The organism is Prodigiosinella aquatilis, from assembly GCA_030388725.1.
GTDB lineage: Bacteria > Pseudomonadota > Gammaproteobacteria > Enterobacterales > Enterobacteriaceae > Prodigiosinella > Prodigiosinella aquatilis.
The window spans coordinates 3,630,566-3,861,251 of record CP128857.1 but is presented as its reverse complement, the minus strand read 5'-3'; the positions used below and the strand labels follow the sequence as shown (position 1 = coordinate 3,861,251).

Genomic DNA, 230,686 nt, shown 5'->3' with positions numbered 1-230,686 from the left:
CCATACCAATACCGTTAAGGCCAGGAATACACCAGCCGCGGCCCAGAAAACTTCATTGGCAGCAATAATCAATCCTTGTCCTGTAATCTGATTGGCAATGTAGGCTGAAACCTGCTCCTTAGTTAGTCCCATTGCTTCCAATTGCCGATAGGTTTCCTGTGCGATTGGATTGTAAGCGGTTATTGACTCGGTCAACTGAACGTGATGTAGCGACTCACGTCGTGCCCACAGCGTGGTCGTCACCGAAGTGCCAATGGAACCAGCCAGCGTCCTGCTGAAGTTAAAAAGACTGGAGGCGGACGCCATCCTCTCCGGCGGCAAACCTGACAAGGTAATGGTTGTCAACGGCATAAAAAAGCACGCGACAGCAAACCCCTGGAAGAATTGTGGCCAGGCGGAAGCGCCAAAATCCATGCCGGGCTCAAACGTATAGGCTCGCCAGTAAAAACAGATGGCATACATGATGAAGCTGAAAGTGACCAGCTTGCGCATGTCCAACTGTGACGAGAACCGACCAATAATCGGTGCCAGCAACACGGGCATTAGTCCTACTGGTGCGGACGCCAGCCCAGCCCAGGTGGCGGTATAGCCATACACTTCCTGCAATAGCAGCGGTAACAAAACAATGGCACCGAAGTAGAACATGAAGGCCAGACTGGTGCATAGACAACCGATGGTAAAGTTACGCGATTTGAACAGCGACAAATCGACCACCGGATTGTCATCTGTCAGTTCCCACACAATCAGGAACAACAGCGCTATCGCCGCGACTATCGTCAGTATGATAATTTCGGTAGAGTTAAACCAATCCAGCTCTTTCCCTCTATCCATCATCATCTGTAGGCTACCAACGCCTAACGCCAGCAATACCAGTCCAATGGTATCAATGGGGCGGATCTCCGTTTTAGTTTCCCGACCACGCAGTACCTGCAATGTAATCAGTACGACGACAACGCCTAAAGGAACGTTGATGAAAAATATCCAACCCCAATGGTAGTTATCACTGATCCAGCCGCCAAGGATCGGGCCAAAAATTGGTGCAACCACCACCGTCATAGCCCACAGCGACAGTGCTATGCCACGTTTAGCCGGGGGATAATTATTGAGCAGCAGACTCTGGGACAGCGGGATAATAGGGCCGGCGACCAATCCTTGTAATATGCGGGCGAAGATCAGCATTTCCAGGCTAGTAGAAACCCCGCACATCCATGACATTAGTGCGAATAGTCCCGTCGACCAGACAAACAGCCTGACTTCTCCCAGGCGCTTAGCCAGCCAGCCGGTGAGTGGAATAGAAATGGCGTTAGCTACCCCGAATGAGGTAATAACCCACGTTCCTTGTGAATTAGAGGCACCAAGATTACCCGAGATAGTTGGGATGGCTACATTGGCAATTGTGGAGTCCAGTACTTGCATGAAGGTCGCCATGGCTAGCGCGAACGTCATGAAGGCCAGACTTATGCCTTCAAGCGGTTTTTTCTGCACACTCATCTCCTTATGCATGCTTAACTGGCATTGTCCCTGATAATGTCATCGATCAGCTTGTTGACGGGGGCGAGGTTCAACTCCAATGCGTCACTCTGATAGGCTGGTTTACTGCGTCGTGTGTCGGACAACATTTTCCCTTCATCATTGGCCGTGTCCACAGTCACTTGTGTGGATAAACCAATCCGTAAAGGATGCTCGGCGATCTGCTTAGGATCCAGTTCGATACGCACTGGAAGGCGCTGTACCACTTTGATCCAGTTGCCGGTGGCATTTTGAGCCGGTAATAATGAGAAGGCGCTACCTGTTCCCATATCCAGACCAACGACTTTGCCTTTATAGATAACATCATCACCGTAGATGTCACTGGTGACAGACGCAGGCTGACCAATACGCATGTTGGCGAGTTGAGTTTCCTTGAAGTTGGCATCGATCCATAGATGATCGGCTGGGACGACTGCCATCAGCGAGGAAGTGGTTGAAATGCGGGCACCTACCTGCACATTGCGACGGGAAACGTAACCGTCAACTGGGCTGACAATGTGTGTACGTTTCAGCGCCAACCAGGCATCACGCAAATCGAGCGCTGCCTGCTGTACCGCCGGCTGTTTTTCCAGTGAGGTATCCAGGATCATGGCCTGGTTGGCTGCATATTGTTGCTTGGCAACTTCCAGTGAGTCTTTAGCGCTGGAAACAGCATCACGGGCGTGCTGTACATCTTCTTTCCCAATGGCATTTACTTTACCGAGCGCTTCCCGGCGGTTTAAATCGCTGGTGGCCTGATCCAGTGCGGTTTGTTTCAATGATATATTGGCCTGGTATTGCCTGCTATTGATAATGAGCTGGTGGGTTTGACGTACGTTGCTGGCAAGCACGGCTTGTGCTCGTTTAAAAGCTTGTTGGGCATCCGTGGCATCCAACTCCACCAGTACATCACCTTTCTTCACTAAATCGGTGTTATCAACGTTCACTTGCGTTACGCTGCCGGTAACTTGCGCCATGATTTGGACTTGATTGCCTGCTACATAGGCGTCATCAGTTTCCTGGTGATGTCTCAATACCAGATACCAATAAGCAAACCATACACAGCCCAGAAAGATAAAGATGATGCTGAACAGTGTTAAGATCCGTTTACGCTGCTTTTTTTTATTTTTATGTGTTGGTTGTGGAGCTTGATTTTCCACGTTGGCACTCATGATATTCTCCCTTGATTATCTTTATTTTCCGTGTGTCGGCTAACTTGATTGGTGATAACTATCTCGGTAATACATTCCGCGATAAATATGTTGATTGTATCTACCGGTTTTCTTAGCCGGCTTAGCAGTTCATCCGTTGCTGACAATCAATTAACCCTGATTGTCAACGGAAAGTGAGAGCACCGGGTATGGCTCTTCTGGGACAAAGGCATATCCACAGATACGATGGGGTCTGCATGACTATTGAGATGACGATAGCCGTTGCTATGGAGTGATGCTGTGGATTAATGTGTTCCCTGATCCATTTCATCAAGGCGCAGCAATAATTTACGCATCAGGACTTCTAATTGCTTTTGCTCATCGTTTTCGAGTATCGAACAGAGGAAATGCAGGCTTCTGTATTGTGGTGGTAACAGTTCATTCAGAAAGGCTTTCCCTTTGTCCGTCATGGACAGATACAGGCAGCGCCGGTCGCTATCACTTTCCTGCCGTTCAATCCAGCCGCGTTTCTCCAGTTCGTCAGCAATGCGAGTCGCATTGGTTCGTGAAGACCCTAGAGCGGCACTGAGTTCTGACGGCTGAATACTGTAATTTTCCTGTGCTTCCAGGGTAATCAACGCCATAAATAGCGTTTCGTTGATATCCTGTTCTTTCAAAATCCGATTACGGTGTTCGAGAATTTTCGCCTGCACATGCATAAACAGCCTGAGGATCAGAACTTCCTGATAAGGGAAATCTGGCCGACGATCTGCCCGCATGTGTAACATCTCTTCGATTGGAGCAAATGAACTATCCATTAATGTCAACCTCATTAATCACGGCCAGTATAATAACTAATGTTACTAATTAGGTAAATGATAGAAAGCCACATGATTATGTTTATTCTGTGACAGAAAGTAAGTAAGTTTCTGTGCCGGGTTAGATGTGGTTTAGATAATTAAAACCAATCGTTCAGCGCAGCTTACACCGTGTCAAATCATAGTGATAAAAAATTTAAAGGCAATTCCATAACATAACGCACCTGCCAGTGTCGCAATGATAATACTGCGAGTGGTATAGAAGCACAGCGTTAGCACGGTAAACCCGGCTAACGCTGGCAGAACTTTTTCGCTCTGTTTAAGCATATCTGGAACGCTGGAAACCACCAGTAAAGCACAGATGGATGCAATGCCTATGCTATCCAGCAGAAGTCCCGTTTTGCCATGCTGAAGGCCACTGGAAACGCGTGAAGCACCTAGCCGTAAAGGCAGATACCGAAAAAGAAAATTCACCGTTCCAACAATCAAACCAATAAATAAAATTGATGTATTCATGCTTCCTTCTCGGTTTGGATGTTGGATTGGATCAGTGTCGCCAGGCAACCGGCACTGATGCCGATAAGTATCGCCGCAGGAATTGACGATGCCAGTAGTCCGAGCAATGCTCCACTTAACGCAGCGGCTACCACCAGACTTTGACGGCGTTTGAACGAGGCTAACAGGAAACTCAAAAATAGTGCCGGTAGCATGAAAGTGAGAGCAGCTTCAACGGCTGGATAGGCGACCAACGGGCCATTACCAAAAATAGCGCCTATCACGGTTCCTGCTACCCACGATAACCAGGAGCACATCGCTACCCCTAGCATCCATTGCTCCGACCAGCGCCGATTGTCCCGTGCCAATCGGGTGGTTGCTGCGGCAAAGACTTCATCGGTCAATCCGAATGCCCACAGTGCTGTTTTACCGGTTGGCAACCGTTGTAAAATACGGTGGCGCAAGGCTGGTCCGTATAAAATGTGCCGAACGTCCATCGCCATCACGGTAAAGGCGGCCACCCAGATGGATGCACCGGCGCTGAGCAGGGCGGTTATGACGAACTGGCTGGCACCAGCGTAGATGATGCTGGACAGGAAGATGGCCTCTAGTGGGGTAAAACCAAGCTTGACAGCATTCATACCAAAGGCAAATGCTACCGGCAGGTAGCCGATAACAATTGGCAGGCTATCGAACAAACCTTCACTGAACGAGGCACTGGCTAGTGTTGCAATATTATTCGGCGTTAAGCGATCGGCATTGTCCATGGATATCACCGCTCATTGTGCTGTATTGTCAGAAAGAAGCATCATAGTTATCGATCCCATAGTGCGGTATGGAATGCTACCCATCAGTGATAGGTGGGTAATACAAAAAATATCAACGCGACGGGGGCGAAGAGTGAATATGTTCATGGTTGTGTCCCTGCCACCATATCAGCAGGTTTATGAGGCTCAATGATACACCGGCTGCGGATACGCCAAGCCAGCCAAAATGCTGATAAGCAGATGCCGAGATAAGCGAGCCAAGCGCACCACCGATAAAGTAGCAAGTCATGTAACCAGAGGTAAGACGGTTACGCGCTTCGGGCATCATGCGATACAGTACAGTTTGATTGGTAACGTGTACCCCTTGAACGGCTGAATCCAGCAGAATAATACCCAGTAGCAACGCCACGATGGAATGTATACCGAAAGCGATAGGAATCCATGACACGGTCAATAACAGCAGTCCTGCTGTGGTGGTGGTGACCGCCTTGCCGCGATCTGCCCTGCGTCCGGCACTGTTGGCGGCAACGGCACCGGCAGCGCCGACCAGACCAAACAACCCGATGATACCTTCTGAATATTGATAGGGTGATGCGGATAGCAGGAACGCCATTGAAGTCCATAAAATGCTGAAATTGGCAAAAGTCAGCCCACCCAGCAGAGCACGGGTTCTCAGTGAAGGTGACACACTGAACAATGTGAAAATCGACACCAGCAAGTGCGGATAATTGAGGTTGCTGGGTTGATGGTAACGTGGCAATGCTCGCCACAGTATCAGCGCCATGACGGTCATTAATGCGCTGGCGAACCAGTAAACGGTACGCCAGTCTCCCAGCGAAGCCAATGCCCCCGCGACTGTACGGGCCAGCAGGATACCCAGCAACAGTCCACTCATAATGGTACCCACTACTTTGCCGCGGGTTTCCGGTGTTGCCAGCGTGGCCGCCAGCGGAACCAGCAATTGTGCTACCACCGAAAACAGGCCGGTGAGCGCCGTTCCGACAATCATCAGCCACAGTGTAGGGGAAGAGGCGGTAATCAGCATGCCGCCGGCGGCCAGTAATGTCATGATGACAATCAGGCTGCGGCGTTCCAACATATCACCGAGCGGTACCAGGAAGAGTAAACCGAAAGCGTAGCCCAATTGCGCCGCAGTAACGATAAACCCGGCTTGATTAACCGAGAGATTGAATGCGTTGGCTATGGCATCCAGCAATGGCTGGGCATAGTAATTACTGGCGACCGCAAGGCCGGTAGCGGCGGACATTACCAGGGTGAGCATCGGGCTTAACGCTGTATGCTGTTGTGTAGGCATAGTGGGGATAGTTAATATCGTGTTAAGAAAATAATGCTCAGTATCGAACAGCTTCGATAAAGATTCCAGCAGATAATCGAAGGGCTTGCCAGATATCCTGCTGTTTTATGACATATTATTATGCTTATAGACAGTTGCATTGATCGGGAAGGGAAGTGTGGATAGGCGAAGATTGATCTGGTAAGGGAACCTGGACGTCCGTGGCTGATGCAAAAGGTTTTGCGTCAGCCACGGACAGGTAGGGACTCTAAAAGGGCGTTATTTTGCTGCGCTGAGAGCGGTGCTGACCCAACTATCAAACAGTTTCTGATGCGCGTGGATCCAGCCCTCTGTTTGGCGTTCAATATCCTGTTGAGACGCTTCTCCGTTGTGCATCCGCAGGTTTTGCGCATTCACATCGGCGATTGGTAATTTCATAATGGCGAAAAGTTTAGCCGCAGCCGGATTTTTTTCCGCCCATTTCTTGTTAGCGACAATACGCATGGTATTCACCGGGAAACCGTAATCCATACCATTAGGCAGTTTGGTGCTGACACCTTTCATTTCACCTGGCTGAGAAGAGAACGGTACCTGTAACCAGACGACATCACGTCCTGGAACCAAAACATCGCTCACCCAGTAAGGCGTCCAGGTGTAATAGAGAATAGGCTTGCCTTCGTGATAACGAGCGATGGTATCGGCGATCAGGGCCGCATAGTTACCCTGATTATGTTCAACGGTCTGGTTAAGATGATATGCCTTCAGTTGATGATTGATCATGGCTTCACATCCCCAGCCAGGATTACAGCCTGTCAGGTCGGCTTTGCCGTCACCGTTGGAGTCAAACAGTTTGGCTATCTTGGGATCTTTCAGTTGGGCGATGTTGGTTATCTTGTATTTATCCGCGGTTTTTTTATCGATCAGATACCCCTGGGCAGCGCCCGAGATATAGGCACCCTGGCGGTAAAATTTGGCGTCACCACCGGCGGCCTTGTACTGGTCGGCGTGCAGCGGGTCCCAGTTAACAGCCATGAAAGTGGCATCTCCGGCCGCTATGGCCGTGTAAGCGACGTTGTAATCCACTTCACGGATAGGCAGCACGTCGTATCCCAGTTTATCCAGAGCCTTGTTAACCAGCAGAGTTTGGAACGTTTCTTCAGCCAGGCTGCTTTGCAGGGGCTGAACCTTAATACCGTTGCCCGGTAGTTTTGCGGCCATTGATGAAGTACTGAGTACGGCACTCAGGGCAAGAATAACCATGCTTGTTTTGCGCATAATGCTTCCTCGTGGTGATGTGATGGGGCGCTGCGTGCGCCCTTGAACAGCGAGTATTGAGATTCACGTATGGCTGATGGTGCGGCCATGGCTAACCAATCAGGATTTGATGAAAGGACGAAGGAATAGACCTAGCGGGCCTTTGACATACCAGCGCTGATTCCCTCGACTGCGTTGGTCTCGTCCCAGTGACTGAGTCAAACGGTCAAGAATAATAGCCAGAATGACAATACCCACACCGCCGATGGCGGCCAGTCCCATATCAAGGCGACCAATGCCGCGCAGCACCATTTGTCCCAACCCGCCAACCGCAATCATGGATGCGATCACCACCATTGACAGTGCCAGCATCAGAGTTTGGTTGACACCGGCCATGATGGTCGGCATAGCGAGCGGCAACTGGACTTTAAACAGCATCTGGCTCGGACTGGCGCCGAAAGATTCAGCTGCTTCCACCAGGTCCGCCGGAACCTGACGAATACCCAGGATGGTCAGACGAATTATGGGGGGTAAGGCAAAAATAATGGTGACCACGACGCCTGGCACATTACCGATACCAAATAGCATGACGATCGGAACCAGATAGACGAAGGCTGGTGTAGTCTGCATAGCGTCCAGCAATGGACGAATAATTTTCGCGGCCCTCTCACTACGGGCCAGCCAAATACCCATCGGCAAGCCGATAAGTATGCAAAAGAACAGCGCGGTAAGTACCAATGCCAACGTCACCATTGCCTGGGACCAGGCTCCAATGGCGCCGATCACAATCAGTGATATAAAAGTGGCTAATCCCATACCGAAGCTTGATATTTGCCAGGCTATCAGGGAAAACAGAATGATAGCCACTGGAGCAGGCATGCCCAGCAATAAATGCTGAAATCCACTTAAAATGAAGTCTACAGGTACTCGGATACCCTGAAACAGGGGGCGAAAATGCAGCACCAGCCAGTCAATCCCTGTCGTTACCCAGTGATCCAGTGGAATCAGGGTATGTTTGAAGGGATGAAGCAGGCTGAAATGCTCCGTTGGCGCATGAGGCACACTGTCAAGCCAGTTGGTGCTGCCGTCGGTTGTACCTGCGGGTGGTGTAGTGTTCCAGGCATTACCGGCATGCGGTGTCGATACGCTCTGCGCGGTTGCCCAAGGGTCGGTTTGTGGTGGTGTAGTGACTTGAGAGGACACGTCCAGACCAGTGGTGGTGTCTCCCCAGGGATTGGTTGTTGAATCAGTCATTCAGAGCGGTCTCCTTATCCAGTGCCTGCAGCAACATCCCTTTGGATATGATGCCGATGTACTCATTATTTTCGCCAATGACTGGCACGGCACAGGGAGATTGAGCGACCTGTGAGATTAAATCGTTGAGTGACATATCAGCGGCAACGGGAGCGGGAACAGAGAGCAGTGCCTGTTCCAGTGGCTGTTGCTCTTTGAGCGCTTTTTTCAGTGACTCAATAGAGACGATACCGATGAATTTCTGACCCCGTTCCAGCACGTAGCCATAGTCGCGATCCTCTTCTTGCAGGATTTGTAGTGCTGAGCGCGGCCCGACACCGGGGGTTTTGCGGATAATAGCCACTGGTCGGCGGCGAGCAATATCTTTGGCGCTGAACACGTGGCTGATATCCACACCACGGAAAAAACTACGTACGTAGTTGTTGGCCGGATTGTTGAGGATTTCATCCGGGGTGCCGACCTGAATGACTTCACCGCTATGCATGATGGCAATACGATCACCAATACGCATGGCTTCATCCAGATCGTGTGAAATAAACACAATGGTTCGTTGCTGACGGGATTGCAGTTTAATCAGTTCATCTTGCATTTCGGTACGAATCAACGGGTCAAGTGCGGAGAAGGCCTCATCCATTAGCAGAATATCTGGATCATTAGCTAACGCACGGGCCAGGCCAACGCGCTGCCGCATACCGCCAGACAGCTCATCCGGATAGGACGCGGCATTGGCCTCCAACCCTACCTGCTGTAACGCGCTGATCGCTTTTTGCTCTCGCTCTGGCTTGGGTATACCTGCCAGTTCCATACCAAATGCGGTGTTATTCAGAATATCCAGGTGAGGCATCAGTGCAAATGACTGAAACACCATACTGATTTTTTTACGGCGGACTTCGCGTAAGGCGGTATCCGATATTTTGGCAATGTCTTCACCGTCAATTAATACCTGGCCGCGAGTCGGTTCTATCAGACGATTGAGAAGGCGTACCAAGGTGGATTTTCCGGAGCCGGATAAGCCCATGATGACAAATATCTCGCCTTCTTCAATGGCCAGATTAACATTTTTGACGCCGACCGTCAGGCCTGTTTTTTCAAAAATCTGATCTTTATCTAAATCCTTATCAATTAGTTTGAATGCACGTTCAGTATGAACGCCAAATATTTTGTAGAGATTCTTTACTTCGAGTTTAATTGCCATGTAATTGATTCTTTCCTATAGTGATTTATTGTCCTATAGCATTGTCCTGATAATAAATTAAAGCGCCCTATACCCTACCATAATATGAATCTGAGGCAACCTTTGTCTGCCTCGCGCTACTGACAGACAAAAAAATCCCATGCTATTAGTATAGGATAAATTCGCGGAGGCCTCTTGAAATTATTTTGCCCTGATACTGTCGGTTTTTTATATTTAAAATGATTATTTTTCATATGGTTAACCTTTTATCATTGTAACGAGTCAATAGCGATTATCAGGAGGGTATTTTTGTGGTGAAATAGGGTGTTTGAAGTACGTATTTTGGCAATGAAAAGAATTGTTAATAAACTTGCTGATCAATGGTTTTTCGGGGGAATAATCTGCATATCAGGAAGAGTAATTAAATTGTTACGGGTGGGTATATTGCAATGCCATGAAATGATTCTCTCTGGAATATAGGCAGGGTAATCGGCGATGATACAGCGCGGATATTGCCTGATTTTCTGGGGGATATCGATGGGAATAAAGCGCTTTGATACTGCTCTTTGTTGCAAAGATAAATGCTTATAAATTCGAGAAGTAATTCACATAATTCAACAGGAATATTTACCCGTTTCACCGGTTTTGAATGCTAAAGATCAACCCTATTCCATACTCCATATCATCCCATGGGCACACTAGATATGAGTGTCATCATTTTGTCCGGTACTCATTTTATCAATGGTTATCAATGCCACATTATTGAGTGGTATTACTGAAGTGGCCATGGTGCCAGAATAAGGAATGCGTTATCCCAATATTGGTGGTACCCGCAGTTTTGGCGTTCTGACGGAATCCAATCTCGATCAGGCGTGTAGAGCAAATGCTTTGATTAAACGACGCGGCAGGTGCCCCCTCAATGCGCAGTGACAATATAGATGAACATAATGTGGTTAGTGGGTTAATCAGCGTCTCCGTTCGGTACTGTGGACGGTGTCTGGCGTCTCGCCTGTTGTAAAAGGTGTAGCGTGATATTGCGAACTTCAGCCTTGCTGCTGGCAATATGTTTGCTGAGAATGTGTTGAGCGTCGACGGTGTGCTGCTGAAAAATGGCCAGCAGGATGGCGGAGTGTTCCTGATAGGTGGCGACGATACGTGCCTGCTTGGTAAAGTCCAGACGACGGATAATACGGATTTTTTCCGTCACATCCCGGTGTACCCGCGCCATTTCGTGGTTCCCGGTGGTGGCGACCAACACCATGTGAAACTCTTCATCATGGCTGGAAACGGCATCACTATCAGTAAGCGGCGGTTCGTCGATCCAGAACTGCTTCAGAAACCGGAGTTTTTTAGCGCAGAGGCCAGAGGGCAGCTCACACAGACGGCGTATCGCTTCCCGTTCCAGCACGGTGCGAAGGTCGTACAAATCTTCAAAATAGGCAAAATCAAACGGACGAACCTGCCAGCCACTGCGAAAATAGACATCCACGTAGCCTTCGGTTTCCAGCCGGAACAACGCCTGACGTACCGGTGTGCGGCTGACGGACATTCGCTGCGCCAGTTCGCTTTCTGTGAAGCGATCGCCAGGTAACAGTCGAAAATCAAAAATATCCTGCTTCAGTTGCTGGTAGATTTGCTCCGCCAGCACTGTTGGTCTGCTTTTTTGGCGGGTTTTATCCGCGCCAAAAGGGGAAAATTGCATCGTCTGGTTCCTTTATTACCTGGCAGATATTTCACCACAGTTGACAATTGATCTGGTGGTAAACCTTGGTAAAAGACGCCTTATGATTGGGCTAAACTGGCGAGATAAGCGCGCCAGCCACCAAACTCGGTAATATCCCGTGCATCGTTCAACGCGGCGGGTTCACAGATAAACCCTTTCACCTGCCGATCATCCGCCAGTGTCAGCGTGCCAATACCGAGTGGTGCCGGGATCTCGGCCACAAACTCGCCAAAACGCGCCAATGGGATGTCCCACAGTTCAACCACAATCGGGCGACCAGCGGTGGTTTTACCAATCCGGGTTTCGGTGGCTGGGTATTCGCCAATGCATATAAGCGGTAATCGTCGCTGGTGGTGGTCTGTTCCACCAACACGGCTTGGCGGGTCAGTAACTGGAAATTCAGCGGCATACCGGTGAGATGCGCACCCACTACGGCGATGCGCACATGGCGGGATGATGGGGTGGCGACGGGTGAGTGGGGACTGAATGTTATTCCGGTGGCGCCTAACGGCAGCGGGTTCATCGCTTGCCAATGTTGACCGAAAGCGGACAGCGCCGCATCGTGCCAGGCCGGGGCAATCAGCGTGATTCCGGCGGGCAACCCATCGGCCCGGAAGGCGGCAGGTAGCGCCAGCGCACACAAATCCGCCAGATTGGTAAAGTTGGTGTAGAGACCAAACTGGGCGTTATATTGCACCGGTTCCTGTGCCATTTCGTCAATAGTGCGGATGGTTGGGGTGGTCGGAACCACCAGTGCGTCGAACGGCGCCAAAACATCGTTGATCTGGCGTGCCAGTTCTGCCCGCAGATACTCCGCATTGAAGACATCACAGGCGCTGTAATCCATGCCATTTTCGATAATACCGCGGACCACCGGATCCAGCGCCTGTGGGTTATCCGTGAGCAGTGATCCCACGGCAACCGTCCGCTCCGCCACCCATGGCCCTTCATACAGTTGACGAGCTAATTGATTAAAAATAGAAAAATCGATGGGCTCCAGTGTTGCCCCCATAGCGTGCAGTTGGGTTAGCGTATGTCGGAATGCCTGTTCTGCCAGTGTGTCGCCACAAAACTCCAACACTTTCGGTATGGCAAAACGCAACTGGGGTGAAAAGGCGGCCGGGGTGGTGTTTGGGTGCGGGCGGGAGTAGGCATCCTGCGTATCATAGCCAGCGGCCAGCTCTGCCACCATTTTGGCATCGGCAACCGTCAATGCGAATACCGACACGCAGTCGTTGAGACGGCAGGCTGGCACTACGCCGTGGGTGGATAGCCAGCCTTTGGTGGGTTTCAGACCAACGATATTGTTAAATCCGGCAGGAACCCGGCCTGAACCTGCGGTATCGGTGCCCAGTGAAAACGGAACGATACCACGGGCCACGACTGACGCGGAACCGGAGCTGGAACCTCCGCTGACATACTTCGAGTTGATGCTGTTGTGCACGGCACCGTGTGGAGAGCGGGTTCCTACCAATCCGGTAGCGAACTGGTCCAGATTGGTTTTACCTATCACGATAGCGCCGGCCGCTTTTAGGCGGGCGACAACGGCAGCATCCTGTTTGGCGCTGTAGCTAAAAGCCGGGCAGGCAGCGGTTGTCGGCCAGCCTGCAACATCAATATTGTCTTTTACCGCAAACGGGATGCCATACAGTGGTAATGCCGAAGCATTTTGCTGCTGCGTCAACTGATCAATCTGCTCCTGTAACTGGGTTTCACTGGCGAGATAGATCCAGGCGTTGTCTTCCAGTGATAGATCATGTCGTAGTTGTAACAGGGTATCGGCTACTGACAGTGGCTGTTGTTGATAATGCTGTTGCCACTGGCACAGGGTAAAACCGGTAACGCTATTCCTTAAAGTCATAAGATGAATTCCATCTAGTACACAAGATTGAGTCCATTCATACAAACGCCGTGCCATATTTTTAATTTATTGTTTTATATGATTTATTAGTGACTTATAAAGTAAAGACATAGTTCTTATGCACTGAGGTAGCGCAGAACCAGAACCAAAATGAAGCAAATGGATAACGCTACCAGCGGGGCTGACAGCGTTAGAAGGGGGAGAAGAATATCAATGGGATCGAGCGATGCTCGTCAGGTCAGGCTTTTGTTGCAATGATAAGCGCTGTGTCTACGGTGAAACTCCCATCACTGACAATCTCAAAGTATTCAGTGACCTCGGCTCCCGCACGTTGCTGTAATGAACGGATGGCGACAATATGGTCAGTGGGCGTCTTCATGCGTTCCACCCAGGATGAAAACTCCAGACGCAGACGAAACGTTTTTACCTCGCGTACCGCTAGTCCCGCCGCCGCCAATAATTGCTGCCACTCCTGTAGGGAAGCGTTGCGTACATGTGAAGGATCGCGCAGCAATTCGATACTTTGCAACCAGGTATCCAGTAACGAATCGCCGGGGGAGACGACATCCATAAACATACCCATGCCACCGGGTTTCAGGGTGCGCGCCATTTGTTCAATGCCGAGCGCAATGTGCCGCCAGTGGTGGGCGCTGTAACGAGTAGCAACCACATCAAAAGATTCCGACGGGCAGGATAATGATTCGGCGGCACCCTGTTTGGTCACAATATTGAGCAGATTACGTTTAGCGGCTTCCTGTGCAACGGTATCCAACATGGATTGAGCGAGATCACAAGCGACGACGCGGTGTACCCGTGGTGCCAGTCGGAACGACACATGTCCGCCGCCGCATCCCAGATCCAGGATGGTGGCATCGGGACGCTGGCCGAGACGTTGTGCCATCAGATCCAGATCATCTCCCTGGGCATGTACCGTACTGTTTAAATACGCCGTGGCTTGTGTGGCGTACTGGCGGGTAATAATGGCATTATGGCTTTCAGTTTTCATCGTTGATGTCCTGAAGAGTTGGAGAAGCCCTGATTCTCAGTTGAATGATTAACGACAACAAGGCAAGCACTTATCCTGGTATAAATTGCACTATGACGGTTTCTGATACGCGGCGTATTCTGGGGGCGTTTATTCGTGCCCATCGTGAGCGGCTTTCACCACCAGACAAGGCCGGGCGTCGTCGCACGCCGGGATGGCGGCGGGAAGAGCTTGCCGATGCCGCAGGGCTGGGCGTGACATGGATTACCTGGCTGGAACAAGGTCGGCATGTCGATGCTTCGGTTCCGGCGCTTTCCCGGTTGGCTGACGCCTTGCAATTGAATGCGGCCGAACGTGCTTCGTTGTTTGATCTGGCGGGCAAGCGTGACCGGCAATCTGAACCGGAAACCGCAGAGGCGCTATCGGACGCATTACTCCATTTACCCTCCATGGTATCCGCCCCCGCTTATCTGCTCGACCATGCCTGGACTGCTCGGGCCTGGAATCCTGCTGCTGCCGAGCTATTTATCGGCTGGCTGGATGAAACGGCGGAGACGCGTAACCTGTTGCGCTATGTGTTTCTTGTCCCAACTGCACAATCGCTGATTGTCGACTGGCAGGAACGGGCGCAGCGACTGGTCGCTGAGTTTCGTGCCGATTTTAATCGTCGTCCTGGTGATGCCCAAATGCAGGCGTTGGTGGATGATTTGTTGGGGCAAAGCCAGCGGTTTGCCGAGCATTGGCAAAATCAGGATGTTCTGTATCGTGAAGGTGGGGAACGCAGCTTCTGCCACCCTGAACAGGGGATCCTGCATTTTCAGCAAACAACGTTACTGGTTGCTGCTCAGCAAACCATCAAGTTGGTATGTTTGGCACAAGGCTGAATCTGCCCGGTCCATTCTCAACCTGAAAAGTGGTGTCGTAATGTTTCACTTAATCCTGCGTAGGGTGATTATCATATCGGGCCTCCAGAAGGAGGCGAACGTGGTGGTTGGCGCGGGTATCCTGGTTTCTTGATGGGCAAGCATTGCGGGGGAGTCGTCGTTTTTTATGGAACTCCCCCGTGGTTTTTATTCGTGCCGCTGAATATCAGTCCTTGCGCAATAACAACCCACGCATTGTGGTGGCGCTGGTTTTTACCGCGTGTTCATGACGCGCCAGGTAACGATAGCAACTGGCACCCAGAAATGTGCCGATGAACCAACTGAAATTAGCTACGGCATGCCAGGCCGGGATGAAGCTGATGATCAAACCGATAGCGACCGCCGGGATCAGCGCCAGAACCGCATTGGGATTAAAGCCGTTGCGATACCAATAACGACCGGTCGGCGTAGCGTCGAACAGATCATCCACATGGATCTTGGCGCCTTTAATCAGGTAAAAGTCTGCCAGCAGAATGCCAAACAGTGGGCCGATAAAGGCGCCGAGTACATCCAGCGTGTAGTGAATCAGTTCCGGTGACTGAAACAGGTTCCATGGTGTCAGCAGGACGGAACCCACGGCGGCGATCATACCGCCGGTACGGAAGCTGATGCGTTGCGGTGAACAGTTGGAAAAATCAAACGCCGGGGAAACAAAGTTTGCTACGATATTAATGCCGATGGTCGCCACGATCATGGTCAGCAGGCCGAGTGCTACCGCTACGCTACTGCCTACACGACTAACCGTTTCAATCGGGTCGGTAATCATCTGTCCGAACAGCGACTGGGTGCCGGAGACAATCACCACGGTAACGATGGAAAACAGCAAGAAGTTAAACGGTAAACCCCAGCGGTTACCGCGTCGGATTTCCTGCATGTTTTTGCCATAGCGGGCAAAATCGCCGAAGTTCAGCAATGGACCGGAGAAGTAAGAGACGACCAGCGCGGTCGCGGTGATCATTTGCCATGTCTGTTCTCCGGTAGTGAGGGTTTTGCTGGCGAGAGTAAAAGAGATATTTTCCAGACCGGTTTTGTAGATAATCCAACCAGCCAGCGATAGCATCACTATGTAGACCGCCGGACCGGCGACATCAATAAAGCGCTTGATAGCGCTCATGCCGTGCCAGAACACCATTGCCTGCAGGAACCACATGATGCCAAAACAGATCCAGCCCAGAGCCGACAAGCCAAGCCAGTGATTCTGCGTTAGTGGCGTGAGGGTCGGATAGAACTTCAGTAGCACCAGCATCAAGGCGTTGGCAGCCAGATAGGTTTGAATGCCATACCAGGCGAAGGCGATCAGACCTCGAATAACCGCCGGGATGTTGGCGCCAAACACGCCAAAAGCCTGACGGCAAACTACCGCATAAGGTACGCCGCTCATCTGGCTGGGTTTGGCTACCAGATTGGCGCACAGTTGTACGATACAAATACCTATCAGCAGGCATAACAGAACCTGCCAACTGGCCAGACCCAACGTGAAGAAGCTGGCGGCCACCACATAACCTCCCATGCTGTGTACATCCGACATCCAGAACGAAAAAATGTTGTACCAGGACCAGCTTTGGACGCGCGTCGGGGCCAGATCTTCATTACACAATCTGGGGCTGTAATGTGCCTGGGCGTCATTGGCTAACGTATTATTTTCTGGCATGAAATCTGCTCCTGTTGACTGCGATCGTGAAATAGATGATCTCGATGTATGTAATGGGATATTGCAGGAATTGGGCCAAAAAGAGATTTTTTGTATACAGTTTGTCATTTTTATGTATACGATTTAGCGATGACGTGGCGACGGGACAAACCTATGAATCAGACTTATGGACTTGAAAGAGATACGTTTTTTCAACAAAAAGATGACGTTATTTATCACGCATTACTGAATGCCATTGTTGAGCATCAGTTATTGCCAGGAACGAAATTGCCGGAGGAGGCGCTGGCCGACGTATTTGACGTTAGCCGTACCGGGATTCGAAAAGTATTACAGCGTCTTGCGACAGTGCAAATGATCACGTTAACGCCCAAACGTGGTGCACAGGTAGCCACACCCACAGTAGACGAAGCGCGAGAGATCTTTCAGACCCGCAGTCTGCTGGAGTGTTCCAACCTGCCACAGGTAGTGGCGCACTGCCAACCCACGCATCGGGTGGCACTGGAAAAGTTGGTGCAATCCGAACAGCAGGCACATCAGGCGCAGAATGGACCGGAAGCCATACGACTCTCCGCCGCATTTCACATTCAACTGCAAGCGGTCTCTGGCAATACTGTGCTGACGGGTTTGGTGTCGCAACTTACCCTGCGTTCGTCACTGGTGATTGCTGCCTATGGCGCACCCTGGCAGCAGGGCTGCCGCTGCCATGATCATCACACTTTGCTGGACCTGTTGCGACAAGGGGATGTTCCGGCGTTGTCAGTAGAGATGCAGCAGCATTTCAGCGATATCGTTGCCAGCCTGCGTTTTGATCAAGATAGTGAAAACGTGCCGGATTTCGCCCGTCTGTTTGGCAATGTCGGGGAGAAAAAGGCATGAATGCGTGTGTCATTCAAGTGATTAACCCCAACACCAGCCTGGCGATGACTGAAACCATCGGCGCGGCGGCGCGGCGAGTGGCTGCAATGGGTACCGAAATTATTGCGGTCTGTCCTTCGCAGGGGGCGCCTTCCATTGAGGGCCACTTTGATGAAGCCATTGCGGCCATTGGGGTGCTGGAACAAATCAAACAGGGAAAAGCACAGGGCGTTGATGGCCATGTTATTGCCTGTTTTGGTGATCCGGGCTTGCTGGCTGCGCGGGAACTGGCCAGTGCCCCGGTGATAGGTATTGCAGAAGCGGCCATGCATATGGCAACGCTGGTGGCAACGCGTTTTTCCATCGTCACTACGCTGCCGCGCACGCTGATTATTGCCCGCCATTTATTACAGCGTTACGGTTTTGAACACCATTGCGCGGCACTGCATGCCATCGATCTGCCGGTTCTGGCGCTGGAAGACGGTCAGGGTCTGGCGCAGCAAAGGGTGCGAGAGCTTTGTATACAATCTATGCATCAAGATGGATCCGGCGCCATTGTGCTGGGCTGTGGTGGTATGGCCGATCTGGCCGTGGAGCTGACGCAGGAACTGGGGATGCCGGTGATCGATGGCGTCAGTGCCGCCATCAAGTTGCTTGAGTCACTTGCGGCGCTGGGACTGACTACCAGCAAACGGGGTGATCTTGATTATCCGCTCGCTAAACCGCTGACGGGCATATTCAGCCAGTTACAGTAACGCAGCAAATAGAGGAATAGCGTAATGAAGACATCACCAACGTGGATGACTGAGGGATTTGATGACCATTATCCACGGGATTTAATCGGTTATGCCGGTAAGCCGCCCCATGCCAACTGGCCGGGACAGGCGCGGATTGCGGTGCAGTTCGTGCTGAACTACGAGGAAGGTGCGGAAAATAATGTGTTGCATGGTGATGCTGGGTCTGAACAGTTTCTTTCCGATATCATTGGTGCGGCCAGTTATCCGGCGCGGCATATGTCGATGGATTCGTTATATGAATATGGCCCCCGAGCCGGTTTCTGGCGTATTCATCAGGAGTTTCAGCGCCGTGGACTGCCACTCACCATTTTTGGCGTGGCAATGGCGCTGGTGCGTAATCCGGCAGTGGTCGAGGCGATCACATCTGCCGGTTACGATGTGGTAAGCCACGGTTGGCGCTGGATCCACTATCAGGATATGGATATTGACATTGAACGTCAGCATATGCGGCAGGCGGTGGAAGTGCTGACTGCGCTATTTGGCCAGCCGCCGCTAGGCTGGTACACCGGGCGCGACAGCCCCAATACCCGTCAACTGGTGGTCGAGCAGGGTGGTTTTCTGTATGACAGTGATTACTATGGCGATGATCTGCCGTTCTGGATGCCGGTGACTCGCGCCGATGGTGAGACTCTGCCGCACTTGATTGTGCCTTATACACTGGAAACCAACGATATGCGTTTTGCCTCTCCACAGGGCTTTAACAGCGGCGACCAGTTCTTTACCTATCTGAAAGACAGCTTTGATGTGTTGTATGCCGAAGGTGAAGAAGCGCCAAAAATGCTATCGATTGGTATGCACTGCCGTCTGTTGGGACGACCGGGTCGCTTCCGGGCGTTGCAGCGTTTCCTCGATTACATCCAGCAGCATGATCGGGTGTGGATCTGTCGTCGTCAGGATATTGCCGAGCACTGGCGTGACCAGCACCCGTATCAGGGCTGATTGCAGGATGTGTTGTGGGTGGATGCAAAGGGTGAGATGTTGCGACGTGAATCTCACCCTGTGTATTTCCCGGTTATCCTTCTGTCACGCCATCACACTCACATGTGCCGCTACAATGCGCCAGCCTTGTTCGGTTCTGATCCAGGTCTGCATCTGACGGCCAATCTTCTCTGTTCCTGCCCGGCGGAACTCCGTACTGGCGACGGCCATATCCTGACCATAGGTGGTGATTACCGTATTCTGTAATTGTCGGTCCAGCCCTGTTGATGGACGTGTGGCGCGAAAATCGCGAATCTGTTCAATACCGTATAGATTCTCGGATGCGCCATAACGTACAGTGCGAGCATCGTGCCAGAACAGTTCATCCAGCACCTCAACATCATTGCCGGTGAGGGCCTTTTCGTAGCGATAAAAGGCAGTGGTGACGTCCATCAGTACGTCGGGGAGATTGATGTCATTCAACTTCATGCTGATATTCCGTGTTTATGATGATTTAAACGCTGGGGGTAACACTCGTGCAATACCTTGTTGTTCCAACCGCCATGCCGCCCGTAGCACTATATCTTCCCGCCAGGGTGCGGCAATTAGCTGTACGCCGATGGGCAGACCGTAAGTGGTCGCCAGCGGTACGGTGACGACGGGCAGACCGAGAAAGGATATCGGTTGTGTGAGCATGCCCATGCTGGCGCGGATGGGTAGATCCTCGCCGTTGATATGCATGGTTTCCTGACCGATGCGTGTCGCCGGGCAGGGTGTGGCCGGGGCAATCAGTACATCGGTATGCTCAAACAACGGCAGCACCTGCTGGCGGAAGTGATCGCGAAAACGCTGCGCTTGCACATACCAGACCGCCGGAAGCATTGCGCCGGCCAGCAGTCGTTCCCGTGACAGCGGTTCGAACAGGTCTGGCGTGGCGCGTAGCGCCGGAAGGTACTGATTACCCCCCTCACTGGCGGAGAGGATAAACGCGGCGGTACGTGCCAGAGCGGCTTGCGCCAGCGTCACCTCATCTGCCGCATTGAGCGCATGCGCCACCTGCTGTACTGCGGTTTTAGCGTGATCGTCACACCAGTCGGCAAAATAACCGCCCAGCACCTTGCAACGCAGCGGTTGGTCTGCGGACAGCTGTTCGTAGGTGCTTAGTGATGATTGTGATGCCTGAAAACGATCCGCGGCATCAGTACCTTGCAGTACGTCAAACACTTGAGCCAGGTCTTCGGTACTGCGCGCCAGCGGACCGATGTGGTCCAGACTGGCGACAAACGGTTGTGTACCGCTGCGGGAGAGCCGGCCGAACGTGGGTTTGAGCCCAAAGATACCACACAGTGACGCCGGGACGCGGATGGAGCCATTGGTGTCGCTGCCGAGGGAAAAATTGACCAGCCCGGCTGCCACTGCTGCTGCCGAGCCGCCGGATGATCCCCCCGCGATGCGCGTCACATCATGCGGATTGTGGGTTGCACCGTAGTGGCTGTTTTCGGTGGTAAAACCGTAGGCGTAGGCATCCATATTGAGCAAGCCGGAAAGCAGCGCGCCCTGTCCGGCAAGTTGGCGCACGGCAAACGCATCTTGTGTGGCGGGCGGGCGTCGGCTGAACAATTTGGCACCCGCCAGTGTGGTTTCACCCGCGATATCAAACAGGTTTTTCACTGCATAGGGCACGCCAGCCAACGGCGGCAATGGATCCCCCTGACGCCGTTGCTGGTCGAGACGATCTGCTTCGTCCAGTATGCGTTGGTAGGTAATGTGAGTGTAGGCATTAAGCGTTGGATTATCGTATTCAATGTTCGCCAGTGTCTGTCGGGCAATTTCCTGAGCCGACAGCTCACCGCGGGCCAGCAGTTCACGCAACTGGCGAATGGATAACTGACCGGGATGATTCATGGTTGATACACTCCGGCAACTTCCTGCCGGCCATCAAGGGGATAGTCCATCAGCGGCTGTGCCATCGCCGCAATACGGCTGAACTGGCGTTGTAATTCCTGGCGACGGGCGTCATCCAACGTTAACATCAGCAGTGTTTCCATCTGTTGCAGATAAGTACAAAGTACTGCGTTATCAATATGTTGAGTGCTCATGATTCGGTTGGCCTCCTGAGGATGATGCGATTAAAAGCCAGCGGCACTGCCGTTGCTCCGGGGATCAAATGCGCCTTCCAGCATGCCGTTAACGTGACGCACAATGGCGCCAGCGTGACCAACGGTTTCACTGAAACCGGGAAGTAGTTCCACGTCATGCCCCAGTGTGCGCAGTGCGTCCACTGTCGCGGGAGTAAAGCGGTCTTCCAGCTTGAGGGTATCGGTGGATTGACCCCAGGTGCGGCCGAGCAGCCAGCGCGGGGCGGTAATTGCCTGTTGCAGCGGTAAACCCTGCACGATATGGCGGATAAACAGCGCGGCCTGTGTTTGTGGCTGACCGTCGCCACCCATTGAACCGTAAACCATCGTACGGCCGTCTGACAGACGAGCGGCGGCGGGATTCAGGGTATGGAATGGTTGCTTGCCCGGTTCCAGCGCCAGCAGATGATTGGGATCAAGACTGAAAGACGCACCGCGGTTCTGCCATAACACGCCCGTTCCCGGCAGCACTACGCCACTGCCAAATTCGTGATAAATGCTCTGGATAAAAGACACCGCCAGCCCGTTACGATCACAGACGCCCATCCATACCGTGTCGCCAGGACCTTTTCCTTCACCCCACGGTGCAGCGGCACGGGTATTGACTCGCTGGCTCAGCGTATTGAGATGGTGGCTTTCCAGCAGGCTTTGAATATCCTGAGTGATGTAGCGTGGATCGGTAATAAAACGGTCACGCAGACCGAATGCCAGCTTGGTGGCTTCCACAATACGGTGCACGGTCTGGCTGTCACTTTGATCTGCTATTGCCAGACGGTCAGTAATACCGAGGATCGCCAGGGAAACCAGCCCTTGCGTCGGGGGCGCGAGGTTGAAAATTTCTCCCCGGCTGTGTGCCAACCGTAATGGTGTGGTACGACGGGCGCGATAGCCGGCCAGATCATCAGCGGTAATGGGCATGCCCAGTTGTGCCATTTGCTGCGCCATACGGTGCGCCAGAGCACCACGGTAAAAACTGTCCAGCCCGTCTTCGGCCAGTTGAGTCAGGGTGTGGGCCAGATCGGACTGAATAAAGCGGCTACCGGTGCGAGGGATCGTTCCCTCGGGTAGAAACATCTGACAAAACGCCGGGAAATCGTTGAGTTCATGATAACGACTGGTCAATGCGTCTTCCTGCGACTGGGTGACAGGAATTCCCTCACTGGCATAACGAATAGCATCGGCCAGCAAGTGTGACAACGGCAACGGTTTGCCGCCCATTTCAGCTGAACAGGCCAATGCTTCCTGCCAACCGCCAATCGTCCCCGCCACAGTCAGCGCTGCTTTCGGGCCTCGGTGAGGAATATGCGTTTCACCGGCATACAGCGCCCGGTTAGCCAGTGAACCAGCGCTTCCGCTGGCATCAATGGCGATAGGCTCGCCTTCTGGCGGCACAATCAGCCAGAAGCCGTCGCCACCCAGACTGTTCATATGCGGATATACCACCGCGATAGCCGCAGCGGCGGCCACCATTGCTTCAATGGCGTTACCACCTTCCCGCAGAATGGTTTGCGCGGTGGTGCTCGCCAGGTGATGTGGTGTTACCGCCATCCCCGATGGGGCAATATTACTTTGCATCATTTTTTCTAATCTCACGGAGCGTTGTGGTTGTAGGGTGTTCGGGGTAAAGCAAAACCCGTTCCATCTTTTTCCACTTGCCGTATAAGCGACGCTTTATGGTATGGTGCAACAAGATGATACGGCTGAAACGAAAGTTACAGAGGCAAGCATGAAGCAGATTGATGAGCGGTTGCGCAGTCAGTACAGTGAACTCTCCCCGCAGGAACAACGGGTAGCCGCGTTTATTTTTGATCATTTCGATGACCTTATTAGCTATAACAGCGCGGAGCTGGCGCGGTTGAGCGGTGTTTCGAAAGCGACCGTCAGCCGGTTATTCCGCCGTCTGGGGTATCCCAGCTACCGGGAGATGCGCGATGAACTGCGGACTTTGCGCCAAAGCGGTATGCCGTTAACGGATAACCGTGATGCGGTACAGGGCAATACATTGCTGGCACGCCATTACAAGCAAGAGATGGCGAACCTGACGCAATGGGTGAACCAGATTGATCCAGTGTCGTTTGGCACCGTGATTGCCGCATTACAGCAGGCACAGCGCGTTTGTATTATCGGGTTGCGTAACAGCTATCCGGTGGCGCTGCATCTACGCCAGCAACTGTTACAAATCCGCCCGCAGGTGCTGTTACTTACCCAACCGGGACAAACGCTCTCTGAAGAGTTGGTGGACCTGAATGCGCAGGATGTGGTGATTGTTGTCGCGTTTCGGCGGCGTCCACGCTTGATTCAGCCATTACTCAAGCAGTTGCAGGATAACCGGGTGCCGGTATTACTGTTGTGCGAACCCCAGGCCCATACGTTGCAGCCCTTTGCCAACTGGACGTTGTGTGCACCGTTGGACAGTGTGTCAGCCTTTGACAGCTATGCCTCCGCCATGAGTCTGGCGAATTTGATCAGCAATGCATTACTGCACGACATGTTGCGTGATGGTCGCCAGCATATTCACCAGATCGCGGATCTTTACCAGCGACTGGACGAACTGGAACAGCGATAAGATCACCGCAATGATGGGTCATTTTGGTGCAGTTGTTTTATTGTGGTGCAATTATTTCCCCGTTTTGTGCTCCGTTACTGTGCGTGCCTTAGCCAGTTTATCTCCAGCTGGTATCAGCGATATCGCCTGAAGATAGGTTATGTCAGATGGTTGATACACTGAATCTTCACATATGCCCATGTCCGTTAAAACATGATGTTATAGCAATTTCTGCTATTATTTCATGGTCATTCCACGTTTTGGCGGAGCACACTGCCGCTATGCGCTTTCTCTCTGTTTTATATCTGGCACACATATTGCTTTTCATTGTAACGATAGTTTCAGTAATTTATTTTTGAGAATCTTTTGTTTCATACTACCGTAACCAGGGGCAAACGCGATGAGCATCAAAAAACGTTTTTTAGCAATAGTAGGCGCAGCACTGTTGATGGCCCAGGCAGGCAGCGTAATGGCTGACCAGTTAAAGGATATCGAACAACATGGCGTACTGCGTGTAGCAATACCGCAGGATTTCCCGCCGTTTGGCTCTGTGGGAACCGATCTGCAACCACAAGGCTACGATATTGATGTTGCCCGTTATCTGGCCAAAGAAATGAAACTAAAGTTGCAATTGGTGCCGGTAAGCAGTGCTAATCGTATCCCGTATCTGCAAACCAATAAGGTAGATCTGGTGATCTCCAGTCTGGGTAAAAATGCCGAACGGGAAAAAGTCATCGATTTTAGCCGGGCTTATGCGCCGTTCTTCCTGGGTGTCTTCGGCCCGAAAACCGGCGATGTCAGTTCACCGGCCACTTTGCAGGGCAAAAGTATCGGTGTTACCCGTGGCGCAGTGGAAGACATGGTATTGAGTAATATCGCGCCCAAGACGGCGACGATAAAACGTTACGAAGACAATAACACTACATTGTCGGCCTATCTGTCCGGGCAGGTGGAATACGTGGCAACCGGTAATCTGGTTATCGCCGCCATTGCCGAGAAAAACCCCACTAAGGCACCGGTAGCGAAATTCATGCTGAAAGACTCGCCTTGCTTTATCGGTATGAGAAAAGAGGAACCGGCGTTGAAAGCCAAAGTGAACAGCTTGATTGAGAAAGCGATAAAAGATCACACCCTGAACAGCCTGTCAGAAAAGTGGATGAAGGCACCGCTACCAGCCAATCTGGGCGCGTAAGGAGGAGCCATGACCTATCAGCTTAATTTTGCTGCGCTGTGGCCATACTGGCCGGAATTGCTGGCTGGACTGTGGGTCACGATTGAGCTGACGGCCATGGCAACCGTAGGTGGGATCGCCATCGGTATCTGTGGTGCGGCGTTACGCAGTGGCAAGCCCAATATTGCCAGCCGTCTGTGGGGTGTTTACGTCGAAGTGATCCGTAATACGCCGTTTGTGGTGCAACTGTTTTTTATCGTGTTTGGACTGCCGGGATTGGGGCTTAAGCTCAATGCCGGACAGGCCGCGCTGTTGGCGATGTTAATCAATCTGGGTGCTTACAGTACGGAAATTATCCGCGCAGGTATCCAGGTCACACCGAAAGGTCAGTGGGAAGCGGCGCGGGTATTGGGTCTGAGCCGTACCCAGACCTTTCTGCGGGTGATTCTGCCGCCCGCTCTGCAACGTATTTATCCGGCGCTGGTCAGTCAGTGCATCATCGTTATGCTGGGTTCATCGGTGGTGTCCCAGGTGTCTTATGAAGAGCTGACCTTCGCCGCCAGTTTGATTCAGTCTCGAACCTTTCTCAGTTTTGAAGTGTATTCGGTGACCACGCTTATCTATTTGGCGCTGTCAATACTGATGCGTCAGTTGCTGTTGCTGGTCGGGAGACGTTTTTTGAGGAGTCCGGCCTGATGGCGACATTTACTGACTGGGACATCGTGCGCAATCTGTTGTTGGCCGCACGCTGGACATTACTGTTATCGCTGACCGCTTTTTTGGGTGGTGTGCTGGTGACACTCCCACTGTTGTTGTTGCGTTTGACTAAACGTGTATGGCCGTTGCGTCTGATTCGACTGTATACCGAGCTGTTCCAGGGAACACCGTTGCTGATGCAACTGTTTCTGGCTTTTTTCGGTCTGGGATTGTTTGGCATTAACGTCAGCCCGTGGGTGGCCGCGGCACTGGCGCTGACGCTGTTCACCAGCGCGTTTCTGGTGGATATCTGGTATGCCAGCGTGCAGGCGCTGCCGAAAGGGCAGTGGGAAGCTTCTCGCTGCCTGGGGCTGACCTTTTGGCAGACGCTGAGCCGGGTCGTGGCACCACAGGCGATGCGTATCGCCATTGCGCCGACAGTTGGCTTTTCGGTACAGGTCATCAAAGGAACCGCGTTGGCATCCATCATCGGTTTTGTCGAATTGACCAAAGCCGGAACCATGCTGAATAACGTGACTTATCAACCGTTTGAAGTATTTGGTCTGGTAGCGTTGGGATACTTCCTGATGTGTTACCCCTTGTCTTATTACAGCCATTATCTGGAGAGGAAATTCAATGCCGCTCATCACCATTAATCAGGTTCATAAATATTATGGTCAGAACCACGTGTTGAAAGGTGTGGATCTGGATATTGACATAGGGGAGGTCGTTTTCATCATTGGCCGCAGCGGTTCCGGGAAAAGTACGTTACTGCGTTGCATCAACGGGTTGGAAGGCTATCAGGAAGGCAGTATCAAGCTGGGTGGAATGACCATCACGGATCGGGAGTCCCAGGCGCGGGACATCAGCCGTTCGGTTGGCATGATCTTCCAGAATTTTAATCTGTTCCCACATATGAGCGCGTTGGAAAATGTCATGCTGGCGCCGCGTCTGGTATTGGGTAAAAACGCGGCGGAATGCCGTGAGCTGGGCGCACAGATGTTGAATAAAGTTGGTCTGGGCGACCGGATGGATTATTACCCCGGCAACCTCTCCGGCGGTCAGCAGCAGCGGGTGGCGATTGCCCGGGCGTTGGCAATGAATCCGAAAGTGTTGTTGTGCGATGAGATTACCTCGGCGCTGGACCCGGAACTGGTAGGGGAAGTGCTGAAAGTGCTGGAGCAACTGGCTGCCGAAGGCATGACGCTGATTCTGGTCACGCATGAAATGAACTTTGCCCGTGAAATAGGCGACCGGGTGGTGTTTATGCATCAGGGCACAGTATGGGAACAGGGTAAGGGACATGAATTGTTTGCCCGCCCACAAACCGCTGAGCTTAAGCAGTTTATCGCTTCCGTTCGGGGACTGAAGGAGGCCTAGGTGAGGATACTATCGTCATCCCCGAAAGGCGAGGAACTACCCGCAAGTTGAGTACCGTGTTGGGGATAGATACCAGCCTCACGCAGGAGTGACGGAGATAGGTCATCCGACATGGCTGTTTCAATGAATTAAACGACATCAGGAGTTAATCACAATGAGTAATGACCTGTTTGCGCAGATCAATCCGCCACACCGTTTGTTGATGGGACCGGGGCCAATCAATGCCGATCCGCGTGTGCTGCGGGCGATGGCCAGTCAGTTGGTGGGGCAGTACGATCCGGCGATGACGGAATACATGAATCAGGTCATGGTGCTGTATCGCCAACTGTTCCGTACCGAAAACCGTTGGACCATGCTGGTGGACGGGACTTCTCGTTCGGGGATTGAAGCGGCTCTGATTTCAGCCATCCGACCGGGTGACCGGGTGCTGGTACCGGTCTTTGGCCGATTTGGTCATCTGCTGTGTGAGATTGCTCGTCGTTGCCGCGCCGAGGTGCATACCATTGAGGCGGCGTGGGGTGAAGTGTTTACGCCGGATCAGATTGAAGATGCGATTAAACGGGTGAAACCACGCCTGCTGCTGACGGTTCAGGGTGATACCTCCACGACGATGCTGCAACCGCTGATGGAATTAGGGGCGATTTGCCGTCGCCACGATGTTCTGTTCTATACCGATGCCACGGCGTCGTTCGGCGGTAACCCGCTGGAAACCGACGCCTGGGGATTGGATGCTGTTTCCGCCGGATTGCAGAAGTGTCTGGGCGGACCATCCGGCAGTGCGCCGGTCACCCTTAGTTCGCGGATGGAAGCCGTGATCCGTCAGCGTAAATGCGTCGAACAGGGGATCCGTACCGCATCGCATCAGGACGGTGACGATGAGATGATCTATTCCAACTATTTTGACCTCGGCATGATCATGGATTATTGGGGGCCGGAACGTCTCAATCACCATACCGAAGCCACCAGCATGCTGTTCGCGGCCCGTGAATGCGCCCGCGTTATTCTGGAAGAGGGCTTGCAGGCGTGTATCGATCGCCATGAATTACATGGTAATGCGCTGCTGGCGGGTATTCAGGGCATGGGGTTGGCACCTTATGGCGATATTCGCCACAAAATGAGTAATGTACTCGGCGTGGTGATCCCCGCTGGCATTCATGGTGAGCAGGTGCGCAAGCTGCTGCTAGAGGATTTTGCCATTGAGATCGGCACGTCATTTGGGCCGTTACAGGGTAAGATTTGGCGCATCGGTACTATGGGTTACAACGCCCGCAAGGATTGTGTGATGCAGACGTTGACCGCGCTGGAAGCGGTATTGAACCGGCTGGGTTTCAGCACGGTTCAGGGCGCGGCGTTGCAGGCCGCCTGGGATGTCTACACCGGCCACGAGGGCCGCGCATGAGTGCGGTGCTGATGACAGTTACCGACGCTCAGGTTGCCGCGCAGCAGGTGATGTCCCGCTGTGATGCGTTGGCGGAAATCAGCGAAACCGCCGGGCAACTGACCCGTGTCTACCTGTCGCCGGAGCATCTGCGCGCTAATCAGCAAGTGGGTGAGTGGATGCGTGATGCAGGTATGCGGGTCTGGCAGGACAGCGTAGGCAATATCTGCGGCCGTTATGAAGGCGTCGTGCCCGATGCCCCAGCATTGTTGCTGGGATCACATCTGGATACGGTGCGCAATGCTGGACGCTACGACGGTATGCTCGGTGTGCTGACGGCCATTGAAACCGTGCGCTATTTGTACCAACGTGAGATCCGGTTGCCGGTGGCGCTGGAAATTGTCGGGTTTGGTGATGAAGAAGGTACGCGTTTCGGTATCACACTGCTCGGCAGTCGGGGGTTGACCGGAACCTGGCCGGATGGCTGGCTGTCGCGTCCGGACGCGGAAGGTATTACGGTGGCGCAGGCACTACAGTCATCAGGGCTGGATGCTGACGCTATCGCGCAGGCAGCGCGTCCGGCGAGAGACATCATTGCCTATCTGGAGTTGCATATCGAACAAGGCCCATGTCTGGAACAGGCCGGGCTGGCATTGGGCGTTGTGACCGCGATTAATGGTGCCCGACGGTTAAACTGTACGTTTATCGGACAAGCGGGGCATGCGGGAACGGTGCCGATGTCGCAGCGTCAGGACGCTCTGGCCGCCGCCGCCGTCTGGATGGCGCAGGCTGAGCAGATCACCAAAGCCAGTGATCCTTATCTGGTGGCGACCTTTGGTACGCTGCAATGTCTACCGGGAGCGGCCAATGTGATCCCTGGTGAAGTGCGGCTGACACTGGATATTCGTGGCCCGGAAGATAACGCGCTGGATGCGCTGTTACAGCGGTTGCTGATACTGGCCCATGATATCGCCCATCTGCGCGGCTGCGATTTTACCTCAGACGAGTATTACCGCATCGCGGCCACGGGCTGTGACGCACAATTACAACAGCGTCTATCTGCGGCGGTGGAGCAAGTGCAGGGTACGACTCTGCTGTTGCCGAGTGGCGCCGGGCATGATGCCATTGCGATTGCCGAACGTTGGCCGGTGGGGATGCTGTTTGTGCGCTGTCGGGGTGGGATCAGCCATCATCCGGATGAGTCCGTTATGATGGGGGATGTGGCGCTGGCGTTACAGGCGTTGCTGCAAACGGTACTCAGTTATCGATAAATGAATATTAGGGTTGATGCGATCTGGAGTGTTTACAAACTGAACTTGTCGGCATCGCGCCAGGCTGGGAAGGCTTCGCGGTAGCTTTGAAGTGCTTCCAGCGACAGCTCGGCGTCAATACGGGCGGGCTGATTTTCCGGTGCGGAAGCCAGTATATTGCCTAATGCATCGATAACCAGACTATCGCCCTGATAATTGTGACCATTTTCATCGCTACCGACGCGATTACAACCGGCAATATAAGCCTGATTCTCAATTGCACGCGCGGCCAGCAACGTTTTCCAATGAGATGCGCGTGGCGCTGGCCAGTTGGCCACATACAGCGCCAGATCATAATCCTGATGGTTGCGCGACCAGACCGGAAAGCGCAGGTCATAGCAAATCAGCGGCATGATGCGCCAGCCGCGCCATTCAATAATTTCCCGATCCCGACCGGCATGATAATGCTGATCTTCGTTCGCCATACGGAACAGGTGGCGTTTATCGTACTGATAGACCTTGCCATTCGGGTCAGCCAGCAAAAAACGGTTCACCGCACCCTTTATCGTATTCACCGCCACACTACCGCCGATCATGGCGTTATTGTGTTGTGCCCACTGTAGTAGCCAGCTTTCTACCGCTGTCTGCTCCAGACTGCTTTGCGCCGCTTCCATCGCGAAACCGGTGGTAAACATCTCCGGGAGAATGATCAGGTCGCGCCCGGTGATCTCTCCTAGCAGCGTGTCAAAATGGTGAAGGTTGGCGGCACCGTCCATCCAGGCCAGGGGCTGTTGTAATAGTGTGATTTTTAAAGTTGACATAAGCGCTCCGCGGCAATATCCAATGTCATTTCCTGTTTAGCAAAGCATAGCCTAATCAACGTGTGAGGGAACGATTTGGCACAGAATACCGACAGAGGAATGGCGGCTACGCCAACATGCTCGGTTAGCCAACGGCAGAAGCTGACATCGTCCTGATAGGAAATAGCGCGATAGTCTGCCAGCAGGAAATAGGTGCCTTCACAAGGCAAAATTTCAAAACGACTGGCCGCAAGCGCGTTGATGAAATGGTCGCGGCGGTCACGGTAAAAATCCGGCAGATTGCGCCAGTGCTGTGGTTGTTGTTGCAGCATGTCGGCAATCGCCAACTGTGCCGGCGTATTGACGGAGAATGTCAGGTACTGGTGAACCTTGCGCACTTCGGCGCTCAGAGCCGCAGGCGCGACGCAATAACCGATTTTCCAGCCTGTCATGTGAAAGGTTTTACCGAATGAGGATACCGCAATTGCCCGCTGACGTAGTTGCGGATGTGCCAGCACGCTGGCGTGTCCTTCGCGGGCAAAACAGATGTGCTCATAGACTTCATCACTCAATACATAGATTTCCCGCACGGCAATGGCCTGCCATAGTTGTTGGAAATCATCCCGCTGCCACACGGTGGCGGAGGGATTATGCGGCGTATTGAGGATGACCATTCGGGTATGATCACTTAACAACTGTGCAAACTGCGTCCAGTCCACCTTGAACGTGGGGGGCTGCAAAGCCAGACGTTTTAGCACGCCGCCAGCCAGTGTTACGGCTGGCGCATAACTGTCGTAGCTGGGATCAAAGCAAATCACTTCATCACCCGGACGTACCAGCGCACTAATAGCCGCAAACAGCGCTTCTGTCGCGCCTGCCGTCACCGTGACTTCGTGGTCGGCATCCGGCTGCCAGCCATACAATGCGGCGGTTTTTTCCGCAATGGCCTGGCGTAATGGGGCAACACCGGTCATTGGCGCGTACTGATTGGCTCCCTGACTGACATGGTGGGCCAGACGCTGTTTCAGATAATCCGGACCATCAAAATCCGGGAATCCCTGTGACAGGTTAATCGCCTGATGTTGCTGCGCCAGGGCGCTCATCTGGGTAAAAATCGTCGTGCCAAGGGAGGGTAGTTTACTTTCGGGAATTAATGCGGCGCTCATGGCTGAAAAGGACTCCTGCAAACCGGATGCTTGTCACTCAAGTTTGTTATCGTCGTCACTATAGCACGATGCCGGCATTTGGCAATCAAGACGTTTGGACGTTTAAATGGCTAAATTTCATGGTCAACCAAGCCTTAACCAAAGACGCTAAACAGACCAGGGATCTGCGGATAAGGCATTGGCAAACCCAGCGAGACAAGATCCGTTATGAGCGTTAATCAGCAGCTTATTGAATGAGTGGCAGCTTGTCACTGGATCGGACAGAAAGGCGAATGCAGTCAGTCTGATCCGGCGAGACTGGCGCGGGCGCGCCAGAGCGAGTCGTCATCTATTTCTTGCCTTTATCCAGCATGGCTTTCAGATCGGCGAACGGGTTATGGGTAGCGACGCCAATGTCTTTCTGAGGATCATCACCAGCAATAACCGTTGAACCATACAGGTGCGCATCAGTATATTTGGAGTGTTCATTATCGTGGCAATACAGACAGAGTAACTCCCAGTTACTGCCATCTTCCGGGTTATTGCTGTGATCGTGATCGATATGGTGCACGGTTAATTCACGCAGATTGGAGTAAACAAACTCACGTGAGCAGCGCCCGCATACCCACGGGAACAGCTTCAGCGCTTTTTCACGGTAGCCGCTTTCCAGCTTTGTATAATTCTTGGGGATATAGGCCATAAGAGTATCGTCATAAAAAACCAGAATAGCGCTATCTTAGCGCTTTTTCTGTGGATGAAAAATGGAAATACCATTCGTCGCAGGTGAAGCAAGGGAAAGAGGGATTGCTCCCTCACTGGCGACGGTGGTAAACGCATCAGAATACAACGGTTATTCTGATCATGTGCCGATTCAGGCCATTTCTGCTCTGGACGGATCATGCAGGGTTGATGCCGGTTTCTGGCTGGCCAGCGCGTCCGGAGCAAAATCATCGACGTTGATGGAACGCAGACGGCTGACTTCCGCACGGTTGAGAATCTCGGCTTCTTCCTCTGATAGTGTACCTTCAATCAGCCCTTGTTCTGCCAGCTTATCCAGCCGCATAAAGGGCAGACTATGGCCTGCTGCCTGGGACAGGCGCTGATGAATTGGTTCTGCAGCCAGAATATCCTGCAATGCTGATTCCAGCAGCCCGGCTGGATTATGCTCGCTGGGCGTCAGGTACTGGCCCCGTCCCAGACGGGAGCGTGTTGCTGACGGTGTTTGCAGGATTTTGGCCAACTGATGATCCAGACGATCTAACGGTGCCGGGCAGGTATGGCCGAGCGGGAAAATGAACACCCGCAACACACTCGCCACCAGGCGATTTGGAAAGTTACGCAGCAGCTCGTTCATGGCGTGTTCCGCCTGATAAAGGCAATCCTGTACCCCCCAGTGTACCAGTGGAAGGTCAGCGGGCTGGCGCCCCTCTTCGTCATAGCGTTTCAGTGTGGCCGAAGCCAGATAAAGCTGGCTGAGAATATCGCCCAATCGTGCTGATATGCGTTCGCGACGTTTCAGACTACCACCCAATACGGCCATGGAAACGTCCGCCAGCAGCGCCATATTGGCACTGAGCCGGTTCAGTTTCTGGTAGTAGCGGCGAGTGACATCGTTGACGGGGGCGCGACTGGAGCGTCCATCGGTCAGGCCCAGCCACAGACTGCGGATTTTATTGCTGCCCACATGACCGAGATGACCAAACAGCGCCCGATCGAAGTTCTTCAGGTCGTTATCCTGTGCCGCCGTCATCTCTTGCAACACAAAAGGATGGCAGCGGATGGCGCCTTGACCAAAGATGATCATACTGCGGGTCAGGATGTTGGCGCCCTCTACCGTAATGGCAATCGGTGACCCCTGATAATGGCGGGCCACAAAGTTGGATGGACCCAGACAGATGCCTTTACCACCAGTGATGTCCATCGCGTCTATCACTGAACGCTGAGCACGGTGGGTACAATGATATTTCACAATCGCGGATAACACGGCGGGTTTGGCACCCTGCATAATGCCGCTGGTGATCAACGTGGCGGCGGCATCTAACATATAGGCATTACCGGCGATGCGCGCCAGCGGCTCTTCAATTCCTTCCATCTTACCGATTGGCACTTTGAACTGGCGTCGGATATGGGCATAAGCCCCTACCGCCAGTGCAACGGTCTTTAGAGTACCGGTCGCGTTGGAAGGCAATGTGATACCGCGCCCGACAGACAGACACTCCATTAACATACGCCAGCCTTGACCCGCCATCGGTGGCCCGCCGATGATGTAATCCAGCGGTACAAAAACATTGTCACCCTGGGTCGGGCCATTCTGGAACGGAATGTTCATCGGAAAATGGCGACGGCCAATATTTACTCCTGGCGTGTTGGTGGGAATCAGGGCACAGGTAATCCCTACGTCATCCACATCCCCCAGCAAATGATCCGGGTCGTACAGTTTAAACGCCAGACCCAATACCGAGGCTACTGGTGCCAACGTGATATAGCGCTTGTTCCAGGTTAGACGCATGCCCAGAATCTGTTCGCCTTGCCATTGGCCATAACAGACCACGCCGACATCCGGGATAGCACTGGCGTCGGAACCCGCTTCCGGGCTGGTAAGAGCAAAACAGGGGATCTCCTCGCCACGTGCCAGACGGGGTAGGTAATAATCCTGCTGCTTATCGGTACCGTAATGCTGTAGTAGTTCTCCTGGACCCAGTGAGTTAGGTACTCCGACAATGATAGCCAGAATACCGGAAATGCCGGACAGCTTTTGCAGCACCTGGGCTTGTGCATAAGCGGAAAATTCCAGCCCGCCATACTTTTTTTTGATGATCATGGCGAAGAAACGGTGCTGTTTTAGATATGCCCACAATTCTGGCGGTAGATCGGCCCGTTCATGAGTAATTTCAAAGTCATTGGCCATACGGCAAGCTTCTTCTACCGGGCCATTCAGGAATGCCTGTTCTTCCGGTGTGAGCTCAGGACGTGGGTAAGCATGCAGTTTTTTCCAGTCAGGTGAACCTTGAAACAGATCGCCTTCCCACCAGGTTGTCCCGGCATTAATGGCTTCTTTTTCGGTTTTCGACATGGGGGGCATGATCTGTTTAAACCAGCGCAGCGCGGGAGCTGAAAACAGTTTTCGGCGCAGTGGGGGCAGCGTGAACGGTAACATCAGAATAACTACTGGGATCAGCAACCAGACAGACCATATATTCAGCGCTGCCATGCCGGCAAAATAGGCTAATATCAGTGTGCAGCCCAGCCATAGTGCTAACCGGTGGTAAAACAGCACGCTGACAAGAATAAGTAGAAGTAGAATACTGACGGCGATCATAGTGGCGTCTCCAGATGGTGTCGTTGATCAGAAGATCAAGAGGTCTGACCTGCCCTAGTCTCTCTTTGGTTTTAGTTTATTTTGTTATTTTTATCAATCTGTTTACACCGCAATTACAATGTGACTCACAAACAACTTACCGGCATTCCACACCTGATGTGGAATGCCAGCAATTGGCAATTGTCTGCTTCTCGCTGTTTAGGGGATCCGCTACACTGCTTGACGGACGATCATGATGTCACTGAATGAGAGGATTCCATGTATCAGGACTTAATCCGTAATGAGCTGAAAGAAGCAGCGGAAACGCTGGATACGTTTTTGAATGATGACGCCAACATCCAGGCGATTCAAAATGCGGCTGTCTTATTGGCTGATGCTTTTAAAGCCGGTGGGAAGGTATTTTCCTGTGGGAATGGGGGATCGCATTGCGATGCCATGCATTTTGCGGAAGAGCTGACGGGACGCTATCGTGAAAACCGTCCGGGCTACCCGGCCATTGCCATTTCTGATCCCAGTCATCTTTCCTGTGTAAGTAATGATTTTGGTTATGACTTTGTATTTTCTCGTTATATCGAATCATTAGGTCGTGAAGGCGATGTTTTGCTGGGGATCTCCACTTCCGGTAACTCCGGCAATATTATCAAGGCAATCAGTGCCGCCCGTGCCAAACGTATGAAAGTTATTACCCTGACGGGGAAAGATGGCGGCAAAATGGCCGGTACTGCCGATGTGGAAATTCGTGTACCGCATTTTAGCTATGCAGATCGCATTCAGGAAATCCATATCAAGGCTATCCATATTCTGATTCAACTTATCGAAAAGGAAATGCTTGGGAACTGATTGCTGGTTATTGCGTGGATGAGGTAAGGAATTAAACATGTGTGAGTTGCTTGGGATGAGCGCCAATGTTCCAACTGATATCTGTTTCAGCTTCACCGGTCTGATACAGCGGGGTGGTAGGACGGGACCGCACCGTGATGGATGGGGAATTACGTTCTATGAAGGGAACGGTTGTCGCACCTTTAAGGACCCTTTGCCCAGCTTTACTTCACCCATCGCACAACTGGTGCAGAACTATCCCATCAAATCCTGTGCGGTGGTTTCCCATATTCGGCAAGCCAACCGAGGTAATGTGGCGCTGGAAAATACCCATCCGTTTACTCGTGAGCTGTGGGGGCGGAACTGGACTTTCGCCCACAATGGGCAGTTGAAGGGGTACCGTAGTCTAAAAGCTGGCCAATTTCGTCCGATAGGGCAAACGGACAGTGAATATGCCTTTTGCTGGTTGTTGCATCAATTGTCGCAGCGTTATCCGCGAACCCCCGGTAACTGGTCGGCGGTATTTCGCTATATTGCCAGTCTGGCGGGGCAACTACGGGAAAAGGGTGTATTCAATATGCTGTTGTCGGACGGGCATTTTGTGATGGGATACTGTTCCACTCGTCTGTACTGGATTACCCGCCGAGCGCCTTTTGGTAAAGCGACATTGCTGGATGACGATGTGGAAATTGACTTCCAGCAGCAAACGTCACCCAATGATGTCGTTACCGTATTGGCGACCCAGCCACTTACCGGTAACGAAACCTGGCATCAAATCATGCCAGGTGAGTTTGTCTTATTTCGTTTTGGTGAACGCATAATTTGACACTGGCTGGCTGGCTTGAATCGGTTGGTTAATGACATAGTGTCCGTTGAATACCGTGACAGCCGGCGGTTGGTGATGCTGAGTGAAATAGGCGTAACCCGGCTGCAATTGACGCCAAAAACTGATGTAAGCCGAGTCGCGATGACGTCGCATGTTCTGTTCCGTCATCCGAAATGGATAAATGTTCAAATCGACTTTTTCCTGACCATTACGCAATGCCTGTTCGACATAAGTGTAAATCTCATCGATATATTTGTTGGTCATGGCATAACAGCCAATGGAAACACACTCACCGTGGATCATCAGATAACGGCCGGAATACCCTTGTGCACGATCGTATTCGTTAGGGAAACCGACATTAATGGCACGATAATAATGGCTGTCAGGGTTTAACTGATGCAAATCTATTTGATAAAAACCTTCCGGGCTTTTTAAGTCACCTTCGATCCGTTTCGGACCAAGTCCCCCAGAATATTTACAAATTGGGTAGCTTTGTATCAAGTGATATTCATTACCCTCTTTAGCGTAAAGTTCTAACACCCTTTCTTCTTTAAATATCTGGATATAAACCGGGGAGCCTAGCAACGGTTGTTTTAATTCTTTTGTTACCGGTATGGTTTCACTGGCTGTGCTGGTGACGGCAATAGATGGCAAAAAAAGCAATATCGCAAATGACAGCGCGATCTTTAACATTGTAAATCCTGATTATTGTAGCGGTATTACATACGATACCTATTAATGGTTTCGTATTCCCTTGTCTATAGCGCAATCACATTATCATTGCTTTCATTTTATTCAAGAGGGAAATAGTGATAAAAAAAGGCCGCTAATTTAGAAATAGACAAGAAGGGATTTATTCCTTGTCGAAGCAAATCTGCTGGTATGATGTCGAGAATAATTTTATAGCACTGTGCAGCGCAAGAAACAAGATAGTGAAGGAGTACGGTAAAAGTGCGAATAACGCTCAAAAACTGGCTGGGATTAGCAACCATTGTCTGGATATTAACCGGGTGTGGCGGCCTTCAGCAGGAAAATCTGGAAGGCAAAACGATGGGGACATCTTACTCCGTCAAATATATCAGCAAGGATGATCAGCCATCGCCTGAAACTATTAAGGCTGAAATTGATAGTCGTCTGAAGACAGTTAATAACCAGATGTCAACTTACCTTCCCCAGTCCGAACTCAGTCGTTTTAATCATAGCCGGGCCGTTAACCAGCCTTTTCCAGTGTCTCCTGCCACGGCAGAGGTAGTACGGGAAGCAATTCGGATAAATCATCAGATCGGCGGCGGACTGGATATTACCGTGGGGCCGTTGGTCAATCTGTGGGGATTCGGGCCGGAAGGCCGACCGGATACGGTGCCGAGTGAGGCCGAATTAGAGCAACGGCGCGCCCTGGTCGGGCTGGATAAGCTGGGTGTTGATGGTAATGCGTTAATCAAGCATATTCCAGGGCTGTATGTTGACCTGTCCTCCATTGCCAAAGGATATGGTGTAGATGTGGTGGCTGAATACCTGCAATCACTGAATATTGATAATTATATGGTAGAGATCGGCGGTGAAGTCCGCACCAAGGGTAGTAACGGCGAGAATAAGCCTTGGCATATTGCGATTGAAAAACCTCACTATGGATCCGGACAAAGTGTGCAGGAAATTATCGAACCGGGAGAGATGGCAGTTGCTACCTCGGGTGATTATCGAAATTACTTCGAAGCTAATGGTGTTCGTTATTCCCATACTATTGATCCTAATACCGGGCGGCCTATCACTCACCGGCTGGTCTCTATTACGGTATTGGCCAATCGTTGTATGACGGCTGACGGATTGGCTACCGGTTTGGATGTCTTTGGCCCGGACCTCGGTTTGGAAGTTGCCAATCGGTTGAATATCCCGGTGTTTATGATTGTGAAAACGGACACCGGTTTTGAAGAGCGTTATTCGGAAGCATTCAAGCCTTATATGAAGAAGTAATCGCGCGTGGGAAGCGGTGCGGGTTAAGCGGTTGTCCGCTTGCTAACACTACAATGATACTGTATTTTTATACAGCATCATTGTAGAGGCCTGTATGCGCAAAATCATTCATGTGGATATGGATTGCTTTTATGCCGCGATAGAAATGCGCGATAACCCGCGCTTACGCGACATTCCCCTGGCGATTGGTGGCCGTGCCGATCGGCGCGGTGTCATCTGTACCGCCAACTATCCGGCCCGCCGCTATGGTGTTCACAGCGCGATGGCGACAGCTACCGCATTACGACTTTGTCCGCATCTGGTGTTGTTGCCTGGCCGGATGGAGGTGTACAAATCCACCTCCCGGCATATTCGGCAGATTTTTTCCCGCTATACCTCATTGATCGAACCTTTGTCTCTGGATGAAGCCTACCTGGATGTGACCGATAGCCCATACTGCAATGGATCTGCCACCCTGATGGCGCAGGAGATCCGACAGATAATTTATGACGAATTACAACTCACGGCATCGGCAGGTGTGGCACCGATTAAATTTTTGGCGAAAGTCGCCTCGGAGCAGAATAAACCCAATGGACAGTTCGTGATCATTCCAGATCGGGTAGAGGCATTTCTACTGGCACTGCCGTTGGAGAAAATTCCCGGTGTAGGGAAAGTGACCGCCAGACGGCTTGAAGAGCGGGGGTTACATACCTGTGCGGATGTGCGTCGTTATGTCTTGCCTGAGCTACTGAGGGCGTTTGGCAAGTTTGGCCACATACTATGGGAACGGTGCCACGGTATTGATGAACGCCAGGTTTCCCCCGATCGTTTACGTAAATCTGTTGGGGTAGAAAAAACGCTGGCGGAAGATATTTATGACTGGGGTGATTGTGAAACGCTGATTGAAACACTCTATCAGGAGCTGGAGGGGCGTTTAAGTCGGGTAAAACCGGATCTGCATATCGCTCGGCAAGGTGTGAAGCTTAAATTTAATGATTTCTGTCAGACCACCCAGGAACATGTATGGCCGGTATTGAATAAACAGGATCTGGTAAAACTGGCACGACAAACGTGGGAACAACGGCGGGAAGCACGTGGGGTTCGGTTGGTGGGATTACACGTGACGTTGATGGATCCTCAACTCGAACGACAATTGGTATTTGACTGGGAATAAGCGGGTAAACGGCGATGGAAACAGGCTCAAATCAATGTCTGGACATTCGACGCTGCGGTTGGCGCTTCCGAAGTGTCGACGGTACGTTCAGGCAATGTTGCCTGAACGTACTAAAACATCATGGGTTACTGTTTGTCAGGAATGGCTTTCAGCAGCTCGGTCAGCAATGTCCAATACTGGCCTACGCTGGCAATGTGTACTTGTTCATCCGGTGAGTGGGGCCCGGTAATCGTCGGCCCGATGGAAACCATATCCATATTCGGATACGGCTTTTTGAACAAGCCACACTCCAGACCAGCATGGATTACCATGATGTTTGGCAATCGGTTGAATTGTTTCTGGTAGGTTTCGCGTACCAGATGCATAACCGGTGAATGGGCATCAGGTTTCCAACCGGGGTAACTGCCTTTGGCTACAGTTTGAGCACCAGCCAACTGGCCCAGTGATGTCATCATGTCCACCACGTAATCTTTACCGCTATCTACCAGCGAGCGAATCAGACAACGCATTTCTGCATGTGTGTCGGTCATGCCTACCACGCCCACGTTCAATGAGGTTTCAACCACACCCTTGATTTCGTCACTCATGCGAATGACGCCATTAGGCATTACGTTCAACAATGCGATGAAACGGTCACGACTGTCAGCCGTTAATGCCAACGATGTGTTTTCAACGGGTTCCAGCAGGATGGTGAGATTTTTTTCTACCGCTGATAGCTCATTTTTCAGTACGACCAGATAATGCTGTACTGCTATTTTCAAGGCTTCTGCATTGGCTGCCGACACGGCCAGCGCGGCGAAACCTTCGCGGGGTATCGCATTGCGCAGGGTGCCGCCATTCAGGTCGATAAGTCGCAGATCCAGCGCACTGGCCTGCGCAGACAGAAAGCGGGCCAGCAGCTTGTTGGCGTTGCCTAATCCGTGATGGATATCACAGCCGGAATGGCCGCCTTTCAGCCCTTTAATCGTCAGTTTCAGGGTTTGATAGCCAGTCGGAACGGCTTCTCGCTGGAGCGGCAAGCGGGTGAGAAAATCAATACCGCCGGCGCAACCCATATAGATTTCGCCCTCTTCCTCTGAGTCGGTATTAATCAGAATTTCACCCTGTAACCAGTTCGGTTGCAGACCAAAAGCGCCGTCCATACCGGCTTCTTCCGTCATGGTCAGCAAAACTTCCAGCGGCCCGTGTGCCACATTACTGTCCGTCAGCACTGTCAATGTCGAGGCCAAACCGATGCCATTATCGGCACCGAGTGTGGTACCACGGGCTTTAACCCACTCACCATCAACATATGGCTGGATAGGATCGGTGGCAAAGTCATGCACGGTGTCACTGTTCTTCTGCGGCACCATATCCAGATGTGCCTGCAGAACGACCGGTTTACGTTTTTCCATCCCGGCAGTAGCCGCCTTTCGCAGCAGAATATTCCCGACTTGATCTCGTTCGGTATGAATTCCGCGTTCCTGTGCCCACGATATAATATGTGCGGCGAGCGCCTCTTCATGATAGGAAGGGTGTGGAATAGAACAAATCTTGGCAAAAATGTCCCACAGCGGCTGTGGGGAAAGCTGAGACAATTCAGACACTATTTAACGTCTCCTTTTCAGCAGGCTGCTCTTCGCGGTTGGTGCGAGAGGCGCTACAGGATAAAAGTGATGGTTTGTTGCCCGAACAATCAGGCTCAATGAGATAGAGTATCACTTTCCCGCTGCAAGGGAGAGTGCTTGTATTTGAGGAGAAGATTCTGGCGGGGATAAGGAAATGAGGAAATAGGGATAAATACTGGTTTTTATACGGTAGGATATTTATAATCTCGCGCAACCTTTTTCCCCCCTCAGACTCGAATTGAGCCAATTAACCGTTGGCCGGGATATATTTTATGAGCGAAAAGTACGTCGTAACCTGGGATATGCTACAAATCCATGCCCGTAAACTGGCGCAGCGTTTACTGCCAGCCGAACAATGGAAAGGCATTATTGCCGTTAGCCGTGGTGGTTTGGTACCGGGATCCTTGCTGGCCCGTGAAATGAGCATTCGCTACGTTGATACTGTTTGCATCTCTAGCTATGACCATGATAGCCAGCGTGAAATGAAAGTGCTGAAACGTGTAGAGGGTGATGGTGAAGGTTTTATCATTGTCGATGACCTGGTGGACACCGGCGGTACGGCGCAAGCCATTCGTGATATGTACCCCAAAGCATACTTCGTGACCATTTTTGCCAAACCTGCCGGTAAACCGCTGGTTGACGACTATATCGTTGATATTCCGCAAGATACCTGGATTGAGCAGCCATGGGATATGGGCGTGGTCTTTATTCCGCCTTTATCTGGCAACTGAGCCTCCTGCGTTGTTGATAAAAACGCCCGGTAATGCCGGGCGTTGTCGTCTGTTTTTGTTTTATTGATATCACCGTTTGTCTTCTCCCTTCGGTGTTGGTTACACTCTCTGATGCGTCTGTATGCGCTAATGTTGCTTACACTCATGGAGGCTGTTGTGGTTCAAGCCAACCTGTCTGAAACGTTGTTCAAGCCCTCTTTTAAACATCAGGAAACGTCCACGCTGATTCGGCGCACTCACCATATTGATACGGATACGATGCCGGATACGCAGTCCACGCTGGAAGGACGAAATAACCATAGCTGGTATCGCACGATTAATCGCCTGATGTGGATTTGGCGTGGTGTTCATCCGTGGGAGATAGAAGAAGTCCTGTCGCGTATTTCTGCCAGTCAGGCAGTACGGAGCAATGAGCTTTTGTTGGATACCGTGGTGGGATACCGCAGTGGTAACTGGATTTATGAGTGGACAGCACAGGGAATGCATTGGCAGCAGCGGGCAGTAGAGCGCGCGTCGGGGAAGGATGCGGGGAAGTGCTGGCTTAACGCCGCCAACCTTTACAGTATTGCTGCCTATCCATACCTGAAAGGGGATGATTTGGCGGAGCAGGCCCAGACGCTGGCTAATCGGGCGTATGAAGAGGCAGCGAACCATCTTTCCTACGAATTGAAAACGCTGAACTTTCCGGTGGCTGGTGGTGGGACATTAACCACTTTTTTGCATCTGCCTGCACGGGGTAAGGCACCGTTTCCGACCATATTATTATGTGGCAGCCTGGATATGTTGCAGAATGATTATCATCGCCTGTTTCAGGATTATCTGGCACCGGCAGGGATGGCGATGTTGACGGTTGACATGCCATCGGTAGGGTTTTCATCCCGCTGGAAGCTGAGTCAAGACTCGAGCTTTTTACATCAACAGGTATTGAGCGCGCTGCCGGATGTTCCCTGGATAGATCACACCCGTGTCGGGGCATTTGGCTTTCGTTTCGGCGCCAATGTCGCGGTGCGGCTGGCTTATCTGGAAGCAAATCGGTTGCGGGGAGTTGCCTGTCTGGGGCCGGTGGTACACCATTTATTGTCCGATACCGAACGCCAGAGCCAGGTGCCGGATATGTTTATGGACGTGCTGGCCAGTCGCCTGGGTATGCCGTTCTCTGCTGATATGGCCTTGAAAACTGAATTGGGGCGCTATTCTCTCAAGACGCAAGGATTGCTGGGACACCGCTGTTCGACACCGATGTTGGCTGGTTACTGGAAAGGTGATCTGATTTGCCCAAAAGAAGAAGCGAGTCTGATTGTGAATTCATCACAGCAGGGAAAGCTTATGTCGCTGGATTTTTCACCGGTTTACCAGAATTTTCATCTGGCGTTACAGCAAATCAGTCATTGGTTGCAGAATAAATTAGATTAATATTTTGATAAATCTCTAATATCTGTTAATAAATTAGGCAGTGTCCTGTACGCGGCACTTATCGATACCATGGTGGGTCACGGCCTAGTGTTCAACCTGAGGAGATTGCTGAATGACATTGTCTAGCGGACATTCAAGAAACCGGCTGATAAAAAAATTTGCTTCATTAGGGCCGTATTTGCGTGAAAGCCAATGTGAAGGCTTCCATTTTTTCTTTGATTGCCTTGCTGTATGTGTGAATGTAAATCCGGATCCAGAAAAGCGGGAATTCTGGGGCTGGTGGCTTGAGTTGGATGCAGAAGAACAAAAGCTGATTTATTCCTATCGCTTCGGTTTATTTGATGAAAGTGGTAACTGGTGTGAGAAAGCGTTCAAAAATACTGAGGTAGATGAGAAAGTTCACACTACCCGGCAGGATTTTCATAACCGCCTGGAAATCCTGGCACAAAAACTTGAGCCGCCTTATATCTTAACGGAACGACCGTGATTCACTTCTGTTGACTCGTCTTATTGGCGGGTTTTTCGCGTTGCGCCTGTTGGCATAACGCGTCTCTCCTGTTACAACGTTTTTTCATGGTAATTTTTTATATTCTAACGGCAGAAATATGATGAGTGGCAGCCAGACTTTGGTTGTAAAACTGGGCACCAGCGTACTGACCGGCGGATCGCGCCGTCTCAATCGTGCCCATATTGTTGAGCTGGTGCGTCAGTGTGCGCAGCAACATGCCGCAGGGCATCGCATTGTCATTGTCACGTCTGGGGCGATTGCCGCCGGACGTGAGCACTTGGGGTATCCGGAATTGCCCGCTACTATCGCCACTAAGCAGTTGTTGGCGGCAGTCGGGCAAAGCCGATTGATTCAGTTATGGGAACAGCTGTTCTCCATTTATGGCATCCATATTGGCCAGATGCTGCTGACTCGCGCCGATCTGGAAGATCGGGAACGTTTTCTTAATGCCCGCGATACCATGCGTGCGCTGCTCGATAACCACATTGTGCCGGTAATCAATGAGAACGACGCAGTGGCGACGACTGAAATCAAAGTTGGCGATAATGATAATCTCTCGGCGCTGGCGGCAATACTGGCTGACGCCGATAAACTGCTGCTGCTGACCGATCAGGCCGGGTTATTTACCGCTGATCCGCGAACTAACCCCGACGCTGAATTGATCCGCGAAGTGAATGGCATCAACGATGCGCTGCGCAGTATTGCTGGTGACAGTGTCTCCGGGCTGGGTACTGGTGGTATGTCCACCAAACTACAGGCTGCGGACGTTGCCTGCCGCGCGGGTATTGATGTCATTATTGCCGCGGGCAGCAAGCCGGGCGTGGTTGGCGATGTCATCGACGATATCTCGGTGGGAACCCGCTTCCATGCAATGGAAGCCCCGTTGGAAAGCCGCAAACGCTGGATCTTCGGTGCACCGCCTGCCGGGGAAATTACCGTAGACGATGGTGCGCTGGCGGCGATTATGGATCGCGGCAGTTCTTTACTGCCCAAAGGTATCCGCGACGTAATGGGCAATTTCTCCCGGGGAGAAGTGATCCGTATCCGTAGCCTGTCAGGGCGAGATCTGGCTCATGCGGTGACGCGTTATAACAGCGATGCGTTAAGAATGATCGCCGGGCATCATTCCCAACAGATTGCTGAAATCCTCGGTTACGAATATGGCCCGGTGGCAGTCCATCGGGATGACATGATTATTAATTAAGGAGTACGCGATGCTTGAGCAAATGGGCAAAGCGGCAAGACAAGCCTCGTATCAACTAGCCTCGTTGAGTACTTCGCAGAAGAATCAGGCGCTGTTGACCATCGCCGATTTACTGGAAACTGAGCGTGCCACTATCTTGGCTGCCAATGAACAGGATCTGGCGCAGGCCAAAGACAATGGCATGAGCGAAGCACTGTTGGATCGTCTGCAGCTGACGCCGGCACGTCTGACGGCTGTTGCCAATGACGTGCGTCAGATTTGCCGTCTGAACGATCCGGTGGGTGAAGTGATAGACGGTCGCATTCTGGACAATGGCCTGAAACTGGAACGGCGGCGCGTACCGCTGGGTGTGGTCGGCGTGATTTATGAAGCGCGCCCGAACGTCACGGTGGATGTAGCCAGCTTATGCCTGAAAACCGGGAATGCGGTGATTCTGCGTGGTGGTAAAGAAACCTATCGAACCAATGCCGCGACGGTAAAAGTGATCCAACAAGCACTGATCCAATGTGGTTTACCCTCAGCCGCGATCCAGGCTATTGAAAGTCCGGATCGTGAACTGGTCAATCAGTTACTGAAACTGGATCGCTATGTCGATATGCTGATTCCGCGCGGCGGCGCGGGTTTGCACAAACTATGCCGTGAGCACTCCACCATACCGGTGATTACCGGTGGGATCGGCGTCTGCCATATCTACATGGATGAGTCGATGGAATTTAAGCCAGCGCTGGATATCATAACCAACGCCAAAACCCAGCGTCCCAGCACCTGTAATACGGTGGAAACACTGCTGGTGCACCAGGGGATTGCTGCCGAGTTTCTGTCGGTGCTCAGTGCCGACATGCACAAAGCCGGCGTAACGTTGCACGCTTGCCCGCAGTCACTCTCTTTGTTGACCGGCGGTCCGGCGCAAGTTGTGGCGGTAGAGGCGGCTGATTACGATGACGAATGGCTCTCATTGGACCTGAACGTGAAGCTGGTGGCTGATATTGCGCAGGCAGTGCAACATATCCGTGAGCATGGCACGCAGCATTCTGACGCGATACTGACCCGTTCTCTGAGTCGTGCTGAACAGTTTGTGAGGGAAGTGGATTCCTCGGCAGTCTATGTAAACGCCAGTACTCGCTTCACCGATGGTGGGCAGTTCGGATTAGGCGCGGAAGTGGCTGTCAGCACACAAAAACTGCATGCTCGTGGCCCGATGGGACTCGACGCATTGACCACCTACAAATGGATTGGTTACGGCGACGATCTTATCCGCGCTTAAACCAGATGGTTATAGGATTCCCGGTTATTATATGGAAACAGATATCAGGGAATCCTTATCGTCAACCGACCGATTATAAAACCGGCAGACAGTCGCCAGATACTTGACTTGCTGGACAGATTTCACTAGTTTGTCACCCCGTAGTTCATCGTCTGGCATTCGCAGGACGATCCTCTCAAAGCCGATATAGCTCAGTTGGTAGAGCAGCGCATTCGTAATGCGAAGGTCGTAGGTTCGACTCCTATTATCGGCACCAGTCACTTCTATCTTATTGATTTAATTAACATTAAATTCATTCAGAGTGAAATCGCGTAGCCTCTACTACATAGAGGTCATACAGCCGATGGCTCAACGTGATAATCTGTATCGCCGTAGCAGCGGTATTTATGTTGTCCGTATTGCAGTTCCTGCCCGATACCGTCTCTACACGGGACAGCGTGAGATTCACGCTTCAACAGAAACAAACGACATCAGAAAAGCGCGAGCGATTGCCGCAGGTCTATTGGTTGTCTGGCAGCGATGTCTGGGTGAGTATCAAAAATTGGATAGAGAAAAGTTGGTAAGCAGTGCGCCTGCTTTGGCTGGAGAAGGAATGATCAGCCTCGCTGAATTTTTCGGTTTAACGAGCGCTTCCCTGCAACAAGTGGCGCAGCGACTACTTGATACGAATATCCCGCTTTTTTGGCTTGCTGATGGGCGTCCTGCCTACTATGTAGAAGATCTTTCACTCGTTGATAAGGATGATCCTGAGGCTTCTGGATTTATCATCGATAGTGCCATTAACATCGGGATCAGAGGTTCTCTGAGCGGTTATGTTCAGCCCTTGGTTTCATCACGTATATTACGTCAGATGATCGCTGGCGAGACGCTGGATGCAGAAACCGCATTTAAATCCTCAGAGGCTTCATCCAAAGCCGCTTGGTTCGTTGACTTTCCCGGTGTCGAAATCTCGCCTGCTTCATTAATGATCCATCGTGTGCAAGCTGAGCGCTTACGATTATTTTGGTTGTCACATAGCACCGCAGTTTCTCCAATCATGCCTGAGAGACCAAAAGCAATTACCCCTGTATTATTGCCCTCATTAATACCGGATAATGAATATGTAAATCGTAAATACTACTCAGTGAAAATGAGCGAGTTATGTGAAAAATATATTCGCTACAAGCGCGGGGGAAAATTCACCGAAAAGGCAGAGAATCGAGTTCGGGAAGGTTTTAGCCTACTGGTTGAAGTCATGGGTGATCCAAAGCTTGTAAAAGTAGATCGTGACTATCTCCGTGAGTATGAGAGCTTACTAAGGTCGATACCTGCACGGCGTGATTTAGCTAAAATACGATATAAAATCAATGATATTCATGAGCTGATGGAGAAGGTATTTTTATTAAGTCCCCAGCGAATCAATTCTTCGCACCTGTAGAAAATGAAAAGATGGATCAGGACTTCAAAGCTGATTTCACTGATGAGGATTTGCACGCTATTTTTAACCGCCCTTGGTTTAAACGTGGAACTGTGGATAGAAATAGCGAGGGACGCTTCCATCATTACCGTGCATTTCATTACTGGTTGCCACTCATCGGATTCTTTACCGGAGCAAGGATTAATGAGTTATGCCAGCTTTATCTAGATGATATTAAGCAGGATGCTGCCGGGTTTTATTTCTTTGAAATCAGCAACGAGCGTGTCGATCAGTCGCTGAAAACGATTAATTCACGACGAAAAATACCGTTGCATTCGACATTGATCAAACTTGGATTAATCCGCTATTGCGAAGAATTGAAGAAAGCAGGTCATGAGCGTTTATTTCCAGAGCTTCCTTACCACTCTGTAAAAGGATACGGTGATAAGGCTTCGGACTGGTTTAACCGTTCGTTGTTGAAAGTGCAGTTAGGATTTGAAAAGGATAGCAAGAAATCTTTCCATTCATTCCGTCACACGTTTTCTACCAGGCTCAAACAAGCAGGAATCGACAGCGAGACGCGCGCTCAGTTTGTTGGACATATCCGCGGTTCTGGCGAAACAGAGAACCGATATAGCAAAGATCATCCACCAGCGGCTCTTTATGATGTGCTTGAGAGCGTTACGTTAGGGCTACCGGAAGTTGCTCCATTTGTTTGCGTAGATGGTATAGATGCGGTAGCAGATGCACTACGAATTAAAAGAAATAATAAAGAACGAGATCTTAATCAATAAAAATAAGTTTTAGTGATTTTTTTAGCTTACTGATTTAATTCGTTTTTTATAAAATCGCATCCTCCATAATAATTGGAGGATGCAGCTATCAGTTTTTCTGACAAACACTTACCATTTCATCATAATGAACTTTGTCAACTTCTTCTATCCACAAAAAGATGTCTCCGATTACGTTTGTGCCTTCACCTATTAAATTTTCAGCAATATCTTCATTCATTTCGATAACAGCACTATGAGAATATTTGTTAATGAAACGATAAACCTTTTCTTTTTTATTACTATCAAAGACAACACAATTTTTTGCGGCAACATCCATTAGTTGTGATAAATCCGATCTATGTTTTGGATATTTGAAGTTTAAAAATGACTCTAACAATTTACGAGATAGATTTGCTGTAAAGAATGCCTGCTCACGAGTTAGTCTAGGATGTTCTTTATGCTTATACAAAGTGTCAAAAATATAATGATATTCTGAGTTATAATCAATTAAACTTGCGTCAGCATTACATATTGCAGATGATCGAGGTGTAACAGCACTGGGTTCAATAGTATAAAAAAATGCGTTTTCAATTTTTTCTTTTCTTTTTCTGTTTCTATTGTTTGTATTAAACCAGTCGCGAGCTAACTTGAAAAACGTAAAGTTATGAGTTAGTAAAAAAAGCTGCTTTGCGTCATTACAATACGTCTTTATAAATGAATATGAATGAAATAGATGGTTTGATGCGTATTCCGCTCTATTCGATCACGGATTGGCATCGAAGTTCGATCAGCGATTCTCATCCATTCGATCAGCCGGGAACTTAACTTTTCCTACTGCTTTTTAACCTGTTTTTTCGTCGCTTTCCACTCCCGGTTTATTTTTCCTCATTGACTCACCCTGGAGTGCCAGTCTGTGCGCGTTATGCACCAGCCTGTCCAGGATCGCATCTGCCGTTGTCGGGTTCTCCATCAGACCGTGCCACTTGTCTACTGGGAACTGGCTCACCACGATGGTACTGCTTTGTCCGTAGCGGTCTTCGATTATCTCCAACAGGTCGTTACATTGCGCGTTGCTCAGTGGCTCCAGACCCAGATCGTCCAGGATGAGCACCTGCGTTTTTTGCAGCTGTTTCAGGTGCTTCAGCCAGCTGCCGTCAACGCGACCCTGCGCCAGCATCTCCAGTAGCCGTCCCGTACGCCAGTACTGCACGCTGTGTTTCTGTCGGCATGCCTGCTCACCCAGCGCATTGGCTATCCAACTTTTTCCACACCCCGTCGGACCGGTGATCAACAGGCTTTTCTTGTGGGTGATGTAGTGACCGTTCAGCAGTTCCCGCATCTGCTCGGCCCGCAGACCCCGTGAGACCGGGTAATGCAGCCCCTCCGGGGCTGCCTGGTACTTCAGGTTGGCGCTTTTTCTCAGCCGCGCAACACGACCGTTTTCTCTGTTCAGCAACTCATCATCGGCCAGCAGGGTCAGCCGCTCCTCGAACGACAGCTCCTCGTAAGTCTGGGGCGTTTCTCGCTGGCGTATCAGCCCACCGGCCATCGCCGGGAGCTTCAGTTGGGTCAGTTTGTTTAACAGGTTATCGCTCATACAGTCGGTTCCTCTGGTTGTCAGTTAGTGGTAGTAGCCCGGGCCGCGCAGGTTTTCATGCTCAGGTGAGGTCACGGTGTGCTGCTCGCTCTGACGGGATAACGGCAGCTCCTGGTGCTCACGATGGTGACGCAGCAGGTTGTCGATAAAGCGTCTGTCCGGTGCGTTATAGTGCCAGGCGACGCAACTGGCTTTTTCCAGCCGCTCTTTTCCGTATTTTTTCTGCAGCGCGATCAGACCGAGTACCGCGCGGTAGGCCAGCTCCGGATGAGCCTTTGCTTTCAGCATGGCGTCAACCACCCTGCCGGTGAACGGGCCGATGCTGCATCCCATCTCGAGCAGTCGTTCCGGTGTCCAGGTTCCGTGCCCCCGGTGTTGAGCCGGCATATGCAGCGGATTGGTAGTGTGCTTATACTCATGCGAACTGCGCGGATGCTGCGCCACGCACTGCCCCTTGTGCCAGAGCTGAACCACCGTCTGACCTGCTTTCAGCGACAGGCGCTGACCGACCAGTTCGTGCGGAACCGAGTACCAGTGGCGGGCATATTCAACGTGGTAGTCAGGGCCGACCTTCACCGCTTTGTACTCCGTGTATTCATACGTCGCCAGAGGCAGCGGTGAGAGTGCCGGCGCATCCAGTATGCGGAAGCGCTCTGCGCGGGTCTGGTTGCCGTACCCTTTCATTGGCCGGTTATTCATGTCCGTCAGCAACTCCCGCAGGCGGGTATTCAGCGCCCTGAGCGTGTAGAAGGTTTCATTGCGGATGCGGGCAAGCAGCCATCTTTCGACGATGAGGACGCCGTTTTCTGCTTTCGGTTTGTCTTTCGGCTTATAGGGGCGGGTCGGGATAATAACGGTGCCGTAGTGCTCTGCCAGCGCCTGATAGCTGTCATTGATGACAGGCTCATAGCGATCGGCCTTTTTCACCGCGCTTTTGAGGTTATCGGGGATAAGCAGCTTCGGCACGCCGCCCAGGAAGGTCAGGCAGCGGCTGTTGGCGTTCAGCCAGGACATCATGTCCTGGCCTTCACACGCCTCAACGTAGGTGTAGTTGGATGCCCCCATCACGGCCACGAAGATGGCCACCCGGCGTATTTCTCCGGTATCCGGGTTGATGACGGGGAGCGTCGGGCCACAGAAGTCGATAAAGAGTTTTTCGCCGGCGCGGTGCTCCTGGCGCATAGAGAGGCGGCGCGTTTTTTTCCACTCCCGGTAGCAACGGCAGAAGTGGGAGTACCCCATCGCCAGCTCACCGGCCTGAGCCTTGTACTCCATCCACAGCAGCTGTCGCGTTACGCCAGGCTTTCTCATCTCAGTATCGAAGTGAAGCAGGTCAGGCATCACCAGTTCTGATGCAGAGGCACTTTTGGCCGGGAAGATGCGCTTTTCAAGGGCATCATGGGATATTGCTTCAGGGAGGGGCCATGGGAGAGACGTGGCTTTAAAGCGGGAGAGCACCTCAAAAACTGTTGATGCACTGATTTTCAGTGTCAGTGCGATGCAACGGTTGGTCAGCTTCTGGTCGAACTTAAGCTGAAGGATCTTAAAACAGGTTTCCATGGAACTCCTGGCTTTTCTCTTTTTGGACATCGATATCTCCATTGGCTTAAAACAGCAATGGAGACTGTGATGGAAAGAGTTAATTCCCGGAGTGAGCGACAGGATGCCAATCAGTGATCGGATGCGTGCCAAATCGTGATCGATTGTGATGCCAAACCGCGATCGGAGATGCATGCCAAATCATGATCGATTCGAATGCCAAACAGTGATCGATTCAGATGCCATTTTGCAGGTTTGAATCAAAACTCGAAACGGGATCATCGAAAACAATGATGCTGTCGGATATTTTATTATCATTCTCTGTTAGTTTTGTAATGAAGTAAATTAAAGATATAGCAGTTTTTTCACCCTCGCTAAGATTAGGTGCATGTCCAATTTGGTTATCTCTGAGTATTTCGTATCCATTTTTTTCTTTATTAAATTGGAGAGATAATTCTGAGCGACTAAGAAAACCGTGTAGATGTTTATTGAAAATATCTGCTGCTATGGTTTCATTTGATAACGAATCTTCAATGGATTTTATTTCTGCTTTTATTCCTTTTAGGTCATTATCGTTTGTCAGTAAATTTTTTGTTTCCGCGTCGCGGTTTGATATTTTCTTGAAGTAATCGAACGCGTTTACCTCCGATGCCGCATAATGTGACTCAAGTTTAGATTTTACCTTATTAGTTTCCTCTTTAAAGTCTTTGCATTTTTTATTATGCAACTCTATTATCTTATTAATTTCGGTTGCGGTTTGATTGAATTTAACAAATAATGAATTTGGTATTTCAACGGCAAAGAGATCAATGTTGAAGGGGTTTATTATTTTTTCATCTAATGTTTTCTCCCATTCATTGATGTAACTGTTTATTTTTTCAGCCTCATCTTTAAGGAGTGATGATTTTTCTTTTAGAAGATCTTTATGTTCGTCATAAATATCAATATCACTGTTGTTTACTAACAAAATGAATTGGCTTGCTAACCATGTTTTAGCTTTGTCTAGGGTTTCTGAGAACTTTCTGTATTCATCATTAAAGTGTGCGTTTAATTCATCGATTCGCTCTTGTGATATCTTGTTCCCGCAAAAATGACAACTATCACTGCCTAGATTTAAATTCAACCCACTAAAAACCCAAGATTGTATATCTTGATTATTTTTCAAACTCTCAATAACTTTATTTGTTACTGATTGTTTGAATAGTTCATTTAACCTATCTTGTGCTTTTTTTAGTAGGGAAGAATCTACGCTCGGAGTTTTGGTTGTAATTGCTGGTTTTTGTGTGGGATTTGCTGCTTTAGTTAGACTTGCCACTTCATTTATATCTAGGATTGAATCAGCCTTTTTTATTTGATCAACATTTGATGTGATGAAGTTTTCAAGTTTTGTTCTGTTATAACTTAAAAATCTTGAGTCACTGGTATCAATGACTTGCAAGCTGGTTTTAGTTCTCTTAGCTGCATCCGTTAGGAACTTTTGAAGTTCTTCTGTAAGTTTGTCATTCGCTGTTTTTCGTCTAACATACTCTTTTGTTTTTTTATCAAAAGATGCTCTCAATTCCTCTAATTTTTTCTTCTCTTCAATTTTTTCCTGAGCTATCAATAAAATACTTTTTACTGAATTATTCCAGTCAATGTTTTTGTTTATGAAGCTTTGATTGAATACTTTCAGATTTAAATTATTTGCGGAAATGTTATCTTTTGTTATCGTTCCTTGTTCGAAGGTTTTTATAGAAAAGGTTGAATTAGGGTATTTAGTGTTCTGACGGTTTTCTATCTGTTCAAAAAGCGATGATAATGTTGATTTTCCGCTTCCATTCCAGCCGTATATTAAATTAAGCCTTCCAAAATCTTTTGCATCAGTTTTGATGTAATTTCTGAAAATTCCGTAGTCTCTAAGTAAGTCAATGCTTTGCACCATAGTAGTAACCCCGAGTGATTATATCTATGCCAGTTTTTCTCATACAGACTTTACGAATAAAAAATACTCTATTATTTGTATGTGTTGCGATAGTTTTATGGTTCAATAATTTGATATATGCCAAAAAAACGTTATCTATTCAAGGCATCAGTATCATAGCCTATCAGTTCAGCAATTGTGATCTCATCTCCGTTTAAGGGGAGCAGATCACGAATGATCGGGTTATCTCTCTTGCCCTAAAGCTCACACAACGAATCTGTCGCTTTTTTGATGGTAGAGTCGGATTTGTAGTGCGGCATATGGAGGCTCTCAAAACAAGTTCAGCATATCACGTAGGCCACAATTGCACTCGCAGCCATGCTTACAAAGCTGTCAACATCGCGAATCAGTTATTAGGAATCGAGAACATGCAGGGAGTTTCCAAACTACAGGGCATTGATCTCGTTGCGTCAATGTAGGAGGATCCTGATTTTCTCCATAATACTCTCTATTCTTTGTGAATGTTCGTCGCCTGTGATATTTGTGCTTTTTGTTGGTATGGTTATTGACTAACCTATAAGTAAGAGTATTTTTATTCGAAACTTAAATTGTGAGAGGTTTTATGGCTATCTATGCTATTGGTGCTTATTATGATGAAGATGTGAGTGAGTTGTTTATATCTAATAATATTGCTGGCCCTGGATGGGATGCTGAGGATGCCCCTGAATTACACCAATTCATAAAAACGCTGAAGGTTGGTGATTTCATATATATAAAATCCGCACCTCCTTCTAGTAAAGATATTATCGTGAAGGCTATTGGTGTAGTAATGAATGAAACGATTATGGAAATCAGCAATGTAGTGTCAATCGGCAGAAATATAAAGTGGTTGGTTACTGAATCATTTAGAGTGGCAAGACCAAAAGAAAAGAATAACGTTCGTATGAATACAATGTATGAGGAATTTCATCCAATAATTCAAGACGAGATTCTAAATAAAATATTTTAGAGTAAGCGCCAAGTTCATACTTGGCACTTTAATGATTTTTAATTTGCTTTGTTTATTTTTTTATGTTGCCATGATGCAATCTTCATTAACACCGCACAATCTCCATCTTTATTCCAAATGGATTTATCTAACCCCATATAGAAAAAGTGTGAAGTGGTTCCATTTTTATTTTCAACTCTTGAGTCCTGTCCGTTCCTAGTATATGCGATGATTAGATCATTTTCTTTGACCTCTCTATCAGGAAACCAGAAGGAGTGTCTCATTGAGTTTGAAACAGTGCCATCATCAAAATATGTTGTGTCGAATGTAACATAATTCCCAATTTGATCATCGGAAACTACTTTAAGAACTAAACGTTCTTTTTTGATGTCGCCAGCGTCCTTTACATATTTTATTTCTATAGTCATTTAGCTATCATCCTCCCGAGTTTCATTGCACTACCAGATAGCCAGAGAATAATTCCAGCTCCTAAGGAGAGTTTTCCATAAATTTCTATATCCCATAGCTTTATCGCAATACCAATAAATAACGCTCCCATGCTGATGGAAACATTATATGCTATTTCACTAAGCTTATAAGCAGTAAGTTTTTCCTTTAAAATTGCTTCACTCTTATCTTTTTCATGAAATTTATCTTGGAAGGATTTTAGTGAGCTAATCTCACTCTCCATTCTATGTATGTCGTCGATCATCAAATTAACACTGCCAATATTGAGTAGTTCTTTTTCGCTAAGCGGTCTCTTTAATGTCTCATAAGCTCTCGATTTAGGTGCAGGTGGTTCTGGTTTGACCCCTGGCGTATTTGGTGTTACTTCATCAAGTTGTTCACTGTCAGTATTGCTCAAAACGTTTCTCCTAGAGGGCTTGATGTTGCACAAATTGATTTGTCTAACTGTATAGTAGTGCAGGTCTTAACATGATCACCACAATAAAAATTCTCATAATAGTTATTAAATTTGCCAACAATCGACCGTTTTCTGACACCTCCCAATTGCACGCTTTCACACTGTTGGAAAAATAGCCTTGGCTTTTCTGGCAGGCCATCCTAATGTTGGCCTCGTTTTCTGGCAGGGGCCAGATGAGGAGACAACAATGGCTACTTTTGGCTACGGGCGTGTTTCTGTAAGCACACCGCTTTTAGTTCCACACACTTTTTGATATTTCCAGTTTTTCAGTCATCAGCCGGTATTCTTCCGGCGTCAGGTTATTCAGGGATTCATGAGGCCGCTCGCTGTTGTATTCCGTCAGCCAGCGCTCTGTGATTTCCCTCGCTTCATTCAAGGTTCTGAACAGATAAAAATCCAGTATCTCTGTCCGGTACGTTCGGTTAAAACGTTCAATGAAGGCATTTTGCGTGGGTTTTCCCGGTTTGATAAATTCCAGCATCACACCATGCTCTTCAGTCCACTGTGCCAAAGTCAGCGAGATTAGCTCCGGGCCATCCGCAGTTTCAGCGGATAACCCCGGTTTACCACGATCCTGTCCAGGACTCTGACCACCCGCTGCGCCGGGATATTCAAATCGATTTCTATTATCTCATCCAGTTCAACGCCGCAGATGGGGCATTCTGCGTTTGGTTATATGCCCCCATTGAAGCTTAATGCACGGCAGGATTTCATGGATGACCTCGTTTTGGTCGATTATCTACTCTCAGGTATCCATCAATTTGCAATTTGGGGTAAAACCAGAAACTTTGCTTAAAACTGTGTCCACTACCGCCAGGCAAGGCAACTGAGGGACACAGCCCAGTTAATAGAGAGCTATATCAGGCTTCATTTAAATGCGAACAGATACTCGGGATGGACTGAAATATGCCATTAAGATTGTAGCTGTCGATGAATGTGAATCAATTCTTCTATCAGTTCACGTGCTAACATAGCTGTCATAATATGATCTTGTGCATGTACCATAATTAAAGTGATCGGTACCTTGCCGACACCTTCGTCCATACCAATAAACTCGGTTTGAACTTTGTGTGCTCGCTTAGCAGCTTCGCCAGATTGCTCTAAAAGTTTTTCTATATTATCCCATTCCCCTTTTTTTGCACAAGCTAATGCCTGCATGGCTAAGTTTTTTGACTCTCCAGCATTAATGATTAATTCCATGATGGTTGACTCTAAATTTGTACTTACATCATTAATATCCATATATGCCTCTCAAAATTAGATTGAATTTAAAAGCAGCGCTATCATATGATTAAAATCTTTCACACAATGGTACTCAATTAGATTATCAGCACTTGCAATGGGAACGTTTTTTGCCAAGCGTTTTAGCTAGTGCTAATTGTCCATCTTTAGCTGATAATTTAAAACCCATTGTGACCCAGAAGCATTGAACCACCGCCTTAGTTTTAATAATTTATTAAAATATCTCGAGCAAACCAACAATGCGTGTTATTACTCTCTCGAGTAAAAATGTGTCCTATTGGACCTTAATAATTTTGCATTTATCCATAGTTTCTTCAGTAATCTCCATACCTATCCCAGGACCATCTGGTACAGTGATATAACCATCAATAGGCTGAATGTCATAAGTACCAAGGTTCCTGGTAAAATGGCTTAAGTTACCTACATGATGCTCATGAATACAGAAGTTAGGAATTACGGCTTCTATTTGTAAAGCGGCAGCTGCAGAAATAGGACCTCCACATACATGTGGTTGGACTAAAACATCATATATTCTAGCCATGTCACATATTTTTTTACCTTCGGATATTCCGCCACAAGTTGCTATGTCAGGTTGGATTATATCTAACGCACGAGTTTCTAAAAATGGTTTAAAGCCATATCTTGTAAAAATGCGTTCGCCAGCAGCTAGAGGAATATTGACTTGATCTCTTAAGTTTTTAACTAATTGAGGATTTAACGAACCACAAGCCTCTTCCATATAATAGATGTTTAAATCACCTACTAGCTTACTAATCTGAAGGGCCGAATTAATATCAGTTTTAGCATGAAGTTCCAAAATAATATCAACATCATCCCCAACGGCTTCTCTAATGGCGAATAATCTATCACGGCATAATTTTAATTTCTTATGTGTCAATAAACCATCATTTCTACGATTTTTATCTCCATTTTCATCACGTTGTAATGGATCTACTTTAATAGCGGTATAACCTTCGTTAACTGCCTTTTTCGCGGCTTCTGCAATTTTATCTACTCCACCTAATGGTGTTTCTTTTGCATCCCAACCGAATTGAATCTGACTAGCATATGCTCTAACCTTATCGCGTGTTTTCCCGCCTAATAGTTCATAAACTGGCGTGTTCAGGGCTTTCCCCTTGATATCCCATAGTGCTATATCTATTGCACTTATCGCTGAAAAAATTACTGTTCCACCACCTTGCCCCCAAAATGTATCTCTATAGAGGCGATCCCAAATTTTTTCTATGCAGAAGGGGTTTTCCCCTAAGATTAATTTTGAAAAATCTTGAAGTTGCCCAATTGCACCCAGTTTAGCGTTCCCATAGGCAACGCCAGCTTCACCAAAACCGCTGATTCCTTCATCTGTATTAATTTTAATGAAAATAGGCTGATTAGGTGACTTTGTATCAAAGTCGGCGCAAAATATCTCTATGTCTGTAATCTTCATCAATTTATCCTGTTCAGTTTTTATTTCATTAATTCAATACTGAAATCTAGCACTTTCTTACCATTCATCGTCCCATAGTCAATCATGTTTATTACGTCACAGGGGATGTTTTCCTTATCACATATTTCTTTAACTTCTGGTAACTTATATTTAATCTGAGGGCCTAATAAAACCACGTTAGTACCTTCTAAATTTGATCTCAGCTGCTCAATTGATACCGCTGATATTTCACACTCTAAGTTAGTGTCTTCTGCTGCTTTTTTCATTTTTGAAATGAGTAAACTGGTTGACATTCCAGCTACGCAGCAAAGTAATATTTTTTTCATTTCGGTTCCTCTGTGACAGGTATGGGTATTTATTTTTAGCCTATGCTAATCATAATTAATTTCATTAAATACACTCTATCTTAACCCATTTCTTCTTTATATTTTTGCTCGTCAAATATTTTGAAGAATGGGTAATAAATAGCACCAACGATTATTAAGTTTACAACTGTCAATATAACTGCTGAAAAACTACCATTGGTTGCCAAAAAACCATATATACCAATGGGTGTTGTCCAAGGTAATGTTACCCCTGTTAGCTTAGGAACTATGTCAGTTGCCATTGCAAAATAAGAAGTTGTTGTCGCTACAAGTGGACCTATAATGAAAGGTACTAGTAATAAAGGATTTAATACAATTGGAACGCCAAAAATAACAGGTTCATTTATATTGAAAATACCAGGGACAATTGATAACTTACCGATCTCTTTTAAGTGCCTTGATTTAGCTAAAAATGCCATGAAGAACACTAATACCAAGGTTGAACCAGCCCCTCCCATTTTTGCAGAAAAATAGAAGAAATCAAATGTAACAACGTTTGGTAATTCCTTTCCAGCTTCAAAAGCAATTCTATTTTGGTCCATAAGTGTTAGCCAAATAGGCATCATTACAGCTTGAACAATAGTTGAACCGTGTAAACCAACTGCCCAAAGTAATGTGATAAACAAAGTTGTTAGCATTGCCCCCCAATAAGAACCGCCAGCATGTATTAAAGGTTTAGAAACCAAAGTCTGAATTAAATTATGAATATCCCCATAGCTTGTGTTTTCAATTAACATCCTTAAAACTAGAGAAATGATCATTATAAATAAGGCAGGGATTAGTGCTGAGAAAGACTTTGCAACGGCAGGTGGTACACTATCAGGCATTTTTATAACGATTCCCTTCCTGACAAAAAACCTCATTACTTCTACCGTAATAATAGCCATTATGATAGAAACAAACATGCCTTTTGCGCCCACATAGTTCAGGTTTATCCCCGTAACATCGATGGTTTTATCTAATCCTTTTATGAAAACAGGTATGTTGTAGGGCGATACTATCATGAATGATGTTACAGAAACGATTGCTGCTGTTATTGCATCGAGTGAATATTTTTCGGCTAATCTGTAGGCAACTCCGATACTGACAAAAAGTGCTATCAAACCGAAACTTGCTTGCACTGGATAAGATAAAGCCGCTTTCCATTTATCACCAAATATTCCGGCCATGAAATCCGCATAGCCTGGGACTGGCAGACTGCTAATAATTATAAATAAAGAACCAATAATAATCAGTGGCATCGTCATTATTAATCCATCTCTAATAGATTGTAAATGCCTTTGATTTCCGACTTTTGCAGCATATGGAACAAAATACTTGTCCAAAAATGCTGTCAGTTTTCCCATGCTGTCACTCATGCTCTTAATTCCTTAATGCTTCACAATAGTTAATTTCTATAAGACTATATTAATCACGGGTTGTATTTTTCTTCACTCTAATTCGTTAGGTTAATAATGTCTGTTTTCCAAAATAAATTCCATGATCTACTTCTCGGTTTTATTGTAATAACGGCTCTTCATAATAATTGTTCTTTATTTTTAAATAAGTAAATTCACCCTTCATTATCTTGTTCTCGATTGAAGAGTGAAAGTGGTAATAGCCAGTTATTATTAATGCTGACGATGCTGGTTACGAATTAATAATAAAGCTGTGCCGGATCTCATATGATGTAAATATAAATTTCATCCAGGGTATAAATACACCTCACTTACTCATGTTGTTCACTGTATATAAAATCACCATGATGCTGGGCGTCCCTTCTATTCGGAAATCCAATGAAATTGAGGCATAAAATCCAGGTTTGACCTAATTGTTTCATTTAGGGCTTCATCAAGCACGCTGCCGGTAATAACGATTGGATTTAGAATTAATGCTCTTTTAGCATCATTCAGGTTTCCATTCACCGCTGCGCTAACCGTGAGTGATTCGAATTCTTTCATTAATTGAATCAAACGTAATGTGTCAGAAGGGAATGGTTCAACGTTCAGTGGTAGTGGGCCACTTTGGGTTATAACTGAACTGACTTCTACAACACAATCGTCTGGTAATCCCTGAATTGTACCTTTGTTTCGAGTATTTACGTGCATGATGGTCCGTTTATCGTTATAGATAGAAGCCATCAGTTCGCAAGCGGCTTCGGAATAATATTGGCCACCACGTTTTTCGAGCTCTTTGGGTTTGTCCGCTAGTTCTGGATTTTTATAGATATCGAACAACCGTTTTTCCACCTCTTTGACTACTTCACCACGTGTTCCTTCATTATTGGCTTCACGCTTTTCCTGCTGCAGGATATCCTGACTCATATAGTAGTAACGCAAGTATGCACATGGGATCATTCCCATGTTCTCAATTAACTGCCGTGGCCAATCGAATTTTGGAATATTACTGGGAACTAGATAGTCTTTACCATTAAGTATTTCTTGTGCAATAAAGTCGATTTTATTGTGTCCTTTGTATAAAATCTTCCGCGCCCAAATCAAATGGTTAAGGCCTGCAACTTGCATAATAAAATCTTCTTCGTTTGCATTCAGAAGTTTTGCAATTCCCTTTTGCATAATAACTGGCACGTTGCACAAGCCAATGGCGTTTATTTTCGTGTGCTTAAGTATGGCTTCGGTCACGATGCCTGACGGGTTTGTGAAATTTAAAAGCCAGGCATCAGGGCATAGTTCTTCCATATCTTTACATATGTCTAGTGCAATCGGAATAGTACGACATGCGTTTGCAAAACCACCTAGCCCATTAGTTTCCTGGCCAATCATTCCATATTTTAGTGAGATACGTTCATCTCTTATCCGTCCTTCAAGGCAACCAGCTCGAAATTGTGAACAGACAAAATCAGCGTTTTCCAATGCAGGGCGGCGATCAAGTGTTACCTTGACCTCTATATTCTCCCCGGCTTTTTTAATCATACGACGAGCGAGTCCCGCAATAATATTAACTTTCTCACGGCCCTCCTCAATATCTACTAACCATAACTCTTTAATTGGTAATTCATTCTTGCGCTTTAATAACCCTTCAATTAACTCAGGCGTATAACTAGAACCACCACCGATAACGACTATTTTTAATTGTTTTGCCATGTATAGTTCCTCAGGTTCGTAGATGTAGAATTTGAGTATTTCATGGCAGCTAAAGTTATTTAACAAACCAAATATGCGTCGTTATCTATTAGTTCAACTAATGCGTATCTTTTTTAGCGCCAGGGTCGTTGACACCGCATGAGAACATCTCTTGGCTGTGGCTGTTTTTCATACATTCCCCTATGAACCGTGATGAATAATTTTCTTCTCTCCTGATCATTCGACAGGGCATCAACCAGCGGCTGACCCGAGAAGCTGAAAAGATGGGGTTATGGTTTGTTGCCGGAGCGGAAGTGTTTCATACGTCGTCTGAGATAGCTGTGCACGGAACGGTTGCGTTTCAGGTATTCCGCGTAATCTGCTGATTTACGTGTGGCACGAAGAATGGATGGTAGAGTCACGCAGGTCGGTAACAGCCAACGATTTGCTGGCAGTTTTCCATCTGGAATGCTGGTCAGGCAGGACGCGTAAATCAACTGGGGTTATCAACTATCTTGACACTTACCGAAGAGCGCAGGCACAGTGATCATCGCTGTGTGGTCCTGGAGTAGTTGGCATTGTGGGGAAGGCACGGTGTTATTAAATCGACGGGGTACATGAGACCGCGAAGCGTATTATTCAGAATGTTAGCCAGGGGACGCGTAAATCAACTGAAGTAGCCACTATCTTGATTCTTACTCTAGGGCAGACATCAACAATGGAACATAAGCAACATTTACTTGCAAATTTGTACACATTTAGTGTCGTCGCAAAGTTTTTAAGCTTTACATTAGCCGCAGAAGAGCTGTGCCTAACGCAAGGTGCCGTGAGCCAGAGAATCAAAAAAATAGAACAAGATTTGGGGTTTAAATTATTTGTACGTTTGACTCGAAAACTGGAGTTAACTGAAGAAGGTCGGCGTGTTTGGGTGGCATTAACTCATTCGCTTGAGAATCTTTTTTCTGAAATAGACGATATTCGCTTCAACGAGCTCAGCGGCGAGTTATATATTGGCGTCGCTCCAACATTCGCGCACTTATGGCTAGTTCCTCGATTACCTATTTTTCAACAACTTTATCCCCAACTCGACGTCAAAATCCGGGTGAAAGCAAGTAAGTTGGACTTTCAAAACCAGCCCGTGGATTTGGCTATTTATTATGGAAATGCCAGACATGCTGACTTTTATCATCGCAGGCTATTTGACGAATATTTGACACCCGTTTGTACATCTGAATATGCAGAGAAACTAGCGTTTTTCAAAGACGATTCCAGGTTGCATGAAGCTTGTTTTTTACATTGCACAGAATCGTTAGAATTTCTTTCTCCACTTGCTGAGTGGCAACATTGGTTAAGAAAAACTGATCGTGATGTCAATATTCTCAAAAAAAAATATGTCTTCAATCATGAAGAGTTAACTATGGTTGCAACAAAGAAATCAATGGGTATTGCAATGGGACGTTATTGCCTTATTAAGCCCTATTTAGATAGTGGTGAGCTGATCGCCCCCTTTGAGCGTGTACCGTCAGGGCTTGGGTATGATCTTATTTGTCCTAAAGGTCATGAAAAAAGGTCGAGATTCCAGGCTTTCTCAACGTGGATTGAAGAATATTTATAAGTACGCATTTATATTGATGACTTGCCCCTGAATTAAATATAACGCTTAATTAGTAATGTCGGGTTTTTTGACTTTTTTCCCGAATTGAGCCGAGTTAAAAATAACCAGGTGGTGAATTCACATTGTGTTAATGAAGTAACGTTATAGACTGGCAGAGATTAGCTAAAGCTATTTTTCGGCGTAGGGCAACAGTTCGTTGATTTGGCCGTTGAGACTGGCCTGCTAACCGTGCACGCGACCTGTTGCCCTGGAAAGTTAATGTTTACTTCTGCTTAATCCGTCTATCTGTAGGTATTGTATTTTCTCCGGGAATTCCCGCTCAAATAAAGGATGATGCCAAGCTACTTTGAGTAGGCTTCGTTAACGCGATGTTTCACCGCGCCGGCGCACCACCACATCCACCGTAATAGCCGCTAACAATACCACTGCGGTTGCCATCAGTTGAACGGCGGCCGGCAAACCCAGTAGTGCCATCCCGTTGACAATGGCTGCAATCACAACGCCACCTAATACTGCATGCAGTGGATGGCCGCGTCCTCCAAACAGGCTTGTGCCGCCGATGACGGCTGTAGCCACCACATATAAGACGATCGTACCACCATCAAAGCTGGTTGAGATTGAGCGCAAGCGCGAAGCGTAGATAATGCCGCCAATGCCGGCAGTAACTGCGGCCAATGTGAATGCTAACAGTCTGATTTTCGCCAGATTAATTCCCGCTCTGCGTGCAGCTTCAGCATTACCACCAATGGCATATAAATAGCGACCAAAGCGTAGTTTTCCCAGCAGCACCGCCCAAGCACATAACACCACAAATACAATGGGAATGACCCAGGGCATGCCATTAATAGGGAAACGGGGAATGCCGCGATCGGCGTTAGAAATCAGCATTAAAACCAGTCCAGCCAAGATGGCTGCGGCGATTTTTAGCCAAGATAGTCCAGCAGGTGGTGCAACTAAGCCACTGGCACGGCGTAGGCTATCACGACGCAGGGTGGATACGCTGAAAATGAGGATGATCGCAATAGTCACCACCCAACCCACCTGTGGGGTGAGGGTGCCATTGGCAAAGTTATTGATCACTTCACTGTTGATGGGAATCGTCCCCCCGGTGCCGAGGAGCTGAATCATCAACCCTTGAAAGCCCAGTAATCCAGAGAGCGTAACCACAAAAGAGGGGAGTCTTAAGCGCGTGATCAAAATTCCTTGCAGCGCCCCTAAAGCACCGCTGACACACAATGCAGCGATAACTGCCGACGGCCAATTCCAGCCAACTGAAGGCTGCACTAACACCGTGGCGACCGTGGCGCCAATCCCAGCGACAAACCCCAGTGATAAGTCAATCTCCCCCAAAATCAAGATGAACACTTCGCCCATCCCAATCAGCATAAACACCGCACCTTGGACCAATAAATTCACTAAATTGCCAGAGGAGAGGAACTTATCATTTTGAGATTGAAAGATAGCCGCGATGAGGATCATCCCCAGTAGTACGGGTAATACGCCGCTTTGACCTGCAAGAACCTTCGCCCACACCGCTTTGAGATAGTTACCTAATGTGTCCGCTTCGGTATTACCGATAACAGCAGCGGCATGTGCCTGGCTTGCCTGTCGTTTGGCGTTTTCTACCGCAATTGATGGCGCGGCCGACGATGTTGCATTTGCAGTGACAAGGTGATCGCTTTGTCCGGTGGTCATCAGTTCCACCACCCGCTGCGTGTCAAAGCTTTTAGCAGGGCCTTCGCCCACCATCTGCCCTAAACGCAGCACCGCAATGCGATCGGCCACCGCGAACACATCATTAAGATTATGCGAAATCATCAGTACCGCCAGCCCTTGGTCGGCTAAGCGGCGCACGAGTTCGAGGACTTGACCGGTCTGTGCCACCCCCAGCGCTGCGGTGGGTTCATCTAAAATCACCAACTTAGAGTTCCACATCACTGCTTTGGCGACCGCTATCGATTGGCGCTGCCCGCCGGAAAGCGATGCAACCGGTTGGCGAATCGAGCGCAGCGTGGTCACGCGCAGGCTTGATAAGGTCTCGGCGGCTTCACGTTCCATGGCATCTTCATTGAGCAGTCGCCCATATAATCGCTCGCGGCCAAGGAACATATTTTGTACCACATCTAAATTGTCGCACAATGCCAGATCTTGATAGACCACCTCAATGCCTAATTGGGCTGAATCGCGTGGTGAGCGGATTCTCACCGCTTCACCTTGCCAGCGGATCTCGCCGCCATCGGCCTCATGGATCCCGGCAATGGATTTAACTAATACCGATTTACCCGCCCCATTGTCACCGACCAGGGCAGTGACCTGCCCCAGTGGTACATCTAAATCAACGCCGATTAACGCTTGCACCGCGCCAAAGCGCTTTTCTAACCCTCGGATCTGCAATAATGGGGCGGCGCTTAGGTGTTGTGTTGTGTTTTGCATAAGGCCCCTATGGGTTGATTTGTGCATTTTGGCAAGCTTTTGCCATTCCTTCTCCTTGGCACAGTTTGGCTGCTTTGACAAAGCCATCTTTTATTACTGTGCTTTTGACGTTGCTTGGCGTGACCCAAATCGGTGAGGCTAAAACCGATGGCACGGACTTGCCGGTTTTCGAGTCAAGCGTTTTACCATTGACTAAACTTTTGGGTGGTTGCATCCCCGCACGCAGATAGATCGCCAACGCTGCCGCCGCTTGCGCTTCCAGGTAGATAGGTTTGTAGACGGTGCCACATTGATAACCGGTAATAATGTTTTTGATCCCCGTTAAGGTCGCATCTTGGCCTGTAGTAGGGAAGGCATGTGGCGGCACTTTTAGGGTTTTCAGATAGGCGATTACCGCGTTGGCATTGCCATCATTGGGGGTGACCACCGCATTCATCTCCGGGTGCGCAGTAAACTGTTGCTGGAAGGTGGTTTGAGCAACCGCTGGGTCCCAACTGCCAGCGGGTTCGCCGACGTTCACATAAGCACTTGATTTAAATTTGGGCTGCAAGACGCTCATATAACCATTGTGGAACAAGGTGGCATTGTTATCCGTTGGCGCACCGCTCATCACTAAAACGTGCGGTTTTTTGATCTGCCAATCCGTAATGCACTGTTCGAGACCTTTACCAATGAGTTTTCCGACCTCCACGTTGTTAAAGCTCACATAGTAGGCGCGATTGCCGCCGAGTGTGATGCGGTCATAGTCAATTACCGGCACGCCATGGGCTTTGGCATATTGCTCGATAGCAGCGCCACCGCCCGATGATATGGGGTCAATTAACAAAACGCTGGCACCTTGCGCGATATCTGATTGCGCTTGGGTAAGCTGGGTGGCCTCACTGCCTTGGGCGTTACTGATCATATATTGATCCGGGGTTAACCCCGCTGTTTTAAATGCCTGTTCCAGGTAAGGCTGGTCAAACGAGGTATAACGAGCCGACGTGGTGGTCTCAGGGAGGATCACACCAATTTTCCCCGAGCCTTTTTTGACAATGGCGTGCAACTGGCTCATTGCGCTAAAGTCGGGAGTAAAATCGGCTGCTGAAATGGCTGCTTGAGCACAACTGGCGACACCAAGACCCATCAGAGCAACATAGGTGCTGATGAGGTGGATACGTCGATTCGGGCGGCGTTCACGACGTGCTACAACGCATTTCAGGTTTTCTTTTAATTGAGATGATGTCGATGTCATATTTCTCTCCGTTGGATTTTATTAGGTAAGTCCAAGTCAGTTGAGTGGTTTGTCATTGCCCAGCTATACACATCAAAATAACCAAAAGCGTGAAGACGGCGATCACTGAGATCCGCAGTCTGATGGCATGCAGTATGGATAGCGGTACCAAGAGAAAAGGTGAATTATGTGGCTGATGTTAAAATTAGGTTATTGTTTGATAATAAAGAGTGCGATATATCACGTTTGTGCTAGCGAATATGTTTGCATGTATACAAAATAGGTTAGTAAATGTTAATGAAGTTGTTTACTTTGGTTAATTTATGCGGCCTGTTTTTCCTGATCACCACGGCAGCGCGCTTGTGGTAACGTATTAACGCTACCTCACAAGTGCAAAGCTGTTGCCTCGATGCGCCAGCAGACAGGTAATAAAAGATGTGGTGTTCGGTTATATTGAAATTGACGAAACCGTCACCGTCGGCACAGTGCCAATGGTTGGTTAAGCTCGAAACAATATGAAATAAAGAACCTTACTTAGAACTGTGTCCGTTATTATTGGGCAGGGTCATCTATGTAAAGTTGCTAAAAAATCAGCTATCAAGTACCACTTTTTATGATCTTATATGCCTTTTCTGGACTCACCAGCATCCATACTGCAATACAGACAATTAATGAGCCGATGATAAAACCTTTGGTAATGGTTTCGCCTAATGCAAGATAACCCCACAATATTGCGAACGGTGGAATTAGAAATGTCACCGTTAAAGAACGTAGAGGGCCAATGTCCGCTATCAGTCTGAAATAGAGAATATAAGCCAGTGCAGTACAGATAAAACCGACCGCAAGCACACTTGCCCACACGTATCCCTGAAACCAGTTGATTGCCGGTCCCATGCCAACTGACCAGCAAAAGAACGGCAGCAGAAATAGAGTAGCGCCCATCTGGCTACCAAAGGCGACTATTTTAGGATCAAGTCCGCCTCTGTTTGATATCCAACGACGCGTCAAAAATCCAGCCACGCCGTAACACCCTGTCGCGACCAAACACGCAATAACGCCTGCAATGACACTGTCGGTGGAGTTGACTTCCCCTACCGTGGTAATCACTATTATTCCTGCCAGTCCCAGCAATACCCCCAGCGATTTTTTTGCCGTCAACCTCTCACCAAAAAAGGCAAATCCGATCATTACTCCCATTAATGGTGTCGTGGCATTAAGTATTGCTGAATATCCCGCCGGTAGCCATCTGGCTGCCAAACAGTACATAAAGAATGGCACTCCTGAATTAATAACGCCAAGTATTAATGAAAACTTAAACTTACCGTCAAAACGGAATGAAGATTTAAGTAATAAAAGAATTACAGTGAGACCCGTTAAACCAAAGAAAACTCTTAAGAAAGCCGTGTTCACTGCACCAAACGCTGGTGCAGCCACTCTCATAAATAGAAAACTTGCTCCCCATATTGCAGCCAGAAAAAGTAATCGAATATAATCTGAAGTTCTCATGCTTCACCTTCATTAAAAATGTTGTTTTGCCTATCACTTCGGGTAATTCGACATGAAAAGCAGCCTTGTTTAGCATTGTGAGCAAGAATGTATTTTATCTGAGTATTTCTAAAATATGTTAATATGTTTTCTTCAATCGCCTCATCAGATGCGATTTCTGCATCAATCATCATGTCATTATTATCAAATGCACGTAATGACATAATTCTTGAACTCATAACTTCGGGTATGCAATCGATTAAAATAGCCGCTTCACTTTTCCCTTCCCAGATAAATGTTGCATGTGACCCTCTATATGGCGTCGGACTATCCAGGTAAGTGTGATTGAGTAATATGGCATATTCTCCAACAGGAATATCTCTCAATGAAATTCGGTCAGGATAGGCTTGGGACTTATCAACTTTAATTCTGATCGCACCATGCTCTTTCAGTTTATGGTCTGATAAACCGTAAAGATGTTCGAAATCACTTCCGTTCAACCCTTTAATTATATAAGACATCTTTTTATTCCAATACGGGATGATATTGTTAATACATTTATTAATATCATATGTTCAATGTAAGCGGTAAGCCCGATTCTTGCTTTTTATTCTAAAATTCATTAATTTTTAGGCTTGATACATTTGAGGGGGAGTGGACACTGCCTTTTGACATCGGTATATCCAGGACAACGGAGTGAGAGCTTCATTAAAGTAAAGCACGCTGGCTTTTCGTTCTGGGGAAATAGGTTTCTGCCACTCTATCGCCCTCTGGCTCATGTTCAAAAGAGGTGACAACTATGCTGATACTGATGGAGCTGTGTGTCAGCTTATCTACAGTATTCTACTTTGCCACCAGTTCTATACGGTTACCATCCGGATCGGCGATGACGGCCTCGTAGTAACCGTCACCTGTCAGACGGGGAGGACTAAGCAGCGTGCCGCACTGACGTGCATTCTCCGCTAAACGATCTACATCCTCACTGGCACCCACGGCTACTGCAATGTGCGCCCATCCGACGAACTCTGGATATTCAGGTGCTGGAGGAAGTGCTGGCAATGTCATCAGTTCGACAGTTGGCCCTTGCGTCAGGGTGATGAAGTGTGATTCAAACCCTGGCCGGTTCTGACTAATATACCGTGCATTGCTTTTCCCGCCGAAAACCTGCTGCCAGAACAAGACCTGCGCATCCAGGTTACGGGTCCAAAGTGCTACATGTGTAATTTCCATGATTAACTCCGTTACTCTTCGCCCAGGATGGCATGATTCGGAAAGGTCAACGTTATGTATTCCCGGAGGCGCTTTTCGGGCGCCCGGTTTGCGTCGGTAACGGGGTCGACGCTGAAACCTTCTTTGGGTTTGCTTGTCATGCCCAGATTCATGCGTTGGCGATAGCTCTTCATCGTGATGTCTTCAGACAACGCGGCCAGTTGGTGCAGAAAACAGATAGTGGGTAGTGATGACATAGTGAGGTTCTCTCGTCAGGCCAACATCAGTTGACAGGTTCACCCTTGATGCGTGATTATGGCTATTTATGCTCGATTATAAAATAAATAAGGAGACTTTATGCTCGATTATGCGGTTTTTCCGGAACAACGACAAGCCCTCATTCGGCAGATCCTTCAGGAGAACGGAAGGGTGATCTGTGCGAAGCTCTCTGCCCAAATGAACGTGTCTGAGCATACAATTCGTCGGGATTTACAGGAGCTTAGTAAGGAGGGGATATGTAAAAAGGTCTACGGAGGCGCTGTTCTGCAATTGCCTGATGCTGGCAGTTTTGTCAGTCGAAAAAGGCAAAAATTTGCAGGAAAAAGCATAATCGCGCAAAAATGCGTGGAGTTTGTTAAGCAGGGCTCCTGTATTTTTATTGACTCAGGTACCACAAATCTTGCTATTGCCCGAGCTCTCTCAGAAGATATCCGGGTCACGGTGGTAACCAACGCTCCGGAGATTGCCGTTGAACTGTTGAAACGTCCTCAGTGTGAAGTGATCATGCTTGGCGGACTTGTTAATAGAACTCCGGGGGGATGTGTGGGTAGCACTGCCGTAGGCCAACTCCAGGGAATGATCTTTGATCAGGCATTTATTGGCGCCTGTGCGATGGATCCGGATGCCGGGCTGACGGGTTTTGATTTTGAGGACTGTGAGTTCAAGAAAGCTGTTGTCCGCCAGAGCAATCAGGTCATCGTAGCGCTGACGGCGGATAAAATTCCTGGTCTGGCGCGTTATGTTATAGCTGATACCAGTGAAATTGATGTAATGGTGGTGGAAGAGAACCTTAATAAAGAGTTTCTTAACGCCTTTGAAGCACAGCCTATCCATATCGTCACAGTCTGAGTAGGTAAACGAGGGGGCGCTATCGTCTTGGTACCCAGGGAGATATCAGTCTTTGATCCCTCAGTTAAGTTAGAAAGAGGTAAGGGTTCTACCTCATTACTGCGGATGCTTCTGGGAAGAGGCACACTGTGCCAAAGGCGTGTTCATGACCTAACGCAGAAAATACAGCGCTGAAGTCAAGTTTAACTCTTCAATTGGACATGAGCTGCCGCCAGGGTAACCCTGGAAATTGGTATCACCCTAATCTACTGCCTCAGTGGTGAGGTGAAGCCAACGTCGCGACTGACAAGACCTCCAAGCGCCCGGCTTACAGGAATTAGGTTGCGCGGCGGAGTCATTGACTTCGCCGCTACGTCGTTTTAGTCCTCCCGCTCTACCCGGCAATAGCTCTCCATACGCCAGTTTTGTGGCAACACATGCGTTGTGCCGCTGGTCATAACGACGCCCTTGGCGCGGATATCGGCGCTGGAAGCCCCGATCTGAACCTCGAATTCGCCGGGTTCTACGACTCTGCGACCCTGAATATCGGTAAAATTCAGCATATCGGTGGGGATATGGAACTCCAGCACGGCGCTTTTCCCTGCTGCCAACCAGATGCGCTGGAAGGCTTTTAATTCTTGTATCGGGCGCACCAGAGACGCCAGCACATCCCTGACATAGAGCTGCACCACGTCGTATCCCGCCACGGGGCCACTGTTGGTCACGCGTATGCTAGCCACCAGTTCGCCATTGTCGATCGCCACCGGTTCTCCAATCAGTTGAAAATCCTGATAGGTAAACCGGGTCCAACTGAGGCCATAACCAAAGGGGTAGCGGGTGCCGAAGGAGAAGGCGATAGGCGTACCACCGCTTTTCAGCTTATGGTTGTAATAATAGGGTGCGGCTCCGGCGCTAGTCGGTGCCGAGATTGTCAGTCGACCGGTCGGTGCCTGGGCGCCACTTATGATGTCGGCGATGGCCCGACCGCCTTCCTGACCTGGTGCGAATGCCATCAGGTAACCTGCCAGCTGGTCTTCCATGCCGTTAAGGTGGTAAGGCCGTCCGCCAGTCATGATCACGACGGTAGGTGTGCCAGTGGCTACTACCTGTTCTAATAGTTGCTGTTGCACGCCGGGCAACTGCAAGCTGTCCGTATCGGACCCTTCACCTACCGTCCCGCTCTGGAACAATCCGGCCAGATCACCGACAAATACCAATGCCACATTACAACGGCGCGCCAGCGCCACTGCTTGTGGGATCAGGCTTTCATCTTGAGAGACCGGTGACGCCTGCAACGGTCGGCCACTGTCACCGGGGAACACTGGTGTACCAGCCTGACGTGTCTCAAGAATATGGCACCCCTTGGCATAGTGAATATTGTCGTCGCCGTAAGCGGCGCGCAACCCCTGTAAGGGTGTCGTCACCTGGCTGGTCTGGGCGACAAGATCGCTGATAATCAGATGAACCGGGAAACTATAGCCGCTCAGCAGCGCCAGCGGATCATCGGCGGTGGGGCCTATCACCGCGATGCTGTTGCCGCTCGCCGGTAACAGCGGTAGCAGACCGTTGTTTTCCAGCACGGTAATGGACTGTACCGCCACCCGCCAGGCCAGTTCACGGGTTGATGACGACTGTAAGTTGATCTGTCGCTCATCGACGTAGGGGTGTTCGAACAACCCCAGTCGGAATTTTTCCTGCAACACGCGCGCGACGATATCGTCTATTTTTTCCATGGTTATCAGACCTTGCGCGACGGCTTGCGCCAGATGTTGAGCGCAATCTTCCTTTGGCAACTCGATATCCAGTCCGGCGTTAAACGCCAGCGCCGCAGAGTTCGCCGCGTCGGGGCTGACACCATGATGTTGGTGCAGCAGGCTGATGCCACCATAATCCGCCACGATCAGTCCGTCAAAACCCCAGCGGGTGCGCAGCACATCGGTCAGCAAAAAATGGTCACTGTGGCAGGGTTGGTTATCAATATCATGGTAAGCCGGCATTACCGATCCTGCGTTGGCCAGCTTCACCGCCATTTCAAATGGCAGCAAGAAAGTATCATTCAGTTCGCGAAAGCCGAGATGCACCGGCGCATGGTTGCGTCCACCTTCGCTGAAGGAGTGTCCGGCGTAGTGTTTCAGTGTTGCAAGCAGATCTCGGCGCGGTCCCTGTAATCCCCGGACATAGGCGCACGCCATGATGCCCACCAGGTAGGGATCTTCGCCAAAGGTCTCCTCGGTACGCCCCCAGCGTACATCACGCGAGACATCCAGTACCGGCGCTAATCCTTGATGACAGCCAACGCTTTTGGCCTCCAGGCGGATCGCGGCGGCCACCTGTTCGATGAGTGCCGGATCCCAGGTTGCGCCATAATTAAGAGGTGAGGGGAATAAGGTGGCGTCTTTACAGAGTAATCCCACCAGGCACTCTTCATGGAACATCGCCGGAATACCCAACCGCGTCTCTTCCATCATGGTCTTTTGCAGACGATTTAATGCCCGAACGCCTTCCACTGGCTCCACCACGTGGGATCCCAGTGGTCGGGTAATCTGTCCAATGCCAAGCTTGAGTTGGGCCTCCAGCGCCAGAGACGCCGACGCGCCGCTGAAATCATCGCTCAGATCGCTACGCACCCGATGATGGCCGTCACTGGCGAGGATCAGCCACAACCCGTGCATTTGCGCAAATTTTTCCTCGTCGCTCATGCGGCCGAGTAGATCCGTCACGCGCACGGACAGGGGCTGCGAAGCGTCCTGATATGGATAGGCCATAGTGATTCTCCTTATTCAGCCGTTGGGATGTTCAGATGTTTGCATGATTCACCGCCGGTTCCGTTGTGTCTGGTGTGGATCGGTTTTTCAGCGCCAGCTGGCTGGCAATGTCTCGCACATAGCTGCTGTTAAGTTTGTAGGTAAACAGCAGTATTCCCATCAGGGTAAAGAGCAGCGAAGGGACGAGGGTGAATAGCGCGTTGATGGTGGTTAACACCGTTGGTAACTGCAACGCGGTGTTGGGCAAGTAGTCGACAAAGCCCAGTACCCAGCCGACTACCGCACCACCGATTGCCAATCCGAATTTGATGGCGAACAGCGCGGTAGAAAAGACCAGACCGTCCAAACGACGGCCGGTGCGGTGTTCTTCATAATCCACCACATCGGAAAACATGGTCCACTGCAACGGGGTAGTGAGATTCTGGATAAAACTGAAAATAATATTAAGGGAAAATATCAGCCACACGGCGTGTGGAGAAATAAAAAATATCGCCGAGCCGCAGATGACAAAGGCCAGGATCATATATTGATAAGATTTCACCCGGTCAAATTTACCGAGCAGCGTTTCGGAAAGCAGTGCGCCAAATAGCGCCGCTACCATACCGCTGACAATAAAAGGAAATATCAGCTGTGGTTGCAATAGAACATATTTTACATAATAAATAGTGGCTGATCCGCGGGTGACTACTGCCACCAGCAGCAAGATATTAAAGATAAAAACGATACGCCACTGGTGATTACGCCACAGTAGCTTCAGGTCGTTGAATATTGAATTTTTACCACTGTTTCCTGGGTGATAGCGTTCTTTGGTCATAAAAAAACAGCAGAAAAACAGAATCACACCCAACAATCCCATCAGGCTCATGGCGTAAAAATATCCGTTGCGGGCATTGCCTTGCCCTAACCAATCCACCAATGGTAAGGCGATTACTGTTACCACCAACCCGCCGATAAATGACAGGGCAAAACGCCATGACTGGATTGAATGACGCTCACGCGGATCTTGGGTCAGTGCTCCGGGCATCGCGCAGTAGGGTACGTTGATTGCTGAGTAAACCAGACAAAGAAGACAGTAAGTTACGCTGGCGTAAATGATTTTTCCTGTCAGCGAAATATCGGGTACATAAAAGGTAATCAGACAACAGATGCCGAAAGGTACAGCAAACCATAATAACCAGGGTCGAAACTTGCCATATCGGGTATGAGTACGATCGACCAGAGAGCCAATATAGGGGTCGATAAAAGCATCCACTGCGCGTACCGCCAGGAACATGGTGCCCATTACCGCGGCGGGCAAGCCGAAAACATCGGTGTAAAAATACGCCAGGAACAGGGTGGCGGTTTGCCATACCAGCGCGCTTGCCATATCACCTAGACCGTAACCTATTTTATCTTTTACGGAGAGTACCGGGTTATTTATCATTATGAACTTCCTTCTTTTTGTCAGGAAGATAATGGCCTTGAGGCCACTGAATTGTTTTTATAGACACACGCTTCCCGATGTATTAAATGGCACGAGTGTTAATTCAGAGAAATAACGAATTAGCGCGGGGCAGGTGCGTCAGTGTCCATGGAGTATAAGGAGGTATTTTTCTGGTAACCAATTGAGGAAATTAACTATAAAATTACGTTTTTTTATTTTTTGTCCTATCTGTGACGGCGAGCATGTTTTAACGCAACGATGAATAAAGGGTCATTAATTGCATACGAAATAATCCATTAGTGCTACTAATCGCCGTTTCGGGCAGACGCATACTCGTAGTTATTTTCTGCCAAGAAAGAAACAACAATGGATCATACTTTGCTTAATAAAACCTTTGGATAACTATCCCATTGGAAGGCAAATTGTATGATGGTACGAGAAACACAGAATAAAGCGTTTGTTCGTGGTCGACGATCTTCATTGATCGCGGCCATTTTTCTGATGGCCACCTCTGCCATTGGCCCTGGTTTTATTACGCAAACCGCTACTTTTACGGCCACGATGGGGGCCGCGTTTTCCTTCGGTATTTTGGCGTCTATCGTCATCGACTTTGTGGTGCAGCAGAATATCTGGCGCATTGTCACCTTGACCCGGATGCGTGCGGCGGATGTTGCAAATATCGCCTTGCCAGGTAGTGGGTATTTGTTGGCGGTGCTGGTTATTTTCGGCGGGTTGGTGTTTAACATCGGTAATATTGCCGGGGCCGGGCTCGGATTAAATGCGATGTTCGACCTTGATCCCAAATGGGGAGGGCTGCTAAGCGCATTTATCACCATTTATATTTTTTCGTCACGTCGAGCCAGTACGGTCATTGACCGCATGATTGTTGTTTTGGGATTGATGATGATCGTTTTGACGCTGTACGTCGCATTTATGTCCTCCCCGCCGATAGGTGAGGCACTACGCCAGAGTGTGTTTCCGGACAAGGTTAACTTTGCTTCCATCACCACTATTGTCGGGGGCACGGTGGGGGGCTACATCAGTTATGCCGGCGCCCACCGCCTGTTGGATAAAGGCATGGGCGGTGTTGAGAACATCAAGGCAGTTTCTTCTGCGGCCACCAAAGGCATTCTTGTGGTGGGGTTAATGCGCTATGTGCTGTTCCTTGCCGTATTGGGGGTGGTGGCTAGCGGGGTAACGCTTGATATATCCAGCCAGGTAGCGAATCCGGCTTCTCAAGCTTTCCAGCATGCAACCGGGGCTCTCGGGGGGCGCATCTTTGGCCTTATTTTTTGGGCATCCGCGCTGACCAGTGTTATCGGGGCCGCATATACGTCCGTCTCCTTTATTACGGTATTTAAAAAATCCATTACCGAGCGTCAGCGCAATATTGCCACGATCATCTTTATTGCCGTGTCGCTGGCGGTTTATCTTCTGTTGGGGACCGCTCCTGCCGCATTACTGGTTTTTGCCGGCGGGTTTAATGGACTTATCCTGCCAATTGGTCTGAGCCTATTTCTCTACGTAGGCTGGAAATGCGCGGATCTGATGGAGGGTTACCGCTATCCGCGTTGGTTGTTGTGGCTGGGCCTGGCGATCTGCGGTTTGACCTGGTATATGGGGCTGATGTCGGTGAGTGCCATTTTCCACTTTCTGAAAATGGCTTGAGAGTGCGTTGTGTTTAGCGTGATTGATTTTAATGATTATTTTTAAACTTTAGAGCAGTGGAAGATGATTGGCACAAGGCATTCATCCTTTGGCCGACTGGCAGGACGGCGGAAGCACGTCAGGACTAGAATTAGCCAATGTCTGGTGATTCTGAATCCTCAGTGGTATCGCTATTAGCGCCGGTCAGTATTACTGCGACATGGCTTTCCGGCGCTATTTCCGCCTTCATGGCAAAGATGGTCGTTTGCTCAATTCACAAACGATCCTGCTGGATTACCACCAAGCGCTCGCCAGTGAACAAGAAGTGGAAAAACTGAAGCTGCAATCAGGTGACACGGTTATCTACCTAAAAAGGCTGAGAAAAATAGATGGTGTACCCGCCATGCATGAAACTATTGTGCTGCCTGAAGCGCGTCTGCCCGATTTTCCGCATGAAGATCAAGTGCCGTCATTGCTCTACCGGTTTTTGATGGATCAGTACGATATTCGAGTGGCGGCGGTGCGTGAGCAGATCACCGCTGAACTGGCCAATGAAGAAGATTGTCGATTACTGGCGTTGCAATCGCCTCAGGCGATACTGGTCATTGATGAAATCTCTTTTGATCAGAGCGCACTGCCAGTGATTCTGGCCCATCACCGTTTTATTACCAGGAACGTCATGTATGTTAATGAGATCCGTTAACAGAGCCTGAATTTATCCTCGCATTTCAGTTCACCCGATATGCTTATTCTGAATTTGTAGCAAAATTTGTTGGTTGTGCGAGGGCCTTGTCAAGTCGCATACAACTCTGCTCCCGGCAGCGTTGCCACCCGAATCACTAACTTGAGTAATCTCATCGGGATCTCTTCGTTTGCCGGGGTCCTGCAACTTGATTTATTTAGGGTGTAACCAGCCATACTCATCTCATTTCCTACAATACTGGAGGCAGGAACTGATTTATTTATTACTGTCGTAAGATATCCCTGATGAAGGCGAAAAAGATCCTGTATTGCACCTGTAACTGATCTGCGACTGACACAGTAGTGTGCCAGAAAAATTTATATATAAATCATGTGACTGTGATGAATATGGCTGCTTATATTTATGACAGACTTTCCGTTAAAGGCAAATCACTTGTACCGATCGATGATAGCCTTAATATAGTTGAAATCTATCAATAAAAGATTATTGATCTGTATAAACGATCGATACTATATTAGAAAATTTTAATTTATTCTCTTGTTTGTGTGTTTTTTGATCACTAAAAGTGGGTTTTGATTGATGTCATCGTCTTTTTTATCAAAGGAAATATGGCGTTTTTACTCCTTTCTATCTGTGTTTTTCACACCACCGTATGCAATAACATAAACGCAGTAATTGTAACGTCCCCCTTCTGGATAGTGTTTTTCCGTCTGTGCCGATAATTTTAATAAACTCTCTTAAGCTCTACGACAGAGGTTAAGGCCCTTCTCATTGCCCCGGTTATGCTCAAAATGCGAGCGGTTGTGGTGCAAAGTATCGCCACCCTGCACTACATTGAGTCAGTCTGTTACCTATGACGATGAAACGAAGCTCCTGCCTATGGTGGTGTAAAGCGCGAAGTAAGTATGTTGAGAGATTGGCATTTATATTGCATATACTTGTATATACATAGACAGACAATGACTTAATAGACAGAAGACAACTTGAAACTTGCTTAACTTCACCAGAAGGAAATCGATATGCTTTCTTTGCGTACCATAAAATTGTCACTCGCTGCTGTTTTCTGTCTTGGCGTACTAGCGTCCACCACTTCCCTGGCGGCGCCAGCGCCAGAATCTGGTGAGTTGAAATTAGGTGTGGAGCCTTGGCTGGGTTATGGCCAGTGGCATGTTGCCGCCGCTCAGAACCTGTATAAGAAAAACGGTCTGGAAAAAGTCGATATCATCAACTTTGCTGAAGACAAGGATATTAACGCGGCGCTGGCCAGCGGCCAGATCGACGCCGCCAGTATTGCGACCCATACCGCGATGGGCATGATTTCCGCCGGTTTGCCCGTGAAGATTGTCCTGTTGCTAGATCAGAGCCAGACTGCTGATGCCATGCTGGTGTCCAAAGACGTGAAAACCCTGAAGGATTTGAAAGGTAAGCGGGTGGCTTATGAAGAAGGCACCACCAGCGATATTTTGCTGCGTAGCGCCCTGTCCTCAGTCGGGATGTCGCTCCGTGACATCAAGCCAGTGCCGATGCCAGCCGCGTCTGCCGGTAGCTCGCTGATTGCCAAACGTGTACCGGTAGCGGTGACCTACGAACCTTATCTGTCGGTAGCAATGAAAGCGGACCCGAGCGTGAAAATGCTCTACAGCGGGAAAAACGATCCGGGTCTGATCAGCGACGTATTGGTCGTGCGTGATGATATGATCAAGAACCGACCCGGTCAGATTGCGGCCCTGATTAAGACCTGGGGCGCGGCAGTGACGCATTATCAGGCTAATACTACTGCCGATCGCGCAGTGATTGCCAAGGCGGTCGGCTCCACACCGGAAGACCTCAGTACCGCTTTTAACGGTATCAAATATTACACCCTGGCAGAGAACAAGCAGCAACTGAGCCACGAGTTCTCGAACAAAACCTTCACCCATGTACTTAAAGCGGCTACCGATGCGGGTATCGTAACCCGAGCTATTACGCCGAAAGAGGCAATTAACGCCAGTTTCGTTAACGCTGAGTGATCGTTACTGTTTCCACGTTCTCTTCCCTCTGCGGGGAGAGTCGGCGGGGACGTCGCCATGAACGTTCCTCGTCCTGATGTCCTCCGCCGGGAGGCGTAATAACCGGCTGTGTTCGGAGGCAGTATGAGTTCGTTAAAGCTGGAGAGCGTCAGCATGCCAGACAAACCGCGCCGTCGTCGTTGGAGCCTGATGACCATCGGTAAGGAACCTACACGCACGCAATTTCTGACTATCGCCGTGGCAGTGTTTGTGCTGCTGTTGCTGAGCTGGTGGTTGGCCACCCGTAACGGTGCGATCCCAGCCATTTTTCTACCTGGTCTGGATCGCGTCTGGTTGCGTATTGCCGGCCTCGCGGCTGATGGGACACTGTGGGGAGATGTGGAAAGTAGCCTGTACCGCATTGTGATCGCCTTTGCCATTTCGTCGGTGATGTCTATCGTCATCGGTGTGTTAGCGGGTTGCTACGGTCTGTTCAAGGCTATCGTCGAACCGCTGGTGGACTTTATCCGATATATGCCGGTGGTAGCCTTTGTGCCGCTGACCATTCTGTGGACCGGCACCGATGATATCCAAAAGTTCCTGGTGATCTGGATTGGTACTTTCTTCCAGCAGGTGCTGATGATGATTGATGCAGTCAAGCGGGTGCCCATCGACTTTATTGGTCTGGGCCGCACACTGGGCATGCCGGATCGCAAGATCTTGTATCGTATTGTGTTGCCAGCGGCATTACCCGGTATTTGGGATGCTCTGCGTATCAGTCTGGGTTGGGCCTGGACCTGGTTGGTGCTGGCCGAGCTGGTGGCTTCAACTTCCGGACTGGGCTACCGCATTGTGGTGTCGCAGCGCTATTTCCAGACCGACACGATCATCGGCTATATCCTGTTGCTCGGTTTCCTCGGACTGATTACCGACCAACTGATGCGCGCCGCTGAGCGCGTGCTGTTTCGCTATAACCGGAGGCGTTCCTGATGGCGACCTTAACCCTGCAAACGCTGGAAAAAAGTTTTCCGTTGGGCAAAACGCGCCGCCGCGTGCTGCACGGTATCGACCTGACCCTGCATGATAACGAGTTCGTGTCGATTGTCGGTGCCTCGGGTTGTGGCAAAAGTACGTTGCTGTCTATCGCCGCCGGACTGGAAGAGTTCGACAGCGGCGACGTGCTGGTGGATGGGCAGTCGATCACCGGTCCCGGCATCGATCGTGGTGTGGTGTTCCAATCCTACACCTTGTTGCCCTGGCTGACCGCGCGTCAGAATATTGAATTCGCCCTCAAAGCGGCTGGCATCCCCGCCAGTCAGTGCCGTGATATCGCTCAGCAACACCTGGAACTGGTGAAACTCGACAACGCCGGCGACCGTTGGCCCGGCGAGCTGTCTGGTGGCATGAAGCAGCGCGTGGCGATTGCACGTGCGCTGTCTTACCGTCCGAAGATCCTGTTGATGGACGAGCCGTTCGGTGCGTTGGACGCCATGACGCGTCACCAGATGCAGCAACTGTTGATTGAAATCTGGGAAAAGCACCGTCTGACGGTGATGTTCGTCACCCACGATATTGAGGAGGCAGTGTGGCTGTCTGATCGTATTGTGGTGATGGGATCAGGCGTTATAGAGACGACTTTCGATGTTGGCTTGCCACGCCCACGCGTAGAGGCGTTAAGCCGAGAGACTGAATTTATTGACCTACAACATCGTGTTCTGGATCGCATACGCCATCCAACACTGGCTAATGAATAAAGGAAATGAAGATGGCTGTAACTTTTCATGATCTGTCGGCGTCAGATACGCTGCCCGCCGAACTGTTCAAACGTACTGAATCCGATCTGTCATTCTTCACCGAACGTGTGGTGCCGATTATTGCCGCGGTACAGCAGGAAGGTGATGCGGCGCTAATCCGTTTCGCCCGTGAATTCGATGGTGTGCAGCCGGAACATTTCGCTATCCGTGCTGAAGAAAGTGAGTTCGACGACGCTTTTGCACGCATGGACCCGGAAGTGATCGAATCGATCCGCTTTGCGGTGGAAAACGTGCGTGCTTTTCACGAGGCTCAGAAACCGGAAGAGATGTGGCTCAAGGAAATGCAGCCAGGTGCCTTTGCTGGCGATCGCCATGTGCCGATCGACGCAGTGGCTTGTTATGTGCCGCGCGGCAAAGGCTCATTCCCTAGCGTGTTGGTCATGACGGCGGTGCCGGCCGTGGTGGCCGGTGTTCCGCGCGCAATTGTTATTACCCCGCCGGGACCGGACGGCAAGGTGGATGACGCGACTCTGGTGGCGGCGCGTCTGGTGGGTATCACGGAAATTTACAAATGTGGTGGCGCTCAGGGCGTGGCGGCAGTGGCCTACGGCACCCAGAGCGTGCCAAAGTGTCTGAAAATCGTCGGTCCAGGCAGCCCGTGGGTCGTGGCAGCCAAGCGTCAACTGACCCACCTGCTTGATCCGGGTGTGCCAGCCGGCCCAAGCGAAAGTCTGATTCTGGCGGACGACAGCGTAGATGGCGCATTGGCGGCACTCGATTTACTGATTGAATCGGAACACGGTCCTGACTCATCCGCTTATCTGGTGACCTCCAGCCGCCGCGTGGCGGAGCAGGCCATCGCCGCTTTGCCCGGTTACTGGGCGCAGCAGACCGAAAAACGCGCCGAGTTCTCGCAGAAAGTCCTGGGCGGCGATCACGGCGGCGTGGTGCTGACCCGTGATTTCGCCACCGCAGTGGAATTCGTTAACCAGTATGCCCCAGAGCATTTGGAAATCCTGGCCGCCGAGCCAATGGCGGTGATGACGAAGATTCGCAATGCCGGTGAGATCTTGTTGGGCAATTATACTCCGATCACTTTAGGTAACTTTGTGTTGGGCCCTAACGCGGTACTGCCCACCAACGGTGCGGCTAAAACGGCCGGGCCGCTGTCAGTGTTTGATTACATGAAGCGCATCTCCATCGGTTATGTCACTGCCGCGGGTTATGACCCACTGGCCGTCAAGGCCAAGCGTTTCGCCGAATACGAAGGTTTTCCGGGACATGCGCTGGCAGTTTCCGATGTACGCAAGCGACTACTGGAAGGAAAAAACAATGCCTGAGGCCTGCCGCGAACCACTGGCCGCGCAAGCCCGGACACTGGCGCGTGCTGGAAAATGGCAACCGGCGAGTGACAAGCTGTGTCAGCTGATTGGGGAAGTCGTCGGCATACCTGCTCGCCATCTGGAGATTAACCGCGACCAGTACAGTTTGAATTCACTGAACGGCCGCGTCACGTTGGCGGATGATCGCACACTGTTCTTCAAATACCACCATGAAGAGGGTGAAGACCACACCATTGAGGAGTATTACCGTGCTGGGTTGCTGCGCGATCACGGTTTCCGGGTGGATGTACCGCTGTATGCCTGTGGTGAACCGGGGCGGCAAATTTTATTGTATCAACTGCGCAATGATCGTCGGCTGGCGGACGTGTGCCGTGATATCGAGCTGAGTGGCGACTGGGATGGGATGGGCGCAGTGGTGGATGCACAACAGCGTGCCGACGCCGAAATCCTGGCCCTTACCTTGCCGACATTGCAACCGGGGCAGGCCGCCGACGTGGTGATGGAACCGATTCATCAATTGTTCTATCACCGGCTGGTGTCCCCTGGCGATACGCCGGGACTCGGTGGCCGTGTCAAACGGTTCTATGTGGATCAAACCTTTAAACTGGGTGACGAATCGCTCAGTTGGCAAACGTTGAGCAATTTGCAATGGGAAATCAACGGGGTGCGTTATGGTCATACGTTGCGCCAACTGTTTTTGGAGGCCGCAGTGGTGCTGGCGCCGGGACGTCTGGCTAACCACGGCGTGGTGGTGGCGCACGGTGATGCCCATAATGCGAATGTGTGGTTTGATACCCATGCTGATCAGCCACAATTGGTGAGTTTCGACCCGGCGTTTGCTGGCAGCCATATTCCAGCGCTGTTGGCGGAGGTTAAGGCCACGTTCCACAATATTTTTGCCCATCCGCACTGGCTATATGAGCCAGCGCAGGCGACGGATTGTTATCAGGTCAGTGTTAAACGACGCGGTGATACCCTTGAGGTGCAGCACGACTGGCAACTGACGCCACTGCGTGCCGCGTTCCTCAATAGTAAGGGCGAGGGCTACTGGCGTCCTCTGCTGCGCGAGCTGAAGGCGCGTGGTTGGTTACCCCGGCACTGGCAGCGCATCGTGCGGCTGGCGTTATTCTGCTGTCCGATGCTGGTGCTGGATTTGCGAGCCGGTGGAGGTAGTGGGCATACGTCGGTCAGTTCGCCGCTAGGTCTGTCTTTGGCTGTGATGCTCGGTAGCGAGGGCGATGACGCGTTCAATCAGTGGTTGCAGCAACTGATTTAAGGAGCGAAGTATGAAGGTGGTACGGTTATACGGCATTGGTGATCTACGTGTGGCGTCGGTCGCCGAGCCGGTCGTCGCGGCAGGGCTGGTGCAGCTGTGGGGATTGGTGGCGCGGTCAATCCCGCTGGACGCGGTGCCTCAGACTTATGACCATCTTATCGAGGGCAAGAGTCCCTATCTTAAATTGGTGATCCGGTCATGAATGCGCGTATGCAGACTTTTTCGTTACAGGGCCGGCATGCGCTGGTGACCGGCGGCACGCGTGGTATTGGCCATGCGCTAGCACTGGGACTGGCCGAGGCGGGTGCTATGGTGACCATTACCGGACGCGATCAAGACAGCCTGTCGGCGGCGCTGTCGCACCTGCGTCAGGTGGATGCCGGTGCGCAGGGCGTGTTGCTGGATGTGGCAAACACCGCGCAGATTTCGCCGGTGTTTGCCGCACTGGATGTTGCCCCGGATATTCTGATTAACAATGCGGGCACTGAGCAGGTATGTCCGTCACTGGATCTGGATGAGGCGCTATGGCAGCGCATTGTTGACACCAACCTGAAGGGGGCTTTTTTACGGCTCAGGCTGCCGCCCGGTTTATGGTGAAAAATAGCGGCGGTTCGATCATCAATCTGTGTTCGCTGACCAGCCAGGTGGGTGTGCCGGGCGCAGCGGCTTACGGCGCGTCGAAGTCGGGACTGGTGGGGCTGACCCACACCCTGAGCACTGAGTGGGCGCGTGACGGTATCCGGGTTAATGGTATCGGGCCTGGTTATTTCAGCACCGATCTAACCGCAGTGTTCTATCAGGATACCCAGTGGTGCGAGGCGATGCTGCAAAAGATTCCGCAAGGACGCTTCGGTGAGCTGGATGATCTGGTTGGTGCGGTAATTTTTCTGTGCTCTGATGCGGCGCGCTATATAACCGGTCAGGTACTGTATATCGATGGGGGATATCTGGCGGCGATCTGAACCGGCCATGTACGGCCGGTTTGATATGGCAGTGAGGGAGTTCACGCCGCTTCAACGTAGTGTCGGGAGGTTTTCCCGCAGCAGATGCGGGCCTAGCTCATTGATGCAACGGCAACCTAGCTGTGCCAGCGTGCGATCGATTTCAGCGTACAGGATGGATAACGCCTGATGTGCACCGGCTTCACCGGCGGCAGCCACCGCATACAGCAAAGGGCGTCCCAGCAGTACGGCGTTGGCACCCAACGCCAGTGCCTTGACGACATCAGTACCGCGGCGAAAACCACTGTCAATGAGAATGATCGCCTGCTCACCCAGTGCGTGGCGGATGTCCGGCAGTACCAGCATCGGGCTGATGCTACCGTCCAACTGACGGCCACCGTGGTTGGATAGCACGACACCATCCGCCCCCAGCGTCATCGCCTGACGCGCATCCTCTACCGTCATGATCCCTTTGATCAATAGATCTCCCTGCCATTGCTGACGCAGCCAACTTAGTGTTTCCCAGTTGAGGGTCGTGTCCATCTGCTCGGCAAAATAGGCTGCACCGCCGACACCACGTTGGTATTGTGGTGGCAGGTAGGGTTTTAGGTTGCCGAAGCCCGGCATACCCTGTGGTTTTAAGGTACGCCAGACCCAGCCTGGCCGGCGCGCCACATCGAGCAAGCTGCGCAGCGACAGTTTCATCGGCCGCCGGTAGTGGCGTTTGTCTCGTTCCCGATTGCCGAAATGTACCGCGTCCACCGATACCACCAGTGTGGTGCAACCGGCGGCGCGAGCGCGGGTGAGCAGATCGACGGTTACGCGGCGATCTTTGAGGACATACAATTGAAACCAGTGATGGCCCTGACCGTCGGCTGCCACCTCTTCCAGCGAGGCGGTGGAGACGGTGCTCTGGATTAGGCTGATGCCAGCACGGCGTGCGGCACGTGCCAGCATCAGATCAGCCTGATAACGTAGCATGCCGTTATAGCCAGTAGGGGCGATGAGCAAGGGGGCGCACAAAGTCTCCCGGCCCAGAACTACGCTCAGATCCCGCTGGCTACAGTCCTTGAGCACTGGTGGCACGAATTGCCAGCGTTCGAATACGGTTCGGTTATGCGCCAGCGTGCGTTCATCATCTGCCCCGCCATCCACATAACTGAATGCGAATCCAGGCAGTACCCGTCGGGCCTGCGTCCGAAAGTCGTCGAGATTTAAGATCATAGTACCTGCCTGAGCGCACTGATGAAACGTTGATTGTCGACCGCGCTACCCACCGAGACGCGGATCCAATGGGTATAACCCGGCTCCAGCCAGGGTTTGACAATCACACCAAATGGCAGTAGCCGCTGAGCCAGCGCGGCGCTATCCCACGCAGTACGGAAGAACAGGAAGTTGGCGCTTGACGGCACCACCTGTAACCGGAGTTGAGTCAATTGATCTGCCAACCAGGTACGCTGAGCGCTGACGTGGGCTACGCTGCGTGCGGTGTGGTCACTATCGTGCAGGGCGGCGATAGCCGCTGCCTGGGCTGAACGGTTGATATTGAATGGTGTGCGCACCCGGTTGAGAATATCGACCAACGCGGGATCGCTGGCCAGTCCGTAGCCGACGCGCAGCCCTGCCAGACCATAAGCTTTGGAAAAAGTACGCAATACGACCCATGGCCGCGACTGGTGTTGCAGCACTGCCAGGCTATCGGGATAGCCATCCAACTGTGCGCAATATTCGTAATAGGCCTCATCGATGACCAGCAGACAATCTTGTGGCGCACTGTCAACCAGGCGCTGGAAGCCGTCGCGGTCCAGCATGCAGCCGACTGGGTTGGATGGGTTGCTGAACATGACCATTTTAGCCGGAGTCCGCAATGCTTGTTGCCAGGCTGCGACATCAAATGCCATCTGGGCATTGACCGGTACACCAGTGACATTGGCTCCCATCATCTGTGGGTAAATCAGATGCAGACCGAACGACGGTAGCAGTGTCACTACCCGGTCACCAGGGTTAACGAAGGCCAGACACAGGAGTTTGAGCAAGTCTTCCGATCCGTTGCCGATAATCACCCGGTTGGCGTCTACGCCGCTGGTCTGCGCCAGTGCATCGCGTAGCTGCTGGCTGCTGGGATCCGGGTAAATGGCGCTGAGGCGGGCACTCTCCTGCAACGCGGTTATCACCTGTGGACTGGCTCCCAGCGGATTTTCATTACTGGCCAGACGCGCAATGGTATCCACGTTATAGTGGGCACGAACTGCTTCATCGGACAGCCCGGCGTTATAGGCACCCAACTGTCGTGCTTCTTTACGAACCAACGTATTAATCAACTGCTCGGACATAATGGTCTCCAGATTGAATCGCGTGGAGGGGCAGCGATAATATCAAACGCGTTTGATGACAAAGCATGTATAGCGGTGATAATGAGAAGATCATAAAGACGCTGCAAGTCTCTCCCTGTAAGCTCAAACCGCTTCATCCCTGGCGCGGATGCTTACTCCTCTTTCTCATTATCACCGTTCCGACGCTATACGTAGGTTTGTCAACGGTCTGTCAGGGATTACTTCACCATCGGCAGATTCAGGTCGTGCGCATGGGCGCAGGCTACGGCGCTGTCATAGCCCGCATCAGCATGACGCATTACGCCAGTAGCGGGGTCGTTCCACAGTACGCGACCCAGACGGGTGTCAGCCTGTTCGGTGCCATCACAGACGATCACCAGACCGGCATGCTGTGAGAAGCCCATGCCCACGCCGCCGCCATGATGCAGGCTAACCCAGGTGGCGCCACCGGCAGTGCTGAGCAGCGCATTGAGTAGCGGCCAGTCGGATACGGCATCAGATCCGTCTTTCATCGACTCGGTTTCGCGGTTGGGCGAGGCCACCGAGCCGCAGTCCAGGTGGTCGCGGCCGATAACGATCGGTGCTTTCAGTTCGCCATTACGTACCATTTCATTGAATGCCAGCCCAGCCAGATGACGTTCGCCAAGACCCAGCCAGCAGATACGGGCCGGCAACCCCTGGAAGGCGATGCGTTCGCGTGCCATATCTAACCAACGGTGCAGATTCTTGTTGTCCGGGAACAGTTCTTTGAGTTTGGCATCCGTCTTGTAAATATCTTCCGGATCGCCGGACAGGGCGACCCAGCGGAACGGCCCCTTACCTTCACAGAACAACGGACGGATATAGGCGGGCACGAAGCCAGGAAAATCAAAGGCATCGCTGATGCCTTCGTCCAGCGCCACCTGACGAATGTTGTTACCGTAGTCGACGGTTGGAATGCCCATATGGCAAAAGTCGAGCATCGCCTGAACATGTACCGCCATGGAGGCGCGTGCGGCTTTATTCACTGCCTGTGGATCCTCGGTACGCAACCGGGTCCACTGATCCAGCGTCCAGCCGATCGGCAGATAGCCATTGATCGGGTCATGAGCTGAGGTTTGATCGGTGACAATATCGGGTTTCATACCGCCAGCTTTGGCGCGCTTGACCAGCTCCGGCAGCACTTCAGCCGCATTGCCCAGTAAGCCGACCGAAATAGCGCGCTGTGCCTGGTTAGCTTCAGCGATCATTTGCAGAGCGTCGTCGAGAGCGTAGGCTTTGTAATCCAGATAATGGGTTCGCAGACGGAAATCGATGCGCGATTCCTGGCATTCCACCGCCAGTACCGAAGCGCCAGCCAGTACACCAGCCAGCGGCTGAGCACCGCCCATGCCGCCCAGACCGGCAGTCAGGATCCATTTGCCACGCAGGTCGTCGTGGTAATGCTGACGGCCGGCTTCGACAAACGTTTCATAGGTTCCCTGCACAATGCCTTGCGCGCCGATATAGATCCACGAACCGGCGGTCATCTGGCCGTACATCATCAGACCGGCCTTATCCAGCTCATGAAAGTGGTCCCAGTTGGCCCAGTGGGGCACCAGGTTCGAGTTGGCGATCAGCACCCGCGGAGCGTCGGCATGGGTGCGGAACACCCCGATCGGCTTGCCGGACTGTACCAGCAACGTCTCTTCTGGCTGGAGCGCCTTGAGCGAGCGCAGAATTTGTTCGAAACATTCCCAGTTGCGTGCCGCCTTGCCAATCCCACCATAGACCACCAGATCTTCTGGGCGCTCAGCTACGTCTGGGTCGAGGTTGTTTTGGATCATGCGGTAAGCGGCTTCAATCAGCCAGTTGGCACAGTGCAATTCGCTGCCGTGAGGGGCGCGCACCACGCGAGCGACGGCTTTGCTTACAGTCTCAGTCATTTCTTATTCCTTATCCAAAATAGGGTTATCCCTGATCAGGCGTAGCTGGGCAGCATGGTGGTGATGGCATCAGGCCAGACAGTATTGACAGCCCATAGTCGCATCTGCTCGATATCGGGTGCCATCAGACGGTCTTTATCCAGGAACGCTACGCGCTCACGCAAGCGTGCCAGCTCCTGTTCCAGGGCGGCGGAGCTTTTCAGCGGGCGGTGAAAATCGATACCTTGTGCCGCGGCCATAGCTTCGATACCGACCACCGCGGCGGTGTTGAAGCACATCTCTCCCAGACGCCGCGCCGCATAGGTGGCCATCGAAACATGATCTTCCTGGTTGGCGGAGGTAGGCAGGCTGTCCACACTGCCTGGATGGGCGAGGGATTTGTTTTCCGATGCCAGCGCGGCGGCGGTGACCTGGGCAATCATAAAGCCGGAGTTGACGCCGCCATCGTTGACCAGAAACGGCGGCAAACCGGACAGACCGCTATCCAGCAGTAATGCCAGACGGCGCTCGGAGATGGCGCCGATTTCTGCCACCGCCAGCGCGATGATATCGGCGGCGAAGGCCACTGGTTCGGCATGAAAGTTACCGCCAGAAATGACGTCGCCGGTATCGGTAAATACCAGCGGGTTGTCGGAAGCCGCGTTGGCTTCTATCTGTAGCACGCGTGCGGCGTGTTGCAGGTTATCCAGGCAGGCACCCATGACTTGCGGTACACAACGGATAGAGTAGGGATCCTGCACGCGTCCGCAATTGACGTGAGAGGAGAGGATTTCACTGCCTTCCAGCAGTGTGGAGACGGCGGCGGCTACGGCTATCTGGCCTTGCTGGCCGCGGGCCTGATGAATCCGGGCGTCGAATGGTTTAACTGAACCTTTAATGGCTTCCAGTGAGAGCATGCCGGATATCAGGCCGGCGGCGAACACTTTTTCGGCCTCGAACAGGCCGCGCAGTGCCAGTGAGGTGGATACCTGGGTGCCGTTTAGTAGCGCCAGTCCCTCTTTCGGGCCGAGGACGAACGGTTCCAGACCGGCTTTTTTCAGCCCTTCTACGGCGGGGATGCGTTTACCTGCTACTCGCACCTCGCCTTCACCCAGCAGTGTCAGCGACATATGCGCCAGCGGAGCCAGATCGCCAGAAGCACCGACCGAGCCCTTTTCAGGAATACACGGCATCACACCGGCGTTGAACAGGGCGATCAGTGCGTCCAGTAGTTCGATGCGGATGCCGGAATGGCCACGCGCCAGACTGATGATTTTGGTTGCCATGATCAGGCGTACCACATTATCTGGCAGCAGTTCGCCGAGACCGACACTGTGGGATAACACCAGATTACGTTGTAATTCGGCCAGGCGGGCTGCGGGAATGGTAGTTTGAGCCAGCTTGCCGAAGCCGGTGTTGATACCGTACACCACGTTACCGGCACTGACGATTGCATCAACGGTATCACGGGCGGCAATCACCCCGGTGCGTGCGTTTTCATCCAACGCCAGGCTGACATCGCCGTGGTAGATGGCTTTGAGCGTCGCCAAATCCACCTCACCGGGCGTCAGGTGACATGTTTGTGTACCGAGCAGCATAGTATACTCCTGTCTATACAAGTTCTGCGAAAAGGAAACCCGATCAAACGGGCAAAATGTCAGGTCGCCGTCACTGGCATCACGTAGTCAGATCATCACGATGCTGAGTGAAGCCTAAGGCGTATAGTATTGTATATACAACTTGTTGCAATGCTTATGCCAAATTGCTTATATCATTCAGGGGGACGTAATACCGTGATCGCCGCAGAATAGCAGCCAGTATGGTAATTATGATGCACTGAACTGAGGCTTTTTATGCACCATTTTAGTGCTAGTGCGCCAATTAAGATGTATATACATTTGCTTTATCAACCAGTAAACTGAAGTTGTCATTTTTCTTAAGGATATGGATATGGTCGAGCAGAGCGCTATTTCGCAACTTGCCGCCGCCATGAGTGATCAGCCGGCACCCATTTATTTGCGCGTGAAGCAGGCGATTATCAGCCAGATCACCGAAGGCGTGTGGAAAGCTAATCAACGCGTGCCGTCCGAGAGTGAGCTGGTCAATGAGCTCGGCGTCAGCCGCATGACGATCAATCGCGCTCTGCGCGAGTTGACCAGTGAAGGTTATTTGATTCGTATGCAGGGCGTGGGTACCTTTGTTGTCGAGATGAAGGGCTATACCGCCATGCTGGAAGTGCATAACATCGCAGAAGAAATTGCTCAGCGAGGCCATCGTCATACCAGTAAAATTCTGTCGTTGGCAGAAGTGAAGGCCGATCCGGAACAGGCAGCGGTACTGGGTCTGGCCACCGGTCATTCGATTTTTCATTCAGTGATTGTGCATTACGAGAACGATTTGCCGGTGCAGTTGGAAGACCGGTTGGTAAACCCGCTGATGGCACCGGATTACCTTAAGCAGGACTACGACAACCAGACGCCGTACACTTACCTGATGCGGGTGGCTCCGTTGACCGCAGGAGAGCATATTGTGGAAGCGGTGGTGCCAGATGCACGCCAGCGCAAGGAACTGCTATTGGATGAGCACGAACCCTGTTTATTGATTCACCGCCAAACCTGGAGCGATGCCAAAATTGTCACCTATGCCAAGCTGCTGTATCCCGGTTCGCGCTACAAGTTGTTGGGGCGTTTCAAAGGGCATGGTTGATTTCTGGCGGCATATCAATACAGACTAATCACGGCAAACCGAGTAAGTCTCCAGTCACTGACTGTGGCCTGCTCCTGGAGGCTCACCCGGCAGCTTTCTTCCTGCAACTCGAATTATTCAGGATATATACAGTAAATAACATATCCCATTAATTGACACTGCTTTAAATGATCCAATGCTTTCGACCCTATATTAATTGGTCTAACAAGCACAATTTCCTATATTATGTAAAATTACATCACCACGGGTACTGGCCTGATGTGCTGCATCAAATAATGCTTTTATTTTCTCTGCATCAATATTATTGAAAATTATTTTTCCATCAGATTGTACTGTGATATCTTTTACAGATGTTTCTCCAAAAGAGGTATTGATTTGTGATGATGTATTGGTAATAAGGTATTGTTCCAAATCACTATTTTTCTTGAAAATTAATTGCTTTTTATCTTCATCAATGACGCAGTCTTTTTGGGAAATGCTGACGTGGTTCATAATATATACCTCACTGTTTATATGATATTTGTTACAGGGATTGTTGCTTTATCAGCCCACCGTTTGTGCACGGATACTGATGGGCACTTTAGATCTTTTTCATTTTCAGTAAATAATGGGATAGACCATGCTCGTACTTTATCTATATCTAATGCCATTAAACCATCTTTGTTTAAGTGTCCAATGCTATTGACGTCACTGTTAAGTGCTACAGTACATTTTAAAACATCTCCATTAGGGCGTATAACAAAACTATTTAGTTTTGCAGCATAACAAATATAATTATTGTTAACAGATTGAAAAATCAGTTCTGGCTGTATTAACTTTAATAGCTTGGACAAATAAGTCATCTTTTCTTTTTCATCATTAAAAATGGTAATGTTATCATCATCATTTCCACCTAGTCTTTCAATGGCGTGGAAAAAAATCGTGAATCTATGGTCATTAGAAAATTCTTTGTTTATTTTTTCTATTAACTTAATAGTTTGATGAATATTATCAGGTGAATAATGTATCCTTAGTATTATATTAAAATTTAACGTCGATCTCCTGGCTTCCATAAGGTTATGCCATATCGTTTGAAAAGACCCTTTTCCATTGGATTTTTTTCTCATCTTGTCATGGTCTTCTGCATATCCATCAAGCGTTATTTGATAGCTTGTTATGTTCAGGTTTACTAAGGCAGTTAAATTCTTAAGTGTCAAATAATAGCCATTAGTTGTCATGCTGCTGGTATATTCAACATTGTTTTGCTTTGCACTATATTTTATATGACTGCTGATTTTTGTGATCTGACGTAATGCTAAAAGTGGTTCTCCTCCAAACCATAATATATTTAATTTTCTTAGTCTTGGTAATGCATTGTCAACGAACTTATTAATTGAATCAACAACTTCATTTCTCATATTGCCAATTGCGAAATCCTCATAACAATATACACATCTGAAATTACACTGCTCGGTAGGCATTATAGTCAGCTCAAGGTATCGGTCATCTAATGAGGCTAAGATATGATTGTTCATTTATGATACTCTCGGTTTATCAAACATACCCACCATGCTTTACATTACAGGTGCATTTATTTTATTATTTTTCTCTATTAACTATAGTTAATAAAAATTTTATTTCCACTGATGATCGATTTGATGTCTGGTTTTTATATCGAGTAGACTTCAGGTTGCAAGAAGGCGGCAAGTGAGCGAATCACGATACGCTTACCTAAGTAAATAATTCGGATGAATAAAATCAATGCATCAGCAACATGAAAGATGAAGTGGATGTAACGCGGAATTTCATAGTCAGATAAAAGTTATTCATCTTTATATAGTTAAGACTATTAGTCTTAATGGTTATTGTTTTTTGGTGATTTTTATTGGGATGAGATAACCGATTTGAACCTTGCCGGATATGGAATGAATCAGCCTGCCAGTTGACCCAAAACAATATGGGTCAGTCAGTGTTGTCAGCCAATAAATTCACTCTCCACGTAGCGAGAAGGAATACTGAACAGAATGAATCAGGCCACACCATGCCATCGGTCTAACGTCAGATTGTCGGATGGTGTGACCAAAGTCACCATGTCTCTGGGTCAATGTTGACTATTGTCGCCGCTCAACTGCGGGTTCCTTGTGGTTTTACCGGCATATCATAAGTCACTGGACCGTTCTGATAATTGGTGATGCTCAGCCAGTCGGCCGAGTAGCCAATAGGAATGGCTGGCGGATTTTGCGGCGGAGCGGGCGGAGGATTAATGTAGCCATCGGAGTATTTGGCGATCAGCATATCGGCCAGTTCCCACCAGCGTGTCAGAATGTCGTGAGCGTTTTTTTCACATAATGAGGTGATCAGAGCGGCATCATTCTCTCTGGCCATGATGTCGTCCCACTCACACAATCGTTGTACCGCTATGGTTTCCAGCATTTGTTGCAAGGGGCGGATATCCACGTTGTACATCCGTTGGTAGTTGAGTCTGGCCCAGTTCGCCACGAAATCAAAGGCCCACCAGGCAGCGATGCGGTCAAACTTCTGGGGATCGCCAATCTGGTAGGAGAGTGGCAGGTTGGTTACCCGGGATGGGAATGGCGAAAAGCAGGTCGTACTGGCAACGTCAGGCCCGAACCAGACGATCCCTTTGGTAAGTTCAGGCGCGGTCGGTCGTGTTTGGGCAACATAGACATACCCTTGATAAAAAATCGATATAGCGCGTTCCCATGCACCACTCAGCGGTCGCGTGGTAGTGGAAACGTTATTTTGATCGCCATCGTAGGGACCGATATAGCGATTAGGGTCACCATACGGGCCAGCGGCTACACCTTTGGTCAGGTCAAACGGCGTGCCTTCATAGTGGTCACGGTAGAGAGCAAAGACATCCTGGGTGCTGAGTGGGCTTTTGGGAGATACCGAGAAGGGATAGTCCGTGGTGTAGCTACCGCCGTTTACCCATGGGCTGAGTCCCAGGTCGGGATTGACTCGATCAAAGATCCGCCAGACTCGACGCAGCGAGTAATAAGGATGATTGTATTCGCCCCAACTGACGGAGGTAAGCCAGTCGACCGGACCGGTTTCCGGTGTCGCCCAACCGACTTTTTTCAGCCCGGACAGAAGGTGCCTGGAGAAAAGTTGGTCCGGGTTGCCTTCTTTTATTTCCCGGATGCGAAACTCGTTGGCCGCGACAAACACTGTGCCATCCGGTACCCGCTGGGCAATCCAGGCGGAGTGGTAAACCTCATCGGGCAGAGCGCACATTTCGAACACCCACCCTTCGTGTTCGTCGGCCACTAATAAGGTTTCCCCCGTGGAGAAGTAACCGTAGGTGTCAATGAGTGAGCCCATCAGCTCCACGGCTTTCCGTGCGGTTTTGCATCGCTCCAGCGCAATCCTTGACAGCTCCGCGCTGTAAAACAGTCGGCAGTGGGTGTCGTTGCTCGCCGCCTCTTCTGCGGTAACCGGATCAGGCTCGTATTTAGCACCATTGGTACATTCGCCGAACATCAGATTGTGTTCGTTCATGATGCCGTAGTTGCCGTCGAAATAGGCATAGGTGTGTTCAACTTGCGGTATTACGCCGATGAGCGGTGTTTCCGGCCAGCTGGGCGTATTATAACCCGGACCTCGATCCTGGCTGACAATACGGGGGTAAGCGGTATTAGTATTGTTTACGATCCCCCGAAGACTGCCTGGCGCATGATGTTGTGCGGGGACGTAGATGAATCGTTGGTCCGATAGTTCATCGTCATCAGAGTGGGTGACCATCATGGAGCCATCGGTGGAAGCCCCTTTTGTCACTATCATTGTGGTACACATGTTTTACCTGACCTTGATTTACGCTATGAGGTAATCCCCCGGCGTGACCGAGGGAACCAAAGCTATTGACTGGACAAGCCATGCGCTTTCCGGTGACTATTTGTGGTTACCGGCGGTGGCTGTAGCGATAATGCTACCCATTTTTGTGGGATTGGGGTCCTCGCGGTGTTTGACGGCGTTACGTGCCCAGGCTTCGAGTTTCACCCTATCTTTCTGGAAGATCATCATGTGTGTCGAACCACCGAATTCGAAACGGCCTATCTCGGTGCCGCGAGTAATACTGACCGGAGCGGCACCTTCCTCGACGATAAAAGTGCTGGGATCGATGATGCAGCTGGAGACCTCCACCATTCCGATGCAGATGAGCGCAATATAGCCACATGATTTGTGTTTGAAGATAAAGATGGCACGGGTGGCGACGTGACCCAGATAGGGTTGTGATTCGGTTCCTTCCCAGGTGCCTTGGTCTTCCCCCTGTCCGGGACGCTGGGCGAAATAGGTTCCCGGTTCTACCCACGACCGTACCAGCAAGCCATCAAGCGGTGAATTCCAGCGGTGATAGTGTGTGGCAGATAAGAATCCCTGATAGATCTGACCGCCTTCGAACAGTTTCGCCCATTGCCGCTGGCCTCCGAACAGATCGAGCAAGGAGTAGTTCATGTCCTTGGCCCAGAATTGACTTTCCAGCTTAATCTTGTTGGCATATTTCCAGGGGGTGGTTTCACAACCGATGTCGATCTGGGTTTTCGGATCGCCATGGAATGGTCGTGCACCTTTCACAAACTGACGGAGAAAGAAGGCATTCCATGAATCAAAGCCATATCCCGGTTTACTGGGGTCGTGTTCCATCTCTTTCCATACACCTGCTTTATGAGCTGCTTTGGATATCCATGACCCCGGTTTTTCCGGGTGCTGAATGTCGAGCTTGTCGAGAGAGTCACTGCTCTTGAGGAACGTATTCCACGCGTTAAGCACCGGTTTGAATTGCTGATTGAAGGTGGCGTCGTGGAACAGGGCAACACCGGCTTCGGTTCCCATCGCGACGGAGAGGAACGCATTCATCGGTGTACCTACCTGTGCGGTGGTATTGAAGGACGATGACGTAGTGATGATTTCATTGAGGATCTCGAAGAAGCTGTCATATCCCTCAATCCAGATGGCATCACCGTCTTTTTTGATTTCGGCTCTGGTCTCTTTAGGCAGGGAGGCGATAAACGCATTGGACTGTTCGATCATCGATGTCAGCCACATGCGGTATACACTGTGAGACGTAACCCAGTTTTTGAATTCCTGCATGACAGGTTGTAATGGAGCGAGCGTATTGGCCTTTTTCTTGGCGGCAATATGATGACGAAGCGGGATAAGAAATTTAGCGGTTGCCCATACGCGGTTGGGAACCCAAAAACCCATCTGAATCGGGCCTGCGTTATCCAGAGTGAGTAGGCCGGATTGGCTTCCTTCGTAATGGGCGTCAGTGGATGAAGAATGTGTGTGTGAAGCCTGATTTTTAGTGCGAGCCATAATATTTCCTCTTGATTCTGGGACGCTACCGCCCTTGACTGAATACGCCAATAGCTGGACGGTTTATTAATTCAAACGACCTCTTCATATTAAAAATAGGTGGATTCCAGGTAATGGCAAGCGCGATAGCGTGAACGTATTTTCTTGGAGCCGCGTAATTTTCATTCCTACCAGTAGCACACTGACGAGTGCTACTGATATATCTCATCGCTGTCGATAATTTAGCGCTTGGATTGTAAATAATAAAAGCACCTTTCATAAAAAAACGAAACACCAGGAAATCGTTATTACTTATAATTGTTACTCTGTTATCTATTACTTCAGTAACATAAAACCAACATTGCAATCGATTTATAACTCAAATAAAGTAAATAAAACTAATAATAAATCGTAATGAAAAGTGATTTTTGTTCTAAATATAGGTAATTTAATCTGATATTTTAGTGTAATAAATTAATCTTATTGAATTTTATAATTATAATTTAGTTTCGTAATGTTAATTTTAATTAAGTTTTTTCGTGAAAAACGTAGTGAAGTAGTGTGTTGTACCGCATGTAAGCTTTACGACGTTACTAATGGACGACAGGCATGTTGTCGCATCATGTTGAGTGCATTGGAAGAGAGGAATAAGTTCCAGTGTATTTACAGGAGTAATAGATGAATAAAATCGGTGAGAATATTTGGGTTTTCAACGGTGAAACGGTTTCTTTTTTTACGCTACCTTATTCAACCCGGATGACGGTGGTACGTTTATCTGATGGCTCGCTTTGGGTACATAGTCCAATCCGGTTGGAGGCGCATCTACAGAAACAAGTCGATGAACTGGGGATTGTCAATTATTTGGTGGCACCCAATCAGCTTCATCATCTGTTCCTCAAAGACTGGCAGCAGCATTATCCGGATGCACAGGTATTCGGTACTCATGAGGTTCAACAGAAACGTCAGGACATTATTTTTGATGGTATTTTTACGCCTTCATTTAATGCACCGTGGTCGGAGGATATAGACCAGCTGTTATTTACCGGCTCGTCAGTAATGGAAGAGTGTGTATTTTTCCATAAACCATCGAAAGCCCTTATCGTGACTGATTTAATCGAAAATTTTGCGCCAGAATCGTTTAGTCCACTGAAGCGTTTATTGGCAAAGGAAGCCGGTATATTGGCGCCTGATGGACAAATGCCGTTGGACTGGCGTTTAAGTTTTATGCTTAATAAATCGGAAGCCAGGCAACATATGGAAAAGATCCTGAATTGGCATCCGCAGACGATAATCATGGCGCATGGGCTCATCATCGATCATGACGCAGAACCGTTTTTACGGCGTTCATTTCACTGGTTAAGTCTGGATCAATGATCTTTTTTCTCTGCGGATACACCATTACATCGTGTTTATTGCACTGAGGACGCCAGTTTTATGCCGAGTAAAATAAAAGCAAAGGCAAAACTTCGTCGCATCCAGATCAGTATGGATGGACGAGAGAAGACGACCCGCAGTGAGGTGAGCAAAAAATCGAGTGTCATCAGCACCTCCCCCTGACGATGGTGGGATGAGATGTGGCGTTATTGAGCACGCCCTGTAAAGTATCCAGCAGGTGGGGAATATCATTTTGCGCTGTTGAGTGCATGGCCTCAGCCACTATCAATATCGTGGTACTTCCATGATCGATGGCTGAGTAGCCGCTCTGGCGATTTGTCCAGCGTCTGGCATGCGCCCGGTCGGCATCGTCGGAAAAAATCACTTCCCCCTTATCTGGATATTCAATGTCGCCCGAAAAGGGTTGATAAACCTCGTTGCCTCTGGCGTGGCGTACCATCAGGTCGCCGGATACGCAATCAAGGTCAAATACGGCGATAGGAATGCCAAAAGCAAGAGAAATAGCATTACACAGGTCAATCAATGGATTGATCTGCGGTAATTCGCCTTCTTTACGAAACCGGCGCAACAGGGCTTCAGCGGCACAACGATATTGTGTCGGTTTCAGCTTCATTTTGGTAAACGCCTTGCGCCAGGCCTGAATTTCTGGCCATTCTCCTTCATGTGCCAGGCATAGCCGGTTTGTGGCGATGCGATAGAATTGATTGATTGGCGGTGTGAAATCGCCTCCATTGATGAAACTTGTCAACTGAAGCGTGCCGGTTATACGCTCAGGAAAACGTTGTTTCATCTCATCTGTGTAACTCAGTTTCATATGCCCACCTGCCGATTGACCGAATGCGTATTTTCATCCTCGGTCCATCATCGCCATCGCTGAAGTGCGCGTCTTGAATAAAATTGCAGGTTGAACAGATTAGGTTTGTGACATTTTAAAACGACCTGGCGGTACTCCGATTTGCCGTGTAAAAGCCCGTGTCATATGGCTTTGATCAGCAAAACCTGCGTCCAGGGCGGCTTCGCTGAGACTTTTACCGGACAGCAATAACCGTCGGGCGAGTTGCACCCGACGTTGTATCAGATAAGCATGTGGTGTAATTCCCAGTTCACGGGTAAACGCCCGCAGTAACTGGAAGCGGCTGATACCGATGGTTTCGGCGAGTTCTGCCAAAGAAGTGAGTTGCTCCGGGGAGTCATTGAGGCGCTGGCGTACTTTGTCAATATCTGGCGTGGTGTGTTCCGTTTTGATGTGTTGGGTACTATGTGCATTCAGGACGTGATTGAGTAGCAGTAAACCGTGTTCCTCCACCATGAGCGGCTCAGCGAGGGTATCGGTTACGCTGACGAAAAATTGAGAGAAAAGCCGCGAGAGGATGGGGTCGTACACGGCGGGTTGCGTGAGTTCGATATCTCCGCTGATGTCATGAGGCAGGTAGTGTTCCAACAACGAAGGGGTGAAATAGAGCATCCGCCATGTTCGTGGCTGTTTGCCAATGGGTGAACCATCATGGATTTCACCTGGATTGACCATAATGGTGTTACCGGGGCCGGCCTCAACCAATCCTTTGCCACTCCATGAGCGATGCCCGCCGCGAGCAATAACGCCAATGCCAAATTGTTCATGGGCATGGCGAGGAAAGGTGATATCAGAAGCCAAATATATCGCTTCCAAACCGGGTATCAGCGTACGGTAAGGGTGTGATTGGTTGATTCTGCTCATGCCCTGTCCTCTGACAGAATAATGTTTATATAAATAGCATAATTCAGTCGCAGCGATAGTGTATCTGTAATGAGTGCGGCAGGCGGATAAGGTGGCTTTGAGGTCGGCACTATAACGAAAAGCACCACAACGTCTGTTGCGGTGCCGAATAGTGAAAAATAGTATTAATTAAATACCATACCACCATCAATCAGCAGTGCTTGTCCGGTCATATAATCTGAATCCGGGCCAGCCAGATAAGCCACACAGGCCGCGACGTCCTCCGGTTCTGACAAGCGTCCCAGCGTGATGCGTTTGGCAAATTCCTCGGTGCCATAACCCAGTGGTTTCCCGGCTGCCTCGGAAATCTGCCGATCAATGCTTTCCCACATTGGCGTTTTGACAATGCCTGGGCAGTATGCGTTAACGGTAATCCCCAGTGGTGCCAGATCTCGTGCGGCGGTTTGCGTCAGACCGCGTACCGCAAATTTACTGGAGCTGTATACCGCCAGTTCGGGGTTGCCGACATGTCCGGCTTGTGAGCTGGCGTTGATGATCTTCCCGCCGTGTCCCAGGGTTTTAAAAGCGTGTACGGCAGCTTGAATACCCCAGATCACGCCTTTAACGTTGATGTTGTACACTTTGTCCACGATTTCTGGCGTGATGTCCTCAATAGGTGTAGTGGGGGCAATACCCGCATTATTGACGATCACATCGAACCCGCCTAGTTGTTGCCTGGCGTTATCGACGGCAGAGAAGACCTGATCGCGATCGGAGACATCCGCTGTTAAGGCAATAGCTTTACTGCCCATTGCTACTATTTGTTGGGCGACTTGTTTTGCTGTTTCCGCGTTGTAATCAACCACGGCGACGGAAAAACCATCTTTGGCAAGACGTAATGCGATGGCTTTACCAATCCCCTGACCCGCGCCAGTGACTAATGCGACTTTATTTCCCATTTTTGTTCCTTATTTTCCGGACAAGACAGCGCTAACGCTAACGCTGGCGTTTCAAAATGAAAACTTATAGTCAGTGTGGTTGATTATTAATTTATGGGATTACCTGTCTGGAAAAGGAAATGCACGAATGGACATTCTTTATCGGTTTTTTCTTGACGAGCGTATTTCATCACGCAATATCTGAAAATGAACAGATGGATATGAACGCGTTGGCCAGTAACTTTTAAATCAAAATCGTGCCATGTGGGGAACATCTCTTAAGGAAGCACGAGAAAAATGTCGATGAAAAAGCATTGATTCTCGTGCTGATGTGACTCAGGTATTTTACCGCATTAATTGGGTCTTATCGGATAAACCCCTTCTATAGCAATACACATTTTTAGCCCCAGACTAGGTGACTGTGTTGAAACAGGAAGCAAGGCCGTTGAGTTAGGGCCTACGGCAACCACACCACCTGTAATTGTTGAAACTGTGGTCGTCGTGGCGGCAGTGCCTGCATTACCTGTAGTGTTGACTTTCGCCGGTAACATGGCCGGATTCGCTGCACTAGGGTCGATAGTGGTATAGGGGCCGTTGAATACAACACTTAATGAACCTGATTTACCACTGAGTCCACTCAGATAACCGGTTTGCCCGGCACCCAACGTTGGTGTGGTGCCTGTGCTGGTACTCACCGGCAAGTAGGCACTCACGTTTAAATTCCCTGTCGTGGCTGGGATATTCACCGTCTGAGACCCACTTACTGGCGTAAATGTGGCAGGATGAGTATGTACAGGAAGCTGACTGGAAACTAATGTTGTCGTCGAACTCCCATATCGTTGTCCCCATTCTGTGTCTAATTGTGCGCCATATGAGCCTGGATAGCCTGCACCTATAGCTGCACGGCCACGTAAATCGGGTAAAGCGAAGTTGTTGCCCGAACCGCCGTAGGTATAACCAAACAGTGAATAAAGCGCCTGATAAGAATTGACGAGAAGTTGCCGCCCATCAGCCGGGAGGTAACCCTCTGGACAATAATTGAAGGCGAAAGTACATACCTCACCAATAAACGGTTCGGTACCACAGGCTGATGCGAAAGCTGGCGTGATACCTATACCTGCAACCAGCACGATAGCCGGAGAAACAGGTAGCAATTGTGTCATTTTTTTTAACATTTCCAGATCTCCTAACTGTGTCTATTTGTGACATAAAGTGTCTAAACTTTAATGTTCCCGATATCATTATTCAGTGTAGCTGATGGAAATGTGCTTAACCTTTTCAGTTAATGAGTTTTATTGGAATGTGATTTTGCTCTATTTAGTAAGTGAAATGTAATTATTTTTTAAAAAATATTTCTATTTGTTGGTGATAAATGCTAAATAAATACCATTATAGATAGATGAGTGTGCATGTCTTCTGTGCGATTGCTTGGTCTCTGAGCGGTGTTCATCTCACTCTGAAAACACAAAGTGTAGTGAAAATATCCGGCGTGGTATAGAAATGAAGGAGTAATGCAATGTTATGGCGTAATTGGTTTGTTACTCATCCAAAACTTAACAGTCAGACTCCTGTAAATCATGTAATGCCGGTTTCTCAGCCGCTGGCTTATATGCTTGAGCCACGGATGTTATTTGATGGGGCCGTCGCCGCTACCGTTGCCGATACTGCAACGACGTCGGATGCTGCGACAACAGCGTCGGATGCTGCGACAGCGACGTCGGATACTGCGACAGCGACGTCGGATACCGATAGCTCTGGCACCGATACGCATTCAACAGAAAACACACCGCAAGATAGCAGTGATCAATCAACCGCCAGTGTTGCGACCAGTGCCAGTGATAACGCGGTTGCAACAGAGATCAGCACCACTGGACACAAAGAAGTGGCCTTTGTGGATACTTCCGTTGAGGACTATGAAACTCTGGTGGCGGGCATCGATTCGAGTGTAGAAGTGGTGTTGATTGATGGTAGTGAAGATGGCTTGCAGCAGATTGCCGCCTGGGCGTCGACACACAGCGGCTATGATGCCATTCATATTTTCTCGCATGGCTCTGAGGGAACGCTAAATCTCGGGAGTACGCTGTTAACCAGCGCGTCGCTGGAGTCGTCTGATGTTCAGGCGGAACTTGCCACGATTGGTCGTGCGTTGACTGCTGACGGTGATTTGCTGCTTTATGGTTGTGATGTGGCGGAAGGGAGTGAGGGTCAGGCATTTATCACCTCGCTTTCTATTGCTACTGGCGCGGATGTAGCGGCATCAACTGACGCGACGGGGCCGCTGTCCGAAGGCGGGAACTGGAATCTGGAAAGCCAGACTGGTGATATCGAAACCAGCAGCATCGCCGTTGATAATTATGACCATTTTCTGGCTACCTCAGCGACCTTTGGGTTTGAAGCGGATACCACTGGTGTGGGAACGAAAACCGTAACCCAAACGGTAAGCGGCGAAACGTTAACTATTACCTCGACGACAGTCTCGATAGTTGATAGCAGCACGACATCCGGACAGGATATTAGTGGTACTGTCACTTTATCAACGGATTACGGAACGGCTCTTGAAACACAGTTGGTATTTTCTGTGTCGGGAAGGGTTTTTGATTTCTCCGCTATCACTATTTTTAACGTCAATACCAACGATACCTTCACATTTACGGCGTCCAATGGGGCGACATACTCGGTGCTTATTACCGCCGGGGAAACCAAAACCGTCGATCTCAGTGCGAATACCGATTTTCAGGGCGTATCCAGCGTCACAATAACTGCCACTGATCCCTATGCTATTGATTTCGATGATGTGGCCTTGAGCAATATCCAGTCGCCAGGGCCTACGATTACGTCCGCCACTTATGATGCCAGTACCAATGTGCTGACGGTGACCGGTGCCGATATGGTCACGGGCGATAGTATTGACCCTACCAAACTGACACTGACCGGTGAAGGCGGCAATACCTATACGTTGACCAGCAGTACAGTAACAGCCACCAGCGCCACCAGTTTCTCTATCACCTTGAATGCGGTTGACCAATTGAATGTGGAAGGGTTACTGAATAAGGACGGAACGTCATCTGCTGACAGTACCACGCTTAATCTGGCCGCCGCAGCCAGTTGGGATACCAGCCAGACCACATCGGCGGATCTGACGGGAAATGGTATTACTGTCAGTAATGTTCAAACGCCGACAATTACTTCATCAACTTATGATGAAACAACCGGCGTACTGACGGTTACCGGTACCAACATGGTCAAACAGGTCGGCGCTAACAATGATGTCGATATTACGAAGCTGACTTTCACCGGGGAGGGCGGTGCCACTTATACGCTCACCAGTGATACCAGCAGTGTGGAAATTACCAGTGCCACATCGTTCACCGTGACATTGGGTTCGACCGACAAAGCCAGTGTTGACGCCTTGCTGGACCAGAACGGAACCTCTTCTAGCAGTAGCACTACCTATAACCTGGCGGCGGCGGATGACTGGAACGGGACGATCACCGGCGGCAGCATTGCGGATCTCACCGGCAATGGCATTACCGTCAGTGGCGTCAATGCCGCACCTGTGGTCAGTAATCTTAACGGCGACAGTGTAAGCTTCACCGAAGGCGGCAGCACGGTATTACTTGATTCCGGCAGCGATAGCACGGTGACCGATGCGGATTCTACAGATTTCAACGGTGGCAACGTTACGGTCTCTATCACAGCCAATGGCGTGAGTGGCGAAGACGTGCTGGGGATTGTGGATCAGGGCACTGGAGCCGGGCAAATCGGTCTGTCTGGCAGTAGTGTGTTGTATGGTGGAGTTGTCATTGGGACTTATACCGGTGGCAGCAGTGGCAGCGATTTGGTGGTGACGCTTAATAGCAGCGCCACCCCCACAGCGGTGCAGGCATTATTGCGTACCTTGAATTATCAGAATACCAATACCTCTGATCCTTCAACGTCTACCCGTACCGTCAGTATCACGGTGAATGATGGCGACGGGGGGACCAGTAACAGCTCCAGCGTTTCGGTGAGTGTGGTGGGGGTCAATGATGCGCCGACTGTCACCGCGACCGGTAATGATCCATCGTATAACGAGAATGGTAGCGCGGTGGATCTGTTCAGTTCAGTGACCGTCAGTACCGTGGAAGCCGGGCAAACCATTACGCAATTAATACTTACCGTGAGCAACCTGAGTGATGGCAGCAGTGAAGTTCTGGTGGTGGACGGTAGCAGCATCGCTCTCACTAACGGTAACAGCGGCACCACGGCTACCAACAGCATGAGCTATAGTGTCAGTGTTACGGGCAGCACGGCAACCGTGACATTCGGTAGTGTCGCGGGGATAAGCAGTGCAGCGGCCACTACCTTGGTGGATGGCATGAGTTACCGAAACGACAGTGAAAATCCTACTAGCGCCAGCCGGGTGGTCACATTAACCAGCGTGACTGATAACGGGGGTACCAGTAATAGTGGTGTAGATACATCATCATTGTCATTAACGTCAACCGTAACTGTGACGGCGATTAATGATGCTCCCACGCTTTCGGCTCCTGCATCAATCAGCGTTGACGAGGATGTCAGTACCGCCATTACCGGGATCAGTTTCGCGGATGTCGATGCTGGCAGCGCTACTGTCACCGCGACGTTTGCCGTCGGGTCTGGAACACTGACGGCCAGTAGCAGTAGTGGTGTTACCGTGTCCGGCAGCGGTACGGCGACGCTCACGATGAGCGGGTCGATTACCAATATCAATGCGTTTATCGCGGCCAGTAATGTCACCTTTATCACCGCCAGCAACGCCAGCAGTAATGTCACACTGACGGTGACCATTGATGATGGCGGAAACACCGGTGTTGATCCAGGCACCAGTGGTACCAGCACCACCGAAGCGGATTCGACGACAGTGACGTTGGCGGTTACGGCAGTGAATGATGCGCCGGTTAACTCGGTGCCTGCGTCTCAGAGCACGCAGGAGAATACCAACCTGGTGTTCAATTCGGCCAACAGTAACCTTATCAGTATTAGTGATGTTGATGCTGGCAGTAGCGATATGCAAATAACGCTGACTGCGACGCATGGCGTGCTGACATTAAGCAGTGTGAGTGGCTTGACGTTCAGTACCGGTTCTGGCACCAGTGATGCCACCATGACGTTTACCGGAACATTGACGTCCATTAATAATGCGCTTAATGGCATGGTATTTACGCCGGACAGCGCTTATAACGGCAGTGCGTCTGTACAAATAGTGACCAGCGATCAGGGTGCCTCCGGCAGCGGCGGTACACTGACTGATACGGATACTGTCACTATTTCAGTTAATCCGAACAGCGCTGCGGTTTCCAACGTCAGCTCCAGCTCGGCCAACGGCGACTACAAAATCGGGGATACCATCCTCCTGACGGTCACATTCGATGATACGGTGACGGTGGATACCAGTGGCGGTACACCGACATTATTACTGGAAACTGGCAGCACTGATCGTCAGGCAACCTATCTTTCGGGGTCTGGCAGCAATACCTTAACATTTACCTATACCGTCCAGAGTGGCGATCTGAGCGCTGATCTGGATTACACCAGTACCTCGGCGCTATCGCTGAACGGCGGCACCATCATTGACAGCAATAGCCTTGATGCGACCCTGACACTGCCGACGGTTGGCGGCGCCAGTGGTATTTCCGCGCAAAAGGCCATCCAGGTGGATGGTGTGCGGCCTACCGCCACGATAGACATGGCTGACACGGCGTTGAAGGTAGGTGATACCTCGCTGGTGACCATTACTTTCTCCGAAGCAGTGACTGGTTTTACCAATGCGGATCTGACCGTCGCCAATGGGTCGCTAGGCAGCGTCAGTTCGTCCGATGGCGGCGTCACCTGGACGGCGACCTTCACGCCGACCGCCAGTATCGCTGATGCCAGCAATGTGATCACGCTGGATAACACCGGTGTGCAGGATGCGGCGGGCAATAGCGGCAGCGGCACCACTGATTCGGCGAACTATAGCATTGATACCCAGCGTCCTACTGCCACGATCACTCTGGCGGATACGGTACTGAAGATAGGTGACACTTCTCTGGTGACCATTACCTTCTCCGAAGCGGTGACCGGTTTTACCAACGCGGATCTGACGGTGGCCAACGGGACGCTTAGTAGCGTCAGTTCATCTGATGGTGGTATTACCTGGACGGCGACCTTTACGCCTACTGCCAGTATCACCGACGCTACCAATGTGATCACGCTGGATAACACCGGCGTGCAGGATGTGGCGGGTAACAGTGGTAGCGGCACCACCGACTCGGCGAACTACAGCATTGACATGGTACGACCTACCGCTGCCATCGCCATGGCGGATACGGCGCTGAAAGCGAATGAAACGTCACTGGTGACCATTACCTTCTCCGAGGCGGTGACCGGTTTTACCAACGCGGATTTGACCGTCGCCAATGGGACGCTGAGCAACGTCGCGTCATCTGATGGCGGCATCACCTGGACGGCGACGTTCACCCCTACTGATGGTATTGCCGATACTACCAATGTAATCACGCTGGATAACACCGGTATTCAGGATACGGCGGGCAACAGCGGCAGTGGCACCACCGACTCGGCGAACTACAGCGTTGAAACAATACGACCCACCGCCACCATTGTCATGGCGGATACGGCGCTGAAGATAGGAGACACCTCGCTGGTGACCATTACCTTCTCTGAGGCGGTGACCGGTTTTACCAATGCGGATTTGACGGTGGCCAATGGGACGCTGAGCAGTGTTAGCTCGTCCGATGGCGGTATAACCTGGACGGCGACCTTTACGCCGACTGCCAGTATCGATGATGCCACCAATGTGATCACGCTGGATAACACCGGCGTGCAGGATGCGGTAGGTAACAGCGGCAGCGGCACCACCGATTCGGCGAACTACAGCATTGATATGGTACGGCCTACCGCCGCCATCGCCATGGCGGATACGGCGCTGAAAGTGAATGAAACGTCGCTGGTGACCATTACCTTCTCTGAAGCGGTGACTGGCTTTACCAACGCGGATTTGACGGTGGCCAATGGGACGCTGAGCAATGTCGCGTCATCCGATGGCGGTATTACCTGGACGGCGACCTTTACGCCCACCGACGGCATTACCGATGCCACTAATGTGATCACGCTGGATAACACCGGTATTCAGGATACAGCCGGTAACAGCGGCAGCGGCACCACCGATTCGGCGAACTACAGCATTGAAACAGTACGACCCACCGCCACCATTGCCATGGCGGATACGGCACTGAAGATAGGTGACACTTCTCTGGTGACCATTACCTTCTCCGAGGTGGTGACCGGTTTTACCAACGCGGATTTGACCGTCGCCAATGGGACGCTGAGCAACGTCGCATCATCTGATGGCGGCATCACCTGGACGGCGACGTTCACCCCCACTGATGGTATTGCCGATACTACCAATGTAATCACGCTGGATAACACCGGTATTCAGGATACGGCGGGTAACAGCGGCAGTGGCACCACCGACTCGGCGAACTATAGCGTTGAAACAATACGACCCACCGCCACCATTGTCATGGCGGATACGGCGCTGAAGATAGGAGACACCTCGCTGGTGACCATTACCTTCTCTGAGGCGGTGACCGGTTTTACCAATGCGGATTTGACGGTGGCCAATGGCTCGCTGAGCAACGTCGCATCATCTGATGGCGGCATCACCTGGACGGCGACCTTTACGCCTACTGCCAGTATTGATGATGCCACCAATGTGATCACACTGGATAACAGTGGACTCCAGAATGCCGCCGGTAATAGTGGTGCCGGTACCACTGATTCATCAAATTACAGCGTTGATACTCTGCGACCTACCGCTGCCATCACCATGGCGAATACCGCGTTGAAAACGGGCGAAACGTCATTGGTGACCATTACCTTCTCCGAGGCGGTGACCGGTTTTACCAACGCGGATTTGACCGTCGCCAATGGGACGCTGGGCAATGTCGAGTCATCCGATGGCGGCGTCACCTGGACGGCGACCTTTACGCCCACTGCCAGTATCACCGATACCAGCAATGTGATCACGCTGGATAACACTGGCATTCAGGATGTGGCGGGTAACAGCGGCAGCGGCACCACTGATTCGCCGAACTACAGCGTTAATACCCTTAGTGTTGATTTGACGGGCGATCCAGAATTCAAGTCTTCAGGGGGCAAGGGAGAATCGCTGACGAATATCAGTGGGGTTGGTTCGCAATCACAGTTGGTGTTGATTAACTCACCTACCGAGATAGGTGGTGCCCTGGACGCGACCGTGCCGTTCCTTGCGACATCTTCATTGAGTGGGACGACGGCGGGCACTACCAGTGCATTCGCTCCTGCGTCCCAAGGTGGCGGTGCAACCCAACCAGGCAACATTGCCACCATATTTGCCGGTGATGGCGTGGCGACTCATGAGTCGGGCGTGGTATCGACCCGTATTCCATCATTGAATCAATCAATGGGTGGCCGTTCTACCTTGTCGGGGTTATTCACCGAGCTTCCCCTACCGGATATGACACCGCTGTCTACTTTTTCCCAAGGTAGTTGGCAGGGTGTATTTGGTTCACACGTTACTTCTGGATCTGTACCGGTCTCTGTGTTCGGGACACCGGTGTTTAGCCAGCAGTTAAAAATCCTGGATGAGTATGACTATCAGCGACTGGCATCACTTGCCGGGGCACTGCAGCAGGTTAATCCATCGGTTTAAATGAACTCAGTAAAAATAAAAAATGGCGAGGGTAAGGAATTTCAATATGAATAAATGCCCGAAAATTCTCAGTATCAGCGTTGTGGCGCTCGTTATCAGTGGTTGTACCGTGTCCACGAAGCCGATTAATAAAACGGAAAGCCTGCGGCGAGCAAACGCTGACCTCAGCATAATGTTTAGCCATCAGGAGCCGGTAACCGGACCGATCACATTGCACGACGCGATGGCCAGAGCGCTTAAATATAATCTTGAAGCCAGAGTTAAGGTGATGGAGCATGCGTTGTCTCAAAATCAGCTCGATCTGGCGAGTTTTGATATGTTACCCAGACTGGCAGCAGAGGCCGGGTATGTGACACGCAGTAACGTCAGTGCATCCAGTAGTCGTAGTGTTGAAACCGGAAGCCAGTCTCTGGAACCTTCTACATCTCAGGATAAAACCCGTCGTGTCGCCGATTTGACCATGGTCTGGAATGTTCTCGATTTTGGCGTCAGTTATGTCACGGCGCAACAACACTCCGATCAGCGCTGGATTGCCGATGAACGCCGACGCAAAGTAGTACACACCATTGTACAGGACGTGCAATCCGCCTACTGGCGCGCTGTGGCGGCGGAACGGTTGCTCAGTCGGATTGACGCGCTAATCGATCGTGTGAACATGGCGCGAGAAAATAGCCAGAAAATGACCACTCAGAAAGTCGGTGATCTGGTGGAAGCCTATACTTATCAGCGTGCATTACTGGATGCTACCCGGCAGTTGGAAGAACAGCGCCGGGCGTTGTCACTGGCCAAGACCGAGCTGGCGACCTTGATGAATTTACCATTAGGCACTCAGTATGTGCTGGCGTTACCGGATGAAAATCAGATGCCGGAACCGGCATTGCATGTTGACTTCAACCGGTTGGAAAAAGCCGCACTGGTTAACCGTCCGGAACTGCGCGAGCAGGATTATCAAGTGCGAATCAGCGCGGCAGAAACGCGTAAAACACTGTTACGCATGCTGCCGGGACTGGAAATGTCCGTCGGTGGAAATTACGACAGCAACTCGTTTTTGGTCAATCAAAGTTGGGCGGATGCCGGGATAAAAGTCACCTGGAATCTGTTTAATCTGTTTTCTGGCCCGACGGCGCATCGGGTAGCGAAAGCTGGGGAAGCCGTGGCAGAGGCTCGTCGTCAGGCGATGTCGATGGCGGTGATGGCGCAATTGTATGTAGCCCGTGCCAACTTTAGCGAAGCACAGCGGCAATACCGTACTGGGCGGGAACTACAAAAACTGGATTCGAAAATTCTGGAACAACTGCGTAATCGTTATAAGGCAGGCAGCATTGGTGAATTGCAGTTAATTCAGGGCGAACTGAATGCAGTGAATACCTCCTTACGAAATGATCTGGCTTACGCGGAACTACGTAATGCTTATAGCCAGATTTTTGTGACGGTGGGACTCGATCCGCTAGCCAACAGTAAAGGGCTAAACGATATCGCGTCCGTGAGCCGGTCGCTGGATAAAACAGAGAAGAACTGGGCAGCAGGCAATATTGCCATGTAATACGACAGTATCAACATGGCATTGCCGATGGCTCTCTACGATGATTTTTCGCGAGGCTAGTGGGTTTAGCAGTGAGTCAGGGATGACAATCAACACAGTGAAATAATCACTCTGATTTACCCCACCTTGCGCGTTGTATTAGGCTGGTAATGTGGACAATAGACTGACATCTTGGGTAAACACGCTTTATTCGCTGGTGTTTGCCGGTTTTTTTACTATCTCACCGAATCTTTTCGCTGCTCAAACGGACGACGCTTTACTTCAGGAGCCTTCTGTGCCTGCTGTTTCCGCTTCCACGGTCAGAGAAGCCCGGGGGGTACTGCGCGCTATCGATCAAGCAACACTTTCCAGTGAACTGAATGCTAAAGTAGTGGAAATGCCATTCCGTGATGGTGAATCGTTTCATAAAGGTGCTTTGCTGGTGCGTTTTGATTGTTCGGCATATCAGGCTCAACTGGCAGCAGCGAAGGCGGCGGCACGTGCCGCCCAGCAGGAACTGAGCCAAAACCGGCAACTGGCGGAAATGAAATCGGTGGGGCGGAATGCTGTTGCGTTATCGGAAGCTCATCTGGCGCAGGCGGTTGCAGAAAGCCAGGTTTATCAGATTCAGACCAGCCGTTGTCTCATCACCGCGCCTTTTGATGGACAGATTGTCTCCCGCAAGGTTCAGGTATCCGAGTATGTTGGGCAGGGGACGCCATTGCTGGAGATTGTGGACAACCGTCATCTGGAAATACATTTGCTGGTGCCATCACGCTGGTTGATATCACTTAAGCCGAAACAGACCTTTACGTTTACCCCGGATGAAACCGGTGATCCGCTAGCGGCTGAAATCGTACGTATCGGTGCGCGTATCGATGAAAGCAGTCAGACTCTGAATTTGATAGGCCGGGTGATAAAACCGGATAGTCGTTTACTGGCTGGAATGAGTGGCAGCGCCCGCTTTACGGAGTCACAGTGAGTGAACCGCATTGCTCTCGTTCTGAACAGGTGTTTGCCCGGTTTATTCATCTTGAACATTTGGCCCGAGCCGCCAAAACCCCTGAAACATTGGCTTATACGATGGTCAATGATAGCCAGGGGCTGTTTGGCTTTCGTCATGTCGCGTTGGTTATCAGTGGCCGGGTTCGCGCGGTAACCGGGGTTTCGGTACCTGATCCTCATGCGCCATTCATTGCGTTTATCGAGCGGGCTTGCAGACAATTGGTCGTGAGACAGAAGGCCGCACAGGCCACCACGATCGATGCCGCTTGGCTGGATCAACAGTCGCAGCATGACTGGCAAACATTATCTGCTCAAGAGGCGTTATGGGTGCCCTTAAAGGATGGTCGTGGCCAACTGATAGGTGGACTGTGGTATGCACGAGACCAGCCATGGCAAGATGCTGAGCGTTTGTTGGCGGAACAATTGGCAGACGCATACAGCCATGCCTGGCTAGCGTTGGAACCTCGTAAAGTCTGGCGGCCTGGCCTACCACGGGTAAAAGTTCTAGCCGGAGTCGTGGTATTGGCCCTGGTGATGATGATCCCGGTACGACAATCGGTGTTGGCACCAGCGGAAGTGGTGCCTTTAGAAGGACAGGTTATCGCGGCACCGCTGGATGGCGTCATTGCCGCGTTTATGGTGAAACCGAATCAGTCGGTAAAACAGAATGATGTGTTGGTCCGCTTTGATAATACCACGCTGAAAGCGCAGGCGGATGTGGCTGCGAGAGCGTTGGGTGTGGCAGAAGCCGAGTTACGTACCCATTCTCAGCGAGCCTTTCAGGATGTTGACTCCAAATCCAAACTTGACTTGCTTTCCGCACAGGTAGAGCAGAAGCGTGCTGAGTTGGCGTATGCGAAGGATCTTTTACAACGCAGTGAGATCCACGCGGAACGCGATGGCATTGCCGTTTTTGCCGATGCTGATCGTTGGGCGGGTAAACCAGTCAGAACCGGTGAGCGACTGATGGAATTGGCCAATCCCCAGCAGGCAGAATTGAAGATAGAGTTGGATGTCGGGGATGCGATCCATTTCCCGCCATCGGCGGAGGTGGCTCTTTTTCTAAGCAGTGATCCGTTACAACGCCATGCCGCTAGCCTGGAACGCATAGCCTATGAAGCGGCACCAACGGCTTATGGCACACTGGCATATCGTCTGGATGCCCGTTTCATCGGTGCGCCGCCCCGTATTGGTTTGCGTGGAACGGCAAAAGTATATGGTGAGCATGTGCCATTGGGTGTGTATCTGTTTCGCCGACCATTAGCGGCAGTGCGTAAAACGTTGGGAATATGATGGCAGTTTTACCGGCGTTACGTGAAGATTTACAGCTCTCTGCCGCGGCTCCGGCATTGGATGGCTCGCCTCAGTGGACGCTGGCGGATACGCTGGCCGGTCACTATTTCAAGTTGAACGCGACAGCGATCCGTCTACTACGCTATTGGTCATTGCAAGAGCCGGAGAGAGTGCTGGCGGCGGCCAACCAGGAACCCGGTATACCGGTTACTGATGTGGAATTGCAAAACTTGCTGCGGTTCCTGCGCGCCCATGATCTGGTGTCTGCCTGTGATAACGAGCAGCGGGCCAGTTACGCCCTTAAAGCGGCGATGCGGCGTCAGAGCCTGCTAAAACAGGTATTACATCAATATTTGTTTTTCCGTGTTCCTTTATGGCGTCCAGAACCCTTTCTTAACCGCACATGGCCCTGGTTACAACGGAATGGTTATATCTGGCTGCGCTTTGTTTTACCGCTGATATTGCTGAGCGGGTTATTCCTGGTGGGTCGGGATTGGGCGCGTTATCGCAGCTCGTTTCCTCACTTGTTTAGTATATCGGGGATGATGGCGTTCGGCGGGGCACTGGTTTTTGCCAAATTCATTCATGAACTGGGTCACGCCTATATGGCGAAAAAAACGGGGTGTCGGGTACAAAGTATGGGGGCGGCATTTATTGTCATGTTTCCGATGTTTTATACCGATGTCAGCGACGCCTGGCGTTTGAGCGACAATCGTTCACGTTTATTGATTGGCGCAGGCGGTATCCTGGCGGAACTGATGCTGGCTTCTGTCGCGTTGCTGGCTTGGTCTTTTCTTCCGGAAGGGCCGCTGCACACGGCGGCGTTTCTGCTTTCCAGCGCAACCTGGATTACTACGTTGATCGTGAATCTCAATCCTCTGATGCGTTTTGATGGCTATTTCATACTCAGCGATTTTTGGCAGGTTGATAACTTGCAAGGGCGCGCTTATGCGCTTTGTCGTTGGCATTTGCGGGAAATCCTGTTTGGGTATGGTGACGCTCCTCCGGAACGTTGGTCACCCCGAATGAATTTTCGTCTGTTGTTGTGGGGATATGCCTCCTGGGTTTGGCGTTTCTTTCTGTTTTTCGGTATTGCGTTGACGGTATATCACTACTTTTTCAAGGTGTTAGGTATCTGCCTGATGTTGGTAGAGATGGGATGGTTCATCGGTTTGCCGGTGATGAGAGAAATGATGCAGTGGTGGCAACAGCGCCATCGCAGTAATCCGCGTCGGGCATTGGGGGCTGGTTTAGGTGCGGTGTTGCTACTACTTGTCCTGTTTGTCCCCTGGCGCAGCAGTGTGGAAATACCCGCAATACTGGAATCGGCACGGGTCAGTACATTATATGCGCCTGTGCCGGCACAGATAATCCGTTTGCATGTCGTCAATGGTGAGATAGTGAAAGCAGGGCAGGTGCTGGCAGAGTTAGCATCACCTGATCTGAATTCCCGGTTGACTATCGTGCGTCAGCGTATTGCCATTTTACAGTTGCAGATGCGGCGCCAGGCGGCACGGCGCGATACCGTAGGTGAAACATGGATACTGGAGCAAGAACTGGCAGAATCGCTGGCGCAATATCGTGGGCTGGCTGCGCAGTTAGCTCGCTTGCAAATCCGTGCCCCACAATCCGGACAGGTGAGAGATATTGCAACCGATCTGACCCCTGGCCGCTGGGTTCCTTCTGAATTACCTTTACTGCGAGTCATGGATCCGAAGGCAAGTCGGGTACGAGGCTATCTGCGCGAAGATAACCTGCATCGTATTGTGAATGGTGAAATCGGGCAATTCATTGCGGATGATCCTGCCTGGCCGGCAGTATCGGTGCAACTGACGTCGATTGATCCGACTGGCGTCCCTTTTTTGCAACTGGAACCGCTGACCTCTGATCATGGCGGCCCGATAGCTGTACGCCGGGACTATCAGAAAAAACCCGTACCGATACAGGCCTGGTATGGAGTGGATATTAATGTCACATCCCCAATGGTTTTGCCCGCTCAGCCGTTACGGGGAGTGGTGGTGCTCAGTGGCAAATCGGAGTCGTTGTTTTCCGGTATCTGGCGACGACTGGCAGCATTAGGTGTGAGAGAAAGCGGGTTTTAAACGACAACTCATGACACGGCGATGATGTGTCATACCACTCTATTGGGCACAAACTGGTGAGATCCCCGAATGTGGACATCGTGATGGATTTTAGTTGAGAATATTGCTGGTCTGACGATCAGCATGTTTACTGACAGTCGAAAATAGTATTCAGTTTTATGTATTATTGCCATTCTGTAATAGAGGATGTTTTTTTACTTAAAAATACATTCCTCCTCTATTTTCTCCCTATTTTTTTCACCATGTAGTTAGGTATTGATTCATTTTACATCATGCCAATTAACCTTACTCTCAGATGACAGTTCTATACACTCAAGCTGTTAGTATTTTTCCAATCCTTGTTGATGTTATGTGTATACCCTGTCAGAGAGAGTAGTTTTTTCCCGCCTTGTGCGGGATTTTTTTTGCCAGAATAACCGGTCTGTAATGTGAAAAAACTAATATTACCTTAAGCTTGTAAGGATAAACTTGTTACATCCTTATTATCCTATAGAGAAGGAATTCCATGAAAGAGAAATACCATTCTTCACAAATCGCATTACATTGGCTAGTTTTGTTGTTGGTGATTGTGACCTATGCATCGATGGAGTTGCGAGACTTTGCTCCCCGGGGCGGTAGTGCGCGTGCATTGATGAGCTCCATACATTACAGCTGTGGTGTATCGGTTTGGGTTTTGATGATCGGGCGAGTGTTACTGCGTTTTATTCATCCTACGCCTGAAATTACACCGAAGCCGGAACGTATTATCTCCATTGCTTCTCATGCAGTACACGGTCTTTTATATCTGATATTCCTTGCTCTACCCGTCTTTGGTATTATGACGATGTATTTCCGTGGCATCGACTGGACAATCTTTGGTGTCTCAATGCCAATCGCCGCAGTACCCAACTATGATTTGAAAGAAACGATGGAAGGCATTCATGAAGTGATTGCCAATGCGGGCTATTTTGTGATTGGCCTTCATGCGGCAGCTTCACTGTATCATCACTATATAGTCCGTGATAATACGTTGCTGCGTATGATGCCTGGTAAAAAATAGTCCACTGATTCCAAATTATGATGGTTTAAACAGCTACCGGATCAAATCTCCGGTAGCTGTTTTATTGATGGTCGGTGTCTGGGGCGGGAAGTATTTCTCCTGTTTCCGCCAGAGTTTTAAACCGTTGCAACGTATTGCTCAGCATCTCTTTGGGCAGGAGTTGAAACACCTGGCTGATTTTCCTGCCTAAAAAACCTCCCGGTGGATCAAATCGGATCATTAATGTTACCGCTGTTCCATTCACTTGCGGTGCGGGACTGAATGACAACCGCCCTTCATTGGGTATGCGCGCGCCTTGCAGTGAGCGCCAGTAGATAAATTCTCCCGGTTGTTCGTCAACGATGCGCGCCTGCCACTCAATGTATTGCCCGAATGGCGCTTTCATTCGCCAGCGAGAGTCTGTTGCATTCAGAATATCGATTTGAGCAACATGACTCATTAATATCGGTAGCGTTTCCGGTTTCCTCCACAGATCGAACAGGATGTCTGCCGGGCGTTCGATGACAATTGAACTGCTGATGTGATCAGTATCGTGCTCGATTGTTCTCATGTGGCGTAAAAATAGTGATGGCACGTAAGATTCTCCCTTAACGAATGCTCAGTCCGACGATGAGCATTATCTAGCTGAATAGCATAGTAACAATGAGGTATGTCAATACATTGCCAGCCCCACTCATCATTATCCAGTATCATAGTAAGGGTTGTAAGCATTTTGTGTATCCGACACATAATGATTCAGTGAATTAGCTTGGTACGTCATCCTATGGAGTATGGGATAACTTCGGAAAGTATCGATGTAAATCAACCGGATGCTACGCTCATCATCGTTCAGGCTGCAGGTACGTTGTCTGCCCTTGGTTACTCTTTATTAAGATGTGTTCGTTGTCTCTTACAATACCCGATTAGCTAATTAACCTTAGACTCTGGTGTTATTGAATAAAAATGCGACTTTTCTGAAGATAGACTTATTTTCTCATAGCATAGAGAGGTTTTTTATGAGCATTTCTCTGTGTAATTTATTATTACCCGAGTGATTGTTTTTAATGATATTACTTCTGGTTTAAAAGGTACGATAAATAGTGTTTTTTTGTCTCTTTGATATCCGTTTTGTTTATTACTAAGGCTATCTTAAGGTTGGTGATGTATATTTTTTACAGGCAGAAGATAAATGTCTCGCCAGTAACACCAGGGGATTATTTCCTATAATAAGAAACATGGCCCACCAATAGGTGGGCTTTTTTATTGGTCTTAGTTAGTGGATTTATTATAGCGGTGATAATCACACTGGTCATTATTTTTATTAAACTGATATTAATAATGAAAAGTGAGTTTTTTATCAAGCAGCGGAACATTACCTACTAATACCAACTGATTGTCGTTTCGATAAAACAAGAGATCGGTCTGGTTTCGTGATATGTTTTGAAATCTATGGGGTGTACATATGTGTATGTTTTTGATAAGTAATCAACAGTGTTACTATTGTAAAATGTTTCTCGCTGGAGCTAATGTGGTTTTAAATAAGTCCAAAAAATAAAGTATAAAAACAGCAAAAGATAGTCAGTATCGCACCATTAGTGAGTTTTATATAATAAACTTTAACCTGTTTACCGGAGGAGGGGGAACACTTTTCATTCGACCAACAATATCATTTATTCATGCTGTTGAAATAACTAACATAAACAATTTATTAATGTAATTCAGTATTATAACAGAAATTTGTTGCCCATGATCTGACCCCCACCCTGACTTTCACTTTATATATATTATGCATACATGACGTATATTTTTCTTTTTCCCGTACACTAAACACAGCCTTTCACCCCAGTTTGCAAAGCTCATCGCATACCTTGCAGCAAGGCGTCTTTTCAGATGAAAAGTGCTACCCTGACTGGCGGGCTGTTAATTACTATGGTGTGGTTATGACAGAGAAAGAGGTGCTGCAGTTAAGTCGGCTGGTTGGGAGCCGACTTAAGGATAATGGGGCTAAGGTGACTTGCGTCGAATCCTGTACGGGTGGATGGCTAGCCAAAGCTATCACCGATGTTGCAGGGAGTTCTGCCTGGTTCGATTACGGTTTCGTCACTTACAGCAATCAGGCTAAGCACGAAATGGTTGATGTAAATGAAGAAACATTAGCGCGGTTTGGTGCAGTCAGCCAGGAAGTCGTACAGGAAATGGCCATTGGCGCTTTGCTTAGAGCCAATGCCCACTATGCCGTTTCCATTAGTGGTATTGCTGGGCCCGACGGGGGAACAGAAGAAAAGCCAGTAGGAACAGTCTGGTTTGGATTTACCGATAATCAGGGGAAAACCCTTGCCCGAAAAGTTCTGTTTGAGGGCGACAGAGGTGACGTTCGACTTCAATCTGTCTATTACGCCTTACAAATCTTGTTGGAAGAGTTTCTGCAAAAATAACCTTGATGCTGTATGGGTATACAGTATAATATCAACCATCAGTTCGGTGAACCATGATTAAGCAACAGTGTAAAAGCAGCCTTACGCTGCATGACAGGAGTAGAAATGGCTATTGATGAGAACAAACAAAAGGCATTGGCTGCGGCAATGAGCCAAATCGAAAAACAATTCGGTAAAGGTTCTATCATGCGATTGGGTGAAGATCGCTCAATGGATGTTGAAACCATCTCTACGGGCTCGCTGTCTCTGGATATCGCACTGGGTGCCGGTGGTTTGCCGATGGGCCGTATCGTGGAAATCTATGGGCCAGAGTCTTCCGGTAAAACCACGTTGACACTTCAGGTAATTGCCTCTGCTCAACGTGAAGGTAAAACCTGTGCATTTATCGATGCAGAGCATGCACTGGATCCGATCTATGCGAAAAAATTGGGTGTGGACATTGATAACCTACTATGTTCTCAGCCTGATACCGGGGAGCAAGCGCTGGAAATCTGTGATGCTTTGACCCGCTCTGGTGCCGTTGACGTTATCATCGTGGACTCCGTTGCTGCATTGACGCCAAAAGCTGAGATTGAAGGTGAAATCGGTGATTCCCATATGGGGTTGGCCGCCAGAATGATGAGCCAGGCAATGCGTAAGTTGGCTGGTAACCTTAAACAAGCCAATACGTTACTGATTTTCATCAACCAGATCCGTATGAAAATTGGTGTGATGTTTGGTAACCCAGAAACCACTACTGGGGGGAATGCCCTCAAATTCTACGCTTCTGTGCGCCTTGACATTCGCCGTATCGGTTCCATCAAGGACGGTGAAGAGGTTGTCGGTAGCGAAACTCGAGTAAAAGTGGTTAAAAACAAGGTGGCAGCACCGTTTAAACAAGCTGAATTCCAGATTCTCTACGGAGAAGGAATTAATATTTACGGCGAACTTGTCGATCTGGGTGTGAAGCATAAACTGATTGAGAAAGCGGGTGCCTGGTATAGTTACAATGGCGATAAGATCGGTCAGGGTAAAGCAAATGCCGGCAATTTCCTGAAGGAAAAACCGGCCATCGCATCTGAGCTGGATAAAAAACTGCGTGATATGTTGTTACATAAAAGTAGTGACTTAACGTCATCTGAATCCGCTGGTGATGTTGAACTTGACAAAGTGATCGCTGGCGAAACTAGTGAAGATTTTTAATGTTGATGATGTCAGTAACGCGCTATCGAACAGTAGTAGGATGACGGGATGTGCAGGCTATTACGTTATGCGATGAATGTGCTCTCGGTGCGTGACCATAGCGAAGCAGAAATACGCCGCAAACTAGCGGCATATTTCTGTTCAGTAACTATTGAAGAAAGTCAGTCTTCCAGTAAAGAGCAGGAGATAGAGCAGGAGATAGAGCAGGTTATCACCTATTGCAAGGAGCATGATTGGTTAGATGATACCCGTTTCGCTCGACGTTATATTGCCAGTCGCAGTCGTAAAGGTTATGGCTCACAACGTATCCGCAGTGAACTCAGTCAAAAAGGCATCGATAGATATACACAAACTTTGGTATTTCAGGATTGTGATATCAATTGGTGTCAATTAGCTCAGGATATCGCCAAACGCAAATTTGGATCTCTCTTGTCAACGGAATGGAAAGAAAAAGCTAAAATCCAGCGTTATTTGCTCTATCGGGGCTTCTTGCATGAAGAAATTCAATCTATTTACATGAATTTTTCCGATTGAACGCACACGGTATTTTACTTCCCTCTTAAGAAAATTTATCTTATTCCCACTTTTCCTGTTCGTGTTTGGCATTGTTGCGTCGTTATGCCGCATTCATTTTGCCCACGACTGTTTTTTTTAGCTTGATTTCAGGATAATTATGAGCAAGAACACCGCTGAGATCCGTCAGGCGTTTCTCGACTTTTTTCATAGCAAAGGACACCAGGTTGTTTCCAGTAGTTCTCTGGTGCCGAGTAACGATCCGACATTGTTATTCACCAATGCGGGGATGAACCAGTTCAAGGACGTATTCTTGGGACTGGATAAGCGCAGCTATTCACGTGCCACTACCTCTCAGCGTTGTGTTCGTGCCGGTGGAAAGCACAACGATCTTGAAAATGTAGGTTATACCGCCCGTCATCATACTTTCTTTGAAATGCTGGGTAATTTTAGCTTCGGTGATTATTTTAAGCACGATGCTATCAGCTATGCCTGGGAACTACTGACCAGTGAGCAGTGGTTCAATTTGCCTAAAGAAAAACTGTGGGTAACGGTATACGCAACTGACGATGAGGCCTATGACATATGGGCCAATGAAGTGGGCATTCCCAGTGAACGTATTATCCGTATCGGTGATAATAAAGGGGCTCCGTATGCCTCAGATAATTTCTGGCAAATGGGAGATACGGGGCCTTGTGGTCCCTGCACTGAAATTTTTTATGATCATGGTGACCATATTTGGGGTGGGCCTCCGGGAAGTCCGGAAGAAGATGGTGATCGTTATATTGAAATCTGGAACCTGGTTTTCATGCAGTTCAACCGTCAGGCTGACGGCACGTTATTACCGTTGCCAAAACCGTCAGTTGATACTGGTATGGGATTAGAGCGTATTTCCGCTGTGTTACAGGATGTTAACTCCAACTATGACATTGACCTGTTCAAAACGCTGATCGACGCCGTTGCGAAGGTCATTGGCACTCAAGATTTGACTAACAAATCATTGCGCGTAATTGCTGATCATATCCGTTCCTGTGCATTTCTGATCGCAGATGGCGTGATGCCGTCTAATGAAAATCGTGGTTATGTACTGCGTCGCATCATCCGGCGCGCTGTCCGTCATGGTAATATGCTGGGTGCTGAAGAAACGTTCTTCTATAAATTGGTAGCGCCGCTGATTGATGTTATGGGGCCAGCGGCGGAAGCGCTGAAATGTCAGCAAAACGTAGTTGAGCAGGCGTTGAAAAGTGAAGAAGAACAGTTTGCTCGTACACTGGAACGCGGTTTGTCACTGTTGGATGAGGAAATTAAAAACCTGCGAAGTGATACGTTGGACGGGGAAACTGCATTCCGCTTGTACGATACCTACGGATTCCCGCTGGATCTGACAGCCGATGTATGCCGTGAGCGTAATCTGAAGGTAGATGAAGCCGGTTTTGATCGAGCTATGGAAGCCCAGCGTCAGCGTGCTCGTGAGGCAAGTGGTTTTGACGTCGATTATAACACCCTGGTTCGTGTGGATACGGTTACACCGTTCTGTGGTTATCAACATACCGAGCTGCAATCCAACATTATTGCGTTGTATCGTGAAGGTGAATCCGTTGACGTGATTCATGCTGGTGATGACGCCGTTGTCATTTTGAATGAAACGCCTTTCTATGGCGAGTCGGGTGGACAAGTGGGCGATCAGGGAGAGCTACAAACCAAAACAGCCCGTTTCATGGTGCAGGATACCCAGAAATATGGTCAGGCAATTGGCCATATTGGTAAGTTGACTATAGGTTCGCTACAGGTAAGTGATAGTGTTGATGCGTTGGTAGACAGTGCTCGTCGTAGCCGCATTCGTCTGAACCATTCGGCAACACATTTACTGCATGCCGCATTGCGCCAAGTTCTGGGGGATCATGTTGCGCAGAAAGGATCCTTGGTGAATGACAGCTACCTGCGTTTTGATTTCTCTCATCAGGAAGCAATGAAACCTGAACAAGTGCGTCAGGTCGAGGATATCGTTAATGCTCAGATTCGCCGTAATCTACCGGTTGAAACTGAAGTGATGGCATTGTCGGCGGCGAGAGAAAAAGGGGCAATGGCGCTCTTTGGCGAAAAATATGAAGATCATGTTCGCGTTTTAACCATGGGTGATTTTTCTATTGAGCTCTGCGGTGGTATACATGCCAGCCGTACTGGTGACATTGGTTTATTCCAGATTGAATCTGAATCCGGTACTGCCGCGGGTATCCGCCGTATTGAGGTTGTAACGGGAGACAATGCGATAGCTGCATTGCATCGTCAGAACGATCTTGTGGAAGATGTGATTCATCTTGTAAAAGGTGACAGCAATAATCTGGTTGAAAAAGTACGTTCTGTCCTTGAGCGCACTCGTGTGCTGGAAAAAGAATTACAACAGCTGAAAGCACAACAGGCGGCTCAGGAAAGTTCTTCTCTTTCCAGTAAAGCAAAAGATATCAACGGAGTAAAACTGTTGGTAGCCCAGTTGGACAATGTTGAGCCACAAATGCTTCGCACGATGGTTGATGATCTGAAAAACCAGTTGGGATCAGCGGTGATAGTGCTGGCAACGGCTTCGGATGGTAAGGTAAGTCTTATCTCTGGGGTAACCAAAACGTTGACTGACAGAGTTAAGGCTGGCGAACTCATCGGATTCGTAGCGAACCAGATTGGTGGCAAAGGCGGCGGTCGTCCGGATATGGCTCAGGCGGGCGGCAGTGATGTCAAGGCGTTACCATCTGCGCTAGCCAGCATTGAAGGCTGGGTGGCTAATAAGTTATAAGTATTATTATACCAAGCGCTATCCTGGCAAAACGCCATGACTCTTAATGGTTTTGGCGTTTTTGGCCTGCGGTAAAGGATGACCGTAAACAAGACGAATCGTGTGTCTCTTTCAGAGTATTGAATGCAGAATATGCCTTGGTCTGGTTGTGATAACAAAAAACGCAAGCTGTCTTATATCGGCTAAACTTAACATTAGTAACAAGCTATGAGTGGGATGATGAGGCAATTATTGTCATCTAGGTTTACGTTTTCTCGGCACATGATGGATAATGGCGAGAGAACGAAGAGACCTGACTCTTTATAATCTTTCAAGGAGCAAAGAATGCTTATTTTAACTCGTCGAGTTGGCGAAACCCTCATGATTGGCGATGAGGTAACGGTTACCGTACTAGGAGTAAAGGGCAATCAGGTTCGTATTGGTGTGAATGCGCCTAAAGAAGTTTCTGTGCACCGCGAAGAGATTTACCAACGTATTCAGGCAGAGAAGTCTCAGCCAACATCTTATTGATTCACAATGCGTCTCGCTCTCACGAGGCGCTATTGTTGTCCTGGTTTTTTATTCGAATTTTTAGCTCTCCTCATTTTTATTTTTTGTATTCACATCCTGTCCGATACAGGATAATCAGTTGTTTTCCTGTTGATAATATATTCATTTTGTTGTCAATCCATCCGTGTTGGGTGCGAATTGTGCAAACAAACATGAGAAGGGAAAAATTGTTTGACTTATAAGTCCTGGAAAGTAATATGTGCGCCACGCAGTACCGGTGAGCACTGAACGAGAAATCAAAAAGTAATCATAGGTAGTGTAAGGTGAGGTGGCCGAGAGGCTGAAGGCGCTCCCCTGCTAAGGGAGTATGCGGTCAAAAGCTGCATCGAGGGTTCGAATCCCTCCCTCACCGCCATTAATATGCATCCGTAGCTCAGCTGGATAGAGTACTCGGCTACGAACCGAGCGGTCGGAGGTTCGAATCCTCCCGGATGCACCATTTAGTGGGCGTGTTTTTTTGTCGGGATCATCTAATGAACTCGGATAAAAAAGAGAGTTTTCAGTAAAATATAATGCATCCGTAGCTCAGCTGGATAGAGTACTCGGCTACGAACCGAGCGGTCGGAGGTTCGAATCCTCCCGGATGCACCATTAGCCTGTTGTTCTCTTCCTCTCATATTGAAACACAAACGATTCTGTTATCTCAGTAGGCATCCGTAGCTCAGCTGGATAGAGTACTCGGCTACGAACCGAGCGGTCGGAGGTTCGAATCCTCCCGGATGCACCATATTGATTCGTTTCATCCATGTAGCTTTTCCCTTCTTCAGCCGTTTTCTGAAATTTATCTTATAGTCCTGCTTTCATAGCCTGATGTTTGCCCAATTTTTCTGTAATTGTATGATTTTATTGTGGTTATTGAGTCAGAGACAATGTTTTTACTTTACGTTAAAGTAGAAGCTCTTTTTTAGTGACTGGAGTCGTGATGTACGATCACTATCAAGGTTTGATCTTTGATATGGATGGCACCATCCTCGATACTGAACCAATACACCGTAGAGCATGGCAACAGGTGTTAGCAACGTATGGGATGCATTATGATAGTGTCGCCATGACAGCATTGAATGGATCTCCAACCTGGCGTATTGCGCAATCTATTATTACCAGCCATCAGGTCAAACTTGATCCTTATATGCTTGCTGCTGAAAAAATGGCTATTGCAGAATCAATGTTGCTGGATGCGGTAAAACCTCTGCCATTGATAGACGTCGTCAAAAAGTATTATGGTCTCCGCCCAATGGCTGTCGGTACCGGTAGTTCGCGAGCCTTGGCAGAACGCCTGTTGCGGCATCTTGGATTACGTCATTATTTTGGTGCTGTTGTCGGTGCGGATGATGTGCAAAATCATAAGCCTTTCCCTGATACTTTCCTGCGCTGCGCCGAACTTATCGCAGTGGCGCCTGAACATTGTGTTGTTTTTGAAGATGCCGATTATGGTATTCAGGCGGCAGAACGGGCTCATATGGCCGTTGTTGATGTAAGAACATTTTGAGCGGAACCCGAGGGGGAGCTCCCTGTTCTGGCGCTGTTTTCTAAGTGCCACCTTACTCCCCGCCAGATTTCGAGGCGTTGCTGATCACCTTTAGTGATGAATAGCACTGGACTTATGCTATTGATACCCATCGTAACCTTGAGGAATGTGCTGAAAGATTAAGCAATCTTGTTATTGGCCATTTTTTACCTGAATTGGAACGGTTGTCTCGTGTTGAAATGGCAATGCGCCAGTTACGCCATCATAGTCCAACTGCACTATTATTTAGCTGGGTTCCGGTAATAGGCGATTTATTATGTGTGTTGGCTGGTTGCGTACGCCCTGGTAAGGGTGACTCTTTATCTCTTTGTTGATAATGTCTTGCGCTATATCGTTTTTGACAAGGATCACTCTTCAAGGCATGGATGGTGATCCTGAACAGTTGTAATCATATCTGGTGAGCTCCATGTAGCCTTTACTATGCTTACCATCATTAAAATCAATAGCGGGAGGTCGATTTGATCCCGGACGTATCACAGGCGCTTTCCTGGCTGGAAAAAAATCCTCAGGCTATAAAGGGGATCCAACGAGGAATTGAGCGCGAAACATTGCGTATTATGGCAAACGGACATCTGGCTAATACGGGACACCCGGAACAACTAGGGGCAGCGTTGACGCACCCTTGGATTACAACGGATTTCGCTGAAACTCTATTAGAGTTTATTACTCCGGTGGATAGAGACGTTGATCATCTTCTTACCTTCTTGCGTGATATCCACCGTTATGTCGCCCGCAATCTTGGTGAAGAGCGGATGTGGCCACTGAGTATGCCGTGCTTTATTGCTGCAGAACAGGATATTGAGCTGGCGCAGTATGGCTCCTCTAATATTGGGCGATTTAAAACATTGTACCGGGAAGGATTAAAAAATCGGTATGGTGCGCTGATGCAAACCATTTCAGGAGTACATTATAATTTTTCTCTGCCGATGTCCTTCTGGCGTGCCCGGGCTGGTGTTGAGGATGAGATTAGCGGTAAATCCGACATTTCTACCGGTTATTTCCAATTGATACGAAATTATTATCGTTTCGGTTGGATTATTCCGTATTTATTCGGTGCTTCACCGGCTATCTGTCAATCATTCCTGCAAGGCAGGGAAACCTCAATACCTTTTGAACGTACAGAAAACGGGATGTGTTACCTTCCTTATGCAACGTCGTTGCGCCTTAGTGATTTGGGTTATACCAACAAATCGCAAAGCAATCTTGGGATTACTTTCAATAATCTTGAGACTTATGTTTCGGCACTGAAGCGGGCGATAAAAACACCATCAGAGGATTATGCTCGGATTGGGGTGAAAAAAGAGGGGCACTATCTGCAGTTGAACACAAATGTGTTACAAATAGAAAATGAATTGTATGCTCCGATTAGACCTAAGCGTGTTACACGTACAGATGAGTCTCCTTCTGATGCGTTATTACGTGGCGGTGTCGAATATATTGAAGTACGGTCATTGGATATCAATCCGTTCTCGCCGACAGGTGTCAGTGCTGAGCAGGTACGTTTTCTCGATCTGTTCTTAATCTGGTGTACATTGGCGGATGCTCCGGAGATGAGTGCGGATGAGCTGCTTTGTACACGTAAGAACTGGAACCGGGTTATTCTGGAAGGGCGTAAGCCTGGTCAAACCATTGGTATGGGGTGCGAGTCTGAACAGCAGCTCTTGGCTGATGTGGGACGTAGATTATTTACCGATTTACGACGTGTTGCGGAATTGTTAGATCATGAGAATGATAAACCTTATTATCAGCAAGTCTGTGATCAGCTAGTCGGTGGTTTTGACGACCCTGAGAGTACTTTCTCTGGACGATTATTATCTATGATGTTGGAAAGCAGCAGTGGCAGTGTCGGGCTGAGATTGTCTGGACAGTACCGGGAAATCTTGTTGCAGGAGCCGTTGGAGATATTGTCAGAGTCTCGATTGGCGGCGGAAAGTGCACGTTCCTGGCAACATCAGCGTCAGTTGGAAGCAAGCGATACAGTGAGTTTCGATGAGTATTTGGCCACTCATTAGTATCAAAAAGAAAAAGGCCACATGAGTAATGTGGCCAAAAGAAATATCTGATAATGATAATTAGGGATGATGATAATAAATGCGCGTCTTTCATATACTATGACTCGTACTGATCAGAAAAGTTTCCTGTAAACGAGAAAAATAATTTTTTCGATGAGGAGGTGGCAAGATGCCATTACTAGATAGTTTTACCGTAGACCATACCCGAATGGACGCTCCTGCAGTTCGTGTCGCAAAAATCATGAAAACCCCTCATGGTGACACGATTACTGTTTTTGACTTGCGTTTTTGTCGCCCGAATTCTGAAATCATGCCAGAGCGGGGTATTCATACGCTGGAGCATTTGTTTGCGGGGTTTATGCGCGATCATCTGAATGGAGATGGCGTGGAAATTGTTGATATTTCCCCTATGGGTTGTCGTACGGGTTTTTATATGAGTCTGATTGGTACGCCAGCAGAACAACGCGTTGCTGAGGCTTGGAAAGCAGCAATGGCAGATGTACTGAAAGTCACTGATCAGCGTAAAATCCCGGAGCTCAATGAGTATCAGTGCGGAAGTTATACTATGCATTCTTTGGAGGAAGCGCAGGATATTGCTCGTCATATCCTGGAAAAGGATGTGTTAGTAAATAGAAATGACGATTTGGCACTGCCGAAGGATAAATTAGCTGAGTTGCATATTTAGTGGGTTAACTTTCCATATGCAGTGGAAAAGAGAGCTTAGTGTTTGGTGGCTCTCTTTTTTTTAATTTAGTGAGCAAGAATGTTTTGAATAACCCTGCTGCCAAAATAGGCTAGCGTCAGTAATAATGCACCAATCAGGTTAAACCATACTACCCGACGACCTCGCCATCCTTCATGATAGTGCCCCCATAACAGCAGGATATAAACAAACCAGGCTAGTAGGGAAAAAAGGGCTTTGTGAAGATTTTCTCTGTTGTTCAGCAGGTCGTTCATATAAACAAGACCGGTACACAATGTAAGTGTGAGTAGAACAACACCGACCTGTGTAATATGGAACATTTTGCGTTCTATGCTTAGTAATGGTGGCATATCCGTTGCGAAACCCAGCTTTTTGGTTTTCAGCAGATAATCCAGAAAGGCCAGTTGCAGCGCGTAAAGTGCGGCGATCATCAGTGTGGCGTAGGAAAATAACGCCAGGCCAATATGCACCATAAGACCCGGTCTTGCTTCCAGATGCGTGATAAATTCTCCAGGCATGAAGCTGGCAAAAACCAGATTAAGCAACGCAAAAGTATAGACAATAGGCAATAGAAACCAGCCACGATTGCGTGATGCCACAATGGTCATTATCGTACAGATCATCAAGCTGATTAATGACCCAATATTCAACAGACTCAGGTTCTGTCCGACCTGAACATCAAAGATTCGTTGATATAGCGCCACTGCATGGCAGACAAGGGCGAGTGTGGCGGATACCACAGCCAGACGGCGATAGGCACTGTCTTTTCGCACCAGACTGGGGATAATCAGTCCGAGGCTGAGTGAATAGGCCGCTAAAGCCACAATAGCGAAAACAGACATAAACAATAGGTTATTAAATATCAACTGGGTAAAATAGAGAGTCAGTATAGCCTTAGTCAGTAAAGGCACCAACTTGTTATCCACGAGTAGCGCAGAGATTGGCAAGGCTTTCGTGTTATAATTCCCCTATTCGCGTCGCGGTAGCGGCCAGTTTTACGTTGAGCATGAGATATGTTTGAAAATTTAACCGATCGACTATCGCGCACATTGCGCACTATTAGCGGCCGTGGCCGGCTGACTGAAGAGAATATTAAAGAAACATTGCGTGAAGTGCGCATGGCTCTGCTTGAGGCTGATGTGGCTTTGCCGGTAGTTCGTGATTTTATCAACCGGGTCAAAGAGCAATCGGTAGGACAAGAAGTCAATAAGAGTCTGACGCCAGGGCAAGAGTTTGTCAAAATTGTTAAAAATGAACTGACTGCTGCGATGGGGGAGGTTAATGCCGAACTAAATCTGGCCGCACAGCCCCCTGCCGTGGTGCTGATGGCTGGTCTGCAAGGGGCCGGTAAAACAACCAGCGTGGGAAAACTGGGTAAATTTCTGCGTGAGAAGCAAAAGAAAAAAGTGCTGGTGGTTTCTGCCGACGTTTACCGTCCTGCCGCCATTAAACAGTTGGAGACCTTGGCTCAATCTGTCGGTGTAGATTTCTTTGCGTCAGATGCGCAGGAAAAACCGATTGATATTGTTAACCGTGCGCTACAGCATGCCAAACTGAAATTCTACGATGTTCTGTTGGTGGATACCGCTGGCCGTTTGCATGTCGACGACGCCATGATGGATGAGATCAAGCAGATTCATGCAGCGATTAAGCCGATAGAAACCCTGTTTGTAGTCGATGCCATGACGGGACAGGATGCGGCAAATACCGCGAAAGCGTTCAGTGAAGCACTACCGTTGACTGGGGTGATTCTAACCAAGGTTGATGGTGATGCACGTGGCGGTGCCGCACTTTCTATCCGTCACATCACTGGTAAGCCGATTAAGTTCCTGGGTGTAGGTGAGAAAACGGAAGCCCTTGAACCTTTCTATCCTGAGCGTATTGCTTCTCGCATTCTCGGCATGGGGGATGTGCTTTCTCTGATTGAGGATCTTGAAAGCAAAGTTGATCGTACTCAGGCTGAAAAACTGGCCAAGAAACTCAAAAAGGGTGATGGATTCGATCTTACTGATTTTCTGGATCAGCTAAAACAGATGCGCAATATGGGCGGCATGGCCAGCATGATGAGTAAATTGCCGGGGATGGGGCAATTACCGGACAATGTGAAGTCTCAAATGGATGATAAAGTTCTGGTGCGCATGGAAGCGATTATCAACTCTATGACTCGGCAGGAACGTGCCAAACCTGACATCATCAAAGGTTCCCGTAAACGTCGTATTGCAATGGGGTCTGGGATGCAAGTGCAGGACGTAAATCGTTTGTTGAAGCAGTTTGATGATATGCAACGCATGATGAAGAAGATGAAAAATGGCGGTCTGGCCAAAATGATGCGCGGTATGAAAGGTATGATGCCACCGGGATTCTCGGGGCGTTAATACCGTCAATTTTAATCTGGCTCGTATAAAGTCTTACTTGATAAAGACGCTTTAGATTGCTTTTTGCGCCAAAATGAGTAAACTTTTCGGGCTTTTTATATGACACTGGGCCCCGTTCCTCGATGGGGCCTGGCTGTTTTATTCACTAAAGAGGATGTTATGGTAACAATTCGTTTGGCTCGTGGCGGCGCTAAAAAACGCCCGTTCTATCAAGTCGTCGTGACCGATAGCCGCAATGCGCGCGATGGTCGTTTTATTGAACGTGTAGGCTTCTTCAACCCGATCGCAACTGGTCAGGCTGAAGTCTTACGTTTGGATCTTGACCGTATTGAGCATTGGGTTGGTCAGGGTGCTACCGTTTCTGATCGCGTTTCTGCGTTGATCAAAGACGTTAAGAAAGCAGCATAATCTGTTGCGGTGGTGACAATGAGCAATCAACTTAGCTCGCATGCTCCCGTTAGCCCGGTTGTGATGGGTAAAATGGGGTCAACGTATGGTATCAGGGGTTGGCTCAGAGTGTTTTCATCCACCGAAGACGCCGAAAGTATTTTTGACTATCAACCCTGGTTTATCCAGAACAAAGGTCGTTGGCAGCTTATCGAAATTGAGAGCTGGAAGCACCATAATCAGGATCTGGTCATCAAAATTAAAGATGTTGATGATCGGGAAACTGCGAATTTACTGACGAATTGTGAAATTATCGTTGATTCAGCGCAGTTACCTGAACTGGGAGAGGGTGATTATTACTGGAAGGATCTTATTGGCTGTGAGGTTGTGACCACTGCTGGTTACGAGCTGGGGAAAGTCACTGATATGATGGAAACCGGTTCAAATGACGTCATAGTAGTAAGAGCTACTCTGAAAGATGCTTACGGAGTCAAGGAGCGGTTGATCCCGTTCCTGACTGAACAGGTTGTCAAGCATGTTGACCTCTCTACTCATCGTATCGAAGTAGATTGGGATCCTGGTTTTTGAACTCTGTACTGAATAGTAATATCGGGTGGAACAAAACTATGTGGATTGGGGTTATCAGCCTGTTTCCAGAGATGTTCCGCGCCATTACTGATTACGGAGTTACAGGCCGGGCAGTTAAAAATGGCCTGCTGAGCGTACAGTATTGGAGTCCGCGAGATTTCGCTTACGATCGGCATCGTACCGTAGACGATCGCCCCTATGGTGGTGGCCCCGGTATGCTGATGATGGTGCAACCTTTGCGGGATGCGATTCATGCAGCAAAAACAGCGGCAGGCGAAGGTGCGAAGGTGATTTATCTGTCACCGCAGGGCCGCAAATTAGATCAGCAAGGCGTACGTCAACTTGCCACTAATCAGAAGATGATTCTGGTTTGTGGTCGATACGAGGGAATTGATGAGCGCGTAATCAAGACTGAGATTGATGAAGAATGGTCAATCGGTGATTACGTTCTCAGTGGTGGTGAATTGCCAGCAATGACATTGATTGATTCCGTGTCCCGGTTTATTCCGGGGGTTCTGGGTCATGAAGCTTCAGCAGAAGAGGACTCTTTTGCGGATGGATTGTTGGATTGCCCCCATTTCACTCGTCCTGATGTGTTGACCGGTATGGAAGCTCCGGCAGTTCTGCTGTCAGGCAACCATGCTGAAATACGTCGCTGGCGTTTGAAGCAGTCGCTGGGCCGAACCTGGCTTAGAAGACCTGAACTTCTGAAAAGCCTAGCTCTGACTGACGAGCAAGCAACGTTGTTGACTGAATTTCAAAATGAATATCAGTCTGGACAACACAAGTATTAGTGGGTCGTTACGGGAGTGCCGAGCGAACCCAAATATCAGTTTACCTAGGGTAAGAGACATATTATGAGCAACATTATCAAGCAACTTGAACAAGAGCAGATGAAGCAAGATATACCTGCATTTCGTCCGGGTGATACCGTGGAAGTGAAGGTATGGGTCGTTGAAGGTTCCAAAAGACGTCTGCAGGCATTCGAGGGCGTGGTTATCGCTATTCGTAACCGCGGTCTGCACTCTGCATTCACTGTTCGTAAGATTTCTAATGGCGAAGGCGTAGAGCGCGTATTTCAGACTCACTCTCCAGTAGTGGATAGTATTACTGTTAAACGTCGCGGTGCTGTGCGTAAAGCCAAACTGTATTACCTGCGTGAACGTGCTGGTAAGTCTGCTCGTATTAAAGAGCGTCTTAACTAAGAGCGCGCTTTCGCAACATCCGAAAAGCGGTTATGAAATAAGGACTTATATATTATATAAGTCCTTATTTATTTTTGGTGTCCACATAATGCCCACGCAGATAGAATATCGTCCATGCAATCCACATTACATGCATAAAAAAACCCGCCGCAGCGGGTGCCTCTAATTCCTTCTACGCTATATCTGCATAGTAACTTGTCCATGTGGGGAATGAGGGGCAACAGCGGCTGTTTTCCCTGGTGTCATAATTGCCCGGACATAGGTTTCATGACTGATAAACGTATGACCGCAGTTAATATTAGTACACTGGTTGTAACGTTCCTTTGTCGTGCTCGTCACCTCATAAGATGATCGCGTGTGTGCGGCACTTCCGCACAAAGGGCATTTCATCATATTGATATCTCCCAGCTTGCAAATTTAAGTTAATGATACCGGCTGCTTGCTTTTGCTACAACTTGCATTATTCCATTTCAACTTCATCAATTTTTACCTCCAGATCCAGCGATGTGGTAAACCCCCGGTCACTGAGCGAATGCGTCACTGTGCCTATTGTCCAGTCGGCGGCGTCGATTTCTCGCTTGAACCCGGTCACTTTCACTGGCAGTTCCGGGTACAGCTCGGCCCGGCCTTTTGCCAGTTCAATGGAGAATGTCGCAACCCCGCGCTGAATACGTTCCCAATGCATTTTTGCGGCCCGTTCAGCATTTCCCTTGTTGGAATAGGTACGGCTGAGAACTAGCACGTTTTCATCTGTTCCCAGCAGGTACTCTCCCTGTTTTTCTTCCGGCATTTTCTTTTTTGCCGTCGTGGTTTTGCGACGACGTTTTACCTTCACGGTCTGATTTTTCTTTAGATCTCGGGTATGCAGCCAGTGAGCCATGACGCCGGTGTAGGCGCCACGGTCAGCCAGGGTAAAACGGTGGCTGTCGCCGTCCTTGCGGCTGATGGTGGCAACGGGCAGCGCTTTACCACTGGCGGTTTTTCCCTGGCCCTGTCGCAAAAACAGCAGATGGCCATCTTTGACGGCGGCGATGGCGCCATGATCTTTCGCCAGGCGCATCAGAAACGAGCAGTCTGACTCATTGGTCTGGTCAATATGGTCAACCTCCTGCGCAGCGGTGTCGCTGTCCAGTGCCGGAGTCAGCTTATGCCGGGCGGCGATGTCGTTCACCATGGCCCCGACTGTGGTCTTGTGCCAGGAGCGTTCCCGCTTGAGGTTCAGCGTTTGCCGAAAATCCGCACTGCGGGCGCGTAGCGTCAGCCGGTCAGGTGCACCGCTATGCTCTATCTCATCCACCACAAAGGTTCCTTTTTTCAGCAGGGGCTCACCTTTCCAACCAAGAAAGACGGTGATTTCAGCCCCGCGCCGGGGCAAGGCCAATTGCCCGTCGGCGTCGTCCAGTTCAATATCCAGCTGATCGGCTTCAAAACCGCGATTGTCGGTGATGGTGAGTGACATCAGACGCTTATCCAGTGTGGCGGTAATGTCATCTTTCCCAATGCGGATGCGGTAATCCGGCGTTAATTCCGTACCCGCTAACCAGCCCATCAGGACAGCACCCCATTCACTGCCGACGTCACACTGTCGAGTGCCCCAGTCAGGGTTGTCTGTGCCTGGCCGAGATAGCTCGTTGCCTGGTTTTTCAGTGTGGAAAGCTGTTCCGTCAGGTCGCCCAGCATGGCATTCAGTGATTCATCCACGCGTTTTAACGTCAGGGTAAATTCAATCCGGCGGGCGTTGCCGTCGCTGAAAAACTGGCTACGGGTTTCACTCATGCTTTCAATCACGTACATGCCGTAAATGGTGCCGGAACCTTCCAGCAACGCCCAGGCTTTACCGGTTTCGGCCATCTGTTCGAGTACCAGCAGTGAGAGTTTGCCGCCGGTAACCTGGGGCAACAGTACCGCCTGTAACGTGATGGTGTCGTTATCCGGCCCCAAAAACTGTGCCACCGGACGGTAACCAACCCGGTTATTGGTGGGGTGCCGCCATGAGCGTTGCCTTTGTAATTCCTGATAGGGGATAGTCTTTAACGTAAAGACGAACAACCCCAGCACCATCATCATCCGATACCCCCTTGATCGCGGTAGTTGCTGCGTGATTTGGCGCGGGCGCGGTGTTCCCGTTCATCTAATTGACGGGCGACTTCGCGGGCAATGTCAGTGGCATTCTGTCCGGGCTGGGTTACGATAGTGATCGGCGCGTGAATAGACACCGGCGCCAGCGATGAAGGACGAGGTTCTGGCCGGCTCACCGCGTATTCTTTCGTGGGTAAGCTGAACGGATGCAGCGGACGCGCCATTACCGGTTGCGCGGCCGCGCCTAACATCATGGCGGCAGAGGCGGCCAGCGCAGCCGTTCGGCGACGACTGGTGATCCTCGCCGGGCCGTTAACGATTTCAGGGCCATTTTCCCCGACAATGCCAATCCGTCCGGACGGGATAACGCCACCGGTGTCAAACCGGGGGATGTCATTTAATACCGCCGAACCGGCCCCGGCAGCGCCCGGCACGGTGGGCAGGGATGGCATCTGCTTGCTATCGGGTTTCATCCAGTCCGGCAAGTAGTCAGTCAATGACGCCAGTTTGGTTTTCAACAATTCCCATTTTTCATTGATACCGGCCATCAGTCCATCAATCAGTTGGGAACCCGCTTCCTGAAACCGGGCAGGCATGGATTCAGCGGTGCTAACCAGCTCATTCCAGCGATCACTGATGGTTTTCTTGATGTTTTCCCAGGCTTCTGACACGCCAGCCTTGATAGCATCCCAGTTTTTATAAATCAGCCCCGGCAAGGTGTAGTTGAGAAAGTAAGACTTGATACCTTCCCACGCTGTACTGATGGCGTTTTTCACCCATTCCCATGCCGCCGATGTTGCGTTGCAAATAGCATCCCACAGCGCCTTGAATTTGGGGCCGAGCGTGTCCCAGTGTTGCCAGATATAAAGCGCGCCCATGGCAATCAGGCTGATGATCGCCAGAATGGGATTAGCCATCATCAGCCGTCCCAGCCACAGGACGGCTTTTCCCACAATGCCAAGCGCACCACGGATAAGACCGAAAGCACTGACGGCCTTGATCCCCAAGACATTGCAGCTCAGACGCAATAACGCCATCGGGCCTAGTATCGCCGCCACACTCAGGATGATGGTTCCCATCATTGTCAGGAAGCTGCCCAGTGCCAACACCGTACCGGTAATGACGCGGGTCAGTTGGGGATGTTGGGTCAGCCAGCCGCCAACTTTCGACGTTAGCGCGGTGACGCTATGGGTGATGGCACGCAGTGGACTGTCAACACTGTCAAACAGCGTGATGCCAACATCCTCCCAGGCAGATGAAAGGCTTTTCAGATCGCCGCTGAGGTTATCGGTCATCGTACCCGCCACTTTTTCAGCTTCGCCGTGCGCGGCGCGCACCTCGGCCACCAGTTTCTGCAACTGCCCTGTCCCGGCCTGCTCAACCAGGACACTCAATCCGGAAAATGCCTCCTCTCCGGCAATGTGCTTAAAGAGGGACGCCCGCTTGGCGTTGCCCATTTTCTGAGTGCGGGCGTACATTTCTGACAGCAGATCCGTTAACGGGCGCAGGTTGCCGCGCGCGTCTTTGGTTTTGATGTTCAGTTCTGCCAGTGCCTCCGCCGCCGCTTTGGGAGGCGAAGCCAGCCGCGCCAGAATAGCGCGGAGTGAGGTTCCTGCCTGGCTGCTCTGAATACCCGCATCACCTAGCTTGCCCGCCGCCGCTGACGCGGTTTCCAGATCCACGCCCAGCGTCGCCGCCACGGGTGCCACATACTTCATGGTTTCACCCAGCATCTGCAAATTGGTATTGGAGCGGGTAAATGTGGCCACCAGACTGTCGCCCACCCGGCTCATTTGGTTGGCGGGCAGTTTGAAACCGGTCAAGATGTTAGAGCCGATGTTGGCGGTGGTTGCCAGATCGGTATCTCCCGCCAGCGACATGTTCAGTGTGCCGGGCATGGCGCCGCGTATCTGTTCCGGGTTGAAGCCCGCCATGGCGTAGAAACTCTGCCCTTGTGCCACATCATTGGCCGTAAACGCTGTGGATGCGCCCAACTGCCGCGCCTGTTGGCGCAATGCGGCCATTTCTGGTACGGCTTTTTTCAGGCGGGTCAGCGCTTGCACTTTTGACATCCCTTGATCAAAGTCAAAACCGGGTGCCATCGTGCGCTTGGACGTGTAAAGCATCCCGACACCCGCCCCGGTGATGGCCGCACCATTTACCGACAGCTTATTGCGGGCTTCCATTGTTCTGGAATACCGGCTTCTGATGGCATTCAGTTTTTGCTGGCGTTCCCCCACACGCTTTAGTGCTTGTTGCTGGCGAGTCAGCGCGTTGGTCACCGATTGTGTATCACGGCGTAATTGCCGTTGGGCGTCGCTCAACTTTTTGGTGTCCAGACCAGACGCGTGCAGCGCCTCACGCTGACGCTGAACGGACAGGCGCAGACCGTTGTATTTTCCCTGTAATTCATTTACGCGGTTTTTCGCCGCACCCAGTAGCCGGGTTTGCTGGGCAGTAGGCTTTTCTGTCGCAGCAAACTGTCTGGCCAGGCGCGCCGCTTCTTCCCGTGCCGCCTTCAGGCTGTGACTGACTACAGCGGCTTGCGTACTGGTTTTACGAAAACCGTCAATCCGTGCCGCCTGGTTATCCAGTTGTTTCAACTGGGCCTGGCTTTTTTTGACGGCGGCGGCCAGCTTCTGGGTGCTGGCTTGTGCCTGTTTGAAGGGGCGGGTCAATTTGTCGACCGCATTCATGATGACCTGCAAACGCAGGTTATTGTCACTCATCACCGGCTCCGCTGCGGATGATTGCCTTGTGCCGCCATTCCAGTACGTCGGTTAATGGCATGTCCTGTGTGACAGAAGGCGGCCAGTGAAACACGGTGGCAATGTCCGCCACCAAATCATCTACCGTCAGTCCGTCAGGGAATCGGACCGGACCGACTTCGGCAACAAAAAACTGACCACCTCGACTGACAGGCTAATCAAGTCTGCCGGGTCCAGTTCCATCACCTCGGCTGTTGTTAATGCCGGTGTGGTGACACGCGGTAAAATGACAGTCAGTGCGTTGACGTCCATTTCCATCAGCGGCTGTAAGCGCGTACCGCGCAGCGCCCCGGCGCTGGGTTTGCGTACCGTGATGTGAGTCAGTGTGGTATCGCCGCGTTTCAGCGGGGTATCCAGCGTGACGGTTTTTTCAGTGGTCAGGGTGTCGTCGTTTTCCATCGTGTTCTCTCGTTATTCCGGGATATCTGAACGCACAGGCCGTTTCGTCTGTGCGGCGTCGGTATTACAGGCCAATGGCAGCGCGGTGTTCCTCCAGCCGGTCTTCACCGCCAATGTTTTCAATCATGTTCAGCAGGTCGATTTCTACCAGCACCTCACCGTTGACGGTCAGCTTGTAGTAGGTGCAGACGGTGGAAATCTTGGTTGTCGGTTTTTCGCCCTGTTTGTATTCGCCGCTGTCGATTTCTTTGTGACGGCCCCGGAGCGCGATTTCTACTGCCCACACCTCGCCCGTGTCGTCACGCTGGATGGAGGCCGTAAAGCGGAGCGGGACACCGTCGGCTTTCGCGGTTCCCAACTGCTTGTAAATCAGCGGCTCCATTCCACCAATTTGCCACTCAGCCTCGAGTGCGCCATCATCCAGCCCCATGTCGATATCTGCGGCCCCGGACATGCCGCCGCCGCGGTATTTCTCAAACTTGCGGGTCAGCTTGGGCTGGGTGAATGACTCCACAATCCCCAGCCAGTTGTTGCCGTCGTTAAACAGGTTCAGATATTTCAGTACGCGTGGTAATGCCATGTTGCTCCTTAGCTGTTCACCTGGCTGGTAAAGTCGATCAAGTAACTGTCAGTGATGCGCTGGCGCAGCATCAGGTTTTCCAGTGGCGGCACTGGCGTGTAGTCGTAGTCAATAGAGAGCTTGCCCGCTTTCAGGGTGTCCTTGTCGTTTACGGTGTCATCAATCCAGCAGTCACCACCCAGCAAATAACCCTGTGCCGTCAGTTCACGCATCTTGGCGCGGATACCTTCGATAATGTCGCGGGCCAGTGAGGGATTCAGCGGTTTATCCACGGCCCACAAGTGAGCCTCGGCCATGGTGTCAGCCAGTACCTGTGCGGTGCGGGTGTAGTTTTCAAAGGCGAATAGCGGATCGTCTGAACAGGTGCGGGAACCCCAGAAGCGGAAGCCGTCTTTGCGGATCAGCGTGGTGACTTCATTCTGGTTCAGCAGACCGGCGTCGGTGGCCGGGTCTTGCAAATCCCAGAACACATCCGCAGAAATGCCGGTGACGCCGTTCACGCCGACGTTGGACAGGGTTTTGTGCCAGCCAGTTTGTTCGTCCAGTTTGGCACGCAGCCCCAGCGCACGGGCGGTAGCATAAGCGGTGGTGTCGGCACTGGTTGTGGTATCCCAGGCGATAAAATCCGGCCAAATCAGCATCAGTTCACGCTGACTAAAATTGTCGCGGTAGGCGATGGCCTCTTCCACCGTCTTGCAACCGTAGGCGCTGATGTAGGCAAAGGCACGCAGACTCTGCGCGATACTCGCGAGCTCTACGGATACCGCCCGGTTGTCATGCCCCGGCACGCCGAGAATACGCGGTTTTACCCCCAGTTGGGCCTGGGCTGCCAGTAATGCTTTCATTCCGGTTTTTTTGCCGTCGGACGTCACGCCGCCGATGATGTTCGTGGTGGTTTCGGCTTCGCTCTCGCCCTGGGCGACACGTACCACTACTGTAACGGGCTTTGCCTGGTCGCCGATGGCATCCAGTGAGTGAGCCAGCGTGCCGGATCCACCCGCTTTACCACTGGCTGTCAAAACATCGGTGATCAATACCGGTTTATTGAGCGGAAAGGTTGCCGCGTCGGCATCGTCGGCGGTACAGACCAGGCCGATAATCGCTGTTGATACGGTGGTAATGGTGCGAGTGCCTTCGTTGACTTCAACGACACGCACACCGTGATGGTAATCAGTTGCCATAAACGGTTCTCCGGTGAGTGAGTAACCGTTATGGTGATGTGACCGGGGCGACTGTGCATTAATCGCTCCTTGTGTGAAGGACAGTACAAGGTTTGTGTCGCGCTCGGCACAAACCACGGCGCTGGGGTTAGTTCTCCGGCACCGTCGGCCAGTCAATATCCGGCGCGGTAGTGGTATTGATGCGACTCAGTAATACCACGTATTTTTTCCACGCCAGTAATGCGGTTTTTTCCTCGTCGGTTGCCAGCTCTAGATCCACTGCGTAGGTGAGTTCCGTGATACGAGCGTTAGCGGTTGCGCGACGACTCAGTAATTCGTTCTCTGCTGTTTTCACTGCCGCTGCGGCAAGTTCTGCTGTTGACAGCCCAGGAGGTTGTACAGCGATGGGCTGTTCAGCCGCGTCATTAAATTGGATGACATTTCCATTAGATTGCTCGTTCAATAATTGTTGATAGTAATCAACGTTAATTTCAACCACATCAGATGGCATCGCATTACCGTGAATGGCGATGGCATAAAAGCCACCTGTAGATTTTGAATAATATGGCATTATCAGTACCCCACAGCCATCCAGTTTATGGTCGGAAACATGTCGGTTCCAGCAGTAGTGTAATACAACGTAGCCCCCGCATTGGTTGCTTTCTCAAACGAGAAGCTGGTATACGCATCACCCGCCAACCCTGTCCGGATCGATCCCGATATCGAACACAGTGCAGCAGGGAACGTGATCGGAAATAAAAACGGTAATATTGTGTACGTATTGGCAGACGTTGAAGTCATGGATAGTGTTCCCCATTGCAGAATCAAGCCGCTCGGCAGCACTTGATATCCATTGTCGGCCAACAAACTTTTAAATGATTCGGAAAAATTCCCGACGACAGACCGAACAAAAGCTGTGGTGGCAATCTGTGTGTTGTTTGTCGCTTGTGCCGGGGTCGGCGCGGTCGGTGTGCCGGTCAATGCCGGGCTGTTAGTCGGGGCGTATTGAGAGTGCGGATTATCAGCGGCAACATGCGCGGCAAGTTGGCTGTCGGCATAGGCCTTGACTTCAATAACCGCGTTATCAACATATTGACGTGTGGCCAACACCACCGCCGGGTCAATTTTCAGCGTCACCGCCTCCGTGTTGCTGACAATCAAAATCATGCGCACGGTCTGGATACGCCCGGAACCTTCCTGTAGCTGTGGTTTATAGGTTTCCGGGCAGTTGGCGATGGCAATCAGATTGTCGTCAGCGTCATACAACCCGATTTCCCGGATCCAGAAGCCGCCTTCGTTTTCCGGTATCACCTGTTCGGCAATAATCTGGTTACTGTTATTGTCATCAACGGTCAGCGAATTGAGCGGTGCCCGGCGCTTTTCGCCAATCAGTTCGGTTTGTGCCGGGTCGGGGGTGGGTAATGTTCCGCCGCCATCGCCAACGGCCATCTGGGTAATATTCAGATAACCACCCAGCATGGTGGCATTTGCCAGTCGTGCCGCACCAATGTGGGTCAACAGTGCAAAATATTTGGTACTCATGCGGTTACGCTCACATTATCAGTCAGATGAAGGGCCACCCCGCGCATATCCGCGCCAGAGACGGTCAGGGTTTCAGGGAAATAGGGGTACACCGTCAGTTCATCGCCGCCGTAACTGCTTGCCGATATTGGCAGTTCTCCGCTGGTATCCAGATTGATGGACAATCCCAACAGGTGACGGCTGAGCGGTTTGGCGTCGGCAATCAATCGCTCCAGCTCAAGAAAGGTTTCCTCGGTAATGCCATTGTCCTGCACGCCAATATCCAGCCGAAAGGTGCCAGGGGCGTCGCCGGTCTGCCACCATTCGGTGATGCGGATCAGGTAGCCGAATGGCTCCACGACACGCCGTAATGCGCCGAGTGTGCCTTTGTGTTTATGAATAAAAAACGCATTTTTTATCGCCTGGCGCTTTACGCTCTCCGGCCAGTGCTCATCCCAGCGGTCAACGGAAAACGCCCAGGCAAGGTAGGGAAGAAATGAGGTCGGGCAGGTATCCGGGTTCCATAACGGGCGTATCGGAACCGGTAACCCGCTGATGGTGGCGTCCACCTGTGCCAGACGGCGTTCTAATGCGGACGAGCCCGGTGGCAACAGAGTGTTATTCATCACTGCCTCCGATGGTTATCTGCCAGCCGGTGCAATATGACGCCTGTGTCTGGTCCAGCACCACATCAACCAGTGGGGCCAGCAGGTTCACACGCTGCACGCCTTCGACATGCAGGGCGGCATAAATGGCTGACAAGCGGATATCACGCCCAAGGCGACGCTGGGCGGAAATGTAGGTCTGCAAACGTTCTTCCGCCGCAATGCGGACCGGTTCGGCTTCCGGCCCTGGATACAGATATAACTGAGCGTCAATCTCATAGTTCACCACCGTAGCTGATTGCACCGTTACCCGGTCAGCGACCGGACGCACCGACTCATCATTCAGCGCCGTTTCTACTACGGCCAGCAGGTCGGTATCCGCAGTGCCGTCACCCTCGCGTGACAAGACGGTGACGATCACTTCCGCCGGTGAGGGGCTGATCGCGCTGGCATCTGATACCCGCCCGTCGGCGCTGACGGCGTGGAATTCATAGGCACCGGTCGGCCCGGCGACACTTAGCCCCTCAAACGCCGCCGGGATGCGCTGGCGCAGGTCATCATCGCTTTCCATGACCGCCTCTACTGGCGGGATAGCGGCGGTATCCGCCGGGGTAATGGTCAGGCGCTGCACGTTATGGTTGGCGGCCAACTGATCTAAATCACTGCCGAGGGCATAGGCCACCATCACCGCCTGTGCGGCTTCGTTGATGCGTTGTAGTAACAGGATCTCCCGATAGGCATTTTCCTGTAACAGTTTGACCACCGGCTCAGATTCTAATGCCAGCGTCGCGGCCACCGCGTCCTGCTCATCCGTCGGGTAGAGGGCAATAAATGCCGCTTTTCGTTCAGCGAATACCGTTTCAAAATCCGGCACCGTGACAATCTCCGGTGCGGACAATTGCGATAAATCAATCACACTCATCAGGTATTCCCCAACGATACGGATAAATTCACCGGCTGGCCGCTGACCAGTTCGGCGGTGACATCAGCGGCCATGCTGCCGTCAAAGGCGCTTTGCAACTGAACCGACGTTAACCGCAGGCGTGGTTCCCAGCGGTTCAGCGCGGTGTAAATAGCGGACATGACTTGTAAGCGCGTGGCGGCATTTTGTGGCTGGTCCAGCAGGTCAAAGACCAGTGAACCGTACTCCCTCCGGGCTAGCCGGGTGCCTACTGGCGTGATCAGAATGTCGCGGACCGACTGACGGATATGCGCGGCATCGCTGATGCGTTCACCGCTTTGCTGATTCATGCCGAGGTAGCGCATTACACTGGCCCTCCGGTATTGCTGCCGCCGGTCTGTACACCACGGTGCTGATGGGTATGCACCACGACGCCATTTGACGACATAGTGCCACCCTGCTGGATGACCGGGCCGTTGATGGTCACCGCTGCATTAAGTGTGAGCGTGTCCGCGTTCAGCACCACGTGTTTTACGCCATCAATCAGCAACTGGCCGGATGCTGGCTCATACTCAAAGCGAGCACCATCGGGGAAGATAGTCACCAGCGCATCATCAGATACGGACGGCGGCGGATTCTCACTGGAGAAAATCGCGGGTAGCACAAAGGCCGTAGTCAGTTCGCCGCCGATGCTCAGTAACAACACTTGTTCCCCCGGTGAAGGTTTCCACCAGGTGCGGGACGTTCCGGCGCGGGTTGTTAGCCAGTTCAGCCAGCCGGTTTGCAATTCGCCGGTTTGTACCCGGCATAACCAGTTATCAGAATCGACGTCGATAACGACGCCAACCCGGATCAGGTTCAGCAACAGGCGCATGATTTCGGTAGTTTCTGCATTCATGGAGATAGCCTGCCAGCGATGAAACGACACATCACGGGCGGGCTATTGTGCGGAGGGTGATACATGCATAGAAATGCACTTGTGCACAGTGCCACTGTGCGTTATAATTTAAGCCATTCATCAGTAAGGACGATAAGGTGACAGATGCAGAAGAGAAGCATCGACAGTTTCCGGGATCAGTGGCTTGAGGATTTTTTTCTATATGGAACGCCACATAAGAAAATCCCTGCGGGTATCGAATCTTCGATGGCGAGAAAACTGGATATTATCAATGCAGCGATAAGCCATCGTGATCTTCGTTCTCCGCCGGGAAACCGATATGAAGTATTAAATCCGCCATTGGGTGAGTATTCATCTATCCGGGTGAATGAGCAGTACCGGTTAATTTTTAAATGGTATGAGGGGAAAGCTTATGATCTGTACCTGGATGCTCATACGTATAAAAAACACAAATGATGATTGGCGGATAGCCTGATATCACAGTAATGAACAAATGTAGTAACCGCTGAGGATGACATATGCAAGCGACACGTAAACCAACAACCGTAGGGGATATTTTACTGTATGAATATCTGGAACCCTGCGGCCTAAAAATCAATGATTTGGCTGACATGCTGAATGTGCATCGCAACACCGTAAGTGCATTGGTGAACAATAACCGTAAGCTGACCGTTGATATGGCATTTCGTCTGGCCAAGGTCTTCGATACGTCCGTTGATTTCTGGCTTAATCTGCAAATGAATGTCGATTTGTGGGAAGTTCAAAACGATAGGCGTGCTCAAGAAGAGATTGGTCGCGTTACCACACTGAATGTGTTACTGGCCAAGAAAGAGGCAGAAAAAAAAACAGGTGGCATAAGTTATCGCGCTAACCATCGTTGAAGCAGTACGTTAATTTTTTTCTCTTTCGTGGTCATTCATCCCCAGCAACTGCCGGGCCGGATACTTCGTGACTGGCCCGCGTTCCCGCACCTTATCCCGTAACCCATAGTGATGTACGCGGGCAATGCGTTGCACCGCACCGGAAAAACCAACTTCGGCCACGTCTGCCGTGGCGGTGGCCTTCAGGTATTTGGCAGTACGCAGCTTGCTGAACATCTGCCGCCGGATACGACCAGGTTTAGTTCGAGCGGAAACCCGTCGGGCTTCAAACGTGGTGCCGTCCGGGTTCTGCTGTAACCGGATGTGGTCTTGCTGTTGTTTGCGCAGGTCGCGGGCAATCTCCCGCATCAGTTTCTTACGCTCGGCCGGGGCCAGCTTTGTCAGCAGAGCCGACAGCCAGCCTTCAACCTGGTGCAAGTCATCCATGTTTTAGCGTCCAGTATTCCTCGGGGTCGCCGGGCTCGGGCAACGCCGCGACCACCTGATTGCCGTCCTGCTCCTGAACCTGAATACGTTCGGTGAGTTTCAGGTCAATGCTGATATCACACGCCTGATGATTAAGTATGTCCACTTCAAAGGTGAACCCTTTCTCCCGGTTATCCGGGTTCGCCATCATGTCCGGCTGATTCTCTCTCAGCCAGTGCATGATAGGCGCGATAAGCAAATTCTGGTCACCGGCAAAATCAGTCACGACAATGTTCAGAGTGTAACGGTATTCCCATGACAACGAGGGGGCCAGCGTGCTGACTACCGTGCCGTTATCGACAAAAATATGCAGGCACTCCGGGTTTTCCCGCAAGTGTTGAACGGCATTAGTCAGTGCGTTTCGTAGGGAGTGCGGTTTCTGCATGTGCGCGTTCCTGACAAGCTATCGTGATGTCTACCTGATCGGCGCAATCTGCCAGCGCCGCTTCGGTTTCATCCAGTTGATTATTGAGTTCGCCGTTGGTCTGTGGGCTGGCTGCCGGAAACCGGCACGGCGTTAGACTGGGACAGCCATTCACGGTAAGCGTGACCGCCGGTGAGGACGGGACGCTGGCGCAACCGGACAATATCAGCAGGCAAAGGGGTATCAGCCCAGCGTTTAAGTTCTGCATTCTCACGTTTTAACCTCTCTATGGTTTTCTGCCGGGCAGACAACGCTGCCTGGTTCTCATTAGCCAGCGCCCGTAATCGGGCCTGCTCCTGATTATTGTGTTCGGCCTGTTCAGCGACGCTTTTCAATTGACTGTTTTTCTCAGTCAGCGCCGTCTCTTGTACCGACAGTGTTTTTGCCTGTTGGATCGTCAGTTGTTGGGCATTGTGCAAGCGCCATGACTGCAACCCCAATCCAGCAATCAGCACCGCCGCCACTGCCCCAATAACCAGCCCTGCCCGCAATATACTCATGCCAGCTTTCCTCCTGCCTGTTGATAAAAGGCAACTAGCCGTTCAAAACCATGCTCATGCTGACCATATCCAGCCCCCGGCAAGGATGCCCAGATATTACGGCACTGAGTGATGGCACAAGCGATACGTCCGGCGATCACATCATCCAGTGCCCGCTGTTCGCGGATAAGCTGAACCGCCAGCGCATCTTGTGAGGCCGGGCCAAAATCGGGCAAGGTCAACTGTGCTTTGTAGTGTGGCCAGTAGCGGTATAACTGCTGATAACGCCCGGCGGCACTGGAGCGTTGCCCCTGTTTGTTAAACACTTTGGCCGGACGACCGTTGGCAAACGGGTGATCGCTATAGTCGGTAAAAATCTCCGGTTTGCCATCAATGCCCGTCACTACCACGTCATAGCCCCGATTGCGGGTTAACGGGTGGTTAGCCGTTCCCTCAGAAAAAGCCAGCATGGTCAGAAAGGCGATCACGTTCGGGTGATTACTCATTATCGGGTTTCTCCTGGCTATCCGTTTTGTCACTCATTTGGCGGGCACGACGCTGGATCAACAGCTCGATAGTCTGATAACCAGCAATCCCCAGCGCGGCCCCGATACCATTGATTGCCAGTGGCGACAGGTCGGGGAATTGCACCAGTGCCACTCCAGCAATCATGGAGACAAAGCCGCCCAACAAGATGCGGCCCACAAACAGCCGGAAGGTGATGGACTCACCACCGGCCAGTACCTTGCCGACCGCAATCAGCACGCCAATGATGAACAGGGAAATAAGACTTTTATCGGTTTCGTTCATAAATTAATCCCAGAGTTGAACAGTTTGCTGTGTGGGCGCAGCGACGACCTCCGGCATATCGACTTCCAGACCGTGCGGCAGAATGGGGCCGACATCAGCCAGCCCTGGATTCGCCAGTAAAACCTGTTCGGTCATGCCGTCGGTGCGTCCGTAGTAACGCCAGCACAGCGCATCAACGGTGTCGTATTGCTGCGCCCGGATTTTCATTAAATCAGCTCGACAATCATGTGCGACAGCGCTTGCAGACGGCTTAAGGCCCAGCGAACATCCCGCCATAAATCATCAATGGCCGGATCCACCGCGTCGGCGCGTTTGTTGCCCGACGCGGTGGAGTCATAGTCGCGGTAACGTTCGGTGAGATTGGCCCGCGCCCAGCACCACACCGCGCGGCGGTAGAGCTGGACACGCTCGCTTTCACCATCCAACTGCTCGGCGGGTACGTCAGCCAACGTGGTGTAACCGGCGGTTTGTTGTTGCTGTCGCCATTCGTACAGTTCGGCGTTAACTTCGGAAATGGCGGTCAGCACTGTCGGGCGTAGCCGTTCCGGTGTGACCGTGCCGTCAGTCCGCATCACATTGCGAAAATCGGCCAGATTAAGATCGGGCCAAAAGCTGGTATTTTTGATGACGTCCGGCTGGCCCGGCATGGACTCAGGTGCAATAAAATTCATGGCATCCTCTGAATAGGTGGGCGGTGGACGGGGTTTTGATGTGGCTGATAGCCTGTCGCTACCCCGTGCCGCCCTGCGCGTGGGCACGTTCGGTTATCCGGCGCTGGCCTTTCGGACAATACGCTCCAGTTGTTCCATATCTTTTTTTACGCCGCATTTGTCGTCGTACTGGTATGCCTGGCAGATATGGTGATAGGCCAGCACAGGGTCATTGTTGTCGCGGAGTCCGTATGCCAGAATTTTGTGTACTTTGGCGCGCACTTCATCAGGCATATCGTGGTCGGCGGTCACGTCCAGCGTGCGCTGTAAAATGGCTACCGGCACCGGCTGTTTCGCGGCATGGTTTTTGGTGATGGTGTCGGCGATTTCTTCCGCCACGGTGCATGCGGTTTGGCGTTTGTAGGGTTTCGGCATCACCAGCCCGTTTTTCATCGCGTAGTCGGCAATGTCCAATGCGCCATCAAACTCTCCCGCATCAATACGCCAGACCATAATGTGCAACAGTACGTCATCCTGCCCACCTTTCCCTGCTGACAATGCCCCGGCAACCCACGGTTGGTAATACGGCAACATCTGGCGTTTCAGGGCGGCTTTTTTAAGGGTCGATTGAGTCCGTTTTAACTGGCGTTTGTCTTCTTCCAGTTTCAGCAGCATCTGGTTATAAGCCGATAAATTTCGGGTGACTGAGCCACCCAGCCGGGTGGACTCCTCAGCCTGAATACGCATCAAGTGACGACGGGCCGGGCTGGTCATGATTACGCCCCCGTCGTACCGGTATCAGTTTTTGACGTTGCCGCAGGCGCATCAAATTTACCGATTTCGATATTTTCAATCAGTGCTACGCCCCGGTAGTCTTCAACCACATAGGCTTCATTCACTGACTCAAAGTTTTCGATACGGTCGCGCTTTGGATTATCAATAATGGAACGGCGACGGGTGTCTTCCTGCCAATAAATGGACAGGTTATCCAGACGGGTGATCAGTAGCGCGTTATCGGGAAAATACGGTGCGCGGATGGCTTGCAGGCCGCCCATGCGTTTTTGACTGATGATCAGGTCAGCCGCGATTTTTTCGCTATTGTCCTGTGCCTTGTTGACCAGCGGAAAATATTTGTCTGACAACAACTTGCGGCCACAAATGACGACGAGTCCGTCATCATCCTGATAAACCGGGTCAATCAGTTCATCAACGGCATCCATGACAATCGCGTCCAGATTGTCATAATGCCCGTCTTTGCCTACCTGGATAGTGGTATGAACCACGCCTTCTTCATCCGTATAATCGGCCATTACATGGTCTTTAGCCTCAGTACGAATTTTTTGCAGCCAGCCCACGTTGACGTCCTGCAACATCGGGTACTTGGCCCGGTCAGAGGTTTTTTCACGCTTCTCGCCGTTAAACCCAATCATGATGCGGTCCAGTGCCTGACGCTGGATGATGGCATTACGGATACGCAACTGAAAATTCTGAAATTTGGCCCACATATCCAGCTTGGCGTAGGTCAGTGCGGTGTCAAAATTCGTCTGTTCACACTTGTATTCCACATCACTGAACGCTGACGGGTCAGTCGGATCACGATCTTTCTCTGCGGTGTTGGTTGTTCCGGCAATCGTGGTGCCAACGCCCAGCCCCAGCAGTTCCCCGGATTGTTCCGCCACCGGCACGACGTTAACCGATGTCAGGAATGCGGCAGATTGTTGAATTTCATCTTCCACCGTCTGGTTGACGGACGGCTCAACGGTAAATTTTGAGCTTAATTCGTCTACGGCCACGCCGTTCAGGTCAGCCAGGCGCGTCAGGAAGGCATTAAAGGCAATTTTCGTCTTCTTTCTCATTCAGATAATGCTCCGTTAGCAGTTGGTTTGATGCTCTGCGGCATAACTGCCGCCGGTTGAAAATGGCCGAGTCTGAGCGCTGCGGTCCTGTTTGTTCAGGTTCTCCGTCAGTACATTGAGGTCATTGGTCTGGGCGTTCAGTTGGGTTTCCAGCGTGTCAATGCGGGTTTTCTGGTCAGAAAAGGCGCTGATTTGTTCCGCCAGTGCCTGTTGTTCCTGTGCGACCAGCTCCACCGCCTGATGAACGTCGTTAAATCGCGCATCGTCAGAGGTTTGCTTTTTGGCGAACAGCTCTTTTACGCGGGAAAACAGACCCGGTTTTTGTTCTTGAATCTCTTCAAACTCAATGACCGTTTCTTCAGCAACGGTAAACAGGTTGTGGGGGTTGTTTTTACGCTGGGCCAGCGTACTTTCACCACTGGTACTAAAACTCAGTCGCTGGGTTCCAAGACTGGCCGGATCATCAGTAACGGCCAGACCGACCAGATAAGCAAAACCAAAATCGGAGAATTCAGGGTCAACTTCCATTGAGGTATAAACCTTCTGGCTCCGCTTGCTCAGTGCGACCAGTTCAGCGGTCGGCTCAATCTCGGCATAAAGCGCCATTCGGCCAGCCAGTGCCCCGTCCTTGATTTCTTCTGCATGTAGCGCAATGACATCGCCATAACGACCAAATGCCCCGTCAGGTGAATAGGATTTGATGTGTTCAACGTTGACCCGCGCGCCATAAACGTCCTGATCATAGTTCTCCGCCATTTGCGTTAACCATTCGCGCTGAATTTTGCGGCCATCGGTGGTCGCGCCTTCAACGCCAATACGAAAACGCTTTGATTTCGTTGCCATTCGTCAGGCTCCAATCAGTGAATAGGTGTTCTGAGCCTTTATGGTTGCGGGGATGGGGCAGAGGAAACAACGCACGGGCATTGTGCAGCGTGGGACACAATCGGCGGGAGCAGAAAGGCGTTGCGGTGGACCGTAGTCTGGCTGCATGGAAACGACAGCACAAAATACCGACCTCGATCCCCGCCGTCAGGCCATGTTCCTGTGGTTTCAGGGATTACGCATTGCCCGCATTGCTGAAATGCTGGGTGAGAAACCCGCCACCGTACACAGTTGGAAGAAGCGCGACAAGTGGGGCGATTACGGCCCACTGGATCAGATGCAACTGACCACGGCGGCGCGTTACTGCCAGTTGATTATGAAACCGCAGAAGGAAGGGAAAGATTTTAAGGAAATCGACCTGCTGGCTCGGCAGGCCGAACGACACGCCCGCATCGGTAAATACCAAAACGGCGGCAATGAGGCGGATTTAAACCCTAACATCGCCAGCCGGAACAACGGCCCACGCAAAACACCGGAAAAGAACCTGTTCAGTGACGAGCAGATCGAGAAGCTGCAATCCCTGTTTCACGATCAATTGTTCGACTATCAAAAAGCATGGTGGCATGCCGGTAATCAGCACCGTATCCGTAATGTACTGAAATCCCGTCAGATTGGGGCGACCTACTATTTCGCCCGTGAAGCCCTGATTGATGCGCTGATCACTGGCCGTAATCAAATCTTTCTGTCGGCCAGTAAAGCACAAGCGCATGTGTTCAAAGGGTACATTCTGGATTTTGCCCGTGAAGTGGATGTTGAACTGCGCGGCGACCCGATGACGCTCAGTAACGGGGCAACACTGTATTTCCTCGGCACCAACGCCAGGACGGCGCAGAGTTATCACGGCAATCTTTATCTGGATGAATATTTCTGGATCCCCAAATTTCAGGAACTGCGCAAAGTCGCATCAGGGATGGCGCTACACAAAAAATGGCGACAGACCTATTTTTCTACGCCATCCAGCCTGACACATAGCGCGTATCCGTTCTGGTCTGGCGCGTTGTTCAATCGTGGCCGCGCCAAGTCGGACCGAATTGATATCGACCTGACCCATTCACACCTTGCAAAAGGTGTGCTCTGTCCGGACGGTCAATATCGCCAGATTGTCACCGTGGAAGACGCGGTGCGCGGTGGCTGCAATCTGTTCGACCTCGACCAGTTGCGGCTGGAATACAGCCCACCGGATTATCAAAACCTGTTGATGTGTGAATTTATCGATGATCTGGCGTCGGTCTTCCAACTGTCCGATTTGCAGGCGTGCATGGTGGATAGCTGGGAAGTGTGGGACGACGTGCAACCGTTGGCGATGCGCCCGTATGGTTATCACCCCGTATGGGTTGGCTACGACCCGGCAAAAGGGAATGCCAACGGTGACAGTGCCGGGTGCGTAGTGATCGCGCCACCGATAGTACCAGGTGGTAAATTTCGCATTCTGGAGCGCCACCAATGGCGCGGGATGGATTTTCGCGCCCAAGCTGAATCTATCCGCAAACTCACAGAGATTTATAACGTTACACATATCGGCATTGATACCACCGGGATCGGCTATGGCGTCTATGAACACGTCAAAGCGTTTTTCCCAGGCGCGAAAGAGTTTGTCTATAACCCACTGTTAAAAAATGAACTGGTACTAAAAGCCTATGATGTTATCAGTCACCGGCGGCTGGAGTTTGACGCGGGACATACTGATATTGCTCAGTCGTTTATGGCTATCCGAAAATCTGTTACCGCCAGCGGTAATCGCCCAACCTATGAAGCCAGCCGCAGTGAAGAAGCCAGTCATGCCGATCTGGCGTGGGCCACTATGCACGCCCTACACAATGAACCACTGGAAGGCGTTACCGCCACCAATACCAATATCGTGGAGTTTTTCTGATGTCTCGCAAAAAACAACGTCTGAACCGCAATCCCCCGGCACACACCATGACCCAACAGGGCGTGCAGAGTGCTACCGAGATATTTTCCTTTGGCGACCCTATCCCGGTACTCGACCGCCGCGAGTTGCTGGATTATCTGGAATGCATCCACAACGGGCGCTGGTTTGAACCGCCGATCAGTTTTGACGGGTTGGCGCGCACGTTCCGCGCTGCCACGCACCACAGCTCCGCGATTTACGTTAAGCGCAACATCATGACCAGCACGTTTATCACTCATCCATTATTGAGCCACCAGGCATTCAGCCAATTTGTGCAGGATTTTTTAGTGTTCGGCAACGCGTATCTTGAACTGAGAAAAAATCGCCTGGGTAAGCCGCTGGCACTGGTCCCCAGTCTGGCTAAATTTACCCGACGTGGTATCGATTTTGAAACCTATTGGTTTGCGCAATACGGGTTGAATTCTGAGCCATACTCCTTTGAAACTGGTGCCGTATTTCACCTGTATGAACCCGACCTTAATCAAGAGGTGTACGGTCTGCCTGGCTATCTGGCGGCCATTCCCTCTACATTGCTGAACGAAGCCGCCACACTTTTTCGCCTCAAGTATTACCGAAACGGCAGCCATGCCGGATTTATCATGTACATGAGCGACCCGGCACACAATCAGGAAGACATCAACAATATCCGCACGCAGTTGAAGCAATCGAAAGGACCGGGTAATTTCCGTAATCTGTTTATGTATTCCCCAGCCGGGAAGAAAGACGGTATTCAAATCATCCCGCTTTCGGAAGTGGCGGCAAAGGATGAGTTTCTGAATATCAAGAATGTCAGTCGTGATGACATGCTGGCCGCGCATCGGATACCGCCGCAGATGATGGGCATTATCCCGCAGAATACCGGCGGGTTTGGTGATGTTGGCAAAGCCAGCAAGGTGTTTGTACGCAATGAATTGATACCACTACAGTGCCAAATGCTGGCACTGAATGATTGGCTGGGTGAAGAGGTGATCCGGTTTGAGCCGTACAAACTAGATATTGACGACAGCAACTTGTCTGTGTCTATTTCCAAGTAATTAACGGGGGTCGACCTGATGGGATGGATTGGTGTTGATTTGGATGGCACGCTGGCCCAATACAAAACAGGACAAGGTGCAGCCATTGGCAAGCCTATTGCGCCGATGGCTAAACGCGTAAAGGCATGGTGCAAGGACAAAAAAGAAGTGAGAATTTTTACCGCACGCGCGGAAACCTTGAAGGGCAAGCGAGAGGTAGAACGCTGGCTGAAGGATAATGGTCTGCCTGCGCTGGCCGTCACCAATATCAAAGACAGTAAAATGGCAGAGCTGTGGGACGACAAAGCGATAAGAGTTACCAAAAATGCAGGACACCCCTGCAAAGGATGCGAGAACAGCAGCGCATTCCATCAACATGATAACCCGCCCGATTACTTTACCAACTGCTAACCCTCAACCGCCTAACGGCGGTTTTTTATATCCATTGTAAGCGCCTCAAAGCCTCATCACACGTGGCAACTGTTTATTGATGTTGTTGCCTTAACCACGTCGCTATAGCACGCTGACGTGCGGGAAATTTGCGGCGAAAAACGCTATTCAACCCCATCCGCGCGCGATCATGACCCCGCCACGCCTGCCCGCTTAGTGTAATAGTTTTCATGCAGGTGCATGATATAAGCAAAAGCCCGCCAGTCCTGGCGGGACGAATGCAAAATAATCTTTTTACGATCATTCATTTTCATGCGCAAAATGGCATTTTAATGCCCTCATCCTAGTGTGCTATTCTGCGGATAACTACACTGTTGCCAATTCAAAAGGAGAAAAAATGGACATTATTGAGATCAAGACTCAACTTGAAAAGGTAGACGATCCCAAACAGCGTGCTTCGCTACTTTCAGAATTAGAACTATCTAAGCAAAGGGCAGAGGAACAAATACGTGATGAGCAAAGAGATGTCGACTTTGAAACTAAAGAATTCACAGTTGAACTTTTAGTAAACAAATATCACAGTGGCCTTGAAGACGATGCTAATGAGCTATTTGTCCCTGATTATCAAAGAGATTTTGTTTGGAATGACAAACGACAATCTCGTCTTATTGAGTCTTTAATTCTTGGCTTTCCTATTCCATATATTTTTACAGCAGATGTTTTGTCTGAAGATCCTGAACTTGATGGTCGTATTGAGATTGTTGATGGCTCCCAGCGTGTCCGTACACTGCACGCTTTCGTTCAAAGCCAGCTCGTTCTACAAGACTTGAAATCACTGAGTGCCCTAAATGGTTTTACATTCAAAGAGCTACCTTTATCTAGGCAACGCCGATTTATGCGTATTCCTGTCCGAGTTATTGAGCTTAGTTCAAAATGCAGTGAAGAAACTCGACGAGATTTATTTGAACGAATTAACTCTGGTAGCGATATCCTTAAAGATATGGAAGTACGTAAAGGTTCTGAGTTAGGTTCAACTAACCTATATACGAAAGTAATAAAACCTTGTTCTGCAATAGAAGTTTTTAAAATACTTGCTCCATTATCTGAGGCCAAAGAAAAACGCGATGAACGATTAGAATTCACATTACGCTTCTTTGCATACCTCGAAAACTATCAAAACTTTGATCATTCAGTGCGTGATTTTCTAAATGATTATATGGCAGCAAATGGTTACCTTGATGAGTTAAAACAAAATTCAATGAATGATGAGTTTCATAAGGTTCTTAAATTTGTAGAAATGTATTACCCTGCCGGTTTCAGAAAAACTGTTAGTGCAAAATCAACTCCACGAGTTAGATTCGAATCACTGGCTGTAGGAACAGCCTTAGCGCTACGAAAAAAGCCCGATTTAACACCAAAAAATCTCGACTGGATAAATTCTGAAGAATTCAAAAAGTTAACTACATCCGATGGTGCTAACAGCCGGATAAAAGTAACTGAGCGAATTGAATACGTACGCAATAAACTGTTAGGAGATTAACATGGAGAGTTTTCGAGAGGACTTTGATAACAGGTCAGGAGAAATCCTAGCCTATCTAGACCTTTTGAGATTTATAGAAAGTGCTGGGGCAGAAATTGTATCATCTGATAAAAATGATAAATTTTCGATAACCGCTGAAGCCAGAAAAACCCTAAAAGGCACAGTTTATATACTCCTTTACAACTTAATTGAATCATCAATGAGAGAAGCTATATGTTTTATTCATGACACTATTTATTATAGAAATATTGCATTTGATGATTTAAAGGATACGTTAAAAAAAGAGATACTAAAAAGATTAAAACATGACTCAGTTAATGTTGAAAAACTCATAGTTAGTTTAACTAAAGGAATCTCCTGCGGTATATCTATAGGTACATTTAACAAACAAAAATTATTTTCTGGGAACATTGACAAAGATGAAATAAAAGACAAGTCGGCTGTCTATGGTTTTTCCATATCAACTGATTATAAGCATACTAAGCACGGAGAAAATCTAACCTTAGTTAAACAACATCGCAATGATTTAGCACATGGTAATGTATCATTTTCTGAAATTGGCAAAAATGTCTCATACCAAGATTTAGAAAATGTTTCCTTAGAAATTATTGCTTATCTTGACGGGGTCACGAAAAATATTGAGCAATATGTCAATACGAATGGATATCTTGCACCGTAATAATAAAAAGCCTATTTTTACAGGCTTTTTATTAACCTACATGGGCTAGAATTGACTCGCCAATGACCTTACCCAACTCGACTGGCACAGCATTACCAATCATTTTTCCAATACTTCTCATAGTCAACTTTGAACTATCATCATAAAATATATAGCTCAGAGGGAATGTCTGAAGCAAAGCCGCCTCTCTTAGAGAAATAGCTCTATTTTGTTCAGGGTGACCAAAACGCCCATTGCCAAATCCATTACATAACGTTGTTATTGTTGGACTTGGTTTATCCCAAGACATACGCCCGTAAACACTAGCGTATCCTTTACCAGTTGATTTTATATGACAGGCAGCTATTAATTCTTCAGGCCAGTCCTTCCAAGTTCCGCCGGGGACTGAGTGCATTATCCTTTTTTTATTAATTGAACTTAACTTGCTTGCTCTATGCAAAGAATCGCAAGGATCTATCTGCCCATCTTCAAGAGGAGGGAGCTTACCAATAACATCTCTAACGGTTTTTAAGGATATATTTTTGCGCTTAATTAGTTTAATTTCACCTAATTTAGAGGCCAAAAGCACATGTCTAGAGCGATTCTGAGGAATGCCATATTCAACACAATCCACTCGCCCAGCCCATACCTGATATCCTAAAGACACCAATGCATTGTAAAAATCATCATACACTTTATGTTTCGTAACATCTGGGACGTTTTCCATCGTTACTATTTCTGGTTCAGTTTCACTAATTAGTCTTTCAAATTCATAAAGTAAGGGCCACTTTTTATCATTCTTCTTGTCTCTTCCTTGAGTATATTTTGAAAAGGGTTGACAAGGTGCACAACCAGCCAAGACCTTAATATCTGCCCCTGCGTAAAGTGAAGATAAATCCTCCTTAGTTACTAAGGTAATATCTCTCTCAATAAATTTTGCAGTGTTATTTTTCTCATATGGAAAGCGGCATTCGCCTTCTAGATCAATTCCTGCAACAACGTCTAATCCAGCCTTTTGAAGGCCATGGGTTAAACCACCTGCACCACAGAAGAGATCTACTACCTTTATAATCATCACACACCCCAAGTACCCACTGCCAATATTATACAATTCTTTGTACGCAAACTTGAGCTTTTTCACAAAACCTTAGTAAGGTACTGTTATATAAAAAACAGAACTAGCTAACTCTCAAGAGGATTGGCGGAAAAGATTATGGAGAATTGCCGGTTACGGATCACTGCATCACTAGCTATTTCAGCAATAAGGTTAAGCGCAATCTCTCGATCTCGTTCCTGACATACACCTGCGGTTGTCAGGCGCGCAATCAGCTCCACACGTTCTAACATTACACGCTCATCTAACTCTTTATCCACATTATCTCCCTTGCGAATACTGTATATAAACACAGTATATACATAACATTTCAAATTGTGAATAGTGTAAATATTAATTATCAACGGCCTGACCAAAAATAAAAAAAACCGCCGAAGCGGTTTTTTACGGTGAGTGGACAACCTAGCGAATCACTGTGATCCGCTCCAGCGCAGCCTGTGCAAGAAAACCAGATCGGCTTTTAAATTCGGGATGGGAAGCAACAACACGATCAATACGGTCAATCAATACCTTTGGCAACGTGACGTTGATTTTTTCTGCGCCTCCCATCAGGCGGGAGACATCAACATCAACTAACGCCCATGTATAACCCGCATACTCCGGATTTTTCGCCAGATCCTGAACAGTGGAAACAGCAGGAATATCGCCCCCCGTCTCAATCAACAACTCAATGTGACCGGTAATAGCTTCTTTCGCGTTGCTCATTGCTTCATCAAGAGCATCACCAGCAGAAAAGCAACCCGGCAGATCGGGAACAGTCACACCATACGCGTGTTTTTCGTCGCCTGGCTCGATAGCAATTGGATACAACATATTTAGCCCCTCTCTGTGAAGCGGGGTTAAATCCCCGCTTGCTTCCTGATGCTTTTGACTGTGCCTATTGGCAAGTCCTTTTTAGGGTGTGGGATTGTCACCAATCCCGGTTTAGTCGGGTGAGTAAAATGGTGATGACTACCGTTAACCCTAACCAGAACCCAACCATCCGTTTTTATTTCTGCTATTAGCGTCTTGCTATCCATCCTTTCACCCGATCACCTTACGATAAAGTTATTATAACCCTAATAACCCCGATAAACAACCAAGATAGAGTTATTGGGGTTATTCCATTCCTCACCACCCCCACCCGTCCACGGACTCTGACGGCAACCGAATATCTTCGCCATCCACGCGCAGGGTGGCACCGCGAACCAGCGCTTCACGTTCCTGACGACTTGTTTCTATTCCTCGCCGCTGCAAATCAGCCTGAATCCGGGTTAACTCCAGACGTTGTACCATGGTTAAACGTGCCGACGGTGATCGCGGCGGGGCCGTTGTTGGATCGGTATTCTGTTGTAGCATGCGTCGCCGTGTTATTTGCCCTCGGGCTGCGACTACCAACGACAGCACAGCGCCTTCATCATTCCAGTCAATCGGTATCGGGGGCGGCCCGGAAAACGCCGTATTGCCCTGATTTTGTGGGTTAACGCGGCGATTTTTCTCGGTGCTGCCGATGCCCGATCCACAGTTATTGACAGGACTCCGAGACGCGGCAGAGCCGCTTTTTAACGGCAAAACCTCAACGTCAACGGCCTTTGGGACGATGCGCCATTCATCGGCTCGGGTGGTAAATACCTGGCCGGCGCCATAACGCGGCGAGAAGATCCCGACCACTTTTTGCACTTCTTCATCGTAGCTGTTGAGGTTGGCGGCCAGGGTACGCGCCACGCGGACAGTTTGCTGGTCACGCGGCACATTCGCGCCGCCCTGGGCTTTCATGTAGGCGGCAAAATCTCCGTCATCGGCGGCAAAACGGACTGCCTCTACTTGTTCGTCAAATTGGTCGGCCAGCGAACAGTCACGGATACGACGGCACTCGCGATACGCACCCATTGTCGGGATACCAATCGGGTGAAATTGAGGGATACGCCACGTTGCCGCCCAGGCGGTAACGGCGGACGCCGCGTCCTTCAACGGTTTACCGGTTTCACCGTCCAATTCGCCATCCAGCGCGTAGCCGTCAATATTCTTGGCAATGTATTTGGCGATATAACCTGCGGCCCCACCTTTGTTCAGGTGCTTGCAGTCAAAGCGGTTTTCCTGTGCGCCGGGTTCGTCGCCATCGTCTTTCAAGGCATAGCGGCGCATGATGTCGATAATCTGCTGACGCTGCCCTTTTTCACAAAACAGCATCATGTGCCAGTGCGGCGTTCCGTCGTGATGTGGTTCAACAACACGCATCCCATACACCTGTAGATCATTATCTTTAAACGCAGTGCGCATTAGCCCCCACACCCGCACCAGGTAGCGCTGCCCGTCTTTCGGCGTGAAAGCTTCCCGGTCCCAATTTTGGTTAAACTGCACTTTCCGGGCTTTGCCGATCACTCGCGTCGGGTGATATTTGGAGGGTGTCGTAAGGGTGATAAACATGCCGACGTCATTCTGTTCGCTGGCATAACGTTCAATACCGGCGATAGTGCTCATCAACTCCATGCGCCGGATCTCCGGGTTAGAGATACTCGCCATCACCTTGTCTATCAGGTCGAAACGCTCCCCGGTAGCGACGTTCTCCACTTCGAAGCTTTTCAGGAATTCAAGGTTGGCAAGGCGGAGGGAATAGACTTCGCGGATCGCTTGTTTGCTGGCGTAGGGTGATGCGTCCTTGTTGACCTGGCCGATAGCTATCAGGAAGGCTTCACGCCAGCGTGTACGCTGGGCTTTCAACTGGCGCTCCCACCACTCCTCGTTACACAAACGAACCAGTGCGGCAAAGGCGCTGCGCATATCCAATTTTCCCCGGCAATACTTGCGCCAGTGCAACGGCCTGACGTTAAATGCGCGGCACATCCCGGCGATTTTGCCGTACAGGTGGCTTTGCGCTTTGTGGGTAAACAGCACCGCATTATCCGGGCCATGTTCCGTTAGATAGTCATCACTCAGCCATTCGTAGTTTTTGCTGACTTGCCGGGCAATGCGACGGGCAAACTGTTTTAAATCTGGGTCGGTCATGTCTGGCAGATGGCGAAAGCCGTCGGATTCATCCAGCACCCGGCGCAGATCAACCCCGTGGCGCAGATTGATAGCCTCAATCCGTGGCCACAATCGGCGCTCAACGGTCAGCACCAGATAACGAAAGGCGGCAGCTAATCCCTGGGATTTTTTCAGATACTCGTAACGGCTGCGGAAGCGGGCCGCCAGAAAGCGCGGTAAGGTATGCAGGCGGGATAAAACCGCTTGCCCCTGAAGGATTTCTTCACGGGTAAGCGCTCTTTCATCGGGGCCAATGGCGGGGCGAGGAGCGTTCCACGGATAAGCCCATTCTTGATTCACACGGACGCTCTCACAGCTTCAATAATCCGCTGCATGGCAACAGGCGGCACAGCATTTCCAGCCAGGTGAACAGTCATGCGGTGGCTATGCGGCGTGACATACGATGACGGGAAAGACATCGCGGCCATTACCTCACGCTTTGTCACCATCCGCATGCGACCACCATCAACAACAGCCCAGCGATCACGGGTTGTAATTGTGCCTATTGGCCTGTCAATTGAGCGCCCCGAGCGTGTGTTTCCGTAGTAACTAAAAATGAATCGCTCGCCGAACTGCCGGCGACCGTTTTCGATACGCTCAAGCGTTGATATCGCACGACCCGGACGATTTATCAGTGACCATTTTCCGTCATCAAAATCAATGAACGTCGCGGCAGAAACATGGCTGACGTGTGGCAGATCGAGCAATAGCGGGGAGCGACTGCGAGTGCAGATCAGAAACAATCGGACGCGATTCTGAGGAACCCCCAGATCAGCACAATCAACAATATGCGGCGATAGTGCATAACCCAAAGCCTCCATTGCCGTCGACCACGCCGGATATAGCGTCCAGCTCAGAAATTCAGGCACATTCTCAACAATCACCACTGACGGCCTGTGATATTCTGCTGCTGACACAACAGCCCATGCAGTCGAGCGACTTGCATCATGCTGCGGATTTCCGGCGGCTTTTCCGCGCGCCCGGCTATGCCCTTGGCAGCACGGTGACGCCATCATCAGATCGTGCGCAGGAACAACGGCCCAGTCCGCTTGATGTAAATCCTGACAGACATGATGCGTATCTGGATGATTAGCTCGGTGATAATCAACTGCAACGGGCCAGTGATTTGCAGCCCAGACAACACGCGCACCGGCCATCCGCGCGCCTGTTGATGAGCCACCAAATCCGGCGAAAAGATCAATAACATCCATCAAAAACACCTCCGCACCTCCGTTTCACCCTGCGCAGGCGCAGCCATATCCAAACCCCACCACAGCGGAACGCAGTACGGGCACACCCCACAGCCGTGGCCGTCACACCCCAGCACGCCGATCACTTCCTTGGCGGCGGCACGGGTTATGGCACTTGCACCGGCCGACCGCTGCACGCTGATTTCATGTAGCCCGAAATGCCGGTAAATCTCGCGTGTGGCTGGGGTGTCGCTGTTTGAAATCACGCACTGGATGCCGTGCTGACGGTTTGCGTCCAGCAATGCATCGGCCAGCGACTGATGGTCGGCAACGGTAAAGCCGCCGGTGTGGTATTGCGTGAAATTCGCCGTGTCAGATGCGGGCAGATACGGCGGGTCACAGTAGATAGCCGTTCCGCGTACAGCGAACAGAGATAGCGTGTGTTTGAACGATGCGGAGATAAAAATAGCGTGTGTGTCGCGGGCCTTTTCGGAAAACAGGCGAATTTCATTTTCAGGAAAGTAGACGCTTTTATACTTGCCAAACGGCACGTTAAAGCCGGTCTTCTTGCTGTAACGGCACACGCCGTTATAACAATGGCGGTTCAGATAGAGGAATTGCGCAGCGCGTCCAATATTCTCCAGCGTATGCGCACACATACGTGCGGATCGCCTCTGAGTGTTGAAAGCTGTGCGAATTTTGCCGTAGCCCTCGGCATTGTTGAATTTTTCAAAGATTTCCTGCGCGGCTTCGATAACCAAATCCGTGTGGCTGGTTACGCAACGATAGAGGTTAATAAGATCCGGGTTAATATCGGCCAGTACATAGCGGCGGTAATCCGTATTCAGGAACACCGACGCACCGCCGACAAACGGTTCAATCAGGCAATCAGCGGCGGGCAGGTGTGGCAGCAAATCGGGTAGGACGCGGGTTTTACCCCCCGCCCATTTGATGAACGGACGGATCATTTGGCACCCCCGGCCGCAGAATGAATTTTCTGCCAGACGGCAGAAACTAGCGCAACCTGTTGAATGGCGTCATCCAGAGCGTTATGTTTGACGCCAACAGTTTCCGCCGTACCAATAAAACACCCCATGTCCATTACGACAAAACCGATTTCCTTCATCGTCCGTACATCACGTTCATTCCAGTAATTCCAAGGAATATCGGTATCGGTACGCTCAAACGCAGATTTCAGAATTTCGCAATCGAAAGATGGACTATTAGCCCAGACTCGCAGCGTCTTCAGGTCATCGGCGTTATCTGTCAACCAGTCGCCAAGACGGTTTACGGCATCCCATACAGGAATAACGTCATCGCTGACCAGCTCCGCCCGCGCCTCTGACGACTGCCTCAACCACCATTTAATCGTGTCGCCATCGGGGACAGCACCGTTCTTCATGTCATTTTCAAAATCGACACGGCAATAAAACCTATAATTCAGTGCGCCCGTTTCTGGTTCAAAAAACACCGCCCCAATTGATGCCAGCGGCGCATTTTTATTTTTTCCCAGCGTTTCTAAATCAATCATGACGTTATTCATAAATTCCCCCGATAATGTTTATTTTTCAGCTCAGTGACTTCCTGACAATTCACACACAAGGCGACGCCCGGAATGGCAATGCGGCGGGCTTCCGGTATGGGTGCGTCACAACTTTCGCAGACAAACGCAGATACCAAACGGCCCAGCGGTTGCCGGGCTTTCTGAATCTGGTTTTCGCGGATCAGTTCTTCGCGCTCTTGCGCCATATCCATCAAATCCATTAGCGCAGTTCCTGTGCAGAGCGTTCAAAACACTCCGCCTCGATACGCAGCAGTTCGGCGACCTCTTTGCCTGACAATTCATTTTTCTGGATATGAATAGCCAGTCTGTCCAGTCGAGCCGAAACATACAGGTACTGATTAGCGCGTTCATCCATCCGGGCTTTATTCAGCAGAGATAAAAAACCGTCTGCACTAACGTCTGTTTTTCTTGTTTCGATATTTCTCATCGCGGTACTTCTCTTATTTCAGGTAAAAGAATGCCCGACGCGGTGAAGCGTCTGATTTTTCCGGGCGTTAATTAACAGGTATAAATTTCGGGTTTAATACTGGTCAAAATAGCGGGTGAATCTTCGAACGCGCTTAACAGCTCCTGCAATGAGCGAATTAACGCGGGTTTCCATTCACAGCTATCGCTTTCAATACGCCAGATTGGTTGATTAAATTCCTCGGCAGATAATCCAGCATGGAAAAATAACGATTTTCTTTCGCTAATAGATAAACGCTGAATAAACGTAGTATTACTAGTTTCGTGTTTACGGTATTTAGCAAAGGCGCGGCGTAATTCATCCAGTGCGCCGATCACCCGTTCGCAAACGTTGGTTTCCATTTCTTCAAGGTGATAAACCGCAACGCTTTGATTAAGCCCGGCATGGAAAACAACTGTTGCCCGGTAACGTTCAGGCAGGTGATTGTAAAAATCACAAGATTGCTGCCAGCGGCTACCGGCAAAGTGTTTACCAATCAGGGCGCGTAAGTTGCCTGGCATGGTGTTCAGGTGTCCGGCAGTAAATGCGTAATGTTGATTCATGAATTCCTCCTGAATAAGTCTTTGAACGTGCCTTTGGGTGGTGCCCAGCGACGGCCATCAGGCCGGATAATGATCCCCTGTTTACCTTTCCCGTGACGGATCTCGGCGGGGAGTGGTTTCTCTACCTGGTGACGCCAGAGAAAAGGTGCAACAGATATCGGTTTTTGCATTGTTCCCTCCTGTTGGTAACAGCCCACAAATAGGCAGTTGCGAATAGGTGCCGGGATGTTTCACCACGCCCGGCGCGTGGTCTGTGGTAGGATCGTTTTGCCAAAACAACCACAAAAGGAAATCTGTATGTCACATGATGAAAAAGTAATATCTCTGCTTAATAGTCTTATCCGCGAACTTAATACCATTCCGCATCCACAAGAAAAAAATCCTAACGCGAAGAATATCCGCGACCTTCATCAGGAAGCGCTGGAGAAAATCAGAGAGAAATTCCCTGACGCACGTTATGACTCTTTTGTGGAGATATTCTGATTTTTTAACCGGGACTCATCCCGGTTATTTAATCTCTCAGTACCATCTTCATGTGAATCGGTGTATTTATCTTTAATTCTGCAAAGAAGAAATTTAGGTAAATAATTTCTGTATTCAGGTATCTGATTCCGTATATTTTCGTATACGTTTTTTATATGTGACATCAATGCAACCGCATCATGTTTCACTTCAATTTTTTCACCTGATGATAGGTGTACTACGCTCCCATTACCGGTGTTAATAACAGACACAATGTGATCAACCCGAATAAAAACGGTATCAGATAGTGTCCCCAGCACTTCAACAAAAATACTGCAATCGCCTTCAAAAAACTGGGCGTTTCCATCATGTTGCAGTGCATGGGTTACCCGTGCCCCGTTTTTTGACTGGGCTTGGCGAGAACTATCAATAACCGCGTTATTGCTTTTTTCGCTGTTTTCCATCTTTCCCCCCTTTATCATTCTCATCATCAGTAAGTGCCGGGATATTTCACCACGCCCGGCGCGTGGTTTCCCTGGTGTTGTTATTCAGCTCAAACTTGCGCCTATCCCGCTGATAGCGTCTACGGTGGACGCCAGCGCCGGGTTTGCCTGGATGCGTGTTTGCAGCGATAAGCCAACTAACGACAGATATTTGATACCGGAGTTAATACTGCTGATAAATGCGTGGCGTCGTGTTTGGCTCATGCGTTCGGTAGATATGCTTTCTGCCGCTACGGCACCCATAGCCGCAGTCGCCTGCAACACGTAAGTGGTGATGCGTTCGGCGTTCGCTTCGTTCATGGGAACGGCGGGCATACATTTGAGCTGTGCCAGTAGGCCATCAATCAGTGTGGCGTCTTCGGTCACATCAGTGATGGTTAGCAATTCTTCACAGGTCAGCTTGTGCGGCTGTTCCGGGTTTAATTTGTTGCGCAGCATTTGCGCATTCATTCCGACACTGCCCGCCAGATCAGCCAGATTGTGGTGAAGTGAGAAGGCGTGGCACGCATTTGCAAAGTGCTGATGTATGGAAACTTGATAATCAAACATAGAGAGAAATCCCTTTAACTTAAATAATCAAGTTACGCGGGTTGGATATAACGGCAATTTATACCTTGAGCTAGCAGACGCCCACGAAATGCCACCATATTGATACGTGCCGCTGCACCGTCTTTTTTACGCGGCATTAAAAGAAGGTCGCCATCTTCAACCATCTGTTTAACGGTGCGTAGGCTGTATCCATAGTTAACGGCGAACTCTTCATATGTCATCAAGTCCGGCCCTGAGGGGATTGCAATTTGAGGAGCCATAGATCATTATCTCCAGTTGTTTGTCGGTTTAGTGCATTGGCGTGCATTTTTAACTATTGAGACAATAATAAATCTCTTTATGGGATTTTGTAAAGTCTCTTAATGGGATTTTTTATGGTTATGCATTTCAACACCCCTGACCTTGTTATACCCAGAATGCGGTCAGCATATGGGGTAAAAAATAGCGTGGAATTAGCTAGAACCCTTGACATACCTGCCTCGACCCTACACAACTGGACCGTGCGCGGCAGCGTGCCGGGTAACTACATCATCCAGTGTTCCCTCGAAACCGGATCAAGTCTTGAATGGTTGGTTTATGGGGAGGTTTCAAATGCAATACGCAAAAGATCATTACTGAGTGGAAAATCTCTTTATGAGAGGATTCTGGATACCGGAGGGCGCTCTGTTCTTACCAGATTGATGGATGCCTACGGCTTTAAAATGCAAAAAGAGCTAGGGGAATTGTTCGATTTGTCGTCAGGAACTATTAGCACATGGATACGTAGAGAGCATTTCCCAGGAGATATTGTTATCACATGTGCGCTGGACACGGGTGTATCTTTGCGATGGTTAGCCACCGGAGAGGGGCCAACTATTGACACATACACAGAAAAAAAAACAGATACGACAATCACCGACGTTAATAAGTCTGCGAGTAGCTATTCTGTAGATTCCATCAACAGAATACCTCAATACACTCTCATAAATGGAAAAATGGAGGAAAGAGGTATGTGGATATGTGATAAGTCTCTGACTGATGGAGCCGTTTCTCCTGCATATATATATGCAGCTCACGGTCAATGGGTAATAGATATGTCTCCCGACACAATAAGCAACGGGAAATGGCTGTTGGATATTGATGGTGATATTGATGTTTACCGCGTCGCACGTATACCGGGCAATTTACTGAAAATTAGTGGTCCTACTGAATTTGATTGCTCAATTGATGATGTAAAACCTGTTGGAAAGGTTTTTATAACGCTGAACAAATAAGGATATTCGATGAAAAGGCTTTTAGTGGTGATAACACGTATTTAAAGAAAATAATAAAAGAACACTAAATCCATGTCATGTAAAAAAACCACATCTGGAGAATGGTTAGCCGATTTTCGCATAGGGGGCCGGGAAGGGCGGCGCATCCGTAAGCGGTTTTCCACCAAAGGCGAAGCTGTCGCCTATGAAAATTACTGCCTGAACGAAGCAGAAAATAAGCCCTGGATGGGAGAGAAAGAAGATCGGCGACGCCTCAGCGAGTTAATTCAGCTCTGGCATAATCTTCACGGTCAAGCGCTGGTTGCTAACAGATCTCGTCTCGCAAAATTATTTATTGTATGTCGAGGATTGGGCGATCCCGTAGCTGCACACATAACAGCCAAAGATTGGGCTCATTATCGTGATCGCCGTTTAAAGGGCGAAATCGACAACGGATATCATTCAAACCCTAAAAAATGGATTGCTCAGCCTATAACTGTTAATCGAGAACAACAGTATCTGGATGCGGTATTCAATGAGCTAAAACGGTTAGGTGAATGGAATTTACCCAACCCACTGGAAGCAGTTCGCGTATTTAAAGAAAAAGAAAAGGAAATGTCTTGGCTGACCCAGCCACAGATCCACAAACTGCTAACTGCCTGTGATTCATATGGGAAAGTTTATCTAACCTATATCGTAAAAATCTGCCTGACAACCGGAGCGCGGTGGAGCGAAGCCGAGCGCCTTAACCGTTCCCAATTGTCCCCTTGCAAATTGACGTTTACAAAAACAAAAGGCGGCAAAAATAGAACGGTTCCTATACCTCAATGGCTCTATGATGAGCTCTCGCCGTTGCAAGGGCGAATGTTTCACCCATGCTATCAGGAATTCAAAAAAATGCTGGCGTTAACAGATATTGAGTTACCAGACGGGCAGATGACCCACGTTTTGAGGCATACGTTTGCATCTCATTTCATGATGAATGGGGGGAATATTTTGGTGTTACAGCGGATTCTAGGACACGCGAATATACGTGAAACTATGCGATACGCCCACTTTGCACCCGACCATTTAGAGGATGCCGTGGTTCTTAATCCATTGGCGTTTTATATGTCCACATAATGCCCACACAGTATGCACTTAGTTGCATTTTGTTGCACTATATACGCATTTAACTACTTGTTTATATTTAAAATTTGATACTAATCAATAGTATTTTATAAAAGCGTCTTAACTAAGAGCGCGCTTTCGCAACATCCGAAAAGCGGTTATAGAAAAGGGACGTGCCTCACTGGCATGCCCTTTTTTTTTTACTATTAATTCCAGATAATACCCATGACAGATGCTGAAACGACATTAATTTAGTATTAATTTCTTCAATTAAAACATCAACAAATGCAGCAACGTTCTAATCAGAATACCAAACAGGGCACCCAGCGCAGAGTAGCGGAATAAGCGGGTGAAACGTGAGCCCACGCCTAGAAAAATGCCAATTCCCGGTAAATCAAAGGTTTGTACCAGCAGACCTGTGGAGGCGTTGATCTGGCTGGCGGTTATTTTCCCTTGATGAATTAGGTCTGACACTACGCCAAAATAGGCGGTGCCACCCGCCAGACATTTCACCAGTGTTGGCATCACGAAAACAGGGGAAATATTGACCGAAGCAAGTAGCGGCGAGAAAAAGTGTTCAAGTGCAGTCACCGCGCCAGCCGATTCCAGAATGCCGACAATCGTCATTGATAAAATTAGCATCGGCACCGATCCGAGCGCCAACCTGATGGCGTCTGCCCCCGCGCTATTGATGATACCGATAATCCCTTTACGGCCAGGTTCCTCGGCAGAAACCTCATCGGAGCGGCTGCTTTCCGCCGCAGACAGTCTACGTCCAAGAACATGATAGGTGATAGCTGCAGCAGCCAGGCCACCAATGATTGAAATCACGATGGCCGCAGCCCAGTTCAGGCCAAACGGGATAAGAGGATAAAATACGTTGCCCTGTCCCATGGCGAATACCATGGCCAGTGTTGCCGCCATATGGCGATCGGAGATGCCTCGTTTTTCCATAATTGATAAGGTTGCCAGTGGTGCGGCAAAGCTGACAAAGTTGAGCTGAATCAGTGCAAAGGTGCTCATGCCGGCTAGTCCAAAGGGTTTGAGGATGGGGGCCATCCACCTGACGAGTGCATCCACTATCCCTTTTGATTCCAGAAACTGCATGATGACCAGCATTACGACCATGATCGGCAGCAGCGTATAGAGCGCGACATCAACGGAGGATTTCCCCGACGACATGATGATTCCAATGACATCCATCTAAATATCTCTGAGCGGGTAGAACTATTCGTTTTTTGTTGACCGACGAGGTTGACCCGAAATTTATGTCCCGCTATTTTCGTGATAAACGTCACAATATTCCAGTAAGTTTTTGCCAGCGTTGGTGATAAATTTGATGGTCAAAGGTTATTACTGATCTTGGTGAAAACAATTAACCTTTTTGTCAGATGCGTATGCTAGAGGCGAGTTCTTCACTAAAAACAACATTCAGGTGATACCCAGTTTTTCTTTCAATAATTTTAAATATCGTCGACTCACTGGTATCTGCTTACCGGTGTTGGTAATGACCTCCGCAGAGCCGTTATCCAGTAACTGTATTTCCTTCAATAACTCAGTATTGACCATATATTGCCGATGGCAGCGAATAAACGGTGTCTTTTCTTCCAGCGTTTTCAATGACAGCTGGGTATAACCTGATTGTGTCACACCTACGACATGTACACCGCTGAGTGCTGAGCTTAAATATTCCACCTCTTCAATTTTCAATAAAAAAATACGGTTGTGCCCATAACAAGGAATATGGCGTAAGTAGGGTTCGGTAATTAATTGTACATTTTTGTTTACACTTGTACCTCTCCGTAATCTATTTAGCGTCTTTGATAACCGTTGAGCATCAAGAGGCTTGAGTAGATAGTCGAAGGCATGCTCTTCGAAAGCACGTATGGCATATTCATCATACGCTGTGACAAACACCACATATGGCATAGTGTCTGGATCAAGCATGGCCACCATTTCCAATCCGTTGATTTTTGGCATTTGGATATCGAGAAATATCACATCCGGTTGAAGACGATTTATCGTCGGTATGGCTTCCAGCGCATTGTTGCATTCGGCGATAATAGTGATATCCGATTCATTCGCCAGGAGTAGCCCCAGCTCTTCGCGGGCTGGTTTTTCATCATCAATAATTATTACTTTTAACATTATTTCCCCCTTATGTATTGATTCTATCATTTCCCAACAAAGGGATAGAGCTGTGTTGGCTGGAAGTGAGGGTTGATGTAAATTTAGTGATCTCTATCTGGTTTTATAGATGGTAATTTTTTCTTTACGGATATGGATTGAAAAATTTACGCTGTATGTTATGGTGTCATCCATAACGCGATATGGGCGCTAGTGTCCCTCATAGACAGGAATCAACAGGATCATGAATATGCAAAAAGATTCGCTCAATAATATCAATATCAGTGATGAACAGGTGTTAATCACGCCTGATGAATTAAAAGCCAAGTTCCCACTGAATGATCGAGAACAGCAAGCTATTGCGCAGTCACGTAGCACCATTGCGAATATTATTCATGGCCGTGATGATCGACAGTTGATCGTTTGTGGTCCTTGTTCAATCCATGATACGGATGCTGCTCTGGATTATGCGCGTCGTTTAAAAACGCTTTCAACTGAATTGAGTGATCGGCTGTATATCGTTATGCGTGTCTATTTTGAAAAACCGCGTACCACTGTTGGTTGGAAAGGATTAATCAATGATCCTTACATGGATGGGTCGTTTGATGTAGAAGCTGGATTGCATATTGCCCGTGGTCTGTTACTTGAATTGGTTCACATGGGATTGCCGTTGGCGACTGAAGCTCTGGACCCGAACAGCCCACAATATTTGGGGGATCTCTTTAGTTGGTCTGCAATCGGCGCGAGGACCACTGAGTCCCAGACGCATCGGGAAATGGCTTCTGGTCTCTCAATGCCGGTCGGCTTTAAAAATGGTACGGATGGTAGTCTTGGTACTGCTATTAATGCAATGAAAGCAGCCTCAATGCCACATCGTTTTGTCGGTATTAACCAGGGCGGTCAGGTATGCCTACTGCAAACACAAGGCAACGCTGATGGACATGTTATTTTACGCGGCGGAAAAAGACCTAATTACAGTGCACAGGATGTCGCTGAGTGTGAAAAACAGATGCGGGACGCAGGGCTGAAACCGGCGCTGATGATAGATTGTAGCCACGGTAATTCCAATAAGGACTATCGTCGGCAGCCGTTGGTGGTGGAATCGATTATTGAGCAGATTAAGGCAGGCAGCCGTTCTATCATAGGATTGATGCTAGAGAGCAATATTAACGAAGGCAATCAGTCATCCGAGCAGCCACGTTCGCAGATGCATTATGGTGTATCCGTGACTGATGCCTGTATCAGTTGGGAAAGTACGGAAACATTGTTACGTTCGTTACATCAGGAACTTGATGCGGTAGGCATAAATCGGTTAGGAGAATAATAAATGGTCGCTGAACTGACCGCTTTACGTGATCAGATTGATGAGGTAGATAAAGCGCTGCTGACGCTGTTATCACGCCGATTACAACTGGTAGCGGATGTTGGCGAAGTGAAAAGTCGCTATGGGTTACCGATTTACGCTCCGGAACGAGAAACTGCGATGCTGAGTTCACGCCGAAAGGAAGCGGAGATGTTAGGTGTTCCCCCTGATCTGATTGAGGATGTTTTGCGTCGTGTCATACGGGAATCATATTCTAGTGAAAACGATAAAGGGTTTAAAACGCTATGTCCTCAACTCCGCTCTGTGGTGATTATTGGTGGCCATGGGCAGATGGGGCGATTGTTTGACAAAATGCTGACGTTGTCTGGTTACCAGGTCAAGATTTTGGAACAGGATGACTGGCCGCAGGCTGACGCGTTATTATCCGATGCCGGTATGGTTATTGTCAGTGTTCCTATTCATGTAACGGAACAGGTCATTGCCCTGCTTCCCAAACTACCTGATGACTGCATCTTGGTAGATCTGGCATCGGTAAAAAATGGTCCATTGCAGGCGATGTTAGCGGCTCATTCGGGTCCTGTATTGGGATTGCATCCGATGTTCGGACCCGACAGTGGTAGCCTGGCCAAACAGGTGGTGGTGTATTGTGACGGTCGTCAACCTGAAGCCTATCAGTGGTTGCTGGAGCAAATTCAGGTATGGGGAGCGAGATTACATCGTATCAGTGCCGTTGAACACGATCAGAATATGGCCTTTATTCAGGCTCTACGCCATTTCGCCACTTTTGCTTATGGGGTGCATTTGGCAGAAGAAAATGTGCAATTGGAACAATTACTGGCTCTATCTTCACCGATTTATCGCCTGGAACTGGCAATGGTAGGCCGTCTGTTTGCTCAGGATCCGCAGTTGTATGCAGATATCATAATGTCTTCAGAAAATAATCTGGCATTGATCAAACGCTATTATCTGCGCTTTGGTGAGGCTATCGCATTGCTAGAGCAAGGAGATAAAGCTGCTTTTATCAGTAGTTTTAGAAAAGTTGAACACTGGTTTGGTGATTATGCACGCCGTTTCCAATCAGAGAGCCAAGTGTTATTGCGCCAGGCTAACGATATTCGGCAATAGAAGATTAGTCTTTAATGATATTACCGCCATTCCCCTTTAGCCGGGTATGGCGTTTTTGGTTATCAATCAGTCTCTACTGGTACAATGTTTTCACTGGGATAGCAGCCGAGCACTTTTAATGACCGGGTTATCATCGCCAGATCTTTGAGCGCGTTTTGCATTTCTTTACTGCGCAGATTGGCCTGAACATCAATATAAAACATCTCTTCCCATGGATTACCGTGAATGGGTCGAGACTCCAGTTTTGTCATTACGATACCGTGTTCACGCAGTACAAGTAATGCCTCCACCAGAGCGCCGGATTGCTGACCTGTTGCCATGATAAGTGTTGTTTTGGCTGGTACCTGTTCGGTAACTTCGATAGGTTTGCGAGCCAATATAATAAAGCGGGTAATATTTTGTGACTGGTTCGCCAGGTTATGTTCCAGTACTTGTAACTGGTAAAGCGTACCTCCTGCCTCACTACCTAATGCGGCAACCTTGGGTGATTTCAGTTCTGATACTTTGGCCATTGCCGCGGCTGTACTTTCGCAGTATTCGATTTTCCAGTGTGGGAAGCGATTAATAAAATTGCTGCATTGTTGAAAGGGTTGCGGATGGCTGTAAACCGTTTCTATTTGATCAAGGTGGGTATCAACGGCGACTAGGACACAGTGATCAATCGGATTGGTTAGTTCACCAACAATAGATAATCCTGTGTGTTGCAGTAGGTCATAGACATCATTGATAGAACCTGAACTGGTATTTTCAATCGGTAATACAGCGTAATCAGCCTGACCGATTTCCACTATGTTGATAATGTCGTGAAACTTTTGGCATCCGCACTCAATAATATTGTCGAAGTGGCGGGCTGCATACTGTCGGGCTGCCAAATGCGAATAAGAACCTTTCGGACCTAAAAAAGCAATACGTGCTGAATGTGACGTGGTTCGATTCAAATGTTGTTGCAGTAAGGCTTGCTGAGTCAGAACAGAGTCTTCGATAATAAGCTGGAACAGCCGAGTAATATAGTGGCCATCAAGATGATGTTTTTTCCCTTCGTCAATCAAGGCTGAAAGCAAGTCGCGTTCACGTTCCTTATCGCGGATGGGACGGTGAGTATGTTGTTTAGTTTTTGCTACCTCCAGTGCCAGCTCCCGTCTTTGAGCTAACAATTCAAGCAGTTGCATATCTAGGGCGCTGATGCGATCGCGCAGTATCAGTAACGGATTGTCGGTCATAGAGCGTTTACCTGTTTGCTGTCCATATAAAAAAGCCCCCTAAGTTCAGGAGGCTTTTTTGTTCGTCTTCGTATTTTCACTCACACGACAATTGCCCCCAGGCGGGTAGAATGAAAAAAAAAATACGAAGAAGAACAACTTTTGATTCATGATTAAAATCCTTGCTGTGAGGTTAGTAAGGTAACTGCTGCCTTTTCATCCTGTCAATAAAAAACGCGCCTGACGGCGCGTTAGTGGAAATAAAGTATATAACCTGCTTTTATTCCTCCGGAGAAACCTGCAGATTGACATCTTTTATACAAGACTCGGCACGACGCGCTTCGCTTTTATGCTGTACTTTATTCAGCTGGCGTTCGAGTTTGGCAATGAGCTCATTGATGGCAGTATACATATCTTCGTGTTTGGCACTGGCGACCAGGGGACCATTGGGGGTATTGATCGTGGCATCGGCAACAAAGCCTTGTGGCTCTTTGGATAGGATAATATGTGGGTTAATTAACTGTGTTTGCCATTTATCCAGTTTCGTGAGACGGTCTTCGACATGTTGACGTATTGCGGGGGTAATATCCATTTGCTTACTGGTAATATTGATAGTCATAAAAACTTACCTCTCTGCCTTGTCCGTCTTGGATAGTTTCAGCATACCTCTAGATGGAACAAAATGGGTGATTCCGATCACTTTTTTTTTGTCACTTTTCGTCAATAAACCTTGATTTGTGAACTGTCTTTGGGAATAACCATACTGGTCTTGTGGGTGTGTAAAGGCTATGGCATTATCGGTAAGATTTATTGTTGACGCCGGGTGTTTGATCTCCCGGCGTTTTATTTTCAAACAAGAAATACGGTATAAATAAAAAACGGCAGCCTAAGCTGCCGTGGTGATAAGCGTTGTAATTGTTAAACAGGGTTGACGGCAATAATTTTTGCTACTTTGTCTGCCTCTGCAGTTAACTGCAATTCACGGTAAGCATTTTCCATTAATGGCAGTGCTTTTCTTGTCGCCTGCGTATCCGGATAATCTTTCATCATTTGCTCAACACGGTTAACAACCGCTACATAAGCGCCGCGTTTCGTGTAATATTGCGCGACTGAAAGTTGATATTTGGCCAGGCGCTCTTTCAGGAATTCCAGACGTTTGCTGGCATCAGTAGCGTAGAGACTTCTCGGGTAACCTTGCACTAGCTGGCGAAAGGCTTGGAAAGCTGCACGGGCGTACTGAGGATCGCGGTCTGAACGATCAACACCAAAGAATCCTTGTAATGTACTATCATCTAACGCCATGTTGGTCAGGCCACGCATATAGAGCACATAGTCTATGTTAGGATGCGTGGGGTTCAGGCGGATAAAACGATCAATGGATGCCTGAGCTAACGGTAGCTCGGCAGATTTATAGTAGGCATATATCAGATCCAGCTGAACCTGTTGTGAATAAGGACCAAATGGATAACGGTTATCCAACGCTTCCAACTGCGTAATGGCGGCCTTAAAGTTGCCATCCTGCAGTTTTTCCTGAGCAGTGGCATAAATTTCTGAAGGTGGGCGATCAGGAACTGCATCTTTGGAGTTGCTGGAGCAACCAACCAGCGCCAGGCTCAACGTGGCTGCAGCCACCAGGTATTTCATACGCGTCATGACGTTTTGATTATCCTCAGTGTTTTTTCGGGAAACTGTCCGTTAAGCTCCCGATTAAGACCAGCTACAATAGTACATTATTTTAAACGGCGTCGCCGTTAAAACCCAACGTTAATAAAGAAGCTGCATACTATGGCACAACAAGTACAACTCACGGCAATAGTGGCCGAATCTCAACTCGGACAACGTTTAGATCAGGCTTTAGCCGAATTGTTCCCTGATTATTCCCGTTCACGCATAAAAGAGTGGATTTTGGAACAGCGGGTACAGATTAACGGCAATATTATGAATAAGCCAAAAGAGAAGGTGCTTGGTGGCGAATTAGTGGCCATTGATGCATTGATCGAAGAGGATGCGCGTTGGGAAGCACAAGCAATTGCACTGGATATTGTTTATGAAGACCAGGATATTCTGGTGATCAATAAACCCCGAGATCTGGTTGTACATCCTGGCGCGGGAAATCCTGACGGTACGGTATTAAATGCATTGCTCCATCATTATCCAGAAATTGTGGATGTTCCTCGTGCTGGGATTGTTCATCGACTGGATAAAGATACCACTGGATTGATGGTTGTGGCGAAGACCGTACCGGCCCAAACCCGGCTGGTGGAGTCGTTGCAGGCCCGTGAAATTACCCGTGAATATGAAGCGGTGGCGGTTGGTACGATGACGGCGGGAGGGTCGGTTGATGAGCCGATAGCCCGTCATGCTACAAAACGTACTCACATGGCTGTTCATCCGATGGGAAAACCTGCTGTTACGCATTACCGGATTATGGAACATTTCCGCGCTCATACCCGTTTGCGGTTACGTTTGGAAACCGGCCGTACTCATCAGATTCGCGTACATATGGCACATATAAATCATCCTTTGGTGGGTGATCCTTTATATGGTGGGCGTCCACGTTCTCCGAAAGGAGCGTCAGACGAATTTATCGCGGTTCTGCGTGGTTTTGATCGCCAGGCTCTACATGCCACGATGTTGCGTTTGTATCACCCTATCAGTGGAATTCAGATGGAGTGGCATGCTCCCCTGCCACAGGATATGGTGAAATTGATAGACGCATTAAAAGCTGACACAGAAGCGTTTAAAGAACAACTGGGCTGGTGACTACATGCTTATACAACCCAATTGGCCAGCACCACATAATATTCGTGCTTACAGCACTACCCGCATTGGGGGCGTCAGTATGCCGCCCTATGATTCCTTTAATTTAGGAAATCATGTCGGTGATGATGCACTACACGTGTATGAAAATCGAAATAAGCTGGTGGAAGTTGCATCTTTACCATCAATGCCATACTGGTTGGAACAGGTTCATGGTACACAGGTTGTGGAATTAGATAATGACACGCCGGTTTCACTGAAAGGGGATGCTGTATATACCAGGTGCAAAGAGCGAGTCTGTGCGGTGATGACGGCCGACTGTTTGCCTGTGTTGTTTTGTACTGAAGCTGGTGATGAAGTCGCCGCCGCTCATGCTGGTTGGCGAGGATTGCAGGCTGGGGTGCTGGAGCAATCGTTATTGCGATTCCGCTCCTCTCCATCGAATATCATGGCATGGTTAGGCCCGGCTATTGGTCCGCAACAGTTTGAGGTGGGGGCTGAAGTAAAAGCTGCTTTTACCCAGGATGATCCCCAATCGGCAATGGCTTTTGTCTCTCAAGGTGAAAAATTTCTGGCGGATATTTACCAACTTGCACGTTTACGTTTGCAAGCTGCGGGTGTGACGAAAATTTTTGGCGGAGAGGCTTGTACCGTCAGTGAACCGCAAAAATTTTTCTCATATCGACGCGATGGTGTAACCGGTCGTATGGCAACTTTAGTCTGGGTGATATAACCTATTGAATTAAGGCGGTCCGGGACAGTTAACGTTTTTCCTCCTATTATTACTGGCAAAGTCATCTTGAAATTTTGAAAGATGGCCTTATTTAATCTCCGGTAGCAATTTTGACCAGTATGTATGGGAGGAGTTATGCGTCTGGATCGTCTTACCAATAAATTCCAGCTTGCTCTCGCCGATGCTCAATCTCTCGCACTTGGGCGGGATCATCAATTTATTGAACCACTTCATCTGATGAGTGCTCTCCTGAACCAGGAAGGTGGCACGGTTAGCCCTTTGTTAACGGCGGCGGGCGCAAATGTTGTCAATCTTAAAAATGCCATTGAACAGGCATTAGGTCGCTTACCACAGGTAGAAGGAACTGGTGGCGATGTTCAGCCATCCAATGAACTGGTAAAAACTTTAAATATTTGCGACAAGCTGGCCCAAAAACGTGGCGATACATTTATTTCTTCAGAACTGTTTGTCTTGGCTGTTTTAGAGTCCCGAAGCACATTCAGTGATGTGCTAAAGAACGCTGGCGCTACCGAGGAAAACGTGACTAAAGCGATCGAACAGATTCGGGGAGGAGAACAGGTGAATGAGCAGGGAGCAGAAGATCAGCGGCAGGCTTTGAAAAAATACACTATTGATTTAACCGAGCGTGCCGAGCAAGGCAAGTTGGACCCAGTTATTGGCCGGGATGAAGAAATTCGCCGTACTATCCAGGTATTACAGCGTAGAACAAAAAACAACCCGGTACTCATTGGTGAGCCTGGCGTAGGTAAAACCGCAATTGTTGAAGGGCTTGCGCAGCGTATTGTCAATGGGGAAATTCCTGAAGGATTAAAGAATAAACGCGTTTTATCGTTAGATATGGGCGCGCTGATTGCAGGAGCCAAATACCGTGGTGAGTTTGAAGAGCGCCTGAAAGGTGTACTAACCGACCTCTCGAAGCAGGAAGGCAATGTCATCTTGTTCATTGATGAACTACATACTATGGTCGGTGCTGGCAAGGCGGATGGTGCGATGGATGCAGGTAATATGCTGAAACCTGCGCTTGCTCGCGGTGAATTGCATTGTGTCGGCGCAACCACGCTGGATGAATACCGTCAGTATATCGAAAAGGATGCCGCGCTTGAGAGACGTTTCCAAAAGGTGTTTGTCTCTGAGCCAAGCGTGGAAGATACCATCGCGATTCTACGTGGTCTGAAAGAACGTTATGAGTTACATCACCATGTACAGATTACCGATCCAGCGATAGTCGCTGCTGCTATGTTATCTCATCGTTATATTGCCGATCGTAAATTGCCAGATAAGGCTATCGATCTGATCGATGAAGCGGCATCAAGCATTCGTATGCAAATCGACTCTAAACCAGAACCGCTGGATAGATTGGATCGCCGTATTATCCAGTTGAAGCTGGAGCAGCAGGCGTTGAAGAAAGAGTCTGACGAAGCCAGCCTGAAACGCCTGGAGCTGTTAAGTACTGAACTGGAGCAAAAAGAGCGTGAATACTCGAAGTTAGAGGAAGAGTGGAAGGCGGAAAAAGCTTCTCTGACGGGGACTCAGAATATTAAAGCGGCGTTGGAACAAGCGAAAATCACCTTGGAGCAAGCTCGTCGTCAGGGTGATCTGGGACGTATGTCAGAATTGCAATATGGCAAGATCCCCGAATTGGAAAAACAGCTTGCCGCAGCGACACTGGTAGAAGGCAAGACAATGCATCTACTGCGTAACCGGGTTACAGATGTGGAAATCGCCGAAGTACTGGCGCGGTCGACCGGTATTCCTGTCTCCAGAATGCTGGAGGGCGAACGTGAGAAACTGTTACGTATGGAGCATGAGTTACACCAGCGTGTGATTGGTCAGGATGAAGCGGTTGAGGCAGTCGCCAACTCTATTCGGCGCAGCCGTGCCGGGCTCTCTGATCCAAATCGTCCCATTGGTTCATTTCTATTCCTGGGACCAACTGGTGTCGGTAAGACTGAACTTTGCAAGTCACTGGCTTCATTTCTGTTTGACAGTGACGATGCCATGGTTCGTATTGATATGTCTGAATTTATGGAGAAACATTCTGTATCGCGTCTGGTTGGTGCCCCTCCGGGATATGTTGGGTATGAAGAGGGGGGTTATCTGACGGAAGCCGTGCGCCGTCGTCCTTACTCGGTGATTTTGCTGGATGAGGTGGAAAAAGCACATCCGGATGTATTCAATATTTTGTTGCAGGTATTGGATGATGGGCGTCTTACTGATGGTCAGGGGCGGACAGTCGATTTTCGTAATACGGTTGTTATCATGACGTCTAATCTGGGGTCAGATTTAATTCAGGAACGCTTCGGCGACATGAATTACACCCAGATGCGTGATATGGTGCTAGAGGTTGTTAGTCATCACTTCCGTCCTGAATTTATCAACCGAATTGATGAAGTTGTGGTATTCCATCCCTTGGGACGCGCACATATTGCTTCTATTGCCCAGATTCAACTTCAACGTTTGTACCAGCGTTTGGAAGAGCGAGGTTACAGCGTGACGATTACCGAACCTGCGTTGGCGCTACTTGGAGAGTTGGGGTTTGATCCGGTTTATGGGGCCCGACCGCTTAAACGAGCTATCCAACAGTTAATTGAGAACCAACTGGCCCAGCAGATTCTGTCCGGCAAGTTAATTCCCGGTAAACTCGTGACGTTAGATGTTGAGGGAGATACGATCGTCGCACATCAATAGTTATATTGACATCTGTTACAAACAAAAGACCTGAATTTAGTTATTCAGGTCTTTTGTTTGTAAAAGTAGCGATTAATGCTCAATAAAGTTCCATGCAAAAGCGCATTGATTCAAAAGTGAGCAAACGAATTTTTTTTTTGCAATTACCCCTTGTCAGGCCAGGAGAAGTGCCTATAATGCGCCTCCACTGACCCGGTGCTGGTGAACAACACAACGCCGAGTCAGGCGGGGAAAAACGAATTATTCGTTGACTCTGCAAGAGGATAGCGTAGTATACGCGACCTCACGTCAGCGGCAGTGCCGCGACGAACGCTCTTTAACAATATAATCAGACAATCTGTGTGGGCACTCACAGGACCCTATCGTAATCAATACGAAAAGACTTGAAGAGTGACTGACAGTAAATTCATTACGAATAAACAGTTATAAATTCTTTGAGCATCGCTTCTTCGGAAGCACATCAAACAAATCTTAAATTGAAGAGTTTGATCATGGCTCAGATTGAACGCTGGCGGCAGGCCTAACACATGCAAGTCGAGCGGCAGCGGGGGGGGAAGCTTGCTTCCCCGCCGGCGAGCGGCGGACGGGTGAGTAATGTCTGGGGATCTGCCTGATGGAGGGGGATAACTACTGGAAACGGTAGCTAATACCGCATGACGTCGCAAGACCAAAGTGGGGGACCTTCGGGCCTCACGCCATTGGATGAACCCAGATGGGATTAGCTGGTAGGTGAGGTAATGGCTCACCTAGGCGACGATCTCTAGCTGGTCTGAGAGGATGACCAGCCACACTGGAACTGAGACACGGTCCAGACTCCTACGGGAGGCAGCAGTGGGGAATATTGCACAATGGGGGAAACCCTGATGCAGCCATGCCGCGTGTATGAAGAAGGCCTTCGGGTTGTAAAGTACTTTCAGCGGGGAGGAAGGGGAGCACTCTAACAGAGTGTTTCATTGACGTTACCCGCAGAAGAAGCACCGGCTAACTCCGTGCCAGCAGCCGCGGTAATACGGAGGGTGCAAGCGTTAATCGGAATGACTGGGCGTAAAGCGCACGCAGGCGGTCTGTTAAGTTGGATGTGAAATCCCCGGGCTTAACCTGGGAACTGCATTCAAAACTGACAGACTAGAGTCTCGTAGAGGGGGGGTAGAATTCCAGGTGTAGCGGTGAAATGCGTAGAGATCTGGAGGAATACCGGTGGCGAAGGCGGCCCCCTGGACGAAGACTGACGCTCAGGTGCGAAAGCGTGGGGAGCAAACAGGATTAGATACCCTGGTAGTCCACGCTGTAAACGATGTCGACTTGAAGGTTGTGGCCTTGAGCCGTGGCTTTCGGAGCTAACGCGTTAAGTCGACCGCCTGGGGAGTACGGCCGCAAGGTTAAAACTCAAATGAATTGACGGGGGCCCGCACAAGCGGTGGAGCATGTGGTTTAATTCGATGCAACGCGAAGAACCTTACCTACTCTTGACATCCTCAGAAGAGACTGGAGACAGACTTGTGCCTTCGGGAACTGAGAGACAGGTGCTGCATGGCTGTCGTCAGCTCGTGTTGTGAAATGTTGGGTTAAGTCCCGCAACGAGCGCAACCCTTATCCTTTGTTGCCAGCGCGTAATGGCGGGAACTCAAGGGAGACTGCCGGTGATAAACCGGAGGAAGGTGGGGATGACGTCAAGTCATCATGGCCCTTACGAGTAGGGCTACACACGTGCTACAATGGCGCATACAAAGAGAAGCGAACTCGCGAGGGCAAGCGGACCTCATAAAGTGCGTCGTAGTCCGGATTGGAGTCTGCAACTCGACTCCATGAAGTCGGAATCGCTAGTAATCGTAGATCAGAATGCTACGGTGAATACGTTCCCGGGCCTTGTACACACCGCCCGTCACACCATGGGAGTGGGTTGCAAAAGAAGTAGGTAGCTTAACCTTCGGGAGGGCGCTTACCACTTTGTGATTCATGACTGGGGTGAAGTCGTAACAAGGTAACCGTAGGGGAACCTGCGGTTGGATCACCTCCTTACCAAAGATAGTGGTAATGTGAAGTGCTCACACAGATTGTCTGATGAAAACAGAGCGCGCGTCTGCGAAGCCGACATGATGTGTCCCCTTCGTCTAGAGGCCTAGGACACCGCCCTTTCACGGCGGTAACAGGGGTTCGAATCCCCTAGGGGACGCCAAAAATGACAGTGGGTGAAAGGCACGGTCAACGATAACCTAAAGCTGATTAGCGATAGTCAGGTTTATGTTATTTGCTCTTTAACAATCTGGAACAAGCTGAAAATTGAAACGATACAGCGAAACCTGGCCTTGATGGCGGGAGTTGGCTGTATCAGAGTCTCTCAAATAATTGCAGCGCGAGGTGGTCTTGCTCTTCATGAAAAAGACACCTTCGGGTTGTGAGGTTAAGCGACTAAGCGTACACGGTGGATGCCTAGGCAGTCAGAGGCGATGAAGGGCGTGCTAATCTGCGAAAAGCGTCGGCAAGGTGATATGAACCGTCATAGCCGACGATACCCGAATGGGGAAACCCAGTGTGTTTCGACACACTATCATGACATGAATACATAGTGGCATGAGGCGAACCGGGGGAACTGAAACATCTCAGTACCCCGAGGAAAAGAAATCAACCGAGATTCCCCCAGTAGCGGCGAGCGAACGGGGAAGAGCCCAGAACCAGAATCAGTTTGTGCATCAGTGGAAGCGTCTGGAAAGTCGCACGGTACAGGGTGACAGTCCCGTACACGAAAATGCACGTGCTGTGAGTTCGACGAGTAGGGCGGGACACGAGATATCCTGTCTGAAGATGGGGGGACCATCCTCCAAGGCTAAATACTCCTGACTGACCGATAGTGAACCAGTACCGTGAGGGAAAGGCGAAAAGAACCCCGGCGAGGGGAGTGAAACAGAACCTGAAACCGTGTACGTACAAGCAGTGGGAGCCCCACCACCAAAGCATTCTCTGGTGATGAAGGCACCGCAACAGCAGCATCGCGGTGGCGGCGCGTCTTTTGCGACGCCCAACACACAAAACAAGCGGTGAGTGCTTTGGGGTGGGGTGACTGCGTACCTTTTGTATAATGGGTCAGCGACTTATATTTTGTAGCAAGGTTAACCGAATAGGGGAGCCGCAGGGAAACCGAGTCTTAACTGGGCGTCAAGTTGCAAGGTATAGACCCGAAACCCGGTGATCTAGCCATGGGCAGGTTGAAGGTTGGGTAACACTAACTGGAGGACCGAACCGACTAATGTTGAAAAATTAGCGGATGACCTGTGGCTGGGGGTGAAAGGCCAATCAAACCGGGAGATAGCTGGTTCTCCCCGAAAGCTATTTAGGTAGCGCCTCGTGAAGTCATCTTCGGGGGTAGAGCACTGTTTCGACTAGGGGGCCATCCCGGCTTACCAACTCGATGCAAACTGCGAATACCGAAGAATGTTATCACGGGAGACACACGGCGGGTGCTAACGTCCGTCGTGAAGAGGGAAACAACCCAGACCGCCAGCTAAGGTCCCAAAGTCATGGTTAAGTGGGAAACGATGTGGGAAGGCCCAGACAGCCAGGATGTTGGCTTAGAAGCAGCCATCATTTAAAGAAAGCGTAATAGCTCACTGGTCGAGTCGGCCTGCGCGGAAGATGTAACGGGGCTAAACCATGCACCGAAGCTGCGGCAGCGACGCTTAGGCGTTGTTGGGTAGGGGAGCGTTCTGTAAGCCGTTGAAGGTGGTCTGTGAGGATTGCTGGAGGTATCAGAAGTGCGAATGCTGACATAAGTAACGATAATGCGGGTGAAAAACCCGCACGCCGGAAGACCAAGGGTTCCTGTCCAACGTTAATCGGGGCAGGGTGAGTCGACCCCTAAGGCGAGGCCGAAAGGCGTAGTCGATGGGAAACAGGTTAATATTCCTGTACTGGGTGTTACTGCGAAGGGGGGACGGAGAAGGCTATGTTGGCCGGGCGACGGTTGTCCCGGTTTAAGCGTGTAGGTGGGTGCTCCAGGCAAATCCGGAGCGCTGTCAACACCGAGGCGTGATGACGAGGCACTACGGTGTCGAAGTGACAAATGCCACGCTTCCAGGAAAAGCCCCTAAGCATCAGGTAACATCGAATCGTACCCCAAACCGACACAGGTGGTCAGGTAGAGAATACTCAGGCGCTTGAGAGAACTCGGGTGAAGGAACTAGGCAAAATGGTGCCGTAACTTCGGGAGAAGGCACGCTGTGCGAGGTGAAGTCCCCTGCGGATGGAGCGTTGCGCAGTCGCAGATACCAGCTGGCTGCAACTGTTTACTAAAAACACAGCACTGTGCAAACACGAAAGTGGACGTATACGGTGTGACGCCTGCCCGGTGCCGGAAGGTTAATTGATGGGGTAAGCCGCAAGGCGAAGCTCTTGATCGAAGCCCCGGTAAACGGCGGCCGTAACTATAACGGTCCTAAGGTAGCGAAATTCCTTGTCGGGTAAGTTCCGACCTGCACGAATGGCGTAATGATGGCCAGGCTGTCTCCACCCGAGACTCAGTGAAATTGAACTCGCTGTGAAGATGCAGTGTACCCGCGGCAAGACGGAAAGACCCCGTGAACCTTTACTATAGCTTGACACTGAACCTTGAGCCTTGATGTGTAGGATAGGTGGGAGGCTTCGAAGCGTGGACGCCAGTCTGCGTGGAGCCAACCTTGAAATACCACCCTTTGATGTTTGATGTTCTAACGTGGGCCCGTGAACCGGGTTGCGGACAGTGTCTGGTGGGTAGTTTGACTGGGGCGGTCTCCTCCCAAAGAGTAACGGAGGAGTACGAAGGTTAGCTAATCCTGGTCGGACATCAGGAGGTTAGTGCAAAGGCATAAGCTAGCTTGACTGCGAGAGTGACGGCTCGAGCAGGTGCGAAAGCAGGTCTTAGTGATCCGGTGGTTCTGAATGGAAGGGCCATCGCTCAACGGATAAAAGGTACTCCGGGGATAACAGGCTGATACCGCCCAAGAGTTCATATCGACGGCGGTGTTTGGCACCTCGATGTCGGCTCATCACATCCTGGGGCTGAAGTAGGTCCCAAGGGTATGGCTGTTCGCCATTTAAAGTGGTACGCGAGCTGGGTTTAGAACGTCGTGAGACAGTTCGGTCCCTATCTGCCGTGGGCGTTGGAAGATTGAGGGGGTTGCTCCTAGTACGAGAGGACCGGAGTGAACGCACCACTGGTGTACGGGTTGTGATGCCAATTGCATTGCCCGGTAGCTACGTGCGGAAGAGATAACCGCTGAAAGCATCTAAGCGGGAAACTTGCCCCGAGATGAGTCTTCCCTGGGCCTTCAAGGCCCCTGAAGGGACGTTTAAGACGAAGACGTTGATAGGCTGGGTGTGTAAGCGCAGTGATGCGTTGAGCTGACCAGTACTAATGACCCGAGAGGCTTAACCTTACAACACCCAAGGTGTTTTGGAATGAGAGACGAGCTATTTTCAGTGATGTTCCGGTATTGGTTCTGATGGTGACGCGGAAGTGTGACGGTTGGAACGAAACAGAATTTGCCTGGCGGCGATAGCGCGGTGGTCCCACCTGACCCCATGCCGAACTCAGCAGTGAAACGCCGTAGCGCCGATGGTAGTGTGGGGTCTCCCCATGTGAGAGTAGGGAACTGCCAGGCATTAACATTTAGGTGCGCTGATATGGCTCAGTTGGTAGAGCGCACCCTTGGTAAGGGTGAGGTCCCCAGTTCGACTCTGGGTATCAGCACCATATTGTTACAATAAAGTGTTCGGCAAGAATTAAAGAATTTGCCTGGCGGCGATAGCGCGGTGGTCCCACCTGACCCCATGCCGAACTCAGCAGTGAAACGCCGTAGCGCCGATGGTAGTGTGGGGTCTCCCCATGTGAGAGTAGGGAACTGCCAGGCATCAAACACGTGCTAACAGAGACATCTGATAGCCAACAGAATTACGAAAGTAGTTCTGAGCACGGAAAGTGAGCCCTGATGAGGGGTTAAGTATCAGGATGATACAACGTAGCAGAATCGGTGGAGCGGTAGTTCAGTTGGTTAGAATACCTGCCTGTCACGCAGGGGGTCGCGGGTTCGAGTCCCGTCCGTTCCGCCACTTATCTATTCCGAGATGTATTTATATTTCTCAGAATGAAAAAACCGTATAGCCGTTATAGGTATACGGTTTTTTTTCGTCTCTATAATACCCTCAGTATATATTGAGGTGTCAGGCGCAAAAATGACCCAAGTGACCTATGTACCGGAAAGATAAATTTTATAGGCCATTTTCTGCTTTATAGCTGATAAAAGGTTGCGGATACAGAACATTACACCACTCCCATCGTTTGGTTTTTTAACGACAACCAAGGGATGAATGATGACCGCAAGACACCACTGCTTTCTGCCGTCGCAGTACAAAAATCAAAATCCGTCGATAAGGATTACGATCTGATTAATGGTCATGGGCTGACCCTTTTCATCAGGACTGCTAGTAAGAAAATCTGGTATTTTCGTTACCAGCGCCCCAATTACGCAACGCGTACCAACATTACACTGGGCCATTACCCTGCTATGACGCTGCCTGCCTTGCGCGTACCCTTCACGATGAATGTATCGCGCTGTTGGTAAGAGATCACCCACGCGTTGCAAGTCTCACGGGAATGCATGTATTTTATGTTTTTATATAGAAGCTATTTTTGTTATGAAGAGATGTAGTAGTGACTGAAATGCCAGTGATGATGGAGTGAAAACCGATCGATTAAACACAAGCAAGTGGATTCCCGTTTGCAGAACAATTTCAAAATGGTTTACGCTGCCTGAAGCGATAACAGATGGTTATTAATTTTATTATTTATCAAATAGATGATGGTACTTGTTTCCATCCGTTTCGCCAAATTTACCGAACACCTGGGTATTGACGCAGGTTTTTTGTATATAATAACTACAATGTTTTTCTTTTCCCCTTGGTCTCGGTTTATTCACCAGATCTTTTCTCTTCTTCTGATTGTCTACTGTAACCATTTATCCTACATTTTTCATTCTATTGATTTGGCGCGTTGAAAGTCAGCCATAAAGTCCCTATAACTGAGTTGTACCTTATTCAATAAAGAAAATATGAAAGCAGGCAATACGTGCGAAAAAAAACTTATGCGATGAGATACGTTGCGGGGCAGCCAGCAGAGCAGATTTTTCAGCCAGTGGCTATGCAGTCTATGAAACAATCTTCATCCTCTGGTTTATTGCTGCCAGAAAAAGATATCTTGCGTGTCATGGTATGGAACATTTTTAAACAGCAACGTATGGATTGGTTATCAGTGCTACAGGGTTTCGGTAGTAATACGCAGCTTATGTTGCTACAGGAAGCTCAAAGTACACCAGAGCTTATCCGTTTTGCGACCACTAATTATCTGTCTGCTGATCAAGTCCCTGCGTTTGCACTTCCTCAATATCCATCCGGTGTTATGACATTGTCGGCTGTTCAGCCAATGTACTGTTGTCCATTGCGTGAACGTGAACCATTGCTTCGCTTATCTAAATCGGCGTTAGTAACGGTTTACTCACTACATGGTGGGTATAAATTGATGGTGGTGAATATCCATGCGATAAATTTTAGTTTTGGGGTGGAAATCTATAGCAAACAATTGGAGGCGATTGGTGACCAATTGGGTTGTCACAACGGACCTGTAATTATGGCTGGCGATTTTAATACCTGGAGTCAGCCAAGGATGAATGCATTGTACCGATTCGCTACGCGGATGGGATTGATGGAAGTGTGTTTTTCTGATGACTATCGACGCCGGTCATTTGGGCGTCCTTTGGACTTTGTCTTCTACCGTGATTTGGATGTGGCTGCTTCGTCAGTATTGGTGACTAAAGCTTCGGATCACAATCCTTTGTTGGTTGAGTTTGAATTAGTTTGAGTTGTGTGATGAAAAAAGACCACCAAAAAAAATGAACTGCACCCTTACTCGTTACTCGTTGGGTGTCCAACTTTTGGGGTGCAGTTCATTTTAGCGGTCTTTTTGTAACAACCAAGTATCAGGAGTCTGGTGATGATTCGTTGCTGACATAAAGTGTCAGTCGATCACCGGGTTGAAGATTGGTGTTTTTATTAATGACTGTGTTCCAGCGCATAACATCCGCAATATCTACGCCATGGCGTTTAGCAATACTGGTAAGCGAGTCACCTTTGCGAACACGATAGACGATAGAACGATTTTTACTTGCCTCTGAAACTTTGGCAATCTGCAACGTTTGGCCTGCCTTTAGCATACTTCCGCGTAAATTGTTCCAGTTTCGCAGATCTTTCGTACTGACATTCAATCTTTTAGCGATGGTGGATAAGGTATCGCCTGAGCGAACTTTATACTCTACATCGCGGATTGCCTGAGCGACCTGTGCCGGTTGCATTGCCGAAATATCATTTTCAGCCAGTGAGTCTTTCAACTGCTCGGCATGAGACTTTGGTACCATAATGTAATGCGGACCGTTGGGTGCAGTGACATTTTTCTTATACCCCGCATTATAAGTTTTCAGCTTGCTTACGGACAGCCCTGCCAATTCGGCAGCTTGTGTCAGTTCCATCTGTTGGCCTAAATCCACCCGTGCTAATGCTCGGTTTTCATTGGCTTTAGGCAGAACAACACCATACTTTTTACTGTGTTTAAATATGTCGCTCAAGGCCAACATCTTTGGGATATATATGGACGTTTCACGAGGTAACGCTAACGCCCAGTAGTCTGTTGGAAGACCTTTCGCTTTATTCCTCTTTATCGCCTGCATAACACGTCCTTCGCCACTGTTATAAGCGGCGATGGTTAACAACCAATCACCGTCAAACATGCGGTTCAGGCGCTGCATCATGTCTAAGGCAGCGGTTGTGGATGCGACAACATCACGACGTCCGTCATACCACTGGTTTTGTTTCAAACCATAATTACGTCCCGTGCCAGGAATAATCTGCCATAGCCCTACAGCATTGGCAGAAGATCTGGCATTTGGGTTAAAAGCGCTCTCCACTATGGGTAGTAGTACCAGTTCCATCGGCATATTACGTTCTTTAATCTGCCCGACTATCCAGTACATGTACGGCTCTGCCCGTAATGTTACATCGTGGAGATAGCTCTTATTCTTTAAGTAACGCCTTTTTTGCTCGCGGATCCGGGCATTATCCGGAACCTTCATCTTCAGCTCGGTACTAATGAAGTTCCACAAATCTTTTTGCGCCAAGGTGTTATCATCCAACCATAGCGCTTGGGTCTCTCGACCATCTGTGTATTGTCCTGCTTCATCTTGACTTGCTGAAGACAAACTCTGTCCATGCTGTTTGGGTTGCGATGTGTCATAAGACGTACCCTGGCAACCCGCCAACAAGACTGAGGCGATGATTATCGCTTTAGCCTTCATATGTGTGTCAATAGTTGTCTAAAAGATAGGCGATCATACTTTGATTGGTCGTCCAGCACAATAAAAACCTTCAATAGTGGTCTTTCAAGTCACGTAATTGAGCAAAAATCTGCCAATCCTCGATGATATCTGTATTAATTGACAATTTTCTTTGTAAATCAATGTCATGATAACGTAAAAAAAGATTAATTGTGCGTTCTAACTTTAATGTAGTGGGGACAGTTGAGTATCCTTTTCCCCTCACTTGCCTGACTTTAATGAGATAATCCTTAATAGCGATGTCCTCAGGCCATAGCTGATGAGCAAACTCTAGATTTGACAAGGTATATTCATGAGCACAACAAATTAGAGTGTCATCAGGTAAAAGCATTATTTTATTAATAGATTCAAACATCTGCTTAGGCGTACCTTCAAATATACGTCCACATCCCGCTGAAAATAACGTATCACCACAGAACAGATATGGATGGGTGTAATACGCAACATGGCCCAATGTGTGACCTGGGACGGAAAAAACAGAAAAATTCGAACCTAACGCTGAAATTGTGTCGCCTGACTGAATTGTATGTGTTATCCCGCACTGCTCAGTTTCCTGAGGTCCATAAATAATTATTTCAGGATATCGCTTCGCCAACTGCTTTACCCCGCCTACATGGTCATTATGGTGGTGGGTCAATAGAATGGCTTTAGGAGATAACTGATATTTTGCAAGTGCCTCAATAACAGGGGAAGCTTCTCCTGGATCAACAATGGCACACTGTTTTTCTTTGTTGCTTAATAACCAAATGTAGTTGTCCCTAAATGCAGGAACACTGATAAGATTCATGGCACATCCTCTTTTGCTGTTAGCCTGAGGAAGATACTAGAATATGAAGCCAGCACAAACATCTCATGCAATTATAGCTCCGGACTCATGGGACGCCATCCCATGGGGAGATTACTATCGTGAAGCGCTGGATATGGCGCTAGTGCCATGGTGGCCAAGGCTGTTTGGTTTTCATTTGCTGAAGATAGGTCAGCTTAGTACGGCGATAGAAAGCAACGACTGTACTATTCCTCATCAGGTCAATGTGACGATGAATAATACGTCGGCACATGTTATTGCCACGCCGAGTCAACTCCCGTTTGTCGAAAAGTCGGTAGATGCCTGTTTATTGGCGCATATCCTTGAATACTCTTCAGATCCGCACAGTGTTCTGCGAGAAGTCGATCGTATATTGATTAATGACGGTTGGATCATCATCAGCGGGTTTAATCCGGTGAGCCTGGTGGGATTGGGTAAAGTCGTGCCTGGGCTTCGTAAGCGGCAACCCTATTGCAGCAGAATGTTTAGCCAGATGCGTATTATGGATTGGCTGAGTCTATTGAATTATGAAATTGTCTATCGTGCCAGTCTGCATGTATTGCCGTGGCGACAGCAGGGGAAAGGACGATGGGATAATAACCTGCCGCTGCTGGGGTGTATTAACCTGATTGTGGCACGTAAGCGGACTATCCCGCTAACGCTGATGCCGACACGGACGCCTTTAAGAAAATCATCACTGAGCCGCCCGCTGGGGGTTACAAAAAGTTACCGCAGCTAACCACAAATCAATCAGGCTGATAGCCAACATCATCTAGTGTCGGCATGTTGGCTGCCTGACGTGCGAGTTCATCGCAACGTTCATTTTCAGGATGGCCTGCATGCCCTTTTACCCACTCCCATTGTAGTTTATGGTGTTGGATGGCCTCATCCAGCCGTTGCCAGAGATCGATGTTTTTCACCGGTTTTTTATCGGCGGTTTTCCATCCTCGTTTTTTCCAGTTGTGGATCCAGTTGGTAATTCCTTGTCTTACATATTGACTATCGGTGCTCAAAGTCACTTCACAAGGCGACGTTAGTGTTTCCAGCGCGGCAATGGCCGCCATCAATTCCATACGGTTGTTGGTGGTCATACGGTAGCCTGCACTCAGCGTTTTTTCATGGTGTTTATAACGCAGTAATGTGCCATAGCCGCCTGGGCCTGGATTTCCCAGGCAGGAACCATCGGTGAAAATTTCTACCTGTTTAAGCATCTCTTTTCTCTGGTAGACTCTTGTCCATGAACAAAAACATGAGTCTGACATAAACGAAAACAATGAGCACTGTAATTACGCGACAAATCGTTCTGGATACTGAAACCACGGGTATGAACAAACTGGGGGTTCACTATGAAGGACATCGTATTATCGAGATTGGGGCGGTAGAGGTGATTAACCGGCGTCTTACCGGGCGTCATTTTCATGTCTACACCCGGCCTGATCGTTTGGTCGATCCGGAAGCCTATAACATTCATGGCATTAGTGATGAGTTCCTGGCAAATAAACCCAGTTATGCCGATGTCACTGATGATTTTCTGGCGTTTATCCGCGGAGCTGAGCTGGTCATTCATAATGCGATGTTTGATATCGGTTTTATGGATTATGAATTCCGCATGTTGAACCGCAATATTCCCAAAACAGAAACGTTTTGTAAGATTACTGATAGCCTGTTGATGGCGCGCAAGCTATTCCCCGGCAAGCGCAATAATCTGGATGCCTTATGTGACCGTTATCTGATAGATAACAGTAAACGAACGCTGCATGGCGCATTACTTGATGCCGAAATTTTGGCTGAAGTTTATCTGGCCATGACGGGTGGACAAACGTCGTTGTCGTTTTCAATGGAAGGAGAAAGTCAACGACAAGGGGATGCAAGCGAAGCCATCCAGAGAATCGCAAGACCTACGTCGTCGTTAAGCGTGGTTTATGCCAATGCGGAAGAGCTACAGGCGCATGAAAAACGATTGGATTTGATTGTGAAAAAAGGTGGCAGCTGTTTATGGCGGAATTAACAGCCAGCTCTGGAATAAAATCGTCACTCTGCTGAAATTCCAAGCAAATAGAATAGGTTGGTTATAAAAACCATTGACGTAATAGTATCATCATCATTAATATTCCACCCGCTCTGAGAGCATAGTGCGGTGCGGTAGTTCAGTCGGTTAGAATACCGGCCTGTCACGCCGGGGGTCGCGGGTTCGAATCCCGTCCGCACCGCCATTTCAATCCAAAGCTGGGCATGTAGATTTCCGCTGAAAACGGCGAAAAGTGTGCAAAGCAGTCCCACCTTCAATTCCATGATGCGTACTTCGGTCTCTGTGACCTCGGCCCGTGCCTTGGATCTTTCGGATATGAAGAGTATCAAACAGGCTGTCTCGCAGATATCGGCTCTAAAGGTGATGGTTGATATCCTGATCAATAACGATGTGATGTGGTTTGAGAACAGTGCATAGGCTTGTGACGAACTCGATGTGCTAACCGTGATCAATCCCGCTGTGACCGGAACATTCTTTCTTACTCTGGGCCGGCATCCGCTGATGGAGTTTTCGGATGTACCGGATACCATAACCATTACCTATCTTTTCTTGTAATCAGGGAAGTGGCTATTCTTTGGTGAAGTAACTATGCGCCAAGAGGGAAGCTGCCTGTTAAACGCCTATGATACCTTATTGCCGACGCTAACAATTTGTACGCTTATCCGGAGCAGGTTCGACTATAACGGATCGGGGTGACTGATCTTGTCCCGGTGTGTCAGGGCTAAAATAGCCACGATCGCCGCAGTGATATCTGAAGCAGCGCCGATGCTGAGCGCCCAGCGCGGCCCGAATTGATTGGCGACCCATCCGACGATCGGCGCTCCAATCGGTGCGCTGGGTGAATACCAGCCAATCCTGGGCTGTGCGCTGCACCCATGTGCCAACGTTGGAGACAAAGGCACCTGCTGCTCAGGCTCGATAGTTGAAACCGCGCAGGGGCCGCAACAGGCCTGCAGGGGGAGACGTCATGGACGCTTCGGCTGATTGTCGTCATCGAATCGGCCAAAGTGCCGAGCGGAAAAAACGCTATCAGGAAAATGCCTGCGCCGTAGGTGATGGTGTCACTCGTGTTTCCCAATCCAAAGTCACCGACCTAGCAGACGAGGACGTAGCCGACGGCGAGATTGAAAATAGCCCAAAGTATGTTGACGGTCGACGAGGAGAGCCCTTGCCCCGGTGGTTGTGCGAAAGGGCTCTGGAACGGCCGACCCATCATGCCGCTGATGAAATGTGGTACGGCGTTCGCCAGAAATGCGCCGCCAAAGAAGTACGACATGAGAAAAAGCCAAGGCATATCAGACGCTCTTTGCCGGCAGGAGATTGATGATGTCCTGGCTTGTGCCTGTCTCTCCAAGCCGTGGGAAGACATGGCGGATGCTGAAATCATGGACCTCGGGTCGCATATCGGCCATGGCGTCAATGGCGAGAGTCACGTTGAACCCTTGCTCATAGGCCTGGCGTGCCGTTGACTCGACGCCGACGCCGGTTGCCACGCCGGCGATCACCACCTGGGTGACGTTGCGCGCTTTGAGCAAAGCGTCGAGATCTGTGCTGGCGAAGGCACCCCAGGTCCGCTTGGTCACCACGATGTCGCTGGGTTGCTGATTGAGTTCCGGGATCAGATCGCTCCAGTCTTCAGGAAGAGATGTTGCTCGGCGAGGCTGCTCAGTGCGCCCGGGGCGGCACCGGCGACATTGACGAGCACGACCGGCAAGCCGGCCTCGCGAAATGCGTCGGCCAGCGCTCGCGCCCGCCCGATGAGGTTGTCGATGGCCTGAATGCCGGGCAGGCTGATAATGCCTTTCTGAAGGTCGATGATAATCAGGGCGGTGATGGGGTCAAGCGTGGTCAAAGCCATGAGGTTGTCCTCTAGAAAATAAAAAGGGTTCTTATCAGTAATCTTTAGTATTTGGCTCTTGTGAACCTTTTTCAGTCGTCGACAAGCCGCCTGAGCAGTTCGACAGCCTTCGCAAGCTCATCCTGCTCCTGCGGCGAAAGGTGCGTCTGGATTGCACGGGTGAGCCAGTCCTGGCGCGCTGCACGTCCTTCTGCGATCCATTTGCAGCAACCATCCGTAAGCGAGAGAAGCGTCTGTCGCCCGTCCGTTGGATCCGACCTGTCGCGCACAAAATCAGCTCCAATGCCGAGATCACCGTGCTCATTGATTGAGCCACGTCTGATGGCGGTCCATCATGTAAGCACGCGACGCATGTCGGCACTCACGCGGTTGCCGACATGCGTCAGTGTGAACTCAGATGGGAAAGTTTGGCTGTACCTCATTTGGTCGTTCACCGGCGATGCTAACTTCCCATCAAGAGCATTCGCTTCTCTGTGCCATTTATCGCTACAGAAGGAAGAGTCCTTGGGCTGGTGGCTGCTAAACGATTGGCAGATTCCTGCCGTAATAAATGTCCTGCATCTCTCGATACAGTAAATCGGTAATTCTTTTTCGCTCTGTGGATGTTAACGCATCTGGGCTGGCGTTAAACAAATAGTGTTTCAGATCGAAATCCTTTAGCAGCATCTTGGTGTGAAAAATGTTTTCCTGGTAAACATTAACATCCATCAAGTGATACAGCGATTTCATGTTTTCGGACATAAAATTCTGTATTGAATTAATTTTATGGTCAATGAAATGTTTAACGCCGTTGATGTCACGGGTGAATCCACGCACACGATAATCGATAGTGACAATATCGGATTCCAGTTGATGGATTAGATAGTTGAGCGCTTTGAGTGGAGAAATTATGCCACAGGTGGAAACTTCAATATCGGCACGGAAAGTACACAACCCACCTTCCGGATGGCTTTCTGGGTAGGTGTGCACGCAGATATGACTTTTGTCCAGATGAGCGACCACTGAATTGGGCAATGGGCCTGGATGTTCGGAGGTATCTACATCCCGTGGGTCCATTGGCTCTTCGCTAACGAGAATGGTTACGCTAGCTCCCTGCGGTTCGTAGTCTTGACGGGCGATATTCAGAATATTCGCACCGATAATTGAACAGGTTTCGGTCAAGATTTCTGTCAGACGGTTTGCATTATATTGCTCATCAATGTAAGCAATATATCCATCACGGTCATCTGGCGTTTTGGCATAACAGATATCATAGATACAAAAACTCAGGCTTTTGGTCAGATTGTTAAAGCCGTGTAGTTTCAGCTTTTGCAATTTAAGTCACCCCCTTATGGATGCAGGACATCAGCGGGAAGCTGATAATGCATTCAGTAAATATTGTGGCAGAGCAAAACTGCCGATATGGATTGCCGGATTGTAATAACGGCATTCAATTTCTGCGCTAGCAAAACGATGCTGTAGTTTATCCAGGCTGATTTGCCGTAAGTCTGGATCATTACAGGCCCAGGCAAACGTCATGATTCCCCCGTAATAGGTTGGAACTGCGGCCTGATAAAAGCTGACATCACTGAAATAGTGACTTAGCTTTTTATGACTGTTCACTGCTTCTTCCTGTTGCAGGAAACAGACCCCATTCTGTGCTACAAAAATGCCGCCTTCATTCAGACAACGGGCGCAGCCCTGATAAAAATCCGAGGTAAACAGACTTTCACCGGGACCAATCGGGTCGGTACAGTCGGATATAATCACATCAAATTTTTCGTGACACTGTTTCACGAAATTCACGCCATCATCAATGATTAGCCGAAAACGGGGGTCATTGTACGCGCCAGCGTTGTGTTGTGGCAGATACTGACGACAAAATGCTACAACGCTTGCATCAATTTCGACCATAGTGATCTGCTCAACGTCGCGATGACGGCATATTTCACGCAACATAGCGCCATCCCCTCCGCCAATAATCAGAACTCGTTTGGCGTTGCCGTGTGCAAGTAACGGGACATGGGTGAGCATTTCGTGATAGATAAACTCATCACGTTCTGTGGTTTGTACCACGCCATCCAGCGCCATCATTCGGCCCAGCGCGGCATTTTCAAAGATGATCAAATCCTGATGGTCGGTTTTTTCATGATAAAGCACATGGTCGATAGAAAAATACTGACCGAAGTTGGCATGTAGTGTTTCATACCAAATTTCTTTCTGGGACATGTTAGGGCTTCCTCCGCGATAACAGCCATGAAAATTGGCGCGCTATAATAGCCAACTATCAAGGTGCTTGCACGGTCGAATTTCATGCAATGTAAAGGCAGAGGCTCAATTACTGTGTATTGACGAGTAAACTGAGCGAATTGCGAGCAAGTGCCTGGCATTTTTTTGGCGTAGGAATAGCGATGCCACTGAGGTCGCGATAGCTCGCTTCTCCCAGTTCGATCATGTTGTACGTATTATAATTATCGAGATTCCAGTGATTTTGCTGGGCAAAAACCACCAGTGCCCGACGGATCTGATCGTTGGGTAAGTTATGATAACCACAGTTATTTTTCAGATATACAAAGATAGCCGTAAGATCAGCCAGATCCTCCGCTTCAAATTCGTTGAGTGCTTTACTGGCGGATGAAAAGCTAAAAAGACCGATCAGAAGTAGCACCAGTGCCGAATTTTTCATGTTTCAACCTGTTTCAGATACCGTCAGATGACGTTATCACAGTTATTCCGCATGGTTTCAAACTTATTCTGACATATAGCCGATAAAAAGCGGGTGAACATAGCGGTGAAGTATGGCAAATATCGAAACGACATATTTCGGCTGCCATGATGGAGATTAGAGCCCTGCTGGTTTGGGAACTTCGATATATTCACCATTAATGGTGCGTTTGTAGTAAGTACCATCTTTGACATAAAAACGTTCGCCATTGATGTCCAGTACCGTCAGACCACCGTGTGAAAGGGCATTGGCAGCGGGTGGTGGTGTTACGATTATATAGCGTCCATGCTCTTGCTGATAAAAAATGCCGTTCAGGACATAATAAGTTAACCCGGCAATCAACACGGTTTCCACTCCTGGGGGCAAATGGTCAACATAGACACCCGGCTCATGACGGTGTGCCGGTATTGGTGCCTGGCCTGGTCCGCCAGGCCCAGGTGCCGCAATCACTACTGCGGGTGGTAATAGATTGAGTATGAATATAACGAGTAGTGCTGCTGACGTTTTCATAACAAGTATTCCAGTTAACCGCGGCCAAGTTCAATTATCTTAGACCCTGAATTATTTTCCTGATTTTTCTTCCCTAGGTTTCTGTGGTAACGGCGGAATTTCCCTTACGCTGATATTGACTTCATAGGTTTTTCCCTGGACCTGGGGAACATTTGTCATCAGCTTGTTCAGTGCTTGTACGGGATCATTGGTTTGCAGCGAAGCTTGATATAGTGCTGGCATTGGCGGTTGAAATGGGGGAAATGGTGGGTGTCCTTCACCGTTTTCAGTAGCAAATGGTGGCTGATGTTCCGGATAGGCCGCCGCCCCGGGTATTGCGGCAATCAGGGAAAAGCAGGTGACGAACATAGCCGTGCCACAAATTTTGGATAATGTTTTCATAATGCGCCTCTCATGTTGTATAGGCATATGAAAAACGTTGTATCGCCATGGTGCAATGTGCTTTACGCACTTTTATTCGGTGATAACGATATCCTGATGATCTTGTAAAAACGCTGTTATTTTCACCATTGTGCTTGCGTTATCCCTACATGGGTTATTAATTATCTCACTCCATGAATTGGTTTGCCGAGCTGACCCAGGCACTGGTATGTTTTTCAAAACCGATTTTGGGGTAGTAACCGACAGCCTGTGGGGCGGCCAACAGTACGATTTTGCACTGTGGACTTAATTGTCGGGCCGTTTCCTTGATTAGCCGTTTACCAATACCATGATGCTGAATGTTTTCATCGACGGCCAAATCGGAAAGGTAACAGCAGTAACAAAAGTCTGTCACGCTGCGAGCTATACCAACCAGCTCATCGTTATGCCAAGCTGAAATCAATAAGTCTGCTTGAGCCAGCATTCCTTCCAGAACCGTTCGATTTGTCAGTGGCCGACGTGGACCTAACGTTGTTTTCGCCAGAAGTGCAGTGAATTGGTCAATGGTGAGTGGTACATTGATTTTATAGGTAATTTCAGTATGTGATTGGTTCATGAAAACGTCCTTGAGAGAATAGGGTGGCTTTAGCCTTTCTGTTATACTCCACGCCCAGACTTTTATGGTCCGCACTGGTTGCGTATCAACCTTGGCGTATCGCCCGGTGGGTGATGCTGAATATTTTTGACTCAATGAGCTGTTAGTATGATGAAACATACGGTGGAAGTCATGATTTCCGAACAGGAAATCAAAGCACGGGTTGCCGAGCTGGGCCGCCAAATTAGCGAGCACTACTGGAATAGCGGTAGTGCAATGGTTTTGGTCGGGTTACTGCGTGGTTCTTTCATTTTTATGGCGGATTTATGCCGGTCAATTGAGGTCTCTCATGAGGTGGATTTCATGACTGCATCCAGTTACGGTAATAGTATGAATTCCTCTCGCGATGTGAAAATCCTTAAAGATCTGGATGAGGACATTCGTGGTAAAGATGTATTGATCGTTGAAGATATTATCGATTCTGGCAATACTCTCAGTCGGGTTCGTGAAATTCTGCAATTACGTGAGCCTAAATCACTGGCGATTTGTACCCTGTTGGATAAACCTGAGCGCAGGGAAGTGAATGTACCGGTTGAGTGGGTGGGCTTCTCAATTCCTGATGAGTTCGTGGTTGGTTATGGCATTGATTTTGCTCAGCATTATCGTCATTTGCCTTTCATCGGTAAGATTGTGTCGTAATAGTCAGGTACAGATGACCTGGTGGAATATCCGGCACAAGTGATCAGGCGGCGTAAATAACGCCCATCAACAAAATGATGGGTGTGCTGTATTATACCAAGGAGGAAATTGCGCGACGATAACGCTGTTCCAGTGTTTCCCGGCTAGTGGCTGTTACTTCCAAATCGCGTAATCTGCCATCCTGAATACCGTAAACCCAGCCATGAATCATGACTTTTTGGCTTCGTTTCCAGGCGGACTGCATGATAGTGGAGTGTCCGAGGTTATAAACTTGCTCAATCACATTGATTTCACACAATTTATCGAAGCGTTGCTCGGGAGGAAGTTCACCCAACAGTGAGCTATGCTTATACCATAGATCCCGAATATGCAGTAGCCAGTTATCGATTAAGCCCAACTCAGGGTTTTCTACCGCTGCTTCTACGCCTCCGCAACCGTAGTGACCACAAATGATGATGTGCTCGACTTCCAGTACTTCTACGGCATATTGCACGACGGAAAGACAGTTCAAGTCAGTATGAATAACCAGATTGGCTACATTGCGGTGAACAAACAGTTCTCCCGGTTCAAGCCTGGTCAGGCTTTCTGCCGGAACGCGACTGTCTGAACAACCAATCCATAAAAAGCGTGGACGTTGTGTTAACGCCAATCGTTCAAAGTAGCCAGGATCCTCTTCCACTATTTTTTCGGACCAGTGCTGGTTGTTGGCGATAATCGTTTCAATCGTTTTCATGAAAGTAAATGACCTGTAACAACAAAGGACTGAGCAAGGTAATATAGAGCAACCAATACTGTTTTAACATCGAAAATTGAAGCACTCACTGATAATAAGGTACGTTTTTTCTTATGACATATGCACTGGAATTGTCGGCGTTAACCAAGACCTATTCAGGTGGAGTCAAGGCACTGAGAGGGATTGATTTGTGCGTAGAAGCTGGGGATTTCTACGCTCTGCTGGGGCCGAATGGGGCCGGGAAATCTACCATCATCGGTATCATCAGTTCGTTGGTCAATAAAACCTCCGGCAAAGTTAAGGTATTTGGTTATGACCTTAATCAGGATATTGTGAATGCCAAACGGCAGTTGGGGCTGGTGCCGCAGGAATTTAACTTCAACCCGTTTGAAACGGTATTACAGATCGTCATTAATCAAGCCGGATACTATGGTGTCCCGCGCAAGACGGCCATGGAACGGTCAGAGAAATATCTCAACCAGCTTGACCTGTGGGGAAAGCGTAATGAGCGCGCTCGGATGCTCTCCGGTGGGATGAAACGCCGTCTGATGATCGCCCGTGCGCTGATGCATGAACCCAAACTATTGATTCTGGATGAGCCCACCGCCGGGGTAGATATTGAGCTACGTCGCTCCATGTGGGGTTTTTTGAAAGAACTGAACGGGCAGGGCACTACCATCATTCTTACTACTCATTATCTGGAAGAAGCCGAAATGCTATGCCGTAATATCGGCATTATTCAGAATGGGCAATTGATCGAGAACACGTCAATGAAGCAATTGCTGGCGCAACTGAAGTCTGAAACCTTCATCTTTGATCTGGCAGCGAAAAGCGCGTTACCCCGGCTGGAAGGATATAAACATCAGTTGGTGGATACCTCCACACTTGAGGTGGATGTGATGCGTGAGCAAGGACTGAATGGTATTTTCAGTCAGCTTAGCGCACAGGGCATCCAGATTCTAAGTATGCGTAATAAAGCTAATCGGCTAGAAGAACTGTTTGTCGCCCTGGTAAATGATAACGGAGATCAAGCATGAATGGTTTGTATTGGGTGGCGTTGCAGAGTATCTGGATAAAAGAAGTGACTCGTTTTGCCCGTATTTGGGTACAAACGCTGGTACCGCCGGTTATCACCATGACGCTCTATTTCATTATTTTCGGTAATTTGATTGGTTCCCGTATCGGTGATATGGGTGGCTTTGGCTATATGCAATTTATTGTTCCCGGATTAATCATGATGTCGGTGATTACCAATGCTTACGCCAACGTTGCGTCTTCTTTTTTTAGCGCTAAATTTCAGCGCAATATTGAAGAGTTGCTGGTTGCACCGGTACCAACGCATATCATTATCATCGGGTACATTGGTGGTGGCATTGCTCGTGGTGTCTGTGTCGGGATGCTGGTAACCGTAGTTTCGCTGTTTTTTGTACCACTGCAGGTTCATGCCTGGTGGATGATTGTGGTCACCTTGTTATTAACCGCTATGCTGTTTTCACTGGCTGGGTTGTTAAATGCGGTCTTTGCTAAAACCTTTGATGACATCAGCCTTATTCCAACGTTTGTGCTGACACCGCTGACTTACCTCGGTGGGGTTTTCTACTCACTGACATTATTATCTCCATTTTGGCAGGCTGTCTCAAAACTGAATCCGATTGTTTATATGATCAGCGGTTTCCGATATGGCTTTTTGGGTATTAATGATGTGCCACTGGTGCTGACCATGACAGTATTGGTCGCTTTTATTGCGATTTTTTATTTGTTGGTATGGTGGCTGATTGAACGCGGACGTGGTCTTCGCACCTGAAGAATCAATAGTATCGAGAAGGCGGTGTTGCACCGCCTTTTTTACATATCAGGCGACTTGTACCGGAATGGATTTCGCTTTGCGTTGTAGCTCATTATTACCAGCGAAGTAGGCTACTTTCGGATGGTGTTCATGAGCTTGTTCATCAGGCATCTGAACGTAGGAGCAAATAATCAGTTTATCGCCAACGCAGGCGCAACGGGCGGCTGCCCCGTTCACCGAAATGATGTGTGATCCGCGTTCGGCAGCAATCGCATAGGTGGAGAAACGCTGACCGTTATCCACATTGTAAATATCAATCGCTTCATATTCGAGAATGCCCGCAGCATCCATAAAGTCCTGATCAATGGCACAGGAGCCTTCGTAGTGTAAGTCTGCCTGAGTGACTTTCACCCGGTGCAGTTTACCTTGCAGCATGGTACGTATCATCGGTTTATCATCCTGGTATATAAATTCATGCAGTTAAATCAACCTGCTGGTTATCAATCAGGCGCGCTTTACCAAGCCAGGCGGCCATTAGTACCACCGCTCGGGTGCTGTCGCTCGTCAACGGTTGCAACGTGTCAGCATCACGAACAAACAGCTCATCAGGTGTAAACCCTGCATCGCGCAGCGATGCTTCCGCCTGGGTGAGCATGTCGTCTATCCGCCGGTCGCCATTTGATAGTTGCTCCACAATGGAGAGCATGATCTGGTGGATTCTGGGGGCAACCTGGCGATCTTCTGCATTGAGATAACCATTGCGTGAACTCAATGCCAGCCCGTCTTTGGCCCGAACTATAGGAACTCCGACGATGTTAATGTCGTAACCCATGTCTTCCGCCATCCGACGGATAAGTGCTAACTGTTGATAGTCTTTTTCCCCAAAGCAGGCAATATCGGGTTGAACCAGATTAAATAGCTTGCTGACCACGGTTGCCACACCACGAAAATGCCCTGGCCGGCTGGCACCTTCAAGTATATGGGAAAGTGTTGGAACCTCAACAAAGGTTTGCTGTTCCAGCCCATTGGGATAGATGATGTCTGGAGAGGGGGCAAAAACCAGGTCAACCCCGCGCTGGGTCAGCTTTTCGCAATCCTCTTGCAAGGTTCGCGGGTAATGGGATAAATCGTCAGGTCGTTCAAACTGTAGCGGGTTGACAAAAATGCTGGTCACAACGATGTCGGCTCGTGCTTTGGCTTCATCCACCAGTGCCATGTGACCATCATGCAGATTGCCCATGGTTGGCACCAGGGCAATACGTTTACCTTCTTGCCGCCAGCGACGAATTTCGCGGTGCAGCATGAGAGGTGTTTCAATAATCAGCACTCCAATTCTCCTGCGTTAATGGAAGGTATGTTGATCTTCGGGATAGATCCCTTGCTCAACTTCCTGCACATAAAGGCGTACGGCGGCGCGGATATTCCCACTCTGGGCGAGAAAGTTTTTGGCAAATTTGGGCGTTTGTTCACCAGTGATGCCAAGCGCATCGTGCATCACCAGAATCTGTCCATCGGTAACGTTACCTGCTCCAATACCAATCACCGGGATAGACAACGCTTCGGTAACGCATTTTGCCAGTGATACTGGCACGCATTCGAGTACCAGCAGTTGTGCTCCAGCCTGTTCCAGATTCAGTGCATCTTCCAGCAGGCGATTTGCTGTCACTTCTTCGCGACCCTGAACCTTATAGCCGCCAAAAACGTTTACTGACTGAGGCGTCAGGCCTAAATGTCCACAAACCGGCACAGCACGTTCAGTCAGCATACGCACTGTGGGCACCAGCCAACTACCGCCTTCCAGCTTGACCATATTGGCACCAGCGCGCATCAGTTCGGCGGCTTGCAGACAGGCCTGTTCCGGGGTGGCGCAGCTCATGAACGGCATATCGGATAATAGCAGGCAGTGTGGTGCTCCACGGCGTACACAGCGGGTATGGTAGACGATATCCTCTATTGTTACGGGGAGTGTAGAGTCGTGCCCCTGCAAGGTCATACCAAGAGAATCGCCAACCAACATAACCTGTACGCCTTGTTCAAAGAAAAGCCGGGAAAAACTAGCGTCATAGGCTGTAATTGAAGCAAATTTTTTTTGTTCCAGCTTCCACTGGCGTAAATGGGATAGGGTAGTCGCTTTCATGACAACTTTCCTGAGTCAATGTAGATAACACTTAAAGGAGAAACATTCTAATGGAAGCTGACAATGAGCGGTAGCGTTGCGGTTTTACTTTGAAAAAGAGAGTAACTAAGGAGTATTGGGGATGGGCCACAACATCAAACCATTGCGGGGAACTTGTTTTAGCTGTTCCGCCAGTGAGCTTCCATCCGGGAAAACAAGTTCAGGCGCGATTTCCGCCAGAGGATAGAGCATGAACTCACGGTTTTTCATATCGTAATGCGGTACGGTCAGGCGTTCGGTATTGATGATTGCATCACCAAATAGCAGGATGTCGAGATCCAGTGTCCGTGGTCCCCAGCGTTGGGCTTTACGCACCCTCCCTTGTTCCTGCTCGATACGCTGGGTGTGATCCAGCAGGCATTCAGCCGTGAGATGAGTGTCCAGTTCAGCCACCGCATTGAGGTAATCAGGCTGATCTTGTGGCCCCAGTGGACGAGAGCGATAAAAAGAAGAACAGCATACCAGTCTGGTTTGCGGAACGGCATCCAATGCCGCCAGCGCGGCACTGACTTGCTGCAAAGGGTGAGTCAAATTGCTGCCCAGCGCCAGGTAAACTCGTGGCATCAGGATTTTCCCGGAGCAGCGGGTCGTTTGCGTGGGCGGCGTGAACGACGGTGTGGCGTCGGGCCGTCATCCAGTGAATTGAGCATCACTTGCTGACGCGGAGGTGGCGCTACCTGAAATTCTCCCCACCACTGCGTTAGACGCTGTAATTCCGGGTGATGTTCAATGTCAGCACGAAGAGCGAGCAGATCATAGGCAGCACGGAATTTGGGATGCTCCATCAACTTGTAAGCCCGTTTCCCCTGACGACGAGACAGTCGTAACTGTAATTGCCAGATATCGCGGATTAACGACGTGATGCGTTTCGGGATTGACAATGAACGACACTGTTCATCCAGCACATCGTTCATTGCCAGTGCGAAAGCCTCAAAATAAGCCAAACCACTTTCTTGTGTCAGTTTCTGCGCATGTTCAATCAACGGATACCACAACATGGCGGAAAACAGGAACGCAGGATTGACGCGCATATCGTTCTGAATGCGTTGGTCGGTATTTTTCAGTACCTGAACGATCATCCGTTCCAGATTAGTTTGACCTTCCTCGGTGAAATGGCTGCTGATGAGGGGAAATAGAGGCTGGAACAGTTGATACTGACACAACATCACGTAAGTGGGGTAACCATAGCCAGCTTGCAATAGTTTCAGTGACTCTTCAAACATCCGTGCTGAGGGAATGTCATGCAGTAATGCTGCCAGCCGTGGAATCGGTTCTGCGGTTTCCGGGCTGAGCTTCATGTTCAGTTTGGCGGCAAAACGCACAGCACGTAGCATTCGCACCGGATCTTCGCGGTAACGGGTTTCCGGTTCACCAATCATACGGATAATCCCCTGACGTAAATCACTCAGGCCATTGGTGTAGTCACGTACTGTAAAATCAGAAATGCTGTAGTAGAGGCTATTGATGGAGAAATCACGCCGTTGAGCGTCTTCTTCAATGGTGCCGAAAATATTGTCACGCAGCAGCATTCCATTCTGGTCTCGCTGCGCGGCATTTTTTATCTGCGGTTCCCCGTTTTGTTCATGATGGCCGCGAAACGTAGCGACTTCGATCACTTCAGATCCAAACATCACATGAGCGAGACGAAAACGGCGGCCAACCAGCCGACAATTACGGAATAGTTTACGTACCTGTTCTGGTGTGGCATTGGTGGTGATATCAAAGTCTTTGGGTTTTTTACCCAGAAGCAGGTCACGTACACCACCACCGACCAGATAAGCCTCATAGCCCGCTTTGTTCAAGCGATAAAGTACCTTCAGTGCATTTTCACTAATGTCACGGCGTGAAATAGTGTGCTGGTCACGCGGGATTACCGTCAGCGGTTGGGGCTCTGTGCCTGACTCAGTCATTTCGTTTTCACGATTCAGTACTTTACGGCAAAAATTAGCTACTCGGGTAAAAATAATACACCTCGATAGTGATGAAGAATTAACAGTACAATAAAAATAGCGGCTAATCATAGCTCACCCTCAGCCCTTTGAGAATGCTGATGTGATTTTCGGCGCAGGAATGATCGCTTTTGAGGGTACTGAAGATAACGACCAGTGCGCAATAGCCCATGTTAGCAGCATGGTTAGACTGAGATCCCGCCAGCATTCAGGCAACGGCTGGCATAGAAATGCCAGCGCTTGTATTAAAATTTGACGGGGATCGCCGTTCGGGAGTGGAGGCGCGTGGTTCTGTTTGGATAATTTATCGCCAAATGCATTCAGTACCAGTGGTAAATGCACATACGATGGCGATGCATAACCGAATTGCCGATAAAGCGTTAGCTGGTGTACTGTCGGCTCAATCAAGTCTGCACCACGTACAATCTCGGTGATACCCTGTTGGTGATCATCCACGACAACCGCTAGATTATAGGCAAACAGCCCATCCCGCCGATGAATGATAAAGTCTTCACCAGCCACTGCTGGGTCGGTATGGATTTCACCGCGCAACTGGTCGTAAAAACTGAATATAGGTGACGTTTGCCGCAGCCTTAGCGCGGCATTATCGGCGCCCCGGTTAAGTGTGTAGCAATAGCCATCGTAGTGACCGCCAATCTGCTGAATGCGTTGACGGGGGCAGGTACAGTAATAACACAGACCTTGTTGCTTTAGTTGATGCAAGGCAGAGAGGTAAAGGTCATAACGTTGGGATTGGTAAACCACTGAACCATCCCACAGCAGACCATAATGCTCTAGTTGCTTAAGAATACGGTTGGCTGAGCCAGGCACTTCACGTGGGGGATCGATATCTTCAATTCGTACCAACCACTGTCCATGGTTTGCACGCGCTTGTAGATAGCTGCCCAGAGCGGCAACCAAAGAACCGAAATGTAAATCGCCAGACGGGGATGGAGCAAAACGTCCGACATAATACTGCCTTTCGGACATACTTATGTTGCATTTAGACATGTATTGAAATGAAGCGGGAAAGCATTTGCTTTCCCGCTTGGCGAATTACCCTGCCATCTGTTTTTCGCGTATTTCTGCCAATGTTTTGCAGTCAATACACAGGTCGGCAGTAGGACGGGCCTCAAGACGGCGAATACCAATCTCTACACCACAGGACTCACAATAACCAAAGTCCTCGTCTTCAATTTTCTGTAATGTCTTCGCGATTTTTTTGATCAGTTTACGTTCACGATCGCGGTTGCGCAGCTCAAGGCTAAATTCTTCTTCCTGAGCGGCACGATCCACTGGATCGGGAAAGTTGGCGGCCTCATCTTGCATGTGCGATACGGTTCGATCCACTTCATCCCTAAGTTGGTTGCGCCATGCTTCAAGAATACGCCTGAAATGAGACAGCTGAGCGTCGTTCATGTATTCTTCGCCCGGCTTCTCCTGGTACGGCTCCACTCCGGCAATTGCGAGAATGCTCAGAGAGGATGTCTTACGGTTTTGCCCTTCTTGCATGTTGCTTCTCCTACATAACACGACACGCACTATCGCTCCCCATGAGGGGAAAAAACAGGCCGCTATAAATAACAGATGGATGTTAGGTTGGCAATGATTCCTGACACTGGCCTGATAAAGTGTGAGGAATGACGTATTCCTGCTAGATGATACATAACGTACAACAGGGCGTCAGCTTGTGGTTATCACGTTATTGAACAACGGTAGCCGATGTCCCCAGATAATACCATTGGGAGATATATATGCACCGTAACACAAAATTTCAACCCCCTGACGCTGTGCCTGAACGAATAATTCGGCATATCGCTGGTCGATATGTCGAGCTGGGGAAACCTGAGTGATTGCCGAGTGCAGCACAGCAAAAAACAGAACTGCCCGTTGGCCGTTGGCCACTACGTATTGCAGCTCGCGCAGATGCTTTTGCCCACGCAGTGTTACCGTATCGGGAAAGTAACCACATCCTTGTTGCAATAACGTGACAGATTTAACTTCAATATAGCAGTTAATTTTTGCGGGTGCTTTTAATAACAGGTCGATCCGGCTGTTTTCCGAGCCATAACGAACTTCTCTTTTCACCGTGCTGTAACCACTAAGTTCGGGTATCTGATTAGCCAATAACGCTTCATGTACTAGCGTATTGGCACGTAATGTATTGATACAGATCCAGTCTCCCTGTTGTGTTTCTGTCAATTCCCAGGTGTGGGGATATTTGCGCTTGTGATTATTGGAAGTGGAATACCAGACGGTATCACCAGGTGTGGCGCATCCGGTCATGGCACCTGTATTGGGACAATGCAGCGTCAATTCCTTACCATCGGTGGTGATCACATCGGCAAGAAAGCGTTTGTAACGTTTAATCAGTCTTGCTGGTTGCAGGCGGGGCGAGTAGTCCATTTGTAGTGTGTTCTCAGGAGGTCAGTGACCAGCTTGATAATGACTGGTAGCGGGTATGTCCATTCTCATACAGCGATTCATAAAGAGAAAAGTGAGTCATCGGGATTGTCCAGGAAAAGGTCTCTGCTGGCAATGCCACTGGGCGTGTGGCACCTCGTAGCAGTGTAATATGCGGATGAAACGGTTGTCTGCTCTGATGGCAACCGCTGTGAGCCGCCTGTGAGCGCAATAACTCGGCCAACTGCAACAGTCCACGTGGTGCCTGACGACAGCCCAACCAGACGATGCCCGAACGCGGCCACTGTCCAGTATCGTTGATCGTTACTGTAAATGCAGGCTGGCGGATGCGACTGGCCAGATCACGTAGCGCCTGGCATTTTCGTTCACTGATTTCACCCAGAAACGCCAATGTCAGGTGCAGGCTCGCAGCGGCGACGGGTCGTCCGGCCTCTGGCAAAAAATGCTCAGCGCGCCAGCGGATCATCTGCTGACGGATGTCATCCGGTATGGGTAGGGCAAAAAACAGACGGGAAGTAGGGTTCATGTCGAGCTCTCTGTTCTGGTTCTTTCCGATGCTACAATGTCAGCCGCTTAAAGTTAATTATTATGGAGCACTCTGTGAGTTTACCGCCTGTCAGTGCCGTGCTGGAGGAGGTCATCAATGCGCTGCACACCTCGCCCCAGGTCATGCTGCATGCCCCTACTGGTGCGGGGAAATCTACCTGGTTGCCGTTGCAACTATTGCAACAGGGCGGTTTTTCCGGTCGAATCATCATGCTGGAGCCACGGCGTCTGGCGGCCAGGAGTGTGGCCTGGCGTCTGGCCGAAAGCCTGGGGGAAGAGCCGGGACAAACGGTGGGATATCGCATGCGCTCGGAAACCCGTATCAGTAAGCTCACCCGGCTGGAAGTGGTGACCGAAGGTATTCTGACCCGGATGTTGCAGCAGGACGCCGAACTTCAGGGTGTTGCGCTGGTGATTCTGGATGAGTTTCACGAACGTAGCTTACAGGCCGATCTGGCGCTTGCCCTGTTGCTGGATATTCAGCGGGGGCTACGGGACGATCTTCGACTGCTGATTATGTCCGCTACACTGGATAATCAACGTCTTTCTCTTTTATTGCCGCAATCTGGCAATGTGATATCCGAAGGCCGCGCTTATCCGGTTGTTAGACATTATCGGCCGTTAGCGGCGCAAGAGCGGCTGGAAGAGGGAATGTCTCGCCTGATTTACCGTTTGTTGCAGGACGAAACCGGATCGTTACTGGTATTTTTACCCGGTGTAGCGGAAATTAGACGGGTTCATGCCATGCTGGTTGACAGGGTTGCGATGGATACCGATCTCTGCCCACTGTATGGTGCGTTAACCCTCGTCGATCAGCAAAAAGCGATTCGGGTCCCGGCGGAGGGGCGGCGTAAAGTGGTGCTGGCTACCAATATTGCAGAAACCAGTCTGACGATTGACGGTATCCGTGTCGTGGTAGACAGTGGTTTGGAACGAGTCGCTCAGTTTGACGTGAAAAGTGGGTTGACGTGCCTGGTGACCCAGCGGATCAGCCAGGCATCCATGACTCAGCGTGCGGGCCGGGCGGGGCGTTTGTCCCCTGGCGTCTGCTGGCACCTGTTTTCCAAAGAGCAGGCTGAACGGGCTACCAGCCAAAGTGAAGCGGAAATTCTTAACAGTGATTTGTCCGGTCTGTGGCTGGATTTGTTGCAATGGGGTTGCCATGATGTGAATCAGCTTGACTGGTTGGATGCGCCGCCAGTACCCGCGCTGAATGCGGCCAGGGAACTGTTGCATCAGTTATCCATTACTGACCAACAAGGGAAACTGACCTTTACTGGACGTCAGATTGCGTCGCTAGGTTGTGATCCCCGCCTCGCTACCATGCTGTATACGGCTGCGGGGCAGAATAATGATGCGTTGGCAACAGCGGCGATGCTGGTGGCTATTATCGAAGAGCCGCCACGCAGTGGATCACTGAATCTGTCAGACTGGTTGCACCGGCCTGCCCGTCATTGGCAACACCGGGTCCAGCAGCTTATCCGACGTGTTAATGGTGGACATGGTCATATTAATGAGGCGTTGGCTGCGGCATTGTTGGCGATTGGTTTCCCTGATCGTATTGCCCGGCGGCGGGGTCAGGATGGACGTTACTTGCTGGCGAATGGTATCGGTGCCCAGATATCGGCCGACGATGCCCTCTCGGCAACTGAGTGGTTGATCATCCCGTCACTCATGCAAAATCATAATAGTGCCGACGCGTGGGGTCTCTTGGCGCTACCGCTTGCGATAAATGCACTGACGCAGCAATTACCGAGTTTGTTAAATGAAATCAACGTTGTGCACTGGGATGAAGAAAAGGGTACTCTGCGCGCCAGTCGACGCAGTCAGGTTGGGTGCCTGACGTTACGCATGCAGCCACTGGCCAAACCCTCTGATGACGAGTTCCTGCGGGCTATGCTGAACTGGCTGCGAGAGCAGGGATTATCAGTTCTGAACTGGGATGCTGCATCATTACAGTTGCGGGCGAGGATCCAGTGTGCCCGGCAGTGGTTACCGGAAGTGGCGTGGCCGGCAGTGGATGACGAAACGTTGTTGCTGACGCTGGAGCAGTGGTTGCTACCTTCACTGTCTGGTGTGCGCGATCTGCGAGCGCTTCGTCAAATTGATCTGAGTGACGCTTTGCTGCGGTTGCTTAACTGGTCGCAGCGGCAACAGCTGGATAACGCATTGCCTAGCTATTACACTGTGCCGGGTGGGAGCCGACTGCCAATTTGTTATTATGAGGACAAACTTCCCACCCTGGCTGTTCGGTTACAGGAAATGTTTGGTGAACAGCAAAGTCCGCAATTGGCGGACGGGCGGGTGTCACTGGTGTTGGAGCTGTTGTCTCCGGCGCAGCGACCATTGCAGATTACTCGTGATCTGGCTGCATTTTGGCAGGGGGCGTACCGGGAAGTGCAAAAAGAGATGAAAGGGCGCTATCCCAAACATGTCTGGCCCGATGATCCGGCCAATACCGTACCGACCAGACGGACCAAAAAATATCAAAATCATTAATTTCAGATGTTTCCCCCTTTCTTGTGTGGTGGTGGGGATACAGAGTAGACGGCCAGGTTATAACACCCGTGGCTGTTAGTAATCGGATGGAGAAGTTACTGTAATGTCTCGGGATGATCGCGAACCTATCGGACGCAAAGGAAATACGTCACGACGAAAACCTACACGTAAGCAGACGGTACGACGTCACAGGGATGACGACTATGATGATGATTACGACGAGTACGATGATGATTACGATAATGACGACGATGGTGATGGTGATGATAACGGGAAAAACATGACACGCAAACCTCGTAAGAAGCGGCGCTGGCTGGGGCTTATGATCAAACTGTCCCTGATCTTTGCTGTAGTGATAGCCGTCTACGGTATTTATCTGGATAGCGAAATCCGCAGTCGTATTGATGGCAAGGTTTGGCAGTTGCCTGCCGCCGTTTATGGTCGAATGGTCAACCTTGAACCCGGTATGGCCTACAGCAAAAAAGAGATGGTCAATCTGCTGGAGGGTATGCAGTATCGAGATGTCAACCGGATTACTCGTCCTGGTGAGTTTACTGTTCAGGCAAACAGCATCGAGATGTTGCGTCGTCCTTTTGATTTCCCCGATGGCAAAGAAGGACAGATCCACGCCAAGCTGATATTCAGCAATGATCGGTTGTCGCAAATCCAGAATATGGATAATCAGCGTAATTTCGGGTTCTTCCGTCTCGATCCGAAGTTGATCACCATGTTGCAGTCGCCAAATGGGGAACAACGCCTATTTGTGCCGCGAGCTGGTTTCCCTGATCTATTGGTGGATACGCTGATTGCCACTGAAGATCGGCATTTTTATGAGCATGATGGTATCAGCTTGTATTCCATCGGGCGTGCGTTGGTGGCCAACCTAATCGCCGGCCATACGGTACAAGGGGGAAGCACCCTGACCCAGCAGTTGGTGAAAAACCTGTTCCTGACCAACAAGCGTTCGCTGTGGCGTAAGGCAAATGAAGCCTATATGGCGTTGATTATGGATCACCGCTACAGCAAAGATCGTATTCTGGAGTTGTATCTTAACGAAGTTTATCTGGGACAAAGCGGTAACGATCAGATTCGAGGGTTCCCGCTGGCGAGCCTGTATTACTTTGGCCGTCCGGTGGATGAACTAAGCCTTGACCAACAGGCCATGCTGGTGGGCATGGTGAAAGGGGCGTCATTGTATAACCCTTGGCGCAACCCAAAATTGACGCTTGAACGTCGTAATCTGGTACTACGTCTGTTGCAGGATCAGAAGATTATTGATGAGGAGCTCTACAATCTGCTGAGCGCTCGTCCGCTGGGTGTCCAGCCGAAAGGCGGCGTCATTAGCCCGCAACCGGCTTTTATGCAGTTGGTCCGCCAGGAGCTACAGCAGCGACTCGGGGATCGCGCTAATGATCTTTCTGGCGTGAAAATTTTTACTACGCTTGATCCCGTTGCGCAGGATGCGGCAGAGAAAGCGGTGGAAACGGGCATTCCGGCGCTGAGAGCGGCCCGTAATGTGAAAGATCTAGAAACGGCAATGGTGATTGTCGACCGTTTCAGCGGTGAGATTCGGGCGATGGTTGGGGGCGCTGACACCCAGTATGCCGGGTTTAACCGTGCCTTGCAGGCCAGGCGCCCGGTGGGGTCGTTGGCGAAACCGCCGACCTATCTGACGGCATTAAGCATGCCGGATAAATACCGACTCAATACTATTCTGGATGATGAACCGCTATCCATTAAGCTTTCGAATGGCACGGTATGGGAACCAAGAAATTATGATCGGGATTACGGTGGTCAGGTGATGTTGGTTGATGCACTGGCACGCTCGCTCAATATACCGACGGTAAATCTTGGTATGGCGGTTGGTCTGGATAAGATAAGCACTACCCTACAGCTTCTGGGGATTCCAAAAAGTGTGATTCAGCCTGTTCCGGCGATGTTACTGGGCTCTATCAGCCTGACACCAATGGAAGTTGCTCAGGAATATCAGACGATTGCCAGCGGTGGTGATCGTGCGCCATTGTCATCGTTGCGTTCAGTGATCGCAGAAGATGGTACTGTGCTTTATCAGAGCTTTCCGCAGGCGGAAAGAGTGGTACCGGCACAAGCTGCATATCTGACGTTGTATGGTATGCAACAGGTTGTGGAACATGGCACGGCTCGCTCGTTGATGGCGAAGTTTAGTAAATACCATCTGGCGGCCAAAACAGGGACAACTAATGATTTGCGTGATAGCTGGTTTGCCGGCATCGATGGTAAAGAAGTGGCAATTACCTGGGTTGGACGTGATAACAATGGTCCGGCCAAGTTGACGGGGGCTAACGGTGCGTTGACTATCTATCGCCGTTATCTGGAAAATGAGACGCCGTTGCCGCTGATGCTGACTCCGCCTGAAGGTATTAGCAGTATGACAGTGGACAGCAACGGTAACTTCATTTGTAACGGCAGCAGTGCCGGGCAGGTAATACCGGTGTGGACGAGCAATCCGCAGGCGTTATGTCAGTCCAGCCAGACAACACACCCAGCACCCGTCAGTGCGCAACCAGACCAAGGTAATGACAGTGTTCCTGGCTGGATAAAACAGATGTTTGGGAAGTAAAGCTTCAGGTGCAGTGGTAGGTAATTATCGCAGTCAGTAACAGCCAGGTTCACTGGCTGTTACGTCATCACTCTCCTTGAGCACAGACAAACAGGGCGCGTTAGCGCCCTGTAATCGTCTTACAATGTGGCAAAGCAGCGCTGTGCTGCCTGAAGGGTGTGTTCAATATCCTGTTGGCTGTGGGCCAGTGACATAAAGCCAGCCTCATAGGCCGAAGGTGCCAGATAAATGCCTTCATCCAGCATCAAATGGAAAAAACGCTTAAAGCGTTCAACATCACATTTCACCACGTCCTGATAACATGTGACCTGCTCTGCGTTGGTGAAGAATAATCCAAACATCCCTCCGACGTGATTTACCACCAGCGGAATACCTTCTTCTCTGGCGGCGACAAGTAATCCTTCGGCCAACTGGTTGGTCAGTGCGGTGAGTTTTTGATGCACACCTGGTTTGGCAACTTCAGTCAGGCAGGCAAAACCAGCCGCCATTGCGATAGGGTTCCCCGACAGTGTACCGGCCTGATATACCGGACCGGTCGGTGCCAGCGCTTGCATAACGTCACGGCGGCCACCAAATGCGCCCACCGGCATCCCGCCACCGATGATTTTCCCCAGGCAGGTCAGATCAGGACGAACGCCATAGTGGGCTTGTGCCCCTGCCAGCGCAACGCGAAAGCCCGTCATCACTTCATCAATAATCAACAAGGCGCCAAATTCATCACACAACGCACGCAATCCAGGCAGGAATTCTGGCAATGGAGGCACACAATTCATGTTCCCGGCCACTGGTTCGACGATGATGGTGGCAATCTCAGTCGGATATTGTTCGAATGCCGCACGAACAGAGGCCAAATCATTATAGGTACAGGTGAGGGTGTGGCGAGCGAAATCGGCGGGGACTCCGGGTGAATTGGGCTGACCCAGCGTCAAAGCACCAGAGCCGGCTTTCACTAACAGGCAATCTGCATGGCCATGATAGCAACCTTCGAATTTGATGATCTTATCGCGCCCGGTAAAGCCTCTAGCCAGGCGAATAGCGCTCATAGTGGCTTCAGTACCGGAGTTTACCATGCGTACCATATCCATACTGGTGACCAGCGAGGTGACCAGCCGGGCCATATTGACTTCCATTTCAGTAGGCGCTCCGAAACTCAATCCTCGTTCAGCAGCACTGATCACCGCCTGACGGATCGCCGGATGATTATGACCCAGAATCATGGGTCCCCAGGAACCGACATAATCGATATAGGCTTTTCCATCTGCATCATACAGATAGGCACCATCCGCCCGCTCGATAAACAGCGGTACACCGCCAACACCGTTAAATGCGCGCACCGGGGAGTTTACGCCACCTGGAATTAGCTCCTGAGCTGCGGCATACAGACTTTCAGATTTATTCATTGCGGATTCCTGACTTGATTTTTTGTCCATCGAGAATAGTGTCATTCTAATCAACACATTGCCATAGTGAAATTTTTGTCCAACCTTGACGTACATCTATGAAAGTGGAAGCATTGAAAATCGGCGCTGGGCAGAAGGCGTCATTAGCAATTAGAATGGTCGACTTGTCTATCGTTGTGTATCAAGCCGAGTTTATTGCGTGTCTAAAGTCACTTCACCTTTATTATCTGCAGCTGCCCGTAATGCTGCGATCCGTCAGATTCTGCGACGTGATAAAACGCCGGTTATCATTCTGGTTCTGGCTGCGTTTGTAGGTACATTGGTAGGAATCGTCGGCGTTGTGTTTGATATGGCGGTTAACTGGGTACAACATCACCGAATGTCCGTATTAACACAACTGACAGATTCATGGTTGGTGTGGCCAGTAGCTTTTTTGTTTTCGGCGTTATTGGCGATGTTGGGGTACTACCTGGTGCGCACCTTTGCGCCGGAAGCCGGGGGCTCGGGTATTCCGGAAATTGAAGGCGCGCTGGAAGAACTGCGCCCGGTACGTTGGTGGCGAGTGTTGCCCGTGAAATTTTTTTGGCGGTCTGTGCTCGCTGGGCGCGGGTATGGTTCTTGGTCGCGAAGGGCCGACAGTTCAATTGGGGGGGGAATATCGGTGGGATGTTTGCTGAGTTGCTACCACTTCGACGGGCTGATGTAAGGCATTCTTTACTGGCGACAGGGGCTGCGGCAGGTCTGGCGGCAGCCTTTAATGCGCCATTGGCCGGGATTCTGTTTATCATCGAAGAGATGCGCCCGCAGTTTCGCTATAATCTTATCTCCATCAAAGCGGTATTTATTGGCGTCATCATGTCCAGTGTTGTTTTTCGCATGTTCAATGGTGAGGTAGCTGTCATTAATATCGGTCGCCTTTCCTCCGCCCCCGTTAATACCCTATGGCTTTATTTGTTGCTTGGCATTATTTTTGGTGCCGTTGGTGTTCTATTTAATGCCCTGGTGTTATGGTCGCAGGACCGTTTTATCCGTTTTCACGGTCGCAGCCTCAAACGATTCATGGTCGTTGGTTTACTGGTTGGCGGTCTATGCGGGATATTCTCGCTATTCTTTAGTGAGGTGACCGGTGGCGGTTTTGAATTGATCCCGATTGCGGCAGCGGAGCATTACGGTGTGGGTATGCTGCTGGTGATATTTCTGGTTCGGGTAGTGATGACGTTGCTTTGCTTCTGTTCCGGTGCGCCGGGCGGGATTTTTGCCCCGATGTTATCACTAGGAACATTATTGGGTGCCGCGTTTGGCATGACTTGCGGTTTGCTGTTTCCCGCTTATGGTTTGGGGGCTGGGACGTTTGCCATTGCAGGAATGGGGGCATTGTTTGCCGCGTCAGTGCGTGCACCATTAACCGGGATTGTACTGGTACTGGAAATGACTGATAACTATCAGCTTATTCTGCCAATGATTATTACCTGCCTGGGGGCCACGTTGATTGCCCAGTTTCTTGGCGGTAAACCGCTCTATTCGTCTATTCTTGCCCATACTATTCAACGTCAGGTTCAGGCAGAGGCCAGCATGAAAGAAGATGCTTCTGCCATGAGCGAGATCAAATCTTGAACGTTTCGGGGGGCTATTAGATAATGAATCCAATTGGGTTTGGTATGAGCCACCTGATATTTGGTTGGGAGTAAGAAAAATGAGTGATGATGTAGCGGTAGCACTACCACTGCAATTTACTGATGCAGCGGCCAGGAAGGTGCAGCTTCTGGTTGCTGATGAAGAAAATCCAGATTTAAAACTTCGGGTTTACATTACCGGTGGTGGTTGTAGTGGTTTCCAGTACGGTTTCACTTTCGATGATAAGGTAAACGAAGGTGATATGACTATTGAGAAACAGGGCGTTGCGCTGGTTATTGATCCAATGAGTCTGCAATATCTGATCGGTGGATCGGTAGATTATACTGAAGGGCTGGAAGGTTCCCGTTTTGTGGTGACGAACCCTAATGCCAAAACGACCTGTGGTTGTGGATCGTCTTTCAGCATTTGATCGCGTTGTATGCCGCAGTAAAACCCGTGTTACCTCGACAGGTGCACGGGTTTTTTATTGTCTGGCTGATGGTGATGTTAGCCCGGATAGCTGTTCGCACAATTGACGGGCCGCGAGTAGCAGGCGTGGGCCACTGCGATTAAACCAATCTTCATTGACGGCAATGACGGGGATAGTGAGTTGAGGTCGCCAGAATGCAACGGTACTGGCTACGGCAGACGGTGGTGCACTGATCACAATCGCCTGTGGTTGACGCATTATCACCTGTTCTCGGCTCACCTGCGGCCAGGGAATAGCGCTATCGGCAAATACGTTGTGTGCTCCACATAATGAGATAACCTGGCTCTGTAGCGTTTTCTTCGATGCAGTAAACAGTGGTTGACGGCCAAACTGCAGGAATACCCGAATAGGTGTGCGATGCGCATAGCGCCGCTGTATATCCGCTAGTTGCTGGCGGAAAGCTCGTGCCGATTGCCGTGCGATGTCAGGATGTTGGCTGTACGATGCAAGTTGCTCCAACTGACGGGGAATATCTTCCAGCGTAGTGGGGTCGAGGTAAATAATCCTGATGCCAAAGGAAGCCAATTGGTCTAATGGCCGTTGTGGATTTCCTTCACGCCATGCCAGTATCACATCAGGTTTCAGGGACAGGATACGTTCGATGTTGATCCCCTGCCAACTGGCAACCTGCTCGTGCTTTCTTGCTTCTGGTGGGTAATCTGACCAAGCGCTGACGCCCACCAATTGTTCCCCCATCCCGGCAGCGTAGGCCATTTCCGTGGCATGCGGAGCCAGCGTAATCACTCGCAAGGCAGCAGCCTGCGCCAGAGAGAACCAGAAGACACTGATCAATAGCATCGTGGTTTTCAGGAAGGGAAAATTCAAACGAGTAAGTCGCACTATTGCATTTCCGTTACTGGCTGGCAGCCGCTATGTCCTGAGTCCGCCGTGGCTTGGTTCAGGGCATAGTCGGCTTGGGGTTACTGGCGTTGTGCCAGCATCTGTAACATGGTTTCCACCATGCGAGTAGACTGTTTGGCGGCTATGGACAGGAATTCATCGAAGCTGAGATGAGATTCCTGATCTGCTACGTCTGAAATGGCTCGGACGACGACAAAAGGTACGTCAAACTGGTGACAAACATGACCGATGGCGGTTGCTTCCATTTCAACGGCAATGGCCTGTGGAAAGAGATGACGGATGCGCGCCAGCGGTTCGGCACCATTAATGAAAGCATCGCCGCTAACCACCAGACCCCGTACGGCATTCAGCCGCAGTGTGGCAATCGCGTCCTGTGCCACTGCGATAAGCGATGTATCGGCCACAAACGCCGCCGGACAGCCTGCCATCTGGCCAGCTTCATAACCGAAAGCTGTCACATCGGCATCGTGATAGCGCACCTCGTCAGAGATTACAATGTCGCCTACGTTGAGCGCGGCAGCCAGCCCACCGGCAGAACCGGTGTTAATTACAACATCAGGCTGGCAGTGTTCCAGCAACAGAGTGGTGCCTAATGCGGCTGAGACTTTACCGATGCCCGATTTCAGTAAGGCAACCTCAGTACCGTGTAATTGACCGCTATAAATTTCACAGCCCGCGCGTTGGAAAGTCTGACGATTCTGGATTTGGTCCCTTAACAGGGTAACTTCTTGTTCCATTGCGCCAATAATGCCCACTTTCATAGGATTCCCCACAGATTTGGTAGAAATAACAGGAGTGTCATAGTGCTTAGTTTATCATGGCTGAGGTGAATAGAGCGCACGTGATGCGGTTGTATCGTCCGGTCTGACGTGTTATCACCCTGACAGGGGTTTTACATGGAGAACAGCATGTCTGATATCGATTTCTCGCAAAAGATCAATTTTCAGCGGCCTTTTAGTAAACCAGTTGCGGCTGAGGATGACTATGCCATTATTCGTCAGTTTGAAAGTGATCGTGGACGGATTATCAACTCTGCTGCTATCCGGCGTTTACAGCAGAAAACACAAGTCTTTCCGTTGGAACGTAATGCGGCGGTTCGTTCCCGTTTGACGCATTCAATGGAAGTTCAGCAGGTCGGGCGTTACATCGCCAAAGAGATTGTGGAGAGAATGCGGCGGGGGAATCTGTTGGAATCAACAGGATTGGCTGCGTTGCAAACGCCATTTGAAAGCATCGTGGAAATGGCCTGCCTGATGCATGACATCGGTAATCCTCCGTTTGGGCATTTTGGTGAAGCGGCAATCAATGCGTGGTTTGGCAAACGACTGGATGTCGCCTATTTAAGCGCCGACAATCCTCGTGACGATCAATGTAGCGTTCATGGCCTGTTGCTTCAGCATGATGATTATGATCAGTTGCGTAGCCATATTCGCCAGGATTTGAGTAATTTTGAGGGGAATGCCCAGGCTATACGGTTGGTACATACCTTGTTGAGGTTGAATCTGACTTATGGGCAGGTAGGTGGCATCTTAAAATATACCCGCCCGGCATACTGGCTGGGTGAGATCCCGACAGAATACGACTATCTCATGAAAAAACCGGGCTATTATCTGGCAGAAGAGCCTTTTATCGTTGAGATGCGCCGGGAACTCTCTCTGGGCGAGTATCACCGATTCCCTATGACTTATATTATGGAAGCCGCCGATGATATCTCTTACTGTGTGGCGGATCTGGAAGATGCTATAGAGAAAAACATTCTCACTGTTGAGCAGCTTTATACCTATTTGCGTGACAGCTGGGGGGAAAGTCGGCCCGGAGATTTGTTTAGCGTTACGGTAGAACGAGCTTATAAAGAGAGAAAACTGCGAATTAACGATCAGTTCTTCATGTATCTGCGTGTTTATACCGTTGGAAAGATGGTGCCGCACGCCGCGATGCGTTTTATTGATAATATTTCCGATATTTTTATTGGAAAATTTAATCACGCACTGCTGGAAGATGAGGGTCCGAATGCCCGTTTATTAAAGATGTTTAAAGATGTCGCTAGAAAGTTCGTTTTTAATAATCATGAAGTCGAGCAACTTGAGTTGCAAGGCTATCGCGTTATTCGCGGATTATTGGATATTTATAGTCCATTGCTTGATCTGTCTTACCGTGATTTTTGTCAGTTGGCAAAAGAGAATCGTCACTCATGTTTCCCCATTGAAACCCGGCTTTATCACAAACTTTCCCGTAAACATTGTTTGGCTTATCTGGATGCATTGAAGGGCCTGCAACGGCTGCCAACGAAAGAGCGGGAAATGCGCGAGTACTATTATCGTGCCCGTTTGATTCAGGATTATATCAGTGGCATGACCGATTTATATGCCTATGATGAATATAGACGCCTGATGGCAGCCGATTGAAACGGATTGAAACGGAGTATTATCACGAAGATAAGTTTTGTAAATATGGACAATATTTCCTTACTCTTCACTATATTGCGTGAATGGACTTTGGTTGTGCATAGTTACCTCACATACAGTATGACCGCTGCAGAAGGCCATAGATCCCCTATATTGATTGACTATGAGATATATCCCTATGAAAAAAAAATCATTGATTTTGAGTGCATTAACCTTAAGTCTGGCGATGGCGATGGGTACCGTTCCTGCTCTGGCTGCGGGCTCAACTGCCTCTGCCAGTGAACAGCTCCCCAGTTTGGCACCCATGCTGGCAAAAGTGATGCCGTCTGTCGTCAATATTTATGTAAATGGGCATACCAATGTCAGCCAAGGTAGCGTAACGCAGCAATTACAGCCGTTCTTTGGCGAAAACTCACCTTTCTGTCAGGATGGTTCGCCGTTTCAGTCGTCACCCATGTGTCAGGGGGGCGACGGGAATGGCAACTCTGCCGCACCTGAGCGGCAGGCTTTTGAAGCCCTGGGTGCAGGTGTGATTATCAACGCAGCGAAAGGCTATGTGGTGACCAATAACCACGTGGTGCAAAATGCTGACAAGATTCAGGTTCGTCTCAATGATGGCCGTAAGTTTGACGCTAAAGTTATCGGTAAAGATCCCCAATCAGATATCGCGTTAATTCAGCTTGAAGGTTTTAGTGACCTGACGGCTATCAAGATAGCGGATTCTGATAAATTACGTGTCGGGGATTATGCCGTAGCGATTGGTAATCCGTACGGCCTGGGTGAAACCGCGACTTCCGGGATTATTTCTGCGTTGGGGCGCACCGGGTTGAATATTGAGAATTATGAAGACTTTATTCAGACCGATGCGGCAATCAACCGGGGGAACTCAGGTGGTGCTCTGGTCAATCTTAATGGTGAATTGATTGGTTTGAATACGGCTATTCTGGCTCCCAGTGGCGGTAATATCGGTATCGGTTTTGCCATTCCCAGTAACATAGTGAAAAACCTGACCAATCAGATGGTGGAATTTGGTGAGGTGAAACGCGGTGAATTAGGCATCATCGGTACCGAACTTAACTCTGATCTGGCCAAAGCGATGAAAGTCGATGCCCAGCGCGGGGCGTTTGTCAGCCAGGTGCAACCGAAATCAGCTGCTGCCAAAGCCGGGATTAAAGCTGGTGATGTGATTGTCTCCCTGAATGGTAAAACTATCAGTAGTTTCGCCGCGCTGCGGGCTCAGATTGGTTCTCTGCCGGTAGGGACTAAACTGACGCTGGGGTTGATTCGCGACGGTAAAACACTTTCCGTGGATGCTACTCTACAGCAGAGTAGTCAGACGAAGGTGGCATCCGGGAACTTGAATTCTGCCATTGAAGGTGCGGAATTAAGCAATACCCAGGTGGATGGACACAAAGGCGTGAAGGTGGACAAGGTTAAACCTGGTTCTGCTGCCGCACGTATTGGTCTGCAAAAAGGTGATGTTATTTTGGGTGTCAACCAGCAGCCCGTCGGCAATATTGGTGAGTTGCGCAAGATACTCGATAGTAAACCATCGGTCCTGGCGTTAAACATCCGCCGTGGTGACAGTGATCTCTATTTGTTAATTCAGTAATCAACCCTCCTGATTGCCGGGCACATCTATGCCCGGCTCTTCATTGAACATATTTGTGATGTCTGTTGCAAATCTTACCTGATGTGACACTTTCTGTGTAATTGCACAATGTATGAGGTTATTGCTGTCGTTATGATGGTGCAATTGTCAATCCCCTTCCGAGGTTGAAATGGCGACCTATCATCTTAATGCCAGTCTGGCACAGGATATAGTTGCACGTACTATGCAAATTATTGATAGTAATATCAATGTGATGGATGCGCGGGGTCGAATCATTGGCAGTGGTGACCAGGATCGTGTTGGTGAGCTACATGAAGGCGCATTGTTGGTGCTTTCTCAAGGGCGGGTCGTCGACATTGATGAAGCGGTTGCCCGTCACCTGCATGGTGTACGGCCGGGCATCAATCTGCCACTGAGGATAGACGGAGAAATCGTGGGCGTTATCGGTCTGACCGGTAATCCCGGGCAGTTGCGCCAGTACGGTGAACTGGTGTGCATGGCTGCCGAGATGATGCTGGAGCAGGCGCGTTTGCTGCATATTCTGGCACAGGATAGTCGTCTGCGCGAAGAGCTGGTATTGAACCTGATCCGGACTGACGAGTTGTCACCGGCGCTGATGGAATGGGCGCAACGATTGGGGATCGATCTTAATCAGCCACGTGTGGTAGCGGTAGTGGAAGTCGATAGTGGACAACTGGGTGTGGATAGCGCCATGGATGAGCTTCAGCAGTTACAAACTCTACTGACGACGCCGGAGCGCAACAACCTGATTGCTATTGTGTCACTGACAGAAATGGTGGTGTTGAAACCTGCACTTAATAGTTATGGGCGTTGGGATGCGGAGGAACATCGTCGGCGCATTGATAATTTGCTTTCCCGTATGGCAGATGGCAGTCGCTTACGGGTCCGGTTGGCGCTGGGGAATTATTTTTCCGGTCCTGGCAGTATCGCGCGTTCTTATCGTACCGCACGGACTACGATGAGTGTTGGCAAGCAGCGTATGCCGGCTCAACGCAGCTATTTTTATCAGGATCTGATATTGCCCGTATTGCTGGATAGCTTGCGTGGTGGCTGGCAGGCTAATGAGCTGGTTCGCCCGTTGACCAAGCTCAAAGCAATGGATGGAAATGGCCTATTACGCCGGACATTACATGCCTGGTTTCGTAATAATGTGCAGCCCGGAGTGACAGCCAAGGCGCTGTTTATTCATCGTAATACACTGGAATACCGTTTGAATCGTATCTCGGAACTGACTGGGCTGGATTTGACCAACTTTGATGATCGGCTGCTGTTATATATAGCGCTTCAATTGGATGAAGATGAATAGACCACTCAGAGTGGATGCTAATTATCTTAGACTCAAAACTATTAATATATGGCAAATAATATAACCCAATAGTATAAATTATCGCTAAACAGTATTTTTGCCACCTTCCTATATCCTCTATTGTCCCTTCCACACACCCATATAACCAACATACTGAAAAGCGTGCTGATGTAATTCTGTATAGATGTTGGACTAATTTTATCTAGGATCTACTCAGGAAAAACCAGCCATGCTCATGGCAATGGCCGATTAACCTGGATTTTCTACAGGTGGATAAAATACGTGTTTTTTGAGGAGCGATAGGCATGTCAATGCGCCGTCTGGTGTTTTCATTGGCCACAGCCACACTGTTGTTTTCCAGTGTGGTCTCTGCGGCAACAGAATTGTTGAACGTCTCTTATGATCCAACCCGTGAGCTTTATCAGCAATATAATGCTGCCTTTATCCGGCATTGGAAAGAAACCACCGGTGAGAGCATCACGATTAGAGACTCGCATGGCGGTTCGGGTAAACAAGCTCGAGCGGTTATTGATGGGTTGCAGGCGGATGTCGTGACGTTAGCGCTGGCGGGCGACATTGATGCATTGAATCTTAACCGGCCATTGATTGATCCTCAATGGCAATCGCGTTTACCGGATAACAGTACCCCTTATACTTCAACCATTGTGTTTTTGGTGCGCAAAGGGAATCCCAAGCATATTAAAGACTGGAACGATTTGATTAAACCAGGCGTTGAGGTCATTACGCCGAATCCAAAAACCTCTGGTGGCGCACGGTGGAATTTTCTAGCCGCCTGGGCTTATGCCAAACATCTTCCTGGCGGAAATGACGAGAGCGCGCTGAAGTTTGTCACAGAATTGTACCGCCATGCACCGGTGCTGGATACCGGTGCCCGTGGGGCGACAGTCAGCTTCGTCCAGCGTCAGTTGGGCGACGTACTGATTGCCTGGGAAAATGAAGCGCATCTTGCTCTGAAAGAGCAGGGTGGGGATCAGTTGGAAATCATTACACCATCACTCTCTATTTTGGCAGAACCGCCAGTCGCGGTGGTGGATAAGGTTGTTGAACGTAAAGGTACCCAAAAGCTGGCGGAAGCGTATCTCCGCTATCTTTATAGTGATGAAGGGCAACGTATTATCGCCGAAAACTATTATCGACCGCGTAATGCCCAGATTGCTGAGGAGTTCAAGAACCAGTTTGCTCCGGTACAACTGGTCACCATTGACAAGGAATTCGGTGGCTGGAAAAAAGCACAGTCTCGGTTTTTTAACGATGGTGGTGTGTTCGATAGCATTTTCAAACAAATCAACAAGTAAGATGTTCAATGCATAAAACTGCTGCTGTTATGGGCAGTTTTGTTATGCGGATGATGGCTGAGATACTCTCCTGCGCATGATAATCAAAGGTTTTTTATGTCGAGACGCGCTTTACCGGTGATCCCCGGTTTTGGACTAACGTTAGGTTTTAGCATCAGCTATCTGGGACTGTTGGTTCTCATTCCATTGGCGACGATGTTTCTGTACGCCAGCCAACTGACATTGATTCAGTTCTGGGAATTAATCACCAGCCGTCAGGTGCTTTTTTCGTTACGGCTTTCGTTCGGCACGGCGCTGATGGCCGCCTTTATCAATGGCATTTTGGGCACGTTGCTGGCATGGGTATTAGTACGTTATACCTTCCCGGGGCGGAAGATCATTGATGCCATGGTCGATATGCCATTTGCCCTGCCGACAGCCGTCGCCGGAATTGCCTTAACCTCGCTGTATGCACCCACGGGACTGGTGGGGGCACTGTTTCCATTCAAGATCGCCTATACCAGCCTTGGTATTACGTTGGCGTTGATTTTTGTTACGTTACCTTTCGTCGTCCGGACCTTACAGCCCGTGCTGGCTGATATTCCCAAGGAAGTGGAAGAAGCCGCCTCTTGCCTGGGGGCGGGGCCGTTGCAAACCTTTCGTCATGTATTGATCCCTGCCATTTTACCGGCCTGGCTGACCGGCTTTGCGCTGGCGTTTGCCCGAGGCATAGGGGAGTACGGCTCGGTGGTGTTTATCGCGGGGAATATCCCTTTTAAAACAGAAATACTGCCATTGCTGATTGTATCCAAACTCGATCAGTACGATTACAAAGGTGCGACAGGGATCGGGGTTTTCATGCTAATGATTTCTTTCATTATGTTGCTACTGATTAATATTTTGCAACGTCATATTCAACCCAAGTTGTAGGGATTTCATCGTGGATCAGATTATATCGACATCTGCCAGCGTGCAGATTTCCCCCAGACGCCCGGCGACGTTTTATGTTTTGATTGTGCTGGCCTGGATAGTTTTTTTCATGGTGTTGGTATTGCCGCTGTTGATGGTCGTCACCGAGGGATTGCATAACGGGTTGGGGGCCTTTTGGGATGCGATTTCCGAGCCGGATGCCGTTTCGGCACTGAAATTGACACTGCTGGCAACGGCTATTGCCGTTCCTCTCAATATGATTTTCGGGTTATGCCTTGCATGGTGTGTGACTAAATTTGAGTTCTGGGGAAAAACGCTGTTGCTGGCACTGATTGACCTGCCTTTTTCCGTGTCACCGGTGGTCACCGGGTTGATGTATGTACTGTTATTTGGTGCGCAAAGCAAACTCTATCCCTTTCTGGTTGAACATAATCTGGAAATTGTCTATGCCGTCCCGGGCATTGTGCTGGCCACCCTGTTTGTCACGCTGCCTTATATAGCACGGGAATTGATTCCGTTGATGGAACAGCAGGGCTCACAGGAAGAAGAAGCCGCACGTCTGTTGGGGGCCAATGGGTGGCGAATGTTCTGGCATATTACGCTACCCAATGTTAAGTGGGCGTTGATTTATGGCGTAGTGCTGTGTACAGCCCGCGCTATGGGGGAGTTCGGCGCGGTTTCGGTAGTTTCCGGACATATTCGTGGGTTAACTAACACATTACCGCTACATATCGAAATTCTTTATAACGAATACAACATCGTTGCTGCCTTCAGCGTCGCTATCCTGCTGCTGTTGATGTCATTGGTGGTACTGCTGCTGCGTCAGTGGAGTGAAAGTCGTTTAATCAAACAGGTAGAGCAACAACAGGAGCTGGCCAAAAATGAGCATTGAGGTTAACAATATTAATAAACAGTTTGGTCAGTTCCAGGTATTGAATCAAATCAACCTGTCGATTGAGAGCGGTGAGCTGGTCGCATTACTGGGGCCGTCCGGCTGTGGTAAAACCACATTGTTGCGCATTATCGCCGGGCTGGAAAAACCAGATAGCGGCAGCATCCGGTTTCATGGTGAAGATGTCTCTGTGCATGATGTACGCGATCGTAATGTCGGCTTCGTTTTTCAGCATTATGCGTTGTTCCGGCATATGACGGTATTCGATAACATCGCGTTCGGCTTGCGTATGAAACCTAAACATATTCGGCCAACAAAGCGTGAAATAGACAAGAAAGTGCATGAACTGCTCAATATGATTCAACTGGATTGGCTGGCTGAACGTTATCCGGAACAGCTTTCCGGCGGGCAACGTCAGCGTGTCGCATTAGCCCGGGCATTAATTGTTGAACCCCGGATCTTGTTACTGGATGAGCCGTTTGGCGCACTGGATGCCAAAGTGCGTAAAGAGCTGCGTCGCTGGTTATCCCGGCTGCATGAAGAGATCAATTTAACCTCGGTTTTTGTGACGCATGATCAGGAAGAGGCGATGGAAGTGGCTGATCGTATCGTGCTGATGAACAAAGGAGTAATTGAGCAAATTGGTTCACCCGATGCGGTTTATAATCACCCGGCCAGTGAATTTGTCTATCACTTCTTGGGAGATAGCAACCGGCTAACATTGCGTGAGTCCGATAAATCTATCCTGTTTCGTCCGCATGAAGTTGTGTTGGCAAGACAACCGCATGTAGATTATCAACCCGTGGTAGTGAAGGATATTCGTCCATTGGGCGCATTGACCCGTCTGACCTTGAAAATTGACGACAATAGTGAGTTGATAGAGGCCGAGGTCGCTCATGATGACGCTACACTGAATGGATTACATCGGGGGGATATCATTCAGTTTAAACCCAAGCGCTATAATGACGACTGGGAAATTTAAGCAAAGAAAAACGCCCCTATGAATCCTTTAGGCTTTCATAATAATGAAGGCCTGATTGCCATCAACCCAGGTTGGTTCATTTTTTATTCTATCCCCCACTATACTCCGAACCGCAGGTGTGTTGGCTTTCCTCACGTGATCACTTTCCTACCGTGGCATAAATGAAGCATACAACCTGGATCAGAAGGCTTTAACCATCGTTAGGTTTGCATTTGACTGGCCGTTTTTCAGCAATGCCTGAAAAGACGTATCGACAGTTTTCAACTGTTGCAGAAATTCTTCTGGTGACAAGTCATGACGTTTTCCGCTCATATAAGCCAGCGCCAGCTCTTTGGATTGGTAACGTTGAAAGTTATACATGATGCTCTCCTGAATGATAATGATAACGTGATGGCTAACCGCGAGCTGACTACTTATTACTACTCTTTGTTGTGCGTCGCGTTCTTAATAGAGAGCATTCTACGGTAACCACAATGAAGGGATAGCCGATTTTATAGATGTATTTGATAGGTAATGGCGATGAATTTGAAGTATCACCTTTTTCTTTGTCAATCATGCAACTAATAAAAATAGAGAGTAATATTTCTATGTGGCGGCTACATCTTCGATCAGGATTTGTGCATCACCGCTCTTCTCAACATAACCGGCAAATAGTCCCTCTTATCTGTCTGGTGGTGCAAAAAATAATTACGCTTCATCGTTCTTCCATTAACCAATATCAAGGTGAACATCATGAGTAAATTTATCTTCTCTTCACCAAGAAAATACGTTCAGGGCAGTGGCGTCATTGATGAGCTTGGGAAATACCTCCAGACATTGGGGACAAACGCCTTACTGATTGCTGATGACATCGTATGGGGAATTATTGGCGATCGCGTTAAATTGTCACTTGATGTATCCAAGCTTCAATTTCACTATGAACGATTTAATGGTGAGGCCTCCAGCAACGAAATCACGCGCCTCGCCGCTATTGGTAGTAAGCAGGGAACCAATCTGGTGGTAGGGTTTGGCGGTGGTAAAACGTTGGATACCGCCAAGGCTATCGCAGATGAGTTAAAGCAAAGTGTTGCCATTGTTCCCACGGTTGCTTCAACGGATGCGCCTTGCAGTGCGTTGTCGGTTATTTACACCGATGCCGGGGTGTTCGACAGTTATCGTTTCTATGATAAAAATCCTGATCTGGTTCTGGTCGATACGCATATTTGTGCACAAGCACCGGTCAGGTTATTTGCCTCGGGGATTGCTGATGGCCTGGCAACGTATGTTGAGGCATTGGCTGTTCAGCGTTCACACGCATTGTCTATGGTTGGTGGTGATCCTTCTATTGCTGGTATGGCTATCGCGAGAGCCTGTGAGGAGACGTTACTGACCTATGGCCTCAGTGCTTACAATGCCGTTGAGCAGCAGTTGGTGACACCGGCAGTGGAAGCTGTTGTGGAAGCGAATACTTTGCTGTCCGGTTTGGGTTTTGAAAATGCAGGTCTGGCAGGAGCACATGCTATCCATAATGGATTTACGGCAATTGATGGTGATATTCATCACCTGACACACGGTGAGAAAGTGGCTTACGGTACTCTGACACAAATGGTGCTTGAGCAGCGTCCGGATGAAAAAATTGCCCGCTATATTCGTTTCTATCGTGCTATCAAGATGCCAACGACGCTAAAAGAGATGCATCTTGAAAATGAGTCTTTTGAAAATCTGGTGAAAGTGGGGGCATTGGCGGGGGGCAAGGGTGACACCCTGGGTAATCTTAATCCGAAACTCTCTGCTGAAGACGTTGCCAATGCGATTCTGGCTGTGGATGCGTTCAGCAAAATCGTTAAGTAAATTTGTCATTTCGTCTACCGCAGCCTGTTGGACTGCGGTTTTCTGTCAGGTGGTGTGAAAAACCGCATATCCATGGCTTATGAGAAATAGAGATGAATGACCTTCGGTAATTGGGAGAGTAGATAGAGACCCAGGCCTATGGTCGCGCCGACAATAGTCCCGTTGATGCGGATAAACTGCAGGTCTTTACCAATATTTAATTCAATTTGGTGCGACATCTCTTTTGCATCCCAACCCTTTACGGTATTACTGATGTGTAGCGTCAGGAACTCAGCAAAATCCGGTGCCATTTTGTGTGCCGCCTGTTCCAGGTGGTGATTCAATGAGGCGCGTAACGCCTCATCCTGAGACAATGTCTTGCCCAACCAAAGAGCTGATTCATTCAGCCGTTCACGCAGCAGAGAGTTGCCACCAGCCATGTCTTGTTTGAGCCAGTCGCGCAGGTCTGTCCATAGTTGCGCAATGTAGTTGTTCAGCGTCGGATCGCTTATCAGGTAATGTTTGATTTCCTCAGCTTTGGAGGCCGTCGCGGTATCGCTTTTGAGTCGAACGATAAATTTCTCAACCGCGCGGTCGAAACTTTTACGAAAAGCATGATCACGGTCTTCGCCAATATCATCCAGCACAGCAGCAACGGCATTCGATACCATCTCTGCGCCGTTTTCACCTAACCATTCAGTCGGTAGAACTCGGGATTTAACCGGATGTTCTTTCCTTAACCAAATCACGATCTGTCGTGAGATAACGTCACGGGTGGCAGGTTGTTTCAATAATTTCATCAATTGCAAAACTGCCGCATCAAGCAATTCCTGATGGCGGCCATCTTTGGTCATATTCTCCAGCATGGCGGACATGGTTTTCGACAGATCGAGCTTATCCAGTAGGGTAGAAACCGCCTGCCTGATAAATGACTGAATACGCACATCATCGGTGATGTTGAGGAATGCACCCATCATGCGCAGTAAATAGCGGCTGAGCCGTTTTGTATTCTTCGGCGAAAGCCAGTCGGCTATGACTTGTGCGGGATTATGCTGACGGATAAGTTCGGTAAGGGAGGCGGAGTCGAGGAATTTTTCCCGCACGAATGCGGCTAAATTATCAGCAATACGATCTTTATTTCTGGGAATAATCGCGGTATGTCTGCCAATAAACGGCAGAGGAACACGACGAAAAAGGGCTACGACAGCAAACCAGTCAGCTAGTGCGCCGACCATAGCTGCCTCTGCAATGGCTTTCAATCCCAGAATCCAGACATCAGGCTGGAGAAACAATGTCGTAATGAATAGTGTCGCTGCGGTCAGTAAGAACAGCAGCGCGTTACGTTTGCTTTTGAGGAGATCTTTTTCTTTATCCATGAGAGCAGTTTAGCGATCACTAACGTGTTATGTCAGGTTTTTTAGCTTTCAGTCAAATGGTTAAGACAATTTTGCTCAACTCAACAACATGATGAAAATAATGCTTGAACGCGTTATCGCTGTTGGCGGCATCATGGTAGTGGTGTTTGTTGAGTCTGCTCCTCTGGGCTGCCACTTCGTCCTATTTCACCGCACCTTCCGTTACGCCACTGATAAACTTACGCTGAAAAACAAGGAAGATGGCGACGATGGGCAGAATCGCGATCATTGCACCCGCCATCAGTTCCGGAATGTTTAAGGTATTTTTGTTCTGGAAAAACATCATACCGATAGGCAACGTTCGTAATTCTTCTTCGTTCACCAGAATCAGTGGGATCA

At 49.5% G+C, this 230,686-nt stretch carries 215 protein-coding genes, 9 tRNA genes, 4 rRNA genes, 6 pseudogenes and 1 other annotated feature (2 of these 235 cut by a window edge); of the genes and pseudogenes, 104 read left to right on the top strand and 130 right to left on the bottom strand.

Annotation, left to right across the window (positions count from 1 at the left end; translation table 11 throughout):
- From emrB to PCO85_17970, 12 genes and pseudogenes are all read right to left on the bottom strand, one after another.
- On the bottom strand, nt 1-1,485 hold the 5' portion of the coding sequence (gene emrB, locus PCO85_18025) for a multidrug efflux MFS transporter permease subunit EmrB (GenBank protein ID WJV53069.1). It extends 54 nt beyond the left edge of the window; the window shows 1,485 of its 1,539 coding nt (coding positions 1-1,485); the start codon lies at nt 1,483-1,485; its stop codon lies beyond the left edge, outside the window.
- 20 nt (nt 1,486-1,505) lie between these two features.
- On the bottom strand, nt 1,506-2,681 hold the full coding sequence (gene emrA, locus PCO85_18020; protein WJV53068.1) for a multidrug efflux MFS transporter periplasmic adaptor subunit EmrA: 1,176 nt from the start codon (nt 2,679-2,681) through the stop codon (nt 1,506-1,508).
- Nucleotides 2,682-2,965: 284 nt separating this feature from the next.
- Nucleotides 2,966-3,478, bottom strand: coding sequence for a transcriptional repressor MprA (gene mprA, locus PCO85_18015; protein WJV53067.1), 513 nt, complete (start codon nt 3,476-3,478; stop codon nt 2,966-2,968).
- A gap of 174 nt (nt 3,479-3,652) precedes the next feature.
- A complete protein-coding gene (gene ygaH / locus PCO85_18010) occupies nt 3,653-3,994 on the bottom strand; it encodes an L-valine transporter subunit YgaH (GenBank protein ID WJV53066.1) in 342 nt (113 codons plus the stop codon).
- On the bottom strand, nt 3,991-4,740 hold the full coding sequence (locus tag PCO85_18005; GenBank protein WJV53065.1) for an AzlC family ABC transporter permease: 750 nt from the start codon (nt 4,738-4,740) through the stop codon (nt 3,991-3,993). Before PCO85_18005 ends, ygaH begins: the two co-directional genes overlap by 4 nt.
- A gap of 112 nt (nt 4,741-4,852) precedes the next feature.
- Nucleotides 4,853-6,055 (bottom strand): MFS transporter, encoded by a 1,203-nt coding sequence (locus PCO85_18000; GenBank protein ID WJV53064.1) that lies wholly within the window; start codon nt 6,053-6,055, stop codon nt 4,853-4,855.
- 258 nt (nt 6,056-6,313) lie between these two features.
- Nucleotides 6,314-7,309, bottom strand: coding sequence for a glycine betaine/L-proline ABC transporter substrate-binding protein ProX (gene proX / locus PCO85_17995; protein ID WJV53063.1), 996 nt, complete (start codon nt 7,307-7,309; stop codon nt 6,314-6,316).
- Between the two features lie 99 nt (nt 7,310-7,408).
- Nucleotides 7,409-8,542: a glycine betaine/L-proline ABC transporter permease ProW gene (gene proW / locus PCO85_17990; GenBank protein WJV53062.1), complete on the bottom strand. Its 1,134-nt coding sequence runs from the start codon at nt 8,540-8,542 to the stop codon at nt 7,409-7,411.
- Nucleotides 8,535-9,737 carry a glycine betaine/L-proline ABC transporter ATP-binding protein ProV gene (proV, locus tag PCO85_17985; protein WJV53061.1) on the bottom strand — a complete coding sequence of 401 codons (1,203 nt, stop codon included), beginning with the start codon at nt 9,735-9,737 and terminating at the stop codon, nt 8,535-8,537. The genes proW and proV overlap by 8 nt, the downstream gene beginning before the upstream one ends.
- 940 nt (nt 9,738-10,677) lie before the next feature.
- Nucleotides 10,678-11,418: a GntR family transcriptional regulator gene (locus tag PCO85_17980; protein ID WJV53060.1), complete on the bottom strand. Its 741-nt coding sequence runs from the start codon at nt 11,416-11,418 to the stop codon at nt 10,678-10,680.
- 80 nt (nt 11,419-11,498) lie between these two features.
- A pseudogene (gene atzF, locus PCO85_17975) lies at nt 11,499-13,300 on the bottom strand (allophanate hydrolase).
- Between the two features lie 238 nt (nt 13,301-13,538).
- The gene (locus PCO85_17970) at nt 13,539-14,306 is read right to left on the bottom strand and encodes a class I SAM-dependent methyltransferase (GenBank protein WJV53059.1); all 768 of its coding nucleotides are present in this window, start codon (nt 14,304-14,306) and stop codon (nt 13,539-13,541) included.
- Nucleotides 14,307-14,398: 92 nt separating this feature from the next.
- Between PCO85_17970 and PCO85_17965 the strand changes: the two genes are divergently transcribed.
- The gene (locus tag PCO85_17965; protein WJV53058.1) at nt 14,399-15,169 is read left to right on the top strand and encodes a helix-turn-helix transcriptional regulator; all 771 of its coding nucleotides are present in this window, start codon (nt 14,399-14,401) and stop codon (nt 15,167-15,169) included.
- A gap of 205 nt (nt 15,170-15,374) precedes the next feature.
- On the opposite strand, the gene PCO85_17960 is transcribed toward PCO85_17965, so the two are convergent.
- Nucleotides 15,375-16,859: an NCS1 family nucleobase:cation symporter-1 gene (locus tag PCO85_17960; protein WJV53057.1), complete on the bottom strand. Its 1,485-nt coding sequence runs from the start codon at nt 16,857-16,859 to the stop codon at nt 15,375-15,377.
- 153 nt (nt 16,860-17,012) lie between these two features.
- Between PCO85_17960 and PCO85_17955 the strand changes: the two genes are divergently transcribed.
- From PCO85_17955 to puuE, 3 genes are read left to right on the top strand one after another with little or no spacing between them, the layout of a single operon-like run.
- On the top strand, nt 17,013-17,735 hold the full coding sequence (locus tag PCO85_17955; protein ID WJV53056.1) for a GntR family transcriptional regulator: 723 nt from the start codon (nt 17,013-17,015) through the stop codon (nt 17,733-17,735).
- Nucleotides 17,732-18,469: an aspartate/glutamate racemase family protein gene (locus tag PCO85_17950; protein ID WJV53055.1), complete on the top strand. Its 738-nt coding sequence runs from the start codon at nt 17,732-17,734 to the stop codon at nt 18,467-18,469. The genes PCO85_17955 and PCO85_17950 overlap by 4 nt, the downstream gene beginning before the upstream one ends.
- Nucleotides 18,470-18,493: 24 nt before the next feature.
- Nucleotides 18,494-19,450 (top strand): allantoinase PuuE, encoded by a 957-nt coding sequence (gene puuE, locus PCO85_17945; GenBank protein WJV53054.1) that lies wholly within the window; start codon nt 18,494-18,496, stop codon nt 19,448-19,450.
- 84 nt (nt 19,451-19,534) lie between these two features.
- On the opposite strand, the gene hpxZ is transcribed toward puuE, so the two are convergent.
- The 4 genes from hpxZ to PCO85_17925 are packed head-to-tail and all read right to left on the bottom strand — an operon-like array spanning nt 19,535 to nt 23,145.
- Nucleotides 19,535-19,918: an oxalurate catabolism protein HpxZ gene (gene hpxZ / locus PCO85_17940; GenBank protein WJV53053.1), complete on the bottom strand. Its 384-nt coding sequence runs from the start codon at nt 19,916-19,918 to the stop codon at nt 19,535-19,537.
- A 15-nt stretch (nt 19,919-19,933) separates the two neighbouring features.
- The gene (locus tag PCO85_17935) at nt 19,934-21,334 is read right to left on the bottom strand and encodes an AtzE family amidohydrolase (protein ID WJV53052.1); all 1,401 of its coding nucleotides are present in this window, start codon (nt 21,332-21,334) and stop codon (nt 19,934-19,936) included.
- Entirely contained in the window at nt 21,331-21,528 is a 198-nt protein-coding gene (gene hpxX, locus PCO85_17930; GenBank protein ID WJV53051.1) for an oxalurate catabolism protein HpxX, read from the bottom strand. The genes PCO85_17935 and hpxX overlap by 4 nt, the downstream gene beginning before the upstream one ends.
- A gap of 30 nt (nt 21,529-21,558) precedes the next feature.
- Entirely contained in the window at nt 21,559-23,145 is a 1,587-nt protein-coding gene (locus PCO85_17925) for a gamma-glutamyltransferase family protein (protein WJV53050.1), read from the bottom strand.
- A 148-nt stretch (nt 23,146-23,293) separates the two neighbouring features.
- Between PCO85_17925 and PCO85_17920 the strand changes: the two genes are divergently transcribed.
- The 7 genes from PCO85_17920 (at nt 23,294) to hpxK (ending at nt 30,008) form a co-directional block, all read left to right on the top strand.
- The gene (locus PCO85_17920; GenBank protein WJV53049.1) at nt 23,294-24,133 is read left to right on the top strand and encodes a MurR/RpiR family transcriptional regulator; all 840 of its coding nucleotides are present in this window, start codon (nt 23,294-23,296) and stop codon (nt 24,131-24,133) included.
- A gap of 379 nt (nt 24,134-24,512) precedes the next feature.
- On the top strand, nt 24,513-25,304 hold the full coding sequence (locus PCO85_17915; GenBank protein ID WJV53048.1) for a transporter substrate-binding domain-containing protein: 792 nt from the start codon (nt 24,513-24,515) through the stop codon (nt 25,302-25,304).
- A gap of 9 nt (nt 25,305-25,313) precedes the next feature.
- Nucleotides 25,314-25,979: an amino acid ABC transporter permease gene (locus tag PCO85_17910; GenBank protein WJV53047.1), complete on the top strand. Its 666-nt coding sequence runs from the start codon at nt 25,314-25,316 to the stop codon at nt 25,977-25,979.
- A complete protein-coding gene (locus PCO85_17905) occupies nt 25,979-26,635 on the top strand; it encodes an amino acid ABC transporter permease (protein ID WJV53046.1) in 657 nt (218 codons plus the stop codon). The genes PCO85_17910 and PCO85_17905 overlap by 1 nt, the downstream gene beginning before the upstream one ends.
- Nucleotides 26,616-27,359 (top strand): amino acid ABC transporter ATP-binding protein, encoded by a 744-nt coding sequence (locus PCO85_17900; protein ID WJV53045.1) that lies wholly within the window; start codon nt 26,616-26,618, stop codon nt 27,357-27,359. The genes PCO85_17905 and PCO85_17900 overlap by 20 nt, the downstream gene beginning before the upstream one ends.
- A gap of 154 nt (nt 27,360-27,513) precedes the next feature.
- Nucleotides 27,514-28,758 carry an alanine--glyoxylate aminotransferase family protein gene (locus tag PCO85_17895; protein WJV53044.1) on the top strand — a complete coding sequence of 415 codons (1,245 nt, stop codon included), beginning with the start codon at nt 27,514-27,516 and terminating at the stop codon, nt 28,756-28,758.
- Entirely contained in the window at nt 28,755-30,008 is a 1,254-nt protein-coding gene (gene hpxK, locus PCO85_17890) for an allantoate amidohydrolase (protein ID WJV53043.1), read from the top strand. The genes PCO85_17895 and hpxK overlap by 4 nt, the downstream gene beginning before the upstream one ends.
- Nucleotides 30,009-30,040: 32 nt before the next feature.
- On the opposite strand, the gene PCO85_17885 is transcribed toward hpxK, so the two are convergent.
- The 4 genes from PCO85_17885 to fadE all read right to left on the bottom strand — a co-directional run bounded on the left by PCO85_17885 (nt 30,041) and on the right by fadE (nt 35,251).
- Nucleotides 30,041-30,808, bottom strand: coding sequence for an amidohydrolase (locus tag PCO85_17885; protein WJV53042.1), 768 nt, complete (start codon nt 30,806-30,808; stop codon nt 30,041-30,043).
- Complete coding sequence (locus tag PCO85_17880) at nt 30,796-31,953, bottom strand: pyridoxal phosphate-dependent aminotransferase (protein ID WJV53041.1); 1,158 nt, start codon at nt 31,951-31,953, stop codon at nt 30,796-30,798. Before PCO85_17880 ends, PCO85_17885 begins: the two co-directional genes overlap by 13 nt.
- A gap of 328 nt (nt 31,954-32,281) precedes the next feature.
- Nucleotides 32,282-32,632 carry an HNH nuclease YajD gene (gene yajD, locus PCO85_17875; protein ID WJV53040.1) on the bottom strand — a complete coding sequence of 117 codons (351 nt, stop codon included), beginning with the start codon at nt 32,630-32,632 and terminating at the stop codon, nt 32,282-32,284.
- Between the two features lie 171 nt (nt 32,633-32,803).
- Nucleotides 32,804-35,251: an acyl-CoA dehydrogenase FadE gene (gene fadE, locus PCO85_17870; protein WJV53039.1), complete on the bottom strand. Its 2,448-nt coding sequence runs from the start codon at nt 35,249-35,251 to the stop codon at nt 32,804-32,806.
- A 258-nt stretch (nt 35,252-35,509) separates the two neighbouring features.
- Between fadE and lpcA the strand changes: the two genes are divergently transcribed.
- Both lpcA and PCO85_17860 read left to right on the top strand, forming a co-directional pair.
- A complete protein-coding gene (gene lpcA, locus PCO85_17865; GenBank protein WJV53038.1) occupies nt 35,510-36,091 on the top strand; it encodes a D-sedoheptulose 7-phosphate isomerase in 582 nt (193 codons plus the stop codon).
- A gap of 37 nt (nt 36,092-36,128) precedes the next feature.
- Complete coding sequence (locus PCO85_17860) at nt 36,129-36,896, top strand: class II glutamine amidotransferase (protein ID WJV53037.1); 768 nt, start codon at nt 36,129-36,131, stop codon at nt 36,894-36,896.
- Here PCO85_17860 and dpaA read toward each other — a convergent pair.
- Nucleotides 36,867-37,589: a peptidoglycan meso-diaminopimelic acid protein amidase gene (gene dpaA, locus PCO85_17855; GenBank protein ID WJV53036.1), complete on the bottom strand. Its 723-nt coding sequence runs from the start codon at nt 37,587-37,589 to the stop codon at nt 36,867-36,869. The two genes, PCO85_17860 and dpaA, sit on opposite strands and share 30 nt — an antisense overlap.
- Before the next feature lie 258 nt (nt 37,590-37,847).
- On the opposite strand from dpaA, the gene PCO85_17850 reads away from it, so the two are divergent.
- Complete coding sequence (locus PCO85_17850) at nt 37,848-38,867, top strand: FAD:protein FMN transferase (protein ID WJV53035.1); 1,020 nt, start codon at nt 37,848-37,850, stop codon at nt 38,865-38,867.
- A 94-nt stretch (nt 38,868-38,961) separates the two neighbouring features.
- The gene (gene dinB, locus PCO85_17845) at nt 38,962-40,020 is read left to right on the top strand and encodes a DNA polymerase IV (GenBank protein ID WJV53034.1); all 1,059 of its coding nucleotides are present in this window, start codon (nt 38,962-38,964) and stop codon (nt 40,018-40,020) included.
- A 125-nt stretch (nt 40,021-40,145) separates the two neighbouring features.
- Here the strand turns inward: dinB and pepD are convergent, their stop codons facing one another.
- A complete protein-coding gene (pepD, locus tag PCO85_17840; protein WJV53033.1) occupies nt 40,146-41,606 on the bottom strand; it encodes a beta-Ala-His dipeptidase in 1,461 nt (486 codons plus the stop codon).
- Nucleotides 41,607-41,899: 293 nt separating this feature from the next.
- Between pepD and gpt the strand changes: the two genes are divergently transcribed.
- From gpt to PCO85_17800, 8 genes are all read left to right on the top strand, one after another.
- Nucleotides 41,900-42,358, top strand: coding sequence for a xanthine phosphoribosyltransferase (gene gpt / locus PCO85_17835; protein ID WJV53032.1), 459 nt, complete (start codon nt 41,900-41,902; stop codon nt 42,356-42,358).
- Nucleotides 42,359-42,514: 156 nt separating this feature from the next.
- Nucleotides 42,515-43,771 (top strand): esterase FrsA, encoded by a 1,257-nt coding sequence (gene frsA, locus PCO85_17830; protein ID WJV53031.1) that lies wholly within the window; start codon nt 42,515-42,517, stop codon nt 43,769-43,771.
- A gap of 112 nt (nt 43,772-43,883) precedes the next feature.
- Nucleotides 43,884-44,258 carry a sigma factor-binding protein Crl gene (gene crl / locus PCO85_17825; protein ID WJV53030.1) on the top strand — a complete coding sequence of 125 codons (375 nt, stop codon included), beginning with the start codon at nt 43,884-43,886 and terminating at the stop codon, nt 44,256-44,258.
- 121 nt (nt 44,259-44,379) lie between these two features.
- Complete coding sequence (gene proB, locus PCO85_17820; GenBank protein WJV56128.1) at nt 44,380-45,483, top strand: glutamate 5-kinase; 1,104 nt, start codon at nt 44,380-44,382, stop codon at nt 45,481-45,483.
- 10 nt (nt 45,484-45,493) lie between these two features.
- On the top strand, nt 45,494-46,747 hold the full coding sequence (gene proA, locus PCO85_17815; GenBank protein ID WJV53029.1) for a glutamate-5-semialdehyde dehydrogenase: 1,254 nt from the start codon (nt 45,494-45,496) through the stop codon (nt 46,745-46,747).
- Nucleotides 46,748-46,927: 180 nt separating this feature from the next.
- Nucleotides 46,928-47,003 (top strand) — tRNA-Thr (locus PCO85_17810).
- A gap of 87 nt (nt 47,004-47,090) precedes the next feature.
- Nucleotides 47,091-48,164, top strand: a complete 1,074-nt coding sequence (locus PCO85_17805; protein ID WJV53028.1) for a site-specific recombinase — start codon at nt 47,091-47,093, stop codon at nt 48,162-48,164.
- Between the two features lie 11 nt (nt 48,165-48,175).
- On the top strand, nt 48,176-48,937 hold the full coding sequence (locus PCO85_17800) for a site-specific integrase (protein ID WJV53027.1): 762 nt from the start codon (nt 48,176-48,178) through the stop codon (nt 48,935-48,937).
- An 88-nt stretch (nt 48,938-49,025) separates the two neighbouring features.
- Here PCO85_17800 and PCO85_17795 read toward each other — a convergent pair whose 3' ends face one another.
- The 4 genes from PCO85_17795 to PCO85_17780 form a co-directional block, all read right to left on the bottom strand.
- Nucleotides 49,026-49,628: an AAA family ATPase gene (locus PCO85_17795; protein ID WJV56127.1), complete on the bottom strand. Its 603-nt coding sequence runs from the start codon at nt 49,626-49,628 to the stop codon at nt 49,026-49,028.
- 129 nt (nt 49,629-49,757) lie between these two features.
- The gene (istB, locus tag PCO85_17790; GenBank protein WJV53026.1) at nt 49,758-50,513 is read right to left on the bottom strand and encodes an IS21-like element helper ATPase IstB; all 756 of its coding nucleotides are present in this window, start codon (nt 50,511-50,513) and stop codon (nt 49,758-49,760) included.
- Between the two features lie 24 nt (nt 50,514-50,537).
- Nucleotides 50,538-52,073, bottom strand: coding sequence for an IS21 family transposase (istA, locus tag PCO85_17785; GenBank protein ID WJV53025.1), 1,536 nt, complete (start codon nt 52,071-52,073; stop codon nt 50,538-50,540).
- A 214-nt stretch (nt 52,074-52,287) separates the two neighbouring features.
- On the bottom strand, nt 52,288-53,973 hold the full coding sequence (locus PCO85_17780) for an AAA family ATPase (protein WJV53024.1): 1,686 nt from the start codon (nt 53,971-53,973) through the stop codon (nt 52,288-52,290).
- Between the two features lie 601 nt (nt 53,974-54,574).
- Here PCO85_17780 and PCO85_17775 point away from each other — a divergent pair.
- Nucleotides 54,575-54,961, top strand: coding sequence for a hypothetical protein (locus PCO85_17775; GenBank protein ID WJV53023.1), 387 nt, complete (start codon nt 54,575-54,577; stop codon nt 54,959-54,961).
- A 38-nt stretch (nt 54,962-54,999) separates the two neighbouring features.
- Here the strand turns inward: PCO85_17775 and PCO85_17770 are convergent, their stop codons facing one another.
- The 8 genes and pseudogenes from PCO85_17770 to PCO85_17735 form a co-directional block, all read right to left on the bottom strand.
- Nucleotides 55,000-55,368, bottom strand: coding sequence for a hypothetical protein (locus PCO85_17770; GenBank protein WJV53022.1), 369 nt, complete (start codon nt 55,366-55,368; stop codon nt 55,000-55,002).
- A complete protein-coding gene (locus PCO85_17765) occupies nt 55,365-55,805 on the bottom strand; it encodes a hypothetical protein (protein WJV53021.1) in 441 nt (146 codons plus the stop codon). Before PCO85_17765 ends, PCO85_17770 begins: the two co-directional genes overlap by 4 nt.
- Nucleotides 55,806-56,097: 292 nt before the next feature.
- Nucleotides 56,098-56,492: pseudogene (locus PCO85_17760) on the bottom strand (integrase core domain-containing protein).
- A 285-nt stretch (nt 56,493-56,777) separates the two neighbouring features.
- Nucleotides 56,778-57,107 (bottom strand): PTS lactose/cellobiose transporter subunit IIA, encoded by a 330-nt coding sequence (locus tag PCO85_17755; protein WJV53020.1) that lies wholly within the window; start codon nt 57,105-57,107, stop codon nt 56,778-56,780.
- 274 nt (nt 57,108-57,381) lie between these two features.
- Nucleotides 57,382-58,554 carry a mandelate racemase/muconate lactonizing enzyme family protein gene (locus PCO85_17750; protein ID WJV53019.1) on the bottom strand — a complete coding sequence of 391 codons (1,173 nt, stop codon included), beginning with the start codon at nt 58,552-58,554 and terminating at the stop codon, nt 57,382-57,384.
- A gap of 20 nt (nt 58,555-58,574) precedes the next feature.
- Entirely contained in the window at nt 58,575-58,880 is a 306-nt protein-coding gene (locus PCO85_17745; GenBank protein WJV53018.1) for a PTS sugar transporter subunit IIB, read from the bottom strand.
- Between the two features lie 80 nt (nt 58,881-58,960).
- Nucleotides 58,961-60,277, bottom strand: coding sequence for a PTS cellobiose transporter subunit IIC (gene celB, locus PCO85_17740; GenBank protein ID WJV53017.1), 1,317 nt, complete (start codon nt 60,275-60,277; stop codon nt 58,961-58,963).
- 402 nt (nt 60,278-60,679) lie between these two features.
- Nucleotides 60,680-62,002, bottom strand: coding sequence for a 6-phospho-beta-glucosidase (locus PCO85_17735; protein ID WJV53016.1), 1,323 nt, complete (start codon nt 62,000-62,002; stop codon nt 60,680-60,682).
- Between the two features lie 697 nt (nt 62,003-62,699).
- Between PCO85_17735 and PCO85_17730 the strand changes: the two genes are divergently transcribed.
- Nucleotides 62,700-63,596, top strand: a complete 897-nt coding sequence (locus tag PCO85_17730) for a LysR substrate-binding domain-containing protein (GenBank protein WJV53015.1) — start codon at nt 62,700-62,702, stop codon at nt 63,594-63,596.
- Nucleotides 63,597-63,956: 360 nt separating this feature from the next.
- On the opposite strand, the gene PCO85_17725 is transcribed toward PCO85_17730, so the two are convergent.
- The 6 genes from PCO85_17725 to PCO85_17700 form a co-directional block, all read right to left on the bottom strand.
- On the bottom strand, nt 63,957-66,029 hold the full coding sequence (locus PCO85_17725; GenBank protein ID WJV53014.1) for an ATP-binding cassette domain-containing protein: 2,073 nt from the start codon (nt 66,027-66,029) through the stop codon (nt 63,957-63,959).
- Nucleotides 66,030-66,036: 7 nt separating this feature from the next.
- On the bottom strand, nt 66,037-67,263 hold the full coding sequence (locus PCO85_17720; protein WJV53013.1) for a substrate-binding domain-containing protein: 1,227 nt from the start codon (nt 67,261-67,263) through the stop codon (nt 66,037-66,039).
- A 576-nt stretch (nt 67,264-67,839) separates the two neighbouring features.
- Nucleotides 67,840-68,748, bottom strand: coding sequence for a DMT family transporter (locus PCO85_17715; protein WJV53012.1), 909 nt, complete (start codon nt 68,746-68,748; stop codon nt 67,840-67,842).
- Nucleotides 68,745-69,248: a DUF1203 domain-containing protein gene (locus PCO85_17710; protein WJV53011.1), complete on the bottom strand. Its 504-nt coding sequence runs from the start codon at nt 69,246-69,248 to the stop codon at nt 68,745-68,747. The genes PCO85_17715 and PCO85_17710 overlap by 4 nt, the downstream gene beginning before the upstream one ends.
- A 322-nt stretch (nt 69,249-69,570) precedes the next feature.
- Nucleotides 69,571-69,957, bottom strand: coding sequence for a VOC family protein (locus PCO85_17705; protein WJV53010.1), 387 nt, complete (start codon nt 69,955-69,957; stop codon nt 69,571-69,573).
- 11 nt (nt 69,958-69,968) lie between these two features.
- Entirely contained in the window at nt 69,969-70,193 is a 225-nt protein-coding gene (locus PCO85_17700; GenBank protein WJV53009.1) for a hypothetical protein, read from the bottom strand.
- Nucleotides 70,194-70,293: 100 nt separating this feature from the next.
- Between PCO85_17700 and PCO85_17695 the strand changes: the two genes are divergently transcribed.
- Nucleotides 70,294-71,064 carry a DeoR/GlpR family DNA-binding transcription regulator gene (locus PCO85_17695; GenBank protein WJV53008.1) on the top strand — a complete coding sequence of 257 codons (771 nt, stop codon included), beginning with the start codon at nt 70,294-70,296 and terminating at the stop codon, nt 71,062-71,064.
- A 359-nt stretch (nt 71,065-71,423) separates the two neighbouring features.
- On the opposite strand, the gene PCO85_17690 is transcribed toward PCO85_17695, so the two are convergent.
- Nucleotides 71,424-73,808, bottom strand: a complete 2,385-nt coding sequence (locus PCO85_17690) for a glycoside hydrolase family 3 N-terminal domain-containing protein (protein ID WJV53007.1) — start codon at nt 73,806-73,808, stop codon at nt 71,424-71,426.
- A gap of 31 nt (nt 73,809-73,839) precedes the next feature.
- Nucleotides 73,840-75,231: a glycoside-pentoside-hexuronide (GPH):cation symporter gene (locus tag PCO85_17685; protein ID WJV53006.1), complete on the bottom strand. Its 1,392-nt coding sequence runs from the start codon at nt 75,229-75,231 to the stop codon at nt 73,840-73,842.
- A 426-nt stretch (nt 75,232-75,657) separates the two neighbouring features.
- Here PCO85_17685 and PCO85_17680 point away from each other — a divergent pair, with 426 nt between their 5' ends.
- The 10 genes from PCO85_17680 (at nt 75,658) to PCO85_17635 (ending at nt 84,904) form a co-directional block, all read left to right on the top strand.
- Nucleotides 75,658-76,899 carry a divalent metal cation transporter gene (locus PCO85_17680; GenBank protein ID WJV53005.1) on the top strand — a complete coding sequence of 414 codons (1,242 nt, stop codon included), beginning with the start codon at nt 75,658-75,660 and terminating at the stop codon, nt 76,897-76,899.
- Nucleotides 76,900-77,098: 199 nt separating this feature from the next.
- Entirely contained in the window at nt 77,099-77,581 is a 483-nt protein-coding gene (locus PCO85_17675; protein ID WJV53004.1) for a UTRA domain-containing protein, read from the top strand.
- Nucleotides 77,582-78,600: 1,019 nt separating this feature from the next.
- Nucleotides 78,601-79,590 (top strand): ABC transporter substrate-binding protein, encoded by a 990-nt coding sequence (locus PCO85_17670; GenBank protein ID WJV53003.1) that lies wholly within the window; start codon nt 78,601-78,603, stop codon nt 79,588-79,590.
- A gap of 123 nt (nt 79,591-79,713) precedes the next feature.
- Nucleotides 79,714-80,559: an ABC transporter permease gene (locus PCO85_17665; GenBank protein ID WJV53002.1), complete on the top strand. Its 846-nt coding sequence runs from the start codon at nt 79,714-79,716 to the stop codon at nt 80,557-80,559.
- Nucleotides 80,559-81,323 carry an ABC transporter ATP-binding protein gene (locus PCO85_17660; protein ID WJV53001.1) on the top strand — a complete coding sequence of 255 codons (765 nt, stop codon included), beginning with the start codon at nt 80,559-80,561 and terminating at the stop codon, nt 81,321-81,323. Before PCO85_17665 ends, PCO85_17660 begins: the two co-directional genes overlap by 1 nt.
- Before the next feature lie 5 nt (nt 81,324-81,328).
- Nucleotides 81,329-82,663: a histidinol dehydrogenase gene (hisD, locus tag PCO85_17655; GenBank protein ID WJV53000.1), complete on the top strand. Its 1,335-nt coding sequence runs from the start codon at nt 81,329-81,331 to the stop codon at nt 82,661-82,663.
- Nucleotides 82,656-83,942, top strand: a complete 1,287-nt coding sequence (locus PCO85_17650) for a hypothetical protein (GenBank protein WJV52999.1) — start codon at nt 82,656-82,658, stop codon at nt 83,940-83,942. Before hisD ends, PCO85_17650 begins: the two co-directional genes overlap by 8 nt.
- Before the next feature lie 10 nt (nt 83,943-83,952).
- Complete coding sequence (locus PCO85_17645) at nt 83,953-84,144, top strand: hypothetical protein (protein ID WJV52998.1); 192 nt, start codon at nt 83,953-83,955, stop codon at nt 84,142-84,144.
- Nucleotides 84,141-84,539, top strand: coding sequence for an SDR family NAD(P)-dependent oxidoreductase (locus PCO85_17640; GenBank protein WJV52997.1), 399 nt, complete (start codon nt 84,141-84,143; stop codon nt 84,537-84,539). Before PCO85_17645 ends, PCO85_17640 begins: the two co-directional genes overlap by 4 nt.
- A complete protein-coding gene (locus PCO85_17635; GenBank protein ID WJV52996.1) occupies nt 84,533-84,904 on the top strand; it encodes an SDR family oxidoreductase in 372 nt (123 codons plus the stop codon). The genes PCO85_17640 and PCO85_17635 overlap by 7 nt, the downstream gene beginning before the upstream one ends.
- A 51-nt stretch (nt 84,905-84,955) precedes the next feature.
- Here the strand turns inward: PCO85_17635 and PCO85_17630 are convergent, their stop codons facing one another.
- The 4 genes from PCO85_17630 to hutH form a co-directional block, all read right to left on the bottom strand.
- On the bottom strand, nt 84,956-86,107 hold the full coding sequence (locus PCO85_17630; protein ID WJV52995.1) for an alpha-hydroxy acid oxidase: 1,152 nt from the start codon (nt 86,105-86,107) through the stop codon (nt 84,956-84,958).
- Nucleotides 86,104-87,216 carry a histidinol-phosphate transaminase gene (gene hisC, locus PCO85_17625; GenBank protein WJV52994.1) on the bottom strand — a complete coding sequence of 371 codons (1,113 nt, stop codon included), beginning with the start codon at nt 87,214-87,216 and terminating at the stop codon, nt 86,104-86,106. Before hisC ends, PCO85_17630 begins: the two co-directional genes overlap by 4 nt.
- Nucleotides 87,217-87,434: 218 nt before the next feature.
- Entirely contained in the window at nt 87,435-89,120 is a 1,686-nt protein-coding gene (locus PCO85_17620) for a urocanate hydratase (protein WJV52993.1), read from the bottom strand.
- A gap of 35 nt (nt 89,121-89,155) precedes the next feature.
- On the bottom strand, nt 89,156-90,697 hold the full coding sequence (gene hutH, locus PCO85_17615) for a histidine ammonia-lyase (protein ID WJV52992.1): 1,542 nt from the start codon (nt 90,695-90,697) through the stop codon (nt 89,156-89,158).
- Between the two features lie 352 nt (nt 90,698-91,049).
- Between hutH and hutC the strand changes: the two genes are divergently transcribed.
- Nucleotides 91,050-91,805, top strand: a complete 756-nt coding sequence (gene hutC / locus PCO85_17610; protein WJV52991.1) for a histidine utilization repressor — start codon at nt 91,050-91,052, stop codon at nt 91,803-91,805.
- A 201-nt stretch (nt 91,806-92,006) separates the two neighbouring features.
- On the opposite strand, the gene PCO85_17605 is transcribed toward hutC, so the two are convergent.
- The 4 genes from PCO85_17605 to PCO85_17590 all read right to left on the bottom strand — a co-directional run bounded on the left by PCO85_17605 (nt 92,007) and on the right by PCO85_17590 (nt 97,121).
- Nucleotides 92,007-92,297: a hypothetical protein gene (locus PCO85_17605; protein ID WJV52990.1), complete on the bottom strand. Its 291-nt coding sequence runs from the start codon at nt 92,295-92,297 to the stop codon at nt 92,007-92,009.
- A gap of 17 nt (nt 92,298-92,314) precedes the next feature.
- A complete protein-coding gene (locus tag PCO85_17600) occupies nt 92,315-93,319 on the bottom strand; it encodes a radical SAM protein (protein WJV52989.1) in 1,005 nt (334 codons plus the stop codon).
- A 589-nt stretch (nt 93,320-93,908) separates the two neighbouring features.
- Complete coding sequence (locus PCO85_17595) at nt 93,909-95,600, bottom strand: C69 family dipeptidase (GenBank protein ID WJV52988.1); 1,692 nt, start codon at nt 95,598-95,600, stop codon at nt 93,909-93,911.
- Nucleotides 95,601-95,696: 96 nt separating this feature from the next.
- Nucleotides 95,697-97,121: a phophatidylserine decarboxylase associated domain-containing protein gene (locus PCO85_17590; protein ID WJV52987.1), complete on the bottom strand. Its 1,425-nt coding sequence runs from the start codon at nt 97,119-97,121 to the stop codon at nt 95,697-95,699.
- 657 nt (nt 97,122-97,778) lie between these two features.
- Here PCO85_17590 and PCO85_17585 point away from each other — a divergent pair.
- Nucleotides 97,779-98,474: a DUF4336 domain-containing protein gene (locus PCO85_17585; protein WJV52986.1), complete on the top strand. Its 696-nt coding sequence runs from the start codon at nt 97,779-97,781 to the stop codon at nt 98,472-98,474.
- A gap of 35 nt (nt 98,475-98,509) precedes the next feature.
- Here the strand turns inward: PCO85_17585 and PCO85_17580 are convergent, their stop codons facing one another.
- The 5 genes from PCO85_17580 to PCO85_17560 form a co-directional block, all read right to left on the bottom strand.
- Entirely contained in the window at nt 98,510-98,641 is a 132-nt protein-coding gene (locus PCO85_17580; protein ID WJV52985.1) for a hypothetical protein, read from the bottom strand.
- Complete coding sequence (locus tag PCO85_17575) at nt 98,641-99,309, bottom strand: phenylalanine--tRNA ligase beta subunit-related protein (GenBank protein ID WJV52984.1); 669 nt, start codon at nt 99,307-99,309, stop codon at nt 98,641-98,643. The genes PCO85_17580 and PCO85_17575 overlap by 1 nt, the downstream gene beginning before the upstream one ends.
- A gap of 99 nt (nt 99,310-99,408) precedes the next feature.
- Nucleotides 99,409-100,212, bottom strand: a complete 804-nt coding sequence (locus PCO85_17570) for an AraC family transcriptional regulator (protein ID WJV52983.1) — start codon at nt 100,210-100,212, stop codon at nt 99,409-99,411.
- Between the two features lie 164 nt (nt 100,213-100,376).
- Nucleotides 100,377-101,150: a (S)-acetoin forming diacetyl reductase gene (locus tag PCO85_17565; protein ID WJV52982.1), complete on the bottom strand. Its 774-nt coding sequence runs from the start codon at nt 101,148-101,150 to the stop codon at nt 100,377-100,379.
- Between the two features lie 332 nt (nt 101,151-101,482).
- Nucleotides 101,483-102,304: a tail fiber protein gene (locus tag PCO85_17560; GenBank protein ID WJV52981.1), complete on the bottom strand. Its 822-nt coding sequence runs from the start codon at nt 102,302-102,304 to the stop codon at nt 101,483-101,485.
- A gap of 341 nt (nt 102,305-102,645) precedes the next feature.
- On the opposite strand from PCO85_17560, the gene PCO85_17555 reads away from it, so the two are divergent.
- The 6 genes from PCO85_17555 to cybB all read left to right on the top strand — a co-directional run bounded on the left by PCO85_17555 (nt 102,646) and on the right by cybB (nt 116,803).
- The gene (locus tag PCO85_17555) at nt 102,646-109,842 is read left to right on the top strand and encodes an Ig-like domain-containing protein (GenBank protein ID WJV52980.1); all 7,197 of its coding nucleotides are present in this window, start codon (nt 102,646-102,648) and stop codon (nt 109,840-109,842) included.
- Between the two features lie 46 nt (nt 109,843-109,888).
- Nucleotides 109,889-111,385 carry a TolC family protein gene (locus PCO85_17550; protein WJV52979.1) on the top strand — a complete coding sequence of 499 codons (1,497 nt, stop codon included), beginning with the start codon at nt 109,889-109,891 and terminating at the stop codon, nt 111,383-111,385.
- Between the two features lie 193 nt (nt 111,386-111,578).
- On the top strand, nt 111,579-112,346 hold the full coding sequence (locus PCO85_17545) for an efflux RND transporter periplasmic adaptor subunit (protein WJV56126.1): 768 nt from the start codon (nt 111,579-111,581) through the stop codon (nt 112,344-112,346).
- The gene (locus PCO85_17540) at nt 112,343-113,662 is read left to right on the top strand and encodes a biotin/lipoyl-binding protein (protein WJV52978.1); all 1,320 of its coding nucleotides are present in this window, start codon (nt 112,343-112,345) and stop codon (nt 113,660-113,662) included. Before PCO85_17545 ends, PCO85_17540 begins: the two co-directional genes overlap by 4 nt.
- Entirely contained in the window at nt 113,659-115,764 is a 2,106-nt protein-coding gene (locus PCO85_17535; protein WJV52977.1) for an HlyD family efflux transporter periplasmic adaptor subunit, read from the top strand. The genes PCO85_17540 and PCO85_17535 overlap by 4 nt, the downstream gene beginning before the upstream one ends.
- Before the next feature lie 505 nt (nt 115,765-116,269).
- The gene (gene cybB / locus PCO85_17530; GenBank protein WJV52976.1) at nt 116,270-116,803 is read left to right on the top strand and encodes a cytochrome b561; all 534 of its coding nucleotides are present in this window, start codon (nt 116,270-116,272) and stop codon (nt 116,801-116,803) included.
- Nucleotides 116,804-116,864: 61 nt separating this feature from the next.
- Here the strand turns inward: cybB and PCO85_17525 are convergent, their stop codons facing one another.
- A complete protein-coding gene (locus PCO85_17525) occupies nt 116,865-117,353 on the bottom strand; it encodes an SRPBCC family protein (protein ID WJV56125.1) in 489 nt (162 codons plus the stop codon).
- Between the two features lie 1,369 nt (nt 117,354-118,722).
- Here PCO85_17525 and pncC point away from each other — a divergent pair.
- The 12 genes from pncC to luxS all read left to right on the top strand — a co-directional run bounded on the left by pncC (nt 118,723) and on the right by luxS (nt 128,474).
- The gene (gene pncC / locus PCO85_17520; protein ID WJV52975.1) at nt 118,723-119,217 is read left to right on the top strand and encodes a nicotinamide-nucleotide amidase; all 495 of its coding nucleotides are present in this window, start codon (nt 118,723-118,725) and stop codon (nt 119,215-119,217) included.
- 105 nt (nt 119,218-119,322) lie between these two features.
- Nucleotides 119,323-120,399 (top strand): recombinase RecA, encoded by a 1,077-nt coding sequence (recA, locus tag PCO85_17515; GenBank protein ID WJV52974.1) that lies wholly within the window; start codon nt 119,323-119,325, stop codon nt 120,397-120,399.
- Nucleotides 120,400-120,447: 48 nt separating this feature from the next.
- Nucleotides 120,448-120,933 carry a recombination regulator RecX gene (recX, locus tag PCO85_17510; protein WJV52973.1) on the top strand — a complete coding sequence of 162 codons (486 nt, stop codon included), beginning with the start codon at nt 120,448-120,450 and terminating at the stop codon, nt 120,931-120,933.
- 139 nt (nt 120,934-121,072) lie between these two features.
- A complete protein-coding gene (gene alaS / locus PCO85_17505; protein WJV52972.1) occupies nt 121,073-123,700 on the top strand; it encodes an alanine--tRNA ligase in 2,628 nt (875 codons plus the stop codon).
- Between the two features lie 324 nt (nt 123,701-124,024).
- Nucleotides 124,025-124,210, top strand: a complete 186-nt coding sequence (gene csrA, locus PCO85_17500) for a carbon storage regulator CsrA (GenBank protein WJV52971.1) — start codon at nt 124,025-124,027, stop codon at nt 124,208-124,210.
- Between the two features lie 301 nt (nt 124,211-124,511).
- A tRNA-Ser gene (locus tag PCO85_17495) sits at nt 124,512-124,604 on the top strand.
- A 7-nt stretch (nt 124,605-124,611) separates the two neighbouring features.
- Nucleotides 124,612-124,688: transfer RNA gene (locus PCO85_17490), tRNA-Arg, on the top strand.
- 75 nt (nt 124,689-124,763) lie between these two features.
- Nucleotides 124,764-124,840: transfer RNA gene (locus PCO85_17485), tRNA-Arg, on the top strand.
- Between the two features lie 59 nt (nt 124,841-124,899).
- Nucleotides 124,900-124,976, top strand: a tRNA-Arg gene (locus PCO85_17480).
- A 195-nt stretch (nt 124,977-125,171) separates the two neighbouring features.
- Nucleotides 125,172-125,738, top strand: coding sequence for a fructose-1-phosphate/6-phosphogluconate phosphatase (yqaB, locus tag PCO85_17475; protein ID WJV52970.1), 567 nt, complete (start codon nt 125,172-125,174; stop codon nt 125,736-125,738).
- Nucleotides 125,739-126,235: 497 nt separating this feature from the next.
- Nucleotides 126,236-127,789 (top strand): glutamate--cysteine ligase, encoded by a 1,554-nt coding sequence (gene gshA, locus PCO85_17470; GenBank protein WJV52969.1) that lies wholly within the window; start codon nt 126,236-126,238, stop codon nt 127,787-127,789.
- Between the two features lie 169 nt (nt 127,790-127,958).
- Nucleotides 127,959-128,474 (top strand): S-ribosylhomocysteine lyase, encoded by a 516-nt coding sequence (luxS, locus tag PCO85_17465; protein ID WJV52968.1) that lies wholly within the window; start codon nt 127,959-127,961, stop codon nt 128,472-128,474.
- A 65-nt stretch (nt 128,475-128,539) separates the two neighbouring features.
- On the opposite strand, the gene PCO85_17460 is transcribed toward luxS, so the two are convergent.
- A complete protein-coding gene (locus PCO85_17460) occupies nt 128,540-129,334 on the bottom strand; it encodes an inner membrane protein YpjD (GenBank protein ID WJV56124.1) in 795 nt (264 codons plus the stop codon).
- A 171-nt stretch (nt 129,335-129,505) separates the two neighbouring features.
- Between PCO85_17460 and ffh the strand changes: the two genes are divergently transcribed.
- The 5 genes from ffh to rplS all read left to right on the top strand — a co-directional run bounded on the left by ffh (nt 129,506) and on the right by rplS (nt 133,047).
- Nucleotides 129,506-130,867: a signal recognition particle protein gene (ffh, locus tag PCO85_17455; GenBank protein WJV52967.1), complete on the top strand. Its 1,362-nt coding sequence runs from the start codon at nt 129,506-129,508 to the stop codon at nt 130,865-130,867.
- Nucleotides 130,868-131,026: 159 nt separating this feature from the next.
- Nucleotides 131,027-131,275, top strand: coding sequence for a 30S ribosomal protein S16 (gene rpsP / locus PCO85_17450; GenBank protein ID WJV52966.1), 249 nt, complete (start codon nt 131,027-131,029; stop codon nt 131,273-131,275).
- 18 nt (nt 131,276-131,293) lie between these two features.
- A complete protein-coding gene (rimM, locus tag PCO85_17445; protein WJV52965.1) occupies nt 131,294-131,842 on the top strand; it encodes a ribosome maturation factor RimM in 549 nt (182 codons plus the stop codon).
- Between the two features lie 38 nt (nt 131,843-131,880).
- A complete protein-coding gene (trmD, locus tag PCO85_17440; GenBank protein ID WJV52964.1) occupies nt 131,881-132,636 on the top strand; it encodes a tRNA (guanosine(37)-N1)-methyltransferase TrmD in 756 nt (251 codons plus the stop codon).
- 63 nt (nt 132,637-132,699) lie between these two features.
- Entirely contained in the window at nt 132,700-133,047 is a 348-nt protein-coding gene (rplS, locus tag PCO85_17435; GenBank protein ID WJV52963.1) for a 50S ribosomal protein L19, read from the top strand.
- A 177-nt stretch (nt 133,048-133,224) separates the two neighbouring features.
- On the opposite strand, the gene PCO85_17430 is transcribed toward rplS, so the two are convergent.
- From PCO85_17430 to PCO85_17365, 14 genes are all read right to left on the bottom strand, one after another.
- Nucleotides 133,225-133,440 (bottom strand): ogr/Delta-like zinc finger family protein, encoded by a 216-nt coding sequence (locus PCO85_17430; protein ID WJV52962.1) that lies wholly within the window; start codon nt 133,438-133,440, stop codon nt 133,225-133,227.
- A 67-nt stretch (nt 133,441-133,507) separates the two neighbouring features.
- Entirely contained in the window at nt 133,508-134,596 is a 1,089-nt protein-coding gene (locus PCO85_17425) for a phage late control D family protein (protein WJV52961.1), read from the bottom strand.
- A complete protein-coding gene (locus tag PCO85_17420; GenBank protein WJV52960.1) occupies nt 134,596-135,114 on the bottom strand; it encodes a phage tail protein in 519 nt (172 codons plus the stop codon). Before PCO85_17420 ends, PCO85_17425 begins: the two co-directional genes overlap by 1 nt.
- A complete protein-coding gene (locus tag PCO85_17415; protein WJV52959.1) occupies nt 135,111-137,855 on the bottom strand; it encodes a phage tail tape measure protein in 2,745 nt (914 codons plus the stop codon). The genes PCO85_17420 and PCO85_17415 overlap by 4 nt, the downstream gene beginning before the upstream one ends.
- On the bottom strand, nt 137,848-137,967 hold the full coding sequence (locus PCO85_17410) for a GpE family phage tail protein (protein WJV56123.1): 120 nt from the start codon (nt 137,965-137,967) through the stop codon (nt 137,848-137,850). Before PCO85_17410 ends, PCO85_17415 begins: the two co-directional genes overlap by 8 nt.
- Before the next feature lie 14 nt (nt 137,968-137,981).
- Complete coding sequence (locus PCO85_17405; protein WJV52958.1) at nt 137,982-138,293, bottom strand: phage tail assembly protein; 312 nt, start codon at nt 138,291-138,293, stop codon at nt 137,982-137,984.
- Between the two features lie 64 nt (nt 138,294-138,357).
- Entirely contained in the window at nt 138,358-138,873 is a 516-nt protein-coding gene (locus tag PCO85_17400; GenBank protein WJV52957.1) for a phage major tail tube protein, read from the bottom strand.
- A gap of 8 nt (nt 138,874-138,881) precedes the next feature.
- Nucleotides 138,882-140,054 carry a phage tail sheath protein gene (locus PCO85_17395; GenBank protein ID WJV52956.1) on the bottom strand — a complete coding sequence of 391 codons (1,173 nt, stop codon included), beginning with the start codon at nt 140,052-140,054 and terminating at the stop codon, nt 138,882-138,884.
- 127 nt (nt 140,055-140,181) lie between these two features.
- Nucleotides 140,182-140,604, bottom strand: coding sequence for a tail fiber assembly protein (locus PCO85_17390; GenBank protein WJV52955.1), 423 nt, complete (start codon nt 140,602-140,604; stop codon nt 140,182-140,184).
- 2 nt (nt 140,605-140,606) lie between these two features.
- The gene (locus PCO85_17385; GenBank protein ID WJV52954.1) at nt 140,607-141,575 is read right to left on the bottom strand and encodes a phage tail protein; all 969 of its coding nucleotides are present in this window, start codon (nt 141,573-141,575) and stop codon (nt 140,607-140,609) included.
- Nucleotides 141,572-142,180: a phage tail protein I gene (locus PCO85_17380; GenBank protein ID WJV52953.1), complete on the bottom strand. Its 609-nt coding sequence runs from the start codon at nt 142,178-142,180 to the stop codon at nt 141,572-141,574. Before PCO85_17380 ends, PCO85_17385 begins: the two co-directional genes overlap by 4 nt.
- Nucleotides 142,173-143,081 (bottom strand): baseplate assembly protein, encoded by a 909-nt coding sequence (locus tag PCO85_17375; protein WJV52952.1) that lies wholly within the window; start codon nt 143,079-143,081, stop codon nt 142,173-142,175. The genes PCO85_17380 and PCO85_17375 overlap by 8 nt, the downstream gene beginning before the upstream one ends.
- Nucleotides 143,081-143,425 (bottom strand): GPW/gp25 family protein, encoded by a 345-nt coding sequence (locus tag PCO85_17370; GenBank protein WJV52951.1) that lies wholly within the window; start codon nt 143,423-143,425, stop codon nt 143,081-143,083. Before PCO85_17370 ends, PCO85_17375 begins: the two co-directional genes overlap by 1 nt.
- The gene (locus PCO85_17365; GenBank protein ID WJV52950.1) at nt 143,425-143,958 is read right to left on the bottom strand and encodes a phage baseplate assembly protein V; all 534 of its coding nucleotides are present in this window, start codon (nt 143,956-143,958) and stop codon (nt 143,425-143,427) included. The genes PCO85_17370 and PCO85_17365 overlap by 1 nt, the downstream gene beginning before the upstream one ends.
- Nucleotides 143,959-144,102: 144 nt before the next feature.
- Between PCO85_17365 and PCO85_17360 the strand changes: the two genes are divergently transcribed.
- Together PCO85_17360 and PCO85_17355 are read left to right on the top strand one after the other, a co-directional pair.
- A complete protein-coding gene (locus PCO85_17360; protein WJV52949.1) occupies nt 144,103-144,414 on the top strand; it encodes a type II toxin-antitoxin system RelE/ParE family toxin in 312 nt (103 codons plus the stop codon).
- 62 nt (nt 144,415-144,476) lie between these two features.
- On the top strand, nt 144,477-144,839 hold the full coding sequence (locus PCO85_17355) for a HigA family addiction module antitoxin (GenBank protein ID WJV52948.1): 363 nt from the start codon (nt 144,477-144,479) through the stop codon (nt 144,837-144,839).
- Between the two features lie 9 nt (nt 144,840-144,848).
- On the opposite strand, the gene PCO85_17350 is transcribed toward PCO85_17355, so the two are convergent.
- The 11 genes and pseudogenes from PCO85_17350 to PCO85_17300 form a co-directional block, all read right to left on the bottom strand.
- Nucleotides 144,849-145,265 carry a phage virion morphogenesis protein gene (locus PCO85_17350; GenBank protein ID WJV52947.1) on the bottom strand — a complete coding sequence of 139 codons (417 nt, stop codon included), beginning with the start codon at nt 145,263-145,265 and terminating at the stop codon, nt 144,849-144,851.
- Nucleotides 145,258-145,689, bottom strand: a complete 432-nt coding sequence (locus PCO85_17345) for a phage tail protein (protein ID WJV52946.1) — start codon at nt 145,687-145,689, stop codon at nt 145,258-145,260. Before PCO85_17345 ends, PCO85_17350 begins: the two co-directional genes overlap by 8 nt.
- Entirely contained in the window at nt 145,652-145,936 is a 285-nt protein-coding gene (gene lysC, locus PCO85_17340; protein WJV52945.1) for an Rz1-like lysis system protein LysC, read from the bottom strand. Before lysC ends, PCO85_17345 begins: the two co-directional genes overlap by 38 nt.
- Nucleotides 145,863-146,228 (bottom strand): annotated as a pseudogene (lysB, locus tag PCO85_17335) (Rz-like lysis system protein LysB). Before lysB ends, lysC begins: the two are co-directional and overlap by 74 nt.
- Entirely contained in the window at nt 146,225-146,713 is a 489-nt protein-coding gene (locus PCO85_17330) for a glycoside hydrolase family 104 protein (protein ID WJV52944.1), read from the bottom strand. The pseudogene lysB and the gene PCO85_17330 overlap by 4 nt, the downstream one beginning before the upstream one ends.
- On the bottom strand, nt 146,706-147,017 hold the full coding sequence (locus PCO85_17325) for a phage holin family protein (protein WJV52943.1): 312 nt from the start codon (nt 147,015-147,017) through the stop codon (nt 146,706-146,708). Before PCO85_17325 ends, PCO85_17330 begins: the two co-directional genes overlap by 8 nt.
- Nucleotides 147,018-147,020: 3 nt before the next feature.
- The gene (locus PCO85_17320; GenBank protein ID WJV52942.1) at nt 147,021-147,224 is read right to left on the bottom strand and encodes a tail protein X; all 204 of its coding nucleotides are present in this window, start codon (nt 147,222-147,224) and stop codon (nt 147,021-147,023) included.
- Nucleotides 147,224-147,688, bottom strand: coding sequence for a head completion/stabilization protein (locus PCO85_17315; protein ID WJV52941.1), 465 nt, complete (start codon nt 147,686-147,688; stop codon nt 147,224-147,226). Before PCO85_17315 ends, PCO85_17320 begins: the two co-directional genes overlap by 1 nt.
- Nucleotides 147,689-147,781: 93 nt before the next feature.
- Nucleotides 147,782-148,441 (bottom strand): phage terminase small subunit, encoded by a 660-nt coding sequence (gene gpM / locus PCO85_17310; protein ID WJV52940.1) that lies wholly within the window; start codon nt 148,439-148,441, stop codon nt 147,782-147,784.
- 2 nt (nt 148,442-148,443) lie between these two features.
- Nucleotides 148,444-149,523, bottom strand: coding sequence for a phage major capsid protein, P2 family (locus tag PCO85_17305; GenBank protein WJV52939.1), 1,080 nt, complete (start codon nt 149,521-149,523; stop codon nt 148,444-148,446).
- A 15-nt stretch (nt 149,524-149,538) separates the two neighbouring features.
- Nucleotides 149,539-150,366, bottom strand: coding sequence for a GPO family capsid scaffolding protein (locus PCO85_17300; protein ID WJV52938.1), 828 nt, complete (start codon nt 150,364-150,366; stop codon nt 149,539-149,541).
- 145 nt (nt 150,367-150,511) lie between these two features.
- Here PCO85_17300 and PCO85_17295 point away from each other — a divergent pair, with 145 nt between their 5' ends.
- The 5 genes from PCO85_17295 to PCO85_17275 all read left to right on the top strand — a co-directional run bounded on the left by PCO85_17295 (nt 150,512) and on the right by PCO85_17275 (nt 155,939).
- On the top strand, nt 150,512-152,278 hold the full coding sequence (locus PCO85_17295) for a terminase ATPase subunit family protein (GenBank protein WJV52937.1): 1,767 nt from the start codon (nt 150,512-150,514) through the stop codon (nt 152,276-152,278).
- A complete protein-coding gene (locus tag PCO85_17290) occupies nt 152,278-153,351 on the top strand; it encodes a phage portal protein (protein WJV52936.1) in 1,074 nt (357 codons plus the stop codon). Before PCO85_17295 ends, PCO85_17290 begins: the two co-directional genes overlap by 1 nt.
- An 18-nt stretch (nt 153,352-153,369) precedes the next feature.
- Nucleotides 153,370-153,741 carry a hypothetical protein gene (locus PCO85_17285; GenBank protein ID WJV52935.1) on the top strand — a complete coding sequence of 124 codons (372 nt, stop codon included), beginning with the start codon at nt 153,370-153,372 and terminating at the stop codon, nt 153,739-153,741.
- A 376-nt stretch (nt 153,742-154,117) separates the two neighbouring features.
- Nucleotides 154,118-155,260, top strand: coding sequence for a DUF262 domain-containing protein (locus PCO85_17280; GenBank protein WJV52934.1), 1,143 nt, complete (start codon nt 154,118-154,120; stop codon nt 155,258-155,260).
- Between the two features lies 1 nt (nt 155,261).
- The gene (locus tag PCO85_17275) at nt 155,262-155,939 is read left to right on the top strand and encodes an MAE_28990/MAE_18760 family HEPN-like nuclease (protein ID WJV52933.1); all 678 of its coding nucleotides are present in this window, start codon (nt 155,262-155,264) and stop codon (nt 155,937-155,939) included.
- A gap of 31 nt (nt 155,940-155,970) precedes the next feature.
- Here PCO85_17275 and PCO85_17270 read toward each other — a convergent pair whose 3' ends face one another.
- From PCO85_17270 to PCO85_17215, 12 genes are all read right to left on the bottom strand, one after another.
- Nucleotides 155,971-156,993, bottom strand: a complete 1,023-nt coding sequence (locus PCO85_17270; GenBank protein ID WJV52932.1) for a DNA cytosine methyltransferase — start codon at nt 156,991-156,993, stop codon at nt 155,971-155,973.
- A gap of 107 nt (nt 156,994-157,100) precedes the next feature.
- The gene (locus PCO85_17265) at nt 157,101-157,265 is read right to left on the bottom strand and encodes a Tum protein (protein ID WJV52931.1); all 165 of its coding nucleotides are present in this window, start codon (nt 157,263-157,265) and stop codon (nt 157,101-157,103) included.
- Between the two features lie 169 nt (nt 157,266-157,434).
- Nucleotides 157,435-157,845 (bottom strand): type II toxin-antitoxin system HicB family antitoxin, encoded by a 411-nt coding sequence (locus PCO85_17260; protein ID WJV52930.1) that lies wholly within the window; start codon nt 157,843-157,845, stop codon nt 157,435-157,437.
- Between the two features lie 26 nt (nt 157,846-157,871).
- On the bottom strand, nt 157,872-158,051 hold the full coding sequence (locus tag PCO85_17255; GenBank protein ID WJV52929.1) for a type II toxin-antitoxin system HicA family toxin: 180 nt from the start codon (nt 158,049-158,051) through the stop codon (nt 157,872-157,874).
- Nucleotides 158,052-158,142: 91 nt separating this feature from the next.
- Nucleotides 158,143-160,338, bottom strand: a complete 2,196-nt coding sequence (locus tag PCO85_17250; GenBank protein ID WJV52928.1) for a replication endonuclease — start codon at nt 160,336-160,338, stop codon at nt 158,143-158,145.
- Complete coding sequence (locus tag PCO85_17245) at nt 160,335-161,249, bottom strand: DNA cytosine methyltransferase (GenBank protein WJV52927.1); 915 nt, start codon at nt 161,247-161,249, stop codon at nt 160,335-160,337. Before PCO85_17245 ends, PCO85_17250 begins: the two co-directional genes overlap by 4 nt.
- Nucleotides 161,249-162,196, bottom strand: coding sequence for a Dam family site-specific DNA-(adenine-N6)-methyltransferase (locus PCO85_17240; GenBank protein WJV52926.1), 948 nt, complete (start codon nt 162,194-162,196; stop codon nt 161,249-161,251). Before PCO85_17240 ends, PCO85_17245 begins: the two co-directional genes overlap by 1 nt.
- A complete protein-coding gene (locus PCO85_17235) occupies nt 162,193-162,771 on the bottom strand; it encodes a 3'-5' exonuclease (GenBank protein WJV52925.1) in 579 nt (192 codons plus the stop codon). The genes PCO85_17240 and PCO85_17235 overlap by 4 nt, the downstream gene beginning before the upstream one ends.
- Complete coding sequence (locus PCO85_17230; GenBank protein WJV52924.1) at nt 162,768-162,992, bottom strand: TraR/DksA family transcriptional regulator; 225 nt, start codon at nt 162,990-162,992, stop codon at nt 162,768-162,770. Before PCO85_17230 ends, PCO85_17235 begins: the two co-directional genes overlap by 4 nt.
- Nucleotides 162,992-163,219, bottom strand: a complete 228-nt coding sequence (locus PCO85_17225) for a DUF2732 family protein (protein WJV52923.1) — start codon at nt 163,217-163,219, stop codon at nt 162,992-162,994. Before PCO85_17225 ends, PCO85_17230 begins: the two co-directional genes overlap by 1 nt.
- Before the next feature lie 71 nt (nt 163,220-163,290).
- The gene (locus PCO85_17220) at nt 163,291-163,800 is read right to left on the bottom strand and encodes a replication protein B (protein WJV52922.1); all 510 of its coding nucleotides are present in this window, start codon (nt 163,798-163,800) and stop codon (nt 163,291-163,293) included.
- On the bottom strand, nt 163,797-163,970 hold the full coding sequence (locus tag PCO85_17215; protein WJV52921.1) for a hypothetical protein: 174 nt from the start codon (nt 163,968-163,970) through the stop codon (nt 163,797-163,799). Before PCO85_17215 ends, PCO85_17220 begins: the two co-directional genes overlap by 4 nt.
- 127 nt (nt 163,971-164,097) lie before the next feature.
- Between PCO85_17215 and PCO85_17210 the strand changes: the two genes are divergently transcribed.
- Nucleotides 164,098-164,283, top strand: coding sequence for a hypothetical protein (locus PCO85_17210; protein ID WJV52920.1), 186 nt, complete (start codon nt 164,098-164,100; stop codon nt 164,281-164,283).
- On the opposite strand, the gene PCO85_17205 is transcribed toward PCO85_17210, so the two are convergent.
- From PCO85_17205 to PCO85_17195, 3 genes are all read right to left on the bottom strand, one after another.
- Nucleotides 164,256-164,726, bottom strand: coding sequence for a hypothetical protein (locus PCO85_17205; protein ID WJV52919.1), 471 nt, complete (start codon nt 164,724-164,726; stop codon nt 164,256-164,258). The two genes, PCO85_17210 and PCO85_17205, sit on opposite strands and share 28 nt — an antisense overlap.
- Nucleotides 164,727-164,810: 84 nt before the next feature.
- Nucleotides 164,811-165,314: a phage regulatory CII family protein gene (locus PCO85_17200; protein ID WJV52918.1), complete on the bottom strand. Its 504-nt coding sequence runs from the start codon at nt 165,312-165,314 to the stop codon at nt 164,811-164,813.
- A gap of 32 nt (nt 165,315-165,346) precedes the next feature.
- A complete protein-coding gene (locus PCO85_17195) occupies nt 165,347-165,574 on the bottom strand; it encodes a hypothetical protein (protein ID WJV52917.1) in 228 nt (75 codons plus the stop codon).
- 114 nt (nt 165,575-165,688) lie between these two features.
- On the opposite strand from PCO85_17195, the gene PCO85_17190 reads away from it, so the two are divergent.
- Nucleotides 165,689-166,567: a phage repressor protein CI gene (locus tag PCO85_17190; GenBank protein ID WJV52916.1), complete on the top strand. Its 879-nt coding sequence runs from the start codon at nt 165,689-165,691 to the stop codon at nt 166,565-166,567.
- 72 nt (nt 166,568-166,639) lie between these two features.
- Nucleotides 166,640-167,668, top strand: coding sequence for a site-specific integrase (locus tag PCO85_17185; GenBank protein WJV52915.1), 1,029 nt, complete (start codon nt 166,640-166,642; stop codon nt 167,666-167,668).
- 258 nt (nt 167,669-167,926) lie between these two features.
- On the opposite strand, the gene PCO85_17180 is transcribed toward PCO85_17185, so the two are convergent.
- A complete protein-coding gene (locus PCO85_17180) occupies nt 167,927-168,859 on the bottom strand; it encodes a nucleoside recognition domain-containing protein (GenBank protein ID WJV52914.1) in 933 nt (310 codons plus the stop codon).
- Between the two features lie 228 nt (nt 168,860-169,087).
- Nucleotides 169,088-169,804, bottom strand: a complete 717-nt coding sequence (btsR, locus tag PCO85_17175; GenBank protein ID WJV52913.1) for a two-component system response regulator BtsR — start codon at nt 169,802-169,804, stop codon at nt 169,088-169,090.
- Between the two features lie 229 nt (nt 169,805-170,033).
- On the opposite strand from btsR, the gene PCO85_17170 reads away from it, so the two are divergent.
- A complete protein-coding gene (locus tag PCO85_17170; GenBank protein WJV56122.1) occupies nt 170,034-171,107 on the top strand; it encodes a 3-deoxy-7-phosphoheptulonate synthase in 1,074 nt (357 codons plus the stop codon).
- Between the two features lie 3 nt (nt 171,108-171,110).
- A complete protein-coding gene (tyrA, locus tag PCO85_17165; protein ID WJV52912.1) occupies nt 171,111-172,232 on the top strand; it encodes a bifunctional chorismate mutase/prephenate dehydrogenase in 1,122 nt (373 codons plus the stop codon).
- Nucleotides 172,233-172,294: 62 nt separating this feature from the next.
- On the opposite strand, the gene pheA is transcribed toward tyrA, so the two are convergent.
- The 3 genes from pheA to bamD all read right to left on the bottom strand — a co-directional run bounded on the left by pheA (nt 172,295) and on the right by bamD (nt 175,084).
- On the bottom strand, nt 172,295-173,452 hold the full coding sequence (gene pheA / locus PCO85_17160; protein ID WJV52911.1) for a bifunctional chorismate mutase/prephenate dehydratase: 1,158 nt from the start codon (nt 173,450-173,452) through the stop codon (nt 172,295-172,297).
- A gap of 25 nt (nt 173,453-173,477) precedes the next feature.
- Nucleotides 173,478-173,603, bottom strand: a sequence feature (Phe leader region).
- Between the two features lie 108 nt (nt 173,604-173,711).
- Nucleotides 173,712-174,050 carry a ribosome-associated translation inhibitor RaiA gene (gene raiA, locus PCO85_17155; GenBank protein WJV52910.1) on the bottom strand — a complete coding sequence of 113 codons (339 nt, stop codon included), beginning with the start codon at nt 174,048-174,050 and terminating at the stop codon, nt 173,712-173,714.
- A gap of 299 nt (nt 174,051-174,349) precedes the next feature.
- The gene (gene bamD, locus PCO85_17150; GenBank protein ID WJV52909.1) at nt 174,350-175,084 is read right to left on the bottom strand and encodes an outer membrane protein assembly factor BamD; all 735 of its coding nucleotides are present in this window, start codon (nt 175,082-175,084) and stop codon (nt 174,350-174,352) included.
- A 132-nt stretch (nt 175,085-175,216) separates the two neighbouring features.
- Between bamD and rluD the strand changes: the two genes are divergently transcribed.
- The 12 genes from rluD (at nt 175,217) to PCO85_17090 (ending at nt 187,518) form a co-directional block, all read left to right on the top strand.
- The gene (rluD, locus tag PCO85_17145; protein WJV52908.1) at nt 175,217-176,194 is read left to right on the top strand and encodes a 23S rRNA pseudouridine(1911/1915/1917) synthase RluD; all 978 of its coding nucleotides are present in this window, start codon (nt 175,217-175,219) and stop codon (nt 176,192-176,194) included.
- Nucleotides 176,195-176,198: 4 nt separating this feature from the next.
- Nucleotides 176,199-176,924, top strand: a complete 726-nt coding sequence (yfiH, locus tag PCO85_17140) for a purine nucleoside phosphorylase YfiH (GenBank protein WJV52907.1) — start codon at nt 176,199-176,201, stop codon at nt 176,922-176,924.
- Between the two features lie 135 nt (nt 176,925-177,059).
- Complete coding sequence (gene clpB, locus PCO85_17135) at nt 177,060-179,633, top strand: ATP-dependent chaperone ClpB (protein ID WJV52906.1); 2,574 nt, start codon at nt 177,060-177,062, stop codon at nt 179,631-179,633.
- Between the two features lie 473 nt (nt 179,634-180,106).
- Nucleotides 180,107-181,652, top strand: a 16S ribosomal RNA gene (locus tag PCO85_17130).
- Between the two features lie 81 nt (nt 181,653-181,733).
- Nucleotides 181,734-181,809: transfer RNA gene (locus PCO85_17125), tRNA-Glu, on the top strand.
- A gap of 223 nt (nt 181,810-182,032) precedes the next feature.
- Nucleotides 182,033-185,041 (top strand): 23S ribosomal RNA (locus PCO85_17120).
- 109 nt (nt 185,042-185,150) lie between these two features.
- Nucleotides 185,151-185,266 (top strand): 5S ribosomal RNA (gene rrf / locus PCO85_17115).
- Between the two features lie 16 nt (nt 185,267-185,282).
- Nucleotides 185,283-185,358 (top strand) — tRNA-Thr (locus PCO85_17110).
- A gap of 41 nt (nt 185,359-185,399) precedes the next feature.
- Nucleotides 185,400-185,515: ribosomal RNA gene (rrf, locus tag PCO85_17105) — 5S ribosomal RNA — on the top strand.
- Together the 16S, 23S and 5S rRNA genes with 3 tRNA genes alongside form the textbook arrangement of a ribosomal RNA operon.
- 122 nt (nt 185,516-185,637) lie before the next feature.
- Nucleotides 185,638-185,714 (top strand) — tRNA-Asp (locus tag PCO85_17100).
- A 254-nt stretch (nt 185,715-185,968) separates the two neighbouring features.
- Nucleotides 185,969-186,226 carry an integrase arm-type DNA-binding domain-containing protein gene (locus PCO85_17095; GenBank protein WJV52905.1) on the top strand — a complete coding sequence of 86 codons (258 nt, stop codon included), beginning with the start codon at nt 185,969-185,971 and terminating at the stop codon, nt 186,224-186,226.
- A gap of 503 nt (nt 186,227-186,729) precedes the next feature.
- Nucleotides 186,730-187,518 (top strand): endonuclease/exonuclease/phosphatase family protein, encoded by a 789-nt coding sequence (locus PCO85_17090; protein ID WJV52904.1) that lies wholly within the window; start codon nt 186,730-186,732, stop codon nt 187,516-187,518.
- Nucleotides 187,519-187,636: 118 nt separating this feature from the next.
- Here PCO85_17090 and mltD read toward each other — a convergent pair whose 3' ends face one another.
- Nucleotides 187,637-189,004, bottom strand: a complete 1,368-nt coding sequence (gene mltD / locus PCO85_17085) for a murein transglycosylase D (protein ID WJV52903.1) — start codon at nt 189,002-189,004, stop codon at nt 187,637-187,639.
- A gap of 70 nt (nt 189,005-189,074) precedes the next feature.
- Nucleotides 189,075-189,830 carry a hydroxyacylglutathione hydrolase gene (gene gloB, locus PCO85_17080; protein WJV52902.1) on the bottom strand — a complete coding sequence of 252 codons (756 nt, stop codon included), beginning with the start codon at nt 189,828-189,830 and terminating at the stop codon, nt 189,075-189,077.
- A gap of 43 nt (nt 189,831-189,873) precedes the next feature.
- On the opposite strand from gloB, the gene PCO85_17075 reads away from it, so the two are divergent.
- On the top strand, nt 189,874-190,587 hold the full coding sequence (locus PCO85_17075) for a methyltransferase domain-containing protein (protein WJV52901.1): 714 nt from the start codon (nt 189,874-189,876) through the stop codon (nt 190,585-190,587).
- A 7-nt stretch (nt 190,588-190,594) separates the two neighbouring features.
- On the opposite strand, the pseudogene rnhA reads toward PCO85_17075, so the two are convergent.
- Nucleotides 190,595-191,087: pseudogene (gene rnhA / locus PCO85_17070) on the bottom strand (ribonuclease HI).
- Nucleotides 191,088-191,121: 34 nt separating this feature from the next.
- On the opposite strand from rnhA, the gene dnaQ reads away from it, so the two are divergent.
- Nucleotides 191,122-191,856 (top strand): DNA polymerase III subunit epsilon, encoded by a 735-nt coding sequence (gene dnaQ / locus PCO85_17065; GenBank protein WJV52900.1) that lies wholly within the window; start codon nt 191,122-191,124, stop codon nt 191,854-191,856.
- A 128-nt stretch (nt 191,857-191,984) separates the two neighbouring features.
- A tRNA-Asp gene (locus tag PCO85_17060) sits at nt 191,985-192,061 on the top strand.
- Between the two features lie 493 nt (nt 192,062-192,554).
- On the opposite strand, the gene PCO85_17055 is transcribed toward PCO85_17060, so the two are convergent.
- Nucleotides 192,555-192,779, bottom strand: a complete 225-nt coding sequence (locus tag PCO85_17055; protein WJV52899.1) for a hypothetical protein — start codon at nt 192,777-192,779, stop codon at nt 192,555-192,557.
- A gap of 65 nt (nt 192,780-192,844) precedes the next feature.
- Between PCO85_17055 and PCO85_17050 the strand changes: the two genes are divergently transcribed.
- The gene (locus tag PCO85_17050) at nt 192,845-193,201 is read left to right on the top strand and encodes a hypothetical protein (GenBank protein WJV52898.1); all 357 of its coding nucleotides are present in this window, start codon (nt 192,845-192,847) and stop codon (nt 193,199-193,201) included.
- On the opposite strand, the pseudogene PCO85_17045 reads toward PCO85_17050, so the two are convergent.
- The 7 genes and pseudogenes from PCO85_17045 to PCO85_17015 all read right to left on the bottom strand — a co-directional run bounded on the left by PCO85_17045 (nt 193,173) and on the right by PCO85_17015 (nt 197,925).
- A pseudogene (locus PCO85_17045) lies at nt 193,173-193,735 on the bottom strand (isochorismatase family protein). The gene PCO85_17050 and the pseudogene PCO85_17045 overlap by 29 nt on opposite strands.
- Before the next feature lie 519 nt (nt 193,736-194,254).
- A complete protein-coding gene (gene speD, locus PCO85_17040; GenBank protein WJV52897.1) occupies nt 194,255-195,049 on the bottom strand; it encodes an adenosylmethionine decarboxylase in 795 nt (264 codons plus the stop codon).
- Between the two features lie 30 nt (nt 195,050-195,079).
- Nucleotides 195,080-195,943 (bottom strand): polyamine aminopropyltransferase, encoded by an 864-nt coding sequence (gene speE, locus PCO85_17035; protein ID WJV52896.1) that lies wholly within the window; start codon nt 195,941-195,943, stop codon nt 195,080-195,082.
- Nucleotides 195,944-196,052: 109 nt separating this feature from the next.
- A complete protein-coding gene (locus PCO85_17030; GenBank protein WJV52895.1) occupies nt 196,053-196,400 on the bottom strand; it encodes a YacC family pilotin-like protein in 348 nt (115 codons plus the stop codon).
- A gap of 156 nt (nt 196,401-196,556) precedes the next feature.
- Nucleotides 196,557-196,949: a hypothetical protein gene (locus PCO85_17025; GenBank protein ID WJV52894.1), complete on the bottom strand. Its 393-nt coding sequence runs from the start codon at nt 196,947-196,949 to the stop codon at nt 196,557-196,559.
- A gap of 51 nt (nt 196,950-197,000) precedes the next feature.
- Complete coding sequence (locus PCO85_17020; GenBank protein WJV52893.1) at nt 197,001-197,330, bottom strand: hypothetical protein; 330 nt, start codon at nt 197,328-197,330, stop codon at nt 197,001-197,003.
- Between the two features lie 166 nt (nt 197,331-197,496).
- A complete protein-coding gene (locus tag PCO85_17015) occupies nt 197,497-197,925 on the bottom strand; it encodes a GNAT family N-acetyltransferase (GenBank protein WJV52892.1) in 429 nt (142 codons plus the stop codon).
- A 150-nt stretch (nt 197,926-198,075) separates the two neighbouring features.
- On the opposite strand from PCO85_17015, the gene hpt reads away from it, so the two are divergent.
- The gene (gene hpt / locus PCO85_17010; protein ID WJV56121.1) at nt 198,076-198,603 is read left to right on the top strand and encodes a hypoxanthine phosphoribosyltransferase; all 528 of its coding nucleotides are present in this window, start codon (nt 198,076-198,078) and stop codon (nt 198,601-198,603) included.
- A 91-nt stretch (nt 198,604-198,694) separates the two neighbouring features.
- Here the strand turns inward: hpt and can are convergent, their stop codons facing one another.
- Complete coding sequence (gene can, locus PCO85_17005; GenBank protein ID WJV52891.1) at nt 198,695-199,336, bottom strand: carbonate dehydratase; 642 nt, start codon at nt 199,334-199,336, stop codon at nt 198,695-198,697.
- A gap of 113 nt (nt 199,337-199,449) precedes the next feature.
- On the opposite strand from can, the gene PCO85_17000 reads away from it, so the two are divergent.
- Nucleotides 199,450-200,373, top strand: a complete 924-nt coding sequence (locus PCO85_17000; GenBank protein ID WJV52890.1) for an ABC transporter ATP-binding protein — start codon at nt 199,450-199,452, stop codon at nt 200,371-200,373.
- On the top strand, nt 200,370-201,140 hold the full coding sequence (locus PCO85_16995) for an ABC transporter permease (protein ID WJV52889.1): 771 nt from the start codon (nt 200,370-200,372) through the stop codon (nt 201,138-201,140). The genes PCO85_17000 and PCO85_16995 overlap by 4 nt, the downstream gene beginning before the upstream one ends.
- Nucleotides 201,141-201,188: 48 nt before the next feature.
- Here the strand turns inward: PCO85_16995 and panD are convergent, their stop codons facing one another.
- From panD to thpR, 9 genes are all read right to left on the bottom strand, one after another.
- On the bottom strand, nt 201,189-201,569 hold the full coding sequence (panD, locus tag PCO85_16990) for an aspartate 1-decarboxylase (GenBank protein WJV52888.1): 381 nt from the start codon (nt 201,567-201,569) through the stop codon (nt 201,189-201,191).
- Between the two features lie 25 nt (nt 201,570-201,594).
- Nucleotides 201,595-202,449 carry a pantoate--beta-alanine ligase gene (panC, locus tag PCO85_16985; protein ID WJV52887.1) on the bottom strand — a complete coding sequence of 285 codons (855 nt, stop codon included), beginning with the start codon at nt 202,447-202,449 and terminating at the stop codon, nt 201,595-201,597.
- 15 nt (nt 202,450-202,464) lie between these two features.
- The gene (gene panB / locus PCO85_16980; protein WJV52886.1) at nt 202,465-203,259 is read right to left on the bottom strand and encodes a 3-methyl-2-oxobutanoate hydroxymethyltransferase; all 795 of its coding nucleotides are present in this window, start codon (nt 203,257-203,259) and stop codon (nt 202,465-202,467) included.
- 105 nt (nt 203,260-203,364) lie between these two features.
- Nucleotides 203,365-203,862: a 2-amino-4-hydroxy-6-hydroxymethyldihydropteridine diphosphokinase gene (gene folK, locus PCO85_16975; protein WJV52885.1), complete on the bottom strand. Its 498-nt coding sequence runs from the start codon at nt 203,860-203,862 to the stop codon at nt 203,365-203,367.
- A complete protein-coding gene (gene pcnB, locus PCO85_16970) occupies nt 203,862-205,262 on the bottom strand; it encodes a polynucleotide adenylyltransferase PcnB (GenBank protein WJV56120.1) in 1,401 nt (466 codons plus the stop codon). The genes folK and pcnB overlap by 1 nt, the downstream gene beginning before the upstream one ends.
- Nucleotides 205,263-205,328: 66 nt before the next feature.
- On the bottom strand, nt 205,329-206,237 hold the full coding sequence (gluQRS, locus tag PCO85_16965) for a tRNA glutamyl-Q(34) synthetase GluQRS (GenBank protein ID WJV52884.1): 909 nt from the start codon (nt 206,235-206,237) through the stop codon (nt 205,329-205,331).
- Nucleotides 206,238-206,303: 66 nt separating this feature from the next.
- Nucleotides 206,304-206,759, bottom strand: coding sequence for an RNA polymerase-binding protein DksA (gene dksA / locus PCO85_16960; protein ID WJV52883.1), 456 nt, complete (start codon nt 206,757-206,759; stop codon nt 206,304-206,306).
- A 171-nt stretch (nt 206,760-206,930) separates the two neighbouring features.
- Nucleotides 206,931-207,653, bottom strand: coding sequence for a DNA/RNA nuclease SfsA (sfsA, locus tag PCO85_16955; GenBank protein ID WJV52882.1), 723 nt, complete (start codon nt 207,651-207,653; stop codon nt 206,931-206,933).
- 13 nt (nt 207,654-207,666) lie between these two features.
- The gene (gene thpR / locus PCO85_16950; protein WJV52881.1) at nt 207,667-208,197 is read right to left on the bottom strand and encodes an RNA 2',3'-cyclic phosphodiesterase; all 531 of its coding nucleotides are present in this window, start codon (nt 208,195-208,197) and stop codon (nt 207,667-207,669) included.
- 74 nt (nt 208,198-208,271) lie between these two features.
- Between thpR and hrpB the strand changes: the two genes are divergently transcribed.
- Both hrpB and mrcB read left to right on the top strand, forming a co-directional pair.
- Complete coding sequence (gene hrpB / locus PCO85_16945) at nt 208,272-210,716, top strand: ATP-dependent helicase HrpB (protein WJV52880.1); 2,445 nt, start codon at nt 208,272-208,274, stop codon at nt 210,714-210,716.
- A gap of 103 nt (nt 210,717-210,819) precedes the next feature.
- Nucleotides 210,820-213,315: a bifunctional glycosyl transferase/transpeptidase gene (gene mrcB, locus PCO85_16940; GenBank protein WJV52879.1), complete on the top strand. Its 2,496-nt coding sequence runs from the start codon at nt 210,820-210,822 to the stop codon at nt 213,313-213,315.
- 119 nt (nt 213,316-213,434) lie between these two features.
- Here the strand turns inward: mrcB and hemL are convergent, their stop codons facing one another.
- Nucleotides 213,435-214,715 (bottom strand): glutamate-1-semialdehyde 2,1-aminomutase, encoded by a 1,281-nt coding sequence (gene hemL, locus PCO85_16935; GenBank protein ID WJV52878.1) that lies wholly within the window; start codon nt 214,713-214,715, stop codon nt 213,435-213,437.
- 199 nt (nt 214,716-214,914) lie between these two features.
- On the opposite strand from hemL, the pseudogene clcA reads away from it, so the two are divergent.
- Nucleotides 214,915-216,329: pseudogene (clcA, locus tag PCO85_16930) on the top strand (H(+)/Cl(-) exchange transporter ClcA).
- Nucleotides 216,330-216,408: 79 nt separating this feature from the next.
- Nucleotides 216,409-216,759, top strand: coding sequence for an iron-sulfur cluster insertion protein ErpA (erpA, locus tag PCO85_16925; protein ID WJV52877.1), 351 nt, complete (start codon nt 216,409-216,411; stop codon nt 216,757-216,759).
- A gap of 54 nt (nt 216,760-216,813) precedes the next feature.
- On the opposite strand, the gene btuF is transcribed toward erpA, so the two are convergent.
- Nucleotides 216,814-217,617 (bottom strand): vitamin B12 ABC transporter substrate-binding protein BtuF, encoded by an 804-nt coding sequence (gene btuF, locus PCO85_16920; protein WJV56119.1) that lies wholly within the window; start codon nt 217,615-217,617, stop codon nt 216,814-216,816.
- A 122-nt stretch (nt 217,618-217,739) separates the two neighbouring features.
- Nucleotides 217,740-218,441, bottom strand: a complete 702-nt coding sequence (mtnN, locus tag PCO85_16915) for a 5'-methylthioadenosine/S-adenosylhomocysteine nucleosidase (GenBank protein ID WJV52876.1) — start codon at nt 218,439-218,441, stop codon at nt 217,740-217,742.
- Nucleotides 218,442-218,588: 147 nt separating this feature from the next.
- On the opposite strand from mtnN, the gene dgt reads away from it, so the two are divergent.
- The 7 genes from dgt (at nt 218,589) to PCO85_16880 (ending at nt 227,123) form a co-directional block, all read left to right on the top strand.
- Nucleotides 218,589-220,085, top strand: coding sequence for a dGTPase (gene dgt / locus PCO85_16910; protein WJV52875.1), 1,497 nt, complete (start codon nt 218,589-218,591; stop codon nt 220,083-220,085).
- Nucleotides 220,086-220,263: 178 nt separating this feature from the next.
- A complete protein-coding gene (gene degP, locus PCO85_16905; protein ID WJV52874.1) occupies nt 220,264-221,697 on the top strand; it encodes a serine endoprotease DegP in 1,434 nt (477 codons plus the stop codon).
- Between the two features lie 169 nt (nt 221,698-221,866).
- Nucleotides 221,867-223,024 (top strand): CdaR family transcriptional regulator, encoded by a 1,158-nt coding sequence (locus PCO85_16900; GenBank protein WJV52873.1) that lies wholly within the window; start codon nt 221,867-221,869, stop codon nt 223,022-223,024.
- Nucleotides 223,025-223,329: 305 nt separating this feature from the next.
- A complete protein-coding gene (locus PCO85_16895; GenBank protein ID WJV52872.1) occupies nt 223,330-224,340 on the top strand; it encodes a sulfate ABC transporter substrate-binding protein in 1,011 nt (336 codons plus the stop codon).
- A gap of 96 nt (nt 224,341-224,436) precedes the next feature.
- A complete protein-coding gene (gene cysT, locus PCO85_16890) occupies nt 224,437-225,249 on the top strand; it encodes a sulfate ABC transporter permease subunit CysT (GenBank protein ID WJV52871.1) in 813 nt (270 codons plus the stop codon).
- Between the two features lie 10 nt (nt 225,250-225,259).
- Nucleotides 225,260-226,141 (top strand): sulfate ABC transporter permease subunit CysW, encoded by an 882-nt coding sequence (gene cysW, locus PCO85_16885; GenBank protein ID WJV52870.1) that lies wholly within the window; start codon nt 225,260-225,262, stop codon nt 226,139-226,141.
- Complete coding sequence (locus PCO85_16880) at nt 226,131-227,123, top strand: sulfate ABC transporter ATP-binding protein (protein WJV52869.1); 993 nt, start codon at nt 226,131-226,133, stop codon at nt 227,121-227,123. Before cysW ends, PCO85_16880 begins: the two co-directional genes overlap by 11 nt.
- Nucleotides 227,124-227,303: 180 nt before the next feature.
- Here PCO85_16880 and PCO85_16875 read toward each other — a convergent pair whose 3' ends face one another.
- On the bottom strand, nt 227,304-227,483 hold the full coding sequence (locus PCO85_16875; protein WJV52868.1) for a hypothetical protein: 180 nt from the start codon (nt 227,481-227,483) through the stop codon (nt 227,304-227,306).
- A gap of 372 nt (nt 227,484-227,855) precedes the next feature.
- On the opposite strand from PCO85_16875, the gene PCO85_16870 reads away from it, so the two are divergent.
- Nucleotides 227,856-228,953, top strand: a complete 1,098-nt coding sequence (locus PCO85_16870; GenBank protein ID WJV52867.1) for a glycerol dehydrogenase — start codon at nt 227,856-227,858, stop codon at nt 228,951-228,953.
- A gap of 77 nt (nt 228,954-229,030) precedes the next feature.
- Here the strand turns inward: PCO85_16870 and PCO85_16865 are convergent, their stop codons facing one another.
- Together PCO85_16865 and PCO85_16860 are read right to left on the bottom strand one after the other, a co-directional pair.
- A complete protein-coding gene (locus tag PCO85_16865) occupies nt 229,031-230,308 on the bottom strand; it encodes a DUF445 family protein (GenBank protein WJV52866.1) in 1,278 nt (425 codons plus the stop codon).
- A gap of 181 nt (nt 230,309-230,489) precedes the next feature.
- Nucleotides 230,490-230,686 carry the end of a carbohydrate ABC transporter permease gene (locus PCO85_16860; protein ID WJV52865.1) on the bottom strand. Its footprint extends 619 nt past the window's final position, so only the last 197 of its 816 coding nucleotides appear in the window; the start codon falls outside the window, past its right edge — the gene reads right to left on this strand; it ends in the stop codon at nt 230,490-230,492.

Bases quoted from the DNA above. Each gene is read 5' to 3' on its own strand.
- PCO85_17910 (WJV53047.1), top strand. From the start codon at position 25,314: ATGACCTATCAGCTTAATTTTGCTGCGCTGTGGCCATACTGGCCGGAA.
- PCO85_17275 (WJV52933.1), top strand. From the start codon at position 155,262: ATGGAGAGTTTTCGAGAGGACTTTGATAACAGGTCAGGAGAAATCCTA.
- hemL (WJV52878.1), bottom strand. From the start codon at position 214,715: ATGAATAAATCTGAAAGTCTGTATGCCGCAGCTCAGGAGCTAATTCCA.
- PCO85_17605 (WJV52990.1), bottom strand. From the start codon at position 92,297: ATGAACCACGTCAGCATTTCCCAAAAAGACTGCGTCATTGATGAAGAT.
- PCO85_17235 (WJV52925.1), bottom strand. From the start codon at position 162,771: ATGAATAACGTCATGATTGATTTAGAAACGCTGGGAAAAAATAAAAAT.
- PCO85_17020 (WJV52893.1), bottom strand. From the start codon at position 197,330: ATGAAAACATTATCCAAAATTTGTGGCACGGCTATGTTCGTCACCTGC.
- PCO85_17315 (WJV52941.1), bottom strand. From the start codon at position 147,688: ATGAATTTTATTGCACCTGAGTCCATGCCGGGCCAGCCGGACGTCATC.
- can (WJV52891.1), bottom strand. From the start codon at position 199,336: ATGAAAACGATTGAAACGATTATCGCCAACAACCAGCACTGGTCCGAA.
- yfiH (WJV52907.1), top strand. From the start codon at position 176,199: ATGCTTATACAACCCAATTGGCCAGCACCACATAATATTCGTGCTTAC.
- fadE (WJV53039.1), bottom strand. From the start codon at position 35,251: ATGATCGCCGTCAGTATTCTACTTCTACTTATTCTTGTCAGCGTGCTG.
- PCO85_17205 (WJV52919.1), bottom strand. From the start codon at position 164,726: ATGGAAAACAGCGAAAAAAGCAATAACGCGGTTATTGATAGTTCTCGC.
- PCO85_17770 (WJV53022.1), bottom strand. From the start codon at position 55,368: ATGACTATAGAAATAAAATATGTAAAGGACGCTGGCGACATCAAAAAA.
- btsR (WJV52913.1), bottom strand. From the start codon at position 169,804: ATGTTAAAAGTAATAATTATTGATGATGAAAAACCAGCCCGCGAAGAG.
- PCO85_17565 (WJV52982.1), bottom strand. From the start codon at position 101,150: ATGGGAAATAAAGTCGCATTAGTCACTGGCGCGGGTCAGGGGATTGGT.
- sfsA (WJV52882.1), bottom strand. From the start codon at position 207,653: ATGGACTACTCGCCCCGCCTGCAACCAGCAAGACTGATTAAACGTTAC.
- PCO85_16995 (WJV52889.1), top strand. From the start codon at position 200,370: ATGAATGGTTTGTATTGGGTGGCGTTGCAGAGTATCTGGATAAAAGAA.
- PCO85_17645 (WJV52998.1), top strand. From the start codon at position 83,953: ATGAAGGTGGTACGGTTATACGGCATTGGTGATCTACGTGTGGCGTCG.
- pncC (WJV52975.1), top strand. From the start codon at position 118,723: ATGACAGAGAAAGAGGTGCTGCAGTTAAGTCGGCTGGTTGGGAGCCGA.
- hutH (WJV52992.1), bottom strand. From the start codon at position 90,697: ATGCTGCTCGGTACACAAACATGTCACCTGACGCCCGGTGAGGTGGAT.
- panD (WJV52888.1), bottom strand. From the start codon at position 201,569: ATGATACGTACCATGCTGCAAGGTAAACTGCACCGGGTGAAAGTCACT.
- PCO85_17295 (WJV52937.1), top strand. From the start codon at position 150,512: ATGGAAACGACAGCACAAAATACCGACCTCGATCCCCGCCGTCAGGCC.
- PCO85_17425 (WJV52961.1), bottom strand. From the start codon at position 134,596: ATGGGCTGGTTAGCGGGTACGGAATTAACGCCGGATTACCGCATCCGC.
- hutC (WJV52991.1), top strand. From the start codon at position 91,050: ATGGTCGAGCAGAGCGCTATTTCGCAACTTGCCGCCGCCATGAGTGAT.
- pheA (WJV52911.1), bottom strand. From the start codon at position 173,452: ATGACCGACAATCCGTTACTGATACTGCGCGATCGCATCAGCGCCCTA.
- PCO85_17640 (WJV52997.1), top strand. From the start codon at position 84,141: ATGAATGCGCGTATGCAGACTTTTTCGTTACAGGGCCGGCATGCGCTG.
- ygaH (WJV53066.1), bottom strand. From the start codon at position 3,994: ATGAATACATCAATTTTATTTATTGGTTTGATTGTTGGAACGGTGAAT.
- PCO85_17920 (WJV53049.1), top strand. From the start codon at position 23,294: ATGAAGCAGATTGATGAGCGGTTGCGCAGTCAGTACAGTGAACTCTCC.
- PCO85_17360 (WJV52949.1), top strand. From the start codon at position 144,103: ATGCAGAAGAGAAGCATCGACAGTTTCCGGGATCAGTGGCTTGAGGAT.
- PCO85_17195 (WJV52917.1), bottom strand. From the start codon at position 165,574: ATGGCTCCTCAAATTGCAATCCCCTCAGGGCCGGACTTGATGACATAT.
- mrcB (WJV52879.1), top strand. From the start codon at position 210,820: ATGTCTCGGGATGATCGCGAACCTATCGGACGCAAAGGAAATACGTCA.
- PCO85_17980 (WJV53060.1), bottom strand. From the start codon at position 11,418: ATGCAATTTTCCCCTTTTGGCGCGGATAAAACCCGCCAAAAAAGCAGA.
- PCO85_17695 (WJV53008.1), top strand. From the start codon at position 70,294: ATGCTCGATTATGCGGTTTTTCCGGAACAACGACAAGCCCTCATTCGG.
- PCO85_17885 (WJV53042.1), bottom strand. From the start codon at position 30,808: ATGTCAACTTTAAAAATCACACTATTACAACAGCCCCTGGCCTGGATG.
- PCO85_17265 (WJV52931.1), bottom strand. From the start codon at position 157,265: ATGTTAGAACGTGTGGAGCTGATTGCGCGCCTGACAACCGCAGGTGTA.
- PCO85_17430 (WJV52962.1), bottom strand. From the start codon at position 133,440: ATGATGAAATGCCCTTTGTGCGGAAGTGCCGCACACACGCGATCATCT.
- PCO85_17075 (WJV52901.1), top strand. From the start codon at position 189,874: ATGAAGCCAGCACAAACATCTCATGCAATTATAGCTCCGGACTCATGG.
- PCO85_17405 (WJV52958.1), bottom strand. From the start codon at position 138,293: ATGGAAAACGACGACACCCTGACCACTGAAAAAACCGTCACGCTGGAT.
- hisC (WJV52994.1), bottom strand. From the start codon at position 87,216: ATGTCCGAGCAGTTGATTAATACGTTGGTTCGTAAAGAAGCACGACAG.
- yajD (WJV53040.1), bottom strand. From the start codon at position 32,632: ATGGCCTATATCCCCAAGAATTATACAAAGCTGGAAAGCGGCTACCGT.
- PCO85_17935 (WJV53052.1), bottom strand. From the start codon at position 21,334: ATGAATCATCCCGGTCAGTTATCCATTCGCCAGTTGCGTGAACTGCTG.
- PCO85_17895 (WJV53044.1), top strand. From the start codon at position 27,514: ATGAGTAATGACCTGTTTGCGCAGATCAATCCGCCACACCGTTTGTTG.
- PCO85_17000 (WJV52890.1), top strand. From the start codon at position 199,450: ATGACATATGCACTGGAATTGTCGGCGTTAACCAAGACCTATTCAGGT.
- PCO85_17780 (WJV53024.1), bottom strand. From the start codon at position 53,973: ATGGTGCAAAGCATTGACTTACTTAGAGACTACGGAATTTTCAGAAAT.
- rimM (WJV52965.1), top strand. From the start codon at position 131,294: ATGAGCAATCAACTTAGCTCGCATGCTCCCGTTAGCCCGGTTGTGATG.
- PCO85_16900 (WJV52873.1), top strand. From the start codon at position 221,867: ATGGCGACCTATCATCTTAATGCCAGTCTGGCACAGGATATAGTTGCA.
- PCO85_17050 (WJV52898.1), top strand. From the start codon at position 192,845: ATGGACGCTTCGGCTGATTGTCGTCATCGAATCGGCCAAAGTGCCGAG.
- yqaB (WJV52970.1), top strand. From the start codon at position 125,172: ATGTACGATCACTATCAAGGTTTGATCTTTGATATGGATGGCACCATC.
- PCO85_17900 (WJV53045.1), top strand. From the start codon at position 26,616: ATGCCGCTCATCACCATTAATCAGGTTCATAAATATTATGGTCAGAAC.
- PCO85_17525 (WJV56125.1), bottom strand. From the start codon at position 117,353: ATGAGAACAATCGAGCACGATACTGATCACATCAGCAGTTCAATTGTC.
- PCO85_17725 (WJV53014.1), bottom strand. From the start codon at position 66,029: ATGCAAAACACAACACAACACCTAAGCGCCGCCCCATTATTGCAGATC.
- PCO85_17750 (WJV53019.1), bottom strand. From the start codon at position 58,554: ATGAAGATTACAGACATAGAGATATTTTGCGCCGACTTTGATACAAAG.
- erpA (WJV52877.1), top strand. From the start codon at position 216,409: ATGAGTGATGATGTAGCGGTAGCACTACCACTGCAATTTACTGATGCA.
- PCO85_18005 (WJV53065.1), bottom strand. From the start codon at position 4,740: ATGGACAATGCCGATCGCTTAACGCCGAATAATATTGCAACACTAGCC.
- PCO85_17240 (WJV52926.1), bottom strand. From the start codon at position 162,196: ATGATCCGTCCGTTCATCAAATGGGCGGGGGGTAAAACCCGCGTCCTA.
- PCO85_17215 (WJV52921.1), bottom strand. From the start codon at position 163,970: ATGCAAAAACCGATATCTGTTGCACCTTTTCTCTGGCGTCACCAGGTA.
- dnaQ (WJV52900.1), top strand. From the start codon at position 191,122: ATGAGCACTGTAATTACGCGACAAATCGTTCTGGATACTGAAACCACG.
- PCO85_17415 (WJV52959.1), bottom strand. From the start codon at position 137,855: ATGAGTGACAATAACCTGCGTTTGCAGGTCATCATGAATGCGGTCGAC.
- btuF (WJV56119.1), bottom strand. From the start codon at position 217,617: ATGCTATTGATCAGTGTCTTCTGGTTCTCTCTGGCGCAGGCTGCTGCC.
- gluQRS (WJV52884.1), bottom strand. From the start codon at position 206,237: ATGTCCGAAAGGCAGTATTATGTCGGACGTTTTGCTCCATCCCCGTCT.
- PCO85_16895 (WJV52872.1), top strand. From the start codon at position 223,330: ATGTCAATGCGCCGTCTGGTGTTTTCATTGGCCACAGCCACACTGTTG.
- PCO85_17580 (WJV52985.1), bottom strand. From the start codon at position 98,641: ATGACACTCGATTTTTTGCTCACCTCACTGCGGGTCGTCTTCTCTCGT.
- recX (WJV52973.1), top strand. From the start codon at position 120,448: ATGTGCAGGCTATTACGTTATGCGATGAATGTGCTCTCGGTGCGTGAC.
- PCO85_17800 (WJV53027.1), top strand. From the start codon at position 48,176: ATGGATCAGGACTTCAAAGCTGATTTCACTGATGAGGATTTGCACGCT.
- rluD (WJV52908.1), top strand. From the start codon at position 175,217: ATGGCACAACAAGTACAACTCACGGCAATAGTGGCCGAATCTCAACTC.
- PCO85_17285 (WJV52935.1), top strand. From the start codon at position 153,370: ATGGGATGGATTGGTGTTGATTTGGATGGCACGCTGGCCCAATACAAA.
- PCO85_17380 (WJV52953.1), bottom strand. From the start codon at position 142,180: ATGAATAACACTCTGTTGCCACCGGGCTCGTCCGCATTAGAACGCCGT.
- proB (WJV56128.1), top strand. From the start codon at position 44,380: ATGAGTGGCAGCCAGACTTTGGTTGTAAAACTGGGCACCAGCGTACTG.
- thpR (WJV52881.1), bottom strand. From the start codon at position 208,197: ATGAACCCTACTTCCCGTCTGTTTTTTGCCCTACCCATACCGGATGAC.
- PCO85_17650 (WJV52999.1), top strand. From the start codon at position 82,656: ATGCCTGAGGCCTGCCGCGAACCACTGGCCGCGCAAGCCCGGACACTG.
- PCO85_17735 (WJV53016.1), bottom strand. From the start codon at position 62,002: ATGGCAAAACAATTAAAAATAGTCGTTATCGGTGGTGGTTCTAGTTAT.
- PCO85_17200 (WJV52918.1), bottom strand. From the start codon at position 165,314: ATGTTTGATTATCAAGTTTCCATACATCAGCACTTTGCAAATGCGTGC.
- lpcA (WJV53038.1), top strand. From the start codon at position 35,510: ATGTATCAGGACTTAATCCGTAATGAGCTGAAAGAAGCAGCGGAAACG.
- PCO85_17375 (WJV52952.1), bottom strand. From the start codon at position 143,081: ATGAGTGTGATTGATTTATCGCAATTGTCCGCACCGGAGATTGTCACG.
- PCO85_17575 (WJV52984.1), bottom strand. From the start codon at position 99,309: ATGAAACTGAGTTACACAGATGAGATGAAACAACGTTTTCCTGAGCGT.
- cybB (WJV52976.1), top strand. From the start codon at position 116,270: ATGAAAGAGAAATACCATTCTTCACAAATCGCATTACATTGGCTAGTT.
- speE (WJV52896.1), bottom strand. From the start codon at position 195,943: ATGTCCCAGAAAGAAATTTGGTATGAAACACTACATGCCAACTTCGGT.
- hpxK (WJV53043.1), top strand. From the start codon at position 28,755: ATGAGTGCGGTGCTGATGACAGTTACCGACGCTCAGGTTGCCGCGCAG.
- PCO85_17370 (WJV52951.1), bottom strand. From the start codon at position 143,425: ATGCGCTACCTCGGCATGAATCAGCAAAGCGGTGAACGCATCAGCGAT.
- csrA (WJV52971.1), top strand. From the start codon at position 124,025: ATGCTTATTTTAACTCGTCGAGTTGGCGAAACCCTCATGATTGGCGAT.
- PCO85_16880 (WJV52869.1), top strand. From the start codon at position 226,131: ATGAGCATTGAGGTTAACAATATTAATAAACAGTTTGGTCAGTTCCAG.
- PCO85_17915 (WJV53048.1), top strand. From the start codon at position 24,513: ATGAGCATCAAAAAACGTTTTTTAGCAATAGTAGGCGCAGCACTGTTG.
- PCO85_17345 (WJV52946.1), bottom strand. From the start codon at position 145,689: ATGCAGAAACCGCACTCCCTACGAAACGCACTGACTAATGCCGTTCAA.
- PCO85_17675 (WJV53004.1), top strand. From the start codon at position 77,099: ATGGCTTTCCGGCGCTATTTCCGCCTTCATGGCAAAGATGGTCGTTTG.
- PCO85_17950 (WJV53055.1), top strand. From the start codon at position 17,732: ATGAATGCGTGTGTCATTCAAGTGATTAACCCCAACACCAGCCTGGCG.
- PCO85_17680 (WJV53005.1), top strand. From the start codon at position 75,658: ATGATGGTACGAGAAACACAGAATAAAGCGTTTGTTCGTGGTCGACGA.
- PCO85_17290 (WJV52936.1), top strand. From the start codon at position 152,278: ATGTCTCGCAAAAAACAACGTCTGAACCGCAATCCCCCGGCACACACC.
- PCO85_17030 (WJV52895.1), bottom strand. From the start codon at position 196,400: ATGAAAAATTCGGCACTGGTGCTACTTCTGATCGGTCTTTTTAGCTTT.
- PCO85_17570 (WJV52983.1), bottom strand. From the start codon at position 100,212: ATGAGCAGAATCAACCAATCACACCCTTACCGTACGCTGATACCCGGT.
- dinB (WJV53034.1), top strand. From the start codon at position 38,962: ATGCGCAAAATCATTCATGTGGATATGGATTGCTTTTATGCCGCGATA.
- PCO85_17245 (WJV52927.1), bottom strand. From the start codon at position 161,249: ATGGATGTTATTGATCTTTTCGCCGGATTTGGTGGCTCATCAACAGGC.
- PCO85_17230 (WJV52924.1), bottom strand. From the start codon at position 162,992: ATGGATTTGATGGATATGGCGCAAGAGCGCGAAGAACTGATCCGCGAA.
- PCO85_17905 (WJV53046.1), top strand. From the start codon at position 25,979: ATGGCGACATTTACTGACTGGGACATCGTGCGCAATCTGTTGTTGGCC.
- PCO85_17550 (WJV52979.1), top strand. From the start codon at position 109,889: ATGAATAAATGCCCGAAAATTCTCAGTATCAGCGTTGTGGCGCTCGTT.
- PCO85_17720 (WJV53013.1), bottom strand. From the start codon at position 67,263: ATGACATCGACATCATCTCAATTAAAAGAAAACCTGAAATGCGTTGTA.
- PCO85_17185 (WJV52915.1), top strand. From the start codon at position 166,640: ATGTCATGTAAAAAAACCACATCTGGAGAATGGTTAGCCGATTTTCGC.
- proX (WJV53063.1), bottom strand. From the start codon at position 7,309: ATGCGCAAAACAAGCATGGTTATTCTTGCCCTGAGTGCCGTACTCAGT.
- PCO85_17015 (WJV52892.1), bottom strand. From the start codon at position 197,925: ATGAACCAATCACATACTGAAATTACCTATAAAATCAATGTACCACTC.
- cysT (WJV52871.1), top strand. From the start codon at position 224,437: ATGTCGAGACGCGCTTTACCGGTGATCCCCGGTTTTGGACTAACGTTA.
- lysC (WJV52945.1), bottom strand. From the start codon at position 145,936: ATGCAGAACTTAAACGCTGGGCTGATACCCCTTTGCCTGCTGATATTG.
- tyrA (WJV52912.1), top strand. From the start codon at position 171,111: ATGGTCGCTGAACTGACCGCTTTACGTGATCAGATTGATGAGGTAGAT.
- PCO85_17955 (WJV53056.1), top strand. From the start codon at position 17,013: ATGAATCAGACTTATGGACTTGAAAGAGATACGTTTTTTCAACAAAAA.
- hpt (WJV56121.1), top strand. From the start codon at position 198,076: ATGAAACATACGGTGGAAGTCATGATTTCCGAACAGGAAATCAAAGCA.
- PCO85_17385 (WJV52954.1), bottom strand. From the start codon at position 141,575: ATGAGTACCAAATATTTTGCACTGTTGACCCACATTGGTGCGGCACGA.
- PCO85_17970 (WJV53059.1), bottom strand. From the start codon at position 14,306: ATGAAAACTGAAAGCCATAATGCCATTATTACCCGCCAGTACGCCACA.
- puuE (WJV53054.1), top strand. From the start codon at position 18,494: ATGAAGACATCACCAACGTGGATGACTGAGGGATTTGATGACCATTAT.
- PCO85_17660 (WJV53001.1), top strand. From the start codon at position 80,559: ATGGCGACCTTAACCCTGCAAACGCTGGAAAAAAGTTTTCCGTTGGGC.
- PCO85_17860 (WJV53037.1), top strand. From the start codon at position 36,129: ATGTGTGAGTTGCTTGGGATGAGCGCCAATGTTCCAACTGATATCTGT.
- clpB (WJV52906.1), top strand. From the start codon at position 177,060: ATGCGTCTGGATCGTCTTACCAATAAATTCCAGCTTGCTCTCGCCGAT.
- PCO85_16865 (WJV52866.1), bottom strand. From the start codon at position 230,308: ATGGATAAAGAAAAAGATCTCCTCAAAAGCAAACGTAACGCGCTGCTG.
- rpsP (WJV52966.1), top strand. From the start codon at position 131,027: ATGGTAACAATTCGTTTGGCTCGTGGCGGCGCTAAAAAACGCCCGTTC.
- PCO85_17960 (WJV53057.1), bottom strand. From the start codon at position 16,859: ATGCCAGAAAATAATACGTTAGCCAATGACGCCCAGGCACATTACAGC.
- luxS (WJV52968.1), top strand. From the start codon at position 127,959: ATGCCATTACTAGATAGTTTTACCGTAGACCATACCCGAATGGACGCT.
- gpt (WJV53032.1), top strand. From the start codon at position 41,900: ATGAGCGAAAAGTACGTCGTAACCTGGGATATGCTACAAATCCATGCC.
- PCO85_17220 (WJV52922.1), bottom strand. From the start codon at position 163,800: ATGAATCAACATTACGCATTTACTGCCGGACACCTGAACACCATGCCA.
- PCO85_17305 (WJV52939.1), bottom strand. From the start codon at position 149,523: ATGAGAAAGAAGACGAAAATTGCCTTTAATGCCTTCCTGACGCGCCTG.
- PCO85_17330 (WJV52944.1), bottom strand. From the start codon at position 146,713: ATGAGTAATCACCCGAACGTGATCGCCTTTCTGACCATGCTGGCTTTT.
- dpaA (WJV53036.1), bottom strand. From the start codon at position 37,589: ATGTTAAAGATCGCGCTGTCATTTGCGATATTGCTTTTTTTGCCATCT.
- PCO85_17965 (WJV53058.1), top strand. From the start codon at position 14,399: ATGACGGTTTCTGATACGCGGCGTATTCTGGGGGCGTTTATTCGTGCC.
- PCO85_17685 (WJV53006.1), bottom strand. From the start codon at position 75,231: ATGATAAATAACCCGGTACTCTCCGTAAAAGATAAAATAGGTTACGGT.
- PCO85_17460 (WJV56124.1), bottom strand. From the start codon at position 129,334: ATGTCTGTTTTCGCTATTGTGGCTTTAGCGGCCTATTCACTCAGCCTC.
- PCO85_17705 (WJV53010.1), bottom strand. From the start codon at position 69,957: ATGGAAATTACACATGTAGCACTTTGGACCCGTAACCTGGATGCGCAG.
- PCO85_17555 (WJV52980.1), top strand. From the start codon at position 102,646: ATGTTATGGCGTAATTGGTTTGTTACTCATCCAAAACTTAACAGTCAG.
- folK (WJV52885.1), bottom strand. From the start codon at position 203,862: ATGCCACGAGTTTACCTGGCGCTGGGCAGCAATTTGACTCACCCTTTG.
- proA (WJV53029.1), top strand. From the start codon at position 45,494: ATGCTTGAGCAAATGGGCAAAGCGGCAAGACAAGCCTCGTATCAACTA.
- PCO85_17225 (WJV52923.1), bottom strand. From the start codon at position 163,219: ATGAGAAATATCGAAACAAGAAAAACAGACGTTAGTGCAGACGGTTTT.
- PCO85_17730 (WJV53015.1), top strand. From the start codon at position 62,700: ATGGAACATAAGCAACATTTACTTGCAAATTTGTACACATTTAGTGTC.
- PCO85_17600 (WJV52989.1), bottom strand. From the start codon at position 93,319: ATGAACAATCATATCTTAGCCTCATTAGATGACCGATACCTTGAGCTG.
- dksA (WJV52883.1), bottom strand. From the start codon at position 206,759: ATGCAAGAAGGGCAAAACCGTAAGACATCCTCTCTGAGCATTCTCGCA.
- PCO85_17635 (WJV52996.1), top strand. From the start codon at position 84,533: ATGGTGAAAAATAGCGGCGGTTCGATCATCAATCTGTGTTCGCTGACC.
- PCO85_16875 (WJV52868.1), bottom strand. From the start codon at position 227,483: ATGTATAACTTTCAACGTTACCAATCCAAAGAGCTGGCGCTGGCTTAT.
- recA (WJV52974.1), top strand. From the start codon at position 119,323: ATGGCTATTGATGAGAACAAACAAAAGGCATTGGCTGCGGCAATGAGC.
- PCO85_17095 (WJV52905.1), top strand. From the start codon at position 185,969: ATGAATGATGACCGCAAGACACCACTGCTTTCTGCCGTCGCAGTACAA.
- istB (WJV53026.1), bottom strand. From the start codon at position 50,513: ATGAGCGATAACCTGTTAAACAAACTGACCCAACTGAAGCTCCCGGCG.
- mltD (WJV52903.1), bottom strand. From the start codon at position 189,004: ATGAAGGCTAAAGCGATAATCATCGCCTCAGTCTTGTTGGCGGGTTGC.
- PCO85_17025 (WJV52894.1), bottom strand. From the start codon at position 196,949: ATGAAAACGTCAGCAGCACTACTCGTTATATTCATACTCAATCTATTA.
- bamD (WJV52909.1), bottom strand. From the start codon at position 175,084: ATGACGCGTATGAAATACCTGGTGGCTGCAGCCACGTTGAGCCTGGCG.
- PCO85_17700 (WJV53009.1), bottom strand. From the start codon at position 70,193: ATGTCATCACTACCCACTATCTGTTTTCTGCACCAACTGGCCGCGTTG.
- PCO85_17715 (WJV53012.1), bottom strand. From the start codon at position 68,748: ATGAGAACTTCAGATTATATTCGATTACTTTTTCTGGCTGCAATATGG.
- PCO85_17775 (WJV53023.1), top strand. From the start codon at position 54,575: ATGGCTATCTATGCTATTGGTGCTTATTATGATGAAGATGTGAGTGAG.
- PCO85_17395 (WJV52956.1), bottom strand. From the start codon at position 140,054: ATGGCAACTGATTACCATCACGGTGTGCGTGTCGTTGAAGTCAACGAA.
- ffh (WJV52967.1), top strand. From the start codon at position 129,506: ATGTTTGAAAATTTAACCGATCGACTATCGCGCACATTGCGCACTATT.
- PCO85_17745 (WJV53018.1), bottom strand. From the start codon at position 58,880: ATGAAAAAAATATTACTTTGCTGCGTAGCTGGAATGTCAACCAGTTTA.
- PCO85_17805 (WJV53028.1), top strand. From the start codon at position 47,091: ATGGCTCAACGTGATAATCTGTATCGCCGTAGCAGCGGTATTTATGTT.
- PCO85_17320 (WJV52942.1), bottom strand. From the start codon at position 147,224: ATGAAAATCCGGGCGCAGCAATACGACACCGTTGATGCGCTGTGCTGG.
- panB (WJV52886.1), bottom strand. From the start codon at position 203,259: ATGAAAGCGACTACCCTATCCCATTTACGCCAGTGGAAGCTGGAACAA.
- PCO85_16870 (WJV52867.1), top strand. From the start codon at position 227,856: ATGAGTAAATTTATCTTCTCTTCACCAAGAAAATACGTTCAGGGCAGT.
- PCO85_17690 (WJV53007.1), bottom strand. From the start codon at position 73,808: ATGGCCTATCCATATCAGGACGCTTCGCAGCCCCTGTCCGTGCGCGTG.
- istA (WJV53025.1), bottom strand. From the start codon at position 52,073: ATGGAAACCTGTTTTAAGATCCTTCAGCTTAAGTTCGACCAGAAGCTG.
- PCO85_17420 (WJV52960.1), bottom strand. From the start codon at position 135,114: ATGATGATGGTGCTGGGGTTGTTCGTCTTTACGTTAAAGACTATCCCC.
- degP (WJV52874.1), top strand. From the start codon at position 220,264: ATGAAAAAAAAATCATTGATTTTGAGTGCATTAACCTTAAGTCTGGCG.
- PCO85_17585 (WJV52986.1), top strand. From the start codon at position 97,779: ATGAATAAAATCGGTGAGAATATTTGGGTTTTCAACGGTGAAACGGTT.
- emrA (WJV53068.1), bottom strand. From the start codon at position 2,681: ATGAGTGCCAACGTGGAAAATCAAGCTCCACAACCAACACATAAAAAT.
- dgt (WJV52875.1), top strand. From the start codon at position 218,589: ATGTCTGATATCGATTTCTCGCAAAAGATCAATTTTCAGCGGCCTTTT.
- PCO85_17255 (WJV52929.1), bottom strand. From the start codon at position 158,051: ATGGATAGCAAGACGCTAATAGCAGAAATAAAAACGGATGGTTGGGTT.
- PCO85_17880 (WJV53041.1), bottom strand. From the start codon at position 31,953: ATGAGCGCCGCATTAATTCCCGAAAGTAAACTACCCTCCCTTGGCACG.
- PCO85_17400 (WJV52957.1), bottom strand. From the start codon at position 138,873: ATGGCATTACCACGCGTACTGAAATATCTGAACCTGTTTAACGACGGC.
- raiA (WJV52910.1), bottom strand. From the start codon at position 174,050: ATGACTATCAATATTACCAGTAAGCAAATGGATATTACCCCCGCAATA.
- rplS (WJV52963.1), top strand. From the start codon at position 132,700: ATGAGCAACATTATCAAGCAACTTGAACAAGAGCAGATGAAGCAAGAT.
- PCO85_17260 (WJV52930.1), bottom strand. From the start codon at position 157,845: ATGTTGTATCCAATTGCTATCGAGCCAGGCGACGAAAAACACGCGTAT.
- proW (WJV53062.1), bottom strand. From the start codon at position 8,542: ATGACTGATTCAACAACCAATCCCTGGGGAGACACCACCACTGGTCTG.
- PCO85_17170 (WJV56122.1), top strand. From the start codon at position 170,034: ATGCAAAAAGATTCGCTCAATAATATCAATATCAGTGATGAACAGGTG.
- trmD (WJV52964.1), top strand. From the start codon at position 131,881: ATGTGGATTGGGGTTATCAGCCTGTTTCCAGAGATGTTCCGCGCCATT.
- PCO85_17925 (WJV53050.1), bottom strand. From the start codon at position 23,145: ATGATGCAAAGTAATATTGCCCCATCGGGGATGGCGGTAACACCACAT.
- PCO85_17670 (WJV53003.1), top strand. From the start codon at position 78,601: ATGCTTTCTTTGCGTACCATAAAATTGTCACTCGCTGCTGTTTTCTGT.
- PCO85_17325 (WJV52943.1), bottom strand. From the start codon at position 147,017: ATGAACGAAACCGATAAAAGTCTTATTTCCCTGTTCATCATTGGCGTG.
- PCO85_17620 (WJV52993.1), bottom strand. From the start codon at position 89,120: ATGACTGAGACTGTAAGCAAAGCCGTCGCTCGCGTGGTGCGCGCCCCT.
- crl (WJV53030.1), top strand. From the start codon at position 43,884: ATGACATTGTCTAGCGGACATTCAAGAAACCGGCTGATAAAAAAATTT.
- PCO85_17270 (WJV52932.1), bottom strand. From the start codon at position 156,993: ATGATTATAAAGGTAGTAGATCTCTTCTGTGGTGCAGGTGGTTTAACC.
- PCO85_17535 (WJV52977.1), top strand. From the start codon at position 113,659: ATGATGGCAGTTTTACCGGCGTTACGTGAAGATTTACAGCTCTCTGCC.
- PCO85_17210 (WJV52920.1), top strand. From the start codon at position 164,098: ATGTCACATGATGAAAAAGTAATATCTCTGCTTAATAGTCTTATCCGC.
- PCO85_17560 (WJV52981.1), bottom strand. From the start codon at position 102,304: ATGTTAAAAAAAATGACACAATTGCTACCTGTTTCTCCGGCTATCGTG.
- gloB (WJV52902.1), bottom strand. From the start codon at position 189,830: ATGAATCTTATCAGTGTTCCTGCATTTAGGGACAACTACATTTGGTTA.
- proV (WJV53061.1), bottom strand. From the start codon at position 9,737: ATGGCAATTAAACTCGAAGTAAAGAATCTCTACAAAATATTTGGCGTT.
- PCO85_17190 (WJV52916.1), top strand. From the start codon at position 165,689: ATGGTTATGCATTTCAACACCCCTGACCTTGTTATACCCAGAATGCGG.
- PCO85_17595 (WJV52988.1), bottom strand. From the start codon at position 95,600: ATGTGTACCACAATGATAGTGACAAAAGGGGCTTCCACCGATGGCTCC.
- PCO85_17350 (WJV52947.1), bottom strand. From the start codon at position 145,265: ATGGATGACTTGCACCAGGTTGAAGGCTGGCTGTCGGCTCTGCTGACA.
- PCO85_17300 (WJV52938.1), bottom strand. From the start codon at position 150,366: ATGGCAACGAAATCAAAGCGTTTTCGTATTGGCGTTGAAGGCGCGACC.
- PCO85_17590 (WJV52987.1), bottom strand. From the start codon at position 97,121: ATGGCTCGCACTAAAAATCAGGCTTCACACACACATTCTTCATCCACT.
- mprA (WJV53067.1), bottom strand. From the start codon at position 3,478: ATGGATAGTTCATTTGCTCCAATCGAAGAGATGTTACACATGCGGGCA.
- mtnN (WJV52876.1), bottom strand. From the start codon at position 218,441: ATGAAAGTGGGCATTATTGGCGCAATGGAACAAGAAGTTACCCTGTTA.
- PCO85_18000 (WJV53064.1), bottom strand. From the start codon at position 6,055: ATGCCTACACAACAGCATACAGCGTTAAGCCCGATGCTCACCCTGGTA.
- hpxZ (WJV53053.1), bottom strand. From the start codon at position 19,918: ATGAAGTTGAATGACATCAATCTCCCCGACGTACTGATGGACGTCACC.
- gpM (WJV52940.1), bottom strand. From the start codon at position 148,441: ATGACCAGCCCGGCCCGTCGTCACTTGATGCGTATTCAGGCTGAGGAG.
- PCO85_17365 (WJV52950.1), bottom strand. From the start codon at position 143,958: ATGAATGCAGAAACTACCGAAATCATGCGCCTGTTGCTGAACCTGATC.
- PCO85_17280 (WJV52934.1), top strand. From the start codon at position 154,118: ATGGACATTATTGAGATCAAGACTCAACTTGAAAAGGTAGACGATCCC.
- PCO85_17710 (WJV53011.1), bottom strand. From the start codon at position 69,248: ATGTCTTATATAATTAAAGGGTTGAACGGAAGTGATTTCGAACATCTT.
- PCO85_17355 (WJV52948.1), top strand. From the start codon at position 144,477: ATGCAAGCGACACGTAAACCAACAACCGTAGGGGATATTTTACTGTAT.
- alaS (WJV52972.1), top strand. From the start codon at position 121,073: ATGAGCAAGAACACCGCTGAGATCCGTCAGGCGTTTCTCGACTTTTTT.
- PCO85_17390 (WJV52955.1), bottom strand. From the start codon at position 140,604: ATGCCATATTATTCAAAATCTACAGGTGGCTTTTATGCCATCGCCATT.
- celB (WJV53017.1), bottom strand. From the start codon at position 60,277: ATGAGTGACAGCATGGGAAAACTGACAGCATTTTTGGACAAGTATTTT.
- PCO85_17180 (WJV52914.1), bottom strand. From the start codon at position 168,859: ATGGATGTCATTGGAATCATCATGTCGTCGGGGAAATCCTCCGTTGAT.
- PCO85_17630 (WJV52995.1), bottom strand. From the start codon at position 86,107: ATGATCTTAAATCTCGACGACTTTCGGACGCAGGCCCGACGGGTACTG.
- hisD (WJV53000.1), top strand. From the start codon at position 81,329: ATGAAGATGGCTGTAACTTTTCATGATCTGTCGGCGTCAGATACGCTG.
- hpxX (WJV53051.1), bottom strand. From the start codon at position 21,528: ATGAGCACTCAACATATTGATAACGCAGTACTTTGTACTTATCTGCAA.
- PCO85_17755 (WJV53020.1), bottom strand. From the start codon at position 57,107: ATGGATATTAATGATGTAAGTACAAATTTAGAGTCAACCATCATGGAA.
- PCO85_17665 (WJV53002.1), top strand. From the start codon at position 79,714: ATGAGTTCGTTAAAGCTGGAGAGCGTCAGCATGCCAGACAAACCGCGC.